A 220,883-nucleotide genomic window follows, 5' to 3' on the forward strand; every position below is an offset into this window, starting at 1 on the left:
CGACGGACCTGAGGTACCGGACGGCGGTGGCGGCCATGCCTGCGTGTCCCATCATGCCCTCCATAAGAACTGACGCAACGTCAGATGTGAAGGTGCAGGGGGCCTCAGCGGCCCTCGTACGTCGGCGGCCTGCGCTCGACGAAGGACGCCACGCCCTCGTTGGCGTCCCGCGTGGTCATGTTGATCTCCTGGGCCGCCGCCTCGGCCGCGAACGCCGTGGCCCGGTCGGTGTCCAGCGAGGCGTTCACCAGTTGCTTGGTGAGGGCGAGGGCCCGGGTGGGGCCCGTCGCCAGCCGGCCCGCCCACTCCTTGGCCAGGGCCTCCAACTCGCCCGCCGGGACCGTACGGTTGACCAGGCCCAGCCGCTCCGCGTCCGCCGCGGTGAGGGCGTCCCCGAAGAACATCAGCTCCTTGGCGCGCTGCGGGCCCACCAGCCGGGGCAGCAGATACGCGCCGCCGCCGTCCGGGACGAGTCCTCGGCGTACGAAGACCTCGATGAACTTCGCCGTGTCGGCCGCCAGGACCAGATCGCAGGCGAACGCCAGATGCGCGCCGATTCCGGCCGCCGTGCCGTTCACTGCGGCGATCACCGGCTTCTCACAGTCCAGGACGGCCGAGATCAACCGCTGCGCACCCATCCGGATCGTCCGTGCGACGTCCCCGGGGGCCCGTTCGCGGTCCGGGGCCGGGGTGCCCCGCAGATCGGCGCCCGCGCAGAAGCCCCGGCCGGTGGCGGTGAGCACCACGGCCCGTACGGCGGGGTCGGCGGAGGCCTCGGCCAGCAGGGCGCTGACCCGCTCCCGCTGGTCCCAGGTCACGGCGTTCATCGCCTCGGGCCGGTTGAGGGTGATCCACGAGACGCCGCCGTCGAGAGTGTGCAGGACGGTGGCCACTGCGGGGGTGGAGACCCCCGCCTGCGGTCCGGCGCCCGGTGCGCCCGTACGCGCGTGAGCGTCCGGCCCGGCACCCGCCTCCCCGCTCACCGGCACACCGCCAGCGCGTCCAGGGCCACCGCGCCCTGGCCGCGGCCCAGCACCACCAGCGGGTTGATGTCCAGCTCGGTCAGGTCGTCGCCCAGCTCCAGCGCCATGCGCTGGACCCGCAGCACCACTTCCACCAGGGCGTCCACATCGACCGGGGCCCCGCCGCGCACCCCCTCCAGCAGCGCCCGGCCGCGCAGTTCGCCGAGCATGTCCCGGGCGTCCCGCTCACCGAACGGCGGGACCCGGACCGCCGCGTCGTGCAGCACCTCCACCAGCACCCCGCCGAGCCCCACCGTGACCGTCGGGCCGAACAGGGCGTCGTGGGTGACCCCGACCATCATCTCGACGCCCCGGTCGATCATCTGGCAGACCAGGATGCCGTCCAGGTCCACCGATTCGTACCGGGCGATGTCGGTCAGCTCGCGGTAGGCGTCCCGGACCTGGCTGGCCGAGGTGAGGCCGACCTTCACCAGGCCCAGCTCCGTCTTGTGGGCGAGCCGGGGCCCGGACGCCTTCATCACCACCGGATAGCCGACCGGCCCGGCGGCCCGTACGGCACCGGCCGCGCTGGTCACCAGCTGCTCGCGCGGCACCCGGATCCCGTACGCCCGCAGGAGCTGCTTCGCCGCGTGCTCGCTGAGCTGCTGGCCCGGCCGCAGCAGGCCCTGCGCCTTGCGGAAGGACGGCGACGGGGTGCGCGGGGCGTCCTCGAAGGGGGAGCGGTAGCGGTCGGCGAAGCGGTGATGGTCCAGGTAGGCCTTCACGGCGGTGACGCAGTTGCGAGCCGTACGGAAGGTGGCGAGGCGCGAGGAGCCCAGCAGGGTCGTGCGGTAGGCGTCCTCGGTGCCGACGGGGGAGCCCCAGACGACGCAGACCAGCTTGTCGGTGGCCTCCGCCGCGTCCGCCAGGTCCTGGGCGAGCCGGTCGCTCATCGGCGGGAACGGGCCGGTGATCGGACAGATCAGCACGCCGACCGACGGGTCGGCGAGGATCGCGTCGATGATCTTCCGGCCGCGCCAGTCGCCGACCGGGTGGCCGCCGTTGTCGATCGGGTTGGCGACGTTGAGGTACTCCGGTATCCAGGTGTGCAGTTCGGCCTGCTTCTCCGCCGACAGGGCGGGCAGGGTGAGCCCCGCCGCCGTCGCCAGGTCCGCGAAGTGCGCGCCGGTGCCGCCGGAGATGGAGTACACGGCCACGCCCTCGGCCTTCGGCGGGCGGGCCCTGGCCAACAGGGCCGCGGTGTCCTGGAGTTCGTCGAGGCCGTCCACCCGGACCACCCCGAACTGCCGCATCGCCGCGTCGACCACCTGGTCCGCCCCGGTCAGCTTCCCGGTGTGCGAGGCGGCGGCCTCGGTCCCGGCCTCGGTGCGGCCCACCTTCACGGCGACGACCGGGACCTTCGCGCGGGCGGCCCGATCGGCGGCGAGCAGGAAGGAGCGGCCGTCCTTGAGCCCCTCGACGTAACAGGCGATCGCCCCGACCTCGGGGAGCTGGGCGAAGTACGCCAGGAAGTCGGCGGTCTCCAGATCGGCCTCGTTGCCCGTGGGGGCCCAGTGCGAGAGGCGGATGCCCAGCTCCTGGAGGGCGTGGACCGGGCGGCCCTGGTGGCCGGACTGGGTGATCAGGGCGATGGCGGGGCCCTCCAGGTCGTCCCGGAACCGCTCGAAGGCGTTGAGGTTGGTGTTCGGCCCGAGCAGCCGCAGCCCGGACCGCTCCACGGCCGCCGCCAGCCGGGCCTGGGCGGCCGCGCCCGCCTCCCCGGTCTCGGCGAACCCGGAGGCGAAGGCCACGGCGAAGGGCACCTTGGCCTCGCCCAGCTCCTCGATCACCGGCAGCGGGTCCGCGACCAGCAGCACCGCCAGGTCGACCGGCTCGGGCAGCTCGGCGACCGAGGGGACGCACGCCCGGCCGAACACGGCGGTCCGGGCCGGGTGCACGGGGTGCAGCCGGGCCCCGACCCGTTCGGCCCAGGCGATCAGCTGCCGGGTGATGCCGGTGTTGGGTCGGCCCTCGGCGTCCGAGGCCCCGACGACGGCCACCGAGCGGGGCCGGAAGAAGCGGTCCAGGTCGGGCACGGCCAGGTGCAGCGGACGCCCGCTGACGTCGAGGCCGCCCTGCCGTGTGGCGGTGGGCAGGCTGACGACGGCGGCGTGCGGCTCCTCGCCGCAGGCCACCACCCGGGCACGGAAGTCGGTGGTGAGGGTGCCGTGAGTCGATCCAAGCATCGTTCCGCCCACTCCTGCTCGATGGCCCCGCCGGGGAACGGGCGGAGCCGGCCGATTAACTGACGCTCTGTCAGGTTACTGAACTGACGCTGCGTCAGGAATGGGTGTGCAGGCAAAGGCTCGCACGGTCACGCAGGGCGAACCCGTGGTGCAGGGTCGTGGCGGTGGCCGCTGCCGCGGTGGTGGCGGCAGCGTCGGCGCCCGGCGCCGGGTCTTGGTGCCGGACGCTCGGACATCCCTCCCGGACGATGGGCCATGGGCGGGGACCGCCCCGGCGCGTGAGGCTGGTGCCATGACTCAGACAGACGCGACCGCAGCAGCGGCCTCCGTGCAGGGACCCGTACTCGTGACCGGCGGCACCGGCAAGACCGGCCGCCGGGTGGTGGCCCGCCTCCGTGAGCTGGGGGTGGAGACCCGGGCGGCCTCGCGGTCCGGGGAGACCCCGTTCGACTGGGCGGACCCCACCACCTGGCAGGCCGCCCTGGATGGCGTCACCGCCGTCTACATCACCCCGCTCGACGCCTCGCCCTCCCCGACCCCCGCCTTCGTCGAACAGGCCGTCGCGAGCGGGGTGCGGCGGCTGGTTCTGCTCTCGGCCCGGGGTACGGATGTGCCCGGCTACTTCGGCCCCGCCTACGTGGACGGCGGACCGCACGGCGAGGGGGAGCGGGCCGTCCGCGCCTCCGGGGTGACCTGGACGATCCTGCGGCCCGGCTGGTTCTCCCAGAACTTCAGCGAGGGCGTCTTCCTCGACGGCGTACGCGACGGGGAACTGGCCCTGCCCACCGGGGACGGGAGGGCCGCGTTCATCGACGCCGACGACATCGCGGACGTGGCGGTCGCCGCGCTCACCGAGGACGGCCACGCGGGCGAGGAGTACGGACTCTCGGGCCCGCGCGCGCTCGGTATCGCCGACGTCCTGGACGAGATCGCGAAGGAGACCGGGAAGCGCGCCGCGTACGTCCCCGTCGACGCCTCCGTCTTCCGGGCCGGGCTCATCGCCCAGGGCTTCCCGGAGGGGGAGGCCGACCTCTGGACCGACGCGCTGGACCCGATCACCACGAGCCGGGAGGCACCCGTCCTGGACGGCGTACGCCGGGCACTCGGCCGGGAGCCGCGCGACTTCGCCGACTTCGTCCGGGAGGCGGCGGCGCGGGGAGTCTGGGGCTGACGCCCGGGGCCGGGGCGGGGTGGGCTCCGTCCGGAAGGGGGCCCCTCCTCCCCGGGCGCCGGGGCCGGGCTCTCTCCAGAGGGACCCGGCCTCCGGGCCGGGTCCCCTCGGAAAGGGCCCCGGCCCGCCCCGCCCTCAGCCGTGGCCCATCCCCCCGGGCCCGGTGCCGCGCGACGGATGTCACCCCGCCGGCGCCGGTGCCGCCGCCTCCACCGGCCCGGACGCCAGGGCCTCCCGCCGGAACGCGCTCGGGCTCTCGCCGCGCACCCGCTTGAACGCCGCGCTGAACCCGAACGCGTCCGCGTAGCCGACCCGGCGGGCCACGGCCGCCACGGTCAGCTCGGGGTGGGTCAGCAGGTCGGCGGCCAGCGTCATCCGCCACTCGGTCAGATACGCCACGGGCCCGTCCCCGACGAGCTCGGTGAACCGCTTCGCCAGGGTCGTCCGCGACACCCCCGCCCGGCCCGCCAGCTCCGCCGTGGTCCAGGGGTGCGCCGGGTCCTCGTGCATCGCCCGCAGGGCCGGGCCCGCCACCTCGTCGCCGAGCGCCCCGTACCACCCCGGCGGATTCGCCTCGGGCCGGTCGAACCAGTCCCGCAGCGTGCACACCAGCATCCAGTCCAGCAGCCGGTCGAGCACGATCTGGTCGCCCGGCCGGCCCCGGCCGAGCTGGGCCTCCAGATAGTCGCGCAGCGGGGAGCAGTCCTCCTCGTCCGGCACCACGACGGCCGGGGGCAGCGCCCGCAGGAGCCGCTGGGGAAGCTGCTCCTGTACGTCGTAGGCGGCGGCCAGCAGCACGGTGGCGCAGTCGAACTCGGGGGCACCGCCCGACGCGGAGCCGGTGTCCCGGGTCTGGTCCCAGCGCACCTCCCGTACGCCGCGGGCCCGCCCCGGCCCCGTACCGTCCGCCGGGTCGTCGGTGAAGACGAACGGGGCCGGGCCCCGCACGACCGCGGCCTCGCCGGCCTCCACCCGCAGCGGCTCGCCGTCCTCCGGCACGATCCACCCCGCACCCCGCAGCGGCATGCACAGGGTCAGATACGCCCCGTCGGTGAACCGCAGGGACCAGGGTGCGCACAACACCGAACGGCCGAACACCGCGCCCCGGCCCCGCACGCCCCGCAACAGCTCGTCGAACACGTCCATGACGCCCAGCCTAGGCAGAGGCGGCCCCGTTCCGGAGGGGTGACCGTCAGCGGGGCCGGCGCCGGCCGGGCCCGGGGCTCAGCGGTGGCTCAGCACATTGACCACCCGGCCGTCGGGGTCCCGGACGAAGAACCTCCGTACGCCCCACTCCTCGTCCTGGAGCGGGTGGACGATCTCCGCGCCCCGGGCCCGTACGGCCGCGTACACCGCGTCCACGTCGTCCACCTCGACGCTCAGGTCGGGGACGACCGGGCCGGTCAGGTCGTGGGTCATGAAGCTGACCTGCTCCTGCGGGCCGGACGGCGAGGCGACGGTCGTGATCCAGCCGAGGTTCATGACCTCCTCGAAACCGAGCAGGCCGTAGAAGTCCCGGTTCTCCTCGACCGCCTCCGTCCGGAGGTTGGGTACGACACGGCGAACGGTCATCATCGACTCCTCGGAAGAAGGGCTGGATCGCTCATGGGGCCGACCTTAATCACCGGCACTGACAGCACATCACCGGCACGGACGGTCCGGCCCGCCCCAGCCCCCTCCTCAACGCGGCGACCGCGCCACCCTCTTCGCGATCTTCTCGGCGTCCAGGGCCATTTCGCGCAGCATCCCGCTGATCGGGTTGGTGAAGCCGGTGAAGTAGAGCCCGGGGGCGCCCTTCGGGGAGCGGCCGCCGTGGGTCACCGGGCGGCCCCGCCCGTCCAACACGTCCAGGTGGCCGAGCAGCGGCTCCAGGGCGCGGTGGTAGCCGGTGGCGGCGATGACGGTGTCCGGGGTGATCCGGGTGCCGTCGGCCAGGACCACCGTGTCCTGGTCGAAGGAGGCGACCGTCGCCACGGGGGTCACCCGGCCGGTCTTCACCGCGTCGATGAGGCCGACGTCCTGGACCGGGATCGCTCCCTCGCGGACCCGGGAGTAGAGGCCGGTGGCGGGGCGCGGGAGGCCCCGGTCGGTCAGGTCGGGCACGGCGATCTTCGCCATCACGCCTCCGGCGCGGTCGACGAGCCGTACCGGCAGGCGGCGGACGAGGATGCCCGTGGCCTGGGCCGGCCAGCCGGCGGTGGAGCGGCGGACGATGTGCGGGGCCGTACGGACCGCGATGCGCACGGCGGACGCCCCGCCCTCGGCCAGGTCCGCCGCGATCTCCGCGCCCGTGTTGCCGATGCCGACGACCAGGACGTCCTTGTCGGCGTACGGCGCCGGGTTCCGGTACGCCGCCGCGTGCAGCAGCTCGCCCGTGAACGTGTCGCGGCCCGGCCAGTCCGGTATGCGCGGGGTGTGGTTGAAGCCGGTCGCGACGACGACCGCGCGGCCCCGCAGGACCCGCCCGCCCGTCGCGGTGAGCTGCCAGTCGCCGGAGTCGTCGGGGGCCGGGTCGACCCGGGTCACCTCGACGCCCGTCACCACCTCCAGCTCATGGTGCTCGGTGTACTTCTCCAGGTACCGCACCACGTCGTCCCGGCCCACCCAACGCCCGAACTTCCGCGGCATCTTCAGCCCCGGCAGCGCCGACCAGCGGCGGGTGGTGTGCAGGTGCAGCCGGTCGTAGTGGCCGCGCCAGGACGCCCCGACCCGGTCCGACTTCTCCAGGACCACCGCCCGTACGCCCCGGGCGCGCAGAGCGGCCGCGGCGGCGAGGCCGCCGGGGCCGCCGCCGATGACGTACACGGGCCGGACCTCCGTACGGTCGGTGAGGGCGACGGCGTCGTGACGGGCTGCGGGGGACGGGCTGTTGGGCATGGTTCGGAGCGTAATCGTCCGCTCTGTTGATGGGTCTCGGTCAAGAGGGAAATCGATTGCGAATTGATCACGAGCGGTGCGGTGCGGTGACCGCGCGTGCCCGGGTGCCCCTTTGCGTGGATAAGGTAAGGCTAACCTTGTCTTGACTGGCGGCGGACGGCCTCGGCGTGGACGCGGGACGGACCCGGGTGCTCGTCCTCCTGGTCGCGGTCGGGCTGAGCGCGGTGGCGGTCTCGGTGGCCGGACCGATCGTGTTCGTCGCCCTCTGCGCACCCCAGCTGGCCCGCCGTCTCAGCCGGGGTGCGGGAACGGGGCTGCTGCCCGCCGCCGCGATGGGGGCGCTGCTGCTCTCCGCCTCCGATCTGGTCGCGATCTCGCTGCCGACGGCCGGACCGCTGCCGGTGGGCGTGGTCACCGGCGCGCTCGGCGGCGTCTATCTGGCATGGCTGCTGGGGCGCGGACGGCGGCGCTGAAGGCGGTGCAGACCTCTTGCGGGGACGGCCTCCGTCCGGTGAACTGACGTACCGTCAGAAAACTGCGAATGGAGGGCCGGTGCAGACGATCTGGCTCGGCGGAGCGGAATGGCTGGCCGTCCTGCGCATAGGCCTCGGCCTGTGGTGGCTGGAGAGCTGGCGCCACAAGGACAGGAAAGGCTGGTTCGAGCGCGGTACGGGGATCGCCTGGGCGGCGGACATTGCGGGCAAGCACCGCTGGGGGGCGGTCCGCACGGGTTTCCGGCGGGTCGTCGAACCCCGCCCGAAGCTGATCGCATACGTCGTCGTCTACGCCGAACTGGCCCTGGGGCTGGGGCTGGTGACCGGCTTCCTCGCCCCGGTCGCGCTGGCGGCGGGCCTCCTGCTCAACCTCCTCTACCTGACCCTGATGATCCACGACTGGGCCGAGCAGGGGCAGAACGCGATGATGGCGCTGATCTCGTTCGTGGCCCTGTTCGCGATGGCCTGGCAGACCTGGTCGCTGGACGCGGCGCTGGGGCTGTTCCTGTGAGCGCCGAACGTGCGGCCGCGGCCCCGCGCTTCGACCTCCCGGAGCCGGACGCCTTCACTGGCCCGTACTGGGACGCGGCCGCGGAGGGGAAGTTGCTGATACGCCGCTGCGCCGGATGCGGCCGGGCGCACCACTACCCGCGCGAGTTCTGCCCGTACTGCTGGAGCGAGGACGTGGGCTGGGAGCCGGCGAGCGGGGAGGCGACGCTCTACACCTGGTCCGTCGTCCACCGCAACGACCTGCCGCCCTTCGGCTCCCGCGTCCCGTACGTCGCGGCCGTCGTCGACCTCGCCGAGGGGCCCCGGATGATGACGGAGATCGTGGAGTGCGCGCACGAGGCCCTGCTCGTCGGGATGCGGCTGACCGTCACGTTCCGGGAGGCGGGGGAGCGCGGCGGGGAGGCCGTGGCGGTGTTCCGGCCCGCAGGCTGAGGCCCCCGGGGGTCGCTCCCCGGCCGCCTGGACCACGTTCCTGAGCCACGCGGTCGCCAACGGCTGATCACAGCCCCGGCGCGCCCCACACCGGGAACCACCGGGACAGATCCTTCTCCACCCGGAGGTCGTCGCCGAGGGCGCCCCGGACCTGGAGTTCCAACTGGTTGTCCCGCTTCTCGGCGTCCCCGGGGAGCGGGGCGAACGGGTAGAACGTGCCGCGCTTGTAGAGGTAGACCAGCGCCAGCGGCCGGCCGTCGGCGCCCTCCGCGTCCCGGAAGCCGATCAGCGAGCAGAGCAGGTGCGGGCCGAAACCGCCGTCCTGGAGCATCGCGTTGACCGCGTGCAGGTCGTTGACCAGGCCCGCCGTGTCGTCGGCCGGGTGGGAGGCCAGCAGCCAGGTGTAGCCGTACGCGTCCCGGCTGAACTCCACCGGGATGCCGCCGCGTTCCGTGTCCGCGTCCAGCAACTCCCGTACGTCCTCCTGGAGCCGGGCGAAGCCGCCGCCCTCCACCCCGGCGAAGCAGACCGAGCCCCGGCCGGTCGGGGTGAAGCCGGTGGCGGCCTGGAGGGTGAGGGCGGCGGAGGGGACGGCGAAGAGCTGGTCGAGGTCGGGGCGGACCGGTTTGCTCCGGCCGAGGATCGCGTCGAGCAGGCCCACGGGCGTAACTCCTTCAACGCTCGATGGTTCAGCGGGACAGGTCGGTGGAGATCCGGGACAGCTGGTCCAGGCGCTGTTCCAGGGTCGGGTGCGAGGAGAACAGCCGGCCCATGCTCTCCTTCGCGGAGAACGCGGGCATGAAGTAGAACGCGTTGTACGGCTCCGCCTTCCGCAGGTCCTCCGTCGGGATGCGGGCCATCTGCCCGCTGACCTTCGTCAGGGCGGAGGCGAGCGCGGAAGGGCGTCCGGTGAGCAGGGCGGCGGCCCGGTCGGCGGAGAGTTCGCGGTAGCGGGAGAGCAGCCGGGTCAGCAGGAAGCTGATCGCGTACACGACGGCGCTGATCAGCGGGATGAGCAGCAGCAGGATGCCCGCCGGGTCGTTGCCGGGGCGGCTGCGCGCGAAGCCGCCCCACAGGGCGATCCGGGTGATGACGCCCGCCAGGACGCCGAGGAACGAGGCGATGGTCATGACGGCCACGTCCCGGTGCGCGACATGCGACATCTCGTGGGCGAGGACCCCTTCCAGCTCCTCCGGCTCCAGGCGGCGCAGCAGGCCCGTCGTCGCGCAGACCAGGGCCGTCTTCTCGCTGCGGCCGGTGGCGAACGCATTGGGTACGTCGCTCTCGGCGATCGCCACCTTCGGCTTCGGCATGTCCGCCAGCGCGCAGATGCGGTCGATGGTGCCGTGCAGCTCGGGGGCCTGTTCGGGGGTGACCTCGCGGGCGCCCATGCCGTACGCGGCGATGCGGTCGCTGAACCAGAACTGGGCGATGAACAGGCCGCCCGTGATGATCAGGATGATCGGCCAGGAGCCCCGCAGGGCCGCGAGGAGCACGCCCACGAAGACGACGTAGAGCAGACCGATCAGGAACATGGTGGTGACCATGCGGCCGGTCAGACCCCGGTCGGGGGCGTAGCGCGAACGGGCCCGTGGCATCGATGCCTCCCAACAGCTCAGCTGTCTCCCATAGTGCCCCTTAACGGTGAGAACCGGATAAACGTGCTGTGTGCACCGGTCAGGGCCAGAGCAGCTCCCGCGTCCAGCAGCCGCCGGTGCCCCTCTCCGTACGGCGGTAGCGCAGCCGGACGTGGCGGCGCCGGGCATCGCCCTGGAAGAACTCGACCTCGGCCGGCTCGACCACGTACCGGGTCCAGGTCGGGGCCTCCGCCTCCGGCTCCGCCACCGCCCGGTCCCAGGCCACGTCCGCCGTCCGGTGCAGCTCAGCCACCGAGCCGACGACCGCGCTCTGCGCCCCGGTCAGCGCGGCGGCGAGCGCTCCGGTGGACCGGGCGTGCAGGTCGGCGTGGCTCTCGGCCGGGGTGCAGCGGACGACGGGGCCCCGGACCCGTACCTGACGGCCCTGCGCGGGCCAGTAGAAGCCGAGCGCGGCGTGCGGACGGGCGGCGAGCTGGTGGCCCTTGGCGCTGGTGGCGTGGGAGGCGAAGTGCCAGCCCCGCTCGTCGGCGTCGTGCAGGAGCAGCGTGCGGACGTCGGGGAGCCCCTCGGTGTCGGCCGTGGCCAGCGCCATCGCGTGCGGCTCGGGCTGCCCCGCTGCCACGGCCTCGGCGAACCAGGTGTGGAAGAGGGCGAGAGGCGCGGGCGGGGCCGTCTCCGGATCGAAGGCGGGCAGCTCCGTGTCCCAGACCCGCTGGGCGTGCAGGAGGTCGCGGAAGGAGTGCTGGGAGGTGTCGTCGGTCATGGGGTCATTGGACCGCATGGGGCGGTTCTCCGATGTAGCACCACGGGACACGGCGCGCTACCGTGGGCTCATGAAGACCATCACGCAGCGGGAGTTCCGGAACAACTCCGCCGAGGTCATGGACGCGGTGGAGGGCGGGGAGACCTTCCACATCACCCGCAACGGCATAGCGGTCGCCGAACTGCGTCCGCTGAGTCGCAAGAGGCAGCTCGGCGCCGAGGAGCTCGTGGCCCGGCACCGGCGGCTGCCCCGGGTCGACAGCGACCTGCTGCGCCGCGAGGCGGACGAGTTCTTCGGCACGGAGGACCGGGTCGGCGACGACGACGTGTGGGGGCGCAACGGTGGCTGAGCGGCACCGCACGGGAGTGCTCGACACCTGTACGTACATCGACCTCGACCTGCTGGAGCCGGAGCGGCTGCCCATGGTGCCCGCCCTCACGGCGATCTCCCTGGCCGAACTCCAGCAAGGCGTGGCCATGGCGAAGGACCCGCTGGTCCGGGCGGCCCGGACGGAGAAGCTGGGCGCGGCCGTCGCGGACTTCGAGCCGCTGCCGTTCGACGGGGACGCCGCCGCGCGGTACGGGACCCTTGTCGCCCTCGTCCTCGCGGCCCGGCGCGATCCCCGGCCGCGCCGCATGGACCTGATGATCGCGTCCATCGCGTCGGTCCGGGGCCTGCCGCTCTTCACCCGCAACGCCGACGACTTCAAGGGCCTGGAGAGCGTCGTCACCGTCGTGGGGCTCTGAGGCCGGGGCACCTCACCCCCGCCCCAGCACCACCGTCCCCGACGAGCAGAACCAGCCGCCCGTCCCCGACGCCACCGCCAGCTCCGGCAGTCCGCCCCCGGCCCTCAGTACCTGCCGGAGTCCCGCCTCGCCGCGCAGCTGCCGTACCGCCTCCACCAGCAGGAACAGCCCGCGCATCCCGGGGTGGCAGGCGGACAGGCCGCCGCCGTCCGTGTTCACCGGGAGCTCGCCGCGCAGACCGGTGCGGCCCTTCTCGACGAAGGCGCCGCCCTCGCCCTTCGCGCAGAAACCCAGGTCCTCCAGCGTCACCAGCGTCATGTACGTGAACGCGTCGTAGATCTCGGCCAGGTCGATGTCGGCCGGGCGCACCCCGGCCCGTTCGAAGGCGAGCCGGCCGGAGACGGCGGCGGGGGAGACCGTGAAGTCCTCCCACTCGGACATCGTGGCGTGCGAGGTGTGCTCCCCGGCGCCGAGGATCCAGACGGGGGTTCTCGCCGTGTCCGGTACGTACTCCTCGGCGGCCAGCAGCACCGCGCAGCCCCCGTCGCTGCGGATGCAGCAGTGCAGCTTGGTGAACGGGTCCGCGATCATGGGGCCGGAGAGGACGTCCTCGACCGTGATCGGCTCCCGGAACATCGCCTCCGGGTTCGCCGCCGCGTTCGCCCGCGCCGTCACCGCCACCTCGGCGAGCTGCTCCAGGGTCGTGCCGTACTCGTGCATGTGACGGCGGGCGGCCATCGCGTACTTGGCGATCAGGCTGTGCCCGTACGGCGCCTCGAACTGCGCCGGTCCCCGCGCCCCGAACGACAGGTTCGACGTGCGGCGGCCCGCCCTGATGTCGGCCCGGGCCGTCGACCCGTAGACGAGGAGCACGGCCCGGGCCCGGCCCGCGGCGATGGCGTCCGCCGCGTGGGCGGCCATCACCTCCCAGGTGGCGCCGCCCACCGCCGTCGAGTCGACCCAGGTCGGCCGCAGCCCCAGATACTCGGCGACCTCCACCGGGGCCAGGGCCCCGAGCCCCGCCGAGGCGAAGCCGTCGACGACCGAGCGGTCGAGGCCGGAGTCGGCGAGGGCACGGCGGGCGGCCTGGGCGTGCAGGGCGTACGGCGTGGCGTCGTCGACGCGGCCGCAGTCCGCGAGCGCCACGCCGACGACGGCGGCCTTGCGAGGGCGGGAGGCAGACATGGATCTGACGGTACATCAGATGGGAGGCGCCGCAACCAGTCGTGCGCGACACCTTCCTCGCCCCACGCGTCTGCGCGACTCTGGGAATTAACGTCCCCCACACCTAACATGACGGCTCGTCAGATCAGGGGTCGCCGACCCCTGGGCGGAAGGAGCCCGCAGATGGACGCCGCCTTCACCGCGGAACAGCACGAGATCCGCCGCACCCTGCGCGACCTGCTCGCCCGGCACACCGGACCCGGCGCGATCCCCGCCGCCGTGCGCACCGCCCAGGGCTACGACCCGGCCCTGTGGCGCCGGCTCGCCGGGGATCTCGGGCTGCCGGGCCTCGCGCTCGCGGAGGAGTACGGCGGGGCCGGCTGCACGGCCACCGAGCTGGCCCTCGCCTGCGAGGAGACCGGGCGGGCGCTGCTGCCCTCACCGCTCCTCGCCACCGCCGCCCTCGCCGCACCCCTGATCGCCGCCCTCGGCACCCCGGACCAGCGGGCCGCCCTCCTGCCCCGGATCGCCGACGGGACCCTGACCGCCGCCCTCGCCCTCCCCGGCGGCTCGCTCGCCGCCGCCCTCGGCCTCACCGGCGACAACCTCGACGGAACCTGGGCGGGCGGCGGCCGGGCCGGCGGCATCCAGGCCCTCGGGGAGGCGGGCGGGCGGCGGCTCTACGGGGAGGCCGACCGGGTCCTGGACGGGCACAGCGCCGGGCTGCTCCTGGTCGCCGCCCACGCCGGGGGCTACCCGCGCAGCCGTACGCAGCTGTTCCTGGTCCCCGGCGATGCGCCCGGCCTCGTCCGCACCCGGCTCACCGCCCTCGACGAGACCCGCCCCCTGGCCCGCGTCGAACTGCGCGACACCCCCGCCGAGCCGCTCGGCGCGGACGACACCGCCGACGCGGCCGCCGCCCTCGCCGACGCCGGGCGCACGGCCGCCGCGATCCTCGCCGCCGAGGCGGTCGGGACGGCGGCGAGCGCTCTGGAGCGCACCGTGGAGTACGTGAAGACGCGCGAACAGTTCGGCAGGGCCGTCGGCTCCTTCCAGGCCGTCAAGCACCGCCTCGCCGACCTGTACGTACGGGTCGAGGCGGCCCGCTCCGCCGCGTACCACGCCGCCCGGGACCCGGAGGCCGGGCCGCTCGCGCTCGCCCAGGCCCTGGAGGCGGCCAGGATCACCACCGGTGAGGCCGTCCAGCTGCACGGCGGCATCGGCTTCACCTGGGAGCACGAGGCGCACCGCTACCTCAAACGGGCGGCGGGCGACGAGCTGCTCTTCGGCCCGGTCCACCGGCTGCGCGACCACGCGGCGCGGCGGGCCGGGCTCTTCGGCCCCGCCGCCACCGCTTCCGGGGTCCTGTACGGGGCGGGCGTCCGGTGACCGGCGCCCGGGGCGTGCGGCTGGTCCAGCGGGTCTCCTCGACCCGAGCCTTCGCCCTGATCGCCCCACGTGTGGTTCCCGTGCTGGACCGGGCCGTGCACCGGCTCACTCGGGGCAGGGTGCTGCTGAGCGCCCGGATGCTGCCGGGGCTCGTCCTCACGGTGCCGGGGGCGCGCACGGGCCGGCCGAGGACCACGCCGCTGGCCTGTATGCCCGAGGGGGAGGTGGAGGGCGCCTGGATCCTGGTCGGCAGCAACTTCGGCCGTCCGGGTCACCCGGCCTGGACCGCGAACCTGCTGGCCCGCGGGGGCGAGGCCGTCGTCAACTGGCGCGGCCGGGACATCCCCGTCCGCGCGACCCTGCTGGAGGGCGAGGAGCGGGCCCGGGTGTGGGAGGCCGCGCTCGCGTTCTGGCCGCCGTACGCGGCGTACCAGCGGCGGGTGGAGCGGCAGATCCGGCTGTTCCGGCTGGAGCGGCGGTAGCCGGACAGCGGCGACCGTGGACATCGTCCGGGGACGCCGACGGCGGACCACCCGCAGGGGTGCGTGGGGGTGGTCCGCCGTCGGTGAGACAGGACGTGGCGGGGGTCGGCCTACTTCGTCGGCTTCTTGCCGGTGATGCCGAGGTGCACCAACAGCGCCAGGTTCGGGCGCAGTTCGGCCTGCCTCACGCCCCAGGTGGTGAAGCCCTTCTGGTGCGAGGCGACCGCGGCCAGCATCGCCACCAGGGAGCCCGCCATCGCCGCCGGGCTGACGTCCTTGTCGACCTTGCCCTTGCTCTGGAGCTCCTTCACCGAATCCGTGAGGGAGTTGGTGACCGAGTTCAGGATCTTCATACGGATCTTGTAGAACCGTTTGTCCCCCTCGGCCGCGCCGAGGTCGATCACGCGCAGGATCGCGTCGTTGTGCCGCCAGAAGTCGAGGAATCCCTCGACGAGTTGCTCCGAGGTGGTCCAGCCGGCCTTGCCGACCCAGGAGCGTCCGGCGACCAGTTCGGTCAGTCCGGCGCCCTCCTTGGCGACTTCTTCGGCGATTTCGAGGACGGCGCCCTCCACATCGGGGAAGTACTGGTAGAAAGTCGCGGGTGAAGTCCCGGCCTTCCGGGCGACGTCGATGACTTTGACGTCCCGGTACGGCGAGGAGCTGAGCATCTCGCTGAGGCAGTCGAGCAGCTTCTGCCGCGTCGCCTGACCGCGTCGACCGGCCACGCGGCCGTCGACGGTGCGTACTTGTCCTGTCATGCCGTCAGCTTACCGAGGGGTGATGGGAGCGCGATTCGGCCGACTGCAAATGGGGAACGGCGCAGGATCGGCGGGGTGCGCGGGGGCGGGGAGCGGCGGTTTTCGGCCGCCGCCCGCGAGGGCTGCGGAGCTGGGGATGTTACGTACGGTAAATGTTATCAACAGCCTGTGGATAACTTCGGTGGACAACTTTCGTCCACATGCTGAGCGACCCCTTCACCAACCGGGCAAATGTTCTCTATAGGTGCATCCGCCAGGCGTTCGCCGTGCGTCGGGGCGCGCGGGGCCGGGGGCGACGTTACGTTGACTGTGACGGGCGTCACGATGCCGGCGCCGCTGGTGGCGTCACTGCTACGGAAGGACCCGGTCCCATGGCCGCATTCGCGCATTCCGCGCCGTGCTGGGCGGACGTGCAGCTCTCCGACCTCGAAGCGGGCAAGCGCTTCTACGGCGGGCTCTTCGGCTGGACCTTCCGGGCGGGCGACGGCATGCCGTTCGCCGACGCGTTCAGCGACGGCCGCCTGGTCGCCGCGCTCGCCGCCAAGAAGGACGGCCGGATGCCCACGGCCTGGGGCGTCTACTTCTCCACCGACGACATCCGGGCCACGGTCGCCTCGATCCGCGAGCACGGCGGCCAGATCATCACCGACCCCGTACGGGCGGGGGCCGCCGGGATCGTGGCGGAGGCGGCCGACCCCGGGGGCGCGGTCTTCGGGCTCTGGCAGCCGGAGGAGCGCGCGGGCTTCGAGAAGCAGAACGACCCCGGTTCCTTCTGCTGGACCGAGGTCTACACCCGGCAGCCGGACCGGGTGGATCCCTTCTACGAGAAGGTCTTCGGCTTCCACGGCACCGACCTGGACGAGGCGGGCCACGACGTCTCCGACGACGCCGAAGCGCTGGTCGACTTCCGCATGTGGTCCCCCGAGGGCGTCGAACCGGGCCCGGACACCGCCGTCGGCGGCCGCAGCGTCATCACGGACGCCTTCCCGGCCGAGATGCCGAGCTACTTCCTCATCTACTTCGCCGTCGCCGACTGCGACGCCGCCGCCGAGCTCGCCGTACAGCTCGGCGGCCGGGTCGCCCAGCCGCCCTTCGACATCCCCTACGGCAGGATGGCCGTGCTCCACGACGACCAGGGGGCCGCCTTCGCCGTACTGCAGCCCGGCGAACTGCTTCCCTGACCGGTCGGGGCGAACCGGTGTGGACGGAGTCGGGGTGAACCGGGTGTGGACGGATACGGGATGAAGTGACATGGGACACCCCGATCCGCCCCCGGGTTCGCAACCGGGGCCCGAGCCAGGAAGAATCGGCGGTGCGCGCAGGGCGGGATTCGACCGGGCGGTAATTCGCGGACTTCGTCGCCGAGGTCCGTACGGGGAGGTGGCAGGCACGTGGTGGAGCAGCTGACGCAGCACGACCCGAGACGGATCGGCCCGTTCGAGGTGCTGGGACGGCTCGGGGCCGGCGGCATGGGGCTGGTCTATCTCGCCCGCTCGGCGTCCGGCCGGCGGGTGGCGATCAAGACGGTGCGGACCGAGCTCGCCGAGGACCAGCTCTTCCGCGTCCGCTTCACGCGCGAGGTCGAGGCCGCCCGTGCCGTCAGCGGGTTCTACACCGCCGCCGTGGTCGACGCCGACCCGCGCGCCGCGGTGCCCTGGCTCGCCACCGCCTATGTGCCCGCGCCCTCGCTCGAAGAGATAGTGAACGAGTGCGGCCCCATGCCGACGCAGGCCGTGCGCTGGCTGGCCGCCGGTATCGCCGAGGCCCTCCAGTCCATCCACGGCGCGGGTCTCGTCCACCGCGACATGAAGCCGTCCAACGTCCTCGTCGTCGAGGACGGCCCGCGGGTGATCGACTTCGGTATCGCGTCCGGCGTCTCCAACACCCGCCTGACCATGACGAACGTCGCCGTCGGCACGCCCGCGTACATGTCGCCCGAACAGGCCCGGGACTCCCGCAGCGTCACCGGGGCCAGCGACATCTTCTCGCTCGGCTCCACCCTCGTCTTCGCCGCCACCGGGCACGCCCCCTTCCACGGGGCCAACCCGGTCGAGACGGTGTTCATGCTGCTGCGCGAGGGCCCCGACCTGGAAGGGCTGCCGGACGACCTGCGGCCGCTGATCGAGTCCTGCATGCAGATGGACGCCACCCAGCGGCCCAGCCCCGCCGACCTCCAGGCCCAGCTCGCCCCGCACCTCTTCGCCTCCGGCGGCGACGACAGCGGTACGGCGTCGGCCTGGCTGCCCTCCCGTGCCACCGCGATGATCGAGGCCCGCAGGGGCGGCGGGCGGACCGCGCCGCCCGCGGCTCCGGTGTCGCCCCCGCCGCCCCCTCGGCAGCCCCCCAGGGCCCCGGAGCGGGACACCGCCTGGCGCAGCGGGGCCGACCTGCGCTCGCCCTCCCCGCTGGCCTCGCCCTCGCCGATGTCCGGCGGGCCTGCCCCTTCGGCGGGACCGTCCGCGGCTCCCGACAGCGGGCCCGTCCGGCTGCCCGGCGCGAAGGTGCCGATCGGCCCCGGACCGCGTGCCGGGGACGGGCGCGGCGCTGCCGCCGCGCACCCGGCCCCCGCGACCGGCTGGGTCCGCCCGCCCGCCGGGGTGAACGGTTCACCGGCCGCGGCCCCCACGGCCGCCGTCCCGCCCCCGGGCCCCGCCCCGGACGCGGCGGCCCCCGCCCCCGACCGCTGGCGGCCCTGGCGCTTCCGCATGTCCAACGACGTGTGGGGCACGCCCGTCGTCTCCGGCGATCTGCTGTACGTGACGTCCTTCGAGGTCCACGCGCTGGACGTGGGCAACGGCCGACGCCAGTTCAAGACCCGCGACGTGGCCTGGGCGATGGCCGTCGAGGGCGGCAGGATCCACGCCTCGGACGGCCCCTCGCTGTACGCGCTCGACGCCACGACCGGCGCCGAGCAGTGGCGTCTGTCGACCGACGCCTGGGTGTACGCGCTCAAGGCCGACCGGGGCACGGTGCTGACCGCGACCCGGGGCGGCGGTGTCCAGGGCTGGGAGGCGTCCAGCGGCGAGAAGCTGTGGGAAGTCACCGGCGCGCAGAGCGACTTCGAGACGGCGGAGGCCGGGCCGGTCATCCACGACGGCACGGTGTACGTCTGGCAGGACGCCCGGCTGCGCGCGCTGGACGCCCGTACGGGCCTGGAGCGCTGGTCGTACCCGATCGGCGACGCGGCCTCCTGCGGCGGCGTCCCGGTCCGGGTCACCCCGGCCACCGACGGCTACGTCTACGTCGCGGCGGGCACCCGGGTGCTGGCGGTGGAGACCGGCTCCGGCCGGGTGCGCTGGCACTTCGAGGCCCCGGCGGTCTTCCTCTCCCCGCCCGCGTTCGCGCCGGGCCCGGCGGTGACCGGCGGCGGGGTGTACCTCGCGGACTACCTCGGCACGGTGTACGCGCTGGACGCGACGACCGGCAAGGACCGCTGGCGGATCGCCACGGAGGCCCGGTCCTCGATCGAACCGGTGCTGGTCGCGGTGGGCAACGTGCACGTCGGCAGCGGCAGCGCGCTGTACACCCTGGACGCGGTCACCGGCACCCCGAAGTGGCGCTTCGCGGCGGGCGGCGACGTGGTGGGCGCGCCGGTGGTGGCGGACGGCCGGGTCCACTTCGGCTCGGCGGACCACGTGCTGTACACCCTGGACGCGGCGGGCGGCCAGCTCCGCTGGAAGCTGGCGACGGGCGGCGAGATCACGGGCTCGCCCGTGGCGCAGGGGGGCGTGGTGTACGCCTGCAGCAAGGACCGCTGCGTGTACGCGCTGGACGCGCTGAAGGGCACGGGCACGGGGAACCGGGCGCGGACCTGAGCCACCTTCTTTGTCCTCAATCGCCGGACGGGCTTGATTTTCCCGCCCGTCCGGCGAACACCCAGCCGGTCGGGCGCACACCCAGCCCGTCCGGCGATTGAGGACGGAACCCTTGACGGGGGCGGGGCGTCAACCCTGCGGAGGGGGCGGCGGCCGGTGGGGCGGGTGTACCGGGTCCCGGGGGTCGTCCTCCGGGTGCGGGGCGGCCTGCGGATAGGACCGCGTACGGGGGTCACGGGGATCGGGCCCCGTGTACGGGTCCACCTCCGGCTCCGGCTACGGCGACGTCTGCACGGACATCCCCGGCTCCTGCGTCGGCGGCCACGTGTCCACCTGATCCGCCGCCGGCACGGCGAACGGCTCCACCGGCTCCCGCTCCCGGGCCGCCCTCCGCTCCCGCCGGCTCCGCCGGCCACTCATCAGCAGCGCCCCGATCAGCATCAGCACCCCGCCCGCCAGTGCGTTGGCCACCCCCACCTGCAGCCCCGCCCCGTCCCCGCCCACCACCAGCGACCCCGCGGCCTGCCCCTGGCGGACCATCCACAGGATCGTGAAGCCGAGCACCACCAGGCCCGCGAGGGCGACCACGAGCCGGGACCGGAGCACCACACCCAGAACCACCAGCAGCGCCGCCGCCAGGAACGGCAGCAGGACCGAGACCAGCACCCCCGACTCCACGGGGGTGATCCCCTCGAAGAGGTCCCGCACCCGGTAGTCGTGCCCGACCCGCCCGCCGTACCAGTCGCGGAACGGGCTCAGCACGGCGGAGGCGGCCCCGGCCAGGGCGACGACGGAGCCGAGGACGTTGCGGATCATCGTCAGGCCTCCAGGGCGTACGTGAGCGGCCCCCGCCACCGACGCTACGCCGGGACGATCACCCCCGCCACGCAGACCATGACCAGGCCGTGACAGGGTCATGACCTGAACAGGGAGTCCCGCACGGCATGCTGAGGGTCACAACGCACGCCACCGGCTCGATACGGCAACGAAACCCAAGGGGGCTGCATCCATGATGCGGCGACAGATGAAGCTCGCGGCGGTCCTGGTCGTGGTGGTCCTCGCGCTCACCGGATTCTCGACCGCCAGCAGCGGCGGCAAGGGCAAGAGCGGCAAGAGCAGCAGCTCGGGCGGCGGTGGCTGCTCCAGCTCCAAGAAGAGCAACAACGGCTACCGCGACACGGACTACGACGACGACTACGACGACTCCTCGTCCTCCGGCTCGTCCGGCTCCTCCTCGACCCCGACGCCCACCGCGTCCGACGCCCTCGACGTCCGGGTCATCCGCTGTGCCGCACCGCGCAAGGGCAAGCGCAAGGCGGTCACCTCGTCACTGATCGAGGTTCATTCGAACGACCGGTACACGCAGGCGTACGAGATCGACGTGCGGTTCGTCGACGCCCGCGGCAACACCGTGGACACGGCCGAGGCCACCACGACCCTCGGCAGCGGCGAGGAGGACACCCTCACCGTACGGATGGACAGCCCCGGCAAGGTGTCCAAGGTCAAGCGCTGCGAAGTGACCGCCAAGGCGGTCTGACCGCACGGCACACCCGCTCACCGCACCCGAGGCGCCCCGCTCGCACCCCGCGCCCCGAACAGCTCCGCCTGCCGGTCCGGGGGCAGGTTGCCCAGGGCGATCAGCGCCGGGGCCCGGGCCATCGCCTGGGTCCTGGCCGCCTCCTTCGCGGACCACACCGCCCGGACCGTGCCCTGCACCGCGTCCGTCGGGTATCCGGCGATCACGGCCGCCGACCGCAGCGCCGCCGCCACCGCGCCGCCCGGCTCCGTCACCTCGCTGACCAGCCCGACCGCGTACGCCCGCTCGGCGCTCACCCGTTCCGCCGTGCCCATCAGGGACATCCGGGCGACCTCCCCGTACGGCATCCGCTGGGCCATCGCGATCGCCTCGTACGCCGAGACCATCCCGTACGTGGTGTGCGGGTCGAAGAACGTGGCCTCCCGGGACACGACGACGAACTCCGCCTCGCCCAGCAGGTAGAACGCCCCGCCGCACGCCATCCCCTCCACCGCCGCGATCACCGGCTTCCACAGGTCGTTCGCCTTGGGCCCGATGCGCAGGAGCGGGTCGTCGACGGCGTACGGGGAGGGAGGCTGCGGGACCTCGACCCCCCGGTCGATTCCCGTACAGAAGGCCCGCGTTCCGGCCCCGGTGAGGACGGCGGCCCGGACGCTCTCGTCGTACCGCAACTCCTGCCACAGCGATGCGAGTTCCCCGGCGGTCTCCAGGTCGATCGCGTTGAGCTTCGCCGGCCGGTCGAGGGTGACGAGCACGACCCCGGCCGCCGCCTCCCGTTCGATGCGCAGCGCCACCGCTCACCGCTCCAGGAGCCAGCGGACCAGCGTGACCGAGCCGCTCGGCCCCGCCGGGCAGAACGCGGCCCGAACCGGGGCCCCGATCCGCAGTCGCGCCGGGTCGACGGAGTTGAGCGGCGCGTCGGGGGAGGCGACGACGTTTCCGGCGAGGCGGATCTGCGGGGCGTCGGCCAGCTCCACCAACACCGCGTTGTACGGGGCCTGTTCGGCGTACGCGGGAAGGAGTGGCGGGTGCGGGATGACGTACGACCAGAGCCGCCCGCGCCCGCTCATCAGCCGCCACTCACTCGGGAAGGACCCGCAGCGGGGGCAGCAGGGGCGGGGCGGGAAGCGGAGTTCGCCGCAGGCGGGGGACGCGCAGGCCTGGACGCGGAGTTCGCCCCGGGCGGCGTACTCCCAGAAGGGCGCGCCGTCCTCGTCGACGACGGGCAGCAGCAGGGAATCGGCATCGGGCATGCTCATGGGGATTGCCTCAACTCCTCAGCAGAACGGCAGATGTCGGCACGCCCTCACCAGCGGTGACCAGGCACGTGGCGGCGTCCGGCACCTGGGCGGTGGAGGTGCCGCGCAGTTGCTTGACGCCCTCGGTGATGAGGTTGAAGCCGTGGACGTACGCCTCGCTCAGCCCGCCCCCGCCGGTGTTGACCGGCAGCCGTCCGCCGCTCTCCAGCGCCCCGCCCTCGGTGAACGCGCCGCCCTCGCCGCGCGCGCAGAATCCGTAGCCCTCCAGGGAGAGCGGGACGAGTGGGGTGAACGCGTCGTAGATCTGGGCCACATGAACGTCGTCCGGTCCGAAGTCGGCCTGTTTCCAAAGCTGTCGGGCTGCTGTCCAGGCGGGTCCGGTGAGCGGGTCGTCGTTCCAGTAGTTGACCATCCCGTGGTGCTGGGCGGGCAGCCCCTGGGCGACGGAGTGGAGATAGACGGGCTTCTGCCGGCAGTCGCGGGCGCGCTCGGCGGAGACGATGACGCAGGCCAACGCCCCGTCCGTCTCCAGGCAGTTGTCGAAGAGGCAGAGGGGTTCGCTGATCCAGCGTGAGGTCATGTACATCTCGCGGGTCAGCGGCCGGTCGTACATGATCGCGTCCGGGTTCTGGTTGGCCCGGTTGCGGCAGGCGAGGGCGACGTTGAAGAGGTGGTCGCGGGTGGCGCCGTACTCGTGCATGTAGCGCCGGGCGAGCATGCCGATCTCGTCGGCGGGCCGCAGCAGCCCGTAGGGCCGGGTCCACTGGGCGGGGGTCGGGAGCTGAACTGCGGTGTTCTTCCACGGCCGTGGGCCCGACCCGCGCTTCCGTGACCGCCAGGCGACCCCGACGCTCGCCTGCCCCGTGGCGATCGCTGCGGCGAGGTGGCCGAGGGTGGCGCAGGAACCCCCGCCTCCGTACCCGACCTTGCTGAAGAAGGTGACGTCCCCGGCCCCGATCGCCTTGGCGACCTCGACCTCGTCGGTCTCCTCCATGGTGTACGAGGCGAAGCCGTCGACCTCCGACGGGGCGATGCCCGCGTCGTCGAGGGCGGCGAGGACCGCCCGGCAGGCGAGGGTCTTCTCGGACTCCGGGAGGCGTTTCGCGAACGCCGTCTGCCCTATCCCGGCTATCGCCGTCGCGTCCTTGAGCGTCGCCATCCGCTGACCTCCCGCACTGTCGCGCCTGCTGACAGCGGCAGACGCTACCGCTAATCTGACGGATAGTCAGCTAGTGCGGCGGCGGAAGGCGGGCGCGTGATGCGCGGCGACGAGGAGTGGGGCAGCATCCCGGGGCTGGTACGGGCGGCGGCGAGGCGGCACGGCCCGGCCGAGGCGGTGGCCGACGGCCGCACCCGGCTCTCGTACGCCGAACTGGGGGACCGGGTGGAGCGCGCGGCGGCCGCGTGCATGGCCGCCGGGGTGGAGCCGGGCGACCGGGTGGCGATCTGGGCCCCGAACACGACGGAGTGGATCGTCTCGGCGCTCGGGGCGGTGGGTGCGGGCGCGGTGCTGGTCCCTCTCAACACCCGCTTCAAGGGCACGGAGGCGGCGTACATCCTGCGGCGCAGCCGGGCGAGGCTGCTGTTCGTCACGGGGACGTTCCTGGGCACGTCGTACGTGGCGTCGCTGCGCCGGGCGGAGGTGAAACTGCCGGACCTGGAGCGGGTGGTGGTGCTGGCGGACACGGCTCCCGAGGACTACACGAGCTGGCCGGACTTCCTGGCGGCGGGGGAGGGGGTGGAGTCCTCCGCCGTACGGGAACGAGCGGCGGCGATCGCCCCGTCGTCCCCCTCCGACATCATCTACACCTCGGGCACGACGGGCGCGCCCAAAGGCGCGGTGATCACGCACGCCCAGACGCTGCGCGCGTACGAGATCTGGAGCGAGCTGGCGGGCCTGCGCGAGGGCGACCGCTACCTCATCGTCAACCCGTTCTTCCACACCTTCGGCTACAAGGCGGGGATCATCGCCTGCCTGATGCGGGGGGCGACGATGGTGCCGCAGCCGGTGTTCAACGTGGACACGGTGCTGGCGAACATCGCGGCGGAACGCATCTCCGTCCTCCCCGGTCCGCCGACCCTCCACCAGTCCCTGCTGGACCACCCGGCACGCGGGGCGCACGACCTCTCCGCCCTGCGCCTGGTGGTGATGGGCGCGGCGGTGGTCCCCCTCCAGCTGGTGGAACGCCTGCGCAACGAACTGCACATTGCCACGGTCCTCACGGCGTACGGCCTCTCCGAGGCGAGCGGCATCGTCACGATGTGCCGCCGGGGCGACGCACCGGAGATCGTGGCGACGACCTCGGGCCGCGCGATCCCCGGCACCGAGATCCGCGTCCTGGCGGCCCCGGGCGCTCCGGGCGAGGTCCAGGTCCGCGGCTTCACCGTGATGAGCGGCTACTTCGAGGACCCGGACACCACGGCCGCCACGATGACCGAGGACGGCTGGCTCCGCACCGGCGACGTGGGCGTCCTGGACGGGGCGGGCAACCTCAGGATCACGGACCGGATCAAGGACATGTTCATCGTGGGCGGCTTCAACGCGTACCCGGCCGAGATAGAACAGCTCCTCGGCCTCCACCCGGACGTGGCCGACGTCGCGGTCATCGGCGTCCCGGACCCCCGCCTCGGCGAGGTCGGCAAGGCGTACGCGGTCCGCCGCCGGGGCGCGGCGCTCACCGCGGACGACCTGATCGCCTGGTCCCGCCGCGAGATGGCGAACTTCAAGGTCCCGAGAACGGTGGAGTTCGTCCCGGAACTCCCGCGCAACGCGAGCGGCAAGGTGGTGAAGGGGGAGTTGCGGGGGCGGGGGTAGGGGAATGTTTGTTCGGCTTCGCTGGATGGGGTGAGTGCGGCTGGGGCCGGGGTGGTATCGGCGGTATGGTCGAGAGTATGGCAACCAAGAAGTACACGGTGACCCTGCCGGAGGAGCTGGCGGAGGAGATCCGCGCGGAGGTGGGTCCCGGGGCCTTCAGTGCCTATGTCACGCGGGCTGTAGAGCGTCAGCGTGAGCATGATCGGCTGGGGGAGCTGGTGGAGCGCCTGGAGGGTGAATACGGGCCTGTCACCGACGCCGACCTGACGGCGGCCGAAGCCGAGCGTCGTGAGATCGAGCAGTGGTTCGCCGACCAGGAGGCGGATGTCCCCGCGCGCCAGGATGCGGCGGCTGACTGATGCCGGACATCAGTTACGTACTGGACTGTGAGGCCGTCTCGCGGGCGACCCTCGGTGACCCGGAGATGAAGAGCCGCCTCAAGGACGCCCACCGGGCGGGCATCCGCGTGGTGACCAGCGCGATGACTCTGGTCGAGGCGTACCACAGCAAGATCCGGCGGCCGGTGTGGGACTGGGCGATGTCCGGCATCGTCGTCGAACCCGTCACCAAGGGCCTCGCCGACGAGGCGATCCGTCTCCTCCGCGAGGCCGGCCTCCGCGGCCACAAGTACGCCATCGACGCGGTGCTCGCGGCGCTCGCGAATCGTCAGCAGGGCCGGACGGCGCTGTTCACGTCCGACGTGGACGACATGGGGAAGCTGTGCGCGAAGAGGGTTCAGGTGCGCGGCCTGTAGGCACCACTCCCGGACACGGGTGAGGGGCCCGAGCGTTTCCCCCGTCTCGGGCCCCTCACACATTCCCCCGTACCGCGACCGCGGCGGCTCCCCCTCGGCGTCGCCGCGGCAGTTCTTCGTCACCCCGTCCGGCTAGGGCTGCTCTCCGGACATGTGGTCGTCCTGGGGCTTCGCGACGTTCTTGTCGGCACCGGACATGTGGTCGTCCTGAGGCCTGACGACGCCCTTGTCTCCGCCGGACATGTGGTCGTCCAGAGGCTTCGGCTTGATCGTGGGCTTGTTGATGTCGCTCATGGTTCGCTCCAACATGGATCAGCGGACAAGGCCGGAAAGCCCGTCCGGCGACTCCCCCGGAGGTCGCCGGACGGACTGGGGCCGCCAATCTAACGCCGCGGCCGCCGGGAGAATCCGTCTGCCCCCCGACGCGACGGATTCCTGGTGATGAGAGTGCCGTGGGGGGATAAACGAACGATGAACGCCCTGTCAGGGGCACCTTTGGTCCATGCGCTGGGGCGACAGGAGGGTGCGCACCTCCACTGCTTCCTGCGAGCCGTGGTTCTCGAAGATCGTCAGAGCTTCGACCCAGCACGCATGCCCCCGGTCCACTTGACCCAGGAGTTTCAGAGCCTTGCCCAGGACGGTCAGCACCGTTGCGCGCCGCCACTCCCCGCCGATACCCCGGAGCGCGATGGCCTGCTCGGCATGCGCGGCAGCCTGAGCCGAACGGCCGGCGAGAAGGTGCAGTTCAGCCAGTCGGAAGTGCGTCATTCCTTCCCAGAGCGGCTGACGGCTCTCATGGAAGATGTCGAGGGCTTCGGAGAGCTGGGTGAGCGCCTCATCCAGCTCTCCCGCCTGGGTGAGGGCGATGCCCAGGGCGTAGCGCCCGTTCGCCAGACGCAGACTCAGTCCCTGACGGTCGTATATGTCGACCCCTTGCCGGGCCAGGGTCACCGCGCCGCCCGTCCGGCCCATGGCCAGCTGTGCCCGCGACAGGTTGCAGAGGGCGCTCGCTTCGCTCGGCCCATTGCCGTCGCTCCTGAAACTTGCGATAGCCACCCGCAGGTACTTCTCCGCCTCCGCGTAGCGGCCTTGGTAGACCGCGATGAAGCCGCGGGTGTTGGCAGCGTACCCGCCTGGAATCGGATCCTCGTTGGCCTCGGAGAGGGCCATGGCCTTCTCGGCCTCTTCCTCGGCCTCGTCGAACCGGCCCGCGAAGTGGAAGACGTTCGTCAGGGCCGTGCGAGCCCTGCCCTCGGCATGGACATCGCCCGTACGGACCGCGGCGGCGAGCACGGCCTGAGCGGCCACCTCGTACCGCCGGGAGTTGGCCCCGGATTCAGGCAGGTCCTTCGCGGCCAGCAGCAGGTCGGCCGCCCGCCGCAGTGAAGCCGAGTCGGTGCACTGGTGGGCGCAGGCCAGGACGCACTCCGCCTCCGTGTGGATCCAGTCCAGCGCCGGGCCCCGCTGCTGGAACACCAGCCCGGGCCGGTCGACGCGCGCCAGGTGGTCCACCAGCCGGTCCCCCGGCCGCTCCAGCGCATACACCCCCGCAGCCGTCGCCAGATAGAAGTCCAGCAGCCGCGACAACGCCGACTCCCGCTCCGCCGCCCGCTCGTCCCGCTCCGCGCACGCACGCGCGTAGAGGCGCACCAGGTCGTGGTAGCGGTAGCGGCCCGGGGCGGCGGACTCCACCAGGCTCGTGTCGACCAGGGCCTCCAGGAGGTCCTCCGCCGCGTGCGGGTCCAGGTTCAGCAGGGCGGCGGCCGCGGCGAGGGAGATGTCCGGGCCGTCCGCGAGGCCCAGGAGGCGGAAGGCCCGGGCCTGGGCCGGTTCCAGCTGGCCGTAGCCGAGTTCGAACGTGGCCTTCACCGCGAGGTCCCCCGCCTGGAGCTCGTCCAGGCGGCGGCGCTCGTCGGCGAGCTTCGCGGCGAGGACCGACACCGTCCAGGTGCGGCGCGCCGCCAGGCGGGAGGCGGCGATGCGGATGGCCAGGGGCAGGAAGCCGCACGCGGCCACCACGTCCAGAGCCGCCTCCCGCTCCGAACCCACCCGCTCCGCGCCCACGATCCGGGTGAAGAGCTGGAGTGCCTCCTCCGGCGACATCACGTCCAGGTCCACCAGATGCGCCCCGGCCAGGTCCACCATCCGCACCCGGCTCGTCACCAGCGCCGCGCACCCCGGCGTACCGGGCAGCAACGGGCGGATCTGGGCCGCGTCATGGGCGTTGTCCAGGAGGATCAGGATGCGGCGGCCGTCCAGCGTCGAGCGGTACAGCGCCGCCCGCTCGTCCAGCGTGTCCGGGATCGCCGAGTCCGCCGTGCCGAGAGCGCGCAGGAACGAGCCGAGGACCGTCTCCGGCTCCGCCGCCCGCGCCCCCGCGCCCTGGAGGTCGACGTACAACTGCCCGTCCGGGAAGTGCCGGCGGGCCTGGTGGGCGACGTGTACCGCCAGTGTCGTCTTGCCCACGCCCCCGATCCCGGCCACCGCCGAGACCGCCATGACCGAACCTTCCGCCGTGGCCAGTCGACTGCTCAGCTCCGTCACGAACGCGGACCGGCCGGTGAAGTCGGGCACGGTGGCCGGGAGCTGCGCCGGCCTCAACGGCGCGGGCGCCGGCGCCGGTTCGTCCGCCGGGCGGGCCAGTTCCTCGTCGGCGCGCAGGATCCGCCGCTGGAGCTGGGCCAGTTCGGGGCGCGGGTCCACCCCCAGCTCCTCCGCGAGGAGCCGCCGCGTGTCCGCGTACACCGCGAGCGCCTCGGCCTGCCGGCCGCTGCGGTACAGCGCCACCATCAGCAGCTCGCGCAGCCGCTCCCGCAGCGGGTGCGCCGCGGTGAGCGCGGTCAGCTCGGACACCGCCTCCGCGTGGCAGCCGACCTCCAGGTCCAGGTCGAGCCGCGTCTCGGTGAGCTGGAGCCGCCACTCCTCCAGCCGGGTCCGCTGGTTGTCCGCGTACGGGCCGGGCACGGAGGCCAGTGCCTCGCCGTCCCACAGGCCCAGCACCTTGTTGATCAGGGTGCGCGCCTGGCACCGGTCCCCGGTCGCCCGCGCCTTCTCCGCCTCGGCCGCCAGGTCCTGGGCCAGGGTGAGATCCAGCGCGCCCCGGTCGATCCGGATCGCGTACCCGCCCGACTCGCTCACCAGCGTGTCCTGGCCCAGGATCTTGCGCAGCCGGGAGGCGTACGTCCGGATCGTGGCCAGCGCCTGCGAGGGCGGGTCCTCGCCCCAGAACGCGTCGATCAGCTCGCCCGCGGTGGCCGTCCGGCCCTCGCGCAGCAGCAGCGCGGTCAGCAGGGCGCGCTGCTGGGGCGAGCCGGAGGAGAGCAGATCCGAACCACGCCAGGCCCGTACGGGGCCGAGCACGGTGAACCTGAGGGCGTCCGCCGTAACCGGATTCTCCGGAGCACGCTGCTCCGGCACGCGCACGCGTGGCCCGCTGTCACGGTCCATTGATGCCCCCTGTCCTGCTCGCCTGCCGGTCCCGCTCGTCTGCGGATCCTGCCGGTGGTGCCCGCGCCCGGATGTCCGCCCTGCGCCGAAGTGCGGTGTGCATCCGGATGGCGCGGTACCGCTGGTATCGCGCTCAACAGTCTGCCTTGTCCCGGGCGGGCTCGTCAGCAGTGGGTGACGCTCTGCACAAGCCCTCGACAACGATTCGGGAACCACGCCCGGTGCCCTGCCCGTCGCGAATGCGCGCACAATTGCTGACGGGTCGTCAGATCGGCGCTACCGTGGAACGCATGGAGACCTTCCCGAAGATCATCTCGGTGGATGACCACACGGTGGAGCCCGCTCATGTCTGGCGGGACCGGCTCCCGTCCAGGTACGCGGACTCCGGGCCGCGCATCGTCCGCGCACCGCTGAAGGAAATGACCTTTCTGGGCGGAAAGTTCGCACCCGTGATGGGCGCCAAGGGCGACGACGGGCCGGTGGGCGACTGGTGGGTGTACGAGGACCTGCACCGCCCGCTCACCCGCCTGGACACCGCCGTCGGCTACGACAGGGACGAGATCAAGCTGGAGATCATCACCTACGAGCAGATGCGTCCCGGCTCCTTCTCGGTCCCGGACCGGCTCGCCGACATGGACGTCAACCACGTCCAGTCCGCGCTCTGCTTCCCGACCTTCCCGCGCTTCTGCGGGCAGACGTTCACCGAGGCGAAGGACCGCGAGCTGGGGCTCCTGGGGGTGCGCGCCTACAACGACTGGATGGTGGAGGAGTGGTGCGGCCCCGAGGCGCACGGCCGCCTCATCCCCCTCACCCTCATCCCGCTGTGGGACGCGGAACTCGCCGCCGCCGAGGTGCGGCGCAATGCCGCGCGGGGCGTGCGCGCCGTCGCGTTCTCCGAGATACCTCCCCATCTCGGGCTTCCGTCCATACATGCGGACGACTGGGATCCGCTCCTCGCGGCCTGCGACGAGACGGGCACCGTCATCGCCATGCACATCGGCTCCTCGTCACGCATGCCGTCCACGTCCGCCGACGCGCCGCCCGCCGTCGGCTCCACCATCACCTTCGCCAACTGCTGCTTCTCGATGGTCGACTGGCTGATGAGCGGCAAGTTCGAACGCTTCCCCAACCTGAAGATCATGTACGCGGAGGGGCAGATCGGCTGGATCCCCTACATCCTGGAACGCGCCGACGTGGTCTGGGAGGAGAACCGCGCCTGGGGCGGCGTCGCCGACAAGGTCCACCGCCCGCCGTCCGAGCTCTTCGCCGAGCACGTCCACGGCTGCTTCTTCGACGACGCCTTCGGGCTGAAGAACCTCGACGCGATCGGCGTCGGCAACGTCCTGTACGAGACGGACTACCCGCACTCCGACTCCACCTGGCCCCGCTCCCGCGAGGTCGGCGAGGAGCAGATGGGCCACCTCGCCCCGGACGTCGTCGACCGGATCGTGCGCGGCAACGCCATCGACCTGCTGGGGCTCACGGAGGACGGGCTCTGGGCGGGCCCTTGAGCCTGCGGTGGGTACGGGGAGGAGGCCGTGCCCCTCCGCCCGTACGGGGAGGGGACCGTGACCCCCTCCCCGTACGGGCGGCCGCGTCAGACCCTCGCCACCGGCTCCTGAAGTTCCGTCACCCACTGCTCCCGGTCCGGCGGGCACTCCAGGTTGACCTCGCGGGCGTACCCCGTGGAGCGGTAGCCGTTGGCCTCCAGCCAGCGGGCCAGGGTGTGGGCCGCCGGCAGCACGTCGTCCATCGCGCCCCGGTGCACGATCGCCGCCGCCTCGAACGCCGGCAGCTCCACCACCCGCACCCCCGTGTCCCCGACCGCGCCCACCGGGCCGGATACCGTCACCCCGGCGTGCACGACGATTCCGCCGCCCCCGGGCTCGTCCTCGTACCGGGCGATGCCGGGGCCGGTGGGCCGGACGCCCGCGCCCTCCAGGAGCGGGAAGAGCCGCTCGTACAGCGGGCCGATCACCGGCCCGATGTCCTCGGGCTGGTAGCTGGCGGCCGTCCCGGTCAGCTCGGCCACCCGGACCGCCGGAACGGTCTTGATCACGACGTCGTCGGCAGGCATGTGCCCCTCGCTCTCGATCGACCGGAGCCTCGCCTCGACCCGGGCCAGCCGCGCCGTAGCCGCTGCCGCGGCCTCGGCCAGCTCCGCCCGGCGCAGCCGCAGCATGCCGCGCAGCTCCTCCGGGCCCACCTGCTCGTCCAGGACCGCCCCCACCTGCTGGAGCGTGAAGCCGAGGTCCTTGAGCGCGATGATCCGGTTGAGCCGGGCGAGCTGGGCGGCGCCGTAGAGGCGGTAGCCGGTGGCGGGGTCGGTGCGGTCCGGGCGCAGCAGCCCGATGGCGTCGTAGTGACGCAGCATCCGGGGCGACACCCGTCCGTACCTGGCGAAGTCTCCGATGGTGAACATGATGGCTCCACTGCACCCCTTCACACAGGGTCAAGGTCAAGCGCGGCGCGGGACCGGACCGGACGACCGGACCGTATACAGGCAGGAGCCCCGTTCCTCCGCCGAAGCGGGGGAGCGGGGCTCCTTGGGTACTGCTAGGTGCGGCCGCGATCGGCCGACCCGGGCAACTAGGCCGGGGTGACGTTCTCAGCCTGCGGACCCTTGGGTCCCTGAGTGACGTCGAAGTTCACGACCTGGTTCTCCTCGAGGGAGCGGAACCCGGACGCGTTGATCGCGGAGTAGTGAACGAAGACATCCGGGCCGCCGCCGTCCTGGGCGATGAAGCCGAAGCCCTTTTCAGCGTTGAACCACTTGACGGTTCCGGTAGCCATAAGCCCTCCTTGGGCCAAAGGGTTGCCCTGCTCCAGAACCTGCAAACAAGTCTGAAAACTACAAAAGCCTGCGGGTTACATGCTCCGCAGGCTCTGTACTGCAAGGGAAACCAAACTGCAACTTGCGGGCGAGCCTAGCACGCAGTCTCCGGAGAGCGGTAGAGGGAAAGATCACTTCACCCGAAGGTTTGATCGACCCGCCGGGCGTCCCGCGAGAGGCCCGTGAAAAGGGGCTGCGCGGGCCCCGGTGGTGCTCGTGGCCGGATGCGGGTCTAGCCTCGCGATGTGGACAATTCAACCGTCTCCCCCCGCGAAGGCGACGACCGTCGCAGCCGGCCCCGCGTCGGCCACATCCAGTTCCTGAACTGCCTCCCCCTCTACTGGGGCCTGGCGCGGACGGGAACCCTGCTCGACCTGGAGCTCTCCAAGGACACCCCGGAGCGGCTCAGCGAGCAGCTGATCCGGGGAGACCTGGACATCGGCCCGGTCACCCTCGTGGAGTACCTGCGCAACGCCGACGACCTGGTGGCCTTCCCCGACATCGCGGTCGGCTGCGACGGGCCCGTCATGTCCTGCGTGATCGTCTCCCAGCTCCCGCTGGAGCAGCTCGACCGGGCCCGGGTGGCGCTCGGTTCGACCTCCCGCACCTCGGTGCGGCTGGCCCAGCTGCTGCTGGCCGAGCGCTACGGCGTCCGGCCCGACTACTACACCTGCCCGCCGGACCTGGGCCTGATGATGCAGGAGGCGGACGCCGCCGTGCTGATCGGCGACGCCGCGCTGCGCGCCAATCTGCACGACGCCCCCCGGCTCGGGCTCCAGGTCCACGACCTGGGCCAGATGTGGAAGGAGTGGACGGGGCTGCCGTTCGTCTTCGCCGTCTGGGCGGCCCGCAAGGACTTCCTCGCCGCGCACCCCGAGCGGGCGGCCCAGGTCCACGAGGCGTTCCTGGCCTCCCGGGACCTCTCCCTGGAGGAGGTCACCAAGGTCGCGGAGCAGGCGGCCCGCTGGGAGGCCTTCGACGCGCAGGTGCTGGAGCAGTACTTCACGACGCTCGACTTCCGCTTCGGCCCGGACCAGCTGGCCGGCGTCCACGAGTTCGCCCGCCGTACGGGCGCGGACACCGGCTACCCGGCGGACGTCCGGGTGGAGCTGCTCGGCGGCTGAAGCCGGCGGCCCCGCCCGGGAAAGGGGGGAATTCCCTTATCCCCTTCCCGGAACAGGTCTGCCGGATAGGCGTACCGGGCAGTGAATGGTGGGTTGCGGAACAACACATTCGCGCCTTTCCCCGGGGCGAAAAGATCCCCTCCTGACCGGAGAAGGGGGAATGGTCCGGCCGTTTCCCGGTGACCGCGCCGAAGGAGCCCCCTAGGCTTCGGTCCGGGTCCGGACCGACCACAGGGATTACCGTCCACGGTTTCACCGTCCGCAGGGATCACAGGGTTCACAGGGGGAGTCCATATGCAGCCGCTGGAAGCGGGCGAACCGCACACCATCGGTGCCTACCGGCTGCTCGGCAGGCTCGGCGCGGGCGGCATGGGCCGGGTCTATCTCGGCCGCAGCGCGGGCGGACGTACGGTCGCGGTCAAGGTGGTCCACCCCCACTTCGCCCTCGACGAGCAGTTCCGCGCCCGGTTCCGGCGCGAGGTGGAGTCCGCGCGGCGGATCGGCGCCCAGTGGACGGCCCCGGTCCTGGACGCCGACCCGGACGCCCCGGTGCCGTGGGTCGCCACCGGTTACGTCGCGGGCCCCCCGCTCTCCCAGGCGATCACCGAGCACGGCCCGCTGCCCGAACACGCGGTACGCACCCTGGGCGCGGGCCTGGCCGAGGCGCTCGCCGTCGTCCACGGGCAGGGCATCGTCCACCGCGATGTGAAGCCCTCCAACGTGCTGCTCGCCCTGGACGGCCCCCGCCTCATCGACTTCGGTATCGCGCGGGCCCTCGGCGCGGCCGTCTCGCTCACCTCCTCCGGGGTCTCCGTCGGCTCGCCCGGCTACATGGCGCCCGAGCAGATCCGGGGCCGGGACGTCTCCGGCGCGGCCGACGTCTTCTCGCTGGGCGCGGTCATCGCGTACGCGGCGACCGGCGCCGCCCCCTTCCCCGGCGACTCCTCCGCCGTCCTCCTCTACAAGGTGGTCCACGAGGAACCCGAACTGGGCGATCTGGAGGGCGAGCTGCGCGAGGTGGTCGCGGGGTGCCTCGCCAAGGACCCGGCGCAGCGCCCCGCCCCGGCCGACCTCGCCCGGGCGCTCGCTCCCGGCGGGGCGGCGGCGATGGTGGCGGGCGGCTGGCTGCCGGGCCGGCTGGTGCGTGAGGTGAGCCGGTCCGCGGTGGCGCTGCTGGACCTGGAACCGCAGGACGCCCCGGTGCAGTCGGGGCCGGTGCCGTTCAGCAGCGCGTCGCTGGGGGCGGGGGCCGGGGCCGGGCATCGCCCCTGGCCCGGGGAGGCCGCACCGGGCCGGGCCGACGCATCCGGCCCGCCCGCCCCGGACCCGCGGGAAGCGTCATACGGGACGCCGCGTCCGCAGGAAGCGCCGGGCGAAGCGGAGGCGTCGCGTCCAGCGCCGGGTGAAGCGGCAGCGGAAGCGCCGCGTCGGGCGCCGGGTGACGCGGCTCAGGACGACGTGCCGTTCCGGACGCCGCATCCGCAGGACGACGCGTACGGGACGCCGCATCCGCAGGACGACTACGGGACGCCGCCGCCACCGCCGCCCCCGATGACTCCGCGTGCCACGTCCGCCCCCACCGCACCCCCGCCCCCGGCGCACGCCGGGACCTACCGGCAGGGCGGCGACGGCACGCACGGCGCGAGCGGCCTGCCGGGGCAGCGCGGCGGCGACCCCCGCCTCTCCCTCACCGTCAGCGCCGAGAACCGGCAGACCCCCGGCGAGCGCCGCGGCCGCCGGGTCAGCTGCACCGTCGCCCTGGCCGTCGCGGGCGCGCTCGCGGCCGTCACGATCGGCACCGGTCTGCTCGACGGCCTCTTCCCGGGCAGCGACGCCGACCGGGACCGGGGCAGCGACGCCGCCGCGACCCCGTCGAGGTCCGCCTCCCCGCCCGCCGGGGAGAAGCCGACACCCACCGAATCCGGCGCCGACGCGAGCGAGGCCCCGGCCGCCGCCCTGCCGAAGGCGTACGTCGGCACCTGGAAGGGCCCGGTCACCGAGAGGACGACCGGCCAGCCCCACGGCACGCTCACCGCCGTCTTCACCGAGGGCGAGCGCGGGGAGCGGGTCGTCCGGATGAGCACGACCATCTCCCAGCTCGGCATCACCGTCACCTGCAACAGCGTCGGCACCCTCACCTCCGGCACCGCGAAGGAGCTGAACATCCGCGAGGCCACCGACCCGGACCGCCCCAGCACCCCCGGCCTGTGCACCGCCACCGAGGCCGACCTCGTCTTCCGCCTCGCCGACGACGGCACCCTGGACTACCGCTCGAAGGAACGCGCCGCGGGGCTCCCGTACGGGAAGCTCACCCGGTCCGGCGACTGATCGCGCAAGGGGCTGGCGTACGCTGGATCGGTCCGTGGATCCTCAAAAAACCGCCGAAAGGTGACAGCCCGGTGACCGAGAAGGCCGACCTTCAGCCCGTCCTCGACCGAGCCGCCGAAGGCGGTCGGATCACCCCGGAGGAGGCGCTCGACCTCTACCGGTCCGCGCCGCTGCACGCGCTGGGCGCCGCCGCCGACGCCGTACGCCGCCGCCGCTACGCCGGTACGGAGCACATCGCGACGTACATCATCGAGCGCAACATCAACTACACCAACGTGTGCGTGACGGCCTGCAAGTTCTGCGCCTTCTACGCCCCGCCCAAGGCCACCGACAAGGGCTGGACCCGCGACCTCGACGACATCCTGCGCCGCTGCGCGGAGACCGTGGAGCTGGGCGGCACCCAGATCATGTTCCAGGGCGGCCACCACCCGGACTTCGGCGTGGAGTACTACGAGGAGCACTTCTCCGCGATCAAGAAGGCGTACCCGCAGCTGGTCATCCACTCGCTCGGCGCCTCCGAGATCGAGCACATGGCCCGGATCTCGAAGGTCTCCGCCGAGGAGGCCATCAGCCGCATCCACGCCGCGGGGCTCGACTCCTTCGCCGGCGCGGGCGCCGAACTGCTGCCCGCCCGGCCGCGCACCGCCATCGCCCCGCTCAAGGAGTCCGGTGAGCGCTGGCTGGAGATCATGGAGATCGCGCACGGCCTCGGCGTCGAGTCGACCTCCACCATGCTGATGGGCACCGGCGAGACCAACGCCGAGCGCATCGAGCACCTGAGGATGATCCGGGACGTCCAGGACCGTACGGGCGGCTTCCGCGCCTTCATCCCGTACACCTACCAGCCGGAGAACAACAAGCTGAAGGGCCGCACGCAGGCCACGCTCTTCGAGTACCTGCGGATGATCGCCATCGCCCGGCTCTTCCTCGACAACGTCGCCCACATCCAGGGCTCCTGGCTCACCACCGGCAAGGAGGTCGGCCAGCTGTCGCTGCACTACGGCGCCGACGACCTCGGCTCGATCATGCTGGAGGAGAACGTCGTCTCCTCGGCCGGCGCCAAGCACCGCTCCAACCGGCTGGAGATCATCGACCTGATCCGCAAGGCGGACCGGGTCCCCGCCCAGCGCGCCACGACGTACGAGCACCTCGTCGTGCACGACGACCCGGCGAACGACCCGGTCGACGAGCGCGTCGTCTCGCACATCTCGTCCACCGCGATCGAGGGCGGCACGGCCCACCCGGAGCTGAAGCTCCTCAACGCCAACTGATCCTGCCGTGCTGACGATTCACGCCGCGCCCCTGGTCCTCCCGGTGGGCGCGGCGGCCGTCGCGGACGGGGCGGTCGCGGTGGACGGCGACCGGATCGCCGCCCTCGGCCCGTACGAGGAGGTCGCCGCCGCGCACCCGGCCGCCCGGGTCCGCCGCTGGCCCGGCCTCCTCACCCCCGGACTGCGCCAGGACCGGGCCCGGGAACTGCTCACCCGCTGCTACCACCCGGACCCGCGCGAGGCCGACGAGCTGGGTGAACTCCCGCTGTGGGGAAAGGAGTTCGCGCGGCTGACGGCGACGATGGACGCGACCCGGCGGGCGGGCAGCGTACGGCGCGGGCTCCAGCGGATGCTGCGCCACGGCACCACGCACCTGGCGGGCCCGTTCGGCGCGGACGACCCGGCGCTGCGCACAGCCGTCGCCCGGTCGGGCCTGGTCGTCCAGGTCGCGCCGTCGCCCGTTCCGGTACGGGAAGGGGTGCCGGACCTGGACCCCTTCGCGGCGGGCGGCGATCTGGCCCGTACCGCGCACGGCCCGCTGACCGTCGGCGGCCGGGCCGACCTCGCGGTCTTCGACGTGCCCGACGAGGCGGCGCTGTACGGGGGCGGGCCCCGGCCCTGCGTGGCGACCGTGCTCGCGGGGCGGCTGGTGCACCGCGCCCGCTGAGGCCGGTGCACCGGCGGGCGTCACGGCACCTTCGGGCCGCCCAGGTAGCGTCCCTTCGCGTCGTACGGCCAGGCGTTGGCGACGCAGCCCTTCAGACCGTCGATCTGCTGCATCATCGCGGGCGCGGGACGCCCCTTGCCCGGGCAGGTCTCATGGCCGCGCCCCAGCCAGTGGCCGACCTCGTGGTTGACGATCAGCGCCCGGTACGCGGAGACGGGCCCGTCGAACTGCGGTGAACCGAGCTGCCAGCGCTTCAGGTTGACCATCACCTTCTCGCCGCCCCGGCAGTTGACCTCGCCGCGCGTGTTCAGGCCGTACGCGCCGCACTCCCGGTCGGTGGTCGCCGGGGTGGCGATCCGGATCACGAGCCCGGCCGACCCGTCGGCGACCTGGCGGAACGAGCGCTCGCCGCCGTGGCTCCAGCCGCGCGGGTCGGCGAGGACGGCGGCGATGTCGGCGGCGGCCCGGTCGGGGTCGACGCCGATGCCGTTCTCCACCTCGATCCGGTACGCGCTGCCCCTGCCCTTCGACGTGACGCCCGCACGGGCCACGGTGAACGTGCCGGGCCCCGAGGCGGGGATGTCCTCGGGGCCGAGGGCGTCACCTTCCCGGGACGCGTCCGTGCCGGCGGAGCCGGACGGAGTCGGGGTGGGGGTCGGCGGGGGAGTGGGCTCGGGGGCGTCCTCCAGCGGCTCGGAGGCGTTGTCCGGTCCGCCCGCCGGGTTCGTACGGGACGGGGCCGCGTCGGCCGGGCCGCCGCCGTGCTGCCAGGGCCGGCCGACGAGGAGCGCCGCGCCCGCCACCACCGCGAGCACCAGCACGGCCAGCGAGAGAACCCGCCGCCGGTTCCGCTGCCGCCGCCGCACCCGCGACCGCGCCGCCGACCGGGACCGGGGAGCGGAGGCCGACCGGGACCGGGGGCCGGAAGCGGACCCGGAGCGGGCGCCGGGGCCCGAACGGGCAGCGGGCGGCGAGCCGTTGCCGGTGGCGCCCGGAGCCCGGGGCGCCGGCACGCGCAGCCGGAACGTGTCCTCGTCGCGGACCGGGTCCCCGTACGCGGGCGGCAGCGTGCCGGTCGTGCGGCGGCGCGTCACGAGGCGCCCCCGCCCCACGCCACCGGGTTCTCGTCGGCGTACGCGATCAGCTCCCGGAACCGCGGGCTCTCGGCGACCCGGACGAGGTCCCCGGCGGTGACGGGCGTGCCGCCCGCCCCGGACCGCGCGGGCGACACCGACAGCGTCACCGTGCTGCGGCCGGACCGGTACTGGAGGGAGACCTCGGTGACCGCCCGGTCGGCGACGGCCTGCCGGTAGGCCCGGGCGGGGGTGCCGTCGTCCAGGGTGAGGGCCGCGCAGGTCAGCCCCTTCTCCGGGATGTCGCGGCAGGCGGGCTCGGGGCTCCCCGGATCCGGGAGCACCGAGAGCCGGACGGTGTGCACGACGCCGCCGCGCCGCCCCGCATAGCTCCCCGGGTCGTCGTCGGCCGGCCGGACGTCCCCGACCGACGCGGGCAGCAGCGCGTCCAGGGCCCGGGCCGCCTGCTGCCGGAATTTCTCCAGGTGCTCGGCCTCCTCGGGGCCGAGCCCGGGCGGGACCGACAGGGAGGGTGCGGGCGGCCCGGGGGGAGCGGGCGGCACGGCCGCGGACTCCGTCGGCACGGGGGTGGCGGTGGGGCTCGGCATGTCGGGGGGTTGCTCCGTACGTCGGGGGGACGGGGTGGGCGGGGAGGCGGGCAGGGAGAGGGACGGTCCGGCGGGCGAAACGGGTTCCGGGCCCGACAACAGCCGGGGGCCGAGCACGGAGAGGCCCAGGGTCAGCGCGGTCACCGCGACGAAGGCGCCCGCGACCGTGTACCCCCGGCTCCTGGCCCGCCGCCGGTGGCCCTCCCGGACGGCGTCGGACACCAGATCGGGCTGGAGGGACAGGGCGCCGACCGTCCGGTGCAGGGCCTCCCGGAACAACTCCTCGTCCCGGGAAGGCTCTTCGTCACGCGTACGGGGCGGCAGGTGCTCGTGCGGTTCAGGGGTCATGGCCGGCCCTCAGCTTCCGGTGGAGTAGAGCTGGACGTCGCCCATCCGGGCGCGCAGGCGGACGAGCGAACGCGAGCACTGGCTCTTCACCGTGGACTCGCTGCACCGCAGCAGCGACGCCACGGTCTCCACGCTCAGGTCGTCCCAGTAGCGCAGGACGACCATCGCCCGCGCCCGGGGCGGGAGTTCGGCGAGGAGGGCGAGCAGGGTGACCCGGAGGTCGGCGCCCGGCGCCGGATTGGGCTGCGGGCGGGGCGCGTTGCGGTGGTGGGCGAGTAGATCCCGTACGGAGCGGCGGCGTTCGGCCACGAAGGTGCGCACCAGCACGGTCTTGGCGTAGGCGTCGAGGTTGTCCGCCCGGCTCGCCCTGCGCCAGTGCTGGAACAGCTTGGCGAGCGTCGTCTGCGTCAGGTCCTGCGCACCCTCGGTGTCTCCGCACAGCAGGTAGGCCGTCCGGTAGAGGCGGCGCTGCCCGGTCCTGGCGTACGCCTCGAACGCGGCGCGCTCGCCGTCCGCCATGGCGGGCTGAGCCCCTGCCGGCATCCGCCCTCCTCTCTCGCTCTCCTCGACTCCCACCCGTTACAGAGCACCCGTGTGCCGAAAAGGTTGAAGAGGAGTGAAGATCAGTTCGAGACGGTGTGTGCCCGTCCGCCGACGGGTCCGCGGGCCCGGCCACAGGTCACCGGGCCCGTCCACGTACCGGTCCCGAGGTGTCTCACTCCCTGGCGGATCCTGGTGCGGGCGCGAAGCGCTGTGCTAGAACAGCGCCCGTGACAGTCGATCGTTTTCTGGTGGAGTGCCTCCACATCGATCTCTGCCGCGTCTCCAGCGCATCCTGTTGATGCCGGCCGCGGCATCCTTCGCGATGCCCACGTGATGCCTGCGCGCGTCCCCGGTATCAGCACCTCGAGCGCTTTCCACGCCTTCCGCGCCTGATCCCCTCCGGGGCCCGCCCCTCGCATCGTCGCGTTCCCAGCGCCGCCCCTCGCGTGTCCTTCCGGCCTGCCTCCCGCAGGTCCGGCGACGCTCCATGACCCCGGAGACCCCTCCATGCCGACCTCCCCGTCCCTGCGGGAACGGACCGCCGAAGCCGCCGATCCCGTACCTTCGGGCCCGCCGAACAAGGGCGACGGCCGCCGACGCCGTCCCGAACGCGCCGCCCTGCTGCGCCGGATCGGGCTGCGCGTCCTTGCGCTCGCCGTCCTGCTCGGTGAGCGCCGAGACCGGGACCACGTCGGTCTTCGTCACCCACAGCGTCGACGAGGCGGTCTTCCTCGGCACCCGCGCGATCGTCCTCACCAACCGTCCGGGGACCGTCGCCCTGGACATCCCCGTCGGCCTGCCCCGGACCGGCCCCGACCCCGACGAACTGCGCGGGCTGCCCGCGTACGCCGCGCTGCGCGCCGAGATCGGCACAGCGGTACGCGAAACGGCCAGCTGACACCCCCGTACGAGCCGGCACTTCCGTACGACGAGAGGAGAAGGATCATGACCACCGCGACGACCCCCGTCCTGCGCGACCACCGCATCCCCGCCGACGGCCTGTACGAGGGCCCGCGCGAGCTGCGCCGGGTCCCGGAGGGCTGGGCCGACCGCCCGTACGAGCGCTTCCGCCTGGTCCCGCTCGGCCGGGTCATCGGGGCGGAGATCCACGGCGTCGACCTGTCCCGCCCGCTGGACGCGGCCGTGCGCGCCGAGCTGGACCGGGCGCTGCTGGAATGGAAGGTGCTGTTCTTCCGCGACCAGCACCTCACCTCCCAGCAGCAGCGGGCGTTCGCCGGGCTCTGGGGCGAGCTGGAGACCAACCCGCTCCTCGCCACCGGCGACGACCCGGAGGTCGCCCGGCTCGACCGCACCACCGTCCCCACCTTCGAGAACGTCTGGCACACCGACGTCACCTTCCGCGAGCGCCCCGCCCTCGGCGCGGTCCTCCAGCTGCGCGAGGTGCCTCCGGTGGGCGGCGACACGCTGTGGGCGGACATGGCGGCCGCGTACGACAACCTGCCCGATGAGGTGAAGGAGCGCATCGAGGGAGCGCGGGCGGTGCACGACTTCATCCCCGGCTTCGCCCGCTTCTACCCGCCGGAGCGGCTGGCGGCCCACCAGGAGGAGTTCCCGCCGGTCGAGCACCCGGTGGTGCGCCTCCATCCGGTCACCGGCCGCCGCACGATCTTCGTCAACGCGTCGTTCACCACGCGGATCAGGGGCTTCGCCCAGGAGGAGAGCGACCGGCTGCTGCGCCTGCTGTTCCAGCAGGCGCACGCCCCGGAGTTCCAGGTGCGGTTCTCCTGGCGGGCGGGCGACGTCGCGTTCTGGGACAACCGGGCAACCCAGCACTACGCGGTCAACGACTACGCCCCGCACCGCCGGGTCGCGGAGCGCGTGGCCATCGCGGGCGACCGCCCTCACTGATCCCGGGGGTGCGGCTGCTTGAATGGAAGGGTGACCCGAGCCTCCCTGGAAAAGCAGCCGCACGAAGTCGCCTCGATGTTCGACGGTGTGGCGGCCAACTACGACCTGACCAACGACGTGATCTCGCTCGGCCAGGCCCGGCTGTGGCGCAAGGCGGTCGCGGCGGCGGTCGACGCCCGCCCCGCGCAGAAGATCCTCGACCTGGCGGCGGGCACCGCGACCTCCTCGCAGCCCTTCGTGAGGGCGGGCGCCTACGTCGTGCCGTGCGACTTCTCGCTCGGCATGCTCAAGGTCGGCAAGGAGCGCCACCCGTGGATGCCGTTCACGGCAGGCGACGGGATGAAGCTGCCGTTCAGGGACGAGACGTTCGACACCGTCACGATCTCCTTCGGGCTGCGCAACATCCAGGACACCGAGGTCGCGCTGCGCGAGCTGTACCGGGTGACGAAGCCCGGCGGCCGGGTCGTGATCTGCGAGTTCTCCCAGCCGACCTGGACCCCGTTCCGCACGGTCTACACGGAGTACCTGATGCGGGCGATCCCGCCGGCCGCCCGCGCGGTGTCGTCCAACCCGGACGCCTACGTCTACCTCGCCGAGTCCATCCGCGACTGGCCCGACCAGCCCGCCCTCGCCGCACTGCTCCAGAAGGCGGGCTGGTCGAAGGTCGCATGGCGCAACCTGACCGGCGGCGTGGTGGCCCTGCACCGGGCCACCCGCGCCTGAGTCACCTGCGGGGTCTCACCACTCCAGCCGGAAGCAGACGGCCTCCTGGCCGCGCGGGGTGTCGTACGACTCGGCCCGCCGCATCCCTAGCCGCTCCGCGACCGCCATGGACCGCGCGTTACGGGAGTGGATCATCGCGACCACCTCGCCCACCCCGGCCGCCCGCACCCGCTCCAGCGTGGCGCGGGCGGCGGCGGTGGCGTATCCGCGCCCCCATGCCGCACGCCCCAGCCGCCAGCCGATCTCGATCGCGCCGACCGGACCGTAATGCGTGTGCGGCCACGGCTGCGCCCCGGTGAAGCCGAGGACGGTGTCCTCCTCGTCCGTGAGCGTCCACAGGCAGTAGCCGAGCTCGGCGTCATGGCGGCGCTGGCGGGCGGTGAGCTCCTCGTACACGGACAGGTCGGCCCGGCGGCCGCCGAAGAACTCCATCACCTCGGGGTCGTCGAAGACCCGGTACCAGGTCAGGGCGTCTTCGTCGGTCGGAACACGGAGGCGTACGGCGGGGGCCGAAGCGTGGGGCGTGGCAGGCGCGATCGACATGAGGGAGCCCTTCGGAGGGTTGGTTCGCAGGCCCCCATAGACTGCACGGGACATGTGCCGCGCGGCACGCGAATTCGAGTCTTCGGGAGATCCGACCGTGACCGAGCCCCTCTCCGAGCACAGCGCGGATGTCATCGTCGTCGGAGCGGGCCCTGCCGGCTCCACGACCGCGTACTACCTCGCCAAGGCCGGACTCGACGTCCTGCTGCTGGAAAAGACGGCCTTCCCCCGGGAGAAGGTCTGCGGCGACGGGCTCACGCCCCGCGCCACGAAACAGCTCGTCTCCATGGGGATCGACATCTCCGAGGAGGCGGGCTGGCTGCGCAACAAGGGCCTGCGCATCATCGGCGGCGGCGTCCGCCTCCAGCTCGACTGGCCGGAGCTGGCCTCCTACCCGGACTACGGGCTGGTCCGCAAACGCGACGACTTCGACGAGCAGCTGGCCCGCCAGGCGCAGAAGGCCGGCGCCCGCCTCTACGAGCGCTGCAACGTGGGCGCGCCCATCAGGGACGAGCGCACCGGCCGCATCACCGGCGTCGAGGCGAAGATCGGCGAGGAGAAGACCCCGGTCACCTTCCACGCCCCGCTCGTCGTCGCCGCCGACGGCAACTCCACCCGCCTCTCCCTCGCGATGGGCCTGCACCGCCGCGACGACCGCCCGATGGGCGTCGCCGTCCGCACGTACTTCACCTCGCCCCGCCACGACGACGACTACCTGGAGTCCTGGCTGGAGCTGTGGGACCGGCGCGGCGCCGAGGACCGGCTGCTGCCCGGCTACGGCTGGATCTTCGGCATGGGCGACGGCACCTCCAACGTCGGCCTCGGCATCCTCAACTCCTCCTCCGCCTTCAAGGAGCTGGACTGGCGCGAGGTCCTCAAGGCCTGGTGCGCCTCGATGCCGGAGGACTGGGGCTACACCCCCGAGAACATGACGATGCCCATCCGGGGCGCCGCCCTCCCGATGGCCTTCAACCGCCAGCCGCACTACACCAAGGGCCTCCTTCTGGTCGGCGACGCGGGCGGCATGGTCAACCCGTTCAACGGCGAGGGCATCGCGTACGCCATGGAGTCCGGCCAGATCGCGGCCGACGTCATCGTCCAGGCCCACGCCCGCGCCACCCCCGCCCAGCGCGAACTGGCCCTGAACAACTACCCGAAGGTGCTCAAGGAGACCTACGGCGGCTACTACACGATGGGCCGCGCCTTCGTGAAGCTGATCGGCAACCCGAAGGTCATGAAGGTCGCCACCCAGCGCGGCCTGACCCACCCGCTGCTGATGAAGTTCACGCTCAAGATGCTCGCCAACCTGACCGACCCGCAGGGCGGCGACGCGATGGACCGCATCATCAACGGCCTGTCGAAGGTGGCCCCGAAGGCCTGACGCGGAGGGAGCCCGTCGCGCGCGCCCGCTCGTAGTGGCGGGCCACCCGCGCCCGGTTGCCGCAGGACGGCTTGCACCACTCCTGCCGGCCGTGGCTCTTGACGAAGTACCGGACGCAGCGCGGCGCGCGGCAGGCGCGCAGGTGCTCGCGCTGCGGCCCGCTCAGGAAGTCCACGGCGTCGCGTGCCAGTGCCGCGACCAGCCGTACGCCCGGGTCGCCCTCGGCCGACAACAGGCCTGCCGTGGGCGGCCCTTCGGCGGGCCAGTGCAGTTGGGGAGCCACCGGCTCCCGGGCCGCCGCCGCGTTGAGCAGCCGCATGGCCTCGTCGACGGGCAGCAGGCGGTGGGCGTCGGCCGGGCTCGGCGGGGCCGGGCTGACCACCCGCGCGAACAGGGCCCGGACAGCCCGCCGTACGTCGACGACCGCCTCTCTCAACTCCTCGTCCACGACCAGGTCTCCGGGGGCGGCGGCCAGGATGCCGGGCCGCTGCTGAAGCCAGCGACGCGCTCCCCGGACCGTGTCCAGGTCGTCGAGGACCCCGCCGTCCCCATCGTGGCGGATGGTGCTCGCCAGTTCCATCACAGGACGCTCGGTCATCGCCCTCTCCTTCCGGGTCTCTTGAACGTCTGCGCTCTCCAGCTTAGGGTCCTAATGAAAGAAGGCGAATAAGCGTTAGTCGGGGGAGTGCTGCTCATGTTGCTTGCTCAGATCAGCGATCTGCATCTGGACGGCAGCGACCGCGCCAGGGACCGGGCGAACCGCGTCATGGAGTACCTGCGGGCCCTGCCCCGCCCGGTCGACGCGCTGCTGGTCACCGGGGACATCGCCGACCACGCGGCGGAGGCCGAGTACGAGGAGGCCGTACGCCTGCTGGACGCGCCGTTCCCCGTACTCACGTGCCCCGGCAACCACGACGCCCGCCCCGCCTACCGCAAGGCGTTCCTCGGCGAGGCTCCGGACACCGCCCCCGTCAACCGGGTCCACCACATCGCCGGAACCGCCGTCCTGATGTGTGACGCGACCATTCCCGGACGGGACGAGGGGCGCCTCGACGCGGAGACGCTCGCCTGGATCGACACCACGCTCGGCGCGCTCCCGGACGGCGTCCCCGCGCTGATCGCCTTCCACCAGCCGCCCGTCGAACTCCACCACCCGCTGCCGGACGCCGGGATGCTCCAGGAGCCCGAGCGGCTCGCCGCCCTGCTCGACGCCCACCCGCGGGTCGTCGCCGTCCTCACCGGGCACGCCCACACGGCCGCCGCCTCGACCTTCGCGGGCCGCCCCCTGATCGTCGGCCCCGCCGTCACCTGGACCCTGCGCCTGCCCTGGGAGGGCGACCGGCCGGCCGACCGGGACCAGCCGCCCGGCCTGGCGTTTCACATCCTGGGCGAGGACCGGCGGCTGACCACCCACTTCCGTGTCGTCCTCTGACCGCGCCGCACCCCGTCCCCGAATCCGGCACTCCGCTTCACGCCCGGGTTAATCCGCAGCCCGGCGGGTGATCGTGTGCGATGATTTGCGCGCCTGACGGGCCCATGACCCGGACCGGCCGGCGCCCGCCCGCCCACGGTGGCGACGCGCGGCGCGTTTCACCTTCTTTGACGCACTCTCACATTGAACGCAGGCCGGCGGGGTACAGAAAAAGCCGCTACAGCGCTGCTCGACCCCAAGGACACACAGCCATGACCACCGCTTCCCTGCCCCAGCACCAGGACCTCTTCCTGGAGCCCCGGTTCACCGTGGACCTGACCACGCCGGACGAGGACGAGGACTTCGACGCCGCGTACGAAGCCCTCCCCGCGCCCACCACCTCGGCCCGGGAGCAGGAGCGGCCCAACCGCCGCCCCCGCCGCCGGTAAGCTCTCCTCCATGGCCAGCCCCGAGTCCGACAGACTCCGGCCACCGGTGCGCCGGTGGCCGTGTCCGTGCTGAGCTCCACCGACTGACCCCTCCCGGGTCACCGGTCCCTCCGTCACGGTTCCACGCCCGCCGGATCACCGCGGGTACGGGCCGTTCCCTCTCGCGTACGCGCTGAAGCACCGCCGTACGCGGGATGCGTGCCACCGGCCGATCACCGCCGGGCACGTCTTCGCGCCGCCCCGCCGGACCTCCGGCGCGGCCGTCCGCGCGGCCCGTATCCCCGCACCCGGTCTGTCTGTCCACCCGACGGTTCCGTCCAAGGGGCTCCTCACCCATGCCATTCGCCGTATACGTCCTCGGGCTCGCGGTCTTCGCCCAGGGCACCTCCGAGTTCATGCTGTCCGGGCTTCTCTCGGGCATCGCCGCCGACCTCGGCGTCTCCCTCTCCGCCGCCGGCCTCCTCACCTCCGCGTTCGCCGTCGGCATGGTCGTCGGCGCACCCGTCATGGCGCTGGCCGGCCGCACCTGGCCGCGCCGCCGCGCGCTGCTCCTCTTCCTCGCGGTGTTCGTCGCCGTCCACGCCGTCGGCGCTCTCACCCCCAGTTACGGGGTGCTCCTCACGACGCGTTTCGTCGGGGCCCTCGCCAACGCCGGGTTCTGGGCGGTCGCGCTGAGCACCGCCGTCGCGATGGTTCCCGACCGGCTGAAGGGCCGGGCCACCGCCGTGGTGGTCGGCGGCGTGACGGTCGCCTGCGTGGTGGGCGTGCCGGCCGGCGCGGTGCTGGGGGAGCGGTGGGGGTGGCGGTCGGCCTTCTGGGCGGTCGCGATCGTCTCGCTGCCCGCCTTCCTCGCGGTCCTGCGCAGCATCCCGGGCGGCCGGGGCGGTACGGACGCGGGTGCCGATCCCGTATCCGTACGGGACGAACTGCGGGTCCTGACCGGTCCCCGGCTGCGGCCGGTCCTGCTCACGATGGCCCTGGTGCAGGGGGCGACCTTCTGCACCTTCTCCTACCTGGAGCCGCTCCTCACCCGGGAGTCGGGCCTGGGCGCGGGGTGGGTGCCGGTGGCCCTGGCGCTCTTCGGGGCGGGGGCGTTCGCGGGGGTCACGGTGGCCGGCCGGTACGCGGACGCCCACCCGGTCGCCGTCGTCGCCACAGGCATGGCCGCACTCACCGTCGGCTGGTCGGCGCTGGCGCTGACCGCGGGCAGCCCGGTGCTCGCCCTGGCCCTGGTCCCGCTGCTCGGCCTGCTCGCCTTCGGTACGGGCACCGCCCTGATCACCCGGGTCCTGGGCCTCGCCCCCGGGGCCCCGACGTTGGCCGGCGCCTCCTCGACGGCCGCGTTCAACCTGGGGGCGACGGTGGGCCCGTGGGCGGGCGGGCTGGCCCTGGGCGCGGGGTTCGGTTACCGGGCGCCGGTCGGGGTGAGCGCCCTGCTGATGGTGGCGGCGCTGCTCGTCGCCGCCACCACGGCGAAGAGCCGCCGCCCCCGAGCGGGGGAGCGGCGGCTCTCAGGAACCCGCTGGTGAATCAGAGAACGCGGACCGCGCCGGTCGGCCGGTCGTAGTCCATGGAGCGCTGCACCGTGCCGGTGCTGGAGTTCTGCGCACCGACGAACTCGCCGCCACCGACGTAGATCGCCACGTGGTACGCGCTGCCCGCGCCGCCCCAGTACAGGATGTCGCCGGGCTGGAGGTTGTCCAGGGAGACCTGGGTGCCGGCGGTCGACTGGGACTGGGAGACGCGCGGCAGGTCGATGCCCGCCGTGCGGTAGGCGGCCTGGACGAGGCCCGAGCAGTCCCACGCGTTCGGGCCGGTGCCGCCGGAGACGTACGCGTCGCCGACCTGGGCCTTGGCGAACGCCACGATGGAGGCGGCGGAACCGCTCACGTTCGAGGAGGAGGACGGGGCGGAGGCGGAGCTGCCGGAGTCCGAGGAGCCGGAGGAGGCGCTGAGCGTCGTGCGCTCGGAGGTCCGGGAGGCGCGCTCGGCGCGCTCCTCGGCCTCCGCCTCGGCCTTGGCGGCGGCTTCGGCCTTCTTCTCGGCCTCGGCCTTGCGCACGGCCTCGGCGTGGGCCTTCTTGGCCGTCTTCGCGGCCTTCTCGGCGGCTGCGTCCTCGCTGGCCTGCGTCTCCAGGTCGAGGGCGACCTGCTGCGTGGCCTGAGCGGAGGCGGCGACAGCGGTGGAGAGGCCGTCCGTGATCGTGGGCATCTCGATCGTCTGGGTCACCGGCTCGGCCTGGGCCGGACCGGCGGCACCCGCGACCGCGATGGTGCTGAGGAAGCCACCGGCAACTCCGGCCCGCAGCGCCGACTTCGAGGCGCGCTGACGGGGCTTCCGGTGGCTGGGTATGTGAGCGGTGTGGGACATGGGTACTAGCGCTATCAGGGCTGTAGGGGTCCCATCAAGAAACGTGTGTTGCGACACAGTTACGTTCGGAATCTGTGAATCCGCTTTCTGGGTGCCTTTATTGACGCCGTAACGGGCAAAACGGGCAGTCGTGATCAGGCCCGTGATCACTGCCTTTCGGTAATACGCCCGAATTGCCCGTCGCTTACCATCCGTTCACACCGATGGCCAAGCCCGGTTTTCCGGCGTGAGGGGGCGAGTGGCGCAGGTCACAGCGTGGGGGCGTCGAGGCAGGCAACCCTCGCGCCCGCGATGCGCGTGGGCGGGGCGCCGGGAGTGGGTGACCTCCGGGCCCGCTCCACCCCCGGGAGGCATCCCTTCCAGAAGTTCGTGAATGCGCGCACATGTCCCCTTCGGTCCCGGTCACCCCTCGTCCGGGTGAGCGCCGAAGTCGACCCGATCCCTTATCACCCTCGTGCCGTCCACCGCCAATTTGCTTGTACAGCCCTTCCATTGATAGCGCCGCACGCCTTTGACCAGCGGTAACACCATCGAATGTCACGTCTCGTGATCACTCGGCCGCTTCGCGTACGAAGATCACCGCTCATAAGACTTCATGATCCTTCGTCAGGTGGTGGAGATCACAAAGTCGTTGTCGTACCCCGTGTCGCAGATCACAGGGGACCGGGCATAGGATGCGGGGCAGTCGGGCTTGTGAACTGCCTCACATGTGCACGATCTTGGTGAGGTGGCGAGCCGGTCGCCCGATGCGGTCCAAAGGTCAAGGACGACTGGAAGGAGCGAGGAGCGTGAATGCCTACGCGCCCATCCTCGTGCTCGGCGCCCTCGGGGCAGGGTTTGCGATCTTCTCCGTGGTCATGGCCACGCTTATCGGCCCCAAGCGCTACAACCGGGCAAAGCTCGAAGCGTACGAGTGCGGTATCGAACCCACCCCGACTCCGGCCGGAGGCGGCCGCTTTCCCATCAAGTACTACCTGACGGCGATGCTTTTCATCGTCTTCGACATCGAGATCGTCTTCCTCTATCCCTGGGCGGTCTCCTTCGACGCCCTGGGGATCTTCGGGCTCGTGGAGATGCTGCTCTTCGTGCTCACCGTCTTCGTCGCCTACGCGTATGTGTGGCGTCGCGGCGGCCTGGAATGGGACTGAGGGGCTGAGGGGCACACCATGGGACTCGAAGAGAAACTGCCGAGCGGCTTCGTTCTGACCACGGTCGAGCAGGCCGCGGGCTGGGTGCGGAAGGCCTCCGTCTTCCCGGCCACGTTCGGACTGGCCTGCTGCGCCATCGAGATGATGACGACCGGCGCGGGCCGCTACGACCTGGCCCGGTTCGGAATGGAGGTCTTCCGCGGGTCGCCGCGCCAGGCGGACCTGATGATCGTCGCGGGCCGGGTGAGCCAGAAGATGGCGCCCGTCCTGCGGCAGGTCTACGACCAGATGCCGAATCCCAAGTGGGTCATCTCCATGGGAGTTTGCGCGTCATCTGGCGGTATGTTCAACAATTACGCCATTGTGCAGGGTGTTGATCACATTGTCCCGGTGGATATCTATTTGCCGGGTTGTCCGCCCCGCCCCGAGATGCTGCTGGACGCCATCCTCAAGCTCCACCAGAAGATCCAGGGCTCCAAGCTCGGGGTCAACGCGGAGGAGGCCGCCCGCGAGGCGGAGGAAGCGGCCCTCAAGGCACTGCCCCTGATCGAGATGAAGGGGCTGCTGCGGTGACCGAGAACCCCAACGCCAACGGCGACGAGCACAACGGCAACGCCGTACCCGCGCCGCGCGACACCGGCGGCGAGGTCATCCGCGTCCGCAAGGGCATGTTCGGCGCGAACAACGGCGGCGACACCTCCGGCTACGGCGGCCTCATCCGCACCGTCACCCTGCCGGGAGCCGCCTCCCGGCCCTACGGCGGCTGGTTCGACGAGGTGGCCGATGAGCTCGAAGGGGCCCTGGAGGAACAGGACCTGCTCCCCGCCAACGCCATCGAGAAGACCGTCGTCGACCGCGACGAGCTGACCTTCCACATCGCCCGCGAACACCTGGTCCAGGTCGCCCGCACCCTGCGCGACGACCCTGCCCTGCGCTTCGAGCTCTGCACGGGCGTCAGCGGTGTCCACTTCCTGGGCGACAAGGGCCGCGAGCTGCACGCCGTCTACCACCTGCGCTCGCTCACCCACGGCCGGATCATCCGGCTGGAGGTGTCCGCCCCGGACAGCGACCCGCACATCCCGTCGCTCGTCGCGGTCTACCCGACCAACGACTGGCACGAGCGCGAGGCGTACGACTTCTTCGGGCTCATCTTCGACGGGCACCCCGCCCTCACCCGGATCATGATGCCGGACGACTGGCAGGGCTTCCCGCAGCGCAAGGACTACCCGCTCGGCGGCATCGCCGTCGAGTACAAGGGCGCCCAGATCCCGGCTCCGGACCAGCGGAGGTCGTACTCCTGATGACCACTCCCCATGCAACACCTCGCGCCACGACCGAGGGGACCGTATATACGGTCACCGGCGGCGACTGGGACGAAGTCGTCGAATCCGCGGTGAAGTCCGACGACGAACGCATCATCGTCAACATGGGCCCCCAGCACCCGTCCACGCACGGCGTGCTCCGCCTCATCCTGGAGATCGACGGCGAGACCGTCACCGAGGCCCGCTGCGGCATCGGCTATCTCCACACCGGCATCGAGAAGAACCTCGAATTCCGCAACTGGACACAGGGCACCACCTTCGTCACGCGCATGGACTACCTGACGCCGTTCTTCAACGAGACGGCGTACTGCCTGGGTGTCGAGAAGCTCCTCGGCATCGAGGACCAGATCCCCGACCGGGCCACCGTCCTGCGCGTGCTGCTGATGGAGCTGAACCGGCTCTCCTCGCACCTGGTCTGCATCGCCACCGGCGGCATGGAGCTCGGCGCGACCACGATCATGATCTACGGCTTCCGCGATCGTGAACTGGTTCTCGACCTCTTCGAGCTGTTCACCGGGCTGCGCATGAACCACGCGTTCGTCCGCCCCGGCGGCCTCGCCCAGGACCTGCCCCCGGGCGCGGTCGACCAGCTGCGCGAGTTCATCAAGACCATGAAGAAGAACCTGCCGGAGTACGACAAGCTCGCCACCGGCAACCCCATCTTCAAGGCCCGTATGCAGGACGTCGGCTACCTCGACCTCACCGGCTGCATGGCGCTCGGCGCCACCGGCCCGGTGCTGCGCTCCGCCGGCCTCCCGCACGACCTGCGCAAGACCGACCCGTACTGCGGCTACGAGAACTACGACTTCGAGGTCCCCACCGCCGACACCTGCGACTCCTACGGACGCTTCCTCATCCGGCTGGAGGAGATGCGCCAGTCGCTGCGGATCATCGAGCAGTGCATCGAGCGCCTGGAGCCCGGGCCGGTCATGGTCGCCGACAAGAAGATCGCCTGGCCCGCCCAGCTCGCGCTCGGCGCCGACGGTCTCGGCAACTCGCTCGACCACATCCGGAACATCATGGGCACCTCCATGGAAGCCCTGATCCACCACTTCAAGCTGGTGACCGAGGGATTCCGGGTCCCCGCCGGACAGACGTACACCGCCGTCGAGTCCCCCAAGGGCGAACTCGGCGTGCACGTCGTCTCCGACGGAGGCACCCGCCCCTACCGGGTCCACTTCCGCGACCCGTCCTTCACCAACCTGCAGGCCATGGCGGCGATGTGCGAAGGCGGCCAGGTCGCCGACGTCATCGTCGCCGTCGCGTCCATCGACCCCGTGATGGGAGGCGTCGACCGGTGACCACCTCACGCCAAGACGTCAGTCTGGGGATGCCGCAGCTCCCCGCCACCCCCTACCCGGCCGAGGTACGCGCCCGGCTCGACGCGGACGCGAAGGAGGTGCTCGCCCGCTACCCCGGCAGCCGTTCCGCCCTGCTGCCGCTGCTGCACCTCGTGCAGTCCGAGGAGGGATACGTCTCCCGCACGGGCATCGCCTTCTGCGCCGAGACGCTCGACCTCACCACCGCCGAGGTCACCGCCGTCTCCACCTTCTACTCCATGTACCGGCGCAGGCCGAGCGGCGACTACCAGGTCGGCGTCTGCACCAACACCCTGTGCGCGGTCATGGGCGGCGACGCCATCTTCGACACGCTCAAGGAGCACCTCGGGGTCGGCAACAACGAGACCACCGAGGACGGCAAGGTCACCCTCGAACACATCGAGTGCAACGCCGCCTGCGACTTCGCGCCCGTCGTGATGGTCAACTGGGAGTTCTTCGACAACCAGACGCCGGAGAGCGCCACGCAGCTCGTCGACGACCTGATCGCCGGCCGGACCGTCGAGCCCACCCGCGGCGCCCCCCTCTGCTCGTACAAGGACACCGCCCGCATCCTCGCCGGCTTCCCCGACGAGCGCCCCGGCGCCGTCGAGGCGACCGGCGGCGCGGGCCCCGCCTCCCTGATCGGGCTGAAGCTCGCCAAGGGCGAGGCGCTCCCGAAGGCGCGCGTGGTCTCCCCGCGCGCCGGACAGCCCCAGGACGGACAGCCCCAGGACGGAGAGCCCCAGGACGGGCAGGCGCACGACGCGCAGGTCCACGACCCGTCGCCGACCGAGCGGCTCAGCTCGCACGACGCACCGCAGCAGACCTCGGCCTCCGACCCGGAGCACCCGGCCGGGCCCGCAGCCGAGGAGGGGGAGTGATGACCTTGGCCGCCGAGATCGACCACAACGGGACGAGCCCCGAGAAGCTGCTCGCCCCCGTCCTCTCCTCCTTCTGGGACCAGCCCGAGTCCTGGACGCTGGACACCTACCGCCGCCACGAGGGCTACGAAGGGCTGCGCAAAGCGCTGGCCATGGCGCCCGACGACCTCATCGCGTACGTCAAGGACTCCGGTCTGCGCGGCCGCGGGGGCGCGGGCTTCCCCACCGGGATGAAGTGGCAGTTCATCCCGCAGGGCGATGGCAAACCGCACTATCTCGTTGTCAACGCCGACGAGTCGGAGCCGGGGACCTGCAAGGACATCCCGCTCCTCTTCGCGAACCCGCACAGCCTCATCGAGGGCATCGTGATCGCCTGTTACGCGATCCGCTCCTCGCATGCGTTCATCTACCTGCGCGGTGAGGTCGTCCCCGTGCTGCGACGACTGCACGAGGCGGTACGAGAGGCGTACGAGGCGGGTTATCTGGGGACGAACATCCTGGGTTCAGGACTCGATCTGGAACTCACGGTGCACGCGGGTGCGGGTGCGTACATCTGTGGTGAGGAAACCGCGCTGCTCGACTCTCTCGAAGGACGGCGTGGCCAGCCCCGGCTGCGGCCCCCCTTCCCTGCGGTCGCCGGTCTGTACGCCTGTCCCACTGTGGTGAACAACGTCGAGTCCATCGCGTCGGTTCCCGCGATCCTGAACAAGGGCAAGGACTGGTTCAGGTCGATGGGCAGCGAGAAGTCCCCGGGCTTCACGCTCTACTCGCTCAGCGGCCATGTCACCAGCCCCGGCCAGTACGAGGCCCCGCTCGGCATCACGCTCCGCCAGCTCCTCGACATGAGCGGCGGGATGCGGGCCGGCCACCGGCTGAAGTTCTGGACGCCGGGCGGCTCCTCCACCCCGATGTTCACCGAGGAGCACCTCGACGTCCCCCTCGACTACGAGGGCGTCGGCGCCGCCGGATCCATGCTCGGCACCAAGGCGCTCCAGTGCTTCGACGAGACGACCTGCGTGGTGCGGGCCGTCACCCGCTGGACCGAGTTCTACGCCCACGAGTCCTGCGGCAAGTGCACGCCCTGCCGCGAAGGGACGTACTGGCTGGTCCAGTTGCTCCGCGACATCGAGGCCGGCAAGGGCGAGATGGCCGACCTCGACAAGCTCAACGACATCGCCGACAACATCAACGGCAAGTCGTTCTGCGCGCTCGGCGACGGCGCGGCCTCGCCGATCTTCTCCTCGCTGAAGTACTTCCGCGAGGAGTACGAGCAGCACATCACCGGCAAGGGCTGCCCCTTCGACCCCGCCCGGTCCACGGCCTGGGCCGACGACAAGAACACCGACGGCAAGAACGCTCACCGGGGGGTGAACGCATGACAGTCACCACGAGTGCGCCCTCCGGGGGCGGCGAGGCGGCGGTTCCGCCCGAGGACCTGGTCACGCTGACCATCGACGGCATCGAGATCAGCGTCCCCAAGGGGACCCTGGTCATCCGGGCCGCCGAACTCCTCGGCATCGAGATCCCGCGCTTCTGCGACCACCCGCTCCTCGACCCGGCCGGCGCCTGCCGCCAGTGCATCGTCGAGGTCGAGGGCCAGCGCAAGCCGATGGCCTCCTGCACCATCACCTGCACCGACGGCATGGTCGTCAAGTCGCAGATCACCTCTCCTGTCGCCGAGAAGGCGCAGAAGGGCGTGATGGAGCTGCTGCTGATCAACCACCCGCTGGACTGCCCCGTCTGCGACAAGGGCGGCGAGTGCCCGCTCCAGAACCAGGCGATGTCGCACGGCGGCGCCGACTCGCGGTTCGAGGGGAAGAAGCGGACCTTCGAGAAGCCCGTCCCGATCTCCACCCAGGTGCTGCTGGACCGTGAGCGGTGCGTGCTCTGCGCGCGCTGCACCCGGTTCTCCAACCAGGTGGCGGGCGACCCGATGATCGAGCTGATCGAGCGCGGCGCGCTCCAGCAGGTCGGCACCGGCGAGGGCGACCCCTTCGAGTCGTACTTCTCCGGCAACACCATCCAGATCTGCCCGGTCGGCGCGCTCACCTCGGCGGCGTACCGGTTCCGCTCCCGCCCCTTCGACCTGGTCTCCACGCCCTCGGTGTGCGAGCAGTGCTCGGGCGGCTGCTCCACCCGGACCGACCACCGGCGCGGCAAGGTCATGCGCCGTCTCGCGGCCAACGAGCCCGAGGTCAACGAGGAGTGGATCTGCGACAAGGGGAGGTTCGGCTTCCGCTACGCCCAGCAGCGCGACCGCCTCACCACCCCGCTGGTCCGCAACGCCGACGGTGAGCTGGAACCGGCGAGCTGGCCCGAGGCGCTGGAAGCCGCGGCGGCCGGACTCCTCGCCGCCCGCGGCCGCACCGGCGTCCTGACCGGCGGCCGGCTGACCGTCGAGGACTCCTACGCGTACAGCAAGTTCGCCCGGGTCGCCCTCGACACCAACGACATCGACTTCCGCTCCCGCGTCCACAGCGCCGAGGAGGCCGACTTCCTGGCCGCCCGGGTCGCCGGACGCGGCCGGGACCTCGACGGCGAGGGCGTCACGTACACCGCGCTGGAGAAGGCTCCCGCGGTCCTCCTCGTCGGGTTCGAGTCCGAGGAGGAGGCCCCCGGCGTCTTCCTCAGGCTGCGCAAGGCCCACCGCAAGAGCGGCCAGAGGACCTTCGCGCTCGCCTCGCACGCCACCCGGGGCCTGGAGAAGGCGGGCGGCACCCTGCTGCCCGCCGCCCCCGGCACCGAGACCGAGTGGCTGGACGCGCTCGCGGGCGGCGTCGGGCTGGAGGCCGAAGGCGCAGCCGCGGCCGAGGCGTTGCGCGGTGAGCACGCGCTGATCATCGTCGGCGAGCGGCTCGCGGGCGTGCCCGGCGCACTGTCCGCCGCGATCCGCACCGCCACCGCCACCGGCGCACGCCTGGTGTGGATTCCGCGCCGGGCGGGTGACCGGGGCGCGATCGAGGCCGGCGCGCTCCCCTCGCTGCTGCCCGGCGGACGCCCGGCCACCGACCCGCGCGCCCGCGACGAGGTCGCGGAGCTGTGGCGGCTGGCCGAACTGCCCTCCCGGCACGGCCGCGACACCGGCCAGATCGTCGAGGCCGCGGCCACCGGCGAACTGGGCGCGCTGCTCGTCGCCGGGGTCGGCGTCGAGGACCTGCCCGACCCCAACCGCGCCATCCAGGCGCTGAACGAGGTCGGCTTCCTGGTCTCCCTGGAACTGCGGCCGAGCGCGGTCACCGCCCGGGCGGACGTGGTCTTCCCGGTCGCCGCCGTCGCCGAGAAGGCCGGCACCTTCCTCAACTGGGAGGGCCGGGTCCGGATGTTCCAGGCGGCGCTGAAGCCCGAGCAGATGTCCCGGACGCTCGCGCCGACCGACTCCCGGGTGCTGCACATGCTGGCCGACGCCATGGACGTGCACTTCGCGCTTCCGGACCTGACCGCCGCCCGCCGTGAGCTGGACCGGCTCGGCGGCTGGGAGGGCGGCCACGCGGACGACCCGCGCGAGGGCGCGCAGCCGCTGCCCCGGCCGGGTGACGGCGAGGCGGTCCTCGCGGGCCACCGCATGCTGCTCGACCTCGGCCGGCTCCAGGAGGGCGACACCGCGCTCGCCGGGACCCGGCACGCGGCCGTCGCCCGGCTCTCGGCGGTCACCGCCGCCGAGACCGGCGTCAAGGACGGCGATCCGCTCGCCGTCACCGGACCCGCCGGCACCGTCGAACTGCCCCTCCAGGTCACCGACATGCCGGACCGGGTGGTCTGGGTGCCGCTGAACTCGGTGGGACGCGGCATCCCCGCCGACACCGGCGTGAACCCGGGCGGCCTGGTGCGGATCGGCCCCGCCGCCGCACCGGGCGCTCCCGTCGAACCATCGGAGGTACGAGCGTGACTGGCCTCGCCGCACTCACGACGGCGCCCGAGGGCGTCGTCCTCGCCGCCGAGGATCTCTCGATGTTCGGCACCGACCCCTGGTGGCTCGTCGTCATCAAGGCGGTCTTCTGCTTCGCGTTCCTGATGGTGACCGTCCTGTTCTCCATCGTGTGGGAGCGCAAGGTCGTCGCCTGGATGCAGCTGCGCGTCGGCCCCAACCGCAACGGCCCCTGGGGCATGCTCCAGTCGCTCGCCGACGGCATCAAGCTGATGCTGAAGGAAGACGTCATCGTCAAGCGGGCCGACAAGGTCGTCTACATCCTGGCGCCGATCGTCGCGGCGATCCCGGCCTTCATGGCGATCGCGGTCATCCCGTTCGGCCCCGCCGACAACCAGGTGTCGATCTTCGGCCACCGGACGACGATGCAGCTCACCGACCTGCCGATCGCGATGCTCTACATCCTCGCGGTCGCCTCGGTCGGCATCTACGGCCTCGTCCTCGCGGGCTGGTCCTCCGGATCGACGTACCCGCTCCTCGGCGGTCTGCGCTCCTGCGCCCAGATGATCAGCTACGAGATCGCGATGGGCGCCGCGTTCGCCTCGGTGTTCCTCTACTCCGGGTCGATGTCGACCTCGGCGATCGTGGAGGCGCAGGCGGACCGGTGGTTCGTCATCCTGCTGCCGGTCTCCTTCATCATCTACATCATCACGATGGTCGGGGAGACGAACCGGGCACCGTTCGACATGCCGGAGTCCGAGGGCGACCTCGTCGGCGGGTTCAACACCGAGTACTCCTCGATCAAGTTCGCGATGTTCATGCTCGCCGAGTACGTCAACATGGTCACCGTCTCCGCGGTGTCCGTGACCCTCTTCCTCGGCGGCTGGCGGGCTCCGTACCCGGTCAGCACCTTCTGGGAGGGCGCGAACCAGGGCTGGTGGCCGATGCTCTGGTTCGTCCTCAAGGTCCAGCTGCTGCTGTTCTTCTTCATCTGGCTGCGCGGCACCCTGCCCCGGGTCCGCTACGACCAGCTGATGAAGCTCGGCTGGAAGGTCCTCATCCCGGTCTCCGTGGTCTGGCTGATGCTCGTCGCCACGGTCCGCGCCCTGCGCAACGAGGGCTACGACTTCTCCCGGATCGTGCTGTACGTCGGCGCGGCGGTGATCGCGATCCTGCTGATCTCCTTCGTCGTCGACATGTTCCGCGACCGGAAGAGGCGGACCGAGGTGGAAGCGGCCGGACCCGAGCCCGCCTTCGACCCGATGGCGGGCGGGTTCCCGGTGCCGCCGCTGCCCGGACAGAGCCTGCCGCCGGTGCCCAGGCGCACTCCGCGACGTGAGCGGGAGCTCGTTGTCAGTGGTGGACCGGATACTCAGAGTGACGGAAACGCGAGTGACGGAAAGGAGGCCGGCGGTGTCTGAGAAACCAGAGCGCACGGGCTCATCGGGATCCGCTGGGTCCTCGGGCCGGGCGGACGAGCCGGGGGAGAAGTTCCAGAACCCGGTGGCCGGCTTCGGCGTGACCTTCAAGGCCATGTTCAAGAAGCGGCTCACCGAGCAGTATCCGGAGACGCCGAAGACGACGGCGCCCCGCTTCCACGGCCGCCACCAGCTCAACCGCCACCCGGACGGCCTGGAGAAGTGCGTCGGCTGCGAGCTGTGCGCCTGGGCGTGTCCCGCCGACGCGATCTACGTGGAGGGCGCGGACAACACCGAGGAGGAGCGCTACTCCCCGGGCGAGCGCTACGGCCGCGTCTACCAGATCAACTACGCGCGCTGCATCCTGTGCGGACTGTGCATCGAGGCCTGCCCCACCCGGGCGCTGACGATGACGAACGAGTTCGAGCTGGCCAACACCACCCGCGAGAGCCTCATCTACACCAAGGAGGAGCTGCTCGCGGGGCTGCAGGAGGGCATGGTCGACAGCCCGCACGCGATCTTCCCCGGCATGGACGAACAGGACTACTACCGGGGCGTGGTCACCGAGGCCGCCCCCGGTACAGTCCGGCAGACGGCCGTGTCCAAGGGCGAGGGCGACAAGCCCGACGAGGACCCCATCGAGTCCACCCGGGCTGCCGACGCCACCCGGCACGACAAGGGGGTGGACGCGTGAACGCCCTGGCCGCAGCCACCACCACCTCCACCGGCGAGGCCGTCCAGTTCTGGATCCTGGGCACCGTCGCCGTGATCGGCGCGCTCTCCACGGTCCTGCTGAAGCGGGCCGTGCACAGCGCGCTCTCCCTCGCCGGCACGATGATCGTCCTCGCGGTGTTCTACCTCGCCAACGGGGCCTACTTCCTCGGCGTCGTCCAGATCGTCGTCTACACCGGCGCGATCATGATGCTGTTCCTCTTCGTCGTCATGCTCGTCGGTGTCACCGCGGCGGACTCCCTCAAGGAGACCCTCAAGGGGCAGCGCTGGCTGGCCGCCGGATGCGCCCTCGGTTTCGGCATCCTGCTGATCGCGGGCATCGGCAACGCCTCGCTCTCCACGTTCAACGGGCTCGGCGCGGCCAACGCCCGGCACGGCGGCAACGTCGAGGGACTCGCCAACCTCATCTTCACCAAGTACGTCTTCGCCTTCGAGATCACCGGCGCCCTGCTGATCACGGCGACGGTCGGCGCGATGGTGCTCACGCACCGCGAGCGCACCGAACGGGCCAAGACCCAGCGGGAGCTGGCCGAGCAGCGCGTCCGCGAGGGCAAGCACCTCCCGCCGCTCCCCGCCCCCGGCGTCTACGCCCGGCACAACGCGGTGGACATCCCCGGTCTGCTCCCCGACGGCACACCGTCCGACCTCACCGTCATGCAGACGCTGCGGGAGCGCGGTCAGATCCGGGACGTCTCGCAGAAGTCCCTCGCCGACCTCAAGGCGCTGGAGCAGCGCTCCGGGGAGCGGCTCGGGCGTGAGGACGCGGACTCCGCGACACGCGGGGCAGGCCCCGCGTCCGCGGCGGAGAATTCGGAGGCCGCCAAGTGAACCCGGTCAACTACCTCTACCTCGCGGCCCTGCTGTTCGCGATCGGCGCCTCCGGGGTGCTGATCCGGCGGAACGCGATCGTGGTGTTCATGTGCGTCGAGCTGATGCTCAACGCCTGCAATCTGGCGCTCGTCACGTTCTCCCGGATGCACGGCAACCTCGACGGGCAGATCGTCGCGTTCTTCACGATGGTCGTCGCCGCCGCGGAAGTCGTCGTCGGGCTCGCGATCATCGTGTCGTTGTTCCGCTCCCGCCACTCGGCCTCGGTCGACGACGCCAGCCTGATGAAGCTGTAAGGGGTCGGAAACGTGGAGAACCTGATTGCGCTGCTCGTCGCGGCGCCCCTGCTCGGAGCGGCGGTCCTGCTCTGCGGCGGCCGCCGGCTCGACAAGACCGGCCACTGGCTCGGCACCGCGCTCGCCGCCGCCTCGTTCGTCGTCGGACTGATCCTCTTCACCGACATGCTGGGGAAGGGCGCCGAGGACCGGGCCCTGCACCAGCACCTGTTCAGCTGGATCCCGGTGGAAGGCTTCCAGGCCGACATCGCCTTCCAGCTCGACCAGTTGTCGATGACGTTCGTCCTGCTCATCACCGGTGTGGGCACGCTGATCCACATCTACTCCATCGGCTACATGGAGCACGACGAGCGCAGGCGCCGCTTCTTCGGCTATCTCAACCTGTTCCTCGCGGCGATGCTCATCCTGGTCATCGCCGACAACTACCTGCTGCTGTACGTCGGGTGGGAGGGCGTCGGTCTGGCGTCGTTCCTGCTCATCGGCTTCTGGCAGCACAAGCCCACCGCGGCCACCGCCGCGAAGAAGGCCTTCCTGGTCAACCGGGTCGGCGACATGGGCCTGTCGATCGCCATCATGCTGATGTTCACCACCTTCGGCACCTTCGCCTTCGGGCCGGTGCTGGAGTCGGCGGACGAGACGAGCCAGGGCAAGCTGACGGCCATCGGCCTGATGCTGCTGCTGGCCGCGTGCGGCAAGTCGGCCCAGGTGCCGCTGCAGTCCTGGCTCGGTGACGCGATGGAGGGCCCGACCCCGGTCTCCGCCCTCATCCACGCCGCGACCATGGTCACCGCCGGTGTCTATCTGATCGTCCGCTCCGGCGCGATCTTCAACGCCGCCCCGGACGCCCAGCTGGTCGTCGTCATCGTCGGTGCGGTCACGCTGATCTTCGGTGCGATCGTCGGTTGCGCGAAGGACGACATCAAGAAGGCGCTCGCCGGCTCCACGATGTCGCAGATCGGCTACATGATCCTCGCGGCGGGCCTCGGTCCGATCGGCTACATCTTCGCGATCATGCACCTGGTGACGCACGGCTTCTTCAAGGCCGGGCTCTTCCTCGGCGCGGGCTCCGTCATGCACGGCATGAACGACGAGGTCGACATGCGCAGGTACGGCGGCCTGCGGAAGTACATGCCGGTCACCTTCATCACCTTCGGGCTCGGCTATCTGGCCATCATCGGCTTCCCCGGCCTGTCCGGCTTCTTCTCCAAGGACAAGATCATCGAGGCGGCCTTCGCCAAGGGCGGCACCGAGGGCTGGATCCTCGGCTCGGTCGCCCTGCTGGGCGCCGCGATCACCGCGTTCTACATGACGCGCGTGATGCTGATGACGTTCTTCGGCGAGAAGCGCTGGCAGCCGGACGCGGACGGCCACGAGCCGCACCCGCACGAGTCCCCGAAGTCGATGACCATCCCGATGATCGTGCTGGCCTTCGGCTCGGTCTTCGCGGGCGGGTTCTTCGCGATCGGCGACCGGTTCGTCAACTGGCTGGAGCCGGTCGCCGGTTACGACCACGGGCACTCCCCGCTGAGCGCGGCCACGGTCACCGGAGCCACCGTGGTGGCCCTGGTCATCGGCGTCGGCGTCGCCTGGGGGATGTACGGCCGCAAGCCGGTGCCGGTCGTCGCCCCGCGCGGCTCGGTCCTCACCCGGGCCGCCCGCCGCGATCTCCTCCAGGACGACTTCAACCACGTGGTCCTGGTCCGCGGCGGCGAGCACCTCACCCGCTCGCTGGTCTACGTGGACCACTCCCTGGTCGACGGCGTCGTCAACGGCACGGCCGCGTCGGTCGGCGGGCTCTCCGGCCGGATGCGCAAGCTCCAGAACGGCTACGCCCGCACCTACGCGGTCTCGATGTTCGGCGGTACGGCGGTCGTCATCGCCGCGACCCTGCTGATGAGGGCGGTCTGATCACATGTCCTTTCCCCTCCTGACCGCGACGGCGGCGCTCCCGGCGATCGGTGCGATCGCCACCGCCGCCGTCCCCGCCGCACGGCGCACCGCGGCCAAATGGCTCGCGCTGCTCTTCTCGCTCGGCACGCTCGTCCTGGCGGCGGTCGTCTTCCTCCGCTTCGAGCCGGGCGGCGACCGCTACCAGCTCACCGAGTCACGGGCCTGGATCGCCGACTTCGGTGTCCGGTACGAACTGGGCGTCGACGGCATCGGGGTGGCGCTCCTCGGCCTCACCGCGCTGCTGATCCCGTTCGTCATCGTCGCCGCCTGGCACGACGCGGACCCCCTGGAGACCAAGTCCACGCGCTGGCGTCCGACGCAGGGCTTCTTCGCTCTGATCCTCATGGTCGAGGCCATGGTGATCCTGTCGTTCGTCGCGACGGACGTCTTCCTCTTCTACATCCTGTTCGAAGCCATGCTCATCCCGATGTACTTCCTCATCGGCGGCTTCGGTGACCGGGCCCACGCGGGCACCGACGAGAGCGCCGCGACCCAGCGCTCGTACGCGGCGGTCAAGTTCCTCCTCTACAACCTGGCCGGCGGTCTGATCATGCTGGCCGCGGTCATCGGCCTCTACGTGGTCGCGGGCAGCTTCTCGCTCTCCGAGATCGCCGAGGCCCGCGCCAACGGCTCCCTGGAGATGGCGACCAGCACCGAGCGGTGGCTGTTCCTCGGGTTCTTCTTCGCCTTCGCGGTGAAGGCCCCGCTGTGGCCGCTGCACACCTGGCTGCCCAACGCGATGGGCGAGGCGACCGCCCCGGTCGCCGTGCTGATCACCGCGATCGTCGACAAGGTCGGCACCTTCGCGATGCTCCGCTTCTGCCTCGGGCTCTTCCCGGAGGCCAGCAAGTGGGCGACGCCGGTGGTCATCACCCTGGCGCTGATCTCCATCGTGTACGGGGCGCTCCTCGCGGTCGGCCAGCGCGACATCAAGCGGCTCATCGCCTACGCCTCGATCTCGCACTTCGGCTTCATCATCCTCGGCATCTTCGCGATGACCAGCCAGGGCCAGTCGGGCGCCACGCTCTACATGGTCAACCACGGCATCTCCACGGCCGCGCTGCTGCTGGTCGCGGGCTTCCTGATCACCCGGCGCGGCTCGCGGCTCATCGCGGACTACGGCGGGGTGCAGAAGGTCGCCCCCGTGCTGGCCGGGACGTTCCTCATCGGCGGGCTCGCGACCCTGTCGCTGCCCGGACTCGCCCCGTTCGTCAGTGAGTTCCTGGTCCTGGTCGGCACGTTCAGCGCGTATCCGGTGGCCGGCATCATCGCCACCTCCGGCATCGTGCTCGCCGCGCTCTACGTCCTGGTCCTCTACCAGCGCACGATGACCGGCCCGGTGCAGGAATCGGTCCGCTCCATGCCGGACCTCCGGGCCCGTGAGCTGGCGGTCGCGGTTCCGCTGATCGCCGTGCTGATCTTCCTGGGCGTCTTCCCGAAGCCGCTCACCGACGTGGTCAACCCGGCGGTGGAGCACACCATGTCCGACGTACAGAAGAAGGACCCCCAGCCCGAGGTGGAGGCCGCCAAGTGAGCGCAACAGCTGTCCACAGTCTGTGGACGACGGCGAGCGGGGTGACAGCGGCGGCGCCGGGCGACTCGTTCACGGCGCCGAAGATCGAGTACACCCAGCTGATGCCGGTCCTGATCATCGTGGTCGCCGCCGTCCTGGGCATCCTGGTCGAGGCCTTCGTGCCGCGCCGGGCCCGCTACCACACCCAGCTCTTCCTGAGCGTGGTGGCGGTCGCCGCCTCGTTCGCCGCGATCGTCGGCCTCGCCGCCGGGGGATACGGCACCACGAAGGCCCAGATCGCGGCCATGGGGGCCATCGCGATCGACGGCCCCACCCTGTTCCTGCAAGGCACCATCCTCCTGGTCGCCATGGTGGCCGTGTTCACCTTCGCCGAACGCCGGCTCGACCCCAGCAGCGACGGCAACCGCGTCGACTCGTTCGCCGCCCAGCCCGGGGCCGTCCCGGGCGGCGAGGGCGAGAAGGCCGCGGTGCGGGCCGGGTTCACCACCACCGAGGTCTTCCCGCTGCTGCTCTTCTCGGTGGCGGGGCTGCTGGTCTTCCCGGCCGCCAACGACCTGCTGACCCTCTTCATCGCGCTGGAAGTCTTCTCGCTCCCGCTCTACCTCCTGTGCGCCGTCGCCCGCCGCAAGCGGCTGATGTCGCAGGAGGCGGCCGTGAAGTACTTCCTGCTCGGCGCGTTCTCCTCGGCGTTCCTGCTCTTCGGGATCGCCCTCATCTACGGCTACGCGGGCTCCCTCTCGTACGCCCAGATCGCCAACGTCGTCGACGGCTCGGTCCTGGAGATCGACCCCGCCCTCGCCGACACCATGGGCAACGACGCGCTGCTGCTCATCGGCGGCGCGATGATCCTGACCGGCCTGCTCTTCAAGGTCGGCGCGGTGCCGTTCCACATGTGGACCCCGGACGTCTACCAGGGCGCCCCGACCCCGGTCACCGGCTTCATGGCCGCGGCCACGAAGGTCGCCGCGTTCGGTGCGCTGCTGCGCCTGCTGTACGTGGCGCTGCCGGGCCTCACCTGGGACCTGCGGCCGGTCATGTGGGCGGTGGCCATCGTCACGATGCTCGGCGGCGCGATCGTCGCGATCACCCAGACCGACATCAAGCGGCTCCTCGCCTACTCCTCGATCGCGCACGCGGGCTTCATCCTCGCGGGCGTCATCGCGGCCAACCCGGAGGGCATCTCCTCGGTCCTCTTCTACCTGCTCGCCTACTCCTTCGTGACGGTCGGCGCGTTCGCCGTGGTCACCCTGGTGCGCGACGCGGGCGGCGAGGCCACCCACCTGTCGAAGTGGGCCGGGCTCGGCCGCCGCTCGCCGCTGGTCGCGGCGGTCTTCGCGGTGTTCCTGCTGGCCTTCGCGGGTATCCCGCTGACCTCCGGGTTCTCGGGCAAGTTCGCGGTGTTCAAGGCGGCGGCCGAGGGCGGGGCCGGGGCGCTGGTCGTCGTCGGTGTGCTCTCGTCGGCCGTCGCGGCGTTCTTCTACATCCGCGTGATCGTCCTGATGTTCTTCAGCGAGCCGAAGGCGGACGGCCCCACGGTCGCCGTCCCGTCCCCGCTGACCATGACGACGATCGCGGTCGGCGTCGCCGTCACCCTGGTGCTGGGCCTGGCCCCGCAGTACTTCCTGGACCTGGCGAGCCAGGCGGGGGTCTTCGTGCGGTAGCGGCAGCCCGCGCGGGAAGCCCCGCAGTATGAGCGACAGCAGCGCCGGACGGTCGGTTATCCACAGACCGTCCGGCGTTGTCGTTGGCTCCGCCTATCGTGGACGGGGACGAGAGCAGGACGGGACAGGGCCGGGCGAGCGGACCCTCGGCGGACCCTCGGGGGACAGAGCATTGGGCGTGACCATGGATGAGACCACCGGGACGGTGACCGGCACCGACACCGGCACGGGCGGCGAGAGCGAGGCGCGGCGCACACTGCACCGCGTCTTCGGGTACGAGTCGTTCCGCGGCGAGCAGGGCGCGATCATCGAGCATGTGGTGGCGGGCGGCGACGCGGTCGTGCTCATGCCCACCGGTGGCGGAAAGTCCCTCTGCTACCAGATCCCGTCCCTGGTCCGACGGGGCACCGGCGTGGTCGTCTCCCCGCTGATCGCCCTCATGCAGGACCAGGTCGACGCCCTGCGGGCGCTCGGCGTCCGGGCCGGCTTCATGAACTCCACGCAGGACTTCGACGAGCGCCGCTCGATGGAGGCGCAGTTCCTCGCGGGCGAGCTGGACATCCTCTATCTGGCGCCCGAGCGGCTGCGCCTGGACTCCACGCTCTCCCTGCTGGCCCGGGGCGAGATCTCCGTCTTCGCGATCGACGAGGCGCACTGCGTCGCCCAGTGGGGCCACGACTTCCGCCCGGACTATCTGGCGCTGTCCGTGCTCGGCGAGCGCTGGCCGGACGTGCCGCGCATCGCCCTCACGGCGACCGCGACGAACGCCACGCACGAGGAGATCACCCGCCGGCTCGGCATGCCGGATGCGAAGCACTTCGTCGCGAGCTTCGACCGGCCGAACATCCAGTACCGGATCGTGCCGAAGGCCGACCCCAAGAAGCAGCTTCTCTCCTTCCTCAAGGAGGAGCACGCGGGGGACGCGGGCATCGTCTACTGCCTCTCGCGCAACTCCACCGAGAAGACCGCCGAGTATCTGGCCCGCAACGGCATCGACGCCGTGCCGTACCACGCGGGCCTGGACGCCGCCACGCGCGCCGCCCACCAGGCGCGGTTCCTCCGCGAGGAGGGGCTCGTCGTCGTCGCGACGATCGCGTTCGGCATGGGCATCGACAAGCCGGACGTCCGCTTCGTCGCCCACATCGACCTCCCCAAGTCCGTCGAGGGGTATTACCAGGAGACCGGCCGCGCGGGCCGGGACGGGGAGCCGTCCACGGCCTGGATGGCGTACGGACTCCAGGACGTCGTCCAGCAGCGCAAGCTCATCCAGGGCGGTGACGGCGACGAGGACCACCGCCGCCGGGCCGCCGCCCACCTGGACTCGATGCTGGCCCTGTGCGAGACGGTCCAGTGCCGCCGGGCCCAGCTGCTGACCTACTTCGGCCAGGAGCCCACGGCCGCCGCCTGCGGCAACTGCGACACCTGCCTCACCCCGCCGGAGACCTGGGACGGCACGGTCGTCTCGCAGAAGCTGCTCTCCACGGTGGTGCGGCTGAAGCGCGAGCGGAACCAGAAGTTCGGCGCGGGCCAGATCGTCGACATCCTGCTCGGCCGCAAGACCGCGAAGGTCATCCAGTTCGACCATGACCAGCTCTCCGTCTTCGGCATCGGCGAGGAGCTGGCCGAGGCGGAGTGGCGCGGAGTGGTCCGCCAGTTGCTGGCCCAGGGCCTGCTGGCGGTCGAGGGGGAGTACGGCACGCTGGTCCTCACGGACGAGAGCGCGACGGTGCTCGGCCGGGAGCGCGATGTGCTGCTCCGCAAGGAGCCGAAGAAGCCGACGTCCCGCTCGTCGTCCTCGGCGGGCGGCGCCAAGGGCGCCAAGGGCAAGGCCGCTGTGGACCTCCCCGAGTCCGCCGTCCCGGTCTTCGAGGCGCTGCGCGCCTGGCGCGGGGCGACGGCGAAGGAGCAGGGCGTCCCGGCGTACGTGATCTTCCACGACGCGACGCTGCGGGAGATCGCGACCGTCCACCCGACGACGATCGGGGAGCTGGGAGGCATCAGCGGCCTGGGCGAGAAGAAGCTCGCGACGTACGGGGAGGGCGTGCTGGAGGTCCTGGCCGAGACGTCCCCGGGAGCGGCCCCGGAGACACCCCCGGCCCCCGCACCCCGCGCGGCGGCTCCGGCTCGTACGCAAGCCCCTGCTCCGGCCCCGCAGCACAGCGACCCCGAGTTCGGCTGGGACGAGGAACCGCCCGAGTACGAGTGAGACGCGGGCCGGGCGGCGGGGGGCGAGCGGGCGGTGGGGCCTACTCCGGGTTCGCCGCCCCGCTGCGGCGGGCCGTGATCGCCGTCAGATCCAGGTCCACGGTGAACGGCACCGACACCTTCATCCGGTCGTGGAAGATCCCGGTCGAGGTGTACGCGCCGGTGGCCGGCTCCCGCTCGAAGACGTACACCACGGCACGCCCGTCGTGGTTCTCCACCCGCCAGTAGTGGGGGATGGTCGCGCGGGCGTACTTCACGGGCTTGGTCTCCCGGTCGCGGGACCGGGACTCCGGCGAGACGACCTCGATGGCCAGTCGGACGGCCTCGGCGGGGAACCGGGTCTGATTCGGGTCATCGACGACATCGCCGTCGATGACGATCACATCAGGCTCGGGCCGGTTGTAGCGGTCGATGTCGATGGTGAACTCGCGCACGACCTCCAGTTCGGACGGCACCAAGGACTGCAGCTGCCACTCGAAGAAGCTGACCGCTCGCGAATGGAAAAGGGTCTGCGGACTCACGAAAACGAGGCTCCCGTCGATCAGCTCCGTGTGCGGAGGCAGATTCGGGAGTGTGTCCAGGTCATCGGCGGTCCAGCCGCCCTCGGGAGGGACCGCCCACCGCGGCTCGGAGGCCTCGGGCTCGATGCTCATCATTGCTCCCATGGGGAGGAGTCTCGCGGGCCCGACCAGCGTATCCGCCGGGAAGCGGATCCGGATGACCCGAACGTGGGAACGCCTGTCGCGGAGCTGACCGATGCCGCACCGCCCCAGGCGTTCCCGCCGCCCCCGGGTACGTCCCGCTACCCCGCGGCGCAGCGCAGGTCGGCCGCCGGGCGCTTGCCCGTGGTGAGGAACGTGGTCGTCGCCTCGTTGGCGCAGGTGTTGGTGCCGAAGGGGTAGACGCCGTGGCCGCCCTGGTCGGCGGTGACCATCCTGGCCCGCTGGCCCAGTGCCTGCCGGAGCTTCAGAGCTCCCGCCAGCGGGGTTCCCGGGTCGCGTTCGTTCTGGACCAGCAGGATGTTCGACGGGCCCCGGTCACCGATGCGCACCGGCGGCTCGCGGTGCTCGGACGGCCAGAACGCGCAGGGGGTGATGTTCGCCGTCGAGGCGCCGAGCTGGGGATACCGGGCACGGTCGACCGCGACGTTCCGTTGGTAGGCGAGCTGGTGGAGGGGCCACCGGGAGTCCGCGCACAGGACGTGGAGGCGGGAGGCGGCGGAGTTCTCCTGGTCCGGAGTCGGCTCGAAGGGGTAGGGCTTCCCCGCCTTCAGGGTCTGCCACATCTTCGCCAGCTCCGGAAGCTGTGTGTCCGAGTAGAGCAGTTCCAGGGTCAGCCCGCGGAACAGGGTTCCGGTGATGTTGCCTTGCGGCTCGGCGTCCAGGCGGCGGGCGAGAGCGGCGTACGTGGACTCCACCTCGGCGGGGGTGGTGCCGAGGCCGTACTCGGGGTGGGCGGACGCGTACGCCGCGAAGTCCGGGAAGCGGTCCTCCATGCCGCGTGCCAGCAGCCGGAACGCGGTGACGTCGTAACCGCGCGGGCCGAGGACGCTGTCGAGCACGATCCGGTCGCCGCGCTCGGGGAACAGCTGCGCGTAGGTGGCGCCGAGCTGGGTGCCGTACGAGGCGCCGAGGTAGGAGATCTTGGGCTCGCCGATGGCGGCCCGGATGCGGTCCATGTCCCGCGCGGTGTTCGCCGTCGTGGTGTGCGGCAGCATCCACGCGCTGTCCGACGCGGCGCACTGCTCGGCGATGCCGCGCGCGTACCGCGCTTCGCGCGCCACGTCGGCCGGGCCGTGAGCGTACGCGGGGTACGCGCCGCGCTTCAGTTGCGCCGGCGTCAGGTCGCAGGTCACCGGGGTGCTGCGGCCCACCCCGCGCGGGTCCATGCCGATGAGGTCGTAGGTGTCCAGCACCTGCTGGGGCAGTCCCGCTCCGAGACCCAGCGGGTAACCCAGGCCGGAGCCGCCGGGGCCGCCCGGGTTGGTGAGCAGCGCACCTCGGCGCTGCGCGGGGTTCCGGCTCGGCAGCCGGGAGACCGCGATCTCGATCTGGCCGCCCTCGGGATCGCGGTAGTCCAGCGGAACCTTCAGCGTGCCGCACTGGAGCTGCTTGGGAGGGTTCGTCCCCGGGCAGGGCCCCCACGTCAGCGGTGCCGGTGCGGTGGCCGCCGCGTCCGATGTCGCGCCCGAGGCCGGGGCGACCCAGGTCGCGACGACGGCGGTGGCCGCGAGAGCCAGGGCCAGGGGTTTCCGGCGCATGGAAAGCCTCCTCGTCGTCCGTGAGAAGCCATCAGTCTTCCGACCGCGCCGCCGTTCGCGCGTCGCCCGCTCGGGCCGTCGTGCCCCGCACCGGAGACGGGGGGACGGACGTCGGCCTTCGACCGGAGTCGAAGGCGGCCCCCTCCCCAGGTCGGACGTGCCGGCCGGGCGGCGTCGCGATAATGAACCGATGGAGACGGACGCCGTGCCACGTCGAAGGCCCCTGCCTCGCCGGGGGCCCTGGCAGGAGACGGTGCGGATCGGCGCGGCCGCTGTGGTGGGGGCGCTGCTCTGGCTGCTCACCGGCGCGATGCTGCCGCGCGGGTGTGCGGCGGATTCGTGCTCCTGGTACGTCACCGGCGACCCGCTCGTCGCTCTCGGCTGCCTGACGGCGGTGGCCTGGCTGCGGCGGTTCCCCGTCCCCGTGGCGCTCGCCGTCGCCGTCGCGTCCGCCGCTTCCGCCCTGGCGTCCGGCGCGGCACTGCTGGCGATCGGCTCCCTGGCGGCCCGTCGGCGTCCGGCCGAGATCGCGCCGGTGGTGGCCGCGTTCGTCGTCGCGCCGCTGTTCACCACGGGGCTGTACCCGGTGGAGCGGCCGCCCGGTTCCCCCTGGATCCAACTCAGCCTGCAGCTGCTGACGGCGGGGTTCGCCGTCGCCACGGGATGGGCCGTGGGAGCCCGCCGCGCCGAAGTCCTCTCGCTCCGGGAGCGGGCCCGCGGCGCGGAACGCGAACAGGCCGCCCTGGCGGACCGGGCCCGGGTGCTGGAGCGCAACCGGATCGCCCGCGAGATGCACGACAGCCTCGCCCACCGGATCTCCCTGGTCGCCCTGCAGGCCGGGGCGCTGGACCACCGCCCCGATCTGCCGGACGAGGAGCGCGCCGTGCTGGTCCGGGGCATCGCGGACGGTTCGTACCGGGCCCTGGAGGATCTGCGCGATGTGCTCGGCGTGCTCCGGGCCGAACAGCCGGACCGCCCGGAGCCGCCCCGCCCCTCCTACGACCGCGTCCCGGCCCTGGTGGACGACGCACGCGCCTCCGGCATGGACCTGACGCTCACCGTCGGCACGACCGGCGAACCCCCGGACGCGGTGGGCGACGTCTGCTACCGCGTCGTCCGGGAAGCGCTGACCAACGCCGCCAAGCACGCCCCCGGCGCCCCGGTCCGGGTCACCTTGGACGGTGCGCCCGGCGGCGTGCTCGGCGTCGTCGTCCGCAACGGCCCGGCCGCCCGGACGGCGACCAGGCCGCCGGCCTCCGGGTACGGCCTGCCGGGTATCGCCGAGCGGGTCCGAGCCGTCGGCGGGACCCTTGACCACCACCCGGCGCCCGACGACGGGTTCGCCCTCACCGCCCGGCTGCCCTGGCCGGCCGACGAGCCCGGGCGCACGGCCGGGCCGGGCGAGCCCGCCCGACGCTCCCGGCCCGGCGACGAGCCCGAGCGGAGGTCCTGAGCGTGGAGTCCGGTGAGCCGCCGGTGCGGGTGGTCGTGGTCGACGACGAACAGCTGATCCGGATGGCGGTGCGTCTGGTCGTCGACGGCGAGAGCGACCTCACCGTGGTGGGCGAGGCTGCCGACGGGGAGGAGGCCCTCGCCCTCGTACGGGAGAAGACGCCGGACGTCGTGCTCATGGACGTACGGATGCCGGGGCGGGACGGCGTGAGCTGGACCCGGGAACTCCTGGCGCTGGACCGGCCGCCGCGGGTCATCGTCCTGACCGCCTTCGACTCCGACGCGCTGGTCCTCGACGCGCTGCGCGCGGGAGCCCTCGGCTTCGTCCTGAAGCACACCCCGCCCGACCGGATCATCGACGCGGTACGCACGGTCGCGAACGGCGAACCCGCCCTGTCCCCGCGGGCCACGGCGCGGCTCATCGCGGCGGCCACCGCGGCCGGCGGTCCGGTGGTTCGCGGGGCCGTCCGCGATGCCGCCCGAAAGCGGCTGTCCGCCCTGACCCGGCGTGAACTCGAGACCGCGCGGGCCATCGCGGACGGGCTGGGCAACCGGGAGATCGCCGAACGTCTCGGCATCACCGTCGCCACCGTCAAGGCCCACACCAGCAGCCTGTTCAGCAAGCTGGAGGTGGACAACCGCGTGCGGATCGCCCTGCTCGTCCGGGACGCCGAGGACCCCGGGCCCGGGCACTGACCCGGGCCCGGCAGGCGGTACCGGTCGCCTGCCGGGCCCGGCCGGAACCGCTGCGGGTCAGGCCGGCCAGACGCCCGTGACGCGTCGGGTCGCCTTCGCGCCCGAGCGTTCGACGGTGGCCTTGACCACGGCGAAGATCGCGCCCTGTACGGCGGCGGCGAGAAGGATCTGCCGCCACGGACGGTCCTCGTCGAGGGCGTCGGGGGCGTCGCCCTCGCCTTCGATGACCTTCCACGTCTGCTTGAACGCGGCGGTCGCGATCACGCCGCTGAGCGCGCCGAGGGCGAACCCCATCGGCTTGTAGGCGAGCTTGGACGCCTTCACTTGTTACGCCCCCGGCCGCGGCGGATCAACAGGAAGGCGACCAGCACCGCACCGCCCGCGAGGAGCTGGGTCCGGTTGGCGCGGGCGGCCTTCGCGATCCGGTCCGCCTTCTCCAGCAGCGGGTCGGGGGTCCGGTCCACCGCGAACTGCCCGGCCCGGGCCGCGCTTTCCCGCACCTGAGTGGCGGCCTGTGCGGTCTTCTCCTGCACGGGTTCCGGCGTCTTGTCCTTCACCGCCTGTGCGGCCTGCGCGGTCTTCTCGCGGATCTGGGCGGTGGCGGCTGCGGCCTGTTCCTTGACCGCCGCGGTCTTCTCGGCAGCCTGCTCCTTCAGCTCGGCGGACTTCTCCGCGGCCTGTTCCTTCACCGCGGTCGCCTTCTCCGCGGCCTGCCCCTTCGCAGCCGCCGTCTTCTCCGCCGCCTGCTCCTTCAGCTCGGCCGTCTTCTCGGCGGCCTGCTTCTTCGCCGCCGCGGTATTCTCCTTGGCCTGCGCCTTGACGTCGGCCTTGCCCGCCAATGCCTCGACGGTCTGACCGAGTTCGTCGCGCGTGCGCTCGACCTGCTGGCGCAGTTCCTCGGGGGTGGGCGAACCCATCGTGTTCTCTGACTCGTCGTTCATCGGTGAGCCCTCTCCTTGACCTCGGCCAGATCGGCCTTGACGCTGTCGATGGTCTGCTCCGGGGCGGGGGCCCCGGCGCGGGCGATCTGCTTCTTCCCCGCGAGGGCGGCTGCTCCCGCCACCGCGGCCAGTACCGCCGTGACGATGAGGGCCGCCGCCCACAGGGGCAGGGCCAGCGCGAGCGCGGCGATGCAGGTCGCCACCAGGGCCTGAGCCGCCAGGATGCCGACGAAGCCCGCAGCGCCGAACAGGCCGCCGCCCTTACCGAAGCGCCTGCCCTTCTCCGCCATCTCCGAACGTGCCAGCTGCATTTCCTCGCGGACCAGTTCCGAGATCTGCTGCGAGGCACGTGAGACGAGAACGCCCACCGGTTCATCGCCGGTGGTGGTGGGGGTCTGCCGTCCTGCTGTGCTCATGAGGTCACCGGGCCCTTCCCTGTCGGCATCGGCACGTGAAAGCGGAAGGCCGTGACGGAACCTCCGCGTCCGGATGTGTGCTGCTGTCGCCCGGGTACCCGCCAACCGCGTTCGCACCCGTCCCCACCGCGAGGAGCGTCTCCGCCGACATGCGCGGGCTCGTCCTCAGTCCCCGCCGCCCCCTCCGCAGCCGCCCCCTCCGCAGCCGCCCCCGCCGCCGTCGGTCCAGCCACCGCCGCTGTCGCCGCCGCTCCCGCCGCTGGACTGGCTCTGGCGGACGTTGTGGTGGACCGCCGAGGCGAACCACAGGGCGCGGCGTACGGTCTTCATCGCCAGGCGGCCCTCGCGGCCGGCGGTGGTGAGGGTGCCGGCCAGGCCCACCGCCGAGACGAGCCCGGCCAGGGCGCGGCCGCGCTGGTCCGGGAAGCCCCGGGCCTCCGCCTGGCCGAAGCGCAAGCGGGTCGCGCCGGTCAGGTCGGGGTCGCCGGGGAAGTGGCGCTGGTAGGGGAGCACACCGAGGAAGCGGCGGGTCTCGCGGCGCAGGAGGCCGCGCTCCACCAGGTGGTCCAGGTGGCGTTCCTCGGCGTTGCGGCCGTACAGCCGGATCCAGCTCTTGGCGCTGGTCCCCGGGCGGAATCGCTTCTTCTTGGCGGACGGCGGGTCGAGCGTGCCCAGCAGCGACGCGAGCAGCGGGTGGGCCGGGTCCAGGGGGTTGACCACCTGGACCCGGCCGCGCTCCTCGCGTATCCGGCCCTGGAGCTCCAGCTCGGCGAGGACCGCTCCCGCCGCGCCGTACCGCAGATACGCGCGGCTGCAGAGCGGTTTGCCGCGTTCCGGGTCCAGCGTCAGCAGGAGCAGTTCCTCGGGCAGGGTCAGGGCGGAGGCGTCCTGCGTCATGGCGCGGTGACGATCCTTCCGGTGACGTCGCCGAGGCCCACGCGGGTGCCGTGTGGTCCTGGCGCCCAGGCGGTCAGTGTGACCGTGTCGCCGTCCTCCAGGAACGTCCGCTTGCCCTCGGTCAGTTCGAGCGCGTCGCGGCCGTTCCAGGTCAGCTCCAGGAGCGAGCCGCGCTGGTCCGTCTCGGGGCCGCTGACCGTACCGGAGCCGTACAGGTCGCCGGTGCGCAGCGACGCGCCGTTGACCGTCATGTGCGCGAGCTGCTGGGCCGCCGTCCAGTACATCGAGGCGAACGGGGGCTCGGCGACGGCCTGGCCGTTGATCTCGACGGTGATCCGGATGTCGAAGCCGCCCGGCTCCTCGTCCTCGGCGTCGTCGAGGTAGGGGAGGAGCGGGACGTCCCGGGCCGGGGGTGCGGTGCGGGCGGCGTCCAGGGCCTCCAGCGGGGTGACCCACGCCGATACGGAGGTGGCGAAGGACTTGCCGAGGAACGGGCCGAGCGGCACGTACTCCCAGGCCTGGAGGTCGCGTGCGGACCAGTCGTTGAGGAGGGAGAGCCCGAAGACGTGCTCGCGGAAGTCGGCCAGCGGGACCGGGGTGCCGTGCGCGGAGGGGACGCCGACGACGAAGCCGACCTCGGCCTCGATGTCGAGCTTCACCGAGGGCCCGAAGACGGGGGCCGGGTCGGTGGGGGCCTTGCGCTGGCCGCTGGGGCGTACGACGTCGGTGCCGGAGACCACGACGGTGCCGGAGCGGCCGTGGTAACCGATCGGCAGGTGCTTCCAGTTGGGGGTGAGCGCGTCGCCGTCCGGCCGGAAGATCTGGCCGACGTTGGTGGCGTGGTGCTCGCTGGCGTAGAAGTCGACGTAGTCCGCCACCTCGTACGGCAGGTGCAGGATCACCGCGTCCACCGGGTGCAGCAGCGGCTCGATGTCCGCGCGGTGGGCGGGGACGGTCAGCCAGGCGGTGAGCGCGCGGCGCACATCGCTCCAGGCGGTGCGGCCCGCCGCGAGCAGCGGTGTCAGGCTCGGCTGTGCCAGCAGCCCCGCGTACGGGGACCCCAGCGCGTGGGCGGCGGCCCCGGCGTCCAGGACGTGGTTGCCGATGCGGACGCCGACCCGGCGGTCGTCGGGGTGGTCGGGGGTGGAGAACACACCGTACGGAAGGTTGTGCGGGCCGAAGGGGTCGCCCTCGGCCAGATCGAGCGGGCTGCTCTGCTCGGGCATGTGGTGCTGCCTCGCTTTCCAGGTCGCGTTGGGGACACGTTACGTCGGGGCTCCTACCCAGCGGCAGTGCCCTGACCATCCCCAACTGTGCGTATTGCCCGGAAAGTTCACCGGTTACCGTCGGTTCCCCCCTGGAAACCGGGGGGAACCGAGCCGGAAACAAGGCAGCCGCTCAGCCCGCCGTGCGCGGGATGCGCTTCTCCCAGGTGCGGTGGAAGACGATCTCCTCGCCGTCCTTGCAGATCACCTCGTCGGAGGTGATGAAGTCGTGCTCGTCGGCGGTGATCTCGGAGCGGGTCTCGATCCCCACGTCCCACGCCGCCTCCGGCCGGTGCAGCCGGATCGTCCAGTCACTGCGGGTCCGTGCGGAGAGCGGGTCGTCCTGCTGGATCGTGTACGTCTCCAGGGCGTCCTCGGTGAATTCGAGGCCGTCGGGGTAGACGCGCGTACCGCCGTAGCGGGGGTCGACCTCCAGGCGCCATTCGCCCTGGGCGACATCGCGGACGACGAGGCGTTCGGGGCGCGGCTCCTCCAGGGTGACCGGGTAGACCACGCCGAGCGGTTCGGACTGTTCCGGTTCGCCGAAGGTGATCGCCGGGTCCTCGGTGTGGCGTCGCACCGGCAGCTCGACGAAGCTCCCGTCGGCGTCCAGGGTGAAGCCCGCCGAGCCGGCCTGGGGCCAGATCCAGGGCCAGTACGCGGAGGAGATCGCGATCCGGATGCGGTGGCCGGGCGGGAAGGTGTGCCCGATGCCGTTGAGGTCGAAGACCACGTCCTCACTCTCGCCGGGCGTCCAGTCGTCGGTGCGGTCGCGGCCGTTGCGGGCGGCCAGGTTGAGGACGCCCCGGGTGACGAGCGTCGAGGCGCCGTCGGGGGCGACGTCGCAGAGCCGGGCGATGGCCTGGCCGCGTGGCACGTCCATCCGGATGCGGAGCTTCACCCGGGGGCGGCCGAGGATCTCGATCGGCGCGTCGGTCACGGGGAATTCGAAGGACACCGACTTGGCGTCCTCGTCCCGCTGGTCCGGCGGGAGGTCCGCCTCGTTGCCGAACGGGAAGAAGCGGCCCGCGTCCAGCCCGGTCTGCTGCGGCGAGGCGACGATCCGCTCGCCGCCCTGGAGCGCGTACGCCACCGGGTTCACGTTCTCCGAGGGCCAGGACGCGTCCCCCACCCAGCGTCCTGGCAGCGTTTCGTACACCGTGGCGGGCGGGTGCGAGCCGCTGATCCAGGACCGCAGCAGCGGCTCCCGCATCACGCCGGTCTCCTTGCCCTTGAGGTGCTGGTCCCACCAGCGCAGCGTCTCCTGGAGGAAGCCGATCGCGGGCCCCGGCGGCAGCCCCCGGTCGGGGTACTGGTGCGACCACGGCCCGATGATCCCGCGCACCTGCCGGGGGTCGAGGTGCTCGACGAGCCGCAGGACGGTGTCCCGGTACGGGTCGTGCCAGCCGCCGACCGCGAGGACGCTCGCCTTGATCGCGCCGTAGTCCTCGCAGACGCTGCCGTGCTTCCAGTAGGCGTCGCGGCTCTGGTGGGCGAGCCAGGTGTGACTGAAGGGCTCGACGGCCTCCAGCCGCTTCAGCCACATCTCCCGCCAGTCGTCGCCGACCTGCGCCGGGTCCGGCGGGCGGCAGACGAAGGCGAGCATGGTGGCCGCCCAGGCGTGCATGTCCACGGCGAGGACCGAGCCGCCCATGTAGTGCACGTCGTTGTCGTAGCGGTCGTCGGCCGAGCAGACGGTGACGATCGCCTTCAGCGGCTCGGGGGCGAGCGCGGCGATCTGGAGCGAGTTGAAGCCGCCCCAGGAGATCCCGAACATCCCGACCCGGCCCGAGCACCACTCCTGCTGGGCCAGCCAGTGGATGACGGCGACCCCGTCGGCCAGCTCCTGCGCGTCGTACTCGTCGCCCGGCAGCCCCTCGCTGTTGCCGTGGCCCCGGACGTCGACCCGTACGGAGGCGTAGCCGTGGCCCGCGTACCAGGGGTGGCGCTGCCAGTCGCGCGGCGCGGTCCAGTCGCCGAGCCGGTAGGGCAGGTACTCCAGGAGGGCGGGGACCGGTTCGTCGGTCAGCGGCCGCCAGATCCGGGCGTAGAGCCGGGTGCCGTCGGACAGCGGGATCCGGACGTCCTCGTGGGTGGTCTCGTACGGGAACTCGGTCGTGATGTTCATGGCTCACCTCGGTGGGGGACGGGGTGCGTGAGGCGTACGGGTCAGTGGACGGGGTGCATCGTGCGCTTCAGCCAGGGCGCGGCCAGGATCATCGCCACACCGGCCGCCACGGCGATCGCGCCGTTGACGCCGAAGTAGGCGGGGTTGGATACCTCGCCGTACAGCTTCACGGTCTGGGCCTGGATGCCGTTGGCGACGGCCAGGGAGAGGAACCACAGGGCCATGGTCTGGCTGGCGAAGGCCTTGGGGGCGAGCTTGCTGCTGGCCGAGAGGCCGGAGGTCTCCAGCAGGACGTCGCCGAGGCCGAGCAGCAGGTAGGAGCCGACGATCCACCAGACGGCCATCTTGTAGGTGTCGTCCGCGTGCCCGGAGGTCGGCAGGACCATCAGCAGGAACGACAGACCGCCGAGGATCACACCGAAGGCGATCTTGTTGGAGGCGTGCGGCTGGCGGCGCCCCATCCGCACCCAGGTGGCGGCCACCACCGGAGCGAGCGCCACCTCGAAGGCGCCGAGCGCGGAGGCGTACCAGCTGGCCGGGAAGGTGAAGCCGAAGATCTCGGTCCGGGCGTTGGTCGACGCCAGCAGGATCATCGTCGAGTAGGCCTGGAAGAGGATGAAGTTGAAGAAGACCGAACCCAGGAAGAGCACGACGTAAGGCCGCAGCCTGCCGCGCTCCTCCGCGGTGACCCGGGGGCTTTTGAACATCACCACGAAGTAGGCGATCGGGGCGATGATCGAGATCACCGTCAGCACGTCCACGAACCGGTCGATGGTCAGCCATCCCACCAGCGCCAGCACGGTCGCGACGACGGCCACCGCGACGGCCCCGCCGATGATCAGGCGCACCGCCCGCCGCATCGCGTCGGGCGCCAGCGCGAATTCCGCGCCCTCCTTGCGGCCGACCAGGTGACGGCGGCCCGCCACGTACTGGATCAGGCCGAAGGTCATGCCGATCGCGGCGGCCGAGAAGCCCCAGTGCCAGCTCCAGTGCTCGCCGAGCCAGCCGGTGATCAGCGGTCCGGCGAACGCGCCGATGTTGATGCCCATGTAGTAGAGGGCGAAGCCGGCGTCGCGCCGTTCGTCGTCGGTGCGGTAGAGCTTGCCGACCATGGAGGCCACATTGGGCTTGAGCAGGCCCGTTCCGGCGCTGATCAGGCCGAGGCCCACCCAGGTCATCGCGTCGGTGGGGACGGCCATGGAGTAGTGGCCGCAGGCGATGAGGATGCCGCCGTAGAGCACGGCCCGGTACGAGCCGAGGATCCGGTCGGCCATCCAGCCGCCCGCCACGGAGACCAGATAGACCAGCGTCCCGTAGGCGGCGGAGACGGACGCGGCGGTGCCGGGGTCCATGCCCATGCCGCCGTTCGCCACGGTGTCGGCGAAGAACAGCACCAGGATGGCCTGCATGCCCAGGAACGAGAACCGTTCCCAGACCTCCAGGCCGGACAGGGTCATCAGACCCCGTGGCTGGCCGAAGAAGGCGCGGTCGTCCTCGGGTGGTGGCTGGGCCGGCTCGGTGGCCGCGGTGCTGTGGGACAAAGCGGGGACTCCTGATCGTATGAGCTGATCCCGAACATACCGGCGGTCATGGGAAGCCGCCCACGGTGATCCATAGAGGACCGGATACGCTGAAGTTGATTCGAGAGACAGCGACACATCGACATTGCGTGTGATCGTCAGCAGACAGGAGATGTCCCCGTGACCGTCGTCGGGCCGTTCGGACTGCACGTGCGGGACCAGGCTCTTGAGGCCGATGTCCAGTCGGGCCTGGCCGCTGTCGAGGCAGGGCTGCTCGAAGCCACCAAGAGTGACGTCCCCTTCATCACGGACGCCGCGCAGCACCTGGTGCGCGCGGGAGGCAAGAGGTTCCGTCCCTTGCTGGTCATGCTCGCGTCACAGTTCGGGGACCCCGACGCGCCGGGAGTCGTCCCCTCCGCCGTCGTCGTCGAGCTGACCCACCTGGCCACGCTGTACCACGACGACGTGATGGACGAGGCCGACGTGCGGCGCGGGGTGCCCAGCGCCAACACCCGCTGGGGCAACTCCGTCGCCGTCCTGACCGGCGACTTCCTCTTCGCCCGCGCCTCCCACATCCTGGCCGACCTCGGCCCCGAGGCCGTCCGCATCCAGGCGGAGGCCTTCGAGCGCCTCGTCACCGGCCAGATCCTGGAGACCGCGGGCCCGCGCGACGGCCGCGACCCGGTCGACCACTACCTGGACGTGCTCAGCGGCAAGACCGGCTCGCTGGTCGCCGTCTCCGGCCGGTTCGGGGCGATGATGGCCGGCGCCGACGAGCGGACCGTGGACGTCCTCACCCAGTACGGGGAACGGCTCGGCATCGCCTTCCAGCTCGCCGACGACGTCCTCGACATCGCCTCCGACTCCCACGAGTCCGGCAAGACCCCCGGCACCGACCTGCGCGAGGGCATCCCCACGCTCCCGGTCCTGCGGCTGCGCGCCCAGGCGGCGGCCGACGGCAAGCCCGACGACCTGGAGCTCGTCGAACTGCTCGACGGCGACCTCGGCAGCGACGACGCCCTGGCCGAGGTGCTGCGCCGGCTGCGCGCCCACCCGGCGCTGGAGCAGGCCCGCCAGGACACCGTGCGCTACGCCCAGGAGGCACGCGCCACGCTCGCCCCGCTGCCCGAGGGGTACGCGAAGGCCGCGCTGGAGGAGCTGTGCGACGCGGTGGTGCACCGCGCGGGCTGAGGCCCAGGGGGTGTCCGCCGCCGGTTGACGCGGTGTCACCGGGCGGCCCACCGCGCGGTGTCACGGTGCGGCCCACCCCTACGGGACGGCGTACATGCCCCCTTCGGTTGTCATACCGGAGCAGTAGGCGGAGTTGATTCCCCGGGCTGACGCTTCGAACCGCCCGATTTGGTCAGATGGTTATCAACGGAAGCCGCCGACCACGGAGGTAGGGCACACCATGGCACCGAACGACAGCGCAGAGACCCCCGGCGAGGCCACGAGCACTGTCGTGGGCCGTCGGAAGACGGCGCGCTACATCGTCCCCGTCGCGGTCGCGGGGGTGGCGGCCGCGACCATCGGTCTCGTCCCGGCGCTCGCGAGCTCGGGCGACCCGGACCTGCCGAAGATCAGCGCACAGGAACTCATCGAGAAGATCGCCGCTTCCGACGAGGAGCAGCTCTCCGGCACGTTCAAGATCAGCACCGACCTGGGCCTGCCCCTGGACGGCCTGGCGGGCTCACTGGTACCGGGCGGCGAGGGCAAGGACGGCGGGGCTGCGGCCCCGCAGGACAAGCTCATGGAGCTGACGTCCGGCACGCACACGCTGCGCGTGGCCGCCGACGGTCCGGAGCGGCAGAAGCTCTCCGTCCTGGGCGACGCGTCCGAGTACAGCGTCATCCACAACCAGGGCGAGGTCTGGGCGTACGACAGCAAGTCCGACGAGGTCTACCACGCCGAGGCGCCCGAGGGCCGGGACGGCGGCGAGCACGCGGAGAAGGCCCCGAAGGGGACCGAGGGCGCTGCGGCCACCCCGAAGGACTTCGCCGAGAAGGCGCTCGCGGCGGCCGGGGACACCACCTCGGTGACCGTGGACGGCACGGCGCAGGTCGCCGGGCGGGACGCGTACCAGCTGCTGATCAAGCCGAAGCAGTCCGGCTCGACGATCGGCTCGGTCCGGATCGCCGTGGACGCCGAGAACGGCGTACCGCTGAAGTTCACCCTGTCCGCGGCGAGCGGCGGCAAGGCCGTCGTCGACGCCGGGTTCACCAAGGTCGACTTCGCCAAGCCCGCAGCGTCCACGTTCGCCTTCACCCCGCCCAAGGGCGCCAAGGTGACCGAGGCCGACGAGCTGGAGACCGGCAAGGACGAGCGCGGCGCGGCGCAGAAGGCGCTGCCCGGACAGCTGGCCGAGCTGGACGGACTCGCGGGCGAGGGCGGCTTCAACGTCATCGGGGAAGGCTGGACCTCGATCGCCGAGATCAAGTCGCCCGGCGGCAAGGGCCTCCCCGAGGCGGGCTCGGACGACATGCCGGCCGAGGCGCAGGGCTTCCTCGACGCGCTCGGCGACAAGGTCACCGGGAAGTTCGGCTCGGGCACGGTCTTCAAGACGCGCCTGGTCAACGCCCTGCTGACGGACGACGGCTCGGTGTACGTCGGAGCGGTGACGAAGGACGCGCTGGTGCGTGCGGCCGACGCCGCCGCGAAGTAGAACCTTGTCCGGGGGCACCTGGACACCCGGCCGCCGTGGCCTCCGCACACCCGTGTGGAGGCCACGGCGGCTCCGCGCTCACTGAGAGGTGCGACCGCCATGACGGACACAGCGGCTGAAGCCGGGGACTCCGCGCCGGACGCGGCCACCGGCGCCCCCGTCATCCGCATCCGTGGCCTGACCAAGCGCTACCGGGGCGGTCAGCTCGCCGTGGACGGCCTCGACCTGACCGTGCCCGCCGGCAGCGTCTTCGGCTTCCTCGGCCCCAACGGCTCCGGGAAGACCACCACGATCCGGATGCTGATGGGCCTCATCGACCCGACGTCCGGCACCGCCGAGGTGCTCGGCCGCCCGATGCCGGAGGCCGCCCGTACGGTGCTGCCGCAGGTCGGCGCGCTGATCGAGGGACCCGCGCTGTACGGCTTCCTGAACGGCCGGGACAACCTCCTGCGGTACGACCGGGCCGACCCCACCGCCGACCCGCGCACCCGCCGGGCCCGCGTCGCGACGGCCCTGGAACGGGTCGGGCTCGCCGCCGCATCCGGGAAGAAGGCCAAGGCGTACTCGCTCGGCATGAAGCAGCGCCTGGGCCTGGCCGCCGCCCTGCTCCGGCCGCGCCGGCTGCTGGTCCTGGACGAGCCGACCAACGGCCTCGACCCGCAGGGCATGCGCGAGATCCGGCTCCTGGTCCGGGAGCTGGCGGCCGAGGGCACCACGGTGTTCCTCTCCTCGCACCTCCTGGACGAGATCGAGCAGGTCTGCACGCACGCGGCGGTGATGGCCCGGGGCCGGCTGATCGTCCAGGGCCCGGTCGCCGACCTCGCCGCGCGCGCCCGGGGCCGGCTCGCCGTCACCACCCCCGACCCCGGGGACGCCGCCCGCATCCTCAAGGAGCACGGGATCACCGGCCTGAGCACCGACGGCGACCGGCTGACCGCCGACGCCCCGCCCGCCGCCGTGGACCTCGCCGACCTCAACGCGGCGCTGGTGGGCGCCGGGGTGCGGGTGCGGTTCTTCGGCGTCGAGCGGGGTTCGCTGGAGGACGCCTTCGTCGCACTCACGGGAGAGGGATTCGATGTCGCAGGCTGAGAAGTCGCGGGCGGAGAAGTCGCAGGCTCGACGGGCGCGTCCCAGTGACCCGCAGGGCTCCCGCCATCCGCTGTGGACCCTGGGTCTCCTCCGCTCCGAGATCACCACGCTGCTGCGCCGCCACCGCACCTACGCCCTGCTCGCCGTCCTCGCCGCCGTCCCCGTCCTGATCGGGATCGCGGTCCGGATCGAGACGGGCGGCGGCGGTGGTGGCGGGGAGGGCGGTCCGGACGGTGGGGCGGGCCCGGCCTTCCTGGCCCAGGTCACCAACAACGGCTTCTTCCTGGTCTTCGCCGCCCTCGCCGCGACGCTGCCGGTCTTCCTGCCGATGGCCGTCGGCGTCGTCGCGGGCGACGCGATCGCGGGCGAGGCGAACAGCGGCACCCTGCGCTATCTGCTGGTCGCCCCGGCGGGCCGGACCCGGCTGCTGCTCGTGAAGTACGCCTCCGTCCTCGTCTTCTGCCTCATCGCGACCCTGGTCGTGGCGGTGTCGGCGCTGGCGGTGGGCGCGCTGCTGTTCCCGGTGGGGGATGTCACCACGATCTCGGGGACCCGGATCGGCTTCGGTGAGGGGCTGGTGCGGGCGGCGCTGACCGCGCTGGTCGTCGCGGTGTCGCTGACCGGGTTCGCCGCGATCGGGCTGTTCGTCTCGACACTGACCGGCAGTGGGATCGGGGCGATGGCGGCCACGGTCGGACTGCTGGTCACGGTGCAGATCCTGGACAGCATTCCGCAGCTGAGCGGCGTGCACCCCTATCTGTTCGCGCACTACTGGATGTCGTTCGCCGACGTCCTGCGCGAACCGGTCTACTGGGACGACCTGGGCAGGAACTTCCAGCTCCAGGGGCTGTACGTCGCGGTGTTCGGCTCGGCGGCCTGGGCCCGCTTCACGGCCAAGGACATCACGGCGTGAGGGGCGTTCCGCGTGAGCGCAAGGGGGTCTGGCCTGATCGGATCGGCGGGGTCCGCACGCACCGTCGGCCGGGCGAGCCGTCCCCCGATCGGCTCGTCGCGGCACGAACGGCACGAACGGTGCGGGCAACCGGAACGACACGACACGGTACGTTCCGTTTCCGCCTGGGTATTGTTCGGTCTTTGGCGACGAGATGTCAACAAGAGATTGGCTGGAACCCCCCTATGCTCACCGAATGATCACACCGCCGAGCAGTGTGCGACGCAGCGAACGATCACGCCGCGCGATCCTGCGGTCCGCCCTGGACCTCTGTACGGAGCGGGGGTACGGGCACGTGACGATAGAGGCCATCGCGGCCGACGCCGGGGTCAGCAAGAAGACGATCTACCGCTGGTGGCCGTCAAAAGGCGCGGTTCTGCTGGAGGCGTTCACCGACGCCCTGATCGACGCCACTCCGTTCGTGGACACCGGCGACATCGGCGCCGACCTGCGCACCCACGTCGCCGGCGCGGTGAAACTGCTCTCGGTCCCGCCCTTCGGCCCCGCCTACGCGGGCATCCTCTCCGAGCTGCACCACGACGACCGCCTGGCCCGGCAACTGCGGGAACAGCTGGTCGACCCGCGCGTCGAGGAGGCGATCGGCCGGCTCCGCAGCGCCCAGGACCAGGGCCAGATCCCGCCCGGCGCGGACCTTCCGCTGGCGGTGGAGATGCTGTACGGCCCCGTCTACTACCGCCATGTGCTGCGCAAGCCCGTCCAGGACGAGGAGACGATCGCCACACTGGTCGACCACGTCCTGCGGTCGCTGCGCGCGCCGGGATACTGAGGCCGCCCCGGCTCTGCTCGACGCCGCCGTGCCGGCCCCGTACAGCGTGGCTCTGTGCACAGGGGGACACCCCACCGTGACACCCCTGCCACCCACCGGTGGCCGGGCCCGGTGCGGCGGGTGATGCTGGTCCGGCGCGGGCCGGAACCGGTACTCCGGCGTGCCGGAGCCGGAGGGCGGGTGGATCCGTGGCGGACAGCGAGACCCCGGCCGGGCCCGGACGGGCCGCGAGGACGGACGGCGGCTTCGACGAGGCGCTTCTCGCGGCGCTGTTCACCCAGTCCGCCGTCGGCCTGGTCGTGCTCGACCCGCGGCTCAGGCTCGTACGCGCCAACTCCCTCGTCGAGGGCGTGGGGAGCGGGGACCACACGGGCCGCCCGTTCACCGAAGTCTTCCGGCTCGACGACCCGGACGGCTCCGAGCAGCTCATGAAGCGGGTGCTCGCCGGTGAGGGCCCGGTGCGCGACCACCTCGTGCGGGGCCGGCTGAGCCGGATCCCCGGCGACCGGCAGTTCCTGACCTCCCTGTACCGCCTGCACGGCTCCGGCGGCCCCGACGCTCCCGCCCTCGGCCTCGTGGTCGCGGTCGTCGACGTCACCGAGCGGGAACGGGGCCGGGCCAGGGAGGCCGCGCTCACCGCCGTGCGGGACGCGGTCGGCGGCTCCCTCGACGTCGCCACCACCTGCCGTGCCTTCGCCGACGCCCTGGCGCCCGGTTTCGCCGATCTCGCGGTCGTGGAGGTGGTGGACGACGTCCTGCGCGGCGCCGAGCCACCGGTGGGCCCGATGCCGCCCGGAACTCCGCTGCGCCGTGCCGCGAGCGGCCGGTGCGACTCCGTGCGGGACGCGGTGGCGAGCCGGAGCGGGGCCCGGGGGCGGGCGCCGGGCACGACCCGCCACCTTCCCGCCCGTACGCCGTACGCGCTCGCCGCCGCCGACCTGCGGGCCCGGCTCGTCCCGCTCGGGCCCGAGACCCCGTGGCTCGGCACCGACGAGGACGGGGCGCGCGCCGTCGCGGAGACCGGCGCGCACTGTCTGATCGTCGTGCCCCTCACGCTGCGGGGCGCGGTCCTCGGACTGGTCAGCCTCTACCGTTGCGGGGACTCCGAACCCTTCGACGAGGACGACGTCTCCCTGGCCGTCACGGCGGCCACCCGCGCGTCCCTCGCCATCGACAACGCCCGCCGCTACGAGCGTGAGCACGTCATCGCCTCGACGGTCCAGCGGCGGCTGCTCCCGCAGGCCGAACGGCAGCAGGCCGCCGTCGACACCGCGCACGTCCTGCTGCCCGGCCGGGACAGCGGCTGCTGGTTCGACACCATCGCCCTGTCCGGCGCCCGTACCGCGCTCGTCGTCGGCGGCGTCGCGGGCGAGGGCCTCCAGTCGGCCATCGCCATGGGCCAGTTGCGTACGGTCATCCAGGCGCTGGCGGGCCTCGACCTGGAGCCGGAGGAAGTCCTCGCCCGGCTCAAGGACACCGCCGACCGCCTCGCCGACGAACGCGCCTCCCTGCCGCCCGCCGACGGCCTCCACGGCGAACCCCTGAGCGCGGGCTGCGTCTACGGCGTGTACGACCCGTTCACCCGCACCTGCACCGTCGCCCGTGCCGGGCACCCCGCGCCGCTGATCGTCGGCCCCGACGGACGGGCGGTGCCCCTCGACGTACCGGAGGGGCCCGGGCTGTTCTCCACCGACAGCGCCCTCTTCGCCCCCGCCACCGTCACCCTGGAGGTGGGCAGTCTCCTCGCGTTCTGCACGGCCGAACTGCTCTCCGGCGACCGCGCCGCCGAGCGCATCACCCGCGCCCTCGCCCGGCCGGGCCGAAGCCTCCAGCAGCTCGGCGACGACATCGTGTACGCGCTGCCGGACGACACCCGCGCCGCCGGCGCCGCCCTGCTCCTGGCCCGTACGGGTACGGTCTCCGACCACCTGGTCGCCACCTGGGACCTCGCCGACGAGGCCACGACGCCCGCCACCGCCCGGGTGCTCGTCCGCGACCGGCTCCAGGGCTGGGGCCTGGACGAGGACACCGTGGACGCGACCGAGCTGATCGTCAGCGAGCTCGTCACCAACGCCGTCCGCTACGGCACCCCGCCGCTGCGGCTGCGGCTCCTGCTGGATTCCACGCTCACCTGCGAGGTCCACGACGGCTCCACGGCCGCCCCGCACCTGCGGCACGCCCGGACCGTCGACGAGGGCGGCCGGGGCCTGTTCATCGTCTCCCGTCTCGCCTCGCACTGGGGAGCCCGCCACGGGCCGGACGGCAAGGTGCTGTGGACCGAGCAGGAGCTGCCGCACGGTCCGCCCGACACGGTGGGCTGAATCGCGCCCACCGTGGTCGCTGCCGCCCGCCGATCGCGCGGAGCGGCCCGTATCGCGCAGAGTGGTCCCCATGACGACCCCCGCGGAACTGCTCCGCTCCTTCGCCCGCACCCGCGCCTCCCTCGACGGCGAGGAGGTCACGTACTGGTGGTCCGGAGACGTCTACTCCTGGGCCCCCGACGAGCCCTACCAGCGGGTCTTCGGCTTCGAGGGCCTCAACGTCGCCCGCCTGGTCGAGGACGCCGAAGCCGGGCCCGACGCGTACCAACTGCTCACCCGTGAGGCCGCGTTCTACCTGGATCCCGTCAGCCGCGAGATCCTGGAGACCTGGCAGGACCTGCCGGTGGTGCACGTCTGGAACGACCCGGCCAACCAGAAGTGGCGTCCCTTCCCGATCCCGACGACCCATCTCGGGGACCAGGTCTGCTTCAGCCTGGAGATCCCGCTCGCCTACCCGTCGCCGCTGCCGGTCGCCCAGTACCCGGTGCACTCGGCGGGGGACACCTACAAGGCCCTGGAACTCTTCCAGTTCTTCGCGGACCGCGCCGGCCTGGCGGGCCAGGCCCCGAGCGTTCCGGCCACCATGTCGTGGAGCCGGATGTCCCCGTGGCTGCCCTGGATGGCCCGGGGGCAGCGGCCCGGCGGTCTCACCTTCCACTGCCGGGGCCGCAAACTCGGCGCGTACACCGAGGTCCCCGAGCGCACCCGGGCCTACATCGCCGACCACCACCCGGAGTTCGCGCACGCCCCGGAGCGGTGGAGCGAGCCGAACGAGACGAGCTGGACCTACTTCCGCAGGCTCAACCCGCCCCAGGCGTAAGGGGGTTCAGGGGAGTGTGATGTTCCGGCCCGGGCCGCCCTCGACCGTGTCCTTCCCGGAGCCGCCGACGAGCACATCGTCGCCCGCCTCGCCGTGCAGCATGTCGTCGCCGGAGCCGCCGAAGAGGATGTCGTCGCCCTCCCCGCCCATGACGTGGTCGTCGCCCGGGCCCGCGTGCACGACGTCCTTGCCGTCGTACGCCTCGATCATGTCGTCGCCCCGGCCGCCCCAGAGGAACTGGTCGCCGTCGACGGCCATCAGGTGGTCCATGCCGTCGCCGCCGTCGAGGACGACACGGCCCATGACCATGTCGTCGCCCGCGTCGCCCCGCACGGTGTGCGCGGTGTGGGCGTGCAGCATGTCGTCACCGGGGCCGCCGCTGACGGTGGCGACGCCCGGGTCGCTGGTGGCGATCTCGTCGTCGCCGTCGCCGAGGAAGACGTCGATCCGGTCCGGGCGGGCGCTGTCGGTGGGCAGTTCGCAGACGACGTACGTCTCGACGCCCGGTTCCAGGTACGTGCAGTGGTCGCCGGGCTGGAGCGGAACCGAGTCCCGGAAGCCGATCCGCCGGACCCCGTCGCCCTGGTCCATCGGGACCACGTGCAGGTCGTTGACCTGGCCCGGGGCGGCGGTGAAGGTGACCGACTGCTTCGCCCAGTCGGCGCCGACCCGGGCCTTGCCCTCGGCGGCGGTGGGGGCCGCGACGGCCGGGGACACGGCGAGGCCGGTGGCGAGCAGGGTCACGACGGCCGACATCCTCTTGCGCTTCACGACAACTCCTCGGTGGGTCCGTGGGGGCCCGCCCTCCTGCCGTTACGGAGCAGGTGAGGGCAGGGGCATGTCAAGCGCCGCGCGTGGCGGTGGGGTCGCCACGCGGGCGACCGCAGCCTACCCGCCTTGGTCTAGACCAAACTAGAGGCGGGAATCCTGCCCGCCACGGCCCCCGGTGCCGAACAGTCGCTCCAGGACCACCGCGACGCCGTCCTCCGCGTTCGACAGGGTCACCTCGTCGGCCGCCGCGCGCAGCTCCGGGTGGGCGTTGCCCATGGCCACCCGGAGGCCCGAACCGGCGAACATCGGCAGGTCGTTGGGCATGTCGCCGAACGCGACGGTCCGCTCGGCCCCGATGCCCAGCAGCTCGGCGGCCGCCGCGAGACCCGTGCCCTTGTCCACCCCGCGCGGAGCCAGCTCCACCGTGCCCGGCCCCGCCATGGTCACCGTCGCCAGATCGCCCACGGCCCCGCGCGCGACGGCGGCCAACGCGTCGTCGCCCAGCTCCGGGTGGCGCACCAGCACCTTGATGACGGGCCGCTCCCACAACGCCTCGCGGGAGCCGACGCGTTGGGCGGGCAGGGTCGGATTCGGCATCCGGTAGCCGGCCTCGATGAGGGTCACCCCGTCCACGCCGTCCTGGTCCACGGCGGCGAACACGGCCCCCACCTCCGCCTCGATCTTGCCGAGCGCGGTGTCGGCGGCCTCCCGGTCCAGGGCGACGGAGCGCAGCAGCCGCCCGGCGTCCGCGTCGTAGAGCTGGGTGCCCTGCCCGCAGACGACGAGCCCGGTGTACGCGAGGTCCGCGAGCAGCGCCCGTATGCCGGGGACGGGCCGCCCGGTCACGATCAGATGCCGGGCGCCCGAGTCGGCGGCGAGACCGAGCGCGGCACGGGACCGGGCGCTGACGGTGTCGTCGGGGCGGAGCAGGGTGCCGTCCAGGTCCGTGGCGACGAGGGCATAGGCGGAGGTCGTGAGCATGATCCCCAGCCTAGAAGGCCCCGGACGGCCGGTTGCCCGTGCGGGGTGGACCGGATATGGGGAGCTTTCAGGCGGCTGCCCCTCCCGCGTTGCGCACCAGCTGCCGCAGCACCTTCACGGTGGTGACGTAGTCCGCGTCGGGGATCCCGGCGTGGAGCGCGGCGTGAATAGCGGGAGCGTTGCGCTTGAGGTCGAGGCGCGCCTGTTCCCCCTCCTCCGTGATCCACAGCCGGTCGTCCGCGTCCCGCCGCAGCCAGCCCTTTTGCGCGAGCGCCTCGGCCTCGACCGCGAGGTCGTCCTCGGGCCGGATGTAGGAGGCCATGGCCTGCTGAAGCTCGGGCAGGGTCATCCCCGCGCCGTCCGGTGAGATGTCGGCGGCCGAGAGGTTGCGCAGCAGCCAGAACTGGGGCTGGGTGTACCCCTTTTCGGCCTGCCGCTCCCGGGTGTACGCGATCAGCGCCTCGTAGGCGACCCCGGTCCAGTAGGCGGCGGGCTGTGCGGCGAGTTCGACGTCGCTGGGCTGCTGGTCGGGCATGGCGGATGCTCCCTCGATGGCGTGATGGCCGGGCCGTTCGTACGGGCCTCACGGCGACCGTAGGACCTCAAGCGCGGTTGAGGACAAGGGGAGCGGGGCCCCGGGGGCGGGGTCGGGCGGCCACGGCAAAGCCCCACCGTGCCTGCCTGGTGGGGCTGTTGCTCGGTCGGCGCGCGCCGCTCAGACGGTGCCGAAGTCTCCGGCCCGGACGCCCGCGACGAAGGCGCTGAACGCGGCGGCGGGGACGGTGAGGGCCGGGCCGGTCACGTTCTTGGAGTCGCGGACAGGGACGATGCCCTGCGGGGCGGCGAGGTTGGTGGCGACCTCGACGCACGCACCGCCGTTTTCGCTGTAGGAGGACGTGAACCAACGGGGGGTCTCGGTTGTCACTGGAAGCCCTTTCGCAACTGCCTGAACATGTCAACGGACGCGGCCTGGGAGGGAGCGAGCGCCTGCATCTGATGGTAGGCCGTCAGATGCTGCACCACCGAGCCACTTTCACGCTCGAGATACCCCTGCTGAGCGGACTCCGCGTACGACATGAGCGAGCGGTCGGGCATGGTCAGGATGTAGAGCGGCAGGCTGAACGGGCGGTGCTCTCCCATGCTGAACGGCACCACCTGGATCACCGTGTTGGGCTGCTCGGCGAAGTCGATGAGCCGGTCCAGCTGCGCCCGCATGACCTCCGGTCCGCCGACCGGCCGGAGCAGGCAGCTCTCGTCCAGCAGCGCGAAGACCAGCGGCGGCCTCTCGCGGACCAGGGCCGCCTGGCGTTCCGCGGCCAGGGCGACGCGCTCCTGCGCCTGGTCAGCGGTGATCACCTGTCGCCGGACGACGCTGTCGGCCAGGACCCTCGCGTACTCCGGGGTCTGGAGCAGCCCCGGGATGACGCCGACCTCGTACAGCCGGATCTCCGCCGCCCGGCGCTCGTAACCGAGGAACTCCGGGAAACCCTCCAGCAGGCTGCCGTGCTTGATCTCGCCCAGCTCGCGCTCGAACGACGCCTCGGTCCCGGTGAGCCCCAGCGCCCGGTCCGTACTACGCGAAAAGCGCAAGGTCGCGAGTTTGCGGCCGGTTTCCACGGAGGAGATGTGCGTGCTGGAGTAGCCGTTGCGGTCTCCCAGCCCCTCCTGTGTCCAGCCCCGCTTCTCCCGTAAGTCGCGCAGACGTGCACCATAGGCCGCTTGCGCGGAGCTCTCCGGGTTCGACTCCTTGAGATTCACGGACCCCGCCCCGATCTTCCTTGCCATAGGCAAGTTGAGGGACTCCTCACGGTAGGTCACGCTGAATCGCCCCGGTAGTCGTATGGCTACAGAGAGGAGCGATAGGTGGACGGCGAGAACGTTTGCCCGAATGCGCAGGACCCTCCCGGCCTCCCGGCGCTCGGCGCGCTCATGGTGGACACCGGTCACGGTGACCGCGTGGGCGAGTTCCGCGGGGTGGCCGGCCCCTACTGGTCGCTGCGGCCCGTCGGCGGCGGGGCCGAGTGGGAGGCCGAGCCGGACCGGGTCCGGCCCGCGCTCCTCCTAGAGCAACTCCGGGCCAGGACCGCCCGGCTCAACGCCCGCAGCCGGGGCGAGGTTCTGTGAACGACCGTCATCCCCCACCCCCCACCGGCAAGGATGAGAGCCATGCTGCAGTGCACCGCCTTCACCGAACTCCCCGAGATGGCCGCGCGGGTCGCGTTCATGGGTCTGGAGGACGGAATCGACCTGGCGACGGACGTGCCCGAACTGGACGAGTTCCTGCTGTGCGAACTCGGCGAGCACGAGGAGGGGGCCGAGCACGCGGCTCAGCTCTGGTCGGCGTCGCCCGCCGCCGGGCGTGATCTGTGGATGTTCTGGACCGAGGGCGACGGACGCCGGAAGTTCCGCTTCGTCGAACTGCTGCCGTGCCCGGCCGTCATCCACCGGCTGTCCGTCAAGGAGGGGGACGTCTGCGTCCTGTACGACCGGCACCCGGCCGCGCACTCCTGGGATGTGACGGATCCGCTCGCCGATCTGATGACGGAGCAGATCCGGGAGGAGGTGCGGCGGGACCGCGAGGGTGATGGCGGCTGTTCCGGTGGGCGCGGCTGAAGCGGAGCCGGGCCCAACTCGGCTGGCCTCCTGCCGAGTTCCGGCCTCGCGACCGAGAACCGGCCAAATGTGGTGCTGCTGTGAAGGCGGCGTGTTCCGGGGTAGGGGGGGGCGGGGGCTCAGATGGGGCCCGACGGAGGGGTGGGGCACATGCGAGAGACGTTCACGCGGTGGCGAAGAGGCGTGGCGAGCGGGGCGACCGCTCTGCTGGTGCTGGCCGGAGCGGTCGGGCTCGCCGCGACCCCGGCGGCCGCCGCGGGGGTGGGGACCGAGCCGGTCAGCTCGTACACCTTCAACAGCGCGCCGGGCGACTACATCGGTCAGGGCGGCACCGGCTCGTACAAGGCTCCCCGGGCCAACGTGGTGGCCGAGAACCCTGCCGCGTTCGATCCGGGGCTGGTTCGGGTGTGGGTCTCCGACGAGGACGTCACCTGGACGATCGAGTTCGCCGGAGCGCGCGGCGAACTGCTCAAGCCGGGTGTGTACCGCAACGCCGAGCGCACGGCCTTCCGCACCGGACGCTCTCCCGGGCTGTCCGTCGGCGGTGACGGCCGGGGCTGCAACGAGGTCCACGGACAGTTCACCGTCAACCAGGTCGCCCACGACGCCGAGGGCACGGTGACGCTGCTGGACGCCACGTTCACCCAGCACTGCGGGAGCGCCGACGCCCCGCCGCTGAAGGGCACCGTCAAGTACCGGGCGCTGCCGCTCTCCTTCGCGTACGACAGTGACCCGGGTAACTGGATCGGCCAGGGGACGAAGAACACCTACACCGGTTCCACCAGCACGTTCGAGGTGCAGGGGACGGATGAGGACCTCACGTACGAGGCGTCGGGCAAGCGCGCCGACTGGTCCGTGCGGCTGACGCCGCCGGAGGGCGAGAAGCTCGTCACCGGCCGGCTCTACCGGGCGGAGCGGTTCAGTGGTGCCGGGATCGCGGGGCTGGACGTGACGGCGTTCCATCGCGGATGCAACCTCTCCACCGGCGAGTTCACGTTGACCCGGCTGGTCACCGATGACGCGACGGGCGAGGTGAAGGCGTTCGCGGCGACCTTCACCCAGCGCTGCGACGACGCGGAGGGCGCCCTGCGCGGCACCGTGCGTTACTTCGCCTAGCGCGTTCCGCCGGGACGGGCGAACAGGACCGACAGGGTGGCCCCCGCCGGAGAATCCGGCGGGGGCCACCCTGTCGCCGCCGTGCGCCGACCGGCACGACCCGCCCGCTTTACTTGGACTCGACCCGTCCGAACGCGTCCGGGCCCGTCGCGTGTGCCTCGACGGCCGTCTGCCACGCGGCGTCGTCGCCGTCCAGCACGCCGCGCAGGTAGGCGGAGGTGAGGTGGGCGAGCGCGGCGACGCGCGCGGGGTTCTCGTCGGTCGTCTCGGCGACGTCGTATCCGGAGATCCCGCCGAGGCCGTGCTCCGCCGCGAAGAGGGTGAGCAGGGTCTTGGGGCCGGGGGCGAGGACGTACGGGTCGGCGTGCCAGTCCGGGCCCATGACCGTCAGATGGGCGGACTCGTCCTTCTCGCCCCTGACCACGAGCGTGGGCGTCGTCATCCGGGAGAAGTCCGTGGTGGTGAGGAACGGCAGCGCCTCCGCCATGGGCGGGGTGATCGCGTCGCCGCCCCGGCCGGGTCCGGCCAGCACCACGCCCGCCCTGATCCGCGGATCGGCCAGCTCCACCTCCGTACCGTCGTCCGGATCGGTGAGGCTCGCGCCCAGCAGGAGGCCCGCCGTGTGGGCGCCCATCGAGTGCCCTGCGACGGCGATCCGGTCCCGGTCAAAACGGCCGGCGAGTCCGGGGACGCCCGCCTCGACCTCGTCGAACCGGTCGATCAGGCGCGACATGTCCTCGGCGCGGGAGCGCCAGTGCATGGGTGCGCCGGGGGTCTCGGGCGGCAGGCTCAGCGTCGTCGAGCTGAGGTGGGTCGGCTGGATCACGGCGAACCCGTGCGCCGCCCAGAAGGCGACGAGGGGGGCGTAGCCGTTGAGGGAGGAGAGGTTGTTCGAGTGGCCCTGGCCGTGCGAGAGCAGGATGACCGGCAGCCGGTCACCGTCCCCGGGCGCCCCGGTGCCGGTCGGGGGCAGCGGCAGGGAGACGCGGAGCTCCAGGTCCACGGCACGGTCGGGGGTGGGGAGCACCAGCGGGGCGACGGACAGGACAGGGGAGGGGGTACGCATGGGGAAGCCCTTCCGGGAGGCCCCTGCCGCGGGTCCGAAAGTGGGGCAGGGCAGGGGAGTGGAAGCGTCCGGCTTCGGCTAAAGTGAAGCGGAGCGTTGTTCCATTTACGATACGGAGCGCTGTTCCGCTTTGTCAACGGCGATGCCCGGCGACGGATTCCCGCGATGGATTCCCGTCCCCTGGGCGGAGTCTCGCGGCGGCGGAGCAGGTGAGGAGAGGGGTGCGCGGTGGCTGCCGCCGATGAAGCCGGAGGGGCGTCCGCCCGACCGAAGCGGGCCGACGCGGTACGCAATCAGCAGACGCTGCTCGCCGCTGCCGCCGAGGTGTTCGTGACCTCGGGGGTCGACGCGCCGATCCGCGAGATCGCCCAGCGGGCCGGGGTCGGGATGGGCACGATCTACCGGCACTTCCCGACCCGGGCGGACCTGGTGGTGGCCGTCTACCGCCACCAGGTCGAGGCCTGTGCCGAGGCGGGGCCGACCCTGCTGGCCGAGGAGGAGTCCCCGTTCACCGCGCTGGAGCGGTGGGTCGACCTCTTCGTCGACTTCCTGGTCACGAAGCACGGGCTCGCCGACGCGCTGCGCTCGGACAGCGGCGGCTTCGAGGCGCTGCACGCCTACTTCCTCGACCGCCTGGTGCCCGTCTGCGGGCAGATGCTCGACGCGGCGGTCGGCACGGGGGAGGTCCGGCCCGGCACCGAGCCCTATGAGCTGATGCGCGGGGTCGGGAATCTGTGCGTGGGGCGGGACGACGACCCGCGCTACGACCCGCGGCGGCTGGTGGACCTGCTGCTGCGCGGTCTGCGGGGGACGCGGTCGTCCTGAGGTAGGGCGGGTGGTCAGTTCGGCTGCGACCGGTCGCCGGGCGTCGGTGCCGCCTACGTGTCCGATCCGGGTGCGGGGGCGTCCAGGTCGGACAGGTCCAGGACGAACCGGTAGCGGACGTCGTTGCGGCCGAGGCGCTCCAGTGCCTCGTTCACCCGGGCCGAGGGGAGCACCTCCACATCGGCGGTGATGCCGTGCTCGGCGCAGAACTCCAGCATGGCGGCGGTCGCGGGGCGTCCGCCGCTGCCCGCCGAGCTGAGCTTCTTGCGGCCGATCAGCAGATCCATCGCGTTCACGTCGACCCGGCCCAGGTGGCCGAGGAGGCTGAGTGTGCCGTCCAGCGCGACCAGCCGTAGGTACGGGCCGAGGTCGTGCGGCGCGGAGATGGTGTCGATGACGACGTCGAAGCTGTCCCGGGCCCGGCCCATCTGCGCCTCGTCCGTGGAGACCAGGAGCCCGTGGGCTCCGAGGCGGCGGGCGTCTTCGGCCTTGTCGGGTGTGCGGCTGATGACCGTTGTTGCCGCGCCCAGGGCGACCGCCATCTTCACCGCGAGGTGCCCGAGGCCGCCGAGGCCCGCCACGGCCACCCGGCTGCCGGGTCCCACGCCCAGTGCGCGCAGGGGCTCCCAGACGGTGACGCCCGCGCAGAGCAAGGGGGCGGCGCCCGCCGGGTCGAGGCCGGCCGGAAGCGCGTAGGTGAACGCGTCGCTGACGACGTACTCGCGGGAGTAGCCGCCGAGCGTGGCCGAGCCGTCCTGCCGGTCGGACCCGCCGTAGGTGAGCGTGGGGAAGGTGTGGCAGAAGTTCTCCTGGCCCGCCCGGCACATGGGGCACGTGCCGCACGAGTCGACGATGTTGCCCACCGCCACCGGGTCGCCCGCCGCGAAGCGGGTCACGGCGGCACCGGTCGCGGTCACCACACCGGTGAACTCGTGACCCGGCACGAGAGCGGCGCCCTCGCGCAGGGCGTGCAGCGCGTGCAGGTCCGAGTGGCAGACACCGCAGAAGTCGACCCGGACCGCGAGATCGTCGGGTCGCAGGTCCCGGCGTTCCAGTGAGCTGCGCCGCAGAGCGGGCGCGGAGCCGGCGGGGCTTTCCGGGCTCGCGGAGGCCCCGGAGCCGTCGCGGCCGTCAGGGGTGTCGGAGGCGTTCGCCAGCCAGCCGGTCGTCGTACGCATCACGCATCTCCTTAAACAGACTGTTCGGTCTATCTGGCATCTCCGAGCGTAGGGGCGATCGGCCGCATCGGCAAACCAACTGTTCTGTTTGATAGCGTCGGGGTATGGCGGACCAGCCCACGACCACGCGCGGAGCCGCGACGTATCAGCGGATTCTCGACGTGGCGACCCAGGAATTCGCCGAGTACGGAATCGCGGGCGCGCGGATCGAGCGGATCGTGACCGCCGCGCAGACCAACAAGGCCCAGCTGTACGCGTACTTCGGCAACAAGGAAAAGCTCTTCGACGCGATCTTCTTCGCCTCGATGGAGCGCATCATGGAGGCCGTCCCGATCGACGCGGACGACCTCGCGGACTGGGCCGTCCGCCTCTACGACGAATACCTCCGCCGTCCCGACCTCATCCGACTGGCCACCTGGGCGCGCCTGGAGCGCAGGCCCACCGGTCATCTCGTGGAGGACGGCCGCCGCCTCGACGACCGGAAGCTGCGGCTGATCGCCGAGGCGCAGGAGGCCGGGCGGGTGCGGCCGGGTGATCCGTTCGACGTGATGGCCATGGTGATCGCCATGTCCATGGCCTGGTCGCCGGTGAGCAACGTCTACGCGGCGTCGGCCGACGAGCCCGCCGACGCCCACGACCAGCGCCGCGCCCTGCTGCGCGCGTGCGTACGGCGGGCCGTCACCCCCGAGTGAGCGGCCAGGCCCGGGTGCCCGACCCGGGCTGAGGGCTCGATGCGGCCTCGGTGCTCGACCTGGTCCGGGCACCCCCTGCTGGGTTCGGCGCTCAGTTCAGGCAGAACTCGTTGCCCTCGGGGTCCGTCATGACGACCCAGCTTCCGCCCTGTTCGTCGTACGTGCGCAGCGCCCGCGCGCCCAGCGCCGTCAGTCGTTCCTCCTCCGCGTCGCGCCGGCCCGGGGTGGAGTGCACGTCGATGTGGATGCGGTTCTTCACCGTCTTCGGCTCCGGTACCCGCTGGAACAGCAGCCGCCGCCCCTGCCCCGTACCGCTGACCTCGTTGTACGGGTCGTCCGGATGCCGCGCCGCCGCCAGGTCGAGCCAGGCGCGGCGACCGTGTGCATGGGTCGTGATGGCCTCGGGCACGGCTCCGGCCGTGAGCAGCTGCTCGACCAGCGGGCTGTTGTCCTCGACGACGTAGCCCAGGGCCTCCGCCCAGAACCCGGCCTGCGCGTGCGGGTCGGCGCTGTCGATCACGAGCTTCCAGGACAGTGGCTGTGTCGGTGTCTCCGTCATGGAAACCGTTTATAGTGGTTACATGAGCGGAAAGGCAACCACCACGCCGGGGCTGTTGTTGCGGCACCCGGACGGCAGTTCGTTCCGGTTCGATCCGGGCGCACTGTGCCTGGAGCTGCTGCCGACCGGTGGACCCGGCCCGCTGTCGTACTTCGAGGTGCTGCACGAGCCCGCCGACCTGGTGCGCTGGGCGGAGGAGAGCCGGCTGCCGGACGGGCTCGGCCCCGGGACCGGTTCGCGCTCGGGCGACGGGCTCGCCGTGAGCGCGGCGGAGGTGGCGGACGCGCGGGCGCTGCGCGATGCGCTGTGGCGGATTGCGCAGAGCCGGGTGCGGGAAGAGCCTCCGGGCCCGGACGACCTCGCCACCCTCAACGACGCGGCGGCCCGGCCGTCGCTGACGTCCCGGCTGACCGCGGGCGGTGAGCGGTCATGGACGCCGGGCGGCACCGGGACCGCGCTGCTGTCCACCGTCGCCCGCGACGCGATCGACCTGTTCGCCGGGGCGTACGCCCACCGCATCCGCACCTGCGGCGCGCACGACTGCGCTCTGCTGTTCGTGGACACCTCCCGCCCCGGCAAGCGCCGCTGGTGCTCGATGGAGCGCTGCGGCAACCGGCACAAGGTCCGCGCCCACCGCGCCCGGCTCACCGCCCCCGACGGGGAAGCCACCGACTGACCAGCACCGACTGACTCGCACCGGCAGACGAAGGGGTTTGTGCCATGCCGACCGGACTCACACAGGACGCAGGCTGGGAGATCGGTGTCTCCCGGACCATCCACCGACCGCTGACCGCCGTATGGGACTTCGTCGCCGGCCCGGAGGGCGCCGCGCTCTGGCTCGGCCTCGACGGCCCGCTGCCCACCGCGAAAGGCGCTCCGTACCGTACGGCGGACGGCATCGAGGGCGAGATCCGCAGCTACCGCCCCGGCGACCGGGTCCGCCTCACTCACGGGACCTCCACCGTCCAGGTGGCTGTGACGCCCGGCAGCTCCGAGGACCGGACCGTGCTGCGCTTCCACCAGGAGCGCCTGGCGAGCGCCGAGGAGCGCGAGGAGCGCCGTACGCACTGGAAGAACGTGATGGACCGGATCGAGGCCGAGCTGACCTGAGGGCCCTTCCGGCTAGGCCGGGTCCGGGGGAGGGGCGGGGCAGGCAGGGCAGGTGTGCCCGTCGATCGCGGCCAGCAGACGCGTCGCCGCCGTGCGCATGGCCTGCGCGGGGGAGGGACCCCCGGAGTCGGGTGTGTCGGGCGTGCCGGAGGTACGGCGTGCCCCGCGCGCGTCCGGCACCGCCCCGGCCAGCCGGACGGCCGTGCCGCGCCCCTCCGCCACCGCCTCGTGCGCGGCGCGGGTCCACGCCGGGTGCTCGGGGTTCCCGGCGGCCAGGATCGTGGCGAGCAGGTCCAGCACGCCCGCCCGGTCCCGGACCGTGTCCGTCGCCGCCAGCTCCCAGAGGAACGGCACCGTCGCCGCCGTCGAGTCGAACACGGGCGGGGTGCCGATCCACCGCTCCAGATCGTTCAGCGCCTCGTCCGAGGACGGCGCGTCGCCCCAGGCGATCCGCGACAGCACCCCGGGAACCTGGGACGCGGAGCCGTACGCATGCTGCAGCTCGTGCCACCGCACGTTCCTCATGGCCCCCAGGACAGTCCCCATCCGGGCACTCAATCAGCCTTTACCGGTGGCGTCCACCAATGCCGGAGAACCGTTCCGCGACCCCTTCCGCGGACCGGGTCCCTCCATGGAGTTGCTGCAGATACGCGCGTACGGATCGGGTGTCGTCCGCCGGGGCCGACAGACCCAGGTGATGGTCGGGGCGGACGACCACGACGGTGCCCGTACCCGTCCCTGTGCGCGTACCGTCGGAAGCTTTCGTTCCGTACGCGGCGGCCGCGTGGCCCTCGTCGTCGACGACCGCCGCTCCCGGGCCGGACTCCCCCAGGTCCTCGTGCGCCGCGTACACGCGGCAGGTCCGCACCCCGGCGTCGCCGTACGCGGCCGCCACCTCGCGCAGAGCCGCCGCACTGCCCGGACCGAAGCCCAGAACGGTGGTGCCGGGACCCGCGAAGACGCGGTGGAGGCGCGTGCGGGCCCCGGTGACGGCGTCCGCGCACGGGGCGTCGGGGGCCCGGTCCCCGGGCTGCGGGGCGGGCCGTTCGCCGTCCCGCGCCGTCCGGACCTCGGCGTCCGGGGCGTCCGGCCAGCCGTCCCCGGCCTGCGGGACCTCGGCGTCCGGGGCGTCCGGCGAGCCGTCCCCGGCCTGCGGGACCTCGGCGTGGCCCCGGGCCAGGGAGCTCCAGCGGTAGCCGACGCCCAGGCCGGTCGTGTCCGAGGTGATCGCCGCGTCCAGGCCGCCACCGGGCCGGCGGATCGCCTCCAGCGTGGCCCGCAGCCGCTCCGAGGTGAGGTCCAGGGTCCGGGCGGCCACCGGAAGCCGCTCCTCCTCGTACGTGTCCAGCAGCTCCGCGCCCGCGTGACCGGCGAGCACCAGACCCAGCTTCCAGCCCAGGTTGAACGCGTCCTGGATGCCCGTGTTCATGCCGAGGCCGCCCGCGACGGCGTGGACGTGCGCCGCGTCGCCCGCGAGGAAGACCCGCCCGGCGCGGAAACGGTCCGCCATCCGCACGTTGACCCGGTACGTCGACAGCAGCTCCGCCCCCGTCAGGGCCCGGCCGGGCAGTGCGGTGTGGCGGGCGAGCAGCCGCCGGAACCCGTCGGCGGTGGGCGCGAGCGGCCGGCCCCGCCCGTCCCGCTCCGGCCCCGCCTGGAACCACCAGCCCGTGCGCGTACCGGGGATCGGGCAGAGCATGACCGCGCCGTCCTCGTCGAACCACTGGTGCCAGCGGGTACGGGCCAGGGCGCCGTCGGCCAGGTCGACGTCGCCGCAGACCATCACCTGGTCCTCGGCGGTGGCCCCCTCGAACCCGATCCCGAGCAGCTTCCGTACGGAGCTGTGCGCGCCGTCGCACCCGACGACGTACCGCGCGCGTTCCGTACGGCCCTCCGCGAACGTCACATCCACGTGCCGCGCACCGGGACCTTCCGCCAGCCCTGTGACCTCGCGTCCCAGCTCGACGCGGACGCCGTACCCGGCCAGCCGGTCGCGGAGGATCTCCTCCAGCCGCCACTGGGCGATCAGCCGGCCCCGGTCGTAGGGGGCGTCCGGCGTCGGCGCGGAGTCCGCCCACGGGTCGGTCTCCGCGACCGGGAGGCGGTCGCGGTACTTCAGCATCGGCAGCGGGGCCGAACCGGCGGCGAGCACCTCCTCGGCCACCCCGAGGTCGTCCAGGATCTCCAGGGACCGGGCGTTGGGGCCCTTGGCGCGCGAGGTGCGCGGCGGTACGGGGGACCGGTCCACGATCCGTACGGCGGCCCCCTGCCGGGCCAGATCACAGGCCAGCACCAGCCCGGTGGGTCCCGCTCCCACGATGAGTACGTCGGTCATGCCCATGCCTCTCCCTCGGTCACGCTTCCGGTGGTCCGGGACCAGAGAAACGTAACCGAGTTAGAAAAGCAACTAGGTAATCTTTTGTTGGGCGGGTTTCGGGGGTGTCGGCGCGGAGCCCAGGGGCTGCGGGAGGTCGGGGGCCTGCGGGAGGTCGGGGGCCTGCGGGAGGTCCGGGGCCTGCGTGAGGTCCGGGGTCGGCGTGACGGCCGGGGTCGTGGGCGCCGGGGCTGCGGCCGCCACCGCCAGCAGTTCCGCCGCGAGCACCCGGTTGCGCCGCGCGGTGCGCAGCGCGTCCCAGGTCAGCAGCGACAGGGCGAGCCACACGAGGGCGAACCCGGCCCACCGCTCGGGCGGCATCGCCTCGTGGAAGTAGAGGACGCCCAGGCCGAACTGGAAGACCGGGGCCAGATACTGGAGGAGCCCCAGCGTGGACAGCGGCACCCGGATCGCCGCCGCGCCGAAGCAGATCAGCGGAAGCGCGGTGACGATGCCCGTCGCGGCGAGCAGGAACCCGTGCCCCGTGCCCCCGGCCGTGAACGTCGACTCGCCGGTGGCGGCCAGCCAGAGCAGGAAGCCGAGTGCGGGCACGAAGAGCACGGCGGTCTCGGCGGCCAGGGACTCCAGGCCGCCCATGTTCACCTTCTTCTTGATCAGGCCGTACGTGGCGAACGAGAACGCCAGCACCAGCGAGACCCAGGGCGGCTGGCCGTACCCGATCGCCAGGACGAGGACGGCGGCCGCGCTGATGGCCACCGCGGCCCACTGGGCGGGGCGCAGCCGTTCGCCCAGCAGCAGGACGCCCAGGGCGATGGTGACCAGCGGATTGATGAAGTAGCCGAGCGAGGCCTCGACGACGTGCCCGTTGTTCACGGCCCAGATGTAGAGGCCCCAGTTGACGGAGATCGTCGCCGCCGCCACCGATATCAGCCCCAGCTTGCGCCGGTCGCGGACCAGCTCGCCGATCCAGGCCCAGCGGCGGACGACCAGGAGGGCGACGGCGACGACGCCCAGCGACCAGACCATCCGGTGGGCGAGGATCTCGATCGCCCCGGACGGTTCGAGCAGCGGCCAGAACAGCGGGACCAGGCCCCACATCCCGTACGCGCCGATTCCGTACAGCAGGCCCGCCCGCTGCTCGTTCTTGCCCTCCACGTGTGCCCTCCCGGCCTGCCCGCGCGCGACGGCCGTATCCGGCCGACGGCACGACGGTAGCGCCGGAAGAGCTTCGTGTCATAGCCGTCTCACGGAAACACTCATGACAGTGCTGTGTGGGTGGGTTCGTGAGGGGGCGCGTCGCGGCCCAGGCGGGGATTGCGTGGGGCGCGTCGCGGCTCAGGCGGCGGACAGGGCGGCGCGTACGGTCTCGGCGAGGGGCGTCGTCGGGCGGCCGATGAGCCGGGCGAGGTCGCCACTCGTCCCCGCGAGCCGGCCGCGCCCGATCGCCTCGTCCACATCGACGAGGATCGCCGCGAAGCCCTCGGGCAGCCCCGCGCCGACCAGGATCTCCTGGTGCGCGGCGGCCGGGACGTTGCTGTACGCGATCGTCTCGCCGGTCAGCTCGGAGACCACCGCGGCGTACTCGGCGAGCGACCAGGCGGTGTCGCCGCTCAGCTCGTAGGCGGTGTTCAGGTGGCCGTCGCCGGTGAGCACGGCGGCCGCGGCGGCGGCGAAGTCGGCCCGCGAGGCGGAGGCGATACGGCCCTCGCCCGCGTTGGCGACGACCGCGCGGTGCTCCAGGACCGGGGCCAGGTTGGCGGTGTAGTTCTCCGTGTACCAGCCGTTGCGCAGGAAGGTGTACGGCAGCCCGGAGTCGAGGATCAGCTGCTCGGTGGCCTTGTGCTCGTCGGCCAGCGCGAAGTCCGCGTCCGGTCCGCCGAGGATGCCGGTGTACGCGAGCTGGGCGACGCCCGCCGCCTTGGCCGCGTCGATGACCGCGGCGTGCTGCGCCACGCGCCGGCCCACCTCGCTGCCGGAGATCAGCAGCACCCGGTCGCCGGAACGGAAGGCTCCGGCCAGGGTCTCGGGGGCGCTGTAGTCCGCGATGCGCAGCTCCACGCCCCGGGCGGCCAGGGCGGCGGCCTTCTCCTTGTCGCGCACGACCGCGACGACCTCGCCGGCCGGGACCTCGGCCAGCAGGGCGTCGACGACGAGGCGGCCGAGCGCGCCAGTGGCTCCGGTGACAACGATGCTCATGGGGGGCTCCGATTTCGATCAGCTGGTGCGTTTCCGCGTTTCGGTCACCACCCTAGGGGAAGCGCTAACCCTGAGAAAGTACCCACTTTGAAGTAAGGTACTGGTATGGCAGTGAGTGAGGGGCGTGCGGCGCGCGGGATCGGGGACATCAAGCAGCCCATGTGCCCGTCCCGGCTGATCCTGGAACACGTGACGAGCCGCTGGGGCGTGCTCGTTCTGGTGGCGCTGCTGGAGCGCTCGTACCGCTTCAGCGAACTGCGCCGCGAGGTGGGCGGTGTCAGCGAGAAGATGCTGGCCCAGACCCTTCAGACGCTGGAGCGCGACGGATTCGTCCACCGGGACGCGAAGCCGGTGATCCCGCCGCGGGTGGACTACTCGCTCACCCCCCTCGGTATCGGGGCCGCCGAGCAGGTGTCGGCGCTCGGCCGCTGGATCGAACGCCAGGTAGACGCGGTGCAGGCGGCACGCGAGGTGTACGACGAGGCCCGGGCCTGATCCTGCGGGGATCGGGCCCGGGCCTCGGGTGGTGTGCCGGTGTGCTGGTGGGCGTACGGAACGCGCGTCGGCTCAGCCGATGACCGTCCAGGTGTCCTTGCCCGCGAGGAGCGAGGCGAGGTCGCCCTTGCCGTCGCGCTCGACGGCGGCGTCCAGCTGGTCCGACATCAGGGTGTCGTAGACGGGCCGCTCCACACTGCGCAGCACCCCGATCGGGGTGTGGTGGAGGGTGTCCGCGTCGGCCAGCCGGGACAGCGCGAACGCCGTCGTGGGCGATTCCGCGTGGGCGTCGTGGACGAGGACCTGCGAGCGGTTCTCCTCCGTGACGGCCACGACCTGGAGATCGCCGGTGGCCGGATCGCGGACGACACCCTTCGGCTCCTGGGCACCGAAGAGGATCGGCTGCCCGTGTTCGAGGCGGATGACGGCCTCGGCGGCCTGCTCCTTGTCCTTCAGGACCTCGAAAGCGCCGTCGTTGAAGATGTTGCAGTTCTGGTAGATCTCCACCAGTGCCGTGCCCGAGTGCTCGGCGGCCGCGCGCAGCACGCTCGTGAGGTGCTTTCGGTCGGAGTCGACCGTCCGCGCCACGAACGTGGCCTCCGCGCCGATGGCCAGCGACACCGGGTTGAAGGGGGCGTCGAGCGACCCCATCGGCGTCGACTTGGTGATCTTGCCCAGCTCGGATGTGGGGCTGTACTGGCCCTTCGTCAGCCCGTAGATCCGGTTGTTGAACAGCAGGATCTTGAGGTTGACGTTGCGGCGCAGGGCGTGGATGAGGTGGTTGCCGCCGATGGAGAGCGCGTCGCCGTCACCGGTGACCACCCACACCGACAGATCCCGGCGGGAGGTGGCGAGCCCGGTCGCGATGGACGGGGCCCGGCCGTGGATGGAGTGCATCCCGTACGTGTTCATGTAGTACGGGAAGCGGGAGGAGCAGCCGATGCCTGAGACGAAGGTGATGTTCTCCTTCGCCAGCCCCAGCTCCGGCATGAAGCCCTGGACGGCGGCGAGGACCGCGTAGTCGCCGCAGCCGGGGCACCAGCGCACCTCCTGGTCCGACTTGAAGTCCTTCATGGACTGCTTCGCCTCGGCCTTCGGCACCAGCTGCAGCAGTTCGTTGTGCCGCAGTTCGTCGGTGTCAGGCATCGATGGCCTCCTTGAGAGCCGTGGCGAGCTGCTCGGCCTTGAACGGCATTCCGTTGACCTGGTTGTAGCTGTGGGCGTCCACCAGATACTTCGCCCGCAGCAGCATCGCGAGCTGGCCGAGGTTCATCTCCGGCACGACGACCTTGTCGTAGCGCTTCAGTACCTCGCCGAGATTCTTCGGGAAGGGGTTGAGATGGCGCAGGTGGGCCTGGGCGATGGGAGCCCCCGCGGCGCGCAGACGGCGAACGGCGGCGGTGATCGGCCCGTACGTCGACCCCCAGCCGAGCACCAGCGTCGCCGCCCCGGCCGGGTCGTCGACCTCCAGGTCGGGAACCTCGATGCCGTCGACCTTGGCCTGGCGTGTGCGGACCATGAAGTCGTGGTTGGCCGGGTCGTAGGAGATGTTGCCGGTGCCGTCCTGCTTCTCGATCCCGCCGATGCGGTGCTCCAGGCCGGCCGTCCCGGGGACCGCCCAGGGGCGGGCCAGGGTCTGCGGGTCGCGCTTGTAGGGCCAGAAGACCTCGGTGCCGTCGGCCAGGGCGTGGTTCGGCCCGGTGGCGAACGGCGTCTTGAGGTCGGGCAGCGAGTCCGTCTCCGGGATGCGCCAGGGCTCGGAACCGTTGGCCAAGTAGCCGTCGGAGAGCAGGAAGACCGGCGTCCGGTAGGTCAGGGCGATCCGGGCCGCGTCGATCGCGGCGTCGAAGCAGTCCGCCGGGGTCTGCGGGGCCACGATCGGAACCGGGGCCTCACCGTTCCTGCCGTACATCGCCTGGAGCAGGTCGGCCTGCTCGGTCTTGGTCGGCAGCCCGGTCGACGGACCGCCGCGCTGGATGTCGATGATCAGCAGCGGCAGCTCCAGGGAGACCGCGAGCCCGATCGTCTCCGACTTCAGCGCCACACCGGGGCCGGACGTCGTGGTCACACCCAGCGCCCCGCCGAACGCGGCACCCAGCGCCGCCCCGATCCCGGCGATCTCGTCCTCGGCCTGGAAGGTCCGCACACCGAAGTTCTTGTGCCGGGACAGCTCGTGCAGGATGTCCGAGGCCGGGGTGATCGGATACGAGCCCAGGTAGAGCGGCAGGTCCGCCAGCTGTCCGGCGGCGATCAGGCCGTAGGACAGGGCGAGGTTCCCCGAGATGTTGCGGTAGGTGCCGGTGGGGAAGGCCTGTGACGCCGGGGCGACCTCGTAGGAGACCGCGAAGTCCTCGGTCGTCTCGCCGAAATTCCACCCGGCCCGGAAGGCCGCCACATTCGCTTCGGCGATCTCCGGTTTCTTCGCGAATTTGGCCCGCAGGAACGCCTCCGTCCCCTCGGTCGGCCGGTGGTACATCCACGACAGCAGACCGAGCGCGAACATGTTCTTGGACCGCTCGGCCTCCTTGCGGGGGAGCCCGAACTCCTTCAGCGCCTCCAGCGTCAGCGTCGTCAGCGGCACCGGGTGGACGTTGTAGGCCTCCAGCGAACCGTCCTCCAGCGGACTGGTCGCGTATCCCACCTTCGCCATCGGCCGCTTCGTGAACTCGTCGGTGTTCACAATGATTTCCGCGCCGCGCGGTACGTCGTCGATGTTCGCCTTCAACGCGGCGGGATTCATCGCGACCAGGACGTTGGGGGCGTCGCCCGGAGTCAGAATGTCGTGATCGGCAAAGTGGAGCTGAAAGGAAGAGACCCCCGGCAGCGTGCCTGCGGGGGCGCGGATCTCCGCCGGGAAGTTCGGCAGGGTGGAGAGGTCGTTGCCGAAGGAAGCGGTCTCCGAGGTGAACCGGTCACCCGTGAGCTGCATGCCGTCACCCGAGTCGCCCGCGAAACGGATGATCACCCGGTCCAGGCGGCGGACTTCCTTCCCGTCGCCGCCCGTGGTTCCCGTCGTACCTGACAGGGGGGCTCGCTGGCCCCCGAGGACGGCGTCGTTGGCCTCATCGGCCTTCTCTGCCGCGCTACTGACCTGGCTCGTCACTGAACTGGACCTCCCTTGGGGCGGCGGTTCGGAACCGTCCGGCGGCCGGCGGATCCCGGAGGCCACCCTACGTCTGCGTAGGTTGCCCTCCAGGGACCGATCATATGGTGGACGCTGTTTTGAGACACCCTTTGAGTAAGGATTGTCACGTTATGCCGACCCCCGATCGTGGGATGGAGATGCGCTGCCCCTGAGCCTTTCGCCCTAGGTCCCTCACCTTCTCCGTCCCCTCTCGGGGCGCCTTCGGGTGCTTCTCGAGTGCTCGATATCTGACAGAGTGTCAGGTATCTAGGAATTCAGGTAGGTCAGCACGGCGAGGACGCGCCGGTGGTCGCCGTCGCTGGGGGAGAGCCCCAGCTTCAGGAAGATGTTGCTGACGTGCTTCTCGACCGCCCCGTCGCTCACCACGAGCTGCCGGGCGATGGCGGAGTTCGTCCGGCCCTCGGCCATCAGACCGAGGACCTCCCGCTCGCGCGGCGTCAGCCCGGCCAGCACGTCCTGCTTGCGGCTGCGGCCGAGCAGCTGCGCCACCACTTCCGGGTCCAGCGCCGTCCCGCCCTGCGCCACCCGGACGACCGCGTCCACGAACTCGCGGACCTCGGCCACCCGGTCCTTCAGCAGATACCCCACCCCGCGGCTGCTGCCCGCCAGCAGCTCCGTGGCGTACTGCTCCTCCACGTACTGGGAGAGGACCAGCACCCCGATGCCCGGGTAGTCCTTCCGCAGCCGCACCGCCGCGCGCACTCCCTCGTCCGTGTGCGTCGGCGGCATCCGCACGTCGGCGACCACCACATCGGGAAGCGCCTGCTCGGCGTCGAGCTCCGCCACGGTCTTGAGCAGCGCCTCCGCGTCCCCGACCCCCGCGACCACGTCGTGCCCGAGATCGGTGAGCAGCCGGGTGAGCCCCTCCCGGAGCAGGACCGAATCCTCGGCGATGACCACGCGCACCCTGTTCTCCACGTTCTCCACGACTGCGAGTCCCCCACTTTTCGAATATGCCGCGTTCCCCGCGACCTCGCACGCCCCACGCCCGACCCACCGCGCGCCGCGCCCCGACCGTCCCAGCATCCCAGGCCCCGGACTCGGATGGGGGACCTGTGGATAACCCACGCGGACCGGTGAGGGGAGGGAAGGGGCAGAGCAGGGCAGGGCAGGGGGGAAGACGGGGAGGGCAGGGGGAAGACGGGGAGGGCAGGGGAGCAGCGGGAGAGGGGCTGGCCCCGGTGGGGAGAGGAGACGGCCCCGGCAAGGAACGGGGGAGGCCGAGGTTCGTCCGGGGGAGCCCCACCTGGTCGACCGGGCCGGATCAGCCGAGCCGGGGCGGCTCCGCCGGGTCGCCCCTGCCAGGGCGGCTCCGCCGGGTCACCCCAGCCCACCAGGGCGACGGGGCTGCCAGGGGCGCGCCCGCCCGGCCGGTTCGTCGGGTCGGCCGCGTCGGAGGTGGCTTCGCCGGGTCCCCCCTGCCAGGCGGCCCGTCCGGGGCCACCCCGGCCTGGGCGGCTCCGCCGGGTCACCCTGCCCTGCCAGGGCGACGGCTCTGTCCAGCGCGCGCCCGCCCGGCCGGCTCGTCCGGGTCAGCCGCGCCAGGGGAGCTCGGCTGTGATCGTCGTCGGGCCGCCGGTCGGGGAGTCGACCACCAGGACCCCGTCCACGGCGTCCAGCCGCTCCGCCAGTCCGGCCAGGCCGCCGCCCGAGGCCGGCGACGCCCCGCCCCGGCCGTTGTCCGTGACCTGGAGCATCAGCCGGTCGCCCGCCCGCCACACATCGACCGTCGCGCGGGTCGCGCGGGCATGCTTGCTGATGTTCTGGAGCAGCTCCGAGACGGTGAAATACGCGATCCCCTCGATCGCCTGCGCCGGACGCGCATCCAGGTCCACCTCGACGGTCACGGGCACGGTGCAGCGGGAGGCTATCGCGGAGAGTGCGGCGTCCAGGCCCCGGTCGGTGAGGACGGCTGGGTGGATGCCGCGGGCCAGGTCGCGCAGCTCCTGCAGAGCCACCTTCACCTCGCCATGCGCCTCGTCGACCATGCGGGCCGCGGCCTCGGGGTCGTCGGTGAGCTTCTCCTTCGCCAGGCCCAGATCCATGGCGAGGGCGACCAGGCGGGCCTGGGCGCCGTCGTGCAGGTCGCGTTCGATCCGGCGGAGGTCGGCGGCGGCGGTGTCCACGACCACGCCCCGGTCCGACTCCAGCTCCGAGACCCGGGTGGCCAGCCGGGACGGCCCCAGCAGACCGGTGACCATCAGCCGGTCCACCGTCAGCAGACCCCGCACGACCCAGGGCGCCGCCATCACCAGCACCAGGCCCACCGCCCCGGTCGCCGCCAGCTCCAGGGGTGAGTTCAGATACTCCTCGTGGGTGCGGTCCCCGTACACCTGGATGCCGTCCTGCCCGGCGAACATCGGGAAGAGCCAGAACCACAGCGGGTACGTCAGCGCCATCAGACCGTACGTCCAGAACGTGATCGCGACGACGAACGTGAACACGGCCCACGGGAAGTGCAGCAGCGTGTACAGCAGGTGCCGCCAGGACGCCCCGCTTTTGAGCACCGCCCCCATCCAGGACATCGGGCCGCCGGTCTTCCCCCGCACCCGCTCCGGATCCGCCACCTCCACCCGCAGCAGCGCCCGCGCCCGGTGCCGCTCCAGCGTCCCGAAGCCCCGGCACACGGCGAGGCCGACGGCGAGGACCGGTATCCCGATGAAGGTGACCATCAGGCCCGCGCTCAACGACGTCATGGTGACCGCGAAGACGAACATCGCCGTGCTGAGCGGGAAGCTCAGCAGCGCGTAGAGGAGCTCGCGCCAGGCACGGGCCTCCAGCGGCGCACGCAACGGCGCGGGAAGGAAATGCCTCGTCCGGGTCTTCACCCCGAAGTCGGGGGCGGAACCCTCGTGCTCCCGGTCCCGCGTGTCCGGTCCGTATGCCGTGGCCATGAGTCCCGTCCGTTCCGTCTCTGTCTCAGTCTCTCAGTGGGCTGTCCGTGGGGTGTGCGCCGCCGTGGCGCCGGAGGCGGCCCGTGACCACGGGCCGCTCTTCCGCCGTTCTCCCTCAAGGGTGCTGGCCGGCGGCCTTCCGCACCATGAGGCCCCTCTCCGTATCCGACCGGGGGTTTTCCCTACCCCCGGCCGTGTGGGAGGCCATGCCGACCATGCGGTTATGCCGTGCGTGCGGCCGCAACCGTCCGGTCGCGCCAGGGCAGCTCGGCGGTGACGGTCGTCGGCCCGCCCTCCGGCGAGTCCACGACGAACACCCCGTCGACCGCGCCGAGCCGCTCGGCGAGCCCAGCCAGCCCCGAGCCGCCGTCCAGCCGGGCCCCGCCCCCGCCGTCGTCCGTGACCTGGAGCAGCAGCCGGTCCCCCGAACGCCACACGTCGACCGAGGCCGACCGCGCACCGCTGTGCTTGCTGACGTTCTGAAGGAGCTCCGAGACGGTGAAATACGCGATCCCCTCGATCGCCTCGGCCGGACGCCCCCGAAGCCCCACCGACACCTTGACCGGGACCGTGCAGCGGGAGGCGATGGCGGAGAGTGCGGCGTCCAGGCCCCGGTCGGTGAGGACGGCGGGGTGGATGCCGCGGGCCAGGTCGCGCAGCTCCTGCAGGGCCACCTTGATCTCGCCGTGGGCCTCGTCGACCATGCGGGCCGCGGCCTCGGGGTCGTCGGTGAGCTTCTCCTTCGCCAGGCCGAGTCCCATGGCGAGGGCGACCAGGCGGGCCTGGGCGCCGTCGTGCAGGTCGCGTTCGATCCGGCGGAGGTCGGCGGCGGCGGTGTCCACGACCACGCCCCGGTCCGACTCCAATTCGGCGATGCGCCGCTCCAACTCGTCCGACGGAGACAGCAGCCCGCGCACCATCGCCCGGTCCACCGTCGTCAGCCCCCGCGCGATGAACGGCAGCACCGGCCACAGGACGAACAGGCTCACCAGCGTCACCGCGAACGTCAGCACGCCCCACGGCAGTCGGATGAACCCGTACAACAACGCCCGCCAGCCCACCGGGTCCTTCAGCCCCGCCCAGAGCCGGGCGAAGAACCCCTCGTCCCGGTGGCCGCGCCCCAGCGGACTCGGCTCGTCCACCCGCACACCGAGCATCCAGCGCGCCCGCCGCCGCTCCAGCCCGCCCAGCAGCCGAGCGCCCTGGAGCCCGCCGACCAACAGCGGCAGACCGATCACGGTGACGGACAGCCCGGCGCCCACACCGATCACCACAACCGTGTAGACGAACCCGACGACGGCCACCGGCAGATTGGCGAGCAGATAAGCGATCTCCCGCCAGGTCCACCGGTCGAGGGCGAAGCGGGCGGGCGGCAGCCGGTCGGGGTCCGGCAGGGAGGGGCTCATGGTCATACCCCCAGCCTGCCGGGCCGCACCCGCGCACACCATGGGGCTCGTGGGTGGGGGTGAAGTAGGGATAACCCCACCCGATGTCCGACGCGGCTGCTTACGCTCCGTTTAGCAGGCCCTAGACTCCCGTGCGTACAGAACCCGTGGGTACACAACGGGCACGCGGGACAGAAGCGGACGACGAGGGAGCGAGGGGCGGACGTGGCCGACGTTACGGACGTGACCGGCGTGGCGGACGCGGCGGGCATGACCGGGGTGTCCGGCGTTCCGGTGGACGGAGCCACCGCACTCGCCTCCGAGTACTTCCAGAGCTATTCGGTCATCGGTCTGCTCGCCCTGGTCGGCGTCCTGTTCGTCGCCGTCGCTTTCGGGGCCGGGCGACTGCTGCGCCCGATCGTGCCCACCCCGGAGAAGCTGCTCACCTATGAATGCGGCGTCGACCCGGTCGGCGAGGGCTGGGCGCACACCCAGGTGCGCTACTACGTCTACGCGTTCCTGTACGTGATCTTCGCGGTCGACTCCATCTTCCTGTTCCCATGGGCCACGGTGTTCGCGGCGCCGGGATACGGCGCGACGACCCTGGTCGAAATGCTCATCTTCCTCGGCTTCCTGGCCGTGGGACTGCTCTACGCATGGAAGAAGGGCGTCCTCGCATGGGCCTGACGAGCCGGCCGAACCCCGCGTCGCAGCAGCCCGCTTCCCCGCCACCGGCCCCCGCCGACCCGGTCCTCCTTCCCGAGCCCAAGCGCCTCGGTGTGCTCTCCCGGCTCGCCCCGGAGCCGATGAAGGTCGTCCTCAACTGGGGCCGCCGCTACAGCCTCTGGGTCTTCAACTTCGGACTCGCCTGCTGCGCCATCGAGTTCATCGCCGCGTCCATGGCCCGCCACGACTTCATCCGGCTCGGCGTGATCCCGTTCGCCCCCGGCCCCCGTCAGGCCGACCTCATGATCGTGTCCGGCACGGTGACGGACAAGATGGCCCCGGCCGTGAAGCGGCTGTACGAGCAGATGCCCGAACCGAAGTACGTCATCTCCTTCGGCGCCTGCTCCAACTGCGGCGGCCCCTACTGGGACTCGTACTCCGTGACCAAGGGCGTCGACCAGATCATCCCCGTCGATGTGTACGTACCCGGCTGCCCGCCCAGGCCCGAGGCGCTGCTCCAGGGCATCCTCAAGCTCCAGGAGAAGATCGCGCGCGAATCCCTCGCCGAGCGGTACGCGTCCGTGGGCGCGGGCGGCGGCCCCTCCACCGAGGCTCTGCGCAGCGGCCTCGTCACCCCGCCGTCAGCGGCTCCGTCGGCGGCTCCGTCGGTGGCTTCGGAACCGGACGAGGAGGGTCGGCGATGAGCGGTCGCGACCAGCAGGCGGAGTCCGCTGCCGGGGCCGGGGCCTACGACCGGCTGCCGGACGCGGTCACCGACGTGTTCGGCGAAGGAGCCACGGCGGAGTCGGCGTACGACCTGCTGACCGTCGACGTCCCCGCCGCCGACTGGCTCACCGCGCTGCGGACCGCCCGCGACGAACTCGGGTGCACCTACTTCGACTGGCTCAGCGCCGTGGACGAACCGGGCGTCGGCTTCCGCGTCTGTGCCCATGTCGCGGCCCTCGGCACGGGAACGGTGCGGCGGCTGATGGTCCGCACGACCGTGCCGCACGACGCGGCGGTGCTGCCCAGCGCCATCGACGTGTACGCGGGCGCGGCCTGGCACGAGCGCGAGACGCACGAGATGTTCGGCGTCGCGTTCGACGGCCACCCCCATCTCGTACCGCTCCTCCTGCCGGAAGGCTTCGAAGGCCATCCGCTGCGCAAGGACTTCGTCCTGGCCGCGCGTGTCGCCAAGGCCTGGCCCGGGGCGAAGGAGCCGGGGGAGCCGGCGGAGGGCCACACCGGCCCCAAGCGACGCGCGATGCTCCCGCCCGGGGTCCCCGACCCGAACGAATGGGGCCCCCTGAAGGGCCAACTCCCCCCAGCCGCGGCGCGTCCGGCCCGCGCGGCCCGCCCCGCCGCCGACCGCCCGCCCCGCCGCACCCGCACGGCGGGCGAGGGCTCGGCGGCACAACGCGCCACACCGCGTGGTCCGGAGGCTACGACGCCGCCCGGCCCGGACGCCGTCACGACCCCCGGCACGGCTGCCCCGGAGGCGACCGGCCCGGAGTCCCCCACGGCGGCCGGTGAGCAGGCTGTTGCCACCCCCGCGACACGGGAGACCGCCGCGGCACCGGAGACTGCTGCCGCACCCGAGACGCCCGCGGCGACCCGCCCGCGCCGTTCCCGCTCGGCTTCGGAGGGCTCTGCGAGCCAGCAGCCGCCCGCCGATGGTCCTGCGGAGACCCCACCCGCCCCGGCCCGCCGTTCCCGGTCGGCGTCCGACGGCTCGGCGAGCCAGCGCCCGGAGCCGGGCGAGCCGGGGGCCACCCCTGCCCGGCCCGCCCGCCGTTCCCGGTCGGCGTCCGACGGCTCGGCCAGTCAGCGTCCCGAGGCGGGCGAGTCGCCCGCGCCGCCGACGGCCGGCCCACGTCGTTCCCGCTCCGCGTCCGGCGGCTCGGCCAGCCAGCGTTCGTCGTCGGACGCGCCCGAGGGCCCGCCGTCGCGCCCGCCCCGGGTGCGCAGCACCGATGCCCCGTGGCACGACGCGCAGCCGGCCTTCGACGAACCGGAGGGCCCGGAGGGCGAGTCTCCGGACGCCCCTTCACAGCCCCTCCGGCGCTTGAGGAGCGGGGGCACGGGGGCGGAGCCCCCGGTTCGGGAAGGGGCGGGTAGGGGAGAAGCCCCGCGCAGCGGCCCCACCCCCACACCCAGCGACACCCCGGAACCCAGCGACACCCCGGACCCGAGCGGCGCCTTGGACCCCAGCGACGCCCCGGACCCCGGCGACAAGCCCACCACCGACCAGCAACAACCCCCCGTCCCAGACAGCCCAGCCACAGACCACCCCGCCGGAGGCGATCCCGAGTGAACGACGTTCTCGACGTCGCCCTCCGTCTGGCCGTCGTCTTCGTCGTGTTCCTGGTCGCCCCCCTCCTCGTGGGCCAGACGGAACACAAGGTGATGGCCCACATGCAGGGCCGCCTGGGCCCCATGTACGCAGGCGGCTTCCACGGCTGGGCCCAGCTCGTCGCGGACGGCGTGAAGTTCGCGCAGAAGGAGGACGTGGTCCCGGCCGCCGCCGACCGCCGCGTCTTCCAGCTCGCCCCCGCCGTCGCCCTCCTCCCGTACCTCCTCGTCCTCGCCGTCATCCCCCTCGGCCCCGGCGACTGCGCGGTCGGCCAGGTCGTCGACGCGGGCATCTTCTTCGTGCTCGCCGTCATGGGCATCGGCGTCCTCGGCTCGCTCATGGCGGGCTGGGCGTCCGCCAACAAGTTCTCCCTGCTCGGCGGCCTCCGTACCGCCGCGCAACTCCTCTCCTACGAGCTGCCGATGCTCCTGACCGCCGCCTCCGTGGCCATGGCGGCCGGGACGGTCTCGCTCACCGGCATCCTCGACGCCTTCGAGTGGTGGTGGCTGCCCTGGCAGATCGTCGGGGCCCTGGTCTTCTTCGTGGCCGGACTCGCCGAACTCCAGCGCCCGCCGTTCGACATGCCGGTGGCCGACTCCGAGATCATCTTCGGCGCGTACACCGAGTACACCGGTCTGCGCTTCGCCCTGTTCCTCCTCGCGGAGTACGCGGGCATCGTCATCCTGTGCGCCCTGACCACCGTCCTCTTCCTCGGCGGCTGGCACGGTCCGTTCGGCGCCGACGGACTCGGCTGGCTCTGGACCCTCCTCAAGACCGCCCTCCTCGCGTTCGTCGTCATCTGGCTGCGCGTCAGCTACCCGCGCCTGCGTGAGGACCAGTTGCAGAAGCTCGCCTGGACCACCCTCGTCCCGCTCGCCCTCGCGCAGATCGCGCTCACCGGCATCGTGAAGGTGGCGATCAACTGATGCCCCCGATCCCCGGATCCGGCCTGGCCAAAGGCCTTGCCGTCACCCTGCGCACGATGACGAAGAAGACCGTCACCGCGCAGTACCCGGACACCCAGCCCGAACTCCCGCCCCGCTCCCGGGGGGTCATCGGGCTGTTCGAGGAGAACTGCACGGTCTGCATGCTCTGCGCCCGTGAGTGCCCGGACTGGTGCATCTACATCGACTCCCACAAGGAGACGTCGCCGCCCGCCGCCCCCGGCGGCCGTGAGCGCAGCCGGAACGTCCTCGACCGCTTCGCCATCGACTTCTCCCTCTGCATGTACTGCGGTATCTGCATCGAGGTCTGCCCCTTCGACGCGCTGTTCTGGTCACCCGAGTTCGAGTACGCGGAGACGGACATCCACGAACTCACCCACGAGCGGGACAAGCTCCGTGAGTGGATGTGGACCGTGCCGGAGCCGCCCGCCCTCGACCCCGGCGCCGAGGAGCCGAAGGAGATCGCCGCCGCCCGCAAGGCCGCCGACAAGCTCGCCGCCCAACGCGCACAGGAACAGCAGGAGCAGCAAGAGCCCCGGCGACAGCAGGACGAGAAGGGAGGAACCCCGTGATGCTGCCCACCTCACCCCCGCTGCTCACCGCTGCCGCAGGCGACCACCCCGGCTTCCTCTCCCCGTCCGGCGTCGAGATCGCGTTCCTCCTCGTCGGCCTCGTCACCCTCGGCGCCGCCGTCATCACCGTCACCACCAGGCAACTGGTGCACGCCGCGCTCTGGCTCGTCGTCGCGCTCGGCGGACTCGCCGTCGAGTACCTCCTGCTCACCGCGGAGTTCATCGCCTGGGTGCAGGTGCTGATCTACGTCGGTTCCATCGTCGTCCTCCTCCTCTTCGGCCTGATGCTCACCCGGGCCCCCATCGGCCGCTCCCCGGACGCCGACTCGGGCAACCGGTGGGTGGCCCTCGGTGTGGCCCTCGCCTCGGCCGCCGCGCTCGTCTGGGTCGTCGTGGACGCTTTCCGTACGACCTGGATCGACCTCGACGGGCCGGCCCAGGGCTCCACCGCCGTCACCGGAGCCTTCCTCTTCCGGAACTGGGTCCTGCCCTTCGAGGCGCTCTCCGTCCTCCTCCTCGCCGCTCTCGTCGGCGCGATCGTCCTGTCCCGCAAACGCGACACAGACACGAGCACGGGCACGAGCACGGGCACGAGCACGGACACGGACACCACGGGCCGACCCGGCCCGACCGGCACACCCGGCACACCCGGCAAGGAGGAGCAGCGGTGATGCACCTCGCCTATCCCGCCGTCCTCGCCGCCCTCCTCTTCTGCGTCGGCCTCTACGGCGTCCTCGCCCGCCGCAACGCGATCCTGGTCCTGATGTCCGTCGAGCTGATGCTCAACGCCGTCAACCTCAACCTCGTCGCCTTCGACGTCTGGCTCCGCGACACCCTCCACTCCGGCCAGGCCCTCACGCTCTTCACCATCGCCATCGCCGCCGCCGAGATCGGCATCGGCCTCGCGATCGTCCTGGCCGTCCACCGCAACCGGGGCACCTCCGACATCGACCGGCTCCGCGACACCGCCGAGACGGACGAGGCCGAAGTGAACGAGTCCCCGGGGAAGACCAAGAAGGCGGAGGCCACCACGTGACCACCACGACCCTCGCCGCCCTCGTCCCCCTCCTCCCGTTCCTCGGCGCCCTCGGCGGGCTCGCCGTCGGCCGCGCCGCCCCCGGCTTCGTCCGCCCGCTGGCGATCCTCCCGACCCTCACCGCGGCCGTCCTCGCCGTGCTGGTCGCCGTCCGTCAGGGCGGCGGCCGGGCGATCGACTCCGCGACCCAGCTGACGCCCACCGGCTCGGTCCCGATCGACCTGGCGCTGCACCTCGACGGCTTCGCCGTGCTGGTCGCCGTCCTCGTCACCGTCGTCGCCACCTGTGTCCAGCTCTACTCCACGGCCTACCTCCGCGACGACGCCCGCTATCCCTCCTACGCGGCCCTCGTCTCCCTCTTCACCTCCGCGATGCTCCTGGTCGTCTACTCCGGCGACCTGATGGTGCTCCTGGTCGGCTGGGAGATCATGGGCATCTGCTCGTACTTCCTCGTCGGCCACTACTGGGAGACGCCCGAGGCCCGGGCCGCCTCCCTCAAGGCCTTCCTGGTCACCAAGCTCGGCGATGTCCCCTTCCTGATCGGCCTGTTCGCGCTCGCCGCCGACACCGGCAGCTTCCGGATCACGAAGATCCTCACCGCCGTCGCCAACGGCGGTCTTGAACACCCCACGCTCATCGCCCTGCTGCTCCTCGCGGGCGTCGCGGGCAAGTCGGCGCAGTTCCCCCTGCACACCTGGCTGCCCGACGCGATGGCCGGCCCCACCCCCGTCTCCGCGCTCATCCACGCCGCGACGATGGTCGCCGCCGGCATCTACTTCGTGGCCCGCCTGCTGCCCGTCTTCGCGGCCTCCGGCGCGGCGCTCGTCGTCCTCGCCGTGATGGCCGCCGTCACGATGGTCGGGTCCGGGCTCGCCGCCCTCGCCCAGGACGACATCAAACGCGTCCTCGCCTACTCGACGATCGGTCAGCTCGGCTACATGTCGGGCGCCCTCGCCGTCGGCGACCGGGGCGCGGCCGTCTTCCACCTCATCTCGCACGGTGCGTTCAAAGCCGTCCTCTTCCTCGCCGCGGGCGTCGTCATCCACGCCGCGGGCACCAACTCGCTCGCCGCCATGTCCCGGATGAGCGGCCTCGCCCGCCGCATCCCGGACGCCTACTGGACGATGACCGTCGCGCTCCTCGCGCTGGCCGCCATCCCGCCGTTCGCCGGCTTCTTCTCCAAGGAAGCCGTACTCGTCGCCGCCGAGCACACCGCGCTGGGGGACCGGACCGTCGCCCCGGCCGCCGCAGGCTGGACGATCCTGATCGCCGGGCTCCTCGCCGCCGTCCTGACCGCCTCCTACGCCGTACGCCTCTGGCTCCTCGCCTTCCGCGGCCGCGGGGCCGAAGTCCCCGACCACGGCAAGCAGCCCCTCGCCATGACCTCCGTCCTGTGGATGCTGGCCGTCCCCACCATCGGCTTCGGCCTCACCGCCGGCCTGCTGGGCGACTGGTTCGACGGGCACGCCCTCACGCCGTCCCTCACCACCGCCGTCCTCTCCACCGGCGTCACGCTCGTCGGCGGCCTCGTCACCTACGGCGCCTGGCGGCACACGACGGCCCTCGCCGCCCGCACCCCCATCGGAGCCGTGGCCGCCCACCCGGGCGCCGAACCCGCTCTCGTCGAAGCCGAGGCCATGACGTCCCACACCGCCGCCTACGGCACCATCGCGGACGCCCCCGACCCGGCCGACCCCGGCAGGCTCCTCCTGGGCCCGCTGCACCGCCACGCGGTCACCGGCTTCCACCTCGACGCCCTGTACACGGCGCTGTTCGTCCGGCCCGTCCGGGCAGCTGCCCGCCTCGTCCGCTTCCTGGACCGCGAGGTCGTCGACACCTACGTCAACACAACGGGCGCCGTCACCCGCCTCCTCGGCACCGCCGTCCGCAGGGCCCAGACCGGCAACGTGCAGACCTACGTCAGCGCCCTGCTCGCCGGGTCCCTCGCCCTGGCGATCGCCGCCGTCGTCTTCGCCAACGTCAACGCGGGGTCGTGACCGTGATCGATATCAGCCCGTCCGTGATGCAGTTCCTTCTGGCGTTCATCGTCGTCGCCCCGCTCCTCGGCGCCCTCGCGGCCCTGCTCCCCGCCCCGCCCGGGCTCAAGGGGAAGAACCCCGACCAGGCCGTGCTCCGCCACGGCGTGACCGTCACCGGCGCCGTCCTCGTCGCCGCGATCGTCCTGGCCGCGGGTTTCGACCACGACCACCCCGCCACGATGCAGGCGACCACCGACATCAGCTGGATCCCGGCGCTCGACGTCCGCATCCACCTCGGCATCGACGGCATCTCGCTCCCCCTCCTGGTCCTGACCGCGCTGCTGACCTTCCTCTGCGCGCTGTACAGCTACTTCAAGCTGCCCGCGGGCCCCTCACCGAAGGCGTTCGTCGCCCTCGTGCTCGTCCTGGAGTCCGGCACCCTCGCCACCTTCGCCGTCCTCGACCTGCTGCTCTTCTTCCTCGCCTTCGAGATGGTCCTCATCCCGATGTACTTCCTCATCGCTCGCTGGGGCGGCGACCAACGGCGGGCCGCCGCCTGGAAGTTCATCCTCTACACGCTGCTCGGCTCGGTCGTCATGCTGCTCGGCCTCCTCCTCATCGGGCTGAAGAGCGGCACTTTCGACATGGTGGCACTCGCCACTGACAACGGCCGTGGCCTCACCACATCCGTGCAGGTCATCGCCGTACTCGCGATCGGTCTCGGGCTCGCGGTGAAGACCCCGATGTGGCCCCTGCACAGCTGGCTGCCCGACGCCCACACCGCCGCCCCGACCGTCGGATCCGTCCTCCTCGCGGGCGTCCTGCTGAAGATGGGGACGTACGGATTCGTCCGGATCCTGCTCCCTGTCGCGCCGGACGGCATGCGCACCTTCGCGCCCTACCTCGCCGCGTTCGCCGTCGTCGGCATCGTCTACGGGTCCCTCGCCTGCCTGGCCCTGGCCCGTACCGGCGCCAAGGGCGACCTCAAGCGGCTCATCGCGTACTCGTCCGTCGGCCACATGGGCTTCGTCCTGCTCGGCATCGCCACCATGACCCCCACCGGAGTCAACGGCGCGCTCTTCGCCAACATCGCCCACGGCCTCATCACCGGCCTGCTGTTCTTCCTGGTCGGCGCGATCAAGGACCGCTACGGCACCGCCGACCTGGACACCCTCGCCGGAGCGGCCGGAGCCGCCCTCTACGGTCGGGCCCCCCGCCTCGGCGCGCTGCTCGCCTTCGCCGCCGTCGCCTCGCTCGGCCTGCCCGGACTCGCCGGATTCTGGGGCGAGATGCTCACCCTGTTCGGCGCCTACAGCCCGGCCGAAGGCCTCAGCCGCCCCGCGTTCCGCACCTTCATGGCCATCGGGGCGTTCGGCACCCTGCTCACCGCCGCGTACATGCTCATCGTCGTCCGCCGCGTCTGCACGGGCGAGCACGCGCCCCACTCCCGGCTGTCGCCCGACGACCGGTCCCCGCAGACCCCCGACGGCCCGGAGCCGTCCGGAGCCGCCGGTTCCCAGCCGTCCGGGAGCGCCGGCCCCCGTACGGCCACCCCCCCGCAGCTCGCCGACATCCACCCGTACGAAGCCGCCGCCTGGACCCCGCTCGCCGCGCTCACCGTCGTCGCCGGCCTCTGGCCCGCCGTCCTCCTCGGCCTCACCGACCCCGCCGTGCAGCAGCTTCTCGCAGGAGGCAAGTCGTGACCGCGGAACAGAGCACCACCGCCACAACCCTCCTCGCGCACGCTCCGGCCACGACGGCACCCGGCACCGGCGACGCCGCCGGAAGCCTCGTCGCGGCCGACGTCCCCAGCGTCGTCCAGTCCATCGACTGGCTCGCCATCGCGCCCCCCACCCTCACCGCGCTGGCCGCCCTGGCCGTCCTCGTCGCCGACCTGTTCCTGCCCGCCCACCGCAAGCGGCTCCTCGGGTACGCCACCCTCACCGCGCTCGCCGCCGCCCTGGCCTTCCTGATCCCCCTGCGCTCCGGTGACCGGTCCACCTTCTGCGTCACCACCGGCGCCCAGGCGTGCAGCTACACCGCCGACCACTTCACCGTCGTCATCCAGGCACTCGTCCTCGGCGGCGCGTTCCTCACCGTCCTGCTCTCGCTCGACGACACCCGCAAGCTGCCGGCGGGGGAGTACTGGTTCCTGCTCCTGGCCTCCGCCTCGGGAGCGGCCCTGCTGCCCGCCTCCCGTGACCTCGCCACGCTCGTCGTCGCCCTCGAAGTCGCCTCCCTGCCCGCGTTCGCCCTCGTCGGCATCAAGCGCGGTGACCGGCGCTCCTCCGAGGCCGCGCTGAAGTTCTTCCTCTCCTCCGTCGTCGCCACCGCCGTCATGCTGCTCGGCGTCAGCTTCGTCTACGCGGCCACCGGCACCCTGCACCTCACCGAGATCGCCGACCGTCTCGACGACGTCCCCCCGGTCCTCGACACCCTCGCCAAGACCGGGGTGGCCCTGACGCTCGTCGGCTTCGCCTTCAAGACGGCCGCCGCGCCCTTCCACTTCTGGGTCCCCGACACCTATGTCGGCGCGCCCCTCCCGATCGCCGCGTATCTCTCCGTGGTGGGGAAAGCCGTAGGGTTTTCCGGCCTCATTCTGGTGACCGTCATCGCGTTCCCCTCCTATGCGGACGTCTGGGGGCCCGCCCTCGCCGTTCTGGCCGCGCTCACCATGACCGTCGGCAACGTCGCCGCGCTCCGCCAGAACGCCACCCGCGCCCGCAGCGCCGTCCGCCTCCTCGCCTGGTCCTCCGTCGCCCAGGCCGGCTACCTCCTGGTCCCGATCGCCGCCGCCGCGTACTCCAGCGACGAACAGGTCGGCTCCACCGTGGCGTACGCCCTCATGTACGCGGTGGTGAACCTGGGCGCGTTCGCGGTCGCCGCCCTCGTCGCCCGTACGCACCCCGGCAACCGGCTCTCCGACTACCGGGGCCTGTACGCCACCCGGCCCCTCGCCGCCCTGGCCCTCGGGTTCTTCCTGCTCTGCCTGGCCGGACTGCCGCCCGGCATCATCGGGCTCTTCGCGAAGGTCACCGTCTTCTCGGCGGCGGTCGACGCGGGCCTCGGCTGGCTCGCCGTCGTCATGGCCGTCAACGTGGTGATCGCTCTCTACTACTACCTTCAGTGGACCGCGATCCTCTTCCGCGCGCCGGACGGGGCCCCGGAATCGGCCGGGCCGGACACCGGATCCCCGGCCTCCGCCCCGCCCCGCCGATTCCGCCCGCCCACCCCGCTCACCACGGCGATCGTCCTCACATCCGCCGCCGGAATCCTGCTCTCCGGGGTCCCGCAGGCCGTCCTGCGCTTCGCCGCCGTCAGCCTCTTCTGAGGGTTCCCGACCCCGCAAGACCGGTTTGCCCGAGGCCTCCGCCGCAGGGCATGGTTTTGGCTGTATACGTCACGTATTCGGCGTGGACACGTCGGGGAAAACGAGGAGAGAGAGCAGTGCTGAACGGGTTCAAGGACTTCATCCTGCGCGGGAACGTCATCTCGATGGCGATCGGTCTCGCCGTCGGTGCCGCCTTCACCGCGGTCGTCACCGGCTTCAGCAACGCCTTCATCACCCCCCTCATCGGTCTCGCCACCCGCGGCACCGGAGACTTCAGCAAGGCCCACTACACGGTCGACGGAGTCGACTTCCCCTACGGCCTCTTCGTCAGCGCCGCCATCGCCTTCATCATCACCGCCGCGGTCCTCTACTTCTGCGTCGTGGTGCCCATGGCCAAGGTCCAGAACCGCTTCGCGAAGGAAGAGGCCGTCGACATCAAGGCCGCCCTCCGCGACTGCCCGCGCTGCTTCAGCGAGATCCCCGCCGTCGCCTCCCGCTGCGGCCACTGCACCAGCGAGGTCGAGCCCGACTCCGAGGCCCTCTCCCTCGCCAAGCTCCCCGCACAGCAGCACTGACCGCTCAGCGGCCACCCACCGCACGGCAGCACTGACCCCGCACGGGGCAGTAGCGCCCCACCGAGTCACCCCGCACCACCAGGACGGCCCGCCCGCCACCCGTACGGCCCAGCGTCACTCCGTACGGGGCCGGTGGCCCGACCGGCGCGAACACGCGGCACAGCCCCCGCCCTCCGGCCGCACGCACAAGGGAACTAGCTCCTCTCGCCTGGCGTTGACCAGTACAGGAGGCTCCACTGGGGAGTGGAGCACCACCATGCAAAGGGTTCCCCTGCTGCACCACTTGGAGGGCGTACCGTGCACCGCCGGCACAACGGGCTCAAGACCGCCGTACTCCTCGGGGGACTGTCCGCACTCATCATCGTCATCGGCAGCTTCTTCGGACGTACGGGACTGATCGTCGCGCTCCTGGTCGCCGTCGGCACCAACGCGTACGCGTACTGGAACAGCGACAAACTGGCCCTGCGGGCCATGCGCGCCCGCCCCGTCAGCGAGTTCGAGGCACCGCAGCTCTACCGCATCGTGCGCGAGCTCTCCACGGCGGCCCGTCAGCCCATGCCGCGCCTCTACATCTCCCCGACCCAGGCGCCCAACGCCTTCGCCACCGGGCGCAACCCGCGCAACGCCGCCGTCTGCTGCACCGAGGGCATCCTTCAGATCCTCGACGAACGCGAGCTGCGCGGTGTCCTCGGCCATGAGCTCAGCCACGTCTACAACCGGGACATCCTCATCTCGTCCGTCGCCGGAGCCCTCGCCTCCGTCGTGATGTTCCTGGTCAACTTCGCCTGGCTCATCCCGGTGGGCCGCTCCAACGACGACGAGGGGCCCGGCCTCCTGGGCATGCTCCTGATCATGATCCTGGGACCGCTCGCCGCCTCCGTCATCCAGCTCGCCGTCAGCCGCTCCCGGGAGTACGAGGCCGACGCCTCCGGGGCCCAGCTCACCGGTGATCCGCTGGCGCTCGCCAGTGCCCTGCGCAAGCTCGACGCCGGGACGAAACAGCTTCCGCTGCCGCCCGAGCCCAGGATCGAGACCGCGAGCCACATGATGATCGCGAACCCCTTCCGCCCCGGTCAGGGGATGGCGAAAATGTTCTCGACGCACCCGCCGATGGCGGAGCGCATCGCCCGACTCGAACAGATGGCAGGTCATCGCCCGTGAAAACCATCCTGAACGTTATCTGGCTGATCCTCTGCGGATTCTGGATGTTCCTCGGCTACCTGCTCGCGGGCGTCCTGCTCTGCATCACCATCATCGGCATCCCCTTCGGCATGGCCGCCTTCCGGATCGGCGTCTATGCCCTCTGGCCGTTCGGCTACACCGTCATAGACCGCCGGGACGCGGGTTCACCCTCCTGCGTGGGCAACGTCCTCTGGCTGGTCCTCGCCGGCTGGTGGCTCGCCCTCGGCCACATCACCACCGGCATCGCGCTGTGCATCACGATCATCGGGATTCCCCTGGGCATCGCCAACTTCAAGCTGATCCCCGTCTCCCTGATGCCCTTCGGCAAGGAGATCGTCCCCACCGACCAGCCCTTCGCCACCCGCTGACCGGTCGAGTCCGGCGACCCCCGAGCAACCGAACACCTGCCCGTCGCGTCTGTGATTTCAAGACGAAGCAAGGGGTAGGGGCAGCGACATGGGCATCATCAGTTGGATCATTCTGGGCCTGCTCGCCGGACTCATAGCCAAGATCCTCCTCCCGGGACGCGACCCGGGCGGCATCATCGGCACCACCCTCATCGGTATCGCCGGGGCCTTCGTCGGCGGCTGGCTCTCCAGCCAGTTCCTCGACCGCCCCATCAGCAACGACTTCTACGACACCGCGACCTGGATCGCCGCCATCGCCGGCTCCCTGGTCCTGCTGATCGCCTACCGGCTGCTGTTCGGCCACTCCCGCGACCGCCGCTGACGCCGTCGCCGAGGCCGGGGCGGGCCACGGTCGCCTACGCGGCCCCCGACGCCATCCCGGTCTCCCGCAACGTCAGATTCAACCGGCCGGCCCGCAGCCCCGCTGCCGGGTCGGCCGTTCCCGTGTACACCTTCGGGACGCCGTGGAACGCGAACCGCGACGGTCCGCCGAAGACGAACAGATCCCCGGACGCCAGCTCCACATCCGTGTACGGCTGCCCGCGTCCCTCCGTGTTCCCGAAGCGGAACACACACCTCGCCCCGATGCTCAACGACACCACAGGAGCGCTCGACCGCTCCTCCTTGTCCTGGTGCATCCCCATCCGCGCGGCGTCGTCATAGAAGTTGATCAGCGCGGTGTCCGGCGCGAACGCCTGTGCCGCGTCCTCGTCCCCGTACGCCTCGGCCACCGCCGCCCGCCCCAGGTCGCCCAGCCAGTCCGGGAAAGCGGCCACCCGGGCGCCGTTCACATCGTCGGCCGTACGCGCGTACCGGTACGGCTGCCAGTGCCACCCCAGGCACACCGTCCGCACCGACATCACCCCGCCGCCCGGCAGCAGGGTGTGCCGGAACGGGACCGGCCCCCGCGCCCACTGACGGCACGCCACCACCAACTCCGCCCGCTGCTCCACCGAAAGCCACTCCGGCACGTGGACGGCCCCCGGCGCCACGACCGTACGAGGCCGCCGGAACAGACCGTCGGATGAGGAACCGTCGGAGGGTGAAGGAGGCAGGGGCGTCACGGTTCGGACCGCCCCGCCCCACCCTCGATCCCCAGCAGCAGCTTCTTCCGCTCCAGCCCGCCCGCGTACCCCCGCAGCGCCCCGTCCGCCCCGATCACCCGGTGGCACGGCCGCACGACCAGCAGCGGATTACGCCCGATCGCCGTGCCCACGGCCCGCACCCCCGCGCCCGAGGCGCCGACCTCCGCCGCGACCTGCCCGTACGACACCGTGCTCCCGTACGGGATCGACTCCAGCACCGCCCAGACCCGCCGCTGGAACTCCGTGCCCAGGCCCTCGGCCAGCGGCACGTCGAACCGTGTCGAACGGCCCGTGAAGTACGCCTCCAACTGCCGGGCGACGTCCGTGAACGCCTCGGGGGCGTGCCGCCAGCCGTCCTGGACGGCCACGCCGCCCTTCTGGCCGGGCACGGACAGCGAACGCAGCCGGACACCCCCGGCCGTATCCGGTCCGTCCGCCGCCGGCACCTCACCCACCAGCAGCAACTCGCCCAGCGGGCTCTCCACCCGCGCGTACACCGTCGTCGTCATGCCTTCTCACTTCCCCGGTCCGTACGGCCAGTCTGCGCTCGTCCGCCCCACCGTCACCGGCGGTATTCGGACATCGCGTCCGCGCGCTGCGTCCGTCCCGCACGGGCCGGAAACACGGAGAGGCACGCCGTCGAGGTCGGCCCCGGCGGTGTGCCCCCGCTGTGTACGGCAGTCGACTGCCGTGACTACCGGTAGTTCACGAACTGGATCGCGAACTCGAAGTCCTTGCCCTTCAGCAGCGCCTGAACGGCCTGCAGGTCGTCCCGGCTCTTCGAGCTGACGCGCAGCTCGTCGCCCTGGACCTGCGCCTTGACGCCCTTCGGGCCCTCGTCGCGGATCGTCTTCGCCACCTTCTTGGCGTTCTCCTGGGAGATGCCTTCCTCGATCGTGGCGAAGATCTTGTACTCCTTGCCGGAGAGCTGCGGCTCGCCGGCGTCCAGCGACTTCAGCGAGATGCCGCGCTTGATCAGCTTGGACTGGAAGATGTCGAGGATGGCCTTGACGCGCTCCTCGCCGTTCGCCTCCATCAGGATCTTCTCGCCCGACCACGAGATCGAGGCGCCCGTGCCCTTGAAGTCGTAGCGCTGGGAGATCTCCTTGGCGGCCTGGTTGAGGGCGTTGTCGACCTCCTGCCGCTCGACCTTCGAGACGATGTCGAAACTGGAGTCGGCCATGACGTGTGGCTCCTTGCGTCGAATGTGCGTGGGGATACAGGCCAAAGCCTAGCCACCGCCGCACCCTCCGGGCGCTGATCAATGAGGTGGCGGAGCACCCCTGGCCATCGGGTATTGTTTACGTCGTCGCCAAGGAGCTCACCACGAGATCCAACGCGTCGTTCGAGGCGGTGTGCCCGAGTGGCCAAAGGGAGCAGACTGTAAATCTGCCGGCTCAGCCTACCCAGGTTCGAACCCTGGCGCCGCCACGCGAGTGGAGCCCCCTCCTGAACTGCGGAAACGCAGTTCAGGAGGGGGCTTTTTCGTGTTCGAACTAGCGCCGTGAGTCAGGGGTGAAATGTGCAAGTTGTCTCACCCTGTGCCGGGTGTGGACCAACCCTGATCAGCGCGTGTCCCCCAGGCGTCCCCCGGGGGACGGGGCTTCTCCGTCCCATTCGCGCAGGCCAGCCTCAATCTTCTGATTCGCTCGCTCCTGCGCCCGCGCGAGGACCTTGGCATAGACGCGCAGAAGCACCGCGACCGAGTGGCCGGCCCGGCGCGCGACCTCCATCGGATCGACCCCGAGGAAGACCAGGAACGAGACCCCGGCAGCCCTCCAGTCGTACGCACGTCGGGCGAGAGGCGACTCGAACTCGTGCGGAGTCAGGGCTTCTGCGCGAGCGGCGGCCAGGACCTCGCCGTATCCCGTGTCTTGAATCACACCTCCTCGGCTGGTCCGGAACAGGCGGCCGTCGGGCGCGGTGCCGAAGCGCTCGATGTGCGACCTGAGCGTGGCCACGAAGACGGGGGGAATCGGCACCACCCGGGAGTCCCGTTCGGCACGCGCTTTGAGGTGGCGGGCTTGGTGGGCCCGATCGTCGTCGGTCCAGGCGTGGCCTGCGTGGACAATCCCACCACGGAGGGTGATGTCGCCCCAGCCCTCTTTGGGCAGGTAGCACTGCGCCTCGGTGAGTCCCGTCGCCTCTGCGGGGCGCATAAGGGCGTAGTAGAGGCACCCGAAGAAGGCTTCGAGGTGAGCGCCCCGCTCGCCTTGATTCCGGACGGCAGACAGGAGTTCCCGAATCTGTCGGGGGTTGGCGACGCTCGCCGGATCGACTTCTTCAACGGACTTTGGAGCCGTCCACTTCACTGTGGACAGCGGATTGATGGGGACACTGAAATGCCGCCGTTCGACTGCGAGCCCCAGAACGTCACTCAAGCAGGCCCGCTTCCGGCGTGCGGTGCTCCCGGCGGCGGGGGAGCCGTTCTGGAGCGTCGATAGCGCGTCGAGCGCCAGACGGAGCGTGGCGGGATCTTCGAGCGCGGCGATAGGCAAGGAGTTCTTCTCCACCCAGCGCAGCACGCTCGCGACCTCGGCAGGAGGCTCCTGGTTCCAACGGCTCCTGTTGTACGCCCACCCGTACAGCGCGGCACGGAGAGCGCCGGGCGACGGGCGACCGGTGACGCTCCTCATGAGCGCCGGCGTGATCGTGGCGAGAGAATCGGCATCGTTGCGGCGAGACTTGGCGGGGAGACGGTCCCACCGGCGGTCCACGTACGCTCGCGTGTGCTCGTACCAGGTCACGCGGCTGCCCTGGATGCGTAGCTCGGCGGTCGGGAGACCGGTCTCCACGTCGAACTGGTCGCCCCTGCGGAGAGCGGTCATCAGTTCCGACCGTCGCCCGTCGGCTTGAGCTTTGACGGTGTAGCTCTTCGAATGCTTCTGGGGCCCGACCATCCAGCGGACTCGGTAGGGCTTCGGACGGTCGCGTCGCGTCTCGATGCTGTAGATGCGGACGTCATAGGTGAGGGGCATGGCGCTCCGTGCTCGGCAGGGGAGGGCCGCCTCCGCCGGAGGCGGCCCTCGAATCGATAGTCGTGGTTAGGCGGCGCGCTCTTCGCAGGTCCCCCACCAGGCGTCTAGGTCCGCGCGGCTGACGCGGACGTGTCCGTTCGGCAGTTTCTGAAGACGGGGTGCCTGGCCTCGGGCGCGCATGCGGTAGAAGGCGGCGCGGCTGATGTCGATCTCTTCGAGGACTTCGCGGAGCTTGAGCATCTTGGGGCGGGCCACGGTGCGACTCCTTCGGAGGCTTGGAGGGTGCGAGGGGGCGTGGTTGTCCGAGGTGTGGATTTCTGCGTCACCGCGTCACCAGCGTCATCCGGGGCCATGACCTGCGGGTTTGGATGACGCAGGGGTGACGCAGGATTCGCCGTCTGCGTCACCCCTTCCGGCGCAGGTCAGGGGCCGTTTTCCGTCCCTGGTGACGCAGGTGACGCAGACCTTCCCTACTTAGGAAAAGAGAGGGGGTGTCTGTAGTAGTGGCGGTGATCCTTCAGGCGAAGTGAGGAGCCCTCCGGGCACGCCTTTTGGGCGGCGCTGCCGCCGAACAGCAAGAGGAGCACCCGCCGGCGTGGCGCGCGGTGCTCCTCTTGCTCGTCCCCCGCGATGACCGGTGCGGTCAGAACGCTGCCGCCTGCTCCGGCTGCTCGGGAGGCGGCGGCCCGGGGCGGCGGATCATTTCGAGGTACCGGCCCGCTTTGGTGCGTCCGCTGTCGATGAGGACCCCCCGGGAGGCGAGGGTGGGTTGCAGGCGCTTGAGCCGGTCGGAGAGCACCTTGCCCGTCGTCGGCCACCCCTTTGGCAAGGGGCGTAGCTCGTCGCCGCTGTAGAGGCGGCTCAGGGCGTGCAGCCATTCCGTGGACGTCATGCGCTGTTCGCCGCCGGGGTCGAGGGTGTCGGCGTGCTGGAGGACGGTCTGCGCGAGCAGGTCGCCTTCGATGACGTCGTCGTTGAGGTCGTCCAGGCTCGCCCGGTAGGCGGGAAGGGCTCCGAGCCCGGTGGCGGTGTCGAGTTGGGCGCAGAGGTGGGCGAAGTCCGCCATCCGTAGATCGGTGGGGGTCTCCGCTTCGGCGGCCCGGACCTTGACGGTGAGGTCGAGGAGCGAGCCGAGGACGACGGGCAGTACCTCTTCGTATTCCGCCCACAGCTCGGCTTCGGTCCTGCGGACGGTGGGCCGTTCCAGCCGCAGGGGCAGGAGCCGTTCGGCGAGGTCGGGGCGGATGACTCCGACGTCGATCCCGGTCAGGAGGAGCGGGCGGCGGTAGCGGGCCCGGTGCACGTCCCCGTCCGTGAACAGCGCGCGCTTGACGCTCTCGGCACCGGTGACGATGCAGCACATGGCGTCGGACAGGTCCGGGGTCATGTGGCTCAGGTTGTCGAGGGCGGTGACCCATCCGGCGGCGACGGCCGCGATCAGGTTCTCCTCGTCCTTCGGCGCCCTACGCAGGTCCCCGCTCATGCCTTCCACGATCCGCACCAGCATCCGGCCCCCGGTCGACTTCCCCGCGCCCTGCGGGCCGGTGAGGAACGGGGCCGGGACGGGCACGCCCGGCCCCAGGCAGCCGATCAGCCACGCGATGGCGAGGCATTCGGTTTCAGCGTTGGCGAAGTTGCACAGCCGCATCAGCAGGTCGATGCCCTTGCCCTCGGTGTCCTTGGCCGGCAGGGGCAGTTCCCCCGTGAGCTGGGTCCGCCGCCAGCACACCTCACGCGGGTCCGGAACGGTGATCTCCCACCCGGTGGGGTGGATACGGACCGACTGCCCGTCGGCCCGGCCGAGGTCGAGCCAGGTGGCTCCGTCGAAACCGGGCGCGACGCGGATGTGCACGGCCTGGGTGGTCTCGGTCATCGCCAGCGCCTCGATCAAGTCCAGTGCCTCCTTCAGCGCGGTGCCGTTGAAGACGCCGACCCCGTCCTTGAACATGCCGACCATGAGTTCCTGCCGGTGGCTGCCCGTGGTGCCCTGCGAGCGGATCGGGCGGGCCACGGGATGGCCGTTTTTCTGCGCGTAGACGGTGCCGTCGGCGGTGCGGAAGTACCGGAAGTGGGACTGCGCGTAGTCGCTGATGACCTCACGCGCCGGGTTCTTCTCGTCCTCGGACATGGCTCACATCCCCAGAGCGGTGCGGGCGTTGGACCACGCATCCGCGCAGTGCCGGGCGGTCTCGCCCTTGGTCTGCGCGGCGGCGAACAGCCGGGCGGCGTGGGAGTCGCTGAGGCACCCGCACCGCCCGTGGGCGGACAGCACGGCGAGGAACGTCCGGTACACCGTGGCATGCACACCACTCGTCGCGGCCGTGATCCGCTGCTCCGCCATCGCGATGCCACGTTCCAGATAGGCGGGGGTGCGGTGGCGGCACTCCCCGCCCCCGACCGGAACGGGCACGGTGACCGGCCGGACGGGCGCCGGCTTCCTGACGATCAGGGCCCGCACCGTGTCCGGGAGGGTGGTCATGGTGCCGGTGCCGGGTCCGAGCCACCGTGCGTAGACCATGGTCGACTTGATGTCGACCCCGTCCCGCACCGCGTTCACGGAGGGCATGGTCCCCTGGTAGATCCAGTGTTCGCCCCGCGTGGTCGGCACGGTCCGCGTGGCAGGCAGCGTCCGGCGGGCCCACGCGACCGCTTCGGCGTGATCCAGGTCGACGACGGTCAGGCCGATACCGCCGGGGTGCCAGGCAACAGCCGCGGCTTGCTCCCACGCCGTCGACCACGCGGGTCCGGTGAGGGTGGCGGGGTCGGTGGTGGCAGCGGCCCACGCGTGGCAGGGGCGGGGGCAGTCGCATGGGCCGGGGGTCTTCATGTTCGGTCGGCCGCCGCAGGCGTTGTCCCGGCAGGCGGGGCAGTTCCCGAACGGGACCTTCCCGGCCCGCAAGGGCAGGACGGGGACGTCCCGGGCGGCCAGGTCGAGGGCGGTGGTCAGGTGGGTGTTCATGCGGCGGCCACCTTTGCGCGGAGGCTGTGGCGGGCGTGGGTGCCGGTCCAGTGGGTGTAGGCCGGGGGGATGCATTCGCGGATGCCGTCGCGGTTCATCCAGGGCACCCGCAGGTCGAGGCGGGCGTCGTGGACGCCGGAGAAGTTGCCGACGTAGTGGGCGAAGTGCCCCTGGGCGCGGGGGCGGCCCATCTTGGTCAGCGGTGCCAGGTGTTCGGGGTGGTGCGGCTGCGGGAGGGTGAAGCCGCCGCCGGTCTCGAAGAGTCGGTGGCGGTAGGTCCGCATCCCGAACGCCGCCGCGCACAGCGTTACCGGGTCGCGGAGTTCCGGGGCGGCCTCTTCCACGTTCTCGATCACCCACGGCCGGCCGGTGGCTTCGAGGGCGGCCCGGGTGGGGGCGATGAGGTCGGGGTGGTCGCGGTGCTGGATCTTCTGGGCGCGGCTGTAGCGCTGGCACGGAGGCGAGGCGTGGATGAAGTCGAATTCCGCGCCGTGCTCGCGGACGAACTCGATCGCGTCGCCCTGGACGAACGCGAACGGGTAACGGGGCTGCGGGGCGAGGTCGACGCCCGTCACGTCGAACCCGGCGTGCCGGTAGCCCATGGACGCGCCGCCCTGGCAGCAGAAGAGGTCGAGTAAGCGCGGCCGACGGGCGGGGTCTCGCCGGATGGTGGTGTGTTGGGTCATGCTGGGGTCTCCAGTTCTCTGTAGTGGCGTGCTGGACGAGGGCGGCCCCGGTTCTTTGGTGAGATGCGGGGGCCGCCCTCGGCGTAGCTAGTGGTGGAAGTGGTTGCGCTTGATGACGGCCTTGCGGATGTTCACCGTCGTCGCCCCTTGCCTGCGGCCGGCGGTGAGGATCTGGACGGCGATGAAGCCGCCGAAGATGACGGCGGCCAGGATGACGAGCTGCTGGACGAGGGCCGCGAGCGCGGCGATGAACGTGGTCAGCAGGACCAGTCCGCCGCAGACCGCGCCGAACCCGATCCCACCGAGGGCGATGTTCACCGCCGCACGGGACACGAGCGGCTTGGCGGTGACCGGCTCGGCCTGGTTGTGTTCGATGGCGTAGCCGGTGATGACCCGCCCGTCCGGCAGGACGACCGATGCCACGGCCGGCACGCCGCCCGGCTGCAACGGGACAGCGGGCGCGGCCGGGTAGGGCGTGATGGGGGTGGGCTGGTGGATGGTCACGGTCTGCTCGGCGGGCCGGTGGCTGGTGTTCTCGGGGTACATGTGGAATCCCTTCCTCTGCTGGTTCAGGGAGGCGGAGGCACCCCCTTGGGAGGCGCGTGAGAGGGGGGTGCGGGGGTGTTGAGCTGGGGTGACTCCCTGCCTCCCTGAACATCATTTGGGCAGGTCAGGTCCAGGGAGGCGGGTCAGGGAGGCGTTCAGGGAGTTCTCCCTGCCTCCCTGACCCGCCCGGGGGTGGCTCCCTGTGTTCAGGAGGCGGAAGCGGAACCGTTGGTGTCCCGGTTCGCGAGGGCCCGTGCGATGCGCTCCCGGCCGATGACCATCCGGCCGTCGGACTTGTAGGGCTCGGCCGCCGTGCCGTCCAGGACGCGCTTGAGGTCGGCGTGCGTCCAGCTTCCGTAGGTGTCCTCGGCCAGTACGGCGAGGCGCTGCAACACGTCCTGGGTCAGGACCCGGTTCGTGTCGCCGATCACCGTGGCGATGTCCGCGAGCGGGTCTCGGACCTCGTCGCGTTCGATGACGTGCAGGGTGGTGACGCCGTCCCGCATCGCCCGGGCGCGGGCGGTGATGAGGGCGGCCTCGTCGGTGTCGATGAAGTGCGTGCGCACCGTGATTGATGCCTGGCCGGCGGGAATCGCGATGCCGTCGGAGGCGACGACCAGCGTCCCCTTGTCCAGCCCCGGGCGCAGCAGGTTCGGGGCGGCCCCGCCGTCGACGGCCTTGTCACCGAGCGCCATGCGGGCCTGCGACTCGGTGCCCAGCGCGAGGGACGCACGGGTGTGGGCGCCCTCGCGGACCAGCTTGGGAAGGTTCTGGTCGGTCGGGTCCTGCGTGCCCTGCCACAGCGTCACGTTGACCGCCCGGCCCTGGTTGTGAATCTTGCGGGCGGCCATGAAGTACCGGGAGGTGGCTTTCGACCCGCCGTAGGGTCGCCGTTCCTCGTCGACGACCGGGCACATGAACGCCACCTGCGCCTCATCGACGAGGAGCACGAGCGGCGGGAACACGGTTCCGGGAGGGGCCTGCAACCGGCGCTCCATCTCGGACACGCCGCCTTCCAGCATCTCGGTCGCCTGCACCACGTGGTCATCGGTCGGCCCCTGGATGAGCACGGTGGCCAGCCCGTCGAACATGGCCCAGTCCCCGGCGCCCTTGAGGTCCGCGAGCCGGAACTCCACCGACTTGTCCAGTGCCAGCCACAGGGCCAGGGCCCGCAGGGCTGCGGTCTTGCCCTGGTTGGACAGACCGGTGATGAGCAAATGCCGCTGGTAGAGGCTGAGGGCGGCGGCGTCGCCGCGCAGGTCCTGGCCCCACGGGGCCTTGCCGGTCTTGTAGTTCGCGGTCAGGTCCTGGTCGGTGGTCAGCGGGGACGGGCCGATCGGCTCGTCCAGCGCGCCGCTGTCGGCGACCCAGAGCCGGACGGTGCGGGCGGCCTGCGGGATCGTGATGAACACCTCGTGCTCGTGGCGGGCCAGGTTCTCCGCGAGCTTCCGCCGCCGGTTCTGCACCTCGTCGGTGGAGACACCGGACGGGAGGGTGACGTCGACTTCGACCCCGCATCCCGCGATCCGGATCGGGCCCAGCATCGAAGCGCCGGCGTCGCCCATCTCCTTGATGGCGTTGCGCAGCGGTGCGATACCGAGGTTGCGCAGGGCCAGGACGACGATGGACGGGGTGATCGGCTCGCCCTCTCCCGAGCGGACATTCGCGGGCAGCGCCCACTGGGGTGCGGCCTGCTGGTTCCGCCCGACCGCCCACAGGCCGAGCACGAGTGCCCACGGGCCGATGGTGACCAGCGGGCCCCAGGTCACCGTGATGATGAGGACGATCCAGCGGACCAGCTCCACCACGGCCATGGTCGGGGCGTAGATGTCGGTCCAGTCCCCGTTCGCGACGGCGAGCATGATGCCGAGCAGTAACAGCCCGCCGGCCCCGATCCCGGCCCCTGCGGCGATGCCTTTGGCCGCGTCCAGCGGCGCGGTGAGCAGGTCCATCCGGCGGCGGTGGCGTTCCTGCCGGAAGCGCTGCCCGCGCTCTTCCCACTCGGCGGCGGCCTCCATGTTCCCCGCGGCTTCCGCCGCACGGAGCATGCGCTCGTAACGGGAGGCGGTGCGGCCCTCCCACGTGCGGCGGGCCACGATCCGGGCCCCGCCGAGGACGTAGAGCCCGTGGCGGGCGGTGGCCCGGCAGGCAGTCTTGGTGTTCTCGTGGGTGGCCACCGTCCGGATACCGCGCGCGGAACGCACCCAGAGAGGAACAGGGGCCCTTTCAGCGGCCGGAGTTGCTACAGCAGCCGTGACCACCGGCGAGGGCTCCATCGGGGTAGGGGTGGGCTTTTCGAAGAGGGGAACGACGTTGTCGCTCATGACGGAACGACTCCTGACTGCCCAGCGAGGGCGCGGAAGGTGAGGTGCGGGGGTGGGTCAGGCTGCGGCGGCGGGGACGAGACGGCCGGCGAGGTACTCGTAGCCGTGCGCCTCGTTCTCCTCGGCCTCCAGGCAGCGTTCGTGCTCCCGGTTCCAGCGGCGCGACTCCTTCTCGACACCGAGGTCATGGCGCAGACCTGCGACGAGCCGGTCACGGATACCCTTCCGGCTCATCTGCATGGCGTGGACCAGCTCGTGGACGATGGTGATGGCGAAGGTGGCTTCGTTGGGGTGCTGGTCGGCGTTGATGACGACGAGCACCCCGCCCTCGGCCAGCGGAATGGCGCGGCCCGCTGTGTCGCGGGCCAGCTTCTTCGCGGAACGCAGAGCACGGGCCTGGACCCGCTTGTCGGTGCAACCGGCGCTCTCCCACTCGGCAGCCGTGGACACCTCGGCGAGGTTCCGCTCACCGGTGAGAACGACCTTGACGTCGGGCATGCGGCCGGCCACCGACCGGTCCACGATCCGAGCGGCCTCTTCGGTCAGCCGCTTCGCGGTGCGCAGAGTGGCCCGGTACCCGAAGAGCTTGTGTGTGCTGACGTCCAGCTTCACTACGTTCTCCGTTCAGCCGCGCAAGTCAGGCGGCGGATTCGTTGTCCGAGCAGGGCACGCACATGCCGAGCGAACGCGGGACGCAATACCCGACGTCGGTGCGGCAGTTGGGGCAGGTGCGGCGGGCCCGCATCGCCACTTCCAGAGCAGCGGCGCGGGCGGGGGTCATCGGCCGTACGGGCTTGGCCCGATCGATCCGGTAGAGGTAGGCGACCAGCGGGCCCCGTCGACGGCGGGGCCGCTCAAGCTGCGCTGCGACGTCCTGCCCGCCGGGCCGCAGCCCGAGGGCTCGAAGCTGACGGCGGGTCGCCATTCCCTCCGGGGCCAGGCGCCACCGGTAGACGGGGAGCGTGGCCATCACGCGGCCACCACACGCTTCCACGCCGCCCGCAGGCGAACCTCGGAGGCGGAGTGGCCGGCGGTGCGGAAACGGGTGGCCATCTCCCGGTAGGACAGGGCAGGCGTCTCGCTGTGCCGGATCTTGTCCACGAGCACGTCCAGCGCCTCATCGGTGAGCGCACCGGCCGACTCCAGAGCGAACCCGGAAACCGGCTCCGTGGGCCCCCAGACGGGAAGCTCCCAGCGGGGTGTGACGCCGGGCGTGACGCGAGTCGTCACGCTGGTCAGCGCCCGTCCCGTGCCCTCGCCCTCCCGCGCCGATTCGAGCGTGGACCAGGCCCGGGAGAGGGCGTCGGCAGTCTTGGCCTGTACGTGTGCGACGCGCGCACCGGCATTCGTCACGGCCGTCAACCGCGTCTCCTCCGTGGCCGCCTCAGCCCGCAGCCGGGCACGGGCCACGGCTGCCTCGTCGCGCGCTTCCTGCTGAATGCCCTGGATCGCATCCAGGGCCTCACCGGTCAGCGCGGTCCGCTCCCACAGCCCGTGGACCAGCCACAGCGCCTTGGCCGCGACCGGCAACCAGGCGACCGCCAGCCACGCACCCGCCGACTCCTCGGCCGTGAACGCGTGCGCCACGAGAACCCCGGTGGCGACCAGGCCGAACGACCAACCCACGGCCGTGACCGGTGTGGAGTGGTCGCCCTGCGCGGCGAGGCGACGTTCGTAGGCGAGGGTGGCGAGCCACCCCCCGTCGATTCCGAGACCGACGATCAGGGCGATGGGCCAGGGCATCGCGGTGCCGAGCCACATCATGACCACGGCCAGGGTGAGGACCATGGACACCGCCGTCATCGCGACGGCCGGCAGAACCGTCCTCGCGGCTGGGGCGCTCATGCCGCACCGCCGGAGACCGTGAGGGTGGAGGTGCGGTTGGCGAGGTCCCGGCGGGCGGCCAGTACCCGGCGGTGGGCCCGGCGGATGCGCTGCTGGTCCAGATCGGTCGGGGTGCGGTCGATGGTCATGATCTGCGCGTCCAGCAGGTCGACATCCGCCAAAATCAGCGGCATCTCCGTCTCGATCGCGTTCAGCTCAGCGTTCGACGGCTCACCATCGAACGGGGCGGAGGCCGTAACGGCCGCCTGAAGTGCTGCGATGCTCTTCATGAGTCGTGTTCTCCCTAGCAGGATGTGCGGCTCGAACAGCGGCCCCGGTGTTCCAGCACCGGGGCCGTGCTGTGCTTCAGGTGGTTGTTGGGTAACGGGTGCAGCGCTAGTGCGGGGCGACCGAGATGCTTTCGGTCAGCTCGTATCCCCGGGAGCGCAAGCTCTTCTCGACCGCCTTCTTGGCCGCCTCCGGGGAGGAGGCGCTCAGCGTGCCGCGAGCGGTCGTGGTCTCCCCGGGGGTCAGCGTGTCGGCCAGCCCCTCGGCGGTGAAGCTGTACTTCGGCATGAAGCCCTCCCCTTGCTCTCAGGTCCGGACATTCCGGCTCCCCTCAGCCCCGCCCGTAAGACACCGCCACGAAGGCGGGCCGGACGGACGGGGGAGGCAACCGGCCGCAGTGCGAGCTGCGGAGTTGGTTGAGTACGCGGGACCATGTCCCGCACAGCCGCCTGCTTGTGGCACAGGAGAGGCGGCGATCCTTGGCACGCTGTTCAGTTCTCAAAGAACGGCCGCTTCCATCAGTCCCGTTTCACGGAGTCCTCCGGGCGGTGCCAGCAGGCACGCAGCAGAGACCCCAAGGGATTAGTCCTGGGACTGCGTGACCGCTAGTGAGACAATGCACCCGCAGTCCTGGGACTGTCAACAGTCCCGGGACTGTGTTTGACTGGTCGAGTCGAAAGGAGACCGGAGTGGCATCGAAGTGGCGAGAGCTTGCAGATGCGCTGGCCGCTCGCATCAGGTCGGGCGAGTACGCCCCTGGCCAGCAGCTGCCCCACATCAGAGACCTCGTTGAGGCTGGCGAGGGCTCAAAGTCCACGGTCCACGCGGCGTACAAGGCGCTAGAAGCCGAGGGGCTGGTGACGTCATCACGCGGGCATGGGACGGTCGTGCGTCAGCAGACGCCACTCAGACGACTTGGCGTTGCGCGCTATGACAAGGCGAAGTGGCGCGACGGCGACGAGGTGGCGTTCGTTGCAGACCGAGTAGCCACAGGGCGGGCGTACCGCCGGGGAGATCAGACGCAAACGGTCTCTCTCGTCGAGGCCCCTCCGGCCGTTGCGGAGGCGCACGGCCTTCCGGTCGGAGCGGACGTCTACGCGCGGGCTCGCCTGGTAAAGGAGGGCGACCAGCCCACACACACTTTGACCAGCTACTACCGGCCCGAGCATGTCGAGGGCACGCGCATCGTAGACCCCACGCCGGGCCCCGCTGGCCGTGGCGGAGGCTTCCGTGTCCTTTACGAAGCGGGCTACGAGATCGATCACATGAAGGAACGACTCTTCGCGCGCGTCCCCACGGCGAATGAAGCCCAGGTCCTGCAGTTGGCCGTTGGCGAATGGGTAGTCGAGCTGCACCGCACCACGTTCACGGCTGATGCGACGGTGGTGGAGTTCGCCATCGGTGTCCACGCGGCCTCCCGCTTCGCGTGGGAGTACGACTTCAAGGTGCCTGACTCGACGCAGGACAGAAAGGCAAAGCAGTGATCTCAGAGCAGTCCTGGGCGGACGCGCAGGTGTTGTGGGACTACCACCAAATGCATCATGAGTTGCGCCCTTGCTCGGTCGCGATCGGCTTGGGCAGCCATGACCTCGGTGTGGCTGACGCAGCAGCGGATCTCTACATGCGCGGTATGGCACCGCTCATCGTCTTCAGTGGGGCTACGAGTCCTACGACGCGGGAGCGCATGCCGCGAGGAGAGGCTGTGCACTACCGCGAGCGAGCCTTGGCGCTAGGCGTCCCAAGTTCCGCTGTGCTGGTCGAACCCGAAGCCCGAAATACTGGCGAGAACATCCGGCTCTCAAGGGCTTTGCTTGATGAGGCGGGAGTGAAAGTCACGTCAGTGCTGCTGATCAGCAAGCCCTACGAAGAACGGCGCGCCTACGCGACTACGCGCATGCTGTGGCCTGAGGTGGAGGTGCTGAACGCGTCTACGTCCGTGCCCATCGACGTGTACGTCAGCTCAATCGGGGATGCCCACCTGGTGATTGACATGCTGGTCGGTGCACTCCAGCGGCTGCTGATCTATCCACGAGAAGGCTTCATGATCAGCCAAGACGTGCCGAGCGCCGTAGAGGCGTCGTACCGGCGGCTCTGCACTGCCGGCTTCACCACCCGTCTTGTCATGGACCGTCCGGTGGATCTATAGAAGTCACACTAGTCCGAAAGGAAGGGCGGGGAGCAGGGCCTCAGTGTCAGTGCTCCTTGCTATCTTTAGAAGATGCTCACACCTCAGGCTATTTCCCAGAGCGGTTTTGGTATTTTTGAAGGTAATTTCGAATATCAAACCATGGCAAGCTCGAATGGCGTTCGGTTCGCCCCCACGAGGGAGGCTGAACTGGACCCTGCTCTACGGAGACTGGCCAGTTCGTTGCCTCGTTCCAAGCCTGGTGCAATCATGATGGCGGAGGTTCCGGGACCAGTGGGCATCCCCGACCTCGTAGCTCTACCTGGCCCCGGACCTGCATTGCGGCGGCGCCTTGATTCACTGATTTCCCCTGTTCTCAACCCGATTGGCGTAGAAGTCCTTTCCGCGCTCAATGTCCGTAGGGGTATTAGTGTTGAGGCGGTAAAGCGGAAATGTGGCTACAGTGATCGGGCGGTTGCGCGCGCGTTGCGTGATCTAGAGGGCAAGGGCGCTGTAATCGCTGACGGCAAGCTCTGGCGGAAATCTGACGCGATGATCCCTGTGGGTAACATCTATGCGCTAGAGGCTAAGGTTGACGACTGGCGGAAAGGCGTAAGGCAAGCCTTTAGGTACAGAGCATGGTGCAACTCAAGTGCCCTTGTTTTGAGTAAGATTCCCAAGGACTCCGATCCGCTGCTGTCGGCAGTTCGGCGGCTTGGAATTGGGCTTGCGCTCGATGACCAATGGCTAGTCCGACCCCCATTGTTCAAAATCTCCCCTAAGGAAATGCTATGGGGGAGCGAGCATTTCGTTGCCGCCCTTGGGTTCTCTCCTACCAGATTCCCTCAGCTTTAGCGTACTCAGACAGGGCGCGCAGCGGAGCCTCGGCCCACGTTTCCTTATCGGTCGATGCGATCAGTCCAGGAATTTGCGTGTTCAGCCAGGCATATTCTCGCAAGGCGTCCTCGTAAAGATTCCGGAGGATTGCTACGGAATCTGCCCGCTCTCTGAACTGGTAGACATCCGAAACTAGATCACGAACCACTCGAAGATGGTGAACTCGTTGGTGAGCCTCGTTTAGTGGCATCGGCCCTCCACGCAAGATCATTGCCCGCTCTGGGTCCAGCCTCTGGACGTCGTCGGCGAGGGAGCGCCGGAGGACAGCTAGCAGCACCTTCTGTGTTACGTACGAAGCAGGAATCCTAGGCGATCCTGAGGAGACTTGGTAGCTGCCGGCGTCGAATACCTTCATGGACCTGTCCCAGCCGCTTCCCACCGTGTCCGCGCCTGCGGCAGCAGCGAGCAAGCCAATGAAATCGCAGTTCTGCACGATGACTCGACTTCGAGCACTGAGCGAGTGAATTGTTCGCAGCCAGCCCGCTAGGGCTGCTGTTGAAGCAGCGAGGTCTCCCACAAGATTTGTGCTCGAAGCGGGGACCAAGGTTACGACCCATGTACTCGCCCGTAGTCCAGCTAGGCGGCCTACGTAGGCATCGAGTGCTGCCCCGGAAGCAAAGAGGTCCAGGGTGCCGACAAAGCTCTGATAGCAATCTCGATCGATCCCACGGGCCACGCGGGCTGTCTCAACTGCGTGGTCTGCCTCGCTAGAGTTCGACGATGCTACTGCGAGTGTCGGAGAAAGGCTAGGAACGCCTAACTCGGATTGTCTTCCAAAAACTCGCTCGATATGCTCAATTCGCCGAGTAGTAGTGTTGAGGCCGACACCCGAGGGCCCCCAAAGGCCCCACGTCTCGTAATTTTCAAGTTTATTTGTGCCAGGGAGGAGGCGAGCGTGTGTCATTGGGTCGAGAATTACTTCTGCAGAACCCATGGCTTCAACTACTGCCGCTGCATCCTTATTTCGAGGGCGAGGAACCCGTGGTGTGCAAAAGGTGCTGATGATTGTGCCGTCCGCCGCCTGCCTTTGTACAGCTTCGACAGCCCATTTGAGATGACCTCCCCGGCGGCCATCTTGAATCAGAAGCGCCACTTTATCCCCCCAGTTTGTTAGGCATCTATAAAGTAGGGACCGAAATCTTGCTTGTGCCCTTGAAGCTCTTCGATGAGTTCCTGTCCATCTAGGAAGCGCCGGGCCGGTTGCCGTTGGAGGCACCGGTTAATGACGTCACGCAGCGAGGCCGGAATATCTGGGCGCAGCGTCTCAATTCTGGGGCTGTCGTACTCGCGCAATCGCCGGTAGTAGTCATCCTCGGCGCCGCTGGGGTCGATAGGGTGAGCTCCAGTTAGCGCGAGAAACGCCAGAATTCCTAGAGCGAAGATGTCGCTCACCGGCTGGATATCTCCACCAGGCACGTGTTCGGGACTGCGGTGTCCGGGCGTGCCAGGCTGAAAGAGTCCTGTTAGGGCAGTCTTCGCTAGATGACGTGCCAGCCCTGGGTCCATGAGGGAGAAGCTGCCATCGCTCAATTCTCGAACGTTGGCAGGGCTTAGATCTCTGTGTACTACTTCCAGCTCGTGAAAAGCGGATAGCGCTTCGCCAATATTCACGACTAGGCGTGCGCAGCGCGCGTAATCCCATGGCTGGGCCAAATTTTTGCTCACGTCAGAGCCGTCTAGCCACTCTTCAACCCAAGCGACAGCCTGAACGCCACTGCCAAAATCTATTTCAACAACTTCGCTTAGAACGCGAACTACGCGCGGCGAGTCGATAGTTGCTAGTACCTCCACCTCGCGCTGCGCCCTTTCCAGGACGTAAACGCTGTCGGGCCCGTCCGGGAGAAGTACCACCTTCACTGCCGCCTCGGCACTCTCAAGCTTTCCCTTGAAGACGTACTTTTGACCGCCCTGAGTGAGAGGTTCTAGTGCCGTGACAGACAGAGAGGACGCCAAAGCGGCAGTGACCTCACCTAGCGGTATTTGGGTGCTCATGCGTTACCTCGCGGACTTCGAGGCTGCCAGCGGCGGCCCGTCGACTTGGTTGGATGCTAGCCCGCGAAGCGTTTGTTTGCGGGGAGATAGAGAAAATCCATACAGTGCTATTTGCTGACATATCATTGAATTGTCAGATATGTCCACTCTGGGTCGTTCGGGATTGTGGAGCTGGGGCGTGAGTGGAGAGCCGCGCTCTGCAACACGACGTAAGAGCCGTCAGCGGCACTTCGGGGACTCGCCTCGTGGTCCAACGCTGCCTTGCGGGCCATCGCAGGGTGGGATCCACCCTCGGAGGGCGAAGTGCCGCAGAGTGTCACAGCCGTTACTCGGAGATGCATCCCCCAGGTATCCCCCGGGTGTCGACAAGCCCGGCAAAACAGCTGCTCAGGTGGCATGTAACCGGCCCCCTGTAAATCTGCCGGCTCAGCCTACCCAGGTTCGAACCCTGGCGCCGCCACGCGAACGAAGCCCCCGACCGGATATCCGGTCGGGGGCTTCCTCGTTGTCCGGAGCGTCCGGAGCAGTGGCCCGGAGCCCGTCGCGGGCGACCGGTCCGGCCGCCCGCGAGGCCTCAGTTGCCCGCGACGTCCTTCACGGCCACCGTCACCGGCACGTTCCCGGAGATCGCCTCCAGGGTGAGGCCCGCCGTCGCCGGGGTGTCCAGCAGCTCCAGCAGCGTGGCCGCCACGTCGTCGCGGGGGATCGGGCCACGGCCCGTCGAGGCGGCCAGGAGGACCTGGCCGGTGCCCGCGTCATTCGTCAGCATGCCGGGGCGCAGGATCGTCCAGTCCAGCGCGGTACGGGAGCGTACGGCCGCGTCCGCGGCGCCCTTGGCCCGCAGATAGACGTCGAATACCTCGTCGCCGGGGTGGTCGGGGTCGGCTCCCATCGAGGAGACGACGAGGTAGCGGCGCACGCCCGCCGCCTCGGCTGCGTCGGCGAACAGCACGGCCGCGTCGCGGTCGACGGTGTCCTTGCGGGCGGTGCCGCTGTTCGGCCCGGCGCCCGCCGCGAAGACGGCCGCGTCCGCACCGCGCAGCACCTCGGCGGTCTGCTCCACGGTGGCCGATTCGAGGTCCAGCACGGCGGGTTCGGCGCCGGCGTCGGTGAGGTCCTGACTCTGTTGGGGGTTGCGGATGATCCCTACGGCTTCATCCCCGCGTGCGGCGAGCAGCCGCTCCAGCCGCAGTGCGATCTGTCCATGTCCACCTGCGATGACAATGCGCATACCCCCGACCGTACGCCCGGGGACCGGGTCGCGCTCAGTTCCTCGGCCCGGCGCCGGGGTCGGGCCTGCCCTGGCGCGGCAGCCCGCCGAGGCCCGCGGCGGCGTCGGCGTCGGAGTCGCAGTACTCGCGTACGGCGCTGGTACGGGCCACGATCCGGCCGCGGTGGATGACGATGCGGCTGTACGCGAGGGAGAGCGCCGCGGAGAGCCGTTCGCCGCGTACGGCGAGGAGCTCGGCCGGGAAGCCCGCCTCGACGCGTACGTCGGGCAGGCCGAGGGCCGCACGGGCGCTCGTGGAGACCAGGGCGTACGCCTGCTCGGCGCGCAGCCCCGCCTGCGAGGCGAGGAGGTAGGCGGCTTCGAGCGGATCGCCGCGGCCGACCGGGTTGGCCGTGTCCCGCAGCGCGCCGCTGCCCGCCGTGACGTGCACGCCGGCGGAGCGCAGAAGGCGTACGGGGGCGGTCGTACGGCGCTCGGAACCGGCGCAGCCGCCCTGGGGCAGGCAGACCACGGTGATCCCGGCGGCGGCGAGCCGGTCGGCGGCGCGGGCCGCCGCGTCCAGGGGCAGGTGGGCCAGACCCGCGCAGGGGCCGAGGGCGACACCCGGGCGCAGCCCTGAGACCATCGCGGCGAGCCGGGCCAGGCGGGCGGGATCATCGGCGTCGGTGTGCAGGTCGACGGGGCAACCGTGCTCGGCGGCGATCTCCAGGACGGCTTCGGTGTAGCCCGTGGGGTCGGGGTCGAGGTCGGGGCAGCCGCCGACGACGGCCGCGCCCATCTTCACCGCGTCCCTGAGCATCGCGAGGCTGTCCGCTCCGGCGATGCCGGTGAGGAGCCGGGGGACCGCGACGGGCAGCACGTCGGCGAGGCCGCGCAGGGCGCGCCGGGTCTGGAGGACGGCTTCGAGCGGGGCGAGGCCCTGGACGTCGCCGACGCGGACGTGGGTGCGCAGGGCGGTGGCGCCGTGGCCGAGCTGGAGGAGGGCCGCCTCCGTGGCGCGGCGCTGGATGTCCTCGGAGCGGTGGGACGCGGGGCCGGGGCTGTCGGGGCCCAGACTGTCCGCGGTGAGGGCGGTGTCGCTGTGGGCGTGGGGTTCGGCCGGGGCGGGGAGCAGCAGATAGCCGCGGAGGTCGATCCGGGGGCCGCGGGCGGTGAGGCTGCCCGCGGTGCCCACGGCCTCGATCCGGCTGCCGCTCAGGCGTACGTCCACGGCCCGGCCGTCGGCGAGGCGGGCGCCGCCGAGGACGAGGGCGGGGGTGTCGGCGGTGGTGGCTGCGTCGGCGCTGTCGGGCGCGTTGTCGTCGGGCCGCCGTGGCTGGCTGTCAGGCATCGCGCTCCTGGGAGGGGTGCAAGATCACACGGAGTGACCACACCCTAGGGGCGTGCGGGGGCGGCTTCCGGGAGGAGCGGAATAGTCGTACCGGTGCGCCTGCGTCGGCGGCGGACCGGGCCGGGTCCGCATGAGGACGCGTCCTGGATCAAGGCCTGATCAGGGGGTGTGGGAGGCCCCGGACAGGGGCCCGGAGGATGCGGCACAAACGGATTTGGGCAACCGGCCGAGGACCGTGTAATGTCTTCATCGCTCGCCCCAATAGCTCAGTCGGTAGAGCGTCTCCATGGTAAGGAGAAGGTCTGCGGTTCGATTCCGCATTGGGGCTCTGGTGATCGGGAAACCCCGCTTCGGCGGGGGGACTCATCATCAAAGCGGTGTAGCTCAGTCGGTAGAGCAAGCGGCTCATAATCGCTGTGTCACCGGTTCAAGTCCGGTCACCGCTACTAACGGTAGCCGATTGTTGGGTCGGTCCTTCGATCGGCTACCCTTTTATGCGTTCATCCGTCCAACGTCCGTCCAAGGAGCACTCACGTGGCTGCCACCGACGTCCGCCCGAAGATCACGCTGGCCTGCGTGGAGTGCAAGGAGCGGAACTACATCACCAAGAAGAACCGGCGTAACAACCCGGACCGTCTTGAGATGAAGAAGCACTGCCCGCGCTGCAACTCGCACACCGCGCACCGCGAAACGCGCTGAATCAGGCTCGTACACGAGGCCGTCCCCTCTGGGGGCGGCCTCGTGTCGTTGTATGAGGTCGCTCCCCGCACGGGGGCGTGCCCTTGTTCGTCTTTCACCAGGTTTCTCAGGAGGTAGCGAGCTCATGGCGCTCGACCAGTCCTTCGTGGGGCGGACCTATCCGCCCACTCCGGCGTACGAGGTCGGCCGGGAGAAGATCCGCGAGTTCGCCGAGGCGGTGGGCGACACCCACCCGGCGTACGTCGACCGGGAGGCCGCCCGTGCGCTCGGTCACGCCGATGTGATCGCGCCGCCCACGTTCGTCTTCTCGATCACCTACCGGGCCGCCGGAGTGGTGGTGCAGGACCCGCAGCTGGGCCTGGACTACAGCCGCGTGGTCCACGGGGACCAGAAGTTCCGTTACGTGCGCCCGGTGCGGGCGGGGGACCGGCTGACGGTCACGTCGACGATCGAGAGCATCAAGTCCCTGGCGGGCAACGACGTTCTCGACATTCGCGGGGATGTGCACGACGAGGCCGGCGAGCTGGTGGTCACGGCGGTCACGAAGCTGGTGGCGCGCGCCGCCGAGGAGGCGTGATGACGGCGAAGGTCTCTTACGGGTCGGTCGAGGTCGGCACCGAGCTGCCGGCGCGGTCGTTCCCGGTGACGCGGGCCACGCTCGTGCAGTACGCGGGCGCCTCGGGCGACTTCAACCCGATCCACTGGAACGAGAAGTTCGCGCGCGAGGTCGGACTGCCGGACGTGATCGCGCACGGCATGTTCACGATGGCCGAGGCGGTCCGGGTCGTCACGGACTGGGCCGGCGATCCGGGCGCGGTCGTCGACTACGGGGTGCGGTTCACCAAGCCGGTCGTCGTGCCCAACGACGACAAGGGCGCGCTGATCGAGGTCAGCGGCAAGGTCGCGGCGAAGCTGGACGACAACCTGGTCCGGGTGGACCTGGTCGCGATGTGCGACGGCAAGAAGGTGCTGGGGATGTCCCGGGCCGTGGTCCGGCTCGCCTGAGACACGGCCGTCCGAGCCGCCGGACATCGGCGTACGGTCCGTGGCCCCGCACGAGCGGCGGGGGCGCGGACCGTACTCTTGTCCCCGTGCAGGAACTCCACGACGCCCCCCTCGCCCCCCTGACCACCTTCCGGCTCGGCGGCCCCGCCGCCCGGCTGCTGACCGCCACGACCGATGCCGAGGTGATCGCCGCCGTCCGCGAGGCCGACGCGAGCGGCACCCCGCTGCTGGTCGTCGGCGGCGGCTCCAACCTGGTCATCGGGGACAAGGGCTTCGACGGCACCGCGCTGCGCATCGCCACCCAGGGCTTCGAGCTCTCCGGTACGTCACTGGAGCTGGCGGCCGGAGAGGTGTGGACCGACGCCGTCGCCCGGACCGTCGAGGCGGGCCTCGCGGGCATCGAGTGCCTGGCGGGCATCCCCGGATCCGCGGGCGCGACACCCATTCAGAACGTCGGCGCGTACGGACAGGAGGTGTCCTCCACCATCACGGAGGTCGTCGCCTACGACCGGCGCACCCAGGAGACCGTGACGATTCCGAACACGGAGTGCGCGTTCTCGTACCGGCACAGCCGCTTCAAGGCCGAACCCGACCGCTTCGTGGTGCTGCGTGTCCGATTCGAGCTGGAAGAGGCAGACGGGCTTTCCGCGCCCCTGAAGTACCCCGAAACGGCCAGGGCCATGGGCGTCACGCAGGGCGACCGCGTCCCGCTGCCGGCCGCCCGCGAGACCGTTCTGCGACTGCGCGCGGGCAAGGGCATGGTGCTGGACCCGGAGGACCACGACACCTGGTCCGCGGGGTCCTTCTTCACCAACCCGATCCTCGACGCGGCCGCCTTCCAGGAGTTCCTCGGCCGGGTCCGCGACCGCCTCGGGCCGGACGTGACGCCCCCGGCGTTCCCCGCCGAGGACGGCCGCACCAAGACCTCGGCGGCCTGGCTGATCGACCGGGCCGGATTCACCAAGGGGTACGGCAGCGGCCCCGCCCGGATCTCCACCAAGCACACCCTCGCCCTCACCAACCGGGGCGCGGCCACCACCGAGGACCTGCTCGCCCTGGCCCGCGAGGTCGTTGCCGGAGTGCACGAGGCCTTCGGCGTCACCCTGGTCAACGAGCCGGTGACGGTGGGCGTCAGCCTGTAACACGGCGGACGCGCGGGGCGTACGCGCTCAGTACGCGATGCCCACGCCCTGCTTCACGGCCGCCGGGTCGTCGATCAGCGCGAGCATCGCGTGCGCCACGTCGGCCCGGGAGATGGTCCGGCTGCTGCGCGGCGTGCCGCCCACGGCCTTGCGGTAGGCGCCCGTGCGCGGCCCGTCCGTCAGCCTCGGCGGGCGCACCGCGGTCCAGTCCGTCGCGCTGCCGGCCAGCACCGCCTCCATCCGGGCGAGATCGGCGTACAGATCTCCGAACACCGCCCTGACCAGCGTGAGTGACAGCCGGTCGGTCAGGGGATCACCGACCGCCTTCGGCCCGACCGGCACCGCGCTCACCGCCAGCAGCCGCCGGGTCCCCTCGGCCGCCATCGCCGACACGATCCGCCCGGTGAGCCGCTCGGCGACGCCGTTCGCCTTCCGGCCGCGCGCACCCAGCCCCGAGAGCACCGCGTCGCGCCCCGCCACCGCCGCCCGCACCGCCGCCTCGTCGTCCAGCCGGACGACACCGTGCAGCACCGCGCGGTCCAGCGCTTCCGGGAGCCGGTCCGGATCCCGGGCCACGACGGTCACCTCGTGGCCCGCCTCGATCGCCTGGCCCGTGATCTCCTGGCCGACACCCCCGGTCGCCCCGAACACGGTGATCTTCATAGCGCGCCCCTCTGGAGTGGGTGAGTGTTTACTAACCTCTAGAGTGGGTGACCTTCCGCCCGGTCGTCAAGAATGCCGGGTCACGGCCTGTTGGAGCTCGCATGGACCAGAAGCCCGCCCGCGTCCGGATCGTCGACGCGGCGTACGAGCTGATGCTGTCCATCGGCCTCGCCCGGACCACCACCAAGGAGATCGCCAAGGCGGCCGGCTGCTCGGAGGCGGCGCTCTACAAGTACTTCTCCGGCAAGGAAGAGCTGTTCGTCACCGTCCTGGCGGAGCGGCTGCCCCGGCTCATCGGCCTCCTCGACGAACTGACCGCCGGTGAAGGCAGCGTCGAGGGCAACCTCACCGACATCGCCCGCCATGCCGCCCTGTTCTACGAGCAGACCTTCCCCATGGCCGCGTCCCTGTACGCCGAACCCCAGCTCAAGCGCCGCCACGAGCAGGGCGTGGGAGGCGTGGAGTCCGGGCCCCACCTGCCGATCCAGCAGCTCGACGCCTATCTGCGCGCCGAGCAGGGTGTGGGCCGTGTCCGGGCGGGCGTGGACACCTACGCCGCCGCCTCCCTGCTGCTGGGCGCCTGCGCCCAGCGGGCCTTCGCCTACTCCACGCTGCCCGGCGGCCAACCCCCGCCGCCCCTGGACGACTTCGCCGCCTCCCTCGCCCGTACGCTCCTGGCCGGGATCAGTTAGCCAGCCAGTCGTCGATCCCGGACAGCAGCTTCGCCTGTACGTCCGCGGGAGCCGCTGATCCGCGCACCGACTGGCGGGCCAGTTCGGCCAGCTCCTCGTCGGTGAAGCCGTGGTGGCGGCGCACCAGCTCGTACTGGGCGGCCAGCCGTGAACCGAACAGCAGCGGATCGTCCGCTCCCAGCGCCATCGGCACGCCCGCGTCGAACAGAGTGCGCAGGGGGACGTCGGCGGGCTTCTCGTAGACGCCGAGCGCCACGTTGGACGACGGGCACACCTCGCAGGTGATCTGCCGCTCGGCGAGCCTGCGCAGCAGCCGGGGGTCCTCGGCCGCCCGCACACCGTGGCCGATCCGCGAGGCGTCCAGGTCGTCGAGGCAGTCGCGCACGCTGGAGGGCCCCGACAGCTCCCCGCCGTGCGGAGCGGCCAGCAGGCCGCCGTCCCGGGCGATGGCGAAGGCCCGGTCGAAGTCGCGGGCCATCCCGCGCCGCTCGTCGTTGGAGAGCCCGAAGCCGACGACGCCCCGGTCGGCGTACCGCACGGCGAGCCGGGCCAGCGTGCGGGCGTCCAGCGGGTGCTTCATCCGGTTGGCGGCGATCACCACGCGCATGTCCAGGCCGGTGTCCCGGGAGGCGCTGTCCACGGCGTCCAGGATGATCTCGATGGCCGGGATCAGCCCGCCGAGCAGCGGGGCGTACGAGGTGGGGTCGACCTGGATCTCCAGCCAGCCGGAGCCGTCCGCGACGTCCTCCTGGGCGCTCTCCCGCACCAGGCGCTGGATGTCCTCGGGGGACCGCAGGCAGGACCGGGCGATGTCGTAGAGCCGCTGGAAACGGAACCAGCCGCGCTCGTCGGTCGCCCGCAGTTTCGGCGGCTCCCCGCCGGTCAGGGCGTCGGGGAGATGGACCCCGTACTTGTCGGCGAGTTCGAGCAGGGTGGTGGGCCGCATCGACCCGGTGAAGTGCAGGTGCAGGTGGGCCTTGGGCAACAGACGTACATCACGCTCCATCGGAAGATCCTGCCGCACGGGCGGGCCGGAGCGGTAGCCGCTTTCCCCTTCCGGGGGCTGCTCGAACAAAAAAAGCGCCCCCGGCCGGAGGAAATTCCGGCGGCCGGGGGCACTGACGCGCGGGCTTCTCAGGCCTTGGCCTCGCCCAGCAGCTTCTGGATCCGCGAGACGCCCTCGATCAGGTCGTTGTCGCCCAGTGCATAGGAAAGGCGCAGGTAGCCGGGGGTGCCGAAGGCCTCTCCCGGCACGACGGCGACCTCCGCCTCGTCCAGGATCAGGGCGGCCAGCTCGACCGTGGAGGCCGGGCGCTTGCCGCGGATCTCCTTGCCGAGCACGTCCTTGACCGCCGGGTAGGCGTAGAACGCGCCCTCGGGCTCGGGGCAGAACACGCCGTCGATCTCGTTCAGCATCCGCACGATGAGGTTGCGGCGGCGGTCGAAGGCGGTGCGCATCTCGGCGACGGCGTCCAGCGGGCCGGAGACGGCCGCGAGCGCGGCGACCTGGGCGACGTTGGAGACGTTGGAGGTGGCGTGCGACTGGAGGTTGGTCGCGGCCTTGACGACGTCCTTGGGGCCGATGATCCAGCCCACCCGCCAGCCGGTCATCGCGTACGTCTTGGCGACGCCGTTGACGACGATGCACTTGTCACGCAGCTCCGGGACGATCGCCGGGAGCGAGGTGAAGGTCGCGTCGCCGTAGACGAGGTGCTCGTAGATCTCGTCGGTCAGGACCCACAGGCCGTGCTCGACGGCCCAGCGGCCGATCGCCTCGGCGTCGGCCTCGCTGTAGACCGCGCCGGTCGGGTTGGACGGCGAGACGAACAGGACGACCTTCGTCTTCTCGGTGCGCGCGGCCTCCAGCTGCTCGACGGAGACCCGGTAGCCGGTGGTCTCGTCGGCGACGACCTCGACCGGGACACCGCCGGCGAGCCGGATCGACTCGGGATAGGTGGTCCAGTACGGGGCGGGGACGATGACCTCGTCGCCCGGGTCGAGAATCGCGGCGAAGGCCTCGTAGATGGCCTGCTTGCCGCCGTTGGTCACCAGGATCTGGCTGGCGTCGACCTCGTAGCCGGAGTCGCGCAGCGTCTTCTCCGCGATGGCGGCCTTGAGCTCGGGCAGTCCGCCTGCGGGGGTGTAGCGGTGGTACTTCGGGTTGCGGCAGGCCTCGACCGCGGCGTCGACGATGTAGTCGGGCGTCGGGAAGTCGGGTTCGCCGGCCCCGAAGCCGATCACCGGACGCCCGGCGGCCTTGAGGGCCTTGGCCTTGGCGTCGACGGCGAGGGTCGCGGACTCGGAGATCGCACCGATGCGGGCGGAAACCCGGCGCTCGGACGGTGAAGTTGCAGCGCTCATGGCCCCATGCTTGCAGACCGCGAAAGCCGTCGGCGCAGGGGTTTCAGGGACCGGACACGACCTGGACAGCATCCGGACAGGACCGGTCGGTTGTTGTCTGTTCGACGCGGCGGCCCTGAGCACGTACACTCACCTGTCGTTGGCCTTCACCAGCCGCACCGTTCCTGCACCCGGTCACCGGGGAAGATGCGGTAGGTTGGTGGAAACCACCAAGGGTCGTAGCTCAATTGGTAGAGCACTGGTCTCCAAAACCAGCGGTTGGGGGTTCAAGTCCCTCCGGCCCTGCTACACACTCCTTCGCCAGGATGTGTGCGCATGTACGTACTTCATTGCACAGCCGTGCGGCTCCACCGGGCGCGGCACGGCCACGACCCGGAATCAGGTGAGTAGCGTGACGGACGCCGTGGGCTCCATCGACATGCCTGATGCCGATGATGAAGCTCCCGAGTCGAAGAAGAAGGCTCGGAAGGGCGGCAAGCGCGGCAAGAAGGGCCCTCTGGGCCGGCTCGCGCTGTTCTACCGCCAGATCGTCGCCGAACTCCGTAAGGTTGTCTGGCCGACGCGTAGCCAGCTCACGACGTACACCTCCGTGGTGATCGTGTTCGTCGTCGTCATGATCGGTCTTGTTACCGTTCTCGACATGGGCTTCGCCCGGGTCGTCAAGTACGTCTTCGGCTGATCACGCGGAAGGCGTCGGACCCCGGCGCCCCTTTCGCACGTTCCACCCTTTGTATCCAGGAAGAAGCAGCCATCGTGTCTGACCCGAACCTGAACGACGCCGTCGAGCCCGAGGCGGGCGCCTCAGAGTCCGCCAAGGACGAGCTCGACATCGTTGAGGCTGCTGATTCCGTGGACCCGGACCAGGCCGAAGCCGCCGAGGGCGAGGACGCGGCAGTCGACGAGGCGGCCGAGGCCGTCGAGACCGTCGAGGAAGAGGCCGACGAGGCCGACGAGGAGGAGGCCGAGCCGGCCGCCCCCGTCGACCCCATCGCCGCCCTGCGCGACGAGCTCCGCACCCTCCCCGGCGAGTGGTACGTCATCCACACGTACGCCGGTTACGAGAAGCGCGTGAAGGCCAACCTGGAGCAGCGCGCCGTCTCGCTGAACGTGGAGGAGTTCATCTATCAGGCCGAGGTGCCTGAAGAGGAAATCGTCCAGATCAAGAACGGCGAGCGCAAGAACGTCCGGCAGAACAAGCTCCCCGGCTACGTGCTGGTGCGCATGGACCTGACGAACGAGTCCTGGGGCGTCGTGCGGAACACGCCGGGCGTCACCGGCTTCGTGGGCAACGCCTACGACCCGTACCCGCTGACCCTGGACGAGATCGTCAAGATGCTCGCGCCGGAGGCCGAGGAGAAGGCCGCCCGCGAGGCCGCCGAGGCCGAGGGCAAGCCCGCTCCGGCCCGCAAGGTCGAGGTCCAGGTGCTGGACTTCGAGGTCGGCGACTCGGTCACCGTCACCGACGGCCCGTTCGCCACGCTGCAGGCCACGATCAACGAGATCAACGCCGACTCGAAGAAGGTCAAGGGCCTCGTCGAGATCTTCGGCCGCGAGACCCCGGTCGAGCTCAGCTTCGACCAGATCCAGAAGAACTAGGCGCTTCCCGCCGCTTTCTGGACACATGCCTACCCAGCAGGTCAGAGGGGCTCCACAGCCGCTCTGACCTGCTGGGTTTTTGGTCGCACAGCTATACCCGTTATCGTTGTGCGGTATGCCTCCATCCGGATGACCGGAATGGCGGCGAAACACTCTCACTAGGACCCGGAGAGAGCAATGCCTCCCAAGAAGAAGAAGGTCACGGGGCTTATCAAGCTCCAGATCAACGCCGGTGCGGCGAACCCGGCCCCGCCGGTCGGCCCCGCGCTCGGTCAGCACGGCGTCAACATCATGGAGTTCTGCAAGGCCTACAACGCCGCGACCGAGTCGCAGCGTGGCATGGTCGTGCCGGTGGAGATCACGGTCTACGAGGACCGCTCCTTCACCTTCATCACCAAGACTCCGCCGGCCGCCAAGCTGATCCTCAAGGCCGCGGGTGTGGACAAGGGCTCCGGCGAGCCGCACAAGACCAAGGTCGCCAAGCTGACGGCTGCCCAGGTCCGCGAGATCGCCACGACGAAGCTCCCCGACCTGAACGCCAATGACCTCGACGCCGCGTCGAAGATCATCGCCGGCACCGCCCGTTCCATGGGCATCACGGTCGAAGGCTGATTCAGCCCCGTAACCCCCAGTGGTAGGACCAAGCGCTGGTCCGCACCACGACTCCACACTCTGAAACCACAGGAGCAGAAGTGAAGCGCAGCAAGAACCTCCGCGCTGCGGACGCCAAGATCGACCGGGAGCGCGTGTACGCCCCGCTCGAGGCCGTCCGTATCGCCAAGGACACCGCCACCACGAAGTTCGACGGCACCGTCGAGGTCGCCTTCCGCCTGGGTGTCGACCCGCGCAAGGCCGACCAGATGGTCCGCGGCACCGTGAACCTCCCGCACGGCACCGGCAAGACCGCCCGGGTCCTGGTCTTCGCGACCGGTGACCGTGCTGCGGCCGCGGAAGCCGCCGGAGCCGACATCGTCGGCGCCGACGAGCTCATCGACGAGGTGGCGAAGGGCCGTCTGGACTTCGACGCTGTCGTCGCCACCCCGGACCTCATGGGCAAGGTCGGCCGTCTGGGCCGCGTGCTCGGTCCGCGTGGTCTGATGCCGAACCCGAAGACCGGCACCGTCACCCCCGATGTCGTCAAGGCTGTCAACGACATCAAGGGCGGAAAGATCGAGTTCCGCGTCGACAAGCACTCCAACCTGCACTTCATCATCGGCAAGGTCTCGTTCGACGAGACCAAGCTGGTGGAGAACTACGCAGCGGCGCTGGAGGAAGTCCTCCGTCTGAAGCCGTCCGCCGCCAAGGGCCGCTACATCAAGAAGGCCGCTCTGACGACCACGATGGGCCCCGGCATCCCGCTGGACGCCAACCGCACCCGCAACCTCCTCGTCGAGGAGGACCCGGCAGCCGTCTGAGCCCTCGCGCTCACCCGGTAGCCGCGTCGGACGCGTGCACTGTGTGAACGGGCCCCGCAACCTTTCGAGGTGCGGGGCCCGTCCTCGTATCCGTAAGGCCCCACGCCTGTCAGTGCCCTGTGCCACTGTGGGCTGCTGGGGACGACGGACGACACGAGGGGTGGACCGACACCATGAGGACGAGCACGGCACGACGCATGGGTACGGCTCTGGCCGCCGCGGCGGCACTGACGTCGATGGCGGCCTGCAGTGGCTCCGACGGCGCCGGCGGCTCCGGGAAGGGCAAGGCGGACGCCGTCGCCAAGGCGAGCCCCGTGGCCGCGCTGAAGCAGGTGCAGCAGAAGACCGGCGGCGCCCGGTCCGCGAAGGTCGAGGGCACCACCGAGATGGGCAGCGCGGTGTCCATGAAGCAGTCCGGGGCCATCGGCTGGGCTGACGGACTCTCGGGCGCGCTCACCATCACGTACACCGGCGGGACCATGGGCGAAGCCCTGAAGAAGGCCGGCGGCGACGGATCGGTCGAGGCGCGCTACTTCAAGGACGAGTACTACGCCAACCTGGGCGCCGGCATGGCGGCCAACACCGGCGGCAAGAACTGGATCCGGTACTCCTACAAGGACCTCGCCGAGCTGGGCGGTGCCTCCGGCGACGTCATGAAGGACCAGATCCAGAACAGCACCCCCGACCAGGGCGTGAAGGCGCTCCTGGCCTCCGGCGACGTCAAGAAGGTCGGCCAGGAGGACGTCCGCGGGGTCTCCGCCACGCACTACTCCGGCACGATCGACGTGGCCGAGCTGACCGCGAAGAACAGCGACCTGGACGCGCAGCAGCTGGCCGCGTTCAAGGAGCAGCTGGCGCTGGCCGGGGTGACCACCCAGACCGTCGACATCTGGGTCGACGAGAACGACCTGCTGGTGAAGAAGACCGAGCGCGGCGAGATGAAGACCGGCACGTTCAACTCCACGCTCTTCTACAGCGACTACGGCACCGAGGTCCCCTCGGACCGGCCGGAGGCCTCGGACACCGTGGACTTCAAGGAGCTGCTGAAGCAGGGCGGCACCCCGGGCAGCGCCTCCTGACACCTTTCCCACGGGACGAACAGGGACGGATTTGCCCGCCGCCCGTCCGGTCGCGTACTCTCACTAGGAAGCCAAAGACCGCTGGTCGTCGCTGTTCCTCTCAAGGGGACGGTGACCGAAGGTTCCGCTAGATCGGACGACCTGCGCAGGTGACTGTGGAATCGCTCCCGGACTCTGTTCGGTCGAGCTGCGCCCTGGCACTTGTGCTGGGGCGTTTCGTCTTTCCCGGCCCCTTCTGAGCGGTCCTCATCACCCGGAAGGAGGCCGACGCTCATGTCAAGGCCCGACAAGGCTGCCGCGGTAGCCGAGCTCGCGGATCAGTTCCGCAGCTCGAACGCCGCCGTGCTGACCGAGTACCGGGGTCTCACCGTGGCGCAGCTCAAGACGCTGCGCCGTTCGCTCGGTGAGAACGCCCAGTACGCCGTGGTGAAGAACACGCTGACCAAGATTGCGGCCAACGAGGCCGGGATCGACGCGCTGGACGACCTGTTCTCGGGTCCGACGGCGGTTGCCTTCGTCACCGGTGACCCGGTGGAGTCGGCGAAGGGTCTTCGTGACTTCGCCAAGGACAACCCCAACCTCATCATCAAGGGCGGTGTCCTTGACGGTAAGGCGCTGTCCGCCGATGAGATCAAGAAGCTCGCGGACCTCGAGTCCCGCGAGGTTCTGCTCTCCAAGCTGGCCGGTGCTTTCAAGGGCAAGCAGACGCAGGCGGCGCAGGTCTTCCAGGCCCTGCCCTCCAAGTTCGTCCGCACCGCGGAAGCTCTTCGCGCCAAGAAGGAAGAGCAGGGCGGTGCCGGTACTCCGGCTCCCGCCGAGGCCGCCGAGTAATCACGCTCAGCGGTCCAGCGGGCTCCACGTACGCCCGCCGACATATACATCCGGCACCTGCCGAATAGTGGAAGGACGCCTGTCATGGCGAAGCTGTCCCAGGACGACCTGCTCGCGCAGTTCGAAGAGATGACCCTCATCGAGCTCTCCGAGTTCGTGAAGGCCTTCGAGGAGAAGTTCGACGTCACCGCCGCCGCGGCCGTCGCCGTCGCCGGCCCGGCCGGCCCGGGCGCCGTCGCCGAGGCCGCTGAGGAGCAGGACGAGTTCGACGTCATCCTCACCGGCGCCGGCGAGAAGAAGATCCAGGTCATCAAGGTCGTGCGTGAGCTGACCTCGCTGGGTCTGAAGGAGGCCAAGGACCTCGTCGACGGCACCCCGAAGCCGGTCCTCGAGAAGGTCGCCAAGGAGGCCGCCGAGAAGGCTGCCGAGTCCCTCAAGGCCGCCGGCGCTTCCGTCGAGGTCAAGTAACACCTCGGGAGTCCTCGGGACTCCCTGGGCACGTCACGTGCCCGCGCCAAGGGCGATCACCCATCCGGGTGGTCGCCCTTCGGCGTGCCCGGGGCGGGTGCCTTGCTCTTCCGCCGGTGACGAGTAGGGTGATCTTCGCCGTGCGCCTCCCGCAGCCCTCTCCAGGGCGTCCCGCGGGTTCCCGGGGGTGGCCGGTGAAGGCTCCTGGCGGGTCCGATCGGACCGGCGGGCCTTGACGAACCGGACGCGGCGCGCAATTCTCAGGACGCGTCATCACTTCGATCCGTATCCGAGGCATGGATCGAGAGTGAAGAGGGAAGTAAAGAAGCGCGCACCCCGCGCGAGGGCAAGACATAGGTGTTGAGAACAGCTGTTGAGAGCAACGTGGGTCTCTGAGAACCCCGACTGGACATCAGTGTGCCGCTTGGCTACACTGACCCTTTGCGCTGCCTGTTAGCTGCCTCCTGCCCGTCACCAGGGGCATGCCCACGCTGAAGCACCGAGAACCGACCCCCTCCGACCTGGTCGTTTGCGACCGATTCGGAACGGCCTGTCTTTGTGTCCAGAGTGGGACCGGTACGCGCGTAGTGAGTCCGAGCCCTCGGAAGGACCCCCTCTTGGCCGCCTCGCGCAACGCCTCGACCGCGAATACGAACAACGGTGCCAGCACCGCCCCGCTGCGCATCTCTTTTGCAAAGATCAAGGAGCCCCTCGAGGTTCCGAACCTCCTCGCGCTGCAGACCGAGAGCTTTGACTGGCTTCTCGGCAACGCCGCCTGGAAGGCTCGCGTCGAGGCTGCTCTGGACAGTGGACAAGACGTCCCCACCAAGTCCGGCCTGGAGGAGATCTTCGAGGAGATCTCTCCGATCGAGGACTTCTCCGGGTCGATGTCGCTTACGTTCCGCGACCACCGCTTCGAGCCCCCGAAGAACTCGATCGACGAGTGCAAGGAGCGCGACTTCACGTTCGCCGCGCCGCTCTTCGTCACGGCCGAGTTCACCAACAACGAGACCGGCGAGATCAAGTCCCAGACGGTCTTCATGGGCGACTTCCCGCTCATGACCAACAAGGGCACCTTCGTCATCAACGGCACCGAGCGTGTCGTCGTGTCGCAGCTGGTCCGCTCGCCGGGTGTCTACTTCGACTCCTCCATCGACAAGACGTCCGACAAGGACATCTTCTCCGCCAAGATCATCCCCTCCCGGGGTGCCTGGCTGGAGATGGAGATCGACAAGCGCGACATGGTCGGTGTCCGCATCGACCGCAAGCGCAAGCAGTCCGTCACCGTCCTCCTGAAGGCTCTCGGCTGGACCACCGAGCAGATCCTCGAGGAGTTCGGCGAGTACGAGTCCATGCGCGCCACCCTGGAGAAGGACCACACCCAGGGCCAGGACGACGCACTGCTCGACATCTACCGCAAGCTGCGTCCGGGCGAGCCGCCGACCCGCGAGGCCGCTCAGACGCTGCTCGAGAACCTCTACTTCAACCCGAAGCGCTACGACCTCGCGAAGGTCGGCCGCTACAAGGTGAACAAGAAGCTCGGCGCCGATGAGCCGCTGGACGCCGGGGTGCTCACCACCGACGACGTCATCGCGACCATCAAGTACCTGGTCAAGCTGCACGCCGGCGAGACCGAGACGATCGGTGAGTCCGGCCGGGAGATCGTCGTCGAGACCGACGACATCGACCACTTCGGCAACCGTCGTCTGCGCAACGTCGGCGAGCTCATCCAGAACCAGGTCCGTACGGGCCTGGCGCGGATGGAGCGCGTCGTGCGCGAGCGCATGACCACCCAGGACGTCGAGGCGATCACGCCGCAGACCCTGATCAACATCCGGCCGGTCGTCGCCTCCATCAAGGAGTTCTTCGGCACCAGCCAGCTGTCGCAGTTCATGGACCAGAACAACCCGCTGTCGGGTCTCACCCACAAGCGCCGTCTGTCGGCTCTTGGCCCGGGTGGTCTCTCCCGTGAGCGGGCCGGCTTCGAGGTCCGAGACGTGCACCCGTCCCACTACGGACGCATGTGCCCGATCGAGACCCCCGAAGGCCCGAACATCGGTCTGATCGGCTCGCTCGCCTCGTACGGCCGCGTCAACGCGTTCGGCTTCATCGAGACGCCGTACCGCAAGGTCGTCGACGGCCAGGTCACCGACGACGTCGACTACATCACCGCCGACGAGGAGGACCGCTTCGTCATCGCCCAGGCGAACGCGACCCTCAACGACGAGCTGCGCTTCACCGAGCCGCGCGTCCTGGTCCGCCGTCGTGGCGGAGAGGTCGACTACGTGCCCGGCACGGACGTCGACTACATGGACGTCTCGCCGCGCCAGATGGTGTCCGTCGCCACCGCGATGATCCCCTTCCTGGAGCACGACGACGCCAACCGTGCCCTCATGGGCGCGAACATGATGCGTCAGGCGGTGCCGCTGATTAAGTCGGAGGCCCCGCTCGTCGGCACCGGCATGGAGTACCGCTGCGCCACCGACGCCGGCGACGTCCTCAAGGCCGAGAAGGACGGTGTGGTCCAGGAGGTCTCCGCGGACTACATCACCGTCACGAACGACGACGGCACGTACACCACGTACCGCATCGCCAAGTTCATGCGCTCCAACCAGGGCACCTCGGTCAACCAGAAGGTCGTCGTCTCCGAGGGCGACCGGATCATCGCCGACCAGGTGCTCGCCGACGGACCGGCCACCGAGAACGGTGAGATGGCCCTCGGCAAGAACCTGCTCGTGGCGTTCATGCCGTGGGAGGGTCACAACTACGAGGACGCGATCATCCTGTCGCAGCGCCTCGTGCAGGACGACGTCCTCTCCTCGATCCACATCGAGGAGCACGAGGTCGACGCCCGTGACACCAAGCTCGGCCCGGAGGAGATCACCCGGGACATCCCGAACGTCTCCGAGGAGGTCCTCGCCGACCTCGACGAGCGCGGCATCATCCGGATCGGTGCCGAGGTCGTCGCCGGCGACATCCTCGTCGGCAAGGTCACGCCCAAGGGTGAGACCGAGCTGACCCCCGAGGAGCGCCTGCTCCGCGCGATCTTCGGTGAGAAGGCGCGCGAGGTGCGCGACACCTCGCTGAAGGTGCCGCACGGTGAGATCGGCAAGGTCATCGGCGTCCGCGTCTTCGACCGCGAAGAGGGCGACGAGCTGCCGCCGGGCGTGAACCAGCTGGTCCGCGTCTACGTCGCGCAGAAGCGCAAGATCACCGATGGTGACAAGCTCGCCGGCCGTCACGGCAACAAGGGCGTCATCTCCAAGATCCTGCCGATCGAGGACATGCCGTTCCTGGAGGACGGCACCCCGGTCGACATCATCCTCAACCCGCTGGGTGTCCCGTCCCGAATGAACCCGGGACAGGTCCTGGAGATCCACCTCGGCTGGCTCGCCAGCCGCGGCTGGGACGTCTCCGGCCTCGGTGACGAGTGGGCCCAGCGCCTGCAGGCCATCGGCGCCGACCAGGTCGCCCCCGGCACCAACGTCGCCACGCCCGTCTTCGACGGTGCGCGCGAGGACGAGATCTCCGGTCTCTTCGAGGCCACGATCCCCAACCGCGACGGCGACCGCCTGGTCCAGCCCTCCGGCAAGGCCCAGCTGTTCGACGGCCGCTCCGGCGAGCCGTTCCCGGACCCGGTCTCGGTCGGGTTCATGTACATCCTCAAGCTGCACCACCTGGTCGACGACAAGCTCCACGCGCGTTCGACCGGCCCGTACTCCATGATCACGCAGCAGCCGCTGGGTGGTAAGGCGCAGTTCGGTGGTCAGCGCTTCGGTGAGATGGAGGTGTGGGCCCTTGAGGCTTACGGCGCCGCGTACGCCCTCCAGGAGCTCCTGACGATCAAGTCCGACGACGTGACCGGCCGCGTGAAGGTCTACGAGGCCATCGTCAAGGGCGAGAACATCCCCGAGCCCGGCATTCCCGAGTCCTTCAAGGTGCTCATCAAGGAAATGCAGTCGCTCTGCCTCAACGTGGAGGTGCTGTCCTCGGACGGCATGTCCATCGAGATGCGCGACACGGACGAGGACGTCTTCCGCGCGGCGGAGGAACTCGGTATCGACCTGTCCCGGCGCGAGCCGAGCAGCGTCGAAGAGGTCTGACGGGCCGGCCGGCCGCCTCATCCCGAGGCGGCCGGCCCTCCCCGGACCCGTTCAGACCATTGATTGAGACGAGACCCCGAAAGAGGGATTGACGACAAGTGCTCGACGTCAACTTCTTCGACGAGCTGCGGATCGGCCTTGCCACCGCGGACGACATCCGGACCTGGTCGCACGGCGAAGTCAAGAAGCCGGAGACCATCAACTACCGCACGCTCAAGCCCGAAAAGGACGGACTCTTCTGCGAGAAGATCTTCGGTCCGACCCGGGACTGGGAGTGCTACTGCGGCAAGTACAAGCGTGTCCGCTTCAAGGGCATCATCTGCGAGCGCTGCGGCGTCGAGGTCACTCGCGCCAAGGTGCGTCGTGAGCGGATGGGCCACATCGAGCTTGCCGCTCCCGTCACCCACATCTGGTACTTCAAGGGCGTTCCCTCGCGCCTCGGATACCTGCTGGACCTCGCGCCGAAGGACCTGGAAAAGGTCATCTACTTCGCCGCGTACATGATCACGTTCGTGGACGAGGAGCGTCGTACCCGCGACCTGCCGTCCCTGGAGGCCCACGTCTCCGTCGAGCGTCAGCAGACCGAGAACCGCCGCGACGCCGACCTGGAGGCCCGGGCCAAGAAGCTCGAGACCGACCTGGCCGAGCTGGAGGCCGAGGGCGCCAAGGCCGACGTGCGCCGCAAGGTGCGCGAAGGCGCCGAGCGTGAGATGAAGCAGCTGCGCGACCGTGCGCAGCGCGAGATCGACCGCCTCGACGAGGTGTGGAGCCGCTTCAAGAACCTCAAGGTCCAGGACCTGGAGGGCGACGAGCTGCTCTACCGCGAGCTGCGTGACCGCTTCGGCACGTACTTCGACGGCTGCATGGGCGCCGCCGCGCTGCAGAAGCGCCTGGAGTCCTTCGACCTCGACGAGGAGGCCGAGCGCCTCCGCGAGATCATCCGTACCGGCAAGGGCCAGAAGAAGACCCGTGCGCTCAAGCGCCTCAAGGTCGTCTCCGCGTTCCTGCAGACCAGCAACAAGCCCAAGGGCATGGTGCTCGACTGCGTGCCGGTCATCCCGCCGGACCTGCGTCCGATGGTGCAGCTGGACGGTGGCCGCTTCGCGACCTCCGACCTGAACGACCTGTACCGCCGTGTGATCAACCGCAACAACCGCCTCAAGCGTCTCCTTGACCTCGGTGCCCCCGAGATCATCGTGAACAACGAGAAGCGGATGCTGCAGGAGGCCGTCGACGCGCTGTTCGACAACGGCCGCCGCGGTCGCCCGGTCACCGGTCCCGGTAACCGCCCCCTGAAGTCCCTGAGCGACATGCTCAAGGGCAAGCAGGGCCGTTTCCGTCAGAACCTCCTCGGCAAGCGTGTGGACTACTCCGCGCGTTCCGTGATCGTCGTCGGTCCGCAGCTGAAGCTGCACCAGTGCGGTCTGCCGAAGGCGATGGCGCTGGAGCTCTTCAAGCCGTTCGTGATGAAGCGCCTGGTGGACCTGAACCACGCGCAGAACATCAAGTCGGCCAAGCGCATGGTCGAGCGTGGCCGCACCGTCGTGTACGACGTCCTCGAAGAGGTCATCGCCGAGCACCCGGTGCTGCTGAACCGTGCGCCCACCCTGCACCGCCTCGGCATCCAGGCCTTCGAGCCGCAGCTGGTCGAGGGCAAGGCCATCCAGATCCACCCGCTCGTCTGCACCGCGTTCAACGCGGACTTCGACGGTGACCAGATGGCCGTGCACCTGCCGCTCTCCGCGGAGGCGCAGGCCGAGGCCCGCATCCTGATGCTGTCCTCGAACAACATCCTGAAGCCGGCCGACGGCCGTCCCGTCACCATGCCGACCCAGGACATGGTGCTGGGCCTCTTCTTCCTCACCACGGACGACGAGGGCCGCGACGTCAAGGGCGCGGACCGCGCGTTCGGCTCCACGGCCGAGGCCACCATGGCCTTCGACGCCCGCGAGCTGTCGCTCCAGGCGAAGGTCGACATCCGCTTCCCGGTCGGCACCATGCCGCCGCGTGGCTGGGTGCCGCCGGTCGCCGAGGAGGGCGAGCCGGAGTACCAGCCCGGTGACACCTTCCGGCTGCGGACCACCCTGGGCCGTGCGCTCTTCAACGAGCTGCTGCCCGAGGACTACCCGTTCGTCGACTACTCGGTGGGCAAGAAGCAGCTCTCCGAGATCGTCAACGACCTGGCCGAGCGCTACCCCAAGGTCATCGTGGCGGCGACGCTCGACAACCTGAAGGCGGCGGGCTTCCACTGGGCGACCCGTTCGGGCGTCACCGTGGCCATCTCCGACGTCGTCGTGCCCGAGGCCAAGAAGGCCATCGTCAAGGGCTACGAGGAGCAGGACGAGAAGGTCCAGAAGCAGTACGAGCGCGGTCTGATCACCAAGGACGAGCGCACGCAGGAGCTCATCGCGATCTGGACCAAGGCGACCAACGAGGTTGCCGAGGCGATGAACGCGAACTTCCCGAAGACGAACCCCATCTTCATGATGGTCGACTCGGGTGCCCGAGGAAACATGATGCAGATGCGTCAGATCGCGGGTATGCGTGGTCTGGTGTCGAACGCCAAGAACGAGACGATTCCCCGTCCCATCAAGGCGTCCTTCCGCGAGGGCCTCACCGTTCTGGAGTACTTCATCTCCACGCACGGTGCCCGCAAGGGTCTGGCGGACACCGCCCTGCGTACCGCCGACTCGGGTTACCTGACCCGTCGTCTGGTGGACGTCTCGCAGGACGTGATCATCCGCGAGGAGGACTGCGGCACCGACCGCGGCCTGAAGCTGAAGATCGCGGTCAAGGGCGCCGACGGCGTGCTCCGCAAGACGGACGACGTCGAGACCTCGGTCTACGCCCGCATGCTCGCCGAGGACGTCGTGGTGGACGGCAAGGTCATCGCGCCTGCCAACGTCGACCTCGGTGACGTCCTGATCGACGCCCTCGTGGGCGCCGGCGTCGAGGAGGTCAAGACCCGCTCGGTCCTGACCTGTGAGTCCGCGGTCGGCACCTGTGCCTTCTGCTACGGACGCTCGCTCGCCACCGGCAAGCTGGTCGACATCGGTGAGGCGGTCGGCATCATCGCCGCCCAGTCCATCGGTGAGCCCGGTACCCAGCTCACGATGCGTACCTTCCACACCGGTGGTGTGGCCGGTGACGACATCACCCAGGGTCTGCCCCGTGTCGTCGAGCTCTTCGAGGCCCGTACGCCGAAGGGTGTCGCCCCGATCTCCGAGGCCAAGGGCCGCGTGCGGATCGAGGAGACCGAGAAGACCAAGAAGCTCGTCGTCACCCCGGACGACGGCAGCGACGAGACGGCGTTCCCGATCTCGAAGCGTGCCCGTCTCCTGGTGGGCGAGGGCGACGCGGTCGAGGTGGGCCAGAAGCTCACCGTCGGTGCGACCAACCCGCACGACGTGCTGCGCATCCTCGGCCAGCGTGCGGTCCAGGTCCACCTGGTCGGCGAAGTCCAGAAGGTCTACAACTCGCAGGGCGTGTCGATCCACGACAAGCACATCGAGATCATCATCCGGCAGATGCTCCGCCGCGTGACGATCATCGAGTCCGGCGACGCGGAGCTGCTTCCGGGCGAGCTGGTCGAGCGGTCGAAGTTCGAGACCGAGAACCGTCGTGTGGTCACCGAGGGCGGTCACCCCGCCTCTGGCCGTCCGCAGCTGATGGGTATCACCAAGGCCTCGCTCGCCACCGAGTCGTGGCTGTCGGCGGCGTCCTTCCAGGAGACGACCAGGGTCCTCACCGACGCGGCGATCAACGCCAAGTCGGACTCCCTGATCGGCCTCAAGGAGAACGTCATCATCGGTAAGCTCATCCCGGCCGGTACGGGCCTGTCCCGCTACCGCAACATCCGGGTCGAGCCGACCGAGGAGGCCAAGGCCGCGATGTACTCGGCCGTCGGCTACGACGACATCGACTACTCGCCGTTCGGCACGGGCTCCGGCCAGGCCGTTCCGCTGGAGGACTACGACTACGGTCCGTACAACCAGTAAGCGAGTGGCTTGAACGACCGGAGGGCGGTCACCCCTGTACGTCAGGGGGTGGCCGCCCTCCGGCGTGTGCGGGGGCATGCCTTCCCGGGGCCTGGGTGCCCGGCTGACGGCCGGGCGGCGGACGGCGGGCCTCCGGGGCGCCGAGCTGCGCGGGAAGGGGCCACGGGGGTGGTCATCGCCATCGGCGGGCGGGGGTCCGGAGCCGGGGCCGCGGGCGTGGACAGCATTTGTTTTGACCCAGCTGCGTGAGGTAGGTACGCTCAAGCCTTGTGCCTGGGGTGTGCCTGGGCTCGTGTGCGTGTCCTCAGCCGCAGCGCGAGTCCGTCAGTGGCCACCGCAATCTGCGCCCCTTCTGCCCTCAGGGCGGGAGTCCGCAGTATTCGACACACCCGACCGCGTGGGTCGGCGATGTTCCAGGTTAGTTTCACGAACGGCACACAGAAACCGGAGAAGTAGTGCCTACGATCCAGCAGCTGGTCCGGAAGGGCCGGCAGGACAAGGTCGAGAAGAACAAGACGCCCGCGCTCGAGGGTTCGCCCCAGCGTCGCGGTGTCTGCACGCGTGTGTTCACGACCACCCCGAAGAAGCCGAACTCGGCCCTCCGTAAGGTCGCGCGTGTGCGTCTGACCTCCGGCATCGAGGTCACGGCCTACATCCCGGGTGAGGGACACAACCTGCAGGAGCACTCCATCGTGCTCGTGCGTGGTGGCCGTGTGAAGGACCTGCCGGGTGTTCGTTACAAGATCATCCGCGGCTCCCTTGACACCCAGGGTGTCAAGAACCGCAAGCAGGCCCGCAGCCGCTACGGCGCCAAGAAGGAGAAGTAAGAATGCCTCGTAAGGGCCCCGCCCCGAAGCGCCCGGTCATCATCGACCCGGTCTACAGCTCTCCTCTTGTCACCTCGCTGATCAACAAGATCCTGCTCGACGGCAAGCGTTCCACCGCCGAGCGGATCGTGTACGGCGCCATGGAAGGCCTCCGCGAGAAGACCGGCAACGACCCGGTCATCACGCTGAAGCGCGCGCTTGAGAACGTCAAGCCCTCGCTCGAGGTCAAGTCCCGCCGTGTCGGTGGCGCCACCTACCAGGTGCCGATCGAGGTCAAGCCCGGTCGCGCCTCCACCCTCGCTCTGCGCTGGCTCGTCGGTTACTCCCGCGCCCGCCGCGAGAAGACCATGACCGAGCGCCTCATGAACGAACTGCTCGACGCCTCCAACGGCCTCGGCGCTTCGGTCAAGAAGCGTGAGGACACCCACAAGATGGCCGAGTCCAACAAGGCCTTCGCGCACTACCGCTGGTAGTCGCTACCCCCATCGAGACCGAGAGAAGACTGAGCCTTATGGCCACCACTTCGCTTGACCTGGCCAAGGTCCGCAACATTGGGATCATGGCCCACATCGACGCGGGCAAGACGACCACCACTGAGCGGATCCTCTTCTACACCGGTGTGAGCTACAAGATCGGTGAAGTCCACGACGGCGCTGCCACGATGGACTGGATGGAGCAGGAGCAGGAGCGCGGCATCACGATCACGTCCGCCGCGACGACCTGCCACTGGCCGCTCAACAATGTTGACCACACCATCAACATCATCGACACCCCGGGTCACGTCGACTTCACCGTCGAGGTGGAGCGTTCGCTCCGCGTCCTCGACGGCGCCGTCACCGTGTTCGACGGTGTCGCGGGCGTCGAGCCGCAGTCCGAGACCGTCTGGCGACAGGCGGACCGCTACGGCGTGCCGCGTATCTGCTTCGTCAACAAGCTCGACCGCACCGGTGCGGACTTCTTCCGCTGCGTCGAGATGATCGTGGACCGCCTCGGCGCGACCCCGATCGTCATGCAGCTCCCCATCGGCGCCGAAGCGGACTTCACGGGCGTTGTCGACCTTGTGTCGATGAAGGCCTTCGTGTACCCCGAAGAGGCCGCCAAGGGCGAGATGTACAACGTCGTCGACATCCCGGACAACCTCCAGGAGTCCGCCGCCGAGTGGCGCGGCAAGCTCCTCGAGGCCGTGGCCGAGAACGACGACGCCATGATGGAGCTGTACCTGGAGGGCAACGAGCCCACCCAGGAGCAGCTGCACGAGGCCATCCGCCGCATCACGCTGGCGTCGAAGGGCAGTGCCGACTCCGTCACGGTCACCCCGGTGTTCTGTGGCACCGCGTTCAAGAACAAGGGCGTCCAGCCCCTGCTCGACGCGGTCGTGCGCTACCTGCCTTCCCCCCTGGACGTCGAGGCCATCGAGGGCCACGACGTGAAGGACCCGGAGAAGGTCATCGCGCGCAAGCCCTCGGACGACGAGCCGTTCTCCGGCCTGGCGTTCAAGATCGCGAGCGACCCGCACCTCGGCAAGCTCACCTTCGTCCGGATCTACTCCGGTCGCCTGGAGGCCGGCACCGCGGTGCTGAACTCCGTCAAGGGCAAGAAGGAGCGCATCGGCAAGATCTACCGCATGCACGCGAACAAGCGTGAGGAGATCGCATCGGTGGGCGCCGGCGACATCATCGCCGTCATGGGTCTCAAGCAGACCACCACCGGTGAGACGCTGTGCGACGACAAGAACCCGGTCATCCTGGAGTCCATGGACTTCCCGGCGCCGGTCATTCAGGTCGCCATCGAGCCGAAGTCCAAGGGCGACCAGGAGAAGCTGGGTGTCGCCATCCAGCGGCTCTCGGAGGAGGACCCCTCCTTCCAGGTGCACTCCGACGAGGAGACCGGCCAGACCATCATCGGTGGTATGGGCGAGCTTCACCTCGAGGTGCTCGTCGACCGCATGAAGCGCGAGTTCCGCGTCGAGGCGAACGTCGGCAAGCCCCAGGTCGCGTACCGCGAGACGATCCGCAAGGCCGTCGAGCGCATCGACTTCACGCACAAGAAGCAGACTGGTGGTACCGGCCAGTTCGCGAAGGTGCAGATCGCCATCGAGCCCATCGAGGGCGGCGACGCGTCGTACGAGTTCGTCAACAAGGTCACCGGTGGCCGCATCCCCCGTGAGTACATTCCCTCGGTGGACGCGGGTGCTCAGGAAGCCATGCAGTTCGGCATCCTGGCCGGTTACGAGATGGTCGGCGTCCGCGTCACCCTTCTCGACGGTGGTTACCACGAGGTCGACTCCTCGGAGCTCGCCTTCAAGATCGCCGGTTCGCAGGCGTTCAAGGAGGGTGCCCGCAAGGCCTCTCCCGTGCTCCTCGAGCCGATGATGGCCGTCGAGGTCACCACGCCCGAGGACTACATGGGCGATGTCATCGGCGACCTCAACTCCCGCCGTGGCCAGATCCAGGCCATGGAGGAGCGCAGCGGCGCTCGCGTCGTGAAGGGCCTCGTGCCCCTCTCGGAGATGTTCGGCTACGTCGGAGACCTCCGCAGCAAGACCTCGGGTCGCGCAAGCTACTCGATGCAGTTCGACTCCTACGCCGAGGTTCCGCGGAACGTCGCCGAGGAGATCATCGCGAAGGCCAAGGGCGAGTAACTCTCCCGAGCTCACGCTTTAGGCTTGTCACCGGAGCCTGGCGGGCATGCGGCACAGCGCGCGAGCACTGTGCCGTATGCCCCCGGCGCCGGCACCCCAGCAAAGATCACCTGGCGCCGATGAAGCAAGGCGTACAGAACCACTCAGGAGGACCCCAGTGGCGAAGGCAAAGTTCGAGCGGACTAAGCCCCACGTCAACATCGGCACCATCGGTCACATCGACCACGGTAAGACGACCCTCACGGCCGCCATTACCAAGGTGCTGCACGACGCGTACCCGGACCTGAACGAGGCCTCGGCCTTCGACCAGATCGACAAGGCTCCCGAAGAGCGCCAGCGCGGTATCACCATCTCCATCGCGCACGTCGAGTACCAGACGGAGTCGCGTCACTACGCGCACGTCGACTGCCCCGGTCACGCGGACTACATCAAGAACATGATCACGGGTGCCGCGCAGATGGACGGCGCCATCCTCGTGGTCGCCGCCACCGACGGCCCGATGCCGCAGACCAAGGAGCACGTGCTCCTGGCCCGCCAGGTCGGCGTCCCCTACATCGTCGTCGCCCTGAACAAGGCCGACATGGTGGACGACGAGGAGATCCTGGAGCTCGTCGAGCTCGAGGTCCGTGAGCTCCTCTCCGAGTACGAGTTCCCGGGCGACGACGTTCCGGTCGTCAAGGTCTCGGCGCTCAAGGCGCTCGAGGGCGACAAGGAGTGGGGTGAGTCCGTCCTCAACCTGATGAAGGCTGTCGACGAGTCCATCCCGCAGCCCGAGCGTGACGTCGAGAAGCCGTTCCTCATGCCGATCGAGGACGTCTTCACGATCACCGGTCGCGGTACGGTCGTCACCGGCCGCATCGAGCGTGGTGTCCTGAAGGTCAACGAGACCGTCGACATCGTCGGTATCAAGACCGAGAAGACCACCACCACGGTCACCGGCATCGAGATGTTCCGCAAGCTGCTCGACGAGGGCCAGGCCGGTGAGAACGTCGGTCTGCTCCTCCGTGGCATCAAGCGCGAGGACGTCGAGCGCGGCCAGGTCATCATCAAGCCCGGCTCGGTCACCCCGCACACCGAGTTCCAGGCGCAGTCCTACATCCTGTCGAAGGACGAGGGTGGCCGTCACACCCCGTTCTTCAACAACTACCGCCCGCAGTTCTACTTCCGTACCACGGACGTGACGGGCGTTGTGACCCTTCCCGAGGGCACCGAGATGGTCATGCCGGGTGACAACACCCTCATGGACGTCGCGCTGATCCAGCCGGTCGCCATGGAAGAGGGCCTGAAGTTCGCCATCCGTGAGGGTGGCCGGACCGTGGGCGCCGGCCAGGTCACCAAGATCATCAAGTAGTTTCTGCTTGGTCCTTGGACCTGGTGGCTCACTGAGCTGCAAGAAGGGCCCCGCACCTCGAAAGAGGTGCGGGGCCCTTCGGCGTTCGCCGGGCTCTTCGCCCGGCATGGCTGTAGAGCCCCGGTACCTCGGGCGGTGAGGTACGGGGGCCCTACGTTTCAGGGGGACGGCGGACCGGTCAGGTGTCCGCCGTCCCGGGTGGGGCGTTCAGGTCGTGCCCGGATCAGGTCCGGACAGGCCCTGGGTCAGACGCCCGCGATCGACTGGATCCAGGACCGGTACGCGGTGACGTTCGTGTACGCGGTCGTGGTCTGGCGGTCGCTGGTGGAGGCGACGCCGACCTGGATGCCGTTCGCCGTCATCGGGCCGCCGGAGTCGCCGCCGGCGGTGATGCCGTTGCCGCGGCGGGCGCAGATCGCGGAGCCGCCGTACGCGTCACCGCAGCCGCCGGTGACCGTCACGTTGGCGACCTTCAGGTAGCGCGACTGGCAGTTCGCCTCCGAGCCGCACTGCGAGGTCGCGCCCCAGCCCCAGACCTGGACGCTCTGGCCGACGCTCACCGAGCCGGGCGAGCCGAGGCGGGAGTAGGTCGCCTGCACGGAACGGTCGAGACGCACCAGCGCCAGGTCCGAGCTGTGGGTGTAGGTCTGGGCGCCGTTCGCGACGACACCGCCGCTGTGCTGGTCGAGGCTGCCGATGCGGAACGACAGGCCGCCGCCGGTGACGCAGTGCTTGGCGGTGAGGATCCAGGTCGGGGCGATGATCGTCGCCGAACAGGTCTCTCTGCCGTTCGAGAAGAGCCGGGCGGCCCAGGGTGCGTTGGTCGCCTGGCCGCCGCCGATGATCTGGGTGCTCGGCGGCGGGGCGTCCTGGAGCGGCGGCGCGGGTGCGGCCGTCGCGGACGGTGCGAAGAGCGAGAGGACGCAGGCCGCTGCTGCGGCGACAGCGGGCATGAGCCGGGATATGCGCATGATGCCTCGTTTCGCGCGACACGCTGGGTAGGCGTGTCCGTGGGGGATGGTGGGCAACAGGGTGCCGGAGCGCGATGAGGGCGGGGTACTAACGTTTGGCCATAACGCGGCGTTATGGGGCGGGAGTTGGGAGACGTGGTCTCTTCTACGGGCGCCAGAGCCAGGGTGCCGCGTCCGGGCCGAACCCCACGACCACGGGCCGGCCGTCCGCCGCGCCCAGGTGGAGGGCGGCGCCGTCCAGGGCGACGGGGCCCCGGGACCGTACGGATGTGGCCTCGGCGGTACGTATCCGGATCCGGCCCTCCGCGGACCGGCCGAGCAGGACCGGGCCGGCCGGTGACGCGGCGGCGGTCACCGGACCGTACCCCCCGAAGCGGGGCGCGGGCGCGGCTCCGGCGCGAACGGCGACGAGCCGCTCGCGCGCGGCGGGGCGGTAGTACAGCTCGACGGACCCGTCGGGCGCGGGGAGTGCGCCGGGCGCGTGCGCGGGGACGGGGGAGCCGGTGAGCTGGGTACGGGCGGTGACGTCGGTGTCCGGGGCGTCCTGGGTCCAGTGGTGCACGGCATGGTGCCCGGCCGCGTACACATGGACGCTCCCCGCCGTGTCCACGACCGCGCTCACCCCGTCCTGGATCTCGCCGCCGCCCATGTCCCGCCAGCCGCTCCAGCGGCCGGTGACCGCGTCGCGCACCCGGGTGCTCAGCCCCTTCTCCGCGTTCCGTACGAAGAGGTGGACGCGGCCGTCCGGGGCGGTGACGGCGACCGGGGTTCCGATGCGGCGGCCGTGGTCGGGGCCGGTCGCGGGGTTGCCGAGCCCCTGCCAGGCGAGGAAGGGGCCGCCGGGGGAGCGCTGCTCCAGGAGCACGACCTCGCGTTCGTTGTCCGCGCCGTGCCCGCCGAGCGCCGCGAACCGCAGCCCGAACAGCAACTGCCGCCCCTCCGCCGTCACCGCGGCGCCCAGCACCGGGGCGAGCGGGCCGCCGCCGAGGTCGTCCGGGGCGTCCCAGACCCCGCTGCCGGGCGCGCTCTCGCGCCACCGGACGGCGCGCAGCCCGAGCACCCCGTAGGCGGTGAGTCGGCCGTCCGCCCCGGTGGCGACCTGGGCCCGGGGGCCCGGGTAGCGGTGGTGGGTGGAGCGGACCCAGCCCTTGCGGTTGGTGAGCGGCCGGTCGCCGCCCACGTTGTAGTCCCCGCAGCCGGAGGGGTTGCCGCACTCCCAGTCGGGGGCGCCGCCGTACGGGACGAGGTGGGCGGCCTTGCGCTCCAGTACCGCGGGCGGCAGGTTCTTGGGCCAGTGCCGGTTGTAGTACCCCCGGAACGAGGCGACGACGAACCCGGGCACCGGCTCCCCGCGCCCCGTCGCCCGCGCCACCCAGCGGATCAGGGCGGCCCAGGCGAAGCACCCGGCCGCGGTGTGGTCGGCGTGGTCGGAGTACCCGCGCTGCTCGCTGTCCCGGCGGCGTTCGTACTCGCTGCTGAACTGGAGGTCCGGGTCCGGGTCGAGGGTGTGCACGACGGTCGGCCGGTACTCCTCCAGCAGCCCGGTGAGGACGTCGATCAGTGATTCGTACGTGTACGAACCGGCGCGGGTCAGCGGGGAGTTGTCGGCGACGACGGTACGCAGCACGAGCCGTCGGTCCCGCCAGAGGCTGGGCAGCCCCGGGCGGCCGCGCCCGGTGTGCATCGCGGTGTTGAGGAAGACCAGCTCGACCCGGCGGACGCCGTCGGTCAGGACGTTCCTCTCGGCCCGGTGGCCGCCGTGCAGGGCCGCGACCGATTCCTGCCAGGGCGTGAACCGGTCGAGCCCGAGCAGCTCGGCGTACGCCTGGCGCAGGCCCTGGTGCCGGGAGGAGGAGTACGCGGCACGGTCGGGGGCCGGGCGGGGCGCGCCGGGGATCTTGTTGACGCCGTCCGCCTCGCCCGCGGTGAGGTACACGCAGACCAGCGGGGTTCCGGCGTCCAGGGCCTCACGGGTGTCCGGGTTCATGAAGTACAGGTCGTCGTCCGGGTGGGCCAGCAGCTGCAGGACCAGGGCCCGCCGGGTGCTCGCTATGGCCAGACCGGGCGCCGGGTCCGCCTCAGGCCCGCGCCGCCGGGGAGCCGGCACGGCGCATCCTGCGGTGGCGCCGGCCGCTCCGGCCGCGAGGAGCAGGGTGCGCCGGGGCATCCGTATCCGGGACAGGACAGATCGATCCACCACGCCGCGCACCCCGTCCGCTCCCGATTCCCCCGCAGCGGGCGAACGGCCGCCCTGTCCTGCGTCACTCCTGGCTCTCCGCGCAGGTCAGCGGCGGTCGAGCCGCGCCTGCGGGGGAGTAGACGGACGGAGGGGCGGGCGGGTTGCCCGGTCAGGGCGTGGGGTTGCGCACCAGGAAGACGTCGACGGCGTCCTCACGCTCCAGCGTGAATCCGTGGCGTTCGTAGAGCCGGCGGGCGGGGCTGCCCTGGAGCACGTCCAGGCGTACGGGAATCCGCTCGGCATCCGCGCGGTCCAGGACGCCCCGCAGGACGGCCGAGCCGATGCCGCGGCCCTGGAGCGCGGGGGAGAGGTAGAAGTGCTCCAGCCACCAGTCGGCCTGGGCCGGGCGCAGGGCCACGCAGCCCGCGAAGGAGCCGGCGGCCTCGATGACCGAGGTGTGCTCGGGGGTGTAGGCGTCCCGCAGCCGCTGCCGGACCCGGTGCTCGTCGTAGCGGCCGAGCCGCTCCAGGTCCGGGCGCATGGCCGCGGCCCGCAACTCGGCGATGGCCTCGACGTCCTCGGGGACGCCCTGGCGCAGGGTCCAGTGGGGCAGCGTGCTCGTCGGCATGGCGGGATCTTGTCAGAGGGCCCGCGCGGGGGAGCCCCGGGGGCCCGCGACGGTTCCGGTGCCGCCGGATGCGCGCCCGCGTTTGAGTCCGCGCTCGCTCGGGGTAGGATTCCCGACTCGATTGGCCAGGCCCGCGCCCCGTATGGCACACTGACCAGGTTGCTCGGTTGAGTGTCAATGCTGCGCGCCTCCCGCCGGGAGGACCGGAAGCGAGTCCCACAGTACTCGTCGGCCCTGTAGGGCCGGACGTACGGGAATCTTCCGGGAAGCAATGCAGGGCGCCGGCCAGGCACCCGGTGGGTGTTCCGCCCCCGGTTCCGCGGTCCTCGGGCCCGCACCCCCTTGGTTGGGATCTCTTCCGGGAGATTTCCGTAGAGGGGATGCGACACGCCCGACCGCGTGGGTCGGAGGGGGAGTCCAGAGAACCCCCGGGTTCCAGAGCGTTAAACAGAGAGACAGGACTACTAGTAGCCATGGCGGGACAGAAGATCCGCATCCGGCTCAAGGCCTACGACCACGAGGTCATCGACTCCTCGGCGAAGAAGATCGTCGAGACGGTGACCCGCACTGGTGCGTCGGTCGCGGGCCCGGTGCCGCTGCCCACTGAGAAGAACGTGTACTGCGTCATCAAGTCGCCGCACAAGTACAAGGACTCTCGCGAGCACTTCGAGATGCGCACCCACAAGCGCCTCATCGACATCCTCGACCCCACGCCGAAGACGGTTGACTCGCTGATGCGTCTCGACCTGCCGGCCGGCGTCGACATCGAGATCAAGCTCTGAGGGGACGGGCCGAGATGAGCAAGAACATCAAGGGCGTCCTGGGCGAGAAGCTCGGCATGACCCAGGTCTGGGACGAGAACAACCGGGTTGTCCCGGTCACCGTCGTCAAGGCCGGTCCGTGCGTCGTGACGCAGGTTCGCACCAACGACAGCGACGGCTACGAAGCGGTCCAGATCGCCTTCGGCGAGATCGACCCGCGCAAGGTGAACAAGCCCCTCAAGGGTCACTTCGCCAAGGCCGACGTCACCCCGCGCCGTCACCTGGTCGAGCTCCGCACCCCTGACGCCAGCGAGTACACGCTGGGCCAGGAGGTCACCGCCGCTGTGTTCGAGTCCGGCGTCAAGGTTGACGTCACGGGCAAGAGCAAGGGCAAGGGCTTCGCCGGTGTCATGAAGCGTCACAACTTCAAGGGCCTCGGCGCCGGGCACGGCACCCAGCGCAAGCACCGTTCCCCCGGTTCCATCGGTGGCTGCGCCACCCCTGGGCGTGTCTTCAAGGGCATGCGCATGGCGGGCCGCATGGGTAACGAGCGCGTCACCACCCAGAACCTGACCATCCACGCGGTTGACGCGGAGAAGGGTCTGCTCCTCATCAAGGGCGCGGTCCCCGGTCCGAACGGCGGCCTCGTCCTGGTCCGTACCGCGGCCAAGGGGGCTTGAGGTAATGAGCACCATTGACATCCTTTCGCCGGCAGGCGACAAGGCCGGTACCGTCGAGCTCCCCGCGGAGATCTTCGACGCGAAGACCAGCGTTCCGCTGATCCACCAGGTCGTTGTCGCTCAGCTGGCGGCTGCCCGTCAGGGCACGCACAAGACCAAGCGCCGCGGTGAAGTCCGCGGTGGTGGTAAGAAGCCTTACCGTCAGAAGGGCACCGGCCGCGCCCGTCAGGGTTCGACCCGCGCCCCGCAGTTCGCCGGTGGTGGCGTCGTCCACGGCCCGCAGCCGCGTGACTACTCGCAGCGGACCCCGAAGAAGATGAAGGCCGCCGCCCTGCGCGGTGCCCTCTCGGACCGGGCCCGTCACTCCCGTATCCACGTCGTCACCGGCGTGGTCGAGGGTGCCGCCTCCACGAAGGCCGCCAAGACGCTGCTCGGCAAGATCTCGGAGCGCCAGAACCTGCTCCTGGTCGTCGACCGCGCCGACGAGGCCGCGTGGCTGTCCGCGCGCAACCTGCCCCAGGTGCACATCCTGGAGCCGGGCCAGCTCAACACGTACGACGTGATCGTCTCTGACGACGTGGTCTTCACCCAGGCCGCTTTCGAGTCCTTCGTGTCTGGCCCCCAGACCGCTGAGACCGAAGGGAGCGCCGCCTGATGAGCGAGGCGACCGTTACCAGCAAGACGTACTCGGACCCGCGTGACGTTCTCGTCAAGCCCGTGGTCTCCGAGAAGAGCTACGCGCTGCTCGACGAGAACAAGTACACGTTCATCGTCGCGCCCGGCTCCAACAAGACCCAGATCAAGCAGGCCGTCGAGGCGGTCTTCTCGGTCAAGGTCACCGGGGTCAACACGATCAACCGGCAGGGCAAGCGCAAGCGCACCCGCACCGGTTTCGGCAAGCGCGCCGACACGAAGCGCGCCATCGTGACCCTCGCCGAGGGCGACCGTATCGACATCTTCGGCGGCCCGACCTCCTAACGGAGTTCGAGTCGTCCGGAATCGGACGAGGACTGAGAAATGGGTATCCGCAAGTACAAGCCGACGACCCCGGGCCGTCGTGGCTCCAGCGTCGCCGACTTTGTCGAGATCACGCGGTCCACGCCGGAGAAGTCGCTGGTCCGCCCCCTGCACAGCAAGGGCGGCCGTAACAACGCCGGTCGTGTGACCGTTCGCCACCAGGGTGGTGGCCACAAGCGCGCCTACCGCGTGATCGACTTCCGTCGTCACGACAAGGACGGCGTGCCGGCCAAGGTCGCGCACATCGAGTACGACCCGAACCGCACCGCGCGCATCGCGCTGCTGCACTACGCGGACGGCGAGAAGCGTTACATCGTCGCTCCCCGTGGCCTGTCGCAGGGTGACCGTGTCGAGAACGGTCCGACCGCCGACATCAAGCCCGGTAACAACCTGGCGCTGCGCAACATCCCGGTCGGTACGACCATCCACGCCATCGAGCTGCGGCCCGGCGGCGGCGCGAAGTTCGCCCGTTCCGCGGGTGCCTCCGTGCAGCTGCTGGCGAAGGAGGGCACCATGGCCCACCTTCGTATGCCGTCGGGTGAGATCCGCCTGGTCGACGCGCGCTGCCGCGCGACGATCGGTGAGGTCGGCAACGCCGAGCAGTCGAACATCAACTGGGGCAAGGCCGGCCGCATGCGCTGGAAGGGCGTCCGCCCGACCGTCCGCGGTGTCGCGATGAACCCGGTTGACCACCCGCACGGTGGTGGTGAAGGCAAGACCTCCGGTGGTCGTCACCCGGTCTCGCCGTGGGGTCAGAAGGAGGGTCGTACTCGTTCTCCCAAGAAGGCGAGCAACAAGTACATCGTCCGCCGCCGCAAGACGAACAAGAAGCGCTAGGAGCGGGTTTAGATGCCGCGCAGTCTCAAGAAGGGGCCCTTCGTCGACGGACACCTCATCAAGAAGGTGGACGTACAGAACGAGGCAGGCACCAAGAACGTCATCAAGACCTGGTCCCGTCGCTCGATGATCGTCCCGGCCATGCTGGGTCACACCATCGCGGTGCACAACGGCAAGATCCACGTCCCGGTGTTCGTCACCGAGTCGATGGTCGGCCACAAGCTCGGCGAGTTCTCGCCGACTCGCACCTTCCGCGGCCACGTCAAGGACGACCGGAAGTCGAAGCGCCGCTAAGCGCGGGGTGGAAACGACTATGACTTACACCGAAGGGACAACCATGGAAGCCAGGGCCCAGGCGCGGTACATCCGCGTCACGCCCATGAAGGCCCGCCGCGTGGTGGACCTCATCCGTGGCATGGATGCCACGGAGGCTCAGGCGGTCCTGCGTTTCGCCCCGCAGGCCGCGAGCGTGCCGGTTGGCAAGGTGCTGGACAGCGCCATCGCCAACGCTGCACACAACTACGACCACACCGACGCCTCTTCGCTGGTCATCAGCGAGGCGTACGTGGACGAGGGCCCGACCCTGAAGCGGTTCCGTCCGCGTGCTCAGGGCCGTGCCTACCGGATCCGTAAGCGGACCAGCCACATCACCGTGGTCGTCAGCAGCAAGGAAGGAACCCGGTAATGGGCCAGAAGGTAAACCCGCACGGGTTCCGGCTCGGCATCACCACGGACTTCAAGTCCCGCTGGTACGCCGACAAGCTGTACAAGGACTACGTCAAGGAAGACGTCGCCATTCGTCGCATGATGACGAAGGGCATGGAGCGGGCCGGCATCTCGAAGGTCGAGATCGAGCGCACCCGCGACCGCGTCCGCGTTGACATCCACACCGCCCGTCCGGGCATCGTCATCGGTCGCCGTGGCGCCGAGGCCGATCGCATCCGCGGCGAGCTGGAGAAGCTGACCGGCAAGCAGGTCCAGCTGAACATCCTCGAGGTCAAGAACCCCGAGGTGGACGCTCAGCTGGTGGCCCAGGCCGTCGCCGAGCAGCTCTCCTCCCGCGTCTCCTTCCGTCGGGCCATGCGCAAGAGCATGCAGTCCTCGATGAAGGCCGGCGCCAAGGGCATCAAGATCCAGTGCGGTGGTCGCCTCGGCGGCGCCGAGATGTCCCGCTCGGAGTTCTACCGCGAGGGCCGTGTGCCCCTGCACACCCTCCGTGCGAACGTCGACTACGGCTTCTTCGAGGCCAAGACGACCTTCGGCCGTATCGGCGTGAAGGTCTGGATCTACAAGGGCGACGTCAAGAACATCGCCGAGGTTCGCGCCGAGAACGCCGCGGCCCGCGCCGGCAACCGTCCGGCTCGTGGCGGCGCTGACCGCCCGGCCGGCCGCGGTGGCCGTGGTGGCGAGCGTGGCGGTCGCGGCCGTAAGCCGCAGCAGTCGCCGGCAGCCGAGGCCCCCAAGGCCGACGCTCCCGCCGCCGCTGCTCCGGCTGCTGAGAGCACCGGAACGGAGGCCTGACCGAAATGCTGATCCCCCGTAGGGTCAAGCACCGCAAGCAGCACCACCCGAAGCGCAGCGGTATGTCCAAGGGTGGCACGCAGGTTGCGTTCGGCGAGTACGGCATCCAGGCGCTGACCCCGGCGTACGTGACGAACCGTCAGATCGAGTCCGCTCGTATCGCGATGACCCGTCACATCAAGCGTGGCGGCAAGGTCTGGATCAACATCTACCCGGACCGTCCCCTGACGAAGAAGCCTGCCGAGACCCGCATGGGTTCCGGTAAGGGTTCTCCCGAGTGGTGGATCGCGAACGTCAAGCCCGGTCGGGTGATGTTCGAGCTGTCCTACCCGAACGAGAAGATTGCTCGTGAGGCGCTCACCCGCGCTGCTCACAAGCTTCCGATGAAGTGCCGGATCGTTCGGCGCGAGGCAGGTGAGTCGTGATGTCGGCCGGTACCAAGGCGTCCGAGCTGCGCGAGCTGGGCGACGAGGAGCTCCTCAACAAGCTCCGCGAAGCCAAGGAAGAGCTGTTCAACCTCCGCTTCCAGGCGGCGACGGGCCAGCTCGAGAACCACGGCCGGCTCAAGTCCGTCCGTAAGGACATCGCCCGGATCTACACCCTGATGCGTGAGCGCGAGCTGGGCATCGAGACGGTGGAGAGCGCCTGATGAGCGAGAAGACTGTGACTGAGACGAACACCGACCGCGGTTTCCGCAAGACCCGTGAGGGTCTGGTCGTCAGCGACAAGATGGACAAGACCGTCGTCGTCGCTGTCGAGGACCGTGTCAAGCACGCGCTGTACGGCAAGGTCATCCGCCGTACGAACAAGCTCAAGGCCCACGACGAGCAGAACTCCGCCGGCGTCGGCGACCGCGTCCTCATCATGGAGACGCGTCCGCTGTCCGCTTCGAAGCGCTGGCGCATCGTCGAGATCCTCGAGAAGGCCAAGTAATTCCTGAGGGGTTTCCCTCAGGTCAGTTCCGCCAGGCTCGGTGAGGGAGCCACGTAAGTCACTTACGTGGCTCCCCGCCGGGAACCGGCAGACGATCAGGAGATAGACGTGATCCAGCAGGAGTCGCGACTGCGCGTCGCCGACAACACGGGTGCGAAGGAAATTCTCACCATTCGTGTTCTCGGTGGCTCGGGTCGCCGCTACGCGGGTATCGGTGACGTCATCGTCGCCACCGTCAAGGACGCGATCCCCGGTGGCAACGTGAAGAAGGGTGACGTCGTCAAGGCCGTCATCGTTCGCACCGTCAAGGAGCGTCGTCGTCAGGATGGCTCGTACATCCGCTTCGACGAGAACGCCGCCGTCATTCTGAAGAACGACGGCGACCCCCGCGGCACCCGCATCTTCGGCCCCGTGGGCCGGGAGCTGCGCGAGAAGAAGTTCATGAAGATCATCTCGCTCGCGCCGGAGGTGCTGTAAGCATGAAGATCAAGAAGGGCGACCTGGTCCAGGTCATCACCGGTAAGGACAAGGGCAAGCAGGGCAAGGTCATCGTGGCCTACCCCGCCCAGGACCGCGTCCTCGTCGAGGGTGTCAACCGGGTCAAGAAGCACACCAAGGCCGGTCAGACGGCTCGCGGTTCGCAGACGGGTGGCATTGTGACCACCGAGGCCCCGATCCACGTCAGCAACGTTCAGCTGGTCGTGGAGAAGGACGGCAACAAGGTTGTCACTCGCGTCGGCTACCGCTTTGACGACGAGGGCAACAAGATCCGCGTTGCCAAGCGGACCGGTGAGGACATCTGATGACTGCCACCACTGCGCCGCGTCTCAAGACGCGCTACCGCGAGGAAATCGCCGGCAAGCTGCGTGAGGAGTTCTCGTACGAGAACGTCATGCAGGTTCCCGGTCTGGTCAAGATCGTGGTCAACATGGGTGTGGGCGACGCCGCCCGCGACTCCAAGCTGATCGACGGGGCCGTTCGCGACCTCACCACGATCACCGGCCAGAAGCCGGCCGTCACGAAGGCCCGCAAGTCCATCGCGCAGTTCAAGCTGCGCGAGGGCCAGCCGATCGGCTGCCACGTCACCCTCCGTGGTGACCGGATGTGGGAGTTCCTGGACCGTACGCTGTCGCTCGCGCTTCCGCGTATCCGTGACTTCCGTGGCCTGTCGCCGAAGCAGTTCGACGGCCGTGGCAACTACACCTTCGGTCTCACGGAGCAGGTCATGTTCCACGAGATCGACCAGGACAAGATCGACCGGGTCCGGGGCATGGACATCACCGTGGTCACCACGGCGACCAACGACGACGAGGGTCGTGCCCTGCTTCGTCACCTCGGCTTCCCGTTCAAGGAGAACTGACCGTGGCGAAGAAGGCTCTGATCGCTAAGGCCGCCCGTAAGCCGAAGTTCGGCGTTCGCGGGTACACCCGCTGCCAGCGCTGCGGCCGGCCCCACTCCGTCTACCGCAAGTTCGGCCTGTGCCGCGTGTGCCTTCGTGAGATGGCTCACCGTGGCGAGCTGCCGGGCGTGACCAAGAGCTCCTGGTAACTCTCCTTCGCCCCCTGGGCGTTGGAAGTTCCCGGAGACTCTCGGTAAGCATCTGGTCGGCAGGAGCCCCGCCTTTCATGCCGTAGGCTTGAAGGGTTGGGCGCCTGCCGCCCAAGACCGACTTACTACGCCGTAGGTCCCCGCACCGCACCCGTCCCGCCAGTGAGTGGGGAGAGGGATGGCGCATACAGGAAACCCCGGCGAGAGAGGCCGAAGGCCAATTCATGACCATGACTGATCCCATCGCAGACATGCTCACGCGTCTGCGTAACGCGAACTCGGCGTACCACGACTCCGTCGTGATGCCGCACAGCAAGATCAAGTCGCACATCGCGGAGATCCTCCAGCAGGAGGGCTTCATCACCGGCTGGAAGGTCGAGGACGCCGAGGTCGGCAAGAACCTCGTCCTGGAGCTGAAGTTCGGCCCGAACCGCGAGCGTTCGATCGCCGGCATCAAGCGCATCTCGAAGCCGGGTCTGCGTGTGTACGCAAAGTCCACCAACCTGCCGAAGGTTCTCGGCGGCCTGGGCGTGGCGATCATCTCCACGTCCCACGGTCTCCTGACCGGCCAGCAGGCAGGCAAGAAGGGCGTAGGTGGGGAAGTCCTCGCCTACGTCTGGTAGTCGGGAAAGGAAGGAAAGCTCATGTCGCGAATCGGCAAGCTCCCCATCCAGGTTCCCGCCGGTGTGGACGTCACCATCGATGGCCGTACGGTCGCGGTGAAGGGCCCCAAGGGTTCCCTCACGCACACCGTCGCCGCGCCGATCGAGGTCTCCAAGGGCGAGGACGGCGTTCTGAACGTCACCCGCCCGAACGACGAGCGTCAGAACAAGGCCCTCCACGGCCTGTCCCGCACGCTGGTGGCGAACATGATCACCGGCGTGACCGCGGGTTACTCCAAGGCGCTCGAGATCAGCGGTGTCGGTTACCGCGTCCAGGCGAAGGGCTCCAACCTGGAGTTCGCCCTGGGCTACAGCCACCCGATCCTCATCGAGGCGCCGGAAGGCATCACCTTCAAGGTCGAGTCGCCCACGAAGCTCAGCGTCGAGGGTATCGACAAGCAGAAGGTCGGCGAAGTGGCCGCCAACATCCGCAAGCTGCGGAAGCCCGACCCGTACAAGGCCAAGGGCGTCAAGTACGCGGGCGAGGTCATCCGCCGCAAGGTCGGAAAGGCTGGTAAGTAGCCATGGCATACGGTGTGAAGATCGCCAAGGGCGACGCGTACAAGCGCGCTGCTCGCAAGCGGCGCCACATCCGCGTCCGCAAGCACCTGTCGGGTTCCGCGGAGCGGCCCCGTCTGGTCGTGACGCGTTCCAACCGCCACATCGTGGCCCAGATCATCGACGACATCGCGGGCCACACGCTCGCGTCGGCGTCGACCCTGGACACCTCGATCCGTGGTGGCGAGGGCGACAAGAGCGCCCAGGCCAAGCAGGTCGGCGCCCTGGTCGCCGAGCGTGCCAAGGCTGCAGGCGTCGAGGCCGTCGTGTTTGACCGCGGTGGTAACCAGTACGCCGGGCGGATTGCCGCTCTGGCTGACGCCGCCCGTGAAGCCGGGCTGAAGTTCTAAGCCCCGGTTCCTACGCACAGCGGACGTAACAGAGAGAGGTAATTCCCATGGCTGGACCCCAGCGCCGCGGCAGCGGTGCCGGTGGCGGCGAGCGGCGGGACCGGAAGGGCCGTGACGGTGGCGCCAGCGCCGCCGAGAAGACCGCGTACGTCGAGCGCGTCGTCGCGATCAACCGCGTCGCCAAGGTTGTGAAGGGTGGTCGTCGCTTCAGCTTTACCGCGCTGGTCGTGGTGGGCGACGGTGACGGCACGGTCGGTGTCGGATACGGCAAGGCCAAGGAAGTTCCCGCGGCCATCGCCAAGGGTGTCGAAGAGGCCAAGAAGAACTTCTTCAAGGTCCCCCGCATCCAGGGCACCATCCCTCACCCGATCACGGGCGAGAAGGCAGCGGGCGTCGTCCTGCTCAAGCCGGCTTCCCCCGGTACCGGTGTTATCGCCGGTGGCCCGGTGCGTGCCGTGCTCGAGTGCGCCGGCGTTCACGACATCCTGTCGAAGTCGCTTGGCTCGTCCAACGCGATCAACATCGTGCACGCGACCGTGGAGGCCCTGAAGGGCCTGCAGCGTCCCGAGGAGATCGCGGCCCGCCGCGGTCTGCCCCTCGAGGACGTCGCCCCCGCGGCTCTGCTTCGTGCGCGTGCGGGAGCGGGTGCGTAATGGCTCGCCTCAAGATCACGCAGACGAAGTCGTACATCGGCAGCAAGCAGAACCACCGCGACACCCTGCGTTCGCTCGGCCTCAAGCGCCTGAACGACTCGGTTGTCAAGGAGGACCGCCCCGAGTTCCGCGGAATGGTGCAGACCGTCCGCCACCTCGTGACGGTTGAGGAGGTTGACTGACATGGCGGAGAACAGCCCGCTGAAGGCCCACAACCTCCGGCCTGCCCCGGGCGCCAAGACCGCCAAGACCCGTGTGGGTCGTGGTGAGGCGTCCAAGGGTAAGACCGCAGGCCGTGGTACCAAGGGTACGAAGGCTCGTTACCAGGTTCCGGAGCGCTTCGAGGGTGGCCAGATGCCCCTCCACATGCGTCTCCCGAAGCTCAAGGGCTTCAAGAACCCGTTCCGCACGGAGTACCAGGTCGTGAACCTGGACAAGCTCGCGACGCTCTACCCCGAGGGTGGAGAGGTCACGGTGGCCGACCTGGTCGCCAAGGGTGCCGTGCGCAACAACCACCTCGTCAAGGTCCTCGGACAGGGCGAGATCTCCGTGGCGCTGCAGGTTTCGGTTGACGCCGTCTCCGGCTCCGCCAAGGAGAAGATCACCGCCGCCGGCGGTACGGTCACCGAGCTCGTCTGAGCCCCGGGACAGAACTGAGCCCGGTCGGCTGCCTCTTCGGAGGCGGTCGGCCGGGTTTTTCGTGCCCGGAGCCATTTCGGGGCGATATACGGGAACCGTAAAGGCTCGGGAAAGGTTGAACGGGTGTCCACCGCACCGGCGGTGGGGGAGCGCAGGGGCGTTCACGTCCCAAATGGTGTGGCTTGGCCGGTCTTTCGCGACGCGGGCCGGGAGGCGGGCCGTGCACCGGTGTGCGGCGCGTGTTTCCTGCTCAGTCCCGAGCCGGGTAGGGTAGCGCCGTTAATCTTTTGTGGCCTCCTTACGATGTAGGGCTGCCCTGTATCCGATCCCATCCAGACCCGTCGCCTCTGACGCACAGCGCGGGGGTCGCAGGAGGCACCGTGTTCACCGCGTTCGCCCGAGCGTTCAAGACGCCCGACCTGCGCAAGAAGCTGCTCTTCACGCTCGGCATGATCGTGATCTATCGGCTCGGGGCGCACATCCCGGCTCCCGGCGTCGACTACACGAAGGTGCAGCAGTGCATCGACCAGGCGGACTCGGGTGGTCTCCTCGGTCTGATGCAGATGTTCAGCGGTGGCGCCCTTCTGCAGATCACCATCTTCGCGCTCGGCATCATGCCGTACATCACGGCGAGCATCATTCTGCAGCTGCTGACCGTCGTGATCCCGCGCCTGGAAGCCCTGAAGAAGGAGGGGCAGTCCGGCACGGCGAAGATCACGCAGTACACGCGTTATCTGACGGTCGCGCTGGCCGTCCTCCAGGGCACCGGCCTCGTCGCCACCGCCCGCAGCGGCGCGCTCTTCCAGAACTGTTCCGTGGGCGACCAGATCGTCGCGGACAAGTCGGTCTTCACCACGGTCATCATGGTCGTCACGATGACCGCCGGTACGGCCGCCGTCATGTGGCTCGGTGAGCTGATCACGGACCGCGGCATCGGCAACGGCATGTCGATCCTGATGTTCATCTCGATCGCCGCCACGTTCCCCGGCGCCCTGTGGTCCATCAAGGAGAGCGGCAAGCTGGCCGACGGCTGGATCGAGTTCGCTACCGTCATCCTCATCGGCTTCGTGATGGTCGGCCTCGTCGTCTTCGTCGAGCAGGCCCAGCGCCGCATCCCGGTGCAGTACGCGAAGCGCATGATCGGTCGCCGTTCCTACGGCGGTACGTCCACGTACATCCCGCTCAAGGTGAACCAGGCGGGTGTGATTCCCGTCATCTTCGCCTCGTCGCTGCTCTACATCCCGGCGCTGATCGTCCAGTTCTCCGGCTCCAACGCGGGCTGGGCGACCTGGATCACGGACAACTTCGTGCAGCAGAACGAGCCGATCTACATGGTGGCGTACTTCCTGCTGATCGTCTTCTTCGCCTTCTTCTATGTGGCCATCTCGTTCAACCCCGACGAGGTCGCCGACAACATGAAGAAGTATGGTGGCTTCATCCCGGGTATCCGCGCAGGTCGTCCTACTGCCGAATACCTGAGCTACGTGCTCAACCGGATCACTTGGCCAGGCTCGCTGTACCTGGCCCTGATCGCTCTTGTGCCGACGATGGCGTTGGCGGGCTTCGGCGGTGCGAACGCGAACTTCCCGTTCGGCGGGACGAGCATCCTCATCATCGTGGGTGTGGGTCTGGAAACCGTGAAGCAGATCGAGAGTCAGCTCCAGCAGCGCAATTACGAAGGGTTCCTCCGCTGATGCGCATCGTCCTCGTCGGGCCTCCGGGTGCCGGCAAGGGAACGCAGGCTGCGTACCTTGCCGACAACCTGTCGATTCCGCACATCGCCACGGGCGACCTCTTCCGCGCCAACATCAGCCAGGGCACCGACCTTGGCAAGCAGGCACGCGCCTTCATGGACGCCGGCCAGCTGGTGCCGGACGAAGTCACCATCGGGATGGCCAAGGACCGCATGGCCCAGGCGGACGCCGTGAACGGCTTCCTGCTGGACGGCTTCCCGCGGAACGTGGGCCAGGCCGAAGCCCTTGACGTGATGCTCAAGGACGAGGGCGTGAAGCTCGACGCGGTTCTCGACCTGGAGGTCCCCGAGGACGAGGTCGTGAAGCGGATCGCGGGTCGCCGCGTCTGCCGCAACAACAGCGCGCACGTTTTCCACCTGACGTACAACCCGCCGAAGACCGAGGGCGTCTGCGACGCCTGCGGCGGCGAGCTGTACCAGCGGGACGACGACAGCGAGGAGACGGTCCGTACCCGGCTGGAGGTCTACCACACGCAGACCGAGCCGATCATCGACTACTACCGGGCCCAGGGCCTGGTGGTGACCATCTCCGCGCTCGGCAAGGTCGCGGACGTGACCGCCCGCGCCATGGAGGCGCTGAAGCCCGCGAACGAGGGCTGAGCGTCACCCCGTACCACCCGCTGTGCAAGCCGGCCGCGGCGCCTCTGGGCGCCGCGGCCGACTGCTTGCCCCCGTATCGTTGAACACGCCGAGCCGTACCCGTCACCGTCGATGCAGAGAGGCGCCGAGCAATGGTGCAGATCAAGACCCCCGAGCAGATCGCGAAGATGCGCGAGGCGGGCCTGGTGGTCGCTGCCATTCACGCCGCCACCCGTGAGGCGGCCGTTCCCGGGGCCACAACGCACGACCTGGACCAGGTCGCCCGCAAGGTGATCGCCGACCACGGCGCGAAGTCGAACTTCCTCGGGTACGGCGGGTTCCCCGCGACCATCTGCACCTCGGTCAACGAGGTCGTCGTCCACGGCATCCCGGACGAGGAGACGGTCCTGAAGGACGGCGACATCATCTCGATCGACGCCGGCGCGATCGTGGACGGATGGCACGGTGACGCGGCCTACACCGCCTTCGTGGGCACCGGTCACGCTCCGGAGCTGGTCGAGCTCTCCCGGGTGACCGAGGAGTCGATGTGGGCCGGGATCGCCGCGATGAAGGTGAACAACCGGCTCGTCGACGTCTCCCGGGCCATCGAGACCTACATCCGCCGCCAGCCCCGCCCGGCGACCGGGAAGTACGGGATCATCGAGGACTTCGGCGGCCACGGCATCGGCACCGAGATGCACATGGACCCGCATCTGCTGAACTACGTCTCCCGCAAGCGCGGCAAGGGGATCAAGCTGGTCCCCGGCGTCTGCCTGGCGATCGAGCCCATGGTCTCGCTCGGCACGGCGCGGACGGAGACCCTCGCCGATGACTGGACGGTCATCACGACGGACGGCACCTGGTCCTCGCACTGGGAGCACTCCATCGCGCTGACCGAGCAGGGCCCGCTGGTCCTGACCGCGCCGGACTGCGGCAAGGCGAAGCTCGCGGAGTACGGGATCACGGCCGCGCCCGACCCTCTCGGGTGATGCGACCCTTCCGGTAGGTCTAAGGATCACCCCGGCTGGGCAAACTTGACGGATTCGTCTTTTGGGGTCCGCTGACGTAGACTGACTCGTCGGCTCTGGTGCATCCGTGTGTCCACATGCAATCGCATGACAGGCGCGGGATCGCGGGAGCCGATCAAGGTAGCCGATTCGAAAGGCGAAGCGTGGCCAAGAAGCAAGGTGCCATCGAGATTGAGGGCACCGTGATCGAGTCCCTCCCGAACGCAATGTTCAAGGTGGAGCTCCAGAACGGTCACAAGGTCCTGGCGCACATCAGCGGCAAGATGCGGATGCACTACATCCGTATCCTCCCCGATGACCGGGTTGTGGTGGAGCTCTCTCCGTACGACCTGACGCGTGGCCGGATCGTCTACCGCTACAAGTAGATCTTGCCGGCACCCCGTTTCGGCGGGTGATGGCACTGACCCGGAGAACCTGACATCCCATGAAGGTCAAGCCGAGCGTCAAGAAGATCTGCGACAAGTGCAAGGTGATCCGCCGTCACGGTCGGGTCATGGTCATCTGCGACAACCTGCGCCACAAGCAGCGCCAGGGCTGACGCACGACCGCCTGCATCTCGCAGTTCTTCGCGCGACGCACGTAATACGTACATACGCAGTACCCGTCCAAGCCACGGCTGACGACACCTCCGGCGGGGGCCGGGGACCCGGACGTACCACTGCTCCTCGTGAGCGGTCGGCGGTCGGGAGTGGAACTGCGGAAGACCCCCGATCTAACAACTGGAGCCATTGAATGGCACGCGTTTCAGGTGTTGACATCCCGCGCGAAAAGCGCGTGGAGGTTGCCCTCACCTACGTCTTCGGTATCGGGCGCACCCGGTCCAAGGAGATCCTCGCCGCCACCGGCGTGAACCCGAACACCCGCGTTCGCGACCTGGCCGAGGAAGACCTCGTCAAGATCCGCGAGCACGTGGACGCCAACCTCCGCACCGAGGGTGACCTCCGCCGCGAGGTCCAGGCGAACATCCGCCGCAAGGTCGAGATCGGCTGCTACCAGGGCATCCGCCACCGTCGTGGCCTGCCCGTCCACGGTCAGCGCACCAGCACGAACGCGCGTACCCGCAAGGGCCCGCGTCGCGCCATCGCCGGTAAGAAGAAGCCGGGCAAGAAGTAGTCCTCAGCGGACGCACTGCGGACCTCCGGTTCTTCCGGTTCCCGCAGCAACCAGCGGTCTTCGCTGTAGGACCGATCACCTCCCCTCTCCATCTGGAGTCAAGACATGCCCCCCAAGGGTCGTCAGGGCGCAGCCAAGAAGGTGCGTCGCAAGGAAAAGAAGAACGTCGCTCACGGCCACGCGCACATCAAGAGCACGTTCAACAACACCATCGTCTCGATCACGGACCCCTCGGGCAACGTGATCTCCTGGGCCTCCGCCGGCCACGTCGGCTTCAAGGGCTCGCGCAAGTCCACCCCCTTCGCCGCGCAGATGGCCGCCGAGTCGGCCGCCCGCCGCGCGCAGGAGCACGGCATGCGCAAGGTCGACGTCTTCGTCAAGGGTCCCGGCTCCGGCCGTGAGACCGCGATCCGCTCGCTCCAGGCCACCGGCCTGGAGGTCGGTTCGATCCAGGACGTCACCCCGACGCCGCACAACGGCTGCCGTCCGCCGAAGCGTCGTCGCGTCTGACCCGCTACGGCCGGTGACGGCCGTGCGTCAGTAGCGCCGGGTCCGGGCGGTACACCTCTTACGGGGCGTACCGCCCGTACCCTTGTTACATCTGTCGGGCATCAAATAGTGGGTGCCCACGACTGAAGGATCACCGCATGCTTATCGCTCAGCGTCCGTCGCTGACCGAAGAGGTCGTCGACGAGTTCCGCTCCCGGTTCGTGATCGAGCCGCTGGAGCCGGGCTTCGGTTACACCCTCGGCAACTCCCTCCGCCGTACGCTCCTCTCCTCGATCCCCGGTGCCGCTGTCACCAGCATCCGGATCGACGGTGTCCTGCACGAGTTCACCACCGTGCCGGGCGTCAAGGAGGACGTCACCGACCTCATCCTCAACATCAAGCAGCTGGTCGTCTCCTCGGAGCACGACGAGCCCGTCGTGATGTACCTGCGCAAGCAGGGCCCGGGTCTGGTCACCGCCGCCGACATCGCGCCCCCGGCCGGTGTCGAGGTGCACAACCCCGACCTCGTTCTCGCCACGCTCAACGGCAAGGGCAAGCTGGAGATGGAGCTGACCGTCGAGCGCGGTCGCGGCTACGTCTCCGCCGTCCAGAACAAGCAGGTCGGCCAGGAGATCGGCCGTATCCCGGTCGACTCCATCTACTCGCCGGTGCTCAAGGTCACGTACAAGGTCGAGGCGACCCGTGTCGAGCAGCGCACCGACTTCGACAAGCTGATCGTCGACGTCGAGACCAAGCAGGCCATGCGTCCCCGTGACGCCATGGCGTCGGCCGGTAAGACCCTGGTCGAGCTGTTCGGTCTGGCGCGCGAGCTCAACATCGACGCCGAGGGCATCGACATGGGCCCGTCCCCGACGGACGCCGCTCTCGCCGCCGATCTGGCTCTGCCGATCGAGGAGCTGGAGCTCACGGTCCGTTCGTACAACTGCCTCAAGCGCGAGGGCATCCACTCCGTGGGTGAGCTCGTGGCCCGTTCCGAGGCGGACCTGCTCGACATCCGCAACTTCGGTGCGAAGTCGATCGACGAGGTCAAGGCGAAGCTGGCCGGTATGGGCCTGGCGCTGAAGGACTCTCCTCCCGGCTTCGACCCGACGGCTGCGGCGGACGCCTTCGGCGCCGACGACGACGCGGACGCCGGGTTCGTGGAGACCGAGCAGTACTGAGTTGCCTCCCGGCTGGGGGTGCCCGGATTTGAGGGTGCCCCCGTGCCGGGGCTGAGGCTTTGTCCTCAATCGCCGGACGGGTTTGATTTTGTCCGGCAGCTATGACTTCCGTGAGGCGACCGCCTCGCGGGAACTGACACCGGTACCTGATACGGCCGGTGCAGCACACAAGGAGAATCACCATGCCGCGTCCCGCCAAGGGTGCCCGTCTGGGCGGCAGCGCCGCGCACGAGCGTCTGCTCCTCGCCAACCTGGCGAAGTCGCTGTTCGAGCACGGCCGCATCACGACGACCGAGGCCAAGGCTCGCCGCCTGCGCCCCGTCGCCGAGCGCCTCGTCACCAAGGCGAAGAAGGGCGACATCCACAACCGTCGCCTGGTGCTCCAGACGATCACGGACAAGAGCGTCGTCCACACGCTCTTCACCGAGATCGCTCCCCGGTACGAGAACCGCCCCGGTGGTTACACCCGTATCACCAAGATCGGCAACCGCCGTGGCGACAACGCCCCGATGGCGGTCATCGAGCTGGTCGAGGCGCTGACCGTGGCCCAGCAGGCCACCGGTGAGGCCGAGGCCGCCACGAAGCGTGCTGTCAAGGAAGACGCGGCCAAGAAGGACGAGGCCCCCGCGGCCGAGTCCGTCGAGGACGCCAAGCCGGCCGACGACGCCGAGTCCAAGGACGCCTGAGCGTTCTAGCGACCACGGGACGGGCCCGCATCACCCTTCGGGGCGGTGCGGGCCCGTTTCGCTGACCAGGGTGTGGAGAGGGAGACGCGGTGAGTGACCAGGCCGAGCCCGGTTTCGTGCGGGTACGACTGGACCTGTCCTACGACGGCAGGGACTTCTCCGGCTGGGCGAAGCAGACCAGCCGGCGCACGGTGCAGGGCGAGATCGAGGACGCGCTGCGGACCGTGACCCGCTCGTCGGTGACGTACGACCTGACGGTGGCGGGCCGCACGGACGCCGGCGTGCACGCGCGCGGCCAGGTGGCCCATGTGGATCTGCCGGAGGCCGTCTGGGGCGAGCATGAAGAGAAGCTGCTGCGGCGGCTTGCGGGGCGGTTGCCGCTCGACGTGCGTATCTGGCGTGCCGCCCCCGCCCCGGCGGGGTTCAACGCCCGCTTCTCCGCGCTGTGGCGGCGGTACGCCTACCGCGTCGGCGACCGGCCCGGCGGGGTCGACCCGCTGACGCGTGGTCATGTGCTGTGGCACGACCGGCCGTTGGACCTGGACGCGATGAACGAGGCGGCCGCACTGATGGTCGGCGAGCACGACTTCGCCGCGTACTGCAAGAAGCGCGAGGGTGCGACGACCATCCGTACGCTCCAGCAGCTGAGTTGGGTACGGGACGCGGAGTCCGGTGTCCTCACCGCGACCGTGCAAGCGGACGCGTTCTGCCACAACATGGTGCGGGCGCTGATCGGGGCCGCACTGTTCGTCGGCGACGGGCGGCGGCCCGCCTCCTGGCCCGCCGAGGTGCTCGCCGCGAAGGTGCGCGACCCCGGGGTGCACGTGGTGCGACCGCACGGGCTGACGCTGGAGGAAGTGGCGTACCCGGCGGACGACTTGCTTGCGGCGCGGGCCGAAGAGGCCCGGAACGTACGGACGTTGCCGGGGGCGGGCTGCTGCTGATTCCCGACCCCGGGCTTCGGGTCAGCCGTTGGGGTCGGCCACAGCCTGCGAGGCCTGGATCTGGCCCCGGCGGTGGATCTGACGGAAGGTGAAGTTCGTCAGATCCTTGTTGACCGCGTAGACGTTCTCGTCGGCGGTGGTGACCCGCTTGCCGTTGAGGAAGCCGCCGATGGTGAAGTAGGCGTAACGCCCGTAGGAGTTGGACGTGCGCAGGCAGACCGTGCCGCCCCGGCAGAACGTGTTGACTCCGCCGCCGCTGAGCGAGGCGAGGCCGCCCGAGGCCTGGTCGACGGCCTTCTTCGCGCGGGCCTCCGTGTCGAAGACGGCGACGCCGACCGTGACGGCCACCCCGTCCTTACGGTAGGTGGCCCGGATGAGCTGCTTGCAGCCGTTGTTGGTGAGGACGGAGCCGAGGGCGCCCTGGGTGCCGGTCGCGCACTTCGCGGAGCTGCTCGTCGCGCCCTTGAGGTGGACGCGGTCGCCCATGGTGAGCTTCTTGCCGGGGAAGAACCCGTCGACGGTGACCGGCGCCTTGTCCTTGTCGGCGCTGGATATGAAGTCCTTGGGGTCCGGCGGGGGCGGCGGTGCGACCGAGGAGAACGAGGGCTGGGGCGCCGAGGTGTCCTCGGGGAGGTCGGCGGGGGCGGGGAGTTGGCTGGCGTTCTTGTCGCCCTTGCCGGTGTCGCCGCCGTTCGATGTGACCACGGCCGTCGTCACGATCGCGCCGATCGCGACGGTGGCCAGCGCCCCGCCGCCGATCATCAGCAGTCTCTTCCGGCGGGCCCGCGCCGCGGACTGATCCGCCAGCGCCGCCCAGTCCGGTGTCCCGTCGCCCCCGGGCCCCCAGGAGGCCCCCCCTTGCCCAAAGCTCATGCGCGCAGTTTAGGGGGTGAGGTAAACCGGTTGGGCCTGGAGTTCGCGGACCGTGACAATGCTCGGTATGGGACATCTCGAAGCGGGCCACCTTGAGTACTACCTTCCGGACGGGCGGGTGCTGCTCGGCGACGCCTCGTTCCGGGTGGCCGACGGAGCCGTCGTCGCGCTCGTCGGGGCGAACGGGGCGGGCAAGACGACCTTGCTGCGCCTCCTCGCCGGTGAGCTCCAGCCGCACGGCGGCACGGTGTCGGTGAGCGGCGGGCTCGGCGTGATGCCGCAGTTCGTGGGCTCGGTGCGGGACGAGCGGACGGTCCGGGACCTGCTGGTGTCCGTGGCCCAGCCCCGGATCAGGGAGGCCGCGAAGGCCGTCGACGCGGCCGAGGAACGCATCCTCACCGTCGACGACGAGGCCGCCCAGATGGCGTACGCGCAGGCGCTGAGCGACTGGGCGGAGGCGCGCGGGTACGAGGCCGAGACGGTCTGGGACATGTGCACGACGGCCGCGCTGGGCGTTCCGTACGACAAGGCGCAGTGGCGCGAGGTGCGCACGCTCAGCGGCGGCGAGCAGAAGCGGCTGGTGCTGGAGGCGCTGCTGCGCGGGCCCGACGAGGTCCTGCTCCTGGACGAGCCGGACAACTATCTGGACGTGCCGGGGAAGCGGTGGCTGGAGGAGAAGCTGAAGGAGACCCGTAAGACGGTCCTCTTCGTCTCCCACGACCGGGAGCTGCTGTCCCGGGCCGCCGAGAAGATCGTCAGCGTCGAGCCGAGTCCGGCGGGCAGCGACGTGTGGGTGCACGGTGGCGGCTTCGCGACCTACCACGACGCGCGCAAGGAGCGGTTCGCGCGGTTCGAGGAGCTGCTGCGGCGCTGGCAGGAGGAGCACGCCCGGCTGAAGGCGCTCGTCCTGCGGATGCGCCAGCAGGCGGCGAACAGCCCGGACATGGCGAACCGCTACCACGCGATGCAGACCCGCTTCAAGAAGTTCGAGGAGGCCGGGCCGCCGCCGGAGCCGCCGCGCGAGCAGGACATCACGATGCGGCTGCGCGGCGGGCGTACCGGGGTGCGGGCGGTCACCTGCAAGGGCCTGGAGCTGACCGGGCTGATGAAACCGTTCGACCTGGAGATCTTCTACGGGGAGCGCGTCGCGGTCCTCGGCTCCAACGGGTCCGGCAAGTCGCACTTCCTGCGGCTGCTGGCGGGGGAGCCGGTGGCCCACACGGGGGAGTGGAAGCTCGGGGCGCGGGTGGTGCCCGGGCACTTCGCGCAGACGCACGCGCATCCGGAGCTGCTGGGGAAGACGCTGGTGGACATCCTCTGGTCCGAGCACGCCAAGGACCGGGGCGGGGCGATGTCGGTGCTGCGGCGGTACGAGCTGGAGCGGCAGGGGGACCAGGACTTCGAGCGGCTTTCGGGTGGACAGCAGGCACGGTTCCAGATCCTGCTGCTGGAGCTGGCGGGGACGACCGCGCTGCTGCTGGACGAGCCGACGGACAACCTGGACCTGGAGTCGGCGGAGGCGCTGCAGGACGGGCTGGAGGTGTACGACGGGACGGTGATGGCCGTGACGCATGACCGGTGGTTCGCGAAGTCCTTCGACCGGTATCTGGTGTTCGGGTCGGACGGGGTGGTGCGGGAGACGGCGGAGCCGGTGTGGGACGAGCGGAGGGTTGAACGGTCGCGTTGAGGTGCCGTGCGGCGCCGTTGCGGGGGCGCTGCCCCCGGGCCCTCGCGCCTCAGGCGCCGGCGGGGCTGAAAGGCTCGCCTCAAGCGCCGGCGGGGCTGGGTGGGTGCGGCAGGGCTCAGAAGGCTGCCTCGTACGGAGTGGGCGCGGTGGGGCTGAAAAGATCGCCTCAAGCGCCGGCGAGGCTGGAAGGGTGCGGCGGAGCTGGGAAGGTTGCCTCGCGCGGGGGTGGGTGCGGCGGAGGTGGAAAGGTTGCCTCGCGCGGGGGATGGGTGCGGCGGGGCCGGATGGGTGGCACGGGGGCGTTTTGACCCCTGTGGGGGGTCGACGGTAGGCTTCCTCTTTGTTATGCGTATCGGCCGCGCCCCCGTGGCGCTCAGGGCCCCTACGTAGGTTCTCTGGAGCAGTTACCAGTGGCTCGCATACGGGCATCGTCCCGGCGCTGTGAGCCCCAGCTGCATGATCGCTTCAGGGGTGCCATGTGTTGTCTGGACCTCATCCACTAAGAAGCGAAGGCTACGAAGTGCGTACGTACAGCCCCAAGCCCGGCGATGTCACTCGCCAGTGGCACATCATCGACGCTCAGGACATTGTCCTGGGCCGTCTCGCCACCACGGCTGCGAACCTCCTCCGGGGTAAGCACAAGGCGATCTACGCCCCCCACATGGACATGGGCGACTTCGTCATCATCATCAACGCCGACAAGGTGCACCTGTCCGGCAACAAGAAGACCCAGAAGATGGCGTACCGCCACTCGGGCTTCCCGGGCGGTCTCCGTTCGGTGCGCTACGACGAGCTGCTGGCGAAGAACCCCGAGAAGGCCGTCGAGAAGGCCATCAAGGGCATGATCCCCAAGAACACCCTGGGCCGTCAGGTGCTCTCGAAGCTCAAGGTCTACGCGGGCGACCAGCACCCGCACGCTGCTCAGCAGCCGGTCCCGTTCGAGATCACCCAGGTCGCGCAGTAGTTCCGGCCACCCCCTAAGACGTACAGAAAGATCTGAGGAGAATCGTGGCCGAGACCACTGTTGAGAACCCCGTCGAGGGCACCGAGGGCGAGGAGACCTTCGCCGAGGTGACCACCTTCGAGTCCGAGGTTCCCGTCGAGGGCGAGTACACCAGCGAGTCCCTCGCGGGCCGCTTCGGTGACCCCCAGCCCGCCGCCGGCCTGGGCCGTCGCAAGAACGCCATCGCCCGCGTCCGGATCGTTCCGGGCACCGGCAAGTGGAAGATCAACGGTCGCACCCTTGAGGACTACTTCCCCAACAAGGTGCACCAGCAGGAAGTCAACGAGCCCTTCAAGGTGCTCGAGCTCGACGGCCGCTACGACGTCATCGCCCGCATCTCGGGTGGCGGCGTCTCCGGTCAGGCCGGCGCCCTGCGCCTCGGCGTGGCCCGCGCGCTGAACGAGGCGGACGTGGACAACAACCGCGCCACGCTGAAGAAGGCCGGCTTCCTCTCCCGCGACGACCGTGCGGTCGAGCGCAAGAAGGCCGGTCTCAAGAAGGCCCGTAAGGCCCCGCAGTACAGCAAGCGCTAAATATCGCCTGCTCGACTGTCACGTTCGCCCCGGCGGCACACTCCGTGCTTGCCGGGGCGTTCGTTTATCGACGCTCGCGGGCGTATAACGGCATGAGACGTTCATCGGCCCGGACGCACCAGGCCTGAGCGATGCCACCCGGCGTGCCCTTTTGCGGTTTTTCGTCGCTTTCATCGTTTGTTTTCTCAGTTTCGTTTGCTGTGCAGTAGTGGTTTGTGATTTCGGAGCACTTCGGAGGACACCAGTGGGACGACTCTTCGGTACGGATGGAGTACGGGGTGTCGCCAACGCCGACCTGACGGCCGAGCTGGCGCTCGGTCTCTCGGTCGCGGCGGCGCACGTACTCGCCGAGGCAGGCACCTTCGCGGGCCATCGCCCGACCGCCGTGGTCGGACGTGATCCGCGGGCATCCGGAGAGTTCCTGGAGGCCGCCGTCGTGGCGGGTCTGGCCAGCGCCGGGGTGGACGTGCTGCGCGTCGGCGTGCTGCCGACGCCCGCGGTCGCGCACCTCACCGGCGTGCTCGACGCCGACCTCGGCGTGATGCTCTCCGCCAGCCACAACGCGATGCCCGACAACGGCATCAAGTTCTTCGCGCGCGGCGGCCACAAGCTCGCCGACGAGCTGGAGGACCGGATCGAGACGGTCTACGAGCAGCACCGCACCGGTGAGCCGTGGGACCGCCCGACCGGCGCGGGCGTCGGCCGGGTGAGTGATTACGCGGAGGGCTTCGACCGGTACGTCGCCCACCTCATCGGTGTCCTCCCCAACCGGCTCGACGGGCTGAAGGTCGTCCTGGACGAGGCGCACGGCGCCGCCGCCCGGGTCTCGCCCGCCGCGTTCGCCCGGGCCGGCGCCGAGGTCGTCACCATCGGGGCCGACCCGGACGGCCTCAACATCAACGACGGCTGCGGCTCCACCCATCTGGAGCTGCTGCGCGCCGCCGTCGTCGAGCACGGGGCCGACCTCGGCATCGCGCACGACGGCGACGCCGACCGCTGCCTGGCCGTGGACGGGGCGGGCGAGGAGGTCGACGGCGACCAGATCCTCGCCGTGCTGGCCCTCGCCATGCGGGAGGCCGGGCAGCTGCGCAAGGACACCGTGGTCGGCACCGTCATGTCGAACCTCGGCTTCAAGCTGGCCATGGAGCGCGAGGGCATCCAGCTCGTCCAGACGGCGGTCGGCGACCGGTACGTCCTGGAGTCGATGAAGGCCGAGGGCTTCGCGCTGGGCGGCGAGCAGTCCGGGCACGTCATCGTCCTGGACCACGCCACGACCGGCGACGGCACGCTGACCGGCCTGATGCTGGCGGCCCGCGTCGCCGCCACCGGCCGGAGCCTCACCGAGCTGGCCGGGGTCATGCAGCGCCTGCCCCAGGTCCTCGTCAACGTCCCCGACGTCGACAAGACCCGGGTGAACACCTCGGCCGAGCTGGCCGCCGCGGTCACCGAGGCGGAGGCCGAGCTCGGCGAGAGCGGGCGCGTGCTGCTGCGCCAGTCGGGTACGGAGCCGCTGGTGCGGGTCATGGTCGAGGCCGCCGACATCGAGCAGGCGCGCGCCGTCGCGGGCCGGCTGGCCGATGTGGTGAAGTCCGCGCTGGGCTGAGGCCCCGGCCCCTGCCCCGAGCCGTACGCGTACCGGCTTGAGTGGCCGTACGCGTACGGCGGGCACGGCCCCGGGGCAGAGTCGTGGGCTCAGGCTCGCGGCAGGGCGGGGCGTTCCACGGCGACCATGGCGGCGTCGTCGTTCAGCTGTCCGCCGACGTAGTGCAGCAGGTCGCTCCGCAGGCGGTGGAGGAAGGCGTCGGGATCGCGCTCGCTCCATCCCGTGACGCGATCGATGAGCGGGTAGAAGGCGCCGGTGGCGTCGCGTGCCTCGGTGACCCCGTCCGTGTACAGCAGCAGAAGGTCCCCCGGTTCGAACGGGAAGCTGTCGACCTCGTAGCGGGGGTGTGCCAGGTCGCCCAGGCCCAGCGGGGGCGCCGGGTGCCCGACGTGCATCGTCGTCGGGCGGCCGTCGCGCAGGACGATGGGCGGCGGGTGTCCGCAGGAGATCATCCGGACCGGGCCGTTCTGGTCGGGGATGTCCATGACGGTGGCCGTGATGAACGTTTCTCCGATGCGGCCCGTCCCGCCCGGTTCCATGGGGTCCCAGCCCACGCTGCGGTCGAGGTGGGCGACCAGTTCGCCCAGGCCCGCCTCGCGGTGGGCGGCGACACGAAAGGCTCCGAGCAGCAGGGCGGCGTCGTTGACCGCGGTCAGCCCCTTGCCCCGGACGTCGCCGACCATCAGCCGGGTGCCGGAGGCGGTGCGCGCCGCCGCGTACAGGTCCCCGCCGATGCGGGCCTCGGCCTCCGCGGCGAGGTAGAGAGCGGAGGCCCGCAGGGGCCCGAGCCTCCCGGGCAGCGGGGGCAGGACTACGCGCTGGGCGGCTTCGGACACATGGCGGACCTGCGACAGCTCCTTCGCGCGGCGCTCCCGCACGACGCAGAAGACCACCAGACTCACGCCGACCAGCAGCAGGGCGATGATCTGCGCCTCGTGGTTGGCCGACAGCAGGTCCGCGGGATCGCGGATCACCCCGATGAGGGTCTGCGCCACCACCGCCAGCGCGGCGACCACGCCCACGGCCCTCGGTCCGCCGAACAACGGGGTGATCGCCGGGGCGGCCACGAGCAGCGGGCCGAGGTGGATGTCGGGCGGCGCGGACACGTCGACCACCGTCACCGCGACGATCCACAGGATCGGGATGGCGATCAGCCCCCGCCGACGGCCGGGTCCTTCGGGGCGCTGCGGCATGTCTCCTCTCTACACCGCCCGCACCCGGTTCGCACCGGCTGCGCGGGGCCGCCCGACGTCATGGCCGTCACCGAGGCGCCCGCCCCGTCACGCCCCCACCGAAGCCCCCGGCGTGCTCGCCGGGGGCTTCTGCTGACGCCGGATCTTCCACAGGCCCTTCTGGAGCAGCAGCGTCAGCGTCCCCGCCAGGACGATCCCGCCGAGGTTGGCGAGGAGCTGCTGACCCGAGCCGACCGTCTGCTGGTAGTCGGAGTAGCTGAACGCGACGGCCGCGTTGGCGGCGGCCGGGACCGTCGTCACGGAGATCGCCACGCCGATCAGGGCCCCGGACTTCGCCGAGGTGAGGGAGAGCGTCCCGGCGATGCCGGCCAGGAAGGCCACGACGAACGACATCCAGTCCGGGTGCCAGATGAATCCGGTGTTCGGGCGGGGCTTGTCGATCATGTCGTGGGTGAACAGGCCGAACGCGTCCATCAGCCAGGCGAACCCGGCCGTGAGGATCATCGCGAGCGCGAAGCCGCCGATCAGCGCCCACAGCGAGCGGACCACCAGGCGCGGGGCGCGCTGCACGATGGCGGTGGAGATCCCGGCCAGCGGGCCGAACTCCGGGCCGACCGCCATCGCGCCCACGATCAGCACCGCGTTGTCGAGCATCACACCGCAGGCGGCGAGCATCGTGGCGAGGGCGAGGAAGGAGACGTAGGTGACGGAGAACGTCGACTCCTCGTGCGTCGCCTCCGTCAGCTCCTCCCACAGGACGGCGTCGGCGCCGTCGCCCGGGGCTTCGTCCTCCGCCCGGTCCGCATGGTCGGACAGGGTCAGCTCCATGTTCTCCATGGTGATCGACCCGGACTTCTCCAGACCGAGGCCCCGCAGATCCCGGATCAGCCCGTCGCCGGCCTCGCGCGCCACGTCGCACATCACCACGTCGCCGGCGGGGGAGCGGGCGGCGCCCGGCAGGACCACGAGGTGGGCGGTGCCGACGGTGGTCTCCAGCAGCGTGACCACCTCGTCGGTGGTGTCGGCGGGCACGATCAGTCGCAGGTGCAGCACGCGGCGGGCCCTCCCGGGCTGAGGAGTCAGAGCTTGCGCAGGGACAGCTTCTGGACCTTGTGGTCCGGGCCCTTGCGGAGCACCAGGGTGGCACGGCCGCGCGTCGGGGCCACGTTCTCCAGCAGATTCGGCTTGTTGATGGTCCGCCACATGGTGCGCGCGTAGTCCAGCGCCTCCTCCTCGGAGACCTGGGTGTACTTGCGGAAGTACGAGGACGGGTCCTGGAACGCCGTGGCGCGCAGCTTGCGGAAACGGTTCAGGTACCAGGTCTCGATGTCCTCGGCGCGCGCGTCGACGTACACGCTGAAGTCGAAGTAGTCGGCGAGCCCGACCCTCGTCCGGCCGTCGCTGCCGGGCAGGGCGGGCTGGAGGACGTTGAGGCCTTCGACGATGAGGATGTCGGGGCGGCGCACGGTGAGCCGCTCGCCGGGGACGATGTCGTAGATCAGGTGCGAGTAGACGGGTGCGGTCACCTCGTCCTTGCCCGCCTTGATGTCCGCGACGAACCGCGTCAGCGCCCGCCGGTCGTACGACTCCGGGAACCCTTTGCGCGAGGTCAGCCCGCGCGCCTGGAGCTCCTTCATCGGCAGCAGGAACCCGTCCGTGGTCACCAGCTCGACCCTCGGGTGCTCGGGCCAGCGGGCCAGCAGCGCCTGGAGGATACGGGCGCTGGTGGACTTGCCGACGGCGACACTGCCCGCGACCCCTATGACGAACGGGGTCCCGCGCTGCGCCCCGTGCCCGTTCCCGGCGTCCCCGAGGAAGGTGTTCAGCGCGCCGCGCAGCCCGGAGGTGGCCTGGACGTACAGGTTGAGCAGCCGGGAGAGCGGCAGATAGACGTCCCGCACCTCGTCCAGGTCGATGACGTCCCCGAGCCCCCGCAGCCGCTCCACCTCGTCGGCGGTCAGCGGCAGCGGCGTCTTGTCCCGCAGCGCGCTCCACTCGTCGCGCGAGAGGTCGACGTACGGGGTCGGCGCATGCTCGGTGCGGCGCTGGGGGCTCCGTGCGGGCGAAGTGATCACCCTTCATTGTTGCGGGAGTTTTAACGGAGTGGGGGGTGGGGTCGGTCACGTGGGTGGCGGGGTCGCCCGGCGGCCGCTGGGGGCCGGAAAGGCCGTGGGCCCGGTGTCCGCTCCCCTGCGGCGGACACCGGGCCCACGCCCGGACTCTCTTCGAGCCGTACGGTCAGGGCTTCTGGCCCTTGGCGTCGACCACGGCCGCCTTGGTTCTCGCGACCTCGCGCAGGATGTCGCCGCGCTTGTGCTCGATCGGGATGGTGCCCTCGGGGCCGGTGACCTCGTGGGTTCGGGTGACGACCTCGCGGTCACCCGCGTAGCTGTAGTCGACCGGGTCGATGAGGATCTCGCGCCGCGTGTTCCGGTCGTACGCACGCGTCACGGCGATGACCTGGCGGCCGGAGGCGTCCCGGATCAGGTGGTCGGTCACGCCGACGCCCTCGATCGTGGCCATCGCGCGGTACATGCGGGCCAGGGCGTCCGGTGGGAGCGGGTAGGACTCCAGCAGGACGGTCAGGGCGCGGAAGCTGTGCTCGTCCTTCGCCTCGCGAGGTCCGTTCGACCCGTCGCCGGTGGGGAAGACCTTCCGCAGTTTCGCGAGGAGCGCCTCCGGGGCCTCCGGCAGACCGGCGGCGATCCGGTAGGACGCGCGGGCGGTCTGATAGTCGGTGTCGGACGCGTCGTTCTCCGCGGCCTTGTCGTCGTAGGGGATCCAGGAGTCCGGGAGGTAGGACCAGTCCGTCTTCTTCCGGACCTCGGCAGGCATCTCCTTCCACTGCTTCTCCTGGTACGGGTCCTCCTCCCGGAGATAGATCCACTGGTCCGCCCTGGGCTCGGGAGGGACCTCCTGCCGCTCCAGGAAGTCGGCGGCCCGCCCCAGGGCGGCGGCCGGGCTGGACAGGTCCAGGTCGCCCGCCACCGTCGCCGGGCCCGACTGCCGGGGGTCCGAGGTGTCGACGATCTGGGTGGCGAAGAGCGCCGCCGCGGTGATCGCCACCACCGCGCCGAGCGAGGTGATCCGCCAGTCGGCCCGCAGCCGGAACGTGCGGCGGCCCCTGCCCTCGATGGCGTCGGTCAGCCGCTTGCGGCCGGGGGCGAGGGCGGCGCGGTCGGGCACGGGGGCGTCGGCGCGCAGCTCCCGTAGCCGGGTCATTTCGTCCATGTCGGGCTCAGCTCCTGTCCGGCCGAGGCGGGCGATGCGTCGAGGGCGGAGGCGAACGCGGGGTCGGTGCTCAGCGCCTCGCGGACCTTGCGGCGGGCCCGGTTCAGGCGGGACCTGACCGTGCCCAGCGGGATCCGCAGCGCCTCGGCCACCTCCTGGTAGCCGAGGTCCGCCCAGGCGACCAGCAGCAGGACGTGCCGGTCACCGGGGGACAGCGCGGCCAGCGCCCCGGCGAGCGGGGCCTGGACGGCGATCCGGTCGTCGGAGCGGTCGCTCCACGACGCGGCGACCGGGTCGTGCCCGGTCCGGGCCAGCGCCTTCAGCGCGCGTACTTCGGTACGGCGGTGCTTGCCGATGAGGTTGGCCGCGATCCCGTACAGCCAGGGCCGGGCCAGCCGGTGGGCCGTGTCGTAGCGGTCCCGGGTGCGGAACGCGATGAGGAACGTCTCCGCCGTGATGTCGTCCGCCGCGCCCTCCCCGAGGCGGCGGGCGGCGTAGCGGTGGATGTCCGGGGCGTGCCGGTCGTAGAGCCCGGCGAACAGTTCGGGCTCGTCGAGGGACTGGGCGATGACGTCGGCGTCGTCCCTGCCGTCGTCCCCGCCGTCGCCCGAGGTGCCCGGGCGGGCCGGAGGTGGTCCGGTCACTGCGCCTCCAGGGTGCGTCGGTCGGTGTGTCGGTCACCCCCTGTTGTCCGCAGCGGCCGGAAAGGTTCACAGGTGGCCCGTGCAGCAGCGAGAAGGCCGGGCCGCAGCGGGCTGCCGCCCGGCCCCTCCCCGGCTCACGCGTCCTGGGGATACCAGCGCAGCTCGACCGTCTGGGCCGAGGTCGCGCTCACCGGGTCGTGACAGCCGCGATCCGGTGGGGCGGCGGAGGAGGGGCCGGGATCGTGGGTCACCGGGTCGCGGTCCACCGCGACGTGGTGACCCACGACGTAAAAGCTTTTCAGTACCCGTCTTTGATCACGGGAGAAATAACCCAACCCAACCCCCCGAGTGGACCTCTGCGGGTCCCGGTCAGCTTGGGCGAGGCGCGATCACTCACATGGGTGAAGTGTGCCAACCGGGCTGGATTTATGACCTGTTGGCGGGCATATGCTCACGCTGACCACCACATCAGACATGAGACGGCCCCCGGCCGGGACTGGCATCCCGACCGAAGGCCTCACCACCAAGGAAGAAGACGCTTCCCGATGGATACCCAGCAGGTTAGCGCGCCCCCGCGCGCCCCGTCCGCCGGTGTCGTACACATCAACGTACGGCTCACCGATGGCTACACGATCATCTCCAACCGGCTCTCCCAGCACCGAGGTCTGTCCCTGCTGGCGATCGGCCTCGGCACCCACATCCAGTCGCTGCCCGACGGCTGGCGCGTCGGCATCAAGGCGCTCGCCGCGGTCTTCCCGGAGAGCGAGGCCCGTATCGCCGCCGCGCTGCGGGAGTTGGAGCAGCACGGGTTCCTGCGCCGCATCCGGGAGCGGGTCGGGGGCGGGAAGCTGGCCACGCGGACGGAGTCGTACAACCGCCCGCAGGCGGCGGCCCGGGGGCGGATGCGGGAGCGTGTGGCTGCGCCGGTTCCTGAGGCTGTTCCTGAGCCTGAGGTTCTGCCTGCGGTTGCGGCTGAACCTGTGACTGCTGCTGAGCCCGTACGCGTACCGGAGCCGGAGCCCGTACGGGTACCTGCGCCCGAGCCCGAGCCCGTACGCGTATCCGTACCGGATCCGGTGCCTGCGCCCGTGCCCGGTCCCCGCCTCGTGCCGACGCCCACCGCTCCCCGCAAGCCACGCCTGCCGCTGCCCGCCCCGCAGCAGCCCACCGAGGCCCTGTACGCGGCGGCCGCCGATCTGCTCGCCGGGCTCCCCAGGGCTGCGCCCCTGTTCCTCCTCTCCGAGGAGGACGCGCGCGGGCTCGTTCCCGGGGTCGCCGCCTGGCTGGAGCGCGGGGCGCGGCCGGATGCCGTACGGGCGGCGCTCACCGATGACCCGCCCGTTCCCCTCCGGCACCCGGCCAAACTGCTGCGACACCGGCTCGCCGCGCTGCTCCCGCCGCCCCTGCCCGCCGCCGTGCCCGTCGTCCCGCTCCAGAACTGCGACGACTGCGACCGGGCGTTCCGGTCGTCGGTGCCGGGGTGCTGCCGGGAGTGCCGCGATGCCCGGGCGTACGCCGACGAGCGCTGCCTGATCGGCGCGTGAATCCAAGGAGGAGGAAGCCAGTGATGCCCGTACGGATGAATCAGGTGGATGCCTGGAGGAGGCCTGCCGATGCTGCCCAGCTTCATCATGGGCTCGGACGGGTCGTGACCGTCAGCTGCGGAGAGGTGTATGCCATGAGTTCTGCGGATTCCGAGCAGCCGGTTCACCCGCCGACCCGCCCGCGCCGGACGGTCGAAGAACTCCTGGCCGCGAAGGGCGCGAAGCCGATCACTTCTCTTGACGACCTGACTGCCGACACCTTCGCGTCGGACGAGGAGCTCGAGGAGTTCGTGGCCTTCATCCATTCCGAGCGCCGACGCGACGTCGCCTGAGCCGCCGGCACGCAACCTGTTGTTCTGGACACGGATGTCAGCTCGCTGACCCACGATCTGCCTCTCGCGACGCTCAATCTGAAGGCCCATGCGTACTTCAAGGATCATCACCAGTTGCGCATTCTCGGGGAGCAGCGGAAAGCACTGGATTCGCCCGTACGACCTGTTCTTCGACCTGAGCTGCTACTGCGGGATCCCGCCGCACCGACGTGACGCCTACGCGGCCGGCCTCACCCGGCGTGCCGCGCCCGGTGCGCGCTTGCTGATGTTCGGGTACGGGCCCGGGGCGTTCGACGACGCGTGGTCCGGTGTGACGACGGACGAACTCCGCGCCAGGTCCACCGGGTGGGAACTGGCCGACGTGACCCCCGGGACGAACCCGGTCCCCACCTTCTGGTTCACGCTGCGGCGCGGCTCCGCCCCTGCGTGACCTCAGGCTCACCGTGTCGGGGACGTCGGCCCGGCGTTGTTCAGCCATGCTCGCCGCGGTGGTGGTCCACGAGGCGGGTCAGGAGGTCGGCCAGGGTCCGCCGGTCGGCCGCGCGCAGTGGGGCGAGGAACTCCTCCTGGGCGGCGGCGAGCAGCTCGTCGAGGTGGGTGAGTTCCCGGCGGCCCGCCGCGGTGATGCTGATGATGTTGCGGCGGCGGTCCTGCGGGTCGGGCGCCCGGTCGAGGAGTCGCCGCTCGGCCAGGTCGTTGACGGTCGCCACCATGTCGCTGCGGTCGATGCCGGTACGGCGGCCCAGGGCGGCCTGGCTGGACGGGCCGTACTCCTCCGACGCGGCGAGCAACGCGTAGTGGTAGCGCCGGACGCCGGCTTCGGTGAGCGCCCGGTCCACGATCCGGTTGGCGACCAGGGCCGCCTGGTTGGTCAGCCTGCTCGGCAGTGCGCGCAGCCGCTGCGGCGGCGCCTCCTCTTCGATGTCCACGGAACGCAATCTAACAAGTCGTTGGCCTTACCCACGATCAGGCGTATGGTGGGTCGAGCCAACGTTGGCGTCACCAACGATATGGAAGGCCGCCACCATGATCAAGCCGTTCCGCATCGACATCCCCCAGGCCGACCTCGACGACCTGAACGACCGGCTCTCCCGCACCCGCTGGCCCGACGAGATCGCCGGTGCCGGGTGGGACTACGGTTTCCCGCTCGCCCGGCTGAAGGAGCTGGCCGACCACTGGAGCACCGGATACGACTGGCGGAAGCACGAGGCCGCGCTCAACGAACTGGCCCACTTCACCACCGAGATCGACGGCCAGAACGTGCACTTCGTCCACGTCCGTTCGCCGAAGCCGGACGCGCTCGCGCTGATCCTCACCCACGGCTGGCCCGGGTCCTTCCTGGAGTTCCTCGACGTGGTCGAGCCGCTGGCGCGCGACTTCCACCTGGTGGTCCCGTCGATCCCGGGCTACGGCTTCTCCGGGCCGACCCACGAGCGCGGCTGGGACGTCGGCCGGGTCGCGCGGGCCTGGGCCGAGCTGATGCGCCGGCTCGGATACGAGCGATACGGTGCGCAGGGCGGCGACTTCGGCTCGGGCATCTCTACGGCGCTCGGTGCGGTGGCCCCGGAACGGGTGGTCGGGGTGCACGTCAACTACCTGCCGACCCGGCCGGATCCGGATGCCGGGGTCGACCTGTCCGAGGAGGACCGGGCCCGGCTGGACACGGTCAGGCGGCTGATGGCGAACCGGCCGCCGTACCAGGCCCTGCAGGCCACCACCCCGCAGACCCTCGGCTACGCGCTGACCGACTCGCCCGTCGGCCAACTGGCCTGGATCGCCGAGCGTTTCGACCGGTGGACGGATCCGCGTACGCCGGTCGACGACGATCGTCTGCTCACCGACGTATCGCTGTACTGGCTGACCGCCACCGCGGCCTCCTCGGCGCGGCTGCACCGGGAGTCGACGCGGCGGAGCGAGCCGTGTCCGGTGCCGCTCGGCGTGGCGGTGTTCGCCCACGACATCACGCGGTCGGTGCGGCCGCTGGCCGAGCGGCTGTACGACATCAGACACTGGTCGGAGTTCGACCGGGGCGGTCACTTCGCCGCGATGGAGGTGCCGGAGCTGCTGGCCGGGGACGTCCGGGACTTCTTCCTCGGCCTTTCCGGACGGCCTCTGGTGCCGTAGTCGCTCAGCGGGCCGCGCTGAGGACTTTCTCCGCCAGTTCCAGGGCGTGGTCGCCATCTCCGGCGATGTACATCAGGTCGACGAAGACGTGGTCGATGTCGGTTTCTCCTGCTGTACGGGCGATTGTGGTGACGATGTCGTCCAGCGAAGCCGTCGCCGTCGGGTTGATGCGCAACACGGTGTCGATGGCGCCGGGCTCGCGTCCGTAGCCCTCCGCGAGTTCGCGGATCCGCGCCAGTGGGCCGTTGATGGCTGAGGCGTCGAACGCACCGCCGCCGGGCACGGCCACGGGCAGCCACCCGTCGGCGCGGCGGGCGACCCTTCTCATGGCGGCGGGGGCCCATCCACCCAGATAGACCGGCGGTCGCGGCTGCCGGGCCGGCCGGAGGGCGGCTCGGGTGGCCGGAACGGTCCAGTAACGGCCCTGGTACTCGGCGGGATCGGTGGTCCACAGCGAATCCAGGGCGTCGAGGCACTCGTCCAGCCGGGCGCCCCGCTGGTCCATGGGGACGCCGACTGCCTGGTACTCCTCGGGTGACCAGCCGATGCCGAGGCCCGCGAGCAGCCGCCCGTTGCTGAGCAGATCGATGGTGGTGAGGGACCGCTCCAGCAGGGCCGGGGGATACCAGGGGGCGTTCAGTACGTTGCTGCCGATGAGCGGCCGTTCGGTCGCGGTGGCGGCGATGGTCATCAGCGCGAAGGGGTCGAGGCGGCTGTTGAATTCCGGCGGGATGGTGCCCGTTCCCGCGTAACCGACGGTCGGCCGGACGGGGGCGAGCAGCCGGTCGCCGACCCAGAGGCTGTCCGCTCCGAGACGCTCTGCCTGCCGCGCGAATTCCGGCACTTGATCGACCTGGTGTGCCATCGCCCCGAACTGCGGAAGTGTGAAACCGATACGCATGAGACAGCTCCTCCTGCCGATCGTGCCCGGGGAAGCTTCACGTCCAGCTCGGGCACACCGAGCGTAATTCCCGATCCATGCGCGACGACCACCTTGATTCGGCCAGAGCTCGGGCAGGAAGGCCCGCGCTCCGGCTGCCGCCGCCGGTGCGGAAGGGGCGTCGCAAAAAGATGCGGGCGGTGTGTCGATCGGGCCGGGGCCCGTTCGTCGTCATGGTGTAAGCCAGCCCCGAGGGCTGGGACCACGGGACCGGACAAGAGTCCCGACAGGCGACAGGCGACAGGAGCCGATCATGAAGTACATGCTGCTGATCCACAGCGGGGCCGTCGACGAGCGGGGCGGCGCGCCCGCATGCACCGTCGAGGACTGGATGGCGTACGACAAGGCCGTGCGCGACGCCGGAATCCACGTCTCCGGGGAGTCGCTGGCCGACCTGGTGACCGCGACCACCGTGCGGGTCTCGCCCACGGGGGAGCGGACCGTGACGGACGGGCCGTTCGCCGAGACGCGGGAGCTGCTGGGCGGGTTCCTCGTGATCGACGTGCCCGATCTCGACGCCGCCCTCGACTGGGCCGCGCGCTGTCCCGGCTCGCGCGACGGCGGTGCGGTCGTCGTCCGGCCGGTCGCGGACTTCGGGGCCTGAGAGCGGTGGCGGGCGAGGCGGGCGAGACGCCCGGGGGCGCGGCGGCCGAGGGGCCGGGGTCGCGCGGGGAGGGGCGCGGGGCCGCCGAAGCCGTCGAGGCGGTGTTCCGGGAGGAGCGCGGGCTGCTGCTCGCCTCCCTCGCCCGCCGGTTCGGGGACCTCGACCTGGCCGAGGAGGTGACGTCCGAGGCGATCGAGGCGGCCCTGCGGCAGTGGCCCGCCGAGGGTGTCCCCGCCCGCCCGGGGGCCTGGCTGCTGACGACCGCGCGGCGCAAGGCCGTGGACCGGCTGCGGCGCGATCAGGCGTACGCGGCCCGGCTCGCCGTCCTCCAGGCCGACGCGGAACGGGACGAGGCTCTCCCGCCCCCGCCGGACGTCGCCGGGGCCGGTGAACTGCCGGACGAACGGCTCCAGTTGTTCTTCACCTGCGCCCACCCGGCCCTCGCCGCCGAGGACCGTGCCGCCCTCACCCTGCGCTGCCTCGCCGGCCTCACCACACCGGAGGTGGCCCGCGCCTTCCTCGTACCCACGGCGACCATGGCCCAGCGCATCGTGCGGGCGAAGAAGAAGATCCGCGAGGCCCGGATCCCGTTCCGGGTGCCCGGACCCGGTGAACTGCCGGAGCGGCTGCCCGGGGTGCTCCAGGTCGTGTACTCGGTGTTCACGGAGGGGTACGCGGCCAGCTCCGGCCCCCGTCTCCAGCGGCTCGACCTGGCGGAGGAGGCGGTCCGCCTCGCCCGGATACTGCACCGCCTGCTGCCCGCCGAACGGGAGGCCGCCGGGCTCCTCGCGCTGCTGCTCCTCGTCCACGCCCGGCGCGACGCGCGGACGGGCCCCGAGGGCGAGCCGGTGCTCCTGGAGGAGCAGGACCGGGGGCGCTGGGACCGGGCGATGATCGAGGAGGGCCGTGACCTGGCGGTCCGGGCGCTGACCGGCGGACCGGCCGGGCCCTACGGGGTGCAGGCGGCCGTCGCCGCCCTGCACGACGAGGCGGCGGACGTGGAGTCCACGGACTGGGCGCAGATCGTGGCCCTGTACGACGTGCTGCTCGCCCTCACGCCGTCCCCCGTGGTGGCGGTGAACCGCGCCGTGGCGGTGGCGATGCGGGACGGGCCGGGGGCCGGGCTCGCGCTGCTGGACGCGCTGGCGGGGGAGCCGAGGCTGCGCGCGTACCCGCCGTACGCGCTGGCCCGGGGGGATCTGCTGACCCGACTGGGGCGGGAGGGGGAGGCGGCGGTGGCGTACCGGGCGGCGCTGGAGGCGACGGGCACCGAGCCGGAGCGGGCGGCGCTGCGGCGGAAGCTGGGGGAGTAGGCGGGTGGGCCCGACGTCCCTTCTTCCCGGTCTCCCCGCGCGGTCTACCTGATCTCCCCGCGCGGTCCTCCCGGTCTCCCCGCACCATTTGCCTGTCGTTTCCCCTTCGGCCACAAGGGGCGCGATGGCCGGAATCCCCGCCTTGACCCGCTCATGACATGAATCCATCCTGTGCCCGTCGCACAGCTCCACCCCCCACCCCGACGGACCCAGGAGACGCCAGCATGCGACTTGTCACCCCACGGACCTCCCGGCCGAGAACCCGGCCGGCGAGGACCCGCCGCAACGCCGCCCTAGCCGTTCTGCTCGCCCTCGGCCTCGCGGCCCCCGCGACCGCCGTGGCCACCGCCGAGCCCTCCGCCCCGAACGCGGCCGTCGCCGCCGACGAGCGGGTGCTCCAGTACGAGATCACCGGGCGCACCACCCCCGCCGCCCGCACCGACATCGCCCGCGCGGGCGTCTCGATCGACGAGGTGCACGACCACGGCATCGTGATCACCGCGGACGCCGCGCAGGCCAAGAAGCTGCGGGCGCGCGGGCACACCCTGGAGGCCCTGCCCGCACCCGACGCCCATGCGCACGCGCACGGGGCGGAGGACGTCGGCGTGCAGGACTTCCCGCCCGCCGACTCCCGCTACCACAACTACGCCGAGATGACGGCGGCGATCGACGCACGCATCGCCGCGAACCCCTCGATCATGAGCAAGCGGGTCATCGGCAAGACGTACCAGGGCCGGGACATCATCGCGGTCAAGGTCAGCGACAACGTGGGCACCGACGAGGCCGAACCCGAGGTCCTGTTCACCGCCCACCAGCACGCGCGCGAGCACCTCACCGTGGAGATGTCGCTCTACCTGCTCCGCGAGTTGACCGCCGGTTACGGCTCCGACTCCCGGATCACGCAGGCGGTCAACGGCCGCGAGCTGTGGATCGTGCCGGACATGAACCCGGACGGCGGCGAGTACGACATCGCCTCCGGCTCGTACCGCAGCTGGCGCAAGAACCGGCAGCCCAACTCCGGCTCCAGCGCGATCGGCACCGACCTCAACCGCAACTGGGCCTACAAGTGGGGCTGCTGCGGCGGCTCCTCCTCCAGCCCGTCGTCGGACACCTACCGCGGCCGGGCCGCCGAGTCCGCGCCCGAGACGAAGGTCGTGGCGGACTTCGTGCGCAGCCGGGTGGTCGGCGGCAAGCAGCAGATCACGGCGGCCATCGACTTCCACACGTACAGCGAACTGGTGCTGTGGCCCTTCGGCTACACGTACAACGACACCGCCCCCGGCATGACCGCCGACGACCGCAACGCGTTCGCGGCCGTCGGCCAGAAGATGGCGGCGAGCAACGGCTACACCGCCGAGCAGTCCAGCGACCTGTACATCACCGACGGGTCGATCGACGACTGGCTGTGGGGCTCGCAGAAGATCTTCGGCTACACCTTCGAGATGTACCCGCGCTCGGCCTCCGGCGGCGGCTTCTACCCGCCCGACGAGGTCATCGAGCGCGAGACCTCCCGCAACCGGGACGCGGTACTGCAGCTGATCGAGAACGCGGACTGCATGTACCGGTCGATCGGCAAGGAGGCGCAGTACTGCTCCTGACGGGGTGAGTCCGACTCCGCTCCGGTGCGGGACCTCGTACGGGCCCGCACCGGAGGCTCAGGCCACGTCGTGGACGCTGTGTTCGTCCAGATCCGGGGCGTGCCGGGCGACCGTGCGGTAATCGAGGTCGTCATGAAGGACCGTCAGTCCATGGTGGGCCGCTGTGGCCGCGATGATCAGGTCCACCGCTGAGGCGCTGCGGTGCTGCCCGGCACGGGCCATGCGGTGCTGGACCGACGTGATCCAGCGTCCTGCGCTCCTGGGCACGGAGACGTCCGGGTAGAGGTCGGTGAACATCTCCACGATCTCGTCGTACTCGCGCGCGTTCCGCGCGCCGTACAGGAACTCCGCCCGCTGCGGATAGCAGGAGGCGATTGCCCCGGCCTCGATGGCATCGGACCATGCCACTGGGAGGGCGGGGTCGGAGAGCAGCCGTACGAGGCCCGACGTGTCGAGCAGGTAGATCACTGCCCGTCCTTCTCCGCCCGGTGCCGCCGCTCGGCGTCCTCGACCGCACCCCACGTCCGCGCGCGATCGAAGTGTCGGCTGATGCGTGCCGCCCGCTCCTGCTGCTCCGCGTAGAAGCGCAGGGCGATGTTGACGGTCTCCTTCTTCGTGCGGGCCTTGGACAGGGCCATCGCCCGCTCCAGAGCTTCATCGTCTATGTCGATCTGGGTCACCGACATGTCCGGCCCTCCCGTCGTGCGTCCAGTGCCATGTGGGGCATGTACAAGAAATTGTATGTGACCAACATTCCTCCCGCGAGCCGCCTCCGGCCTTATGGTGCCGCTATGTGCGGAATCGTGGGTTATGTCGGTATGCAGTCGGCGCAGGACGTCGTCGTCGCGGGACTCAAGCGCCTCGAATACCGGGGCTACGACTCGGCGGGTGTCGCCGTGCTCGCGGACGGCGGGCTCGCCGCCGCGAAGAAGGCGGGCAAGCTCGTCAATCTGGAGAAGGAGCTGGGGCAGCGGCCGCTGCCGGCCGGGCGGACCGGGATCGGGCACACCCGGTGGGCGACGCACGGGGCGCCGACCGACGTCAACGCCCATCCGCATCTGGACAACGCGGGCCGGGTCGCCGTCGTGCACAACGGGATCATCGAGAACTTCGCGGCCCTGCGGCGGGAGCTGACCGGGCGCGGGCACGCCCTGGAGTCGGAGACGGACACCGAGGTCGTCGGGCATCTGCTGGCCGAGGCGTTCTCGGCGGGCGGGGACCTCGCGGACGCCATGCGGGAGGTGTGCCGACGGCTGGAGGGGGCCTTCACCCTCGTCGCCGTCCACGCGGACCAGCCGGACGTCGTCGTCGGCGCGCGGCGCAACTCCCCGCTCGTCGTGGGCGTCGGCCAGGACGAGTGGTTCCTCGCCTCCGACGTCGCCGCCTTCATCGCCCACACCCGCTCCGCGATCGAGCTGGGCCAGGACCAGGTCGTCGAGCTGAGCCCCGAGGGCGTCACCGTCACCGGGTTCGACGGGGAGCCCGCGGACGTGCGGGAGTACCACGTCGACTGGGACGCCTCCGCCGCCGAGAAGGGCGGCTACGCCTCCTTCATGCTCAAGGAGATCGCCGACCAGCCCCAGGCCGTCGCCGACACCCTCCTCGGCCGCGTGGACGGCGAGGGCGCGCTCCACCTCGACGAGGTCCGCATCCCGGACGTCGAACTGCGCGAGGTCGACAAGGTCGTCATCGTCGCCTGCGGGACCGCGTTCCACGCCGGGATGATCGCCAAGTACGCCATCGAGCACTGGACCCGGCTGCCCTGCGAGACCGAGCTGGCCAGCGAGTTCCGCTACCGCGACCCGATCCTCGACCAGCGCACCCTCGTCGTCGCCATCTCCCAGTCCGGCGAGACCATGGACACCCTGATGGCCCTGCGGCACGCCCGAGAACAGGGCGCGAAGGTGCTCGCCATCTGTAATACGAATGGGTCGACGATCCCGCGCGAATCCGATGCCGTGCTCTACACGCACGCGGGGCCCGAGGTCGCCGTCGCCTCCACCAAGGCCTTCCTCACCCAGCTCGTCGCCTGCTACCTCGTCGCCCTCTACCTCGGCCAGGTGCGCGGCACGAAATGGGGCGACGAGATCCGCACGGTCGTCCGCCAGCTCTCCGCGATCTCCGCCGAGGTGGAGAGCGTGCTCTCCACCATGGAGCCCGTCCGTGAACTGGCCCGCTCCCTCGCCCACCACGACACCGTCCTCTTCGTCGGACGCCACGTCGGCTACCCGGTCGCCCTCGAAGGCGCGCTCAAGCTCAAGGAACTCGCCTACATGCACGCCGAGGGGTTCGCGGCGGGCGAGCTCAAGCACGGGCCCATCGCGCTCATCGAGGAGGGCCTCCCGGTCGTCGTCATCGTCCCCTCACCGCGCGGGCGTTCCGTCCTCCACGACAAGATCGTCTCCAACATCCAGGAGATCCGGGCCCGGGGCGCGCTCACGATCGTCGTCGCCGAGGAGGGCGACGACGCCGTCCTCCCGTACGCCGACCACCTCATCACCGTCCCGGCAACGCCTACGCTGCTTCAGCCGCTGGTCGCCACCGTGCCGCTCCAGGTCTTCGCCTGCGAGCTCGCGACGGCGCGCGGCAACGAAGTGGACCAGCCGCGCAACCTGGCGAAGTCCGTGACCGTGGAGTGAGCGAGTGAGCAAGTGAGCGAACGAGGGTGGGGGCCGTGATCATTGGGGTCGGCATCGACGTGGCCGAGATCGAGCGCTTCGGCGCGGCGCTGGAGCGTACGCCCCAGCTGGCCGAACGGCTCTTCGTCGGCAGTGAGCTGACACTGCCGAGCGGCGAGCGGCGCGGGACCGCCTCGCTCGCCGCCCGGTTCGCCGCGAAGGAGGCCCTGGCCAAGGCGCTCGGCGCACCGGGCGGGCTGCTCTGGAGCGACGCGGAGGTCTGGGTCGAAAAGAGCGGGCAGCCCCGGCTGCGGGTCAGCGGCACGGTGGCGGCCCGCGCCGCCGAACTGGGCGTACGGGGCTGGCACGTCTCGCTCAGCCATGACGCGGGGGTCGCGTCGGCGGTGGTCATCGCGGAGGGGTGAGCAGTCCGCCCCGATGGCCCCGCCACGCCCAACGGAGCGGGAGTCCGGCTCGCCACGCCCCACGGCGCTGGCGTCCGGCCCCGTGATCGCGGAGGGTTGGACCCATGCGACGTGCCTACAGCGTGGAGACCGTACGGGCCGCCGAGGCCGCCCTCATGCAACGCCTGCCCGAGGGCGCCCTGATGCAGCGCGCCGCCGCCGGGCTCGCCGCCGCCTGCGGCGATCTGCTGCGGCGCAACGGGCGGGTGTACGGGTCCCGGGTCCTGCTCCTCGTCGGCAGCGGCGACAACGGCGGCGACGCGCTGTACGCGGGCGCCCGCCTCGCCCGCCGGGGCGCGGGCGTGCGCGCCCTGCTGCTCGCCCCCGACCGGGCCCACCCCGGCGGGCTCGCCGCGTTCCGTGCCGCCGGGGGCCAGGTCGTCGACGGGCCGGACGGGCTCGGCGTGCTCGATCTCGTCGTGGACGGCATCACCGGGATCGGCGGGCGCGGCGGGCTGCGCGAGGACGCCACGGAGCTGGTGCACACGGTGACCCGGGACCGTACGCCGGTGATCTCCGTCGACCTGCCGAGCGGGGTCGAGGCCGACACCGGGGAGGTGCACGGCGAGGCCGTCCGGGCGGACGCCACCGTCACCTTCGGGACGTACAAGCCGGGCCTCCTCATCGATCCGGCCGCCGAACACGCGGGCGCCCTGCGGCTGGTGGACATCGGGCTCGGCCCTGAGCTGCCGGAGCCGCCGGACCTGGAGGCGCTCCAGTACGCGGACGTGGCCGCGCTGCTGCCGGTGCCGGGTGCGGAGAGCGACAAGTACCGGCGCGGTGTCGTCGGCGTCGTCGCCGGGTCCGAGCGCTACCCGGGCGCCGCCGTCCTCGCCGTCGCGGGCGCGCTGCGCGGCGGGGCCGGGGCCGTGCGGTACGTCGGACCGGGCGCGGACGCGGTGATCGCCCGGTTCCCCGAGGCGCTGGTGCACGCCGGGCCGCCGTCGAAGGCCGGGCGGGTGCAGGCCTGGGTGGTCGGGCCGGGGCTCGGGGACGGGCGGCAGGCCGAGGCCGCCGTCGCCGATGTGCTCGCCGCCGACGTGCCCGTGCTCGTCGACGCGGACGGGCTGCGGCTGCTGGACGCCGAGACCGTACGGACCAGGACCGCCCCGACTGTCCTCACCCCGCACGCGGGGGAGGCCGCCGCGCTGCTCGGCACGGCCCGGGAGGAGGTCGAGTCCGGGCGGCTCACCGCTGTGCGCGAACTGGCCGCCCGCTACCGCGCCACCGTGCTCCTCAAGGGCTCCACCACCCTGATCGCGGAGGCCCGCGACACCCCCGTCCGGGTCAACCCGACCGGCACGGCCTACCTCGCCACGGCGGGCAGCGGCGATGTCCTCTCCGGTCTCACCGGCTCCCTGCTCGCGGGCGGGCTCGCCCCGCGCGACGCCGCGTCCGTGGGCGCCTATCTGCACGGGCTCGCCGCCCGGCACGCCTCCGACGGGGCCCCGGTCTCCGCGCAGGACGTCGCCGACGGCATCCCGGCGGCCTGGCGTGACGTGCGGGCGGGGTGAGGCCGGGCGATGGTGGGAGCGTGAGTGAACCCGTACGCGTACGCAGGGCCTACGACCCGGTCGAGGACGGCGACGGCACCCGGGTGCTGGTCGACCGGCTCTGGCCCCGGGGCGTCTCCAAGGAGCGGGCCGCCGTCGACGTATGGCTCAAGGACCTCACGCCCTCGAACGAGCTGCGCTCCTGGTACCACCACGACCGCACCGGCCGGCACGAGGAGTTCGTCGAGCGCTACCGCGCCGAACTGGACGACACCGCGCACACGGAGGCGGTCGAACGGCTGGTGGGACTGGTGCGGGACGGCGGGCCCGTCACCCTGGTCACCGCCGCCAAGGACGTCGCCGACAGCCATGTGCCCGTGCTGGTCGACCACCTCAAGCATGTGATGAAACGTACATAAGTCCGGATACCGGCGTGCGCTGCCGGGGACGCGGCCGACGCCTCTGAGACACTGGGCGCGATGAACGAGACAGCGTCCCTGAGAGCCCGTGCCGAGATCGACCTCGCCGCGCTGCGCGCCAATGTGCGCGTCCTGCGCGAGCGGGCGGCCGGTGCGCAGCTCATGGCCGTCGTGAAGTCCGACGGTTACGGGCACGGCGCGGTGCCCTGCGCGCGGGCCGCGCGGGCGGCCGGGGCGGCCTGGCTCGGCACCGCCACCCCGCACGAGGCGCTCGCGCTGCGGGCGGCCGGACTCGACGGCCGGATCATGTGCTGGCTGTGGACGCCCGGCGGGCCCTGGCGCGAGGCGATCGAGGCCGACATCGACGTGTCGGCCGGCGGTATGTGGGCGCTGCGCGAGATCGTCGCCGCCGCCCAGGCCGCCGGCCGCCCGGCCCGCGTCCAGCTCAAGGCGGACACCGGCCTCGGCCGGGGCGGCTGCCAGCCCGCCGACTGGCCCGAACTGGTCGGCGCGGCCCGCGACGCCGAACGGGCCGGGCACCTCCGGATCACCGGACTCTGGTCCCACTTCGCCTGTGCCGACGAGCCCGGCCACCCCTCGATCGCCGCCCAGCTCGCCGTCTACCGCGACCTGGTGGCGTACGCCGAGAAGGAGGGCGTGGAGCCCGAGGTGCGGCACCTGGCCAACTCCCCGGCCACGCTCACGATCCCCGAGGCGCACTTCGACCTCGTCCGGACCGGCATCGCGATGTACGGCATCTCGCCCGCCCCCGAGCTGGGCACATCCGCCGAGCTCGGGCTGCGCCCGGTGATGACGCTCGCCGCGGCCGTCGCCCTGGTCAAGGACGCCCCGGCCGGACACGGCGTCAGCTACGGCCACCACTACACGACTCCCGCCGACACGACCCTCGGCCTGATCCCCGTCGGCTACGCGGACGGCGTCCCGCGCCACGCGTCGGGAAGCGGGCCCGTCCTGGTCGGCGGGAAGGTGCGCACGGTCGCGGGCCGCGTCGCCATGGACCAGTTCGTCGTCGACCTCGAAGGCGACCGGCCCGAGGCGGGCGCGGAGGCGGTGCTGTTCGGGCCGGGCGACCGGGGCGAGCCGACCGCGCAGGACTGGGCGGAGGCCGCCGGCACCATCGCGTACGAGATCGTCACCCGCATCGGCGCCCGGGTGCCCCGCGTGTACGTGAACGAGACGGCCGACGAGGTGACCGGGGGCGTGCCGCGGTGAGCGAGAGCAGCGCGGAGGCCGTGGTGGCCGCGACCGCGAACGTGGCAGGAGCGGCCGGGGCGGCGAACTGGCGGCGGGCCGGGATCGCCGGGGCCGCGATAGGGGTGCTCGCCGCCGGTGCGGCGGCCGGGGTCGCCGTCGAGCGGCTCACCGTCGGGCGCGGCATGCGCAAGAAGGCCCGCCTCGCGCTGGACGCGACCGGGCCCTACGGCTCGCTGCGCGGCACGCCGGGCCGGGCCGTCGCCGACGACGGCACCGAGCTGTACTACGAGATCGACGAGGTGGAGGTGGCGCCGACGACCGCCGACGACGGCGCGTCCGGCTCCCGTCGCCGCCGGCTCTTCGGGCGCAAGGCCCCCGCCCCGGTCACCGTCGTCTTCAGCCACGGCTACTGCCTCGGCCAGGACTCCTGGCACTTCCAGCGGGCCGCCCTGCGCGGCCTCGTCCGCGCCGTCTACTGGGACCAGCGCAGCCACGGCCGCTCCGGGCGCGGGCGGTCCCAGGCGGACGGCGTGCCGGTCGGCATCGACCAGCTCGGCCGCGATCTGAAGGCGGTCATCGACGCGGCGGCCCCCGAGGGCCCGGTGGTGCTGGCCGGGCACTCCATGGGCGGCATGACGATGATGGCGCTGGCCGACCAGTACCCGGCGCTGATCCGGGACCGGGTCGCCGCCGTCGCCCTGATCGGCACCTCCAGCGGCAAGCTCGGCGAGGTCAACTTCGGGCTGCCGGTGGCGGGCGTGAACGCGGTGCGCCGGGTGCTGCCGGGCGTGCTGAAGGCGCTCGGCTCGCAGGCGGAGCTGGTGGAGAAGGGGCGGCGGGCCACCGCGGACCTCTTCGCCGGGCTGATCAAGCGGTATTCGTTCGGCTCGAAGGACGTGGACCCGGCGGTCGCCCGGTTCGCGGAGCGGCTGATCGAGGCCACCCCGATCGATGTGGTCGCCGAGTTCTACCCGGCGTTCACCGAGCACGACAAGAGCGGCGCGCTGCCCGGGTTCCGTGACGTGCCCGTGCTGATCCTGGCCGGGGACAAGGACCTGGTGACGCCCAGCTCGCACAGCGAGGCCATCGCGGACGTCCTGCCCGACGCCGAGCTGGTGATCGTGCCGGACGCCGGGCACCTGGTGATGCTGGAGCACCCGGAGACCGTCACGGACCGGCTGGCCGACCTGCTCGTACGCAGCGGCACGGTGCCGGCCGCTAACGTTGGCGGACATGGAAGCACCGCACAACAGCCCGGCCGCTGAGACCGTTCCCGAGCCCGCCGGGGCGACCGACCCCGACGCCGTGGGGGCCGTGCCCGACGCCGCCGGGTCTCTGCCCGAGGCCGCCGGGTCTCTGCCCGAGGCCGTCACCGTGACGCTCACCGTCACCTCCCCCGAACAGATGCAGGACCTGGGCCGCCGCCTCGCCCGGGTGCTGGCCCCCGGCGACCTCGTGATGCTCACGGGCGAGCTGGGCGCCGGGAAGACCACCCTGACCCGGGGCCTCGGCGAAGGCCTCGGCGTGCGCGGCGCGGTCACCTCGCCCACCTTCGTCATCGCCCGCGTCCACCCCTCGCTGGTCCAGGGCCCGGCCCTGGTCCACGTCGACGCGTACCGCCTGGGCGGCGGGCTCGACGAGATGGAGGACCTGGACCTGGACGTGTCGCTGCCCGAGTCGGTGGTGGTCGTGGAGTGGGGCGACGGCAAGGTCGAGGCGCTCTCGGAGGACCGGCTGCGGGTCGTCATCGACCGCGCGACCGGTGACACCGACGACGAGCGGCGCGAGGTGACCCTGGTGGGCATCGGGGCGCGCTGGGCGGGGCTGCGGGAGACGCTGGCGTAACGCCCCGGGGTGGCCTTCCCGACAGGGCGTCGGTAAATTGTTGCGCGGGAGACCGTGGTCATGGTCACATGGGTGCGAGGTGTGGTTAGGCTTACCTAACCGCGCCCTCCACCGGAGCCCCCAGGAGGCATCCATGCCGACGCCCGAGCGCGCAGCGCGACCGCAGCCGCGACCGACTCCGTCCGCCCTGTCGATGAAAGACCTGCTGGCCTCGTGCGCCGCGGCCACCGCGGTCTCGACCCCGCCGAGCGACACCACGGGGGCCTGCGAAGCCTCCGGCGCGGCGGACCGGGACGGGGGCGGCCACCCAGACGCCTTCCGGCGCCACGCGGCCTAGAGGACGCCCGGCGGTTACGGGACGACGACGACCTTCGCGCCGACCGTCGCGAAGGTCCACATCGCGTTGCCGTCCGCGCGCTTCATCCGTACGCCGCCGGTCTTCGACGTCGGGTCCGGGCTGGCCATCGAGCCGTCCTGCGCGGCGCTGAAGCCGATCGCCACCTCGTCGACGTTCGCGAAGCGGACCACGTGCTCGATCGGGACGCCGTCCGAGCCCTGGACCGTGCCCGAGCGCGAGGTGACCTTGTGGACCCCGGGCGGCGGGCTGACGGGGCTCGGCATGACGGTGAAGGTCCGGATCGACTTCTCGTCCTCGTTGACCAGCCACACCCGGCGGTCCTTCAGCGCGTACACGACACGCTCGCCCGTGCCGGACGCCGCCGGGACCGCCAGCGGGTCGGCCGGCTTCGGCTTGGCGGTGGGCTTGGCCGGGGCCGTGGCGGAGGCCTTGGGCCCGGGCGAGGAGGCCACCGAGTCGGGGGCGTTGGCCGAGGCCTGGTAAGCGAGGAAGGCGACCGCGGCGACCGCCGCGGCGGTGAGCCCGGCCACGATTCCCGAGCTGCTCCTTGCCACCTGAACTCCCCTTTCGGCGGCCGTCTGCCGCATGTCGTACAAGCGTTTACGTCGTACCCGCCGGATACCCGGTGACGGTAGCAGCAGCACGGGTGAGGGCCGGGACGCCGTACGGGCGCCGTAACGCCGTCGGCGGAGCCGTAGGCTGTTTGCTGTGCTCTTGCTCGCCATGGATACCGCCACGCCCGCCGTCACCGTCGCCCTGCACGACGGCACGTCCGTCATCGCCTCCTCCGGACAGGTCGACGCCCGCAGGCACGGGGAGCTGCTGCTGCCCGCCGTCGACCGGGTCCTCGCCGAGGCCGGGACGAAGCTCGACGCCGTGACGGGCGTGGTCGTCGGCGTCGGCCCCGGTCCGTACACCGGCCTGCGCGTCGGCCTGGTCACCGCGGCCACCTTCGGCTCCGCCCTCTCCGTACCGGTCCACGGGGTGTGCACCCTGGACGGGATCGCGTACGCCGCGGGGCAGGACGGCCTGGAGGGCCCCTTCGTCGTGGCGACGGACGCCCGCCGCAAGGAGGTGTACTGGGCCCGGTACGAGGACGCCCGCACCCGTACGGGCGAACCCGCCGTCGACCGGCCCGCCGACATCGCCCAGGCCGTCGCCGGGCTCCCCGTCGTCGGTGCGGGAGCGGTGCTCTACCCGGAGTCCTTCCCGGACCGGCGCGGCCCCGAGCACGTCTCCGCCGGGGCGCTCGCCGCGCTCGCCGCCGAGCGGCTTGCCGCCGGACAGGAGCTGCTGGAGCCGCAGCCGCTCTATCTGCGCCGGCCCGACGCCCAGGTCCCGAAGAACTACAAGGTGGTCACCCCCAAGTGAGCGCCGCCACCGCCGTCCTGCGCGAGATGCGCTGGTGGGACATCGAACCGGTGCTGGAGCTCGAACACGCGCTGTTCCCGGACGACGCCTGGTCGCCCGGCATGTTCTGGTCCGAGCTGGCCCACGCCCGCGGCCCCGGCGCCACCCGCCACTACGTCGTCGCCGAGGAGCCCGCCACCGGGCGTATCGTCGGATACGCGGGGCTCGCCGCCCTCGGCGACCTCTCCGACGTCCAGACCATCGCGGTCAGCCGCGAGGCCTGGGGCACCGGCCTCGGCTCCGAGCTCCTCAGCGACCTGCTGAAGGCCGCGACCGCCTTCGAATGCGCCACCGTGCTGCTGGAGGTCCGGGTCGACAACACCCGCGCGCAGAAGCTGTACGAGCGCTTCGGCTTCGAGCCCATCGGCTTCCGGCGCGGCTACTACCAGCCGGGGAACATCGACGCCCTGGTCATGCGCCTCACCCTGCACGAACACGCGACGGACAACGCACCAGAGACCG

228 protein-coding genes, 4 tRNA genes and 3 pseudogenes (2 of these 235 only partly in view) are annotated in these 220,883 nt (G+C 70.8%); 148 read left to right on the top strand and 87 right to left on the bottom strand.

The features are described from left to right. The 3 genes from WQO_RS20520 to WQO_RS20530 form a co-directional block, all read right to left on the bottom strand. On the bottom strand, positions 1–37 hold the 5' portion of the coding sequence (locus WQO_RS20520; RefSeq protein ID WP_058954048.1) for a flavin reductase family protein. The gene continues 563 nt to the left of window position 1, outside the view; the window shows 37 of its 600 coding nt (coding positions 1–37); the start codon lies at positions 35–37; its stop codon lies off the left edge, out of view. Positions 38–104: 67 nt separating this feature from the next. Beyond that, entirely contained in the window at positions 105–989 is an 885-nt protein-coding gene (locus WQO_RS20525; RefSeq protein ID WP_010061014.1) for an enoyl-CoA hydratase/isomerase family protein, read from the bottom strand. After that, positions 980–3,208 (bottom strand): acetate--CoA ligase family protein, encoded by a 2,229-nt coding sequence (locus WQO_RS20530; protein ID WP_010061012.1) that lies wholly within the window; start codon positions 3,206–3,208, stop codon positions 980–982. The genes WQO_RS20525 and WQO_RS20530 overlap by 10 nt, the downstream gene beginning before the upstream one ends. Before the next feature lie 292 nt (positions 3,209–3,500). Here WQO_RS20530 and WQO_RS20535 point away from each other — a divergent pair, with 292 nt between their 5' ends. Then, positions 3,501–4,379 (top strand): NAD(P)H-binding protein, encoded by an 879-nt coding sequence (locus tag WQO_RS20535; protein WP_179887311.1) that lies wholly within the window; start codon positions 3,501–3,503, stop codon positions 4,377–4,379. A 180-nt stretch (positions 4,380–4,559) separates the two neighbouring features. On the opposite strand, the gene WQO_RS20540 is transcribed toward WQO_RS20535, so the two are convergent. The 3 genes from WQO_RS20540 to WQO_RS20550 form a co-directional block, all read right to left on the bottom strand. Continuing rightward, entirely contained in the window at positions 4,560–5,525 is a 966-nt protein-coding gene (locus tag WQO_RS20540) for an AraC family transcriptional regulator (RefSeq protein WP_010061010.1), read from the bottom strand. Between the two features lie 78 nt (positions 5,526–5,603). After that, on the bottom strand, positions 5,604–5,951 hold the full coding sequence (locus WQO_RS20545; RefSeq protein ID WP_010061009.1) for a VOC family protein: 348 nt from the start codon (positions 5,949–5,951) through the stop codon (positions 5,604–5,606). 108 nt (positions 5,952–6,059) lie between these two features. After that, positions 6,060–7,256 carry a flavin-containing monooxygenase gene (locus WQO_RS20550; RefSeq protein WP_058954049.1) on the bottom strand — a complete coding sequence of 399 codons (1,197 nt, stop codon included), beginning with the start codon at positions 7,254–7,256 and terminating at the stop codon, positions 6,060–6,062. Positions 7,257–7,405: 149 nt separating this feature from the next. Between WQO_RS20550 and WQO_RS20555 the strand changes: the two are divergent. From WQO_RS20555 to WQO_RS20565, 3 genes and pseudogenes are all read left to right on the top strand, one after another. Next, positions 7,406–7,729 (top strand): annotated as a pseudogene (locus WQO_RS20555) (iron chelate uptake ABC transporter family permease subunit); the annotation flags it as partial. Between the two features lie 79 nt (positions 7,730–7,808). Further along, positions 7,809–8,261, top strand: a complete 453-nt coding sequence (locus WQO_RS20560) for a hypothetical protein (protein ID WP_010061005.1) — start codon at positions 7,809–7,811, stop codon at positions 8,259–8,261. Continuing rightward, positions 8,258–8,692, top strand: a complete 435-nt coding sequence (locus WQO_RS20565) for a Zn-ribbon domain-containing OB-fold protein (protein WP_010061003.1) — start codon at positions 8,258–8,260, stop codon at positions 8,690–8,692. The genes WQO_RS20560 and WQO_RS20565 overlap by 4 nt, the downstream gene beginning before the upstream one ends. Positions 8,693–8,759: 67 nt before the next feature. Here WQO_RS20565 and pspAB read toward each other — a convergent pair whose 3' ends face one another. From pspAB to WQO_RS20580, 3 genes are all read right to left on the bottom strand, one after another. Further along, complete coding sequence (gene pspAB, locus WQO_RS20570; protein WP_010061001.1) at positions 8,760–9,353, bottom strand: PspA-associated protein PspAB; 594 nt, start codon at positions 9,351–9,353, stop codon at positions 8,760–8,762. Between the two features lie 28 nt (positions 9,354–9,381). Continuing rightward, complete coding sequence (gene htpX, locus WQO_RS20575) at positions 9,382–10,290, bottom strand: zinc metalloprotease HtpX (protein ID WP_010060999.1); 909 nt, start codon at positions 10,288–10,290, stop codon at positions 9,382–9,384. Positions 10,291–10,369: 79 nt separating this feature from the next. Continuing rightward, positions 10,370–11,071 (bottom strand): pyridoxine/pyridoxamine 5'-phosphate oxidase, encoded by a 702-nt coding sequence (locus WQO_RS20580; RefSeq protein WP_010060998.1) that lies wholly within the window; start codon positions 11,069–11,071, stop codon positions 10,370–10,372. A 52-nt stretch (positions 11,072–11,123) separates the two neighbouring features. Between WQO_RS20580 and WQO_RS20585 the strand changes: the two genes are divergently transcribed. Continuing rightward, entirely contained in the window at positions 11,124–11,402 is a 279-nt protein-coding gene (locus WQO_RS20585; RefSeq protein WP_010060997.1) for a type II toxin-antitoxin system Phd/YefM family antitoxin, read from the top strand. Continuing rightward, positions 11,395–11,799 carry a PIN domain-containing protein gene (locus WQO_RS20590; RefSeq protein ID WP_029182322.1) on the top strand — a complete coding sequence of 135 codons (405 nt, stop codon included), beginning with the start codon at positions 11,395–11,397 and terminating at the stop codon, positions 11,797–11,799. The genes WQO_RS20585 and WQO_RS20590 overlap by 8 nt, the downstream gene beginning before the upstream one ends. 12 nt (positions 11,800–11,811) lie before the next feature. On the opposite strand, the gene WQO_RS20595 is transcribed toward WQO_RS20590, so the two are convergent. Beyond that, positions 11,812–12,984 carry a thiolase C-terminal domain-containing protein gene (locus WQO_RS20595; protein ID WP_029182321.1) on the bottom strand — a complete coding sequence of 391 codons (1,173 nt, stop codon included), beginning with the start codon at positions 12,982–12,984 and terminating at the stop codon, positions 11,812–11,814. A 162-nt stretch (positions 12,985–13,146) separates the two neighbouring features. Here WQO_RS20595 and WQO_RS20600 point away from each other — a divergent pair, with 162 nt between their 5' ends. Continuing rightward, positions 13,147–14,352 carry an acyl-CoA dehydrogenase family protein gene (locus WQO_RS20600; protein WP_010060994.1) on the top strand — a complete coding sequence of 402 codons (1,206 nt, stop codon included), beginning with the start codon at positions 13,147–13,149 and terminating at the stop codon, positions 14,350–14,352. After that, positions 14,349–14,834 carry a nitroreductase/quinone reductase family protein gene (locus WQO_RS20605; protein WP_010060992.1) on the top strand — a complete coding sequence of 162 codons (486 nt, stop codon included), beginning with the start codon at positions 14,349–14,351 and terminating at the stop codon, positions 14,832–14,834. The genes WQO_RS20600 and WQO_RS20605 overlap by 4 nt, the downstream gene beginning before the upstream one ends. Before the next feature lie 110 nt (positions 14,835–14,944). On the opposite strand, the gene WQO_RS20610 is transcribed toward WQO_RS20605, so the two are convergent. Continuing rightward, entirely contained in the window at positions 14,945–15,592 is a 648-nt protein-coding gene (locus WQO_RS20610; RefSeq protein ID WP_010060990.1) for a TetR family transcriptional regulator, read from the bottom strand. A 371-nt stretch (positions 15,593–15,963) separates the two neighbouring features. On the opposite strand from WQO_RS20610, the gene WQO_RS20615 reads away from it, so the two are divergent. After that, positions 15,964–16,773, top strand: coding sequence for a VOC family protein (locus WQO_RS20615; RefSeq protein WP_010060988.1), 810 nt, complete (start codon positions 15,964–15,966; stop codon positions 16,771–16,773). Positions 16,774–16,983: 210 nt separating this feature from the next. After that, complete coding sequence (locus tag WQO_RS20620; RefSeq protein ID WP_010060985.1) at positions 16,984–19,407, top strand: protein serine/threonine kinase AfsK; 2,424 nt, start codon at positions 16,984–16,986, stop codon at positions 19,405–19,407. Positions 19,408–19,536: 129 nt separating this feature from the next. Here the strand turns inward: WQO_RS20620 and WQO_RS20625 are convergent. After that, a pseudogene (locus WQO_RS20625) lies at positions 19,537–20,223 on the bottom strand (hypothetical protein). A 193-nt stretch (positions 20,224–20,416) separates the two neighbouring features. Between WQO_RS20625 and WQO_RS20630 the strand changes: the two are divergent. Then, positions 20,417–20,944 (top strand): hypothetical protein, encoded by a 528-nt coding sequence (locus WQO_RS20630; RefSeq protein ID WP_029182320.1) that lies wholly within the window; start codon positions 20,417–20,419, stop codon positions 20,942–20,944. Positions 20,945–20,961: 17 nt separating this feature from the next. On the opposite strand, the gene WQO_RS20635 is transcribed toward WQO_RS20630, so the two are convergent. The 3 genes from WQO_RS20635 to WQO_RS20645 are packed head-to-tail and all read right to left on the bottom strand — an operon-like array spanning position 20,962 to position 23,362. Next, positions 20,962–21,738, bottom strand: coding sequence for an enoyl-CoA hydratase/isomerase family protein (locus WQO_RS20635; protein ID WP_010060981.1), 777 nt, complete (start codon positions 21,736–21,738; stop codon positions 20,962–20,964). 3 nt (positions 21,739–21,741) lie between these two features. After that, complete coding sequence (locus WQO_RS20640) at positions 21,742–22,203, bottom strand: Zn-ribbon domain-containing OB-fold protein (protein ID WP_010060980.1); 462 nt, start codon at positions 22,201–22,203, stop codon at positions 21,742–21,744. Between the two features lie 10 nt (positions 22,204–22,213). Next, a complete protein-coding gene (locus WQO_RS20645; RefSeq protein WP_058954050.1) occupies positions 22,214–23,362 on the bottom strand; it encodes a lipid-transfer protein in 1,149 nt (382 codons plus the stop codon). Between the two features lie 99 nt (positions 23,363–23,461). On the opposite strand from WQO_RS20645, the gene WQO_RS20650 reads away from it, so the two are divergent. The 3 genes from WQO_RS20650 (at position 23,462) to WQO_RS20660 (ending at position 25,772) form a co-directional block, all read left to right on the top strand. Further along, complete coding sequence (locus WQO_RS20650) at positions 23,462–25,018, top strand: FadD3 family acyl-CoA ligase (RefSeq protein ID WP_010060978.1); 1,557 nt, start codon at positions 23,462–23,464, stop codon at positions 25,016–25,018. Positions 25,019–25,095: 77 nt separating this feature from the next. Then, the gene (locus tag WQO_RS20655; protein ID WP_032748546.1) at positions 25,096–25,377 is read left to right on the top strand and encodes a hypothetical protein; all 282 of its coding nucleotides are present in this window, start codon (positions 25,096–25,098) and stop codon (positions 25,375–25,377) included. Continuing rightward, positions 25,377–25,772 carry a type II toxin-antitoxin system VapC family toxin gene (locus WQO_RS20660; protein WP_010060975.1) on the top strand — a complete coding sequence of 132 codons (396 nt, stop codon included), beginning with the start codon at positions 25,377–25,379 and terminating at the stop codon, positions 25,770–25,772. Before WQO_RS20655 ends, WQO_RS20660 begins: the two co-directional genes overlap by 1 nt. 132 nt (positions 25,773–25,904) lie before the next feature. Here WQO_RS20660 and WQO_RS36435 read toward each other — a convergent pair whose 3' ends face one another. After that, on the bottom strand, positions 25,905–26,066 hold the full coding sequence (locus tag WQO_RS36435; RefSeq protein WP_167552045.1) for a hypothetical protein: 162 nt from the start codon (positions 26,064–26,066) through the stop codon (positions 25,905–25,907). Between the two features lie 189 nt (positions 26,067–26,255). After that, the gene (gene afsR / locus WQO_RS20665; RefSeq protein WP_010060974.1) at positions 26,256–29,219 is read right to left on the bottom strand and encodes an SARP-family global regulator AfsR; all 2,964 of its coding nucleotides are present in this window, start codon (positions 29,217–29,219) and stop codon (positions 26,256–26,258) included. Between the two features lie 290 nt (positions 29,220–29,509). Between afsR and WQO_RS20670 the strand changes: the two genes are divergently transcribed. After that, positions 29,510–30,730 (top strand): amidohydrolase family protein, encoded by a 1,221-nt coding sequence (locus tag WQO_RS20670; RefSeq protein WP_010060973.1) that lies wholly within the window; start codon positions 29,510–29,512, stop codon positions 30,728–30,730. Between the two features lie 86 nt (positions 30,731–30,816). Here WQO_RS20670 and WQO_RS20675 read toward each other — a convergent pair whose 3' ends face one another. Both WQO_RS20675 and WQO_RS20680 read right to left on the bottom strand, forming a co-directional pair. Then, positions 30,817–31,641 carry a MerR family transcriptional regulator gene (locus WQO_RS20675; RefSeq protein WP_058954051.1) on the bottom strand — a complete coding sequence of 275 codons (825 nt, stop codon included), beginning with the start codon at positions 31,639–31,641 and terminating at the stop codon, positions 30,817–30,819. 167 nt (positions 31,642–31,808) lie between these two features. Then, a complete protein-coding gene (locus WQO_RS20680; protein WP_003967102.1) occupies positions 31,809–32,012 on the bottom strand; it encodes a cold-shock protein in 204 nt (67 codons plus the stop codon). A gap of 285 nt (positions 32,013–32,297) precedes the next feature. On the opposite strand from WQO_RS20680, the gene WQO_RS20685 reads away from it, so the two are divergent. From WQO_RS20685 to WQO_RS20700, 4 genes are all read left to right on the top strand, one after another. Further along, on the top strand, positions 32,298–33,176 hold the full coding sequence (locus WQO_RS20685) for a menaquinone biosynthetic enzyme MqnA/MqnD family protein (RefSeq protein ID WP_010060967.1): 879 nt from the start codon (positions 32,298–32,300) through the stop codon (positions 33,174–33,176). Between the two features lie 294 nt (positions 33,177–33,470). Next, positions 33,471–35,504, top strand: a complete 2,034-nt coding sequence (locus tag WQO_RS20690; protein WP_010060966.1) for a serine/threonine-protein kinase — start codon at positions 33,471–33,473, stop codon at positions 35,502–35,504. Between the two features lie 71 nt (positions 35,505–35,575). Continuing rightward, positions 35,576–36,775 carry a cyclic dehypoxanthinyl futalosine synthase gene (gene mqnC, locus WQO_RS20695; RefSeq protein ID WP_010060965.1) on the top strand — a complete coding sequence of 400 codons (1,200 nt, stop codon included), beginning with the start codon at positions 35,576–35,578 and terminating at the stop codon, positions 36,773–36,775. Between the two features lie 7 nt (positions 36,776–36,782). Beyond that, on the top strand, positions 36,783–37,442 hold the full coding sequence (locus WQO_RS20700; RefSeq protein ID WP_010060964.1) for an imidazolonepropionase-like domain-containing protein: 660 nt from the start codon (positions 36,783–36,785) through the stop codon (positions 37,440–37,442). A gap of 20 nt (positions 37,443–37,462) precedes the next feature. On the opposite strand, the gene WQO_RS20705 is transcribed toward WQO_RS20700, so the two are convergent. From WQO_RS20705 to WQO_RS20715, 3 genes are read right to left on the bottom strand one after another with little or no spacing between them, the layout of a single operon-like run. Further along, positions 37,463–38,536, bottom strand: coding sequence for a DUF3152 domain-containing protein (locus WQO_RS20705; protein ID WP_029182318.1), 1,074 nt, complete (start codon positions 38,534–38,536; stop codon positions 37,463–37,465). Next, positions 38,533–39,471: a hypothetical protein gene (locus WQO_RS20710; RefSeq protein ID WP_010060961.1), complete on the bottom strand. Its 939-nt coding sequence runs from the start codon at positions 39,469–39,471 to the stop codon at positions 38,533–38,535. Before WQO_RS20710 ends, WQO_RS20705 begins: the two co-directional genes overlap by 4 nt. A 9-nt stretch (positions 39,472–39,480) precedes the next feature. Beyond that, the gene (locus tag WQO_RS20715) at positions 39,481–39,990 is read right to left on the bottom strand and encodes a SigE family RNA polymerase sigma factor (protein ID WP_010060959.1); all 510 of its coding nucleotides are present in this window, start codon (positions 39,988–39,990) and stop codon (positions 39,481–39,483) included. 688 nt (positions 39,991–40,678) lie between these two features. Here WQO_RS20715 and WQO_RS20720 point away from each other — a divergent pair. The 3 genes and pseudogenes from WQO_RS20720 to WQO_RS20730 all read left to right on the top strand — a co-directional run. Then, positions 40,679–40,912, top strand: a pseudogene (locus tag WQO_RS20720) (ABC transporter ATP-binding protein); the annotation flags it as partial. Between the two features lie 47 nt (positions 40,913–40,959). Next, positions 40,960–41,883, top strand: a complete 924-nt coding sequence (locus tag WQO_RS20725; protein ID WP_010060955.1) for a TauD/TfdA dioxygenase family protein — start codon at positions 40,960–40,962, stop codon at positions 41,881–41,883. A 30-nt stretch (positions 41,884–41,913) separates the two neighbouring features. Then, positions 41,914–42,606 carry a demethylmenaquinone methyltransferase gene (locus WQO_RS20730; protein WP_010060953.1) on the top strand — a complete coding sequence of 231 codons (693 nt, stop codon included), beginning with the start codon at positions 41,914–41,916 and terminating at the stop codon, positions 42,604–42,606. Between the two features lie 15 nt (positions 42,607–42,621). On the opposite strand, the gene WQO_RS20735 is transcribed toward WQO_RS20730, so the two are convergent. Further along, positions 42,622–43,149 carry a GNAT family N-acetyltransferase gene (locus WQO_RS20735; protein ID WP_010060951.1) on the bottom strand — a complete coding sequence of 176 codons (528 nt, stop codon included), beginning with the start codon at positions 43,147–43,149 and terminating at the stop codon, positions 42,622–42,624. A gap of 97 nt (positions 43,150–43,246) precedes the next feature. Between WQO_RS20735 and WQO_RS20740 the strand changes: the two genes are divergently transcribed. Beyond that, positions 43,247–44,530 (top strand): geranylgeranyl reductase family protein, encoded by a 1,284-nt coding sequence (locus tag WQO_RS20740; RefSeq protein ID WP_010060950.1) that lies wholly within the window; start codon positions 43,247–43,249, stop codon positions 44,528–44,530. Here the strand turns inward: WQO_RS20740 and WQO_RS20745 are convergent. Further along, positions 44,496–45,128, bottom strand: a complete 633-nt coding sequence (locus WQO_RS20745) for a CGNR zinc finger domain-containing protein (RefSeq protein WP_010060949.1) — start codon at positions 45,126–45,128, stop codon at positions 44,496–44,498. The genes WQO_RS20740 and WQO_RS20745 overlap by 35 nt on opposite strands. A gap of 96 nt (positions 45,129–45,224) precedes the next feature. Here WQO_RS20745 and WQO_RS20750 point away from each other — a divergent pair, with 96 nt between their 5' ends. From WQO_RS20750 to WQO_RS20755, 3 genes are all read left to right on the top strand, one after another. Further along, entirely contained in the window at positions 45,225–45,962 is a 738-nt protein-coding gene (locus WQO_RS20750) for a metallophosphoesterase (protein ID WP_010060948.1), read from the top strand. Positions 45,963–46,213: 251 nt separating this feature from the next. Continuing rightward, positions 46,214–46,390, top strand: a complete 177-nt coding sequence (locus tag WQO_RS36440; RefSeq protein WP_010060947.1) for a hypothetical protein — start codon at positions 46,214–46,216, stop codon at positions 46,388–46,390. A 335-nt stretch (positions 46,391–46,725) separates the two neighbouring features. Further along, a complete protein-coding gene (locus WQO_RS20755; RefSeq protein ID WP_010060946.1) occupies positions 46,726–47,919 on the top strand; it encodes a Cmx/CmrA family chloramphenicol efflux MFS transporter in 1,194 nt (397 codons plus the stop codon). Between the two features lies 1 nt (position 47,920). Here WQO_RS20755 and WQO_RS20760 read toward each other — a convergent pair whose 3' ends face one another. Next, positions 47,921–48,760: a C40 family peptidase gene (locus WQO_RS20760; protein ID WP_010060945.1), complete on the bottom strand. Its 840-nt coding sequence runs from the start codon at positions 48,758–48,760 to the stop codon at positions 47,921–47,923. A gap of 788 nt (positions 48,761–49,548) precedes the next feature. Here WQO_RS20760 and WQO_RS20765 point away from each other — a divergent pair. From WQO_RS20765 to recQ, 15 genes are all read left to right on the top strand, one after another. Then, entirely contained in the window at positions 49,549–49,908 is a 360-nt protein-coding gene (locus WQO_RS20765; protein WP_003967084.1) for an NADH-quinone oxidoreductase subunit A, read from the top strand. Positions 49,909–49,926: 18 nt separating this feature from the next. Beyond that, entirely contained in the window at positions 49,927–50,481 is a 555-nt protein-coding gene (locus WQO_RS20770) for a NuoB/complex I 20 kDa subunit family protein (RefSeq protein WP_010060943.1), read from the top strand. Continuing rightward, positions 50,478–51,209, top strand: coding sequence for an NADH-quinone oxidoreductase subunit C (locus WQO_RS20775; RefSeq protein WP_010060941.1), 732 nt, complete (start codon positions 50,478–50,480; stop codon positions 51,207–51,209). Before WQO_RS20770 ends, WQO_RS20775 begins: the two co-directional genes overlap by 4 nt. Next, positions 51,209–52,531, top strand: coding sequence for an NADH-quinone oxidoreductase subunit D (locus tag WQO_RS20780; RefSeq protein ID WP_010060939.1), 1,323 nt, complete (start codon positions 51,209–51,211; stop codon positions 52,529–52,531). Before WQO_RS20775 ends, WQO_RS20780 begins: the two co-directional genes overlap by 1 nt. A 29-nt stretch (positions 52,532–52,560) precedes the next feature. Continuing rightward, a complete protein-coding gene (gene nuoE, locus WQO_RS20785) occupies positions 52,561–53,430 on the top strand; it encodes an NADH-quinone oxidoreductase subunit NuoE (RefSeq protein WP_029182317.1) in 870 nt (289 codons plus the stop codon). Beyond that, the gene (gene nuoF, locus WQO_RS20790) at positions 53,427–54,809 is read left to right on the top strand and encodes an NADH-quinone oxidoreductase subunit NuoF (protein ID WP_193407222.1); all 1,383 of its coding nucleotides are present in this window, start codon (positions 53,427–53,429) and stop codon (positions 54,807–54,809) included. The genes nuoE and nuoF overlap by 4 nt, the downstream gene beginning before the upstream one ends. Continuing rightward, complete coding sequence (locus tag WQO_RS20795) at positions 54,806–57,316, top strand: NADH-quinone oxidoreductase subunit G (protein ID WP_058954052.1); 2,511 nt, start codon at positions 54,806–54,808, stop codon at positions 57,314–57,316. Before nuoF ends, WQO_RS20795 begins: the two co-directional genes overlap by 4 nt. Continuing rightward, complete coding sequence (gene nuoH / locus WQO_RS20800) at positions 57,313–58,716, top strand: NADH-quinone oxidoreductase subunit NuoH (RefSeq protein ID WP_058954053.1); 1,404 nt, start codon at positions 57,313–57,315, stop codon at positions 58,714–58,716. Before WQO_RS20795 ends, nuoH begins: the two co-directional genes overlap by 4 nt. After that, positions 58,709–59,407 carry an NADH-quinone oxidoreductase subunit NuoI gene (gene nuoI, locus WQO_RS20805; protein ID WP_050992308.1) on the top strand — a complete coding sequence of 233 codons (699 nt, stop codon included), beginning with the start codon at positions 58,709–58,711 and terminating at the stop codon, positions 59,405–59,407. The genes nuoH and nuoI overlap by 8 nt, the downstream gene beginning before the upstream one ends. After that, a complete protein-coding gene (locus WQO_RS20810; RefSeq protein WP_010060928.1) occupies positions 59,404–60,273 on the top strand; it encodes an NADH-quinone oxidoreductase subunit J in 870 nt (289 codons plus the stop codon). The genes nuoI and WQO_RS20810 overlap by 4 nt, the downstream gene beginning before the upstream one ends. After that, a complete protein-coding gene (gene nuoK / locus WQO_RS20815) occupies positions 60,270–60,569 on the top strand; it encodes an NADH-quinone oxidoreductase subunit NuoK (protein ID WP_007451729.1) in 300 nt (99 codons plus the stop codon). The genes WQO_RS20810 and nuoK (WQO_RS20815) overlap by 4 nt, the downstream gene beginning before the upstream one ends. A 12-nt stretch (positions 60,570–60,581) precedes the next feature. After that, positions 60,582–62,477, top strand: coding sequence for an NADH-quinone oxidoreductase subunit L (gene nuoL / locus WQO_RS20820; protein ID WP_010060927.1), 1,896 nt, complete (start codon positions 60,582–60,584; stop codon positions 62,475–62,477). A 4-nt stretch (positions 62,478–62,481) separates the two neighbouring features. After that, the gene (locus WQO_RS20825) at positions 62,482–64,053 is read left to right on the top strand and encodes an NADH-quinone oxidoreductase subunit M (RefSeq protein ID WP_010060925.1); all 1,572 of its coding nucleotides are present in this window, start codon (positions 62,482–62,484) and stop codon (positions 64,051–64,053) included. Beyond that, positions 64,050–65,714 (top strand): NADH-quinone oxidoreductase subunit NuoN, encoded by a 1,665-nt coding sequence (gene nuoN / locus WQO_RS20830; protein ID WP_193407224.1) that lies wholly within the window; start codon positions 64,050–64,052, stop codon positions 65,712–65,714. The genes WQO_RS20825 and nuoN overlap by 4 nt, the downstream gene beginning before the upstream one ends. A 184-nt stretch (positions 65,715–65,898) precedes the next feature. Next, a complete protein-coding gene (gene recQ / locus WQO_RS20835; protein WP_032748506.1) occupies positions 65,899–67,920 on the top strand; it encodes a DNA helicase RecQ in 2,022 nt (673 codons plus the stop codon). Positions 67,921–67,960: 40 nt separating this feature from the next. On the opposite strand, the gene WQO_RS20840 is transcribed toward recQ, so the two are convergent. Then, entirely contained in the window at positions 67,961–68,572 is a 612-nt protein-coding gene (locus WQO_RS20840; RefSeq protein ID WP_029182316.1) for a Uma2 family endonuclease, read from the bottom strand. 149 nt (positions 68,573–68,721) lie between these two features. Further along, positions 68,722–70,179 carry an alpha/beta hydrolase gene (locus WQO_RS20845; protein WP_010060917.1) on the bottom strand — a complete coding sequence of 486 codons (1,458 nt, stop codon included), beginning with the start codon at positions 70,177–70,179 and terminating at the stop codon, positions 68,722–68,724. 190 nt (positions 70,180–70,369) lie between these two features. Here WQO_RS20845 and WQO_RS20850 point away from each other — a divergent pair, with 190 nt between their 5' ends. Next, the gene (locus tag WQO_RS20850) at positions 70,370–71,632 is read left to right on the top strand and encodes a sensor histidine kinase (protein WP_079055586.1); all 1,263 of its coding nucleotides are present in this window, start codon (positions 70,370–70,372) and stop codon (positions 71,630–71,632) included. 62 nt (positions 71,633–71,694) lie between these two features. Then, positions 71,695–72,327 carry a response regulator gene (locus tag WQO_RS20855; RefSeq protein ID WP_418082126.1) on the top strand — a complete coding sequence of 211 codons (633 nt, stop codon included), beginning with the start codon at positions 71,695–71,697 and terminating at the stop codon, positions 72,325–72,327. 57 nt (positions 72,328–72,384) lie between these two features. Here the strand turns inward: WQO_RS20855 and WQO_RS20860 are convergent, their stop codons facing one another. From WQO_RS20860 to WQO_RS20890, 7 genes are all read right to left on the bottom strand, one after another. Continuing rightward, entirely contained in the window at positions 72,385–72,651 is a 267-nt protein-coding gene (locus WQO_RS20860; RefSeq protein ID WP_010060913.1) for a DUF4235 domain-containing protein, read from the bottom strand. Beyond that, on the bottom strand, positions 72,648–73,268 hold the full coding sequence (locus WQO_RS20865) for a DUF3618 domain-containing protein (RefSeq protein ID WP_010060912.1): 621 nt from the start codon (positions 73,266–73,268) through the stop codon (positions 72,648–72,650). Before WQO_RS20865 ends, WQO_RS20860 begins: the two co-directional genes overlap by 4 nt. Further along, complete coding sequence (locus WQO_RS20870; RefSeq protein WP_010060911.1) at positions 73,265–73,684, bottom strand: phage holin family protein; 420 nt, start codon at positions 73,682–73,684, stop codon at positions 73,265–73,267. The genes WQO_RS20865 and WQO_RS20870 overlap by 4 nt, the downstream gene beginning before the upstream one ends. A 165-nt stretch (positions 73,685–73,849) precedes the next feature. Continuing rightward, entirely contained in the window at positions 73,850–74,581 is a 732-nt protein-coding gene (locus WQO_RS20875) for a GOLPH3/VPS74 family protein (RefSeq protein ID WP_010060910.1), read from the bottom strand. Next, on the bottom strand, positions 74,578–75,807 hold the full coding sequence (gene fahA, locus WQO_RS20880) for a fumarylacetoacetase (protein ID WP_010060908.1): 1,230 nt from the start codon (positions 75,805–75,807) through the stop codon (positions 74,578–74,580). Before fahA ends, WQO_RS20875 begins: the two co-directional genes overlap by 4 nt. 172 nt (positions 75,808–75,979) lie before the next feature. Further along, positions 75,980–77,974: a CocE/NonD family hydrolase gene (locus tag WQO_RS20885; RefSeq protein ID WP_058954054.1), complete on the bottom strand. Its 1,995-nt coding sequence runs from the start codon at positions 77,972–77,974 to the stop codon at positions 75,980–75,982. A gap of 41 nt (positions 77,975–78,015) precedes the next feature. Then, on the bottom strand, positions 78,016–79,515 hold the full coding sequence (locus tag WQO_RS20890; RefSeq protein ID WP_010060903.1) for a peptide MFS transporter: 1,500 nt from the start codon (positions 79,513–79,515) through the stop codon (positions 78,016–78,018). A 159-nt stretch (positions 79,516–79,674) separates the two neighbouring features. On the opposite strand from WQO_RS20890, the gene WQO_RS20895 reads away from it, so the two are divergent. The 7 genes from WQO_RS20895 (at position 79,675) to WQO_RS20925 (ending at position 88,125) form a co-directional block, all read left to right on the top strand. Next, entirely contained in the window at positions 79,675–80,685 is a 1,011-nt protein-coding gene (locus tag WQO_RS20895) for a polyprenyl synthetase family protein (protein ID WP_010060901.1), read from the top strand. A 220-nt stretch (positions 80,686–80,905) separates the two neighbouring features. Continuing rightward, on the top strand, positions 80,906–82,156 hold the full coding sequence (locus WQO_RS20900) for a LolA family protein (RefSeq protein WP_010060900.1): 1,251 nt from the start codon (positions 80,906–80,908) through the stop codon (positions 82,154–82,156). A 99-nt stretch (positions 82,157–82,255) separates the two neighbouring features. Beyond that, entirely contained in the window at positions 82,256–83,245 is a 990-nt protein-coding gene (locus tag WQO_RS20905; protein WP_010060899.1) for an ABC transporter ATP-binding protein, read from the top strand. Continuing rightward, a complete protein-coding gene (locus WQO_RS20910; RefSeq protein WP_010060898.1) occupies positions 83,232–84,158 on the top strand; it encodes an ABC transporter permease in 927 nt (308 codons plus the stop codon). Before WQO_RS20905 ends, WQO_RS20910 begins: the two co-directional genes overlap by 14 nt. Before the next feature lie 235 nt (positions 84,159–84,393). Beyond that, positions 84,394–84,984: a TetR/AcrR family transcriptional regulator gene (locus WQO_RS20915; protein ID WP_029182315.1), complete on the top strand. Its 591-nt coding sequence runs from the start codon at positions 84,394–84,396 to the stop codon at positions 84,982–84,984. A 188-nt stretch (positions 84,985–85,172) separates the two neighbouring features. Beyond that, positions 85,173–87,305: an ATP-binding SpoIIE family protein phosphatase gene (locus WQO_RS20920; RefSeq protein ID WP_010060896.1), complete on the top strand. Its 2,133-nt coding sequence runs from the start codon at positions 85,173–85,175 to the stop codon at positions 87,303–87,305. A gap of 70 nt (positions 87,306–87,375) precedes the next feature. Continuing rightward, complete coding sequence (locus tag WQO_RS20925) at positions 87,376–88,125, top strand: DUF1838 family protein (RefSeq protein ID WP_010060895.1); 750 nt, start codon at positions 87,376–87,378, stop codon at positions 88,123–88,125. A gap of 6 nt (positions 88,126–88,131) precedes the next feature. On the opposite strand, the gene WQO_RS37155 is transcribed toward WQO_RS20925, so the two are convergent. The 5 genes from WQO_RS37155 to WQO_RS20950 all read right to left on the bottom strand — a co-directional run bounded on the left by WQO_RS37155 (position 88,132) and on the right by WQO_RS20950 (position 91,635). Beyond that, positions 88,132–88,881, bottom strand: a complete 750-nt coding sequence (locus WQO_RS37155) for a calcium-binding protein (protein WP_107115902.1) — start codon at positions 88,879–88,881, stop codon at positions 88,132–88,134. Between the two features lie 156 nt (positions 88,882–89,037). Next, complete coding sequence (locus WQO_RS20935; RefSeq protein WP_010060892.1) at positions 89,038–89,877, bottom strand: HAD family hydrolase; 840 nt, start codon at positions 89,875–89,877, stop codon at positions 89,038–89,040. Between the two features lie 67 nt (positions 89,878–89,944). After that, entirely contained in the window at positions 89,945–90,412 is a 468-nt protein-coding gene (locus WQO_RS20940) for a MarR family winged helix-turn-helix transcriptional regulator (protein ID WP_010060891.1), read from the bottom strand. A 180-nt stretch (positions 90,413–90,592) separates the two neighbouring features. Further along, a complete protein-coding gene (locus tag WQO_RS20945; protein WP_010060889.1) occupies positions 90,593–90,802 on the bottom strand; it encodes a DUF397 domain-containing protein in 210 nt (69 codons plus the stop codon). Next, a complete protein-coding gene (locus tag WQO_RS20950) occupies positions 90,799–91,635 on the bottom strand; it encodes a helix-turn-helix domain-containing protein (protein ID WP_029182314.1) in 837 nt (278 codons plus the stop codon). Before WQO_RS20950 ends, WQO_RS20945 begins: the two co-directional genes overlap by 4 nt. Before the next feature lie 105 nt (positions 91,636–91,740). On the opposite strand from WQO_RS20950, the gene WQO_RS20955 reads away from it, so the two are divergent. From WQO_RS20955 to WQO_RS20965, 3 genes are all read left to right on the top strand, one after another. Beyond that, positions 91,741–92,001, top strand: a complete 261-nt coding sequence (locus WQO_RS20955; protein ID WP_010060885.1) for a hypothetical protein — start codon at positions 91,741–91,743, stop codon at positions 91,999–92,001. 42 nt (positions 92,002–92,043) lie between these two features. Then, on the top strand, positions 92,044–92,490 hold the full coding sequence (locus WQO_RS20960) for a hypothetical protein (protein ID WP_010060883.1): 447 nt from the start codon (positions 92,044–92,046) through the stop codon (positions 92,488–92,490). 150 nt (positions 92,491–92,640) lie between these two features. Then, positions 92,641–93,606, top strand: coding sequence for a hypothetical protein (locus WQO_RS20965; RefSeq protein ID WP_063897880.1), 966 nt, complete (start codon positions 92,641–92,643; stop codon positions 93,604–93,606). Positions 93,607–93,715: 109 nt separating this feature from the next. On the opposite strand, the gene WQO_RS20970 is transcribed toward WQO_RS20965, so the two are convergent. Continuing rightward, positions 93,716–94,672, bottom strand: coding sequence for an alpha/beta hydrolase family protein (locus WQO_RS20970; protein WP_010060880.1), 957 nt, complete (start codon positions 94,670–94,672; stop codon positions 93,716–93,718). 228 nt (positions 94,673–94,900) lie between these two features. Here WQO_RS20970 and WQO_RS20975 point away from each other — a divergent pair, with 228 nt between their 5' ends. After that, the gene (locus tag WQO_RS20975; RefSeq protein ID WP_010060879.1) at positions 94,901–95,497 is read left to right on the top strand and encodes a TetR/AcrR family transcriptional regulator; all 597 of its coding nucleotides are present in this window, start codon (positions 94,901–94,903) and stop codon (positions 95,495–95,497) included. 53 nt (positions 95,498–95,550) lie between these two features. On the opposite strand, the gene WQO_RS20980 is transcribed toward WQO_RS20975, so the two are convergent. Beyond that, positions 95,551–96,675, bottom strand: coding sequence for an NAD(P)-dependent alcohol dehydrogenase (locus WQO_RS20980; protein WP_010060878.1), 1,125 nt, complete (start codon positions 96,673–96,675; stop codon positions 95,551–95,553). A 104-nt stretch (positions 96,676–96,779) separates the two neighbouring features. On the opposite strand from WQO_RS20980, the gene WQO_RS20985 reads away from it, so the two are divergent. Then, positions 96,780–97,367, top strand: coding sequence for a TetR/AcrR family transcriptional regulator (locus tag WQO_RS20985; RefSeq protein WP_010060877.1), 588 nt, complete (start codon positions 96,780–96,782; stop codon positions 97,365–97,367). 91 nt (positions 97,368–97,458) lie between these two features. Here the strand turns inward: WQO_RS20985 and WQO_RS20990 are convergent, their stop codons facing one another. Beyond that, entirely contained in the window at positions 97,459–97,926 is a 468-nt protein-coding gene (locus tag WQO_RS20990; RefSeq protein WP_032748499.1) for a VOC family protein, read from the bottom strand. Between the two features lie 22 nt (positions 97,927–97,948). On the opposite strand from WQO_RS20990, the gene WQO_RS20995 reads away from it, so the two are divergent. Beyond that, positions 97,949–98,602 carry a CGNR zinc finger domain-containing protein gene (locus WQO_RS20995; RefSeq protein ID WP_032748497.1) on the top strand — a complete coding sequence of 218 codons (654 nt, stop codon included), beginning with the start codon at positions 97,949–97,951 and terminating at the stop codon, positions 98,600–98,602. A gap of 44 nt (positions 98,603–98,646) precedes the next feature. Further along, on the top strand, positions 98,647–99,036 hold the full coding sequence (locus WQO_RS21000; protein WP_010060872.1) for an SRPBCC family protein: 390 nt from the start codon (positions 98,647–98,649) through the stop codon (positions 99,034–99,036). A 12-nt stretch (positions 99,037–99,048) separates the two neighbouring features. On the opposite strand, the gene WQO_RS21005 is transcribed toward WQO_RS21000, so the two are convergent. From WQO_RS21005 to WQO_RS21020, 4 genes are all read right to left on the bottom strand, one after another. Then, complete coding sequence (locus WQO_RS21005) at positions 99,049–99,582, bottom strand: hypothetical protein (protein WP_032748495.1); 534 nt, start codon at positions 99,580–99,582, stop codon at positions 99,049–99,051. A 19-nt stretch (positions 99,583–99,601) separates the two neighbouring features. Beyond that, positions 99,602–101,377: an FAD-dependent monooxygenase gene (locus tag WQO_RS21010; RefSeq protein ID WP_010060868.1), complete on the bottom strand. Its 1,776-nt coding sequence runs from the start codon at positions 101,375–101,377 to the stop codon at positions 99,602–99,604. 66 nt (positions 101,378–101,443) lie between these two features. Continuing rightward, positions 101,444–102,526, bottom strand: a complete 1,083-nt coding sequence (gene rarD, locus WQO_RS21015; RefSeq protein WP_058954055.1) for an EamA family transporter RarD — start codon at positions 102,524–102,526, stop codon at positions 101,444–101,446. Positions 102,527–102,706: 180 nt separating this feature from the next. Further along, on the bottom strand, positions 102,707–103,567 hold the full coding sequence (locus tag WQO_RS21020; RefSeq protein WP_010060864.1) for an SDR family oxidoreductase: 861 nt from the start codon (positions 103,565–103,567) through the stop codon (positions 102,707–102,709). Positions 103,568–103,672: 105 nt separating this feature from the next. Between WQO_RS21020 and WQO_RS21025 the strand changes: the two genes are divergently transcribed. Further along, entirely contained in the window at positions 103,673–104,062 is a 390-nt protein-coding gene (locus WQO_RS21025; RefSeq protein ID WP_010060863.1) for a winged helix-turn-helix transcriptional regulator, read from the top strand. A gap of 72 nt (positions 104,063–104,134) precedes the next feature. Here WQO_RS21025 and WQO_RS21030 read toward each other — a convergent pair whose 3' ends face one another. From WQO_RS21030 to WQO_RS21050, 5 genes are all read right to left on the bottom strand, one after another. Further along, complete coding sequence (locus WQO_RS21030; protein ID WP_010060862.1) at positions 104,135–105,208, bottom strand: 2-oxoacid:ferredoxin oxidoreductase subunit beta; 1,074 nt, start codon at positions 105,206–105,208, stop codon at positions 104,135–104,137. Next, positions 105,201–107,165: a 2-oxoacid:acceptor oxidoreductase subunit alpha gene (locus WQO_RS21035; RefSeq protein WP_010060861.1), complete on the bottom strand. Its 1,965-nt coding sequence runs from the start codon at positions 107,163–107,165 to the stop codon at positions 105,201–105,203. The genes WQO_RS21030 and WQO_RS21035 overlap by 8 nt, the downstream gene beginning before the upstream one ends. 288 nt (positions 107,166–107,453) lie before the next feature. Beyond that, positions 107,454–108,113, bottom strand: coding sequence for a response regulator transcription factor (locus WQO_RS21040; RefSeq protein ID WP_010060860.1), 660 nt, complete (start codon positions 108,111–108,113; stop codon positions 107,454–107,456). Between the two features lie 626 nt (positions 108,114–108,739). After that, positions 108,740–110,101, bottom strand: a complete 1,362-nt coding sequence (locus tag WQO_RS21045) for a sensor histidine kinase (RefSeq protein WP_058954056.1) — start codon at positions 110,099–110,101, stop codon at positions 108,740–108,742. A 221-nt stretch (positions 110,102–110,322) separates the two neighbouring features. Beyond that, entirely contained in the window at positions 110,323–111,513 is a 1,191-nt protein-coding gene (locus WQO_RS21050; protein ID WP_058954057.1) for a sensor histidine kinase, read from the bottom strand. A gap of 243 nt (positions 111,514–111,756) precedes the next feature. Between WQO_RS21050 and WQO_RS21055 the strand changes: the two genes are divergently transcribed. The 14 genes from WQO_RS21055 (at position 111,757) to WQO_RS21120 (ending at position 124,853) form a co-directional block, all read left to right on the top strand. After that, the gene (locus WQO_RS21055; protein ID WP_193407293.1) at positions 111,757–112,173 is read left to right on the top strand and encodes an NADH-quinone oxidoreductase subunit A; all 417 of its coding nucleotides are present in this window, start codon (positions 111,757–111,759) and stop codon (positions 112,171–112,173) included. After that, the gene (locus WQO_RS21060) at positions 112,164–112,856 is read left to right on the top strand and encodes an NADH-quinone oxidoreductase subunit B (RefSeq protein ID WP_010056648.1); all 693 of its coding nucleotides are present in this window, start codon (positions 112,164–112,166) and stop codon (positions 112,854–112,856) included. The genes WQO_RS21055 and WQO_RS21060 overlap by 10 nt, the downstream gene beginning before the upstream one ends. Next, positions 112,853–114,466 carry an NADH-quinone oxidoreductase subunit C gene (locus tag WQO_RS21065; protein ID WP_058954058.1) on the top strand — a complete coding sequence of 538 codons (1,614 nt, stop codon included), beginning with the start codon at positions 112,853–112,855 and terminating at the stop codon, positions 114,464–114,466. Before WQO_RS21060 ends, WQO_RS21065 begins: the two co-directional genes overlap by 4 nt. Further along, positions 114,463–115,431 carry a complex I subunit 1/NuoH family protein gene (locus WQO_RS21070; RefSeq protein WP_010056653.1) on the top strand — a complete coding sequence of 323 codons (969 nt, stop codon included), beginning with the start codon at positions 114,463–114,465 and terminating at the stop codon, positions 115,429–115,431. The genes WQO_RS21065 and WQO_RS21070 overlap by 4 nt, the downstream gene beginning before the upstream one ends. After that, a complete protein-coding gene (locus WQO_RS21075) occupies positions 115,431–116,021 on the top strand; it encodes a NuoI/complex I 23 kDa subunit family protein (RefSeq protein ID WP_010056655.1) in 591 nt (196 codons plus the stop codon). The genes WQO_RS21070 and WQO_RS21075 overlap by 1 nt, the downstream gene beginning before the upstream one ends. Then, a complete protein-coding gene (locus tag WQO_RS21080; RefSeq protein ID WP_010056656.1) occupies positions 116,021–116,692 on the top strand; it encodes an NADH-quinone oxidoreductase subunit J family protein in 672 nt (223 codons plus the stop codon). The genes WQO_RS21075 and WQO_RS21080 overlap by 1 nt, the downstream gene beginning before the upstream one ends. Continuing rightward, entirely contained in the window at positions 116,692–117,057 is a 366-nt protein-coding gene (nuoK, locus tag WQO_RS21085; protein ID WP_010056657.1) for an NADH-quinone oxidoreductase subunit NuoK, read from the top strand. The genes WQO_RS21080 and nuoK (WQO_RS21085) overlap by 1 nt, the downstream gene beginning before the upstream one ends. Next, positions 117,054–119,054: an NADH-quinone oxidoreductase subunit 5 family protein gene (locus WQO_RS21090; RefSeq protein WP_010056658.1), complete on the top strand. Its 2,001-nt coding sequence runs from the start codon at positions 117,054–117,056 to the stop codon at positions 119,052–119,054. The genes nuoK (WQO_RS21085) and WQO_RS21090 overlap by 4 nt, the downstream gene beginning before the upstream one ends. Continuing rightward, positions 119,051–120,739 carry an NADH-quinone oxidoreductase subunit M gene (locus tag WQO_RS21095; RefSeq protein WP_010056659.1) on the top strand — a complete coding sequence of 563 codons (1,689 nt, stop codon included), beginning with the start codon at positions 119,051–119,053 and terminating at the stop codon, positions 120,737–120,739. Before WQO_RS21090 ends, WQO_RS21095 begins: the two co-directional genes overlap by 4 nt. Continuing rightward, the gene (locus tag WQO_RS21100; protein WP_010056660.1) at positions 120,736–122,367 is read left to right on the top strand and encodes an NADH-quinone oxidoreductase subunit N; all 1,632 of its coding nucleotides are present in this window, start codon (positions 120,736–120,738) and stop codon (positions 122,365–122,367) included. Before WQO_RS21095 ends, WQO_RS21100 begins: the two co-directional genes overlap by 4 nt. Before the next feature lie 116 nt (positions 122,368–122,483). Then, positions 122,484–122,942: a large conductance mechanosensitive channel protein MscL gene (mscL, locus tag WQO_RS21105; protein WP_010056662.1), complete on the top strand. Its 459-nt coding sequence runs from the start codon at positions 122,484–122,486 to the stop codon at positions 122,940–122,942. A 297-nt stretch (positions 122,943–123,239) separates the two neighbouring features. After that, positions 123,240–124,103 (top strand): zinc metalloprotease HtpX, encoded by an 864-nt coding sequence (htpX, locus tag WQO_RS21110; RefSeq protein WP_003967017.1) that lies wholly within the window; start codon positions 123,240–123,242, stop codon positions 124,101–124,103. After that, positions 124,100–124,492, top strand: a complete 393-nt coding sequence (locus WQO_RS21115) for a YccF domain-containing protein (protein WP_010056664.1) — start codon at positions 124,100–124,102, stop codon at positions 124,490–124,492. The genes htpX (WQO_RS21110) and WQO_RS21115 overlap by 4 nt, the downstream gene beginning before the upstream one ends. An 88-nt stretch (positions 124,493–124,580) precedes the next feature. Beyond that, positions 124,581–124,853 (top strand): GlsB/YeaQ/YmgE family stress response membrane protein, encoded by a 273-nt coding sequence (locus WQO_RS21120; protein WP_006126852.1) that lies wholly within the window; start codon positions 124,581–124,583, stop codon positions 124,851–124,853. Between the two features lie 34 nt (positions 124,854–124,887). On the opposite strand, the gene WQO_RS21125 is transcribed toward WQO_RS21120, so the two are convergent. From WQO_RS21125 to WQO_RS21135, 3 genes are all read right to left on the bottom strand, one after another. After that, positions 124,888–125,502, bottom strand: a complete 615-nt coding sequence (locus WQO_RS21125; RefSeq protein ID WP_335339651.1) for an alpha-ketoglutarate-dependent dioxygenase AlkB family protein — start codon at positions 125,500–125,502, stop codon at positions 124,888–124,890. A gap of 89 nt (positions 125,503–125,591) precedes the next feature. Then, on the bottom strand, positions 125,592–126,125 hold the full coding sequence (locus WQO_RS21130; protein WP_010056667.1) for a methylated-DNA--[protein]-cysteine S-methyltransferase: 534 nt from the start codon (positions 126,123–126,125) through the stop codon (positions 125,592–125,594). A 185-nt stretch (positions 126,126–126,310) separates the two neighbouring features. Further along, entirely contained in the window at positions 126,311–126,799 is a 489-nt protein-coding gene (locus WQO_RS21135) for a YajQ family cyclic di-GMP-binding protein (RefSeq protein ID WP_010056669.1), read from the bottom strand. 166 nt (positions 126,800–126,965) lie between these two features. Between WQO_RS21135 and WQO_RS21140 the strand changes: the two genes are divergently transcribed. Continuing rightward, positions 126,966–127,047 (top strand) — tRNA-Tyr (locus WQO_RS21140). A 134-nt stretch (positions 127,048–127,181) separates the two neighbouring features. On the opposite strand, the gene WQO_RS21145 is transcribed toward WQO_RS21140, so the two are convergent. From WQO_RS21145 to WQO_RS21200, 12 genes are all read right to left on the bottom strand, one after another. Continuing rightward, on the bottom strand, positions 127,182–128,594 hold the full coding sequence (locus tag WQO_RS21145; RefSeq protein WP_010056811.1) for a tyrosine-type recombinase/integrase: 1,413 nt from the start codon (positions 128,592–128,594) through the stop codon (positions 127,182–127,184). Positions 128,595–128,660: 66 nt separating this feature from the next. Continuing rightward, positions 128,661–128,849: a helix-turn-helix transcriptional regulator gene (locus WQO_RS21150; RefSeq protein ID WP_010056813.1), complete on the bottom strand. Its 189-nt coding sequence runs from the start codon at positions 128,847–128,849 to the stop codon at positions 128,661–128,663. A 388-nt stretch (positions 128,850–129,237) separates the two neighbouring features. Further along, a complete protein-coding gene (locus WQO_RS21155) occupies positions 129,238–130,722 on the bottom strand; it encodes a hypothetical protein (RefSeq protein ID WP_010056815.1) in 1,485 nt (494 codons plus the stop codon). A 3-nt stretch (positions 130,723–130,725) separates the two neighbouring features. Continuing rightward, entirely contained in the window at positions 130,726–131,553 is an 828-nt protein-coding gene (locus WQO_RS21160; RefSeq protein WP_010056817.1) for a bifunctional DNA primase/polymerase, read from the bottom strand. Then, positions 131,550–132,239 (bottom strand): DNA cytosine methyltransferase, encoded by a 690-nt coding sequence (locus WQO_RS21165; protein WP_058954059.1) that lies wholly within the window; start codon positions 132,237–132,239, stop codon positions 131,550–131,552. Before WQO_RS21165 ends, WQO_RS21160 begins: the two co-directional genes overlap by 4 nt. A gap of 87 nt (positions 132,240–132,326) precedes the next feature. After that, on the bottom strand, positions 132,327–132,785 hold the full coding sequence (locus tag WQO_RS21170) for a hypothetical protein (protein WP_010058842.1): 459 nt from the start codon (positions 132,783–132,785) through the stop codon (positions 132,327–132,329). Positions 132,786–132,991: 206 nt separating this feature from the next. After that, positions 132,992–135,109, bottom strand: a complete 2,118-nt coding sequence (locus tag WQO_RS21175; RefSeq protein ID WP_029182120.1) for a cell division protein FtsK — start codon at positions 135,107–135,109, stop codon at positions 132,992–132,994. A gap of 57 nt (positions 135,110–135,166) precedes the next feature. Continuing rightward, positions 135,167–135,721: a hypothetical protein gene (locus WQO_RS21180; RefSeq protein ID WP_010058839.1), complete on the bottom strand. Its 555-nt coding sequence runs from the start codon at positions 135,719–135,721 to the stop codon at positions 135,167–135,169. A gap of 25 nt (positions 135,722–135,746) precedes the next feature. Further along, the gene (locus WQO_RS21185; protein ID WP_032748052.1) at positions 135,747–136,079 is read right to left on the bottom strand and encodes an RRQRL motif-containing zinc-binding protein; all 333 of its coding nucleotides are present in this window, start codon (positions 136,077–136,079) and stop codon (positions 135,747–135,749) included. Next, positions 136,079–136,954: a hypothetical protein gene (locus tag WQO_RS21190; protein ID WP_032748021.1), complete on the bottom strand. Its 876-nt coding sequence runs from the start codon at positions 136,952–136,954 to the stop codon at positions 136,079–136,081. The genes WQO_RS21185 and WQO_RS21190 overlap by 1 nt, the downstream gene beginning before the upstream one ends. Further along, the gene (locus WQO_RS21195; protein ID WP_010058836.1) at positions 136,951–137,223 is read right to left on the bottom strand and encodes a DUF6284 family protein; all 273 of its coding nucleotides are present in this window, start codon (positions 137,221–137,223) and stop codon (positions 136,951–136,953) included. Before WQO_RS21195 ends, WQO_RS21190 begins: the two co-directional genes overlap by 4 nt. Positions 137,224–137,329: 106 nt before the next feature. Then, entirely contained in the window at positions 137,330–137,509 is a 180-nt protein-coding gene (locus WQO_RS21200; RefSeq protein WP_029182119.1) for a hypothetical protein, read from the bottom strand. 401 nt (positions 137,510–137,910) lie between these two features. Between WQO_RS21200 and WQO_RS21205 the strand changes: the two genes are divergently transcribed. Further along, entirely contained in the window at positions 137,911–138,705 is a 795-nt protein-coding gene (locus WQO_RS21205) for a GntR family transcriptional regulator (RefSeq protein WP_010058835.1), read from the top strand. Further along, complete coding sequence (locus WQO_RS21210; protein ID WP_010058833.1) at positions 138,702–139,367, top strand: YdcF family protein; 666 nt, start codon at positions 138,702–138,704, stop codon at positions 139,365–139,367. The genes WQO_RS21205 and WQO_RS21210 overlap by 4 nt, the downstream gene beginning before the upstream one ends. A 1,986-nt stretch (positions 139,368–141,353) precedes the next feature. Here WQO_RS21210 and WQO_RS35240 read toward each other — a convergent pair. The 3 genes from WQO_RS35240 to WQO_RS21220 all read right to left on the bottom strand — a co-directional run bounded on the left by WQO_RS35240 (position 141,354) and on the right by WQO_RS21220 (position 144,796). Then, entirely contained in the window at positions 141,354–142,235 is an 882-nt protein-coding gene (locus tag WQO_RS35240) for a serine/threonine-protein kinase (RefSeq protein ID WP_079055587.1), read from the bottom strand. Positions 142,236–142,809: 574 nt separating this feature from the next. Beyond that, complete coding sequence (locus tag WQO_RS21215; protein WP_010058830.1) at positions 142,810–143,466, bottom strand: SDR family oxidoreductase; 657 nt, start codon at positions 143,464–143,466, stop codon at positions 142,810–142,812. Between the two features lie 34 nt (positions 143,467–143,500). Then, the gene (locus tag WQO_RS21220) at positions 143,501–144,796 is read right to left on the bottom strand and encodes an amidohydrolase family protein (protein WP_010058829.1); all 1,296 of its coding nucleotides are present in this window, start codon (positions 144,794–144,796) and stop codon (positions 143,501–143,503) included. A gap of 255 nt (positions 144,797–145,051) precedes the next feature. On the opposite strand from WQO_RS21220, the gene WQO_RS21225 reads away from it, so the two are divergent. The 6 genes from WQO_RS21225 (at position 145,052) to WQO_RS21250 (ending at position 147,642) form a co-directional block, all read left to right on the top strand. After that, positions 145,052–145,124 (top strand) — tRNA-Thr (locus tag WQO_RS21225). A 45-nt stretch (positions 145,125–145,169) separates the two neighbouring features. Further along, positions 145,170–145,242, top strand: a tRNA-Met gene (locus tag WQO_RS21230). 88 nt (positions 145,243–145,330) lie between these two features. Then, complete coding sequence (rpmG, locus tag WQO_RS21235) at positions 145,331–145,495, top strand: 50S ribosomal protein L33 (RefSeq protein WP_003956487.1); 165 nt, start codon at positions 145,331–145,333, stop codon at positions 145,493–145,495. Between the two features lie 124 nt (positions 145,496–145,619). Then, positions 145,620–146,072 (top strand): MaoC family dehydratase N-terminal domain-containing protein, encoded by a 453-nt coding sequence (locus WQO_RS21240; protein WP_010058828.1) that lies wholly within the window; start codon positions 145,620–145,622, stop codon positions 146,070–146,072. After that, positions 146,072–146,500: a MaoC family dehydratase gene (locus WQO_RS21245; RefSeq protein ID WP_010058826.1), complete on the top strand. Its 429-nt coding sequence runs from the start codon at positions 146,072–146,074 to the stop codon at positions 146,498–146,500. The genes WQO_RS21240 and WQO_RS21245 overlap by 1 nt, the downstream gene beginning before the upstream one ends. 86 nt (positions 146,501–146,586) lie before the next feature. Next, positions 146,587–147,642 carry a UDP-N-acetylmuramate dehydrogenase gene (locus WQO_RS21250; RefSeq protein WP_010058825.1) on the top strand — a complete coding sequence of 352 codons (1,056 nt, stop codon included), beginning with the start codon at positions 146,587–146,589 and terminating at the stop codon, positions 147,640–147,642. 27 nt (positions 147,643–147,669) lie between these two features. On the opposite strand, the gene WQO_RS21255 is transcribed toward WQO_RS21250, so the two are convergent. Next, entirely contained in the window at positions 147,670–148,305 is a 636-nt protein-coding gene (locus WQO_RS21255) for an NAD(P)-dependent oxidoreductase (RefSeq protein ID WP_010058824.1), read from the bottom strand. Positions 148,306–148,406: 101 nt separating this feature from the next. Here WQO_RS21255 and WQO_RS21260 point away from each other — a divergent pair, with 101 nt between their 5' ends. After that, entirely contained in the window at positions 148,407–148,997 is a 591-nt protein-coding gene (locus WQO_RS21260; protein ID WP_010058823.1) for a TetR/AcrR family transcriptional regulator, read from the top strand. On the opposite strand, the gene WQO_RS21265 is transcribed toward WQO_RS21260, so the two are convergent. Further along, a complete protein-coding gene (locus WQO_RS21265) occupies positions 148,990–150,003 on the bottom strand; it encodes an adenosine deaminase (RefSeq protein ID WP_010058822.1) in 1,014 nt (337 codons plus the stop codon). The genes WQO_RS21260 and WQO_RS21265 overlap by 8 nt on opposite strands. 128 nt (positions 150,004–150,131) lie before the next feature. Further along, entirely contained in the window at positions 150,132–151,358 is a 1,227-nt protein-coding gene (locus WQO_RS21270; protein WP_010058821.1) for a pyridoxal phosphate-dependent aminotransferase, read from the bottom strand. Between the two features lie 212 nt (positions 151,359–151,570). Here WQO_RS21270 and WQO_RS21275 point away from each other — a divergent pair. From WQO_RS21275 to tuf, 14 genes are all read left to right on the top strand, one after another. Beyond that, positions 151,571–151,643 (top strand) — tRNA-Trp (locus tag WQO_RS21275). A 106-nt stretch (positions 151,644–151,749) separates the two neighbouring features. After that, entirely contained in the window at positions 151,750–152,037 is a 288-nt protein-coding gene (gene secE, locus WQO_RS21280) for a preprotein translocase subunit SecE (protein ID WP_010058820.1), read from the top strand. 74 nt (positions 152,038–152,111) lie between these two features. Continuing rightward, the gene (gene nusG / locus WQO_RS21285) at positions 152,112–152,954 is read left to right on the top strand and encodes a transcription termination/antitermination protein NusG (RefSeq protein ID WP_010058819.1); all 843 of its coding nucleotides are present in this window, start codon (positions 152,112–152,114) and stop codon (positions 152,952–152,954) included. Positions 152,955–153,131: 177 nt separating this feature from the next. Further along, positions 153,132–153,566 (top strand): 50S ribosomal protein L11, encoded by a 435-nt coding sequence (gene rplK / locus WQO_RS21290; protein WP_010058817.1) that lies wholly within the window; start codon positions 153,132–153,134, stop codon positions 153,564–153,566. Positions 153,567–153,646: 80 nt separating this feature from the next. Next, positions 153,647–154,369 (top strand): 50S ribosomal protein L1, encoded by a 723-nt coding sequence (rplA, locus tag WQO_RS21295; RefSeq protein WP_010058815.1) that lies wholly within the window; start codon positions 153,647–153,649, stop codon positions 154,367–154,369. Between the two features lie 173 nt (positions 154,370–154,542). Continuing rightward, positions 154,543–155,448: an SCO4651 family lipoprotein gene (locus tag WQO_RS21300; RefSeq protein WP_029182118.1), complete on the top strand. Its 906-nt coding sequence runs from the start codon at positions 154,543–154,545 to the stop codon at positions 155,446–155,448. Positions 155,449–155,721: 273 nt separating this feature from the next. Continuing rightward, complete coding sequence (gene rplJ, locus WQO_RS21305; RefSeq protein ID WP_010058812.1) at positions 155,722–156,279, top strand: 50S ribosomal protein L10; 558 nt, start codon at positions 155,722–155,724, stop codon at positions 156,277–156,279. Between the two features lie 84 nt (positions 156,280–156,363). Further along, positions 156,364–156,747, top strand: coding sequence for a 50S ribosomal protein L7/L12 (gene rplL, locus WQO_RS21310; RefSeq protein ID WP_010058811.1), 384 nt, complete (start codon positions 156,364–156,366; stop codon positions 156,745–156,747). 617 nt (positions 156,748–157,364) lie between these two features. Beyond that, positions 157,365–160,850 carry a DNA-directed RNA polymerase subunit beta gene (rpoB, locus tag WQO_RS21315; protein ID WP_010058810.1) on the top strand — a complete coding sequence of 1,162 codons (3,486 nt, stop codon included), beginning with the start codon at positions 157,365–157,367 and terminating at the stop codon, positions 160,848–160,850. Between the two features lie 98 nt (positions 160,851–160,948). Then, a complete protein-coding gene (locus tag WQO_RS21320; RefSeq protein WP_006126878.1) occupies positions 160,949–164,848 on the top strand; it encodes a DNA-directed RNA polymerase subunit beta' in 3,900 nt (1,299 codons plus the stop codon). Between the two features lie 455 nt (positions 164,849–165,303). Further along, positions 165,304–165,675, top strand: a complete 372-nt coding sequence (gene rpsL / locus WQO_RS21325; RefSeq protein WP_003948652.1) for a 30S ribosomal protein S12 — start codon at positions 165,304–165,306, stop codon at positions 165,673–165,675. 2 nt (positions 165,676–165,677) lie between these two features. After that, positions 165,678–166,148: a 30S ribosomal protein S7 gene (rpsG, locus tag WQO_RS21330; protein WP_003966970.1), complete on the top strand. Its 471-nt coding sequence runs from the start codon at positions 165,678–165,680 to the stop codon at positions 166,146–166,148. A gap of 38 nt (positions 166,149–166,186) precedes the next feature. Beyond that, positions 166,187–168,316 carry an elongation factor G gene (gene fusA / locus WQO_RS21335; RefSeq protein WP_010058807.1) on the top strand — a complete coding sequence of 710 codons (2,130 nt, stop codon included), beginning with the start codon at positions 166,187–166,189 and terminating at the stop codon, positions 168,314–168,316. A gap of 157 nt (positions 168,317–168,473) precedes the next feature. Further along, positions 168,474–169,667 (top strand): elongation factor Tu, encoded by a 1,194-nt coding sequence (gene tuf, locus WQO_RS21340; RefSeq protein WP_010058805.1) that lies wholly within the window; start codon positions 168,474–168,476, stop codon positions 169,665–169,667. A gap of 245 nt (positions 169,668–169,912) precedes the next feature. On the opposite strand, the gene WQO_RS21345 is transcribed toward tuf, so the two are convergent. The 3 genes from WQO_RS21345 to WQO_RS21355 all read right to left on the bottom strand — a co-directional run bounded on the left by WQO_RS21345 (position 169,913) and on the right by WQO_RS21355 (position 173,445). Next, positions 169,913–170,638 (bottom strand): S1 family peptidase, encoded by a 726-nt coding sequence (locus tag WQO_RS21345; RefSeq protein WP_010058803.1) that lies wholly within the window; start codon positions 170,636–170,638, stop codon positions 169,913–169,915. A 145-nt stretch (positions 170,639–170,783) separates the two neighbouring features. Then, on the bottom strand, positions 170,784–172,805 hold the full coding sequence (locus WQO_RS21350) for a PIG-L family deacetylase (RefSeq protein WP_058954060.1): 2,022 nt from the start codon (positions 172,803–172,805) through the stop codon (positions 170,784–170,786). A 181-nt stretch (positions 172,806–172,986) separates the two neighbouring features. Further along, a complete protein-coding gene (locus WQO_RS21355) occupies positions 172,987–173,445 on the bottom strand; it encodes a GNAT family N-acetyltransferase (protein WP_010058801.1) in 459 nt (152 codons plus the stop codon). 473 nt (positions 173,446–173,918) lie between these two features. On the opposite strand from WQO_RS21355, the gene rpsJ reads away from it, so the two are divergent. The 31 genes from rpsJ to truA all read left to right on the top strand — a co-directional run bounded on the left by rpsJ (position 173,919) and on the right by truA (position 191,377). Further along, complete coding sequence (gene rpsJ, locus WQO_RS21360) at positions 173,919–174,227, top strand: 30S ribosomal protein S10 (protein WP_003948644.1); 309 nt, start codon at positions 173,919–173,921, stop codon at positions 174,225–174,227. 14 nt (positions 174,228–174,241) lie between these two features. Further along, entirely contained in the window at positions 174,242–174,886 is a 645-nt protein-coding gene (gene rplC, locus WQO_RS21365; protein WP_006126884.1) for a 50S ribosomal protein L3, read from the top strand. A gap of 4 nt (positions 174,887–174,890) precedes the next feature. Further along, on the top strand, positions 174,891–175,541 hold the full coding sequence (gene rplD / locus WQO_RS21370; RefSeq protein ID WP_010058800.1) for a 50S ribosomal protein L4: 651 nt from the start codon (positions 174,891–174,893) through the stop codon (positions 175,539–175,541). Then, complete coding sequence (gene rplW, locus WQO_RS21375) at positions 175,541–175,864, top strand: 50S ribosomal protein L23 (RefSeq protein ID WP_003966958.1); 324 nt, start codon at positions 175,541–175,543, stop codon at positions 175,862–175,864. Before rplD ends, rplW begins: the two co-directional genes overlap by 1 nt. Before the next feature lie 39 nt (positions 175,865–175,903). Then, the gene (gene rplB, locus WQO_RS21380) at positions 175,904–176,740 is read left to right on the top strand and encodes a 50S ribosomal protein L2 (RefSeq protein ID WP_003966957.1); all 837 of its coding nucleotides are present in this window, start codon (positions 175,904–175,906) and stop codon (positions 176,738–176,740) included. Between the two features lie 12 nt (positions 176,741–176,752). Beyond that, entirely contained in the window at positions 176,753–177,034 is a 282-nt protein-coding gene (gene rpsS / locus WQO_RS21385) for a 30S ribosomal protein S19 (protein ID WP_003966956.1), read from the top strand. A gap of 43 nt (positions 177,035–177,077) precedes the next feature. Beyond that, entirely contained in the window at positions 177,078–177,425 is a 348-nt protein-coding gene (gene rplV, locus WQO_RS21390) for a 50S ribosomal protein L22 (RefSeq protein ID WP_004571827.1), read from the top strand. Next, positions 177,425–178,261 (top strand): 30S ribosomal protein S3, encoded by an 837-nt coding sequence (gene rpsC, locus WQO_RS21395; protein WP_007446736.1) that lies wholly within the window; start codon positions 177,425–177,427, stop codon positions 178,259–178,261. Before rplV ends, rpsC begins: the two co-directional genes overlap by 1 nt. A 5-nt stretch (positions 178,262–178,266) precedes the next feature. Continuing rightward, positions 178,267–178,686, top strand: a complete 420-nt coding sequence (gene rplP, locus WQO_RS21400; RefSeq protein ID WP_003966953.1) for a 50S ribosomal protein L16 — start codon at positions 178,267–178,269, stop codon at positions 178,684–178,686. Continuing rightward, positions 178,686–178,910, top strand: a complete 225-nt coding sequence (gene rpmC, locus WQO_RS21405) for a 50S ribosomal protein L29 (RefSeq protein WP_003966952.1) — start codon at positions 178,686–178,688, stop codon at positions 178,908–178,910. The genes rplP and rpmC overlap by 1 nt, the downstream gene beginning before the upstream one ends. Then, a complete protein-coding gene (gene rpsQ / locus WQO_RS21410) occupies positions 178,910–179,194 on the top strand; it encodes a 30S ribosomal protein S17 (protein WP_003966951.1) in 285 nt (94 codons plus the stop codon). The genes rpmC and rpsQ overlap by 1 nt, the downstream gene beginning before the upstream one ends. A gap of 108 nt (positions 179,195–179,302) precedes the next feature. Further along, entirely contained in the window at positions 179,303–179,671 is a 369-nt protein-coding gene (gene rplN / locus WQO_RS21415; protein WP_003966950.1) for a 50S ribosomal protein L14, read from the top strand. 2 nt (positions 179,672–179,673) lie between these two features. After that, positions 179,674–179,997, top strand: a complete 324-nt coding sequence (gene rplX, locus WQO_RS21420) for a 50S ribosomal protein L24 (RefSeq protein WP_003966949.1) — start codon at positions 179,674–179,676, stop codon at positions 179,995–179,997. Continuing rightward, positions 179,997–180,554, top strand: a complete 558-nt coding sequence (rplE, locus tag WQO_RS21425) for a 50S ribosomal protein L5 (RefSeq protein WP_006126888.1) — start codon at positions 179,997–179,999, stop codon at positions 180,552–180,554. Before rplX ends, rplE begins: the two co-directional genes overlap by 1 nt. A 2-nt stretch (positions 180,555–180,556) precedes the next feature. Next, a complete protein-coding gene (locus tag WQO_RS21430) occupies positions 180,557–180,742 on the top strand; it encodes a type Z 30S ribosomal protein S14 (RefSeq protein ID WP_003948630.1) in 186 nt (61 codons plus the stop codon). A 224-nt stretch (positions 180,743–180,966) separates the two neighbouring features. Next, on the top strand, positions 180,967–181,365 hold the full coding sequence (rpsH, locus tag WQO_RS21435) for a 30S ribosomal protein S8 (RefSeq protein WP_003966947.1): 399 nt from the start codon (positions 180,967–180,969) through the stop codon (positions 181,363–181,365). 21 nt (positions 181,366–181,386) lie between these two features. After that, a complete protein-coding gene (gene rplF / locus WQO_RS21440) occupies positions 181,387–181,926 on the top strand; it encodes a 50S ribosomal protein L6 (RefSeq protein ID WP_003966946.1) in 540 nt (179 codons plus the stop codon). Positions 181,927–181,928: 2 nt separating this feature from the next. Beyond that, complete coding sequence (gene rplR / locus WQO_RS21445; protein ID WP_010058793.1) at positions 181,929–182,312, top strand: 50S ribosomal protein L18; 384 nt, start codon at positions 181,929–181,931, stop codon at positions 182,310–182,312. A gap of 47 nt (positions 182,313–182,359) precedes the next feature. Then, entirely contained in the window at positions 182,360–182,965 is a 606-nt protein-coding gene (gene rpsE, locus WQO_RS21450; protein ID WP_010058791.1) for a 30S ribosomal protein S5, read from the top strand. Further along, the gene (gene rpmD / locus WQO_RS21455; RefSeq protein ID WP_006126892.1) at positions 182,965–183,147 is read left to right on the top strand and encodes a 50S ribosomal protein L30; all 183 of its coding nucleotides are present in this window, start codon (positions 182,965–182,967) and stop codon (positions 183,145–183,147) included. The genes rpsE and rpmD overlap by 1 nt, the downstream gene beginning before the upstream one ends. A gap of 1 nt (position 183,148) precedes the next feature. Then, positions 183,149–183,604, top strand: a complete 456-nt coding sequence (gene rplO / locus WQO_RS21460) for a 50S ribosomal protein L15 (protein WP_003966942.1) — start codon at positions 183,149–183,151, stop codon at positions 183,602–183,604. A 380-nt stretch (positions 183,605–183,984) separates the two neighbouring features. Next, a complete protein-coding gene (gene secY / locus WQO_RS21465) occupies positions 183,985–185,298 on the top strand; it encodes a preprotein translocase subunit SecY (RefSeq protein WP_010058788.1) in 1,314 nt (437 codons plus the stop codon). Beyond that, entirely contained in the window at positions 185,298–185,957 is a 660-nt protein-coding gene (locus WQO_RS21470; RefSeq protein WP_010058787.1) for an adenylate kinase, read from the top strand. Before secY ends, WQO_RS21470 begins: the two co-directional genes overlap by 1 nt. A 131-nt stretch (positions 185,958–186,088) precedes the next feature. Then, complete coding sequence (gene map / locus WQO_RS21475) at positions 186,089–186,925, top strand: type I methionyl aminopeptidase (protein WP_010058786.1); 837 nt, start codon at positions 186,089–186,091, stop codon at positions 186,923–186,925. Between the two features lie 182 nt (positions 186,926–187,107). Next, the gene (gene infA, locus WQO_RS21480) at positions 187,108–187,329 is read left to right on the top strand and encodes a translation initiation factor IF-1 (protein WP_003956442.1); all 222 of its coding nucleotides are present in this window, start codon (positions 187,108–187,110) and stop codon (positions 187,327–187,329) included. A 59-nt stretch (positions 187,330–187,388) separates the two neighbouring features. Next, positions 187,389–187,502 carry a 50S ribosomal protein L36 gene (gene rpmJ / locus WQO_RS21485; RefSeq protein ID WP_003956441.1) on the top strand — a complete coding sequence of 38 codons (114 nt, stop codon included), beginning with the start codon at positions 187,389–187,391 and terminating at the stop codon, positions 187,500–187,502. A gap of 194 nt (positions 187,503–187,696) precedes the next feature. Then, complete coding sequence (gene rpsM / locus WQO_RS21490; RefSeq protein ID WP_006126897.1) at positions 187,697–188,077, top strand: 30S ribosomal protein S13; 381 nt, start codon at positions 187,697–187,699, stop codon at positions 188,075–188,077. Between the two features lie 105 nt (positions 188,078–188,182). After that, positions 188,183–188,587 carry a 30S ribosomal protein S11 gene (rpsK, locus tag WQO_RS21495; RefSeq protein ID WP_003956432.1) on the top strand — a complete coding sequence of 135 codons (405 nt, stop codon included), beginning with the start codon at positions 188,183–188,185 and terminating at the stop codon, positions 188,585–188,587. A gap of 137 nt (positions 188,588–188,724) precedes the next feature. Then, positions 188,725–189,747 (top strand): DNA-directed RNA polymerase subunit alpha, encoded by a 1,023-nt coding sequence (locus WQO_RS21500; protein ID WP_003966937.1) that lies wholly within the window; start codon positions 188,725–188,727, stop codon positions 189,745–189,747. 182 nt (positions 189,748–189,929) lie between these two features. Continuing rightward, positions 189,930–190,433: a 50S ribosomal protein L17 gene (rplQ, locus tag WQO_RS21505; RefSeq protein ID WP_010058774.1), complete on the top strand. Its 504-nt coding sequence runs from the start codon at positions 189,930–189,932 to the stop codon at positions 190,431–190,433. Positions 190,434–190,522: 89 nt separating this feature from the next. Further along, positions 190,523–191,377: a tRNA pseudouridine(38-40) synthase TruA gene (gene truA / locus WQO_RS21510; RefSeq protein ID WP_010058772.1), complete on the top strand. Its 855-nt coding sequence runs from the start codon at positions 190,523–190,525 to the stop codon at positions 191,375–191,377. A gap of 21 nt (positions 191,378–191,398) precedes the next feature. Here the strand turns inward: truA and WQO_RS21515 are convergent, their stop codons facing one another. Beyond that, a complete protein-coding gene (locus WQO_RS21515) occupies positions 191,399–192,250 on the bottom strand; it encodes a hypothetical protein (RefSeq protein WP_029182117.1) in 852 nt (283 codons plus the stop codon). A gap of 67 nt (positions 192,251–192,317) precedes the next feature. On the opposite strand from WQO_RS21515, the gene WQO_RS21520 reads away from it, so the two are divergent. The 4 genes from WQO_RS21520 to glmM all read left to right on the top strand — a co-directional run bounded on the left by WQO_RS21520 (position 192,318) and on the right by glmM (position 197,076). After that, positions 192,318–193,937, top strand: a complete 1,620-nt coding sequence (locus WQO_RS21520) for an ABC-F family ATP-binding cassette domain-containing protein (RefSeq protein ID WP_010058768.1) — start codon at positions 192,318–192,320, stop codon at positions 193,935–193,937. 520 nt (positions 193,938–194,457) lie between these two features. After that, positions 194,458–194,901, top strand: a complete 444-nt coding sequence (rplM, locus tag WQO_RS21525; RefSeq protein WP_006126902.1) for a 50S ribosomal protein L13 — start codon at positions 194,458–194,460, stop codon at positions 194,899–194,901. Positions 194,902–194,945: 44 nt separating this feature from the next. Further along, positions 194,946–195,473 (top strand): 30S ribosomal protein S9, encoded by a 528-nt coding sequence (gene rpsI, locus WQO_RS21530; RefSeq protein ID WP_010058767.1) that lies wholly within the window; start codon positions 194,946–194,948, stop codon positions 195,471–195,473. Between the two features lie 244 nt (positions 195,474–195,717). Next, positions 195,718–197,076, top strand: coding sequence for a phosphoglucosamine mutase (glmM, locus tag WQO_RS21535; protein ID WP_010058766.1), 1,359 nt, complete (start codon positions 195,718–195,720; stop codon positions 197,074–197,076). Positions 197,077–197,165: 89 nt separating this feature from the next. Here the strand turns inward: glmM and WQO_RS21540 are convergent, their stop codons facing one another. The 6 genes from WQO_RS21540 to WQO_RS36155 all read right to left on the bottom strand — a co-directional run bounded on the left by WQO_RS21540 (position 197,166) and on the right by WQO_RS36155 (position 202,428). Further along, complete coding sequence (locus WQO_RS21540; protein ID WP_010058765.1) at positions 197,166–198,269, bottom strand: PP2C family protein-serine/threonine phosphatase; 1,104 nt, start codon at positions 198,267–198,269, stop codon at positions 197,166–197,168. 87 nt (positions 198,270–198,356) lie between these two features. Next, the gene (locus WQO_RS21545) at positions 198,357–199,322 is read right to left on the bottom strand and encodes a DUF389 domain-containing protein (RefSeq protein WP_010058764.1); all 966 of its coding nucleotides are present in this window, start codon (positions 199,320–199,322) and stop codon (positions 198,357–198,359) included. Positions 199,323–199,348: 26 nt separating this feature from the next. After that, positions 199,349–200,344: a type I pantothenate kinase gene (gene coaA, locus WQO_RS21550; RefSeq protein ID WP_010058763.1), complete on the bottom strand. Its 996-nt coding sequence runs from the start codon at positions 200,342–200,344 to the stop codon at positions 199,349–199,351. Between the two features lie 163 nt (positions 200,345–200,507). Then, entirely contained in the window at positions 200,508–201,500 is a 993-nt protein-coding gene (locus WQO_RS21555; RefSeq protein WP_029182116.1) for a CU044_5270 family protein, read from the bottom strand. Then, complete coding sequence (locus WQO_RS21560; protein WP_010058761.1) at positions 201,488–202,144, bottom strand: RNA polymerase sigma factor; 657 nt, start codon at positions 202,142–202,144, stop codon at positions 201,488–201,490. Before WQO_RS21560 ends, WQO_RS21555 begins: the two co-directional genes overlap by 13 nt. A gap of 134 nt (positions 202,145–202,278) precedes the next feature. Beyond that, a complete protein-coding gene (locus WQO_RS36155; protein WP_158514071.1) occupies positions 202,279–202,428 on the bottom strand; it encodes a hypothetical protein in 150 nt (49 codons plus the stop codon). A 261-nt stretch (positions 202,429–202,689) separates the two neighbouring features. On the opposite strand from WQO_RS36155, the gene WQO_RS21565 reads away from it, so the two are divergent. The 3 genes from WQO_RS21565 (at position 202,690) to WQO_RS21575 (ending at position 204,450) form a co-directional block, all read left to right on the top strand. Beyond that, a complete protein-coding gene (locus tag WQO_RS21565) occupies positions 202,690–203,688 on the top strand; it encodes a hypothetical protein (RefSeq protein WP_010058759.1) in 999 nt (332 codons plus the stop codon). Positions 203,689–203,822: 134 nt separating this feature from the next. Next, entirely contained in the window at positions 203,823–204,020 is a 198-nt protein-coding gene (locus tag WQO_RS21570; RefSeq protein ID WP_029182115.1) for a hypothetical protein, read from the top strand. 88 nt (positions 204,021–204,108) lie between these two features. After that, positions 204,109–204,450, top strand: coding sequence for a class I SAM-dependent methyltransferase (locus WQO_RS21575; protein ID WP_010058754.1), 342 nt, complete (start codon positions 204,109–204,111; stop codon positions 204,448–204,450). Between the two features lie 40 nt (positions 204,451–204,490). Here the strand turns inward: WQO_RS21575 and WQO_RS21580 are convergent, their stop codons facing one another. Further along, positions 204,491–204,949 carry a MarR family winged helix-turn-helix transcriptional regulator gene (locus WQO_RS21580; RefSeq protein WP_010058753.1) on the bottom strand — a complete coding sequence of 153 codons (459 nt, stop codon included), beginning with the start codon at positions 204,947–204,949 and terminating at the stop codon, positions 204,491–204,493. Positions 204,950–205,046: 97 nt separating this feature from the next. Here WQO_RS21580 and WQO_RS21585 point away from each other — a divergent pair, with 97 nt between their 5' ends. Continuing rightward, on the top strand, positions 205,047–206,144 hold the full coding sequence (locus WQO_RS21585) for an epoxide hydrolase family protein (protein ID WP_010058752.1): 1,098 nt from the start codon (positions 205,047–205,049) through the stop codon (positions 206,142–206,144). A 4-nt stretch (positions 206,145–206,148) separates the two neighbouring features. Here WQO_RS21585 and WQO_RS21590 read toward each other — a convergent pair whose 3' ends face one another. Continuing rightward, a complete protein-coding gene (locus tag WQO_RS21590; RefSeq protein WP_010058751.1) occupies positions 206,149–207,045 on the bottom strand; it encodes a TIGR03619 family F420-dependent LLM class oxidoreductase in 897 nt (298 codons plus the stop codon). Between the two features lie 292 nt (positions 207,046–207,337). Between WQO_RS21590 and WQO_RS21595 the strand changes: the two genes are divergently transcribed. The 3 genes from WQO_RS21595 to WQO_RS21605 all read left to right on the top strand — a co-directional run bounded on the left by WQO_RS21595 (position 207,338) and on the right by WQO_RS21605 (position 210,599). Further along, entirely contained in the window at positions 207,338–207,688 is a 351-nt protein-coding gene (locus WQO_RS21595) for a YciI family protein (protein WP_010058750.1), read from the top strand. Positions 207,689–207,693: 5 nt separating this feature from the next. Further along, positions 207,694–209,001 (top strand): RNA polymerase sigma factor, encoded by a 1,308-nt coding sequence (locus WQO_RS21600; RefSeq protein WP_010058749.1) that lies wholly within the window; start codon positions 207,694–207,696, stop codon positions 208,999–209,001. A 224-nt stretch (positions 209,002–209,225) separates the two neighbouring features. Then, on the top strand, positions 209,226–210,599 hold the full coding sequence (locus WQO_RS21605) for a M14 family metallopeptidase (protein ID WP_010058748.1): 1,374 nt from the start codon (positions 209,226–209,228) through the stop codon (positions 210,597–210,599). A 57-nt stretch (positions 210,600–210,656) separates the two neighbouring features. On the opposite strand, the gene WQO_RS21610 is transcribed toward WQO_RS21605, so the two are convergent. Both WQO_RS21610 and WQO_RS21615 read right to left on the bottom strand, forming a co-directional pair. Continuing rightward, the gene (locus tag WQO_RS21610; RefSeq protein ID WP_010058746.1) at positions 210,657–211,067 is read right to left on the bottom strand and encodes a PIN domain-containing protein; all 411 of its coding nucleotides are present in this window, start codon (positions 211,065–211,067) and stop codon (positions 210,657–210,659) included. Beyond that, positions 211,064–211,285 carry a type II toxin-antitoxin system VapB family antitoxin gene (locus WQO_RS21615; RefSeq protein ID WP_010058745.1) on the bottom strand — a complete coding sequence of 74 codons (222 nt, stop codon included), beginning with the start codon at positions 211,283–211,285 and terminating at the stop codon, positions 211,064–211,066. The genes WQO_RS21610 and WQO_RS21615 overlap by 4 nt, the downstream gene beginning before the upstream one ends. A 105-nt stretch (positions 211,286–211,390) precedes the next feature. Between WQO_RS21615 and glmS the strand changes: the two genes are divergently transcribed. The 8 genes from glmS to WQO_RS21655 all read left to right on the top strand — a co-directional run bounded on the left by glmS (position 211,391) and on the right by WQO_RS21655 (position 218,990). Further along, on the top strand, positions 211,391–213,238 hold the full coding sequence (gene glmS / locus WQO_RS21620) for a glutamine--fructose-6-phosphate transaminase (isomerizing) (RefSeq protein WP_029182114.1): 1,848 nt from the start codon (positions 211,391–211,393) through the stop codon (positions 213,236–213,238). A 35-nt stretch (positions 213,239–213,273) separates the two neighbouring features. Further along, positions 213,274–213,642 carry a holo-ACP synthase gene (locus WQO_RS21625; RefSeq protein ID WP_010058743.1) on the top strand — a complete coding sequence of 123 codons (369 nt, stop codon included), beginning with the start codon at positions 213,274–213,276 and terminating at the stop codon, positions 213,640–213,642. A gap of 104 nt (positions 213,643–213,746) precedes the next feature. Continuing rightward, complete coding sequence (locus WQO_RS21630) at positions 213,747–215,195, top strand: NAD(P)H-hydrate dehydratase (RefSeq protein WP_010058742.1); 1,449 nt, start codon at positions 213,747–213,749, stop codon at positions 215,193–215,195. Between the two features lie 20 nt (positions 215,196–215,215). Next, the gene (locus tag WQO_RS21635) at positions 215,216–215,593 is read left to right on the top strand and encodes a DUF488 domain-containing protein (protein ID WP_010058741.1); all 378 of its coding nucleotides are present in this window, start codon (positions 215,216–215,218) and stop codon (positions 215,591–215,593) included. A gap of 60 nt (positions 215,594–215,653) precedes the next feature. Beyond that, the gene (gene alr, locus WQO_RS21640; protein ID WP_010058739.1) at positions 215,654–216,826 is read left to right on the top strand and encodes an alanine racemase; all 1,173 of its coding nucleotides are present in this window, start codon (positions 215,654–215,656) and stop codon (positions 216,824–216,826) included. Beyond that, the gene (locus WQO_RS21645; RefSeq protein ID WP_010058737.1) at positions 216,823–218,073 is read left to right on the top strand and encodes an alpha/beta fold hydrolase; all 1,251 of its coding nucleotides are present in this window, start codon (positions 216,823–216,825) and stop codon (positions 218,071–218,073) included. Before alr ends, WQO_RS21645 begins: the two co-directional genes overlap by 4 nt. Continuing rightward, positions 218,042–218,653, top strand: a complete 612-nt coding sequence (gene tsaE / locus WQO_RS21650) for a tRNA (adenosine(37)-N6)-threonylcarbamoyltransferase complex ATPase subunit type 1 TsaE (RefSeq protein WP_010058736.1) — start codon at positions 218,042–218,044, stop codon at positions 218,651–218,653. The genes WQO_RS21645 and tsaE overlap by 32 nt, the downstream gene beginning before the upstream one ends. A 133-nt stretch (positions 218,654–218,786) precedes the next feature. Further along, complete coding sequence (locus WQO_RS21655) at positions 218,787–218,990, top strand: hypothetical protein (RefSeq protein WP_010058735.1); 204 nt, start codon at positions 218,787–218,789, stop codon at positions 218,988–218,990. 14 nt (positions 218,991–219,004) lie between these two features. Here WQO_RS21655 and WQO_RS21660 read toward each other — a convergent pair whose 3' ends face one another. After that, positions 219,005–219,598, bottom strand: coding sequence for a hypothetical protein (locus tag WQO_RS21660; RefSeq protein ID WP_050992279.1), 594 nt, complete (start codon positions 219,596–219,598; stop codon positions 219,005–219,007). A 136-nt stretch (positions 219,599–219,734) separates the two neighbouring features. On the opposite strand from WQO_RS21660, the gene tsaB reads away from it, so the two are divergent. Continuing rightward, positions 219,735–220,382 carry a tRNA (adenosine(37)-N6)-threonylcarbamoyltransferase complex dimerization subunit type 1 TsaB gene (gene tsaB, locus WQO_RS21665; protein ID WP_032748046.1) on the top strand — a complete coding sequence of 216 codons (648 nt, stop codon included), beginning with the start codon at positions 219,735–219,737 and terminating at the stop codon, positions 220,380–220,382. Next, positions 220,379–220,883, top strand: partial view of a ribosomal protein S18-alanine N-acetyltransferase gene (rimI, locus tag WQO_RS21670; protein ID WP_010058732.1) — the 5' portion only. Its footprint extends 11 nt past the window's final position; only the first 505 of its 516 coding nucleotides appear in the window; the start codon lies at positions 220,379–220,381; its stop codon lies off the right edge, out of view. Before tsaB ends, rimI begins: the two co-directional genes overlap by 4 nt.

Source organism: Streptomyces globisporus C-1027, from assembly GCF_000261345.2.
Classification (GTDB): Bacteria; Actinomycetota; Actinomycetes; order Streptomycetales; family Streptomycetaceae; genus Streptomyces; species Streptomyces pakalii.

What these genes read in the sequence shown, in the direction of transcription:
- WQO_RS21615 (WP_010058745.1), bottom strand. Translation starts at nt 211,285, where the DNA reads ATGTCGGTGACCCAGATCGACATAGACGATGAAGCTCTGGAGCGGGCG.
- WQO_RS20915 (WP_029182315.1), top strand. Translation starts at nt 84,394, where the DNA reads ATGATCACACCGCCGAGCAGTGTGCGACGCAGCGAACGATCACGCCGC.
- WQO_RS20755 (WP_010060946.1), top strand. Translation starts at nt 46,726, where the DNA reads ATGCCATTCGCCGTATACGTCCTCGGGCTCGCGGTCTTCGCCCAGGGC.
- WQO_RS21590 (WP_010058751.1), bottom strand. Translation starts at nt 207,045, where the DNA reads ATGCGTATCGGTTTCACACTTCCGCAGTTCGGGGCGATGGCACACCAG.
- WQO_RS21120 (WP_006126852.1), top strand. Translation starts at nt 124,581, where the DNA reads ATGGGCATCATCAGTTGGATCATTCTGGGCCTGCTCGCCGGACTCATA.
- WQO_RS21220 (WP_010058829.1), bottom strand. Translation starts at nt 144,796, where the DNA reads ATGCCTGACAGCCAGCCACGGCGGCCCGACGACAACGCGCCCGACAGC.
- WQO_RS20750 (WP_010060948.1), top strand. Translation starts at nt 45,225, where the DNA reads ATGTTGCTTGCTCAGATCAGCGATCTGCATCTGGACGGCAGCGACCGC.
- WQO_RS20535 (WP_179887311.1), top strand. Translation starts at nt 3,501, where the DNA reads ATGACTCAGACAGACGCGACCGCAGCAGCGGCCTCCGTGCAGGGACCC.
- rplX (WP_003966949.1), top strand. Translation starts at nt 179,674, where the DNA reads ATGAAGATCAAGAAGGGCGACCTGGTCCAGGTCATCACCGGTAAGGAC.
- WQO_RS20845 (WP_010060917.1), bottom strand. Translation starts at nt 70,179, where the DNA reads ATGCGCCGGAAACCCCTGGCCCTGGCTCTCGCGGCCACCGCCGTCGTC.
- WQO_RS21075 (WP_010056655.1), top strand. Translation starts at nt 115,431, where the DNA reads ATGCCCCCGATCCCCGGATCCGGCCTGGCCAAAGGCCTTGCCGTCACC.
- WQO_RS20795 (WP_058954052.1), top strand. Translation starts at nt 54,806, where the DNA reads ATGACAGTCACCACGAGTGCGCCCTCCGGGGGCGGCGAGGCGGCGGTT.
- WQO_RS21045 (WP_058954056.1), bottom strand. Translation starts at nt 110,101, where the DNA reads ATGGCCACGGCATACGGACCGGACACGCGGGACCGGGAGCACGAGGGT.
- WQO_RS20885 (WP_058954054.1), bottom strand. Translation starts at nt 77,974, where the DNA reads ATGAACATCACGACCGAGTTCCCGTACGAGACCACCCACGAGGACGTC.
- alr (WP_010058739.1), top strand. Translation starts at nt 215,654, where the DNA reads ATGAACGAGACAGCGTCCCTGAGAGCCCGTGCCGAGATCGACCTCGCC.
- WQO_RS21050 (WP_058954057.1), bottom strand. Translation starts at nt 111,513, where the DNA reads ATGACCATGAGCCCCTCCCTGCCGGACCCCGACCGGCTGCCGCCCGCC.
- WQO_RS21555 (WP_029182116.1), bottom strand. Translation starts at nt 201,500, where the DNA reads ATGGACGAAATGACCCGGCTACGGGAGCTGCGCGCCGACGCCCCCGTG.
- WQO_RS21195 (WP_010058836.1), bottom strand. Translation starts at nt 137,223, where the DNA reads ATGAAGAGCATCGCAGCACTTCAGGCGGCCGTTACGGCCTCCGCCCCG.
- rpmD (WP_006126892.1), top strand. Translation starts at nt 182,965, where the DNA reads ATGGCTCGCCTCAAGATCACGCAGACGAAGTCGTACATCGGCAGCAAG.
- WQO_RS20980 (WP_010060878.1), bottom strand. Translation starts at nt 96,675, where the DNA reads ATGCGTACGACGACCGGCTGGCTGGCGAACGCCTCCGACACCCCTGAC.
- WQO_RS20615 (WP_010060988.1), top strand. Translation starts at nt 15,964, where the DNA reads ATGGCCGCATTCGCGCATTCCGCGCCGTGCTGGGCGGACGTGCAGCTC.
- WQO_RS20965 (WP_063897880.1), top strand. Translation starts at nt 92,641, where the DNA reads ATGCGAGAGACGTTCACGCGGTGGCGAAGAGGCGTGGCGAGCGGGGCG.
- WQO_RS20670 (WP_010060973.1), top strand. Translation starts at nt 29,510, where the DNA reads ATGGAGACCTTCCCGAAGATCATCTCGGTGGATGACCACACGGTGGAG.
- WQO_RS20935 (WP_010060892.1), bottom strand. Translation starts at nt 89,877, where the DNA reads ATGCTCACGACCTCCGCCTATGCCCTCGTCGCCACGGACCTGGACGGC.
- WQO_RS21660 (WP_050992279.1), bottom strand. Translation starts at nt 219,598, where the DNA reads ATGCGGCAGACGGCCGCCGAAAGGGGAGTTCAGGTGGCAAGGAGCAGC.
- WQO_RS20680 (WP_003967102.1), bottom strand. Translation starts at nt 32,012, where the DNA reads ATGGCTACCGGAACCGTCAAGTGGTTCAACGCTGAAAAGGGCTTCGGC.
- WQO_RS20650 (WP_010060978.1), top strand. Translation starts at nt 23,462, where the DNA reads ATGCGCGGCGACGAGGAGTGGGGCAGCATCCCGGGGCTGGTACGGGCG.
- WQO_RS20735 (WP_010060951.1), bottom strand. Translation starts at nt 43,149, where the DNA reads ATGTCGATCGCGCCTGCCACGCCCCACGCTTCGGCCCCCGCCGTACGC.
- WQO_RS21300 (WP_029182118.1), top strand. Translation starts at nt 154,543, where the DNA reads ATGAGGACGAGCACGGCACGACGCATGGGTACGGCTCTGGCCGCCGCG.
- WQO_RS21165 (WP_058954059.1), bottom strand. Translation starts at nt 132,239, where the DNA reads ATGACCCAACACACCACCATCCGGCGAGACCCCGCCCGTCGGCCGCGC.
- WQO_RS21080 (WP_010056656.1), top strand. Translation starts at nt 116,021, where the DNA reads ATGCTGCCCACCTCACCCCCGCTGCTCACCGCTGCCGCAGGCGACCAC.
- WQO_RS20580 (WP_010060998.1), bottom strand. Translation starts at nt 11,071, where the DNA reads ATGCGGTCCAATGACCCCATGACCGACGACACCTCCCAGCACTCCTTC.
- WQO_RS21270 (WP_010058821.1), bottom strand. Translation starts at nt 151,358, where the DNA reads ATGAGCGCTGCAACTTCACCGTCCGAGCGCCGGGTTTCCGCCCGCATC.
- WQO_RS20940 (WP_010060891.1), bottom strand. Translation starts at nt 90,412, where the DNA reads ATGCCCGACCAGCAGCCCAGCGACGTCGAACTCGCCGCACAGCCCGCC.
- rplO (WP_003966942.1), top strand. Translation starts at nt 183,149, where the DNA reads ATGGCGGAGAACAGCCCGCTGAAGGCCCACAACCTCCGGCCTGCCCCG.
- fahA (WP_010060908.1), bottom strand. Translation starts at nt 75,807, where the DNA reads ATGCCCGAGCAGAGCAGCCCGCTCGATCTGGCCGAGGGCGACCCCTTC.
- rpmJ (WP_003956441.1), top strand. Translation starts at nt 187,389, where the DNA reads ATGAAGGTCAAGCCGAGCGTCAAGAAGATCTGCGACAAGTGCAAGGTG.
- WQO_RS21025 (WP_010060863.1), top strand. Translation starts at nt 103,673, where the DNA reads ATGGCAGTGAGTGAGGGGCGTGCGGCGCGCGGGATCGGGGACATCAAG.
- rplW (WP_003966958.1), top strand. Translation starts at nt 175,541, where the DNA reads ATGAGCGAGGCGACCGTTACCAGCAAGACGTACTCGGACCCGCGTGAC.
- WQO_RS21260 (WP_010058823.1), top strand. Translation starts at nt 148,407, where the DNA reads ATGGACCAGAAGCCCGCCCGCGTCCGGATCGTCGACGCGGCGTACGAG.
- WQO_RS21540 (WP_010058765.1), bottom strand. Translation starts at nt 198,269, where the DNA reads ATGCCGCAGCGCCCCGAAGGACCCGGCCGTCGGCGGGGGCTGATCGCC.
- WQO_RS20900 (WP_010060900.1), top strand. Translation starts at nt 80,906, where the DNA reads ATGGCACCGAACGACAGCGCAGAGACCCCCGGCGAGGCCACGAGCACT.
- rpsH (WP_003966947.1), top strand. Translation starts at nt 180,967, where the DNA reads ATGACCATGACTGATCCCATCGCAGACATGCTCACGCGTCTGCGTAAC.
- WQO_RS21135 (WP_010056669.1), bottom strand. Translation starts at nt 126,799, where the DNA reads ATGGCCGACTCCAGTTTCGACATCGTCTCGAAGGTCGAGCGGCAGGAG.
- WQO_RS20710 (WP_010060961.1), bottom strand. Translation starts at nt 39,471, where the DNA reads ATGACCCCTGAACCGCACGAGCACCTGCCGCCCCGTACGCGTGACGAA.
- WQO_RS21005 (WP_032748495.1), bottom strand. Translation starts at nt 99,582, where the DNA reads ATGGGGACTGTCCTGGGGGCCATGAGGAACGTGCGGTGGCACGAGCTG.
- WQO_RS20610 (WP_010060990.1), bottom strand. Translation starts at nt 15,592, where the DNA reads ATGACAGGACAAGTACGCACCGTCGACGGCCGCGTGGCCGGTCGACGC.
- WQO_RS21585 (WP_010058752.1), top strand. Translation starts at nt 205,047, where the DNA reads ATGATCAAGCCGTTCCGCATCGACATCCCCCAGGCCGACCTCGACGAC.
- WQO_RS21055 (WP_193407293.1), top strand. Translation starts at nt 111,757, where the DNA reads ATGACCGGGGTGTCCGGCGTTCCGGTGGACGGAGCCACCGCACTCGCC.
- WQO_RS21345 (WP_010058803.1), bottom strand. Translation starts at nt 170,638, where the DNA reads ATGCGCATATCCCGGCTCATGCCCGCTGTCGCCGCAGCAGCGGCCTGC.
- WQO_RS20630 (WP_029182320.1), top strand. Translation starts at nt 20,417, where the DNA reads ATGATGCGGCGACAGATGAAGCTCGCGGCGGTCCTGGTCGTGGTGGTC.
- rpsJ (WP_003948644.1), top strand. Translation starts at nt 173,919, where the DNA reads ATGGCGGGACAGAAGATCCGCATCCGGCTCAAGGCCTACGACCACGAG.
- WQO_RS20855 (WP_418082126.1), top strand. Translation starts at nt 71,695, where the DNA reads ATGGCGGTGCGTCTGGTCGTCGACGGCGAGAGCGACCTCACCGTGGTG.
- rplK (WP_010058817.1), top strand. Translation starts at nt 153,132, where the DNA reads ATGCCTCCCAAGAAGAAGAAGGTCACGGGGCTTATCAAGCTCCAGATC.
- WQO_RS21595 (WP_010058750.1), top strand. Translation starts at nt 207,338, where the DNA reads ATGAAGTACATGCTGCTGATCCACAGCGGGGCCGTCGACGAGCGGGGC.
- rplL (WP_010058811.1), top strand. Translation starts at nt 156,364, where the DNA reads ATGGCGAAGCTGTCCCAGGACGACCTGCTCGCGCAGTTCGAAGAGATG.
- WQO_RS21575 (WP_010058754.1), top strand. Translation starts at nt 204,109, where the DNA reads ATGCGTACTTCAAGGATCATCACCAGTTGCGCATTCTCGGGGAGCAGC.
- tsaE (WP_010058736.1), top strand. Translation starts at nt 218,042, where the DNA reads ATGGAAGCACCGCACAACAGCCCGGCCGCTGAGACCGTTCCCGAGCCC.
- rplE (WP_006126888.1), top strand. Translation starts at nt 179,997, where the DNA reads ATGACTGCCACCACTGCGCCGCGTCTCAAGACGCGCTACCGCGAGGAA.
- WQO_RS21605 (WP_010058748.1), top strand. Translation starts at nt 209,226, where the DNA reads ATGCGACTTGTCACCCCACGGACCTCCCGGCCGAGAACCCGGCCGGCG.
- WQO_RS20995 (WP_032748497.1), top strand. Translation starts at nt 97,949, where the DNA reads ATGAGCGGAAAGGCAACCACCACGCCGGGGCTGTTGTTGCGGCACCCG.
- WQO_RS20875 (WP_010060910.1), bottom strand. Translation starts at nt 74,581, where the DNA reads ATGACGCAGGACGCCTCCGCCCTGACCCTGCCCGAGGAACTGCTCCTG.
- WQO_RS20985 (WP_010060877.1), top strand. Translation starts at nt 96,780, where the DNA reads ATGGCGGACCAGCCCACGACCACGCGCGGAGCCGCGACGTATCAGCGG.
- WQO_RS20585 (WP_010060997.1), top strand. Translation starts at nt 11,124, where the DNA reads ATGAAGACCATCACGCAGCGGGAGTTCCGGAACAACTCCGCCGAGGTC.
- WQO_RS20530 (WP_010061012.1), bottom strand. Translation starts at nt 3,208, where the DNA reads ATGCTTGGATCGACTCACGGCACCCTCACCACCGACTTCCGTGCCCGG.
- tsaB (WP_032748046.1), top strand. Translation starts at nt 219,735, where the DNA reads ATGGATACCGCCACGCCCGCCGTCACCGTCGCCCTGCACGACGGCACG.
- WQO_RS20780 (WP_010060939.1), top strand. Translation starts at nt 51,209, where the DNA reads ATGACCACTCCCCATGCAACACCTCGCGCCACGACCGAGGGGACCGTA.
- rplQ (WP_010058774.1), top strand. Translation starts at nt 189,930, where the DNA reads ATGCCGCGTCCCGCCAAGGGTGCCCGTCTGGGCGGCAGCGCCGCGCAC.
- WQO_RS21170 (WP_010058842.1), bottom strand. Translation starts at nt 132,785, where the DNA reads ATGTACCCCGAGAACACCAGCCACCGGCCCGCCGAGCAGACCGTGACC.
- WQO_RS20675 (WP_058954051.1), bottom strand. Translation starts at nt 31,641, where the DNA reads ATGTTCACCATCGGAGACTTCGCCAGGTACGGACGGGTGTCGCCCCGG.
- WQO_RS21200 (WP_029182119.1), bottom strand. Translation starts at nt 137,509, where the DNA reads ATGCCGAAGTACAGCTTCACCGCCGAGGGGCTGGCCGACACGCTGACC.
- WQO_RS21185 (WP_032748052.1), bottom strand. Translation starts at nt 136,079, where the DNA reads ATGGCCACGCTCCCCGTCTACCGGTGGCGCCTGGCCCCGGAGGGAATG.
- WQO_RS20640 (WP_010060980.1), bottom strand. Translation starts at nt 22,203, where the DNA reads ATGAGCATGCCCGATGCCGATTCCCTGCTGCTGCCCGTCGTCGACGAG.
- glmS (WP_029182114.1), top strand. Translation starts at nt 211,391, where the DNA reads ATGTGCGGAATCGTGGGTTATGTCGGTATGCAGTCGGCGCAGGACGTC.
- WQO_RS21255 (WP_010058824.1), bottom strand. Translation starts at nt 148,305, where the DNA reads ATGAAGATCACCGTGTTCGGGGCGACCGGGGGTGTCGGCCAGGAGATC.
- WQO_RS21240 (WP_010058828.1), top strand. Translation starts at nt 145,620, where the DNA reads ATGGCGCTCGACCAGTCCTTCGTGGGGCGGACCTATCCGCCCACTCCG.
- WQO_RS20960 (WP_010060883.1), top strand. Translation starts at nt 92,044, where the DNA reads ATGCTGCAGTGCACCGCCTTCACCGAACTCCCCGAGATGGCCGCGCGG.
- WQO_RS21065 (WP_058954058.1), top strand. Translation starts at nt 112,853, where the DNA reads ATGAGCGGTCGCGACCAGCAGGCGGAGTCCGCTGCCGGGGCCGGGGCC.
- rplD (WP_010058800.1), top strand. Translation starts at nt 174,891, where the DNA reads ATGAGCACCATTGACATCCTTTCGCCGGCAGGCGACAAGGCCGGTACC.
- WQO_RS20715 (WP_010060959.1), bottom strand. Translation starts at nt 39,990, where the DNA reads ATGGCGGACGGCGAGCGCGCCGCGTTCGAGGCGTACGCCAGGACCGGG.
- WQO_RS20760 (WP_010060945.1), bottom strand. Translation starts at nt 48,760, where the DNA reads ATGTCCCACACCGCTCACATACCCAGCCACCGGAAGCCCCGTCAGCGC.
- rpsE (WP_010058791.1), top strand. Translation starts at nt 182,360, where the DNA reads ATGGCTGGACCCCAGCGCCGCGGCAGCGGTGCCGGTGGCGGCGAGCGG.
- WQO_RS21350 (WP_058954060.1), bottom strand. Translation starts at nt 172,805, where the DNA reads ATGCCCCGGCGCACCCTGCTCCTCGCGGCCGGAGCGGCCGGCGCCACC.
- WQO_RS20550 (WP_058954049.1), bottom strand. Translation starts at nt 7,256, where the DNA reads ATGCCCAACAGCCCGTCCCCCGCAGCCCGTCACGACGCCGTCGCCCTC.
- htpX (WP_010060999.1), bottom strand. Translation starts at nt 10,290, where the DNA reads ATGCCACGGGCCCGTTCGCGCTACGCCCCCGACCGGGGTCTGACCGGC.
- WQO_RS21060 (WP_010056648.1), top strand. Translation starts at nt 112,164, where the DNA reads ATGGGCCTGACGAGCCGGCCGAACCCCGCGTCGCAGCAGCCCGCTTCC.
- WQO_RS20825 (WP_010060925.1), top strand. Translation starts at nt 62,482, where the DNA reads ATGTCCTTTCCCCTCCTGACCGCGACGGCGGCGCTCCCGGCGATCGGT.
- WQO_RS21565 (WP_010058759.1), top strand. Translation starts at nt 202,690, where the DNA reads ATGGATACCCAGCAGGTTAGCGCGCCCCCGCGCGCCCCGTCCGCCGGT.
- WQO_RS20925 (WP_010060895.1), top strand. Translation starts at nt 87,376, where the DNA reads ATGACGACCCCCGCGGAACTGCTCCGCTCCTTCGCCCGCACCCGCGCC.
- rpsM (WP_006126897.1), top strand. Translation starts at nt 187,697, where the DNA reads ATGGCACGCGTTTCAGGTGTTGACATCCCGCGCGAAAAGCGCGTGGAG.
- rpsG (WP_003966970.1), top strand. Translation starts at nt 165,678, where the DNA reads ATGCCTCGTAAGGGCCCCGCCCCGAAGCGCCCGGTCATCATCGACCCG.
- WQO_RS20910 (WP_010060898.1), top strand. Translation starts at nt 83,232, where the DNA reads ATGTCGCAGGCTGAGAAGTCGCGGGCGGAGAAGTCGCAGGCTCGACGG.
- WQO_RS21570 (WP_029182115.1), top strand. Translation starts at nt 203,823, where the DNA reads ATGAGTTCTGCGGATTCCGAGCAGCCGGTTCACCCGCCGACCCGCCCG.
- rplB (WP_003966957.1), top strand. Translation starts at nt 175,904, where the DNA reads ATGGGTATCCGCAAGTACAAGCCGACGACCCCGGGCCGTCGTGGCTCC.
- rpsK (WP_003956432.1), top strand. Translation starts at nt 188,183, where the DNA reads ATGCCCCCCAAGGGTCGTCAGGGCGCAGCCAAGAAGGTGCGTCGCAAG.
- rplC (WP_006126884.1), top strand. Translation starts at nt 174,242, where the DNA reads ATGAGCAAGAACATCAAGGGCGTCCTGGGCGAGAAGCTCGGCATGACC.
- WQO_RS21520 (WP_010058768.1), top strand. Translation starts at nt 192,318, where the DNA reads ATGGGACATCTCGAAGCGGGCCACCTTGAGTACTACCTTCCGGACGGG.
- WQO_RS21145 (WP_010056811.1), bottom strand. Translation starts at nt 128,594, where the DNA reads ATGCCCCTCACCTATGACGTCCGCATCTACAGCATCGAGACGCGACGC.
- WQO_RS20600 (WP_010060994.1), top strand. Translation starts at nt 13,147, where the DNA reads ATGGACGCCGCCTTCACCGCGGAACAGCACGAGATCCGCCGCACCCTG.
- rpsQ (WP_003966951.1), top strand. Translation starts at nt 178,910, where the DNA reads ATGAGCGAGAAGACTGTGACTGAGACGAACACCGACCGCGGTTTCCGC.
- rplR (WP_010058793.1), top strand. Translation starts at nt 181,929, where the DNA reads ATGGCATACGGTGTGAAGATCGCCAAGGGCGACGCGTACAAGCGCGCT.
- nuoK (WP_010056657.1), top strand. Translation starts at nt 116,692, where the DNA reads ATGCACCTCGCCTATCCCGCCGTCCTCGCCGCCCTCCTCTTCTGCGTC.
- WQO_RS20545 (WP_010061009.1), bottom strand. Translation starts at nt 5,951, where the DNA reads ATGACCGTTCGCCGTGTCGTACCCAACCTCCGGACGGAGGCGGTCGAG.
- WQO_RS20770 (WP_010060943.1), top strand. Translation starts at nt 49,927, where the DNA reads ATGGGACTCGAAGAGAAACTGCCGAGCGGCTTCGTTCTGACCACGGTC.
- WQO_RS20540 (WP_010061010.1), bottom strand. Translation starts at nt 5,525, where the DNA reads ATGGACGTGTTCGACGAGCTGTTGCGGGGCGTGCGGGGCCGGGGCGCG.
- map (WP_010058786.1), top strand. Translation starts at nt 186,089, where the DNA reads ATGGTGCAGATCAAGACCCCCGAGCAGATCGCGAAGATGCGCGAGGCG.
- WQO_RS20850 (WP_079055586.1), top strand. Translation starts at nt 70,370, where the DNA reads ATGGAGACGGACGCCGTGCCACGTCGAAGGCCCCTGCCTCGCCGGGGG.
- WQO_RS21470 (WP_010058787.1), top strand. Translation starts at nt 185,298, where the DNA reads ATGCGCATCGTCCTCGTCGGGCCTCCGGGTGCCGGCAAGGGAACGCAG.
- rplP (WP_003966953.1), top strand. Translation starts at nt 178,267, where the DNA reads ATGCTGATCCCCCGTAGGGTCAAGCACCGCAAGCAGCACCACCCGAAG.
- WQO_RS21130 (WP_010056667.1), bottom strand. Translation starts at nt 126,125, where the DNA reads ATGACGACGACGGTGTACGCGCGGGTGGAGAGCCCGCTGGGCGAGTTG.
- WQO_RS21655 (WP_010058735.1), top strand. Translation starts at nt 218,787, where the DNA reads ATGCCGACGCCCGAGCGCGCAGCGCGACCGCAGCCGCGACCGACTCCG.
- WQO_RS21245 (WP_010058826.1), top strand. Translation starts at nt 146,072, where the DNA reads ATGACGGCGAAGGTCTCTTACGGGTCGGTCGAGGTCGGCACCGAGCTG.
- WQO_RS21010 (WP_010060868.1), bottom strand. Translation starts at nt 101,377, where the DNA reads ATGGGCATGACCGACGTACTCATCGTGGGAGCGGGACCCACCGGGCTG.
- WQO_RS20970 (WP_010060880.1), bottom strand. Translation starts at nt 94,672, where the DNA reads ATGCGTACCCCCTCCCCTGTCCTGTCCGTCGCCCCGCTGGTGCTCCCC.
- WQO_RS36440 (WP_010060947.1), top strand. Translation starts at nt 46,214, where the DNA reads ATGACCACCGCTTCCCTGCCCCAGCACCAGGACCTCTTCCTGGAGCCC.
- WQO_RS37155 (WP_107115902.1), bottom strand. Translation starts at nt 88,881, where the DNA reads ATGTCGGCCGTCGTGACCCTGCTCGCCACCGGCCTCGCCGTGTCCCCG.
- rplJ (WP_010058812.1), top strand. Translation starts at nt 155,722, where the DNA reads ATGTCAAGGCCCGACAAGGCTGCCGCGGTAGCCGAGCTCGCGGATCAG.
- WQO_RS21265 (WP_010058822.1), bottom strand. Translation starts at nt 150,003, where the DNA reads ATGGAGCGTGATGTACGTCTGTTGCCCAAGGCCCACCTGCACCTGCAC.
- WQO_RS21030 (WP_010060862.1), bottom strand. Translation starts at nt 105,208, where the DNA reads ATGCCTGACACCGACGAACTGCGGCACAACGAACTGCTGCAGCTGGTG.
- WQO_RS20840 (WP_029182316.1), bottom strand. Translation starts at nt 68,572, where the DNA reads ATGAGCATCGAGCCCGAGGCCTCCGAGCCGCGGTGGGCGGTCCCTCCC.
- WQO_RS21515 (WP_029182117.1), bottom strand. Translation starts at nt 192,250, where the DNA reads ATGAGCTTTGGGCAAGGGGGGGCCTCCTGGGGGCCCGGGGGCGACGGG.
- WQO_RS20990 (WP_032748499.1), bottom strand. Translation starts at nt 97,926, where the DNA reads ATGACGGAGACACCGACACAGCCACTGTCCTGGAAGCTCGTGATCGAC.
- WQO_RS21160 (WP_010056817.1), bottom strand. Translation starts at nt 131,553, where the DNA reads ATGAACACCCACCTGACCACCGCCCTCGACCTGGCCGCCCGGGACGTC.
- rplF (WP_003966946.1), top strand. Translation starts at nt 181,387, where the DNA reads ATGTCGCGAATCGGCAAGCTCCCCATCCAGGTTCCCGCCGGTGTGGAC.
- nuoE (WP_029182317.1), top strand. Translation starts at nt 52,561, where the DNA reads ATGCCGCAGCTCCCCGCCACCCCCTACCCGGCCGAGGTACGCGCCCGG.
- WQO_RS21175 (WP_029182120.1), bottom strand. Translation starts at nt 135,109, where the DNA reads ATGAGCGACAACGTCGTTCCCCTCTTCGAAAAGCCCACCCCTACCCCG.
- WQO_RS21355 (WP_010058801.1), bottom strand. Translation starts at nt 173,445, where the DNA reads ATGCCGACGAGCACGCTGCCCCACTGGACCCTGCGCCAGGGCGTCCCC.
- WQO_RS20870 (WP_010060911.1), bottom strand. Translation starts at nt 73,684, where the DNA reads ATGAGCACAGCAGGACGGCAGACCCCCACCACCACCGGCGATGAACCG.
- WQO_RS20745 (WP_010060949.1), bottom strand. Translation starts at nt 45,128, where the DNA reads ATGACCGAGCGTCCTGTGATGGAACTGGCGAGCACCATCCGCCACGAT.
- WQO_RS20645 (WP_058954050.1), bottom strand. Translation starts at nt 23,362, where the DNA reads ATGGCGACGCTCAAGGACGCGACGGCGATAGCCGGGATAGGGCAGACG.
- rpsS (WP_003966956.1), top strand. Translation starts at nt 176,753, where the DNA reads ATGCCGCGCAGTCTCAAGAAGGGGCCCTTCGTCGACGGACACCTCATC.
- WQO_RS21630 (WP_010058742.1), top strand. Translation starts at nt 213,747, where the DNA reads ATGCGACGTGCCTACAGCGTGGAGACCGTACGGGCCGCCGAGGCCGCC.
- WQO_RS36435 (WP_167552045.1), bottom strand. Translation starts at nt 26,066, where the DNA reads ATGAGCGACATCAACAAGCCCACGATCAAGCCGAAGCCTCTGGACGAC.
- WQO_RS20655 (WP_032748546.1), top strand. Translation starts at nt 25,096, where the DNA reads ATGGCAACCAAGAAGTACACGGTGACCCTGCCGGAGGAGCTGGCGGAG.
- WQO_RS21020 (WP_010060864.1), bottom strand. Translation starts at nt 103,567, where the DNA reads ATGAGCATCGTTGTCACCGGAGCCACTGGCGCGCTCGGCCGCCTCGTC.
- WQO_RS20660 (WP_010060975.1), top strand. Translation starts at nt 25,377, where the DNA reads ATGCCGGACATCAGTTACGTACTGGACTGTGAGGCCGTCTCGCGGGCG.
- WQO_RS35240 (WP_079055587.1), bottom strand. Translation starts at nt 142,235, where the DNA reads ATGAGCACCCAAATACCGCTAGGTGAGGTCACTGCCGCTTTGGCGTCC.
- WQO_RS20595 (WP_029182321.1), bottom strand. Translation starts at nt 12,984, where the DNA reads ATGTCTGCCTCCCGCCCTCGCAAGGCCGCCGTCGTCGGCGTGGCGCTC.
- WQO_RS21190 (WP_032748021.1), bottom strand. Translation starts at nt 136,954, where the DNA reads ATGAGCGCCCCAGCCGCGAGGACGGTTCTGCCGGCCGTCGCGATGACG.
- rpmC (WP_003966952.1), top strand. Translation starts at nt 178,686, where the DNA reads ATGTCGGCCGGTACCAAGGCGTCCGAGCTGCGCGAGCTGGGCGACGAG.
- WQO_RS21155 (WP_010056815.1), bottom strand. Translation starts at nt 130,722, where the DNA reads ATGTCCGAGGACGAGAAGAACCCGGCGCGTGAGGTCATCAGCGACTAC.
- WQO_RS20865 (WP_010060912.1), bottom strand. Translation starts at nt 73,268, where the DNA reads ATGAACGACGAGTCAGAGAACACGATGGGTTCGCCCACCCCCGAGGAA.
- rpsC (WP_007446736.1), top strand. Translation starts at nt 177,425, where the DNA reads ATGGGCCAGAAGGTAAACCCGCACGGGTTCCGGCTCGGCATCACCACG.
- WQO_RS21000 (WP_010060872.1), top strand. Translation starts at nt 98,647, where the DNA reads ATGCCGACCGGACTCACACAGGACGCAGGCTGGGAGATCGGTGTCTCC.
- WQO_RS21500 (WP_003966937.1), top strand. Translation starts at nt 188,725, where the DNA reads ATGCTTATCGCTCAGCGTCCGTCGCTGACCGAAGAGGTCGTCGACGAG.
- rplV (WP_004571827.1), top strand. Translation starts at nt 177,078, where the DNA reads ATGGAAGCCAGGGCCCAGGCGCGGTACATCCGCGTCACGCCCATGAAG.
- fusA (WP_010058807.1), top strand. Translation starts at nt 166,187, where the DNA reads ATGGCCACCACTTCGCTTGACCTGGCCAAGGTCCGCAACATTGGGATC.
- WQO_RS20905 (WP_010060899.1), top strand. Translation starts at nt 82,256, where the DNA reads ATGACGGACACAGCGGCTGAAGCCGGGGACTCCGCGCCGGACGCGGCC.
- WQO_RS21215 (WP_010058830.1), bottom strand. Translation starts at nt 143,466, where the DNA reads ATGCGCATTGTCATCGCAGGTGGACATGGACAGATCGCACTGCGGCTG.
- afsR (WP_010060974.1), bottom strand. Translation starts at nt 29,219, where the DNA reads ATGGACCGTGACAGCGGGCCACGCGTGCGCGTGCCGGAGCAGCGTGCT.
- WQO_RS20690 (WP_010060966.1), top strand. Translation starts at nt 33,471, where the DNA reads ATGCAGCCGCTGGAAGCGGGCGAACCGCACACCATCGGTGCCTACCGG.
- recQ (WP_032748506.1), top strand. Translation starts at nt 65,899, where the DNA reads ATGGATGAGACCACCGGGACGGTGACCGGCACCGACACCGGCACGGGC.
- WQO_RS20725 (WP_010060955.1), top strand. Translation starts at nt 40,960, where the DNA reads ATGACCACCGCGACGACCCCCGTCCTGCGCGACCACCGCATCCCCGCC.